This is a genomic window from Xenorhabdus griffiniae (assembly GCF_037265215.1).
In the GTDB taxonomy this organism is placed as follows: Bacteria; Pseudomonadota; Gammaproteobacteria; order Enterobacterales; family Enterobacteriaceae; genus Xenorhabdus; species Xenorhabdus griffiniae.
Window position 1 is genome coordinate 57,672 of record NZ_CP147737.1, and the last position, 230,686, is coordinate 288,357.

At 43.8% G+C, this 230,686-nt stretch carries 200 protein-coding genes, 2 tRNA genes and 12 pseudogenes (1 of these 214 running past the window's edge); 89 read left to right on the forward strand and 125 right to left on the reverse strand.

Annotated elements, in window-relative coordinates; translation table 11 throughout:
- Positions 1–101: 101 nt before the first annotated feature.
- From aroB to pilM, 6 genes are all read right to left on the reverse strand, one after another.
- A complete protein-coding gene (gene aroB, locus WDV75_RS00270) occupies positions 102–1,199 on the reverse strand; it encodes a 3-dehydroquinate synthase (RefSeq protein ID WP_273571349.1) in 1,098 nt (365 codons plus the stop codon).
- A 45-nt stretch (positions 1,200–1,244) separates the two neighbouring features.
- The gene (gene aroK, locus WDV75_RS00275) at positions 1,245–1,766 is read right to left on the reverse strand and encodes a shikimate kinase AroK (protein ID WP_038237472.1); all 522 of its coding nucleotides are present in this window, start codon (positions 1,764–1,766) and stop codon (positions 1,245–1,247) included.
- Positions 1,767–2,133: 367 nt separating this feature from the next.
- The gene (locus tag WDV75_RS00280) at positions 2,134–3,192 is read right to left on the reverse strand and encodes a secretin N-terminal domain-containing protein (protein ID WP_273571347.1); all 1,059 of its coding nucleotides are present in this window, start codon (positions 3,190–3,192) and stop codon (positions 2,134–2,136) included.
- Positions 3,189–3,728 (reverse strand): hypothetical protein, encoded by a 540-nt coding sequence (locus WDV75_RS00285; RefSeq protein ID WP_273571345.1) that lies wholly within the window; start codon positions 3,726–3,728, stop codon positions 3,189–3,191. The genes WDV75_RS00280 and WDV75_RS00285 overlap by 4 nt, the downstream gene beginning before the upstream one ends.
- The gene (locus WDV75_RS00290; RefSeq protein WP_273571367.1) at positions 3,718–4,266 is read right to left on the reverse strand and encodes a PilN domain-containing protein; all 549 of its coding nucleotides are present in this window, start codon (positions 4,264–4,266) and stop codon (positions 3,718–3,720) included. Before WDV75_RS00290 ends, WDV75_RS00285 begins: the two co-directional genes overlap by 11 nt.
- Complete coding sequence (gene pilM / locus WDV75_RS00295; protein WP_273571343.1) at positions 4,266–5,099, reverse strand: type IV pilus biogenesis protein PilM; 834 nt, start codon at positions 5,097–5,099, stop codon at positions 4,266–4,268. The genes WDV75_RS00290 and pilM overlap by 1 nt, the downstream gene beginning before the upstream one ends.
- A 219-nt stretch (positions 5,100–5,318) precedes the next feature.
- Here pilM and mrcA point away from each other — a divergent pair, with 219 nt between their 5' ends.
- Positions 5,319–7,850, forward strand: coding sequence for a peptidoglycan glycosyltransferase/peptidoglycan DD-transpeptidase MrcA (gene mrcA, locus WDV75_RS00300; protein WP_273571341.1), 2,532 nt, complete (start codon positions 5,319–5,321; stop codon positions 7,848–7,850).
- Positions 7,851–8,179: 329 nt separating this feature from the next.
- Here the strand turns inward: mrcA and nudE are convergent, their stop codons facing one another.
- Positions 8,180–8,731 carry an ADP compounds hydrolase NudE gene (gene nudE / locus WDV75_RS00305; protein WP_273571339.1) on the reverse strand — a complete coding sequence of 184 codons (552 nt, stop codon included), beginning with the start codon at positions 8,729–8,731 and terminating at the stop codon, positions 8,180–8,182.
- A gap of 410 nt (positions 8,732–9,141) precedes the next feature.
- Here nudE and WDV75_RS00310 point away from each other — a divergent pair, with 410 nt between their 5' ends.
- The 4 genes from WDV75_RS00310 to pckA all read left to right on the forward strand — a co-directional run bounded on the left by WDV75_RS00310 (position 9,142) and on the right by pckA (position 14,357).
- Positions 9,142–11,196, forward strand: coding sequence for an IgaA/UmoB family intracellular growth attenuator (locus WDV75_RS00310; protein ID WP_338861174.1), 2,055 nt, complete (start codon positions 9,142–9,144; stop codon positions 11,194–11,196).
- Positions 11,177–11,596, forward strand: coding sequence for a ribosome-associated heat shock protein Hsp15 (gene hslR, locus WDV75_RS00315; RefSeq protein ID WP_273571335.1), 420 nt, complete (start codon positions 11,177–11,179; stop codon positions 11,594–11,596). The genes WDV75_RS00310 and hslR overlap by 20 nt, the downstream gene beginning before the upstream one ends.
- A gap of 81 nt (positions 11,597–11,677) precedes the next feature.
- Positions 11,678–12,550: an Hsp33 family molecular chaperone HslO gene (gene hslO, locus WDV75_RS00320; protein ID WP_273571333.1), complete on the forward strand. Its 873-nt coding sequence runs from the start codon at positions 11,678–11,680 to the stop codon at positions 12,548–12,550.
- 187 nt (positions 12,551–12,737) lie between these two features.
- Positions 12,738–14,357, forward strand: coding sequence for a phosphoenolpyruvate carboxykinase (ATP) (gene pckA / locus WDV75_RS00325; RefSeq protein ID WP_273571332.1), 1,620 nt, complete (start codon positions 12,738–12,740; stop codon positions 14,355–14,357).
- A gap of 67 nt (positions 14,358–14,424) precedes the next feature.
- Here the strand turns inward: pckA and WDV75_RS00330 are convergent, their stop codons facing one another.
- The 3 genes from WDV75_RS00330 to WDV75_RS00340 form a co-directional block, all read right to left on the reverse strand.
- A complete protein-coding gene (locus tag WDV75_RS00330) occupies positions 14,425–15,120 on the reverse strand; it encodes a pirin family protein (protein WP_273571330.1) in 696 nt (231 codons plus the stop codon).
- A 115-nt stretch (positions 15,121–15,235) separates the two neighbouring features.
- Positions 15,236–15,634, reverse strand: a complete 399-nt coding sequence (locus tag WDV75_RS00335) for a DUF1240 domain-containing protein (protein ID WP_273571328.1) — start codon at positions 15,632–15,634, stop codon at positions 15,236–15,238.
- Positions 15,627–16,508, reverse strand: a complete 882-nt coding sequence (locus WDV75_RS00340; RefSeq protein ID WP_273571326.1) for a hypothetical protein — start codon at positions 16,506–16,508, stop codon at positions 15,627–15,629. The genes WDV75_RS00335 and WDV75_RS00340 overlap by 8 nt, the downstream gene beginning before the upstream one ends.
- Positions 16,509–16,927: 419 nt before the next feature.
- Here WDV75_RS00340 and WDV75_RS00345 point away from each other — a divergent pair, with 419 nt between their 5' ends.
- On the forward strand, positions 16,928–17,407 hold the full coding sequence (locus tag WDV75_RS00345; protein WP_338860501.1) for an Hcp family type VI secretion system effector: 480 nt from the start codon (positions 16,928–16,930) through the stop codon (positions 17,405–17,407).
- 45 nt (positions 17,408–17,452) lie between these two features.
- On the opposite strand, the gene WDV75_RS22050 is transcribed toward WDV75_RS00345, so the two are convergent.
- From WDV75_RS22050 to WDV75_RS00355, 3 genes are all read right to left on the reverse strand, one after another.
- On the reverse strand, positions 17,453–17,602 hold the full coding sequence (locus tag WDV75_RS22050; protein ID WP_422399056.1) for a DUF1240 domain-containing protein: 150 nt from the start codon (positions 17,600–17,602) through the stop codon (positions 17,453–17,455).
- Positions 17,603–17,882: 280 nt separating this feature from the next.
- Positions 17,883–18,611 carry a hypothetical protein gene (locus WDV75_RS00350; RefSeq protein ID WP_273572369.1) on the reverse strand — a complete coding sequence of 243 codons (729 nt, stop codon included), beginning with the start codon at positions 18,609–18,611 and terminating at the stop codon, positions 17,883–17,885.
- 20 nt (positions 18,612–18,631) lie between these two features.
- Complete coding sequence (locus WDV75_RS00355) at positions 18,632–18,769, reverse strand: hypothetical protein (RefSeq protein WP_273572370.1); 138 nt, start codon at positions 18,767–18,769, stop codon at positions 18,632–18,634.
- 419 nt (positions 18,770–19,188) lie between these two features.
- On the opposite strand from WDV75_RS00355, the gene WDV75_RS00360 reads away from it, so the two are divergent.
- On the forward strand, positions 19,189–19,668 hold the full coding sequence (locus WDV75_RS00360) for an Hcp family type VI secretion system effector (protein ID WP_189760865.1): 480 nt from the start codon (positions 19,189–19,191) through the stop codon (positions 19,666–19,668).
- Positions 19,669–19,702: 34 nt separating this feature from the next.
- Here the strand turns inward: WDV75_RS00360 and WDV75_RS00365 are convergent, their stop codons facing one another.
- The 6 genes from WDV75_RS00365 to WDV75_RS00390 all read right to left on the reverse strand — a co-directional run bounded on the left by WDV75_RS00365 (position 19,703) and on the right by WDV75_RS00390 (position 26,744).
- Complete coding sequence (locus WDV75_RS00365) at positions 19,703–20,104, reverse strand: DUF1240 domain-containing protein (protein ID WP_273559411.1); 402 nt, start codon at positions 20,102–20,104, stop codon at positions 19,703–19,705.
- A complete protein-coding gene (locus tag WDV75_RS00370; RefSeq protein WP_273559409.1) occupies positions 20,097–20,561 on the reverse strand; it encodes a hypothetical protein in 465 nt (154 codons plus the stop codon). Before WDV75_RS00370 ends, WDV75_RS00365 begins: the two co-directional genes overlap by 8 nt.
- 432 nt (positions 20,562–20,993) lie before the next feature.
- Complete coding sequence (locus WDV75_RS00375) at positions 20,994–21,920, reverse strand: GNAT family N-acetyltransferase (RefSeq protein ID WP_273559407.1); 927 nt, start codon at positions 21,918–21,920, stop codon at positions 20,994–20,996.
- Positions 21,921–21,931: 11 nt separating this feature from the next.
- A complete protein-coding gene (locus WDV75_RS00380; RefSeq protein WP_273559405.1) occupies positions 21,932–23,176 on the reverse strand; it encodes a phenylacetate--CoA ligase family protein in 1,245 nt (414 codons plus the stop codon).
- 15 nt (positions 23,177–23,191) lie between these two features.
- Positions 23,192–25,612, reverse strand: a complete 2,421-nt coding sequence (locus tag WDV75_RS00385) for an acyl-CoA reductase (protein ID WP_273559403.1) — start codon at positions 25,610–25,612, stop codon at positions 23,192–23,194.
- A gap of 1 nt (position 25,613) precedes the next feature.
- The gene (locus tag WDV75_RS00390; RefSeq protein ID WP_273559401.1) at positions 25,614–26,744 is read right to left on the reverse strand and encodes an acyl-protein synthase; all 1,131 of its coding nucleotides are present in this window, start codon (positions 26,742–26,744) and stop codon (positions 25,614–25,616) included.
- Between the two features lie 780 nt (positions 26,745–27,524).
- On the opposite strand from WDV75_RS00390, the gene WDV75_RS00395 reads away from it, so the two are divergent.
- Positions 27,525–28,091: an Ail/Lom family outer membrane beta-barrel protein gene (locus tag WDV75_RS00395; RefSeq protein ID WP_273559399.1), complete on the forward strand. Its 567-nt coding sequence runs from the start codon at positions 27,525–27,527 to the stop codon at positions 28,089–28,091.
- Between the two features lie 84 nt (positions 28,092–28,175).
- Here WDV75_RS00395 and WDV75_RS00400 read toward each other — a convergent pair whose 3' ends face one another.
- The gene (locus WDV75_RS00400) at positions 28,176–29,375 is read right to left on the reverse strand and encodes an NAD(P)/FAD-dependent oxidoreductase (RefSeq protein ID WP_273559397.1); all 1,200 of its coding nucleotides are present in this window, start codon (positions 29,373–29,375) and stop codon (positions 28,176–28,178) included.
- A gap of 298 nt (positions 29,376–29,673) precedes the next feature.
- Here WDV75_RS00400 and pitA point away from each other — a divergent pair, with 298 nt between their 5' ends.
- Positions 29,674–31,164 carry an inorganic phosphate transporter PitA gene (pitA, locus tag WDV75_RS00405; RefSeq protein ID WP_273559412.1) on the forward strand — a complete coding sequence of 497 codons (1,491 nt, stop codon included), beginning with the start codon at positions 29,674–29,676 and terminating at the stop codon, positions 31,162–31,164.
- Between the two features lie 55 nt (positions 31,165–31,219).
- Here the strand turns inward: pitA and uspB are convergent, their stop codons facing one another.
- On the reverse strand, positions 31,220–31,549 hold the full coding sequence (gene uspB, locus WDV75_RS00410; protein WP_273559395.1) for a universal stress protein UspB: 330 nt from the start codon (positions 31,547–31,549) through the stop codon (positions 31,220–31,222).
- A 298-nt stretch (positions 31,550–31,847) separates the two neighbouring features.
- Between uspB and uspA the strand changes: the two genes are divergently transcribed.
- From uspA to WDV75_RS00460, 11 genes and pseudogenes are all read left to right on the forward strand, one after another.
- A complete protein-coding gene (gene uspA / locus WDV75_RS00415) occupies positions 31,848–32,279 on the forward strand; it encodes a universal stress protein UspA (protein WP_273559393.1) in 432 nt (143 codons plus the stop codon).
- Between the two features lie 258 nt (positions 32,280–32,537).
- Positions 32,538–33,881, forward strand: coding sequence for an NADP-specific glutamate dehydrogenase (gene gdhA / locus WDV75_RS00420; RefSeq protein WP_273559391.1), 1,344 nt, complete (start codon positions 32,538–32,540; stop codon positions 33,879–33,881).
- Positions 33,882–33,982: 101 nt separating this feature from the next.
- Positions 33,983–34,162, forward strand: a pseudogene (locus WDV75_RS22055) (IS982 family transposase); the annotation flags it as partial.
- 644 nt (positions 34,163–34,806) lie between these two features.
- Entirely contained in the window at positions 34,807–35,841 is a 1,035-nt protein-coding gene (locus WDV75_RS00425) for a hypothetical protein (protein WP_273559388.1), read from the forward strand.
- 56 nt (positions 35,842–35,897) lie between these two features.
- A complete protein-coding gene (locus tag WDV75_RS00430) occupies positions 35,898–36,590 on the forward strand; it encodes a hypothetical protein (protein WP_273559387.1) in 693 nt (230 codons plus the stop codon).
- Position 36,591: 1 nt separating this feature from the next.
- Positions 36,592–37,359 (forward strand): ATP-binding cassette domain-containing protein, encoded by a 768-nt coding sequence (locus WDV75_RS00435; RefSeq protein ID WP_273559384.1) that lies wholly within the window; start codon positions 36,592–36,594, stop codon positions 37,357–37,359.
- The gene (locus tag WDV75_RS00440) at positions 37,349–38,101 is read left to right on the forward strand and encodes an ABC transporter permease (protein WP_273559382.1); all 753 of its coding nucleotides are present in this window, start codon (positions 37,349–37,351) and stop codon (positions 38,099–38,101) included. Before WDV75_RS00435 ends, WDV75_RS00440 begins: the two co-directional genes overlap by 11 nt.
- Complete coding sequence (locus WDV75_RS00445; RefSeq protein ID WP_273559380.1) at positions 38,094–38,864, forward strand: ABC-2 family transporter protein; 771 nt, start codon at positions 38,094–38,096, stop codon at positions 38,862–38,864. The genes WDV75_RS00440 and WDV75_RS00445 overlap by 8 nt, the downstream gene beginning before the upstream one ends.
- A 167-nt stretch (positions 38,865–39,031) precedes the next feature.
- Positions 39,032–40,708 carry a WD40 repeat domain-containing protein gene (locus tag WDV75_RS00450; protein ID WP_273559378.1) on the forward strand — a complete coding sequence of 559 codons (1,677 nt, stop codon included), beginning with the start codon at positions 39,032–39,034 and terminating at the stop codon, positions 40,706–40,708.
- A gap of 1 nt (position 40,709) precedes the next feature.
- Positions 40,710–41,738 (forward strand): formylglycine-generating enzyme family protein, encoded by a 1,029-nt coding sequence (locus tag WDV75_RS00455; protein WP_273559376.1) that lies wholly within the window; start codon positions 40,710–40,712, stop codon positions 41,736–41,738.
- A gap of 15 nt (positions 41,739–41,753) precedes the next feature.
- Positions 41,754–41,973: pseudogene (locus tag WDV75_RS00460) on the forward strand (IS982 family transposase); the annotation flags it as partial.
- Between the two features lie 60 nt (positions 41,974–42,033).
- Here the strand turns inward: WDV75_RS00460 and rsmJ are convergent.
- Together rsmJ and prlC are read right to left on the reverse strand one after the other, a co-directional pair.
- A complete protein-coding gene (rsmJ, locus tag WDV75_RS00465) occupies positions 42,034–42,777 on the reverse strand; it encodes a 16S rRNA (guanine(1516)-N(2))-methyltransferase RsmJ (RefSeq protein ID WP_273559375.1) in 744 nt (247 codons plus the stop codon).
- A 6-nt stretch (positions 42,778–42,783) separates the two neighbouring features.
- Complete coding sequence (gene prlC / locus WDV75_RS00470; protein ID WP_273559374.1) at positions 42,784–44,826, reverse strand: oligopeptidase A; 2,043 nt, start codon at positions 44,824–44,826, stop codon at positions 42,784–42,786.
- Positions 44,827–45,051: 225 nt separating this feature from the next.
- On the opposite strand from prlC, the gene WDV75_RS00475 reads away from it, so the two are divergent.
- Together WDV75_RS00475 and WDV75_RS00480 are read left to right on the forward strand one after the other, a co-directional pair.
- Positions 45,052–45,146, forward strand: a tRNA-Sec gene (locus WDV75_RS00475).
- A gap of 306 nt (positions 45,147–45,452) precedes the next feature.
- A complete protein-coding gene (locus WDV75_RS00480; protein ID WP_273559373.1) occupies positions 45,453–45,770 on the forward strand; it encodes a hypothetical protein in 318 nt (105 codons plus the stop codon).
- Between the two features lie 415 nt (positions 45,771–46,185).
- Here the strand turns inward: WDV75_RS00480 and WDV75_RS00485 are convergent, their stop codons facing one another.
- Positions 46,186–46,584 carry a hypothetical protein gene (locus WDV75_RS00485; protein ID WP_273559372.1) on the reverse strand — a complete coding sequence of 133 codons (399 nt, stop codon included), beginning with the start codon at positions 46,582–46,584 and terminating at the stop codon, positions 46,186–46,188.
- Between the two features lie 15 nt (positions 46,585–46,599).
- The gene (locus WDV75_RS00490) at positions 46,600–46,926 is read right to left on the reverse strand and encodes a hypothetical protein (RefSeq protein ID WP_273559414.1); all 327 of its coding nucleotides are present in this window, start codon (positions 46,924–46,926) and stop codon (positions 46,600–46,602) included.
- On the opposite strand from WDV75_RS00490, the pseudogene WDV75_RS00495 reads away from it, so the two are divergent.
- Positions 46,881–47,416, forward strand: a pseudogene (locus tag WDV75_RS00495) (IS5 family transposase); the annotation flags it as partial. The gene WDV75_RS00490 and the pseudogene WDV75_RS00495 sit on opposite strands and share 46 nt — an antisense overlap.
- 111 nt (positions 47,417–47,527) lie before the next feature.
- On the opposite strand, the gene WDV75_RS00500 reads toward WDV75_RS00495, so the two are convergent.
- The 3 genes from WDV75_RS00500 to WDV75_RS00510 all read right to left on the reverse strand — a co-directional run bounded on the left by WDV75_RS00500 (position 47,528) and on the right by WDV75_RS00510 (position 48,786).
- Positions 47,528–47,800, reverse strand: coding sequence for an immunity protein (locus WDV75_RS00500; RefSeq protein WP_273559371.1), 273 nt, complete (start codon positions 47,798–47,800; stop codon positions 47,528–47,530).
- Positions 47,800–48,441, reverse strand: a complete 642-nt coding sequence (locus WDV75_RS00505) for an S-type pyocin domain-containing protein (protein WP_273559370.1) — start codon at positions 48,439–48,441, stop codon at positions 47,800–47,802. The genes WDV75_RS00500 and WDV75_RS00505 overlap by 1 nt, the downstream gene beginning before the upstream one ends.
- A gap of 105 nt (positions 48,442–48,546) precedes the next feature.
- Entirely contained in the window at positions 48,547–48,786 is a 240-nt protein-coding gene (locus WDV75_RS00510; protein WP_273559368.1) for a hypothetical protein, read from the reverse strand.
- Between WDV75_RS00510 and WDV75_RS00515 the strand changes: the two are divergent.
- Positions 48,737–48,886: pseudogene (locus tag WDV75_RS00515) on the forward strand (DUF927 domain-containing protein); the annotation flags it as partial. The gene WDV75_RS00510 and the pseudogene WDV75_RS00515 overlap by 50 nt on opposite strands.
- Positions 48,887–48,953: 67 nt before the next feature.
- Here the strand turns inward: WDV75_RS00515 and WDV75_RS00520 are convergent.
- The 5 genes and pseudogenes from WDV75_RS00520 to WDV75_RS00540 all read right to left on the reverse strand — a co-directional run bounded on the left by WDV75_RS00520 (position 48,954) and on the right by WDV75_RS00540 (position 53,183).
- The gene (locus WDV75_RS00520) at positions 48,954–49,223 is read right to left on the reverse strand and encodes an immunity protein (protein WP_273559366.1); all 270 of its coding nucleotides are present in this window, start codon (positions 49,221–49,223) and stop codon (positions 48,954–48,956) included.
- 12 nt (positions 49,224–49,235) lie between these two features.
- Positions 49,236–51,164 carry an S-type pyocin domain-containing protein gene (locus WDV75_RS00525; RefSeq protein ID WP_273559365.1) on the reverse strand — a complete coding sequence of 643 codons (1,929 nt, stop codon included), beginning with the start codon at positions 51,162–51,164 and terminating at the stop codon, positions 49,236–49,238.
- Between the two features lie 20 nt (positions 51,165–51,184).
- A complete protein-coding gene (locus tag WDV75_RS00530; RefSeq protein WP_273559364.1) occupies positions 51,185–51,970 on the reverse strand; it encodes a DUF4123 domain-containing protein in 786 nt (261 codons plus the stop codon).
- Positions 51,967–53,010: pseudogene (gene tssI / locus WDV75_RS00535) on the reverse strand (type VI secretion system tip protein TssI/VgrG); the annotation flags it as partial. The pseudogene tssI and the gene WDV75_RS00530, both read right to left, overlap by 4 nt.
- Positions 52,941–53,183 (reverse strand): hypothetical protein, encoded by a 243-nt coding sequence (locus WDV75_RS00540; protein ID WP_338860510.1) that lies wholly within the window; start codon positions 53,181–53,183, stop codon positions 52,941–52,943. The pseudogene tssI and the gene WDV75_RS00540, both read right to left, overlap by 70 nt.
- 232 nt (positions 53,184–53,415) lie before the next feature.
- Between WDV75_RS00540 and WDV75_RS00545 the strand changes: the two genes are divergently transcribed.
- Both WDV75_RS00545 and WDV75_RS00550 read left to right on the forward strand, forming a co-directional pair.
- Positions 53,416–53,571, forward strand: a complete 156-nt coding sequence (locus tag WDV75_RS00545; protein ID WP_338860512.1) for a DUF1240 domain-containing protein — start codon at positions 53,416–53,418, stop codon at positions 53,569–53,571.
- A 130-nt stretch (positions 53,572–53,701) separates the two neighbouring features.
- Complete coding sequence (locus tag WDV75_RS00550) at positions 53,702–54,151, forward strand: GNAT family N-acetyltransferase (RefSeq protein WP_273559361.1); 450 nt, start codon at positions 53,702–53,704, stop codon at positions 54,149–54,151.
- 63 nt (positions 54,152–54,214) lie between these two features.
- Here WDV75_RS00550 and WDV75_RS00555 read toward each other — a convergent pair whose 3' ends face one another.
- The 14 genes from WDV75_RS00555 to WDV75_RS00620 all read right to left on the reverse strand — a co-directional run bounded on the left by WDV75_RS00555 (position 54,215) and on the right by WDV75_RS00620 (position 77,232).
- Positions 54,215–54,541 carry a lysozyme inhibitor LprI family protein gene (locus WDV75_RS00555; RefSeq protein WP_273559359.1) on the reverse strand — a complete coding sequence of 109 codons (327 nt, stop codon included), beginning with the start codon at positions 54,539–54,541 and terminating at the stop codon, positions 54,215–54,217.
- Positions 54,542–54,973 carry a hypothetical protein gene (locus tag WDV75_RS00560; RefSeq protein WP_273559357.1) on the reverse strand — a complete coding sequence of 144 codons (432 nt, stop codon included), beginning with the start codon at positions 54,971–54,973 and terminating at the stop codon, positions 54,542–54,544.
- A 94-nt stretch (positions 54,974–55,067) separates the two neighbouring features.
- Entirely contained in the window at positions 55,068–56,411 is a 1,344-nt protein-coding gene (locus tag WDV75_RS00565) for a hypothetical protein (RefSeq protein ID WP_273559355.1), read from the reverse strand.
- 256 nt (positions 56,412–56,667) lie between these two features.
- Positions 56,668–58,329, reverse strand: a complete 1,662-nt coding sequence (treC, locus tag WDV75_RS00570; RefSeq protein ID WP_273559353.1) for an alpha,alpha-phosphotrehalase — start codon at positions 58,327–58,329, stop codon at positions 56,668–56,670.
- Positions 58,330–58,347: 18 nt separating this feature from the next.
- Positions 58,348–59,781 carry a PTS trehalose transporter subunit IIBC gene (treB, locus tag WDV75_RS00575; RefSeq protein WP_189760314.1) on the reverse strand — a complete coding sequence of 478 codons (1,434 nt, stop codon included), beginning with the start codon at positions 59,779–59,781 and terminating at the stop codon, positions 58,348–58,350.
- Between the two features lie 459 nt (positions 59,782–60,240).
- Positions 60,241–61,779: a M28 family metallopeptidase gene (locus WDV75_RS00580; RefSeq protein ID WP_273559351.1), complete on the reverse strand. Its 1,539-nt coding sequence runs from the start codon at positions 61,777–61,779 to the stop codon at positions 60,241–60,243.
- A gap of 82 nt (positions 61,780–61,861) precedes the next feature.
- Positions 61,862–62,401 carry a dihydrofolate reductase family protein gene (locus WDV75_RS00585; RefSeq protein WP_189760313.1) on the reverse strand — a complete coding sequence of 180 codons (540 nt, stop codon included), beginning with the start codon at positions 62,399–62,401 and terminating at the stop codon, positions 61,862–61,864.
- Positions 62,402–62,809: 408 nt separating this feature from the next.
- Positions 62,810–63,838, reverse strand: coding sequence for a methyltransferase (locus tag WDV75_RS00590; RefSeq protein ID WP_273559348.1), 1,029 nt, complete (start codon positions 63,836–63,838; stop codon positions 62,810–62,812).
- Between the two features lie 128 nt (positions 63,839–63,966).
- The gene (locus WDV75_RS00595) at positions 63,967–65,034 is read right to left on the reverse strand and encodes a methyltransferase (protein ID WP_273559347.1); all 1,068 of its coding nucleotides are present in this window, start codon (positions 65,032–65,034) and stop codon (positions 63,967–63,969) included.
- Between the two features lie 183 nt (positions 65,035–65,217).
- Entirely contained in the window at positions 65,218–65,418 is a 201-nt protein-coding gene (locus WDV75_RS00600) for an MbtH family NRPS accessory protein (RefSeq protein ID WP_273559346.1), read from the reverse strand.
- 31 nt (positions 65,419–65,449) lie between these two features.
- Positions 65,450–66,508 carry a hypothetical protein gene (locus WDV75_RS00605; RefSeq protein ID WP_273559343.1) on the reverse strand — a complete coding sequence of 353 codons (1,059 nt, stop codon included), beginning with the start codon at positions 66,506–66,508 and terminating at the stop codon, positions 65,450–65,452.
- Between the two features lies 1 nt (position 66,509).
- Positions 66,510–70,832, reverse strand: coding sequence for an amino acid adenylation domain-containing protein (locus WDV75_RS00610; RefSeq protein ID WP_273559342.1), 4,323 nt, complete (start codon positions 70,830–70,832; stop codon positions 66,510–66,512).
- Between the two features lie 3 nt (positions 70,833–70,835).
- Positions 70,836–74,051 carry a non-ribosomal peptide synthetase gene (locus WDV75_RS00615; protein WP_273559341.1) on the reverse strand — a complete coding sequence of 1,072 codons (3,216 nt, stop codon included), beginning with the start codon at positions 74,049–74,051 and terminating at the stop codon, positions 70,836–70,838.
- 13 nt (positions 74,052–74,064) lie between these two features.
- Entirely contained in the window at positions 74,065–77,232 is a 3,168-nt protein-coding gene (locus WDV75_RS00620; RefSeq protein WP_273559340.1) for an amino acid adenylation domain-containing protein, read from the reverse strand.
- A gap of 241 nt (positions 77,233–77,473) precedes the next feature.
- Here WDV75_RS00620 and WDV75_RS00625 point away from each other — a divergent pair, with 241 nt between their 5' ends.
- From WDV75_RS00625 to WDV75_RS00640, 4 genes are all read left to right on the forward strand, one after another.
- The gene (locus WDV75_RS00625) at positions 77,474–78,136 is read left to right on the forward strand and encodes a class I SAM-dependent DNA methyltransferase (protein WP_338804173.1); all 663 of its coding nucleotides are present in this window, start codon (positions 77,474–77,476) and stop codon (positions 78,134–78,136) included.
- Entirely contained in the window at positions 78,126–79,631 is a 1,506-nt protein-coding gene (locus WDV75_RS00630; RefSeq protein ID WP_273559338.1) for an FAD-dependent monooxygenase, read from the forward strand. The genes WDV75_RS00625 and WDV75_RS00630 overlap by 11 nt, the downstream gene beginning before the upstream one ends.
- 14 nt (positions 79,632–79,645) lie before the next feature.
- Positions 79,646–79,906 carry a type IV toxin-antitoxin system AbiEi family antitoxin domain-containing protein gene (locus WDV75_RS00635; protein WP_273559337.1) on the forward strand — a complete coding sequence of 87 codons (261 nt, stop codon included), beginning with the start codon at positions 79,646–79,648 and terminating at the stop codon, positions 79,904–79,906.
- 405 nt (positions 79,907–80,311) lie between these two features.
- Positions 80,312–81,505 carry an FAD-dependent monooxygenase gene (locus tag WDV75_RS00640; protein WP_273559336.1) on the forward strand — a complete coding sequence of 398 codons (1,194 nt, stop codon included), beginning with the start codon at positions 80,312–80,314 and terminating at the stop codon, positions 81,503–81,505.
- 5 nt (positions 81,506–81,510) lie between these two features.
- Here WDV75_RS00640 and paaX read toward each other — a convergent pair whose 3' ends face one another.
- From paaX to paaA, 12 genes are all read right to left on the reverse strand, one after another.
- Positions 81,511–82,452 (reverse strand): phenylacetic acid degradation operon negative regulatory protein PaaX, encoded by a 942-nt coding sequence (gene paaX / locus WDV75_RS00645; RefSeq protein ID WP_273559335.1) that lies wholly within the window; start codon positions 82,450–82,452, stop codon positions 81,511–81,513.
- 171 nt (positions 82,453–82,623) lie between these two features.
- Positions 82,624–83,955, reverse strand: coding sequence for a phenylacetate--CoA ligase PaaK (gene paaK / locus WDV75_RS00650; RefSeq protein WP_273559333.1), 1,332 nt, complete (start codon positions 83,953–83,955; stop codon positions 82,624–82,626).
- 125 nt (positions 83,956–84,080) lie between these two features.
- Positions 84,081–85,295 carry a 3-oxoadipyl-CoA thiolase gene (gene pcaF, locus WDV75_RS00655; protein WP_273559331.1) on the reverse strand — a complete coding sequence of 405 codons (1,215 nt, stop codon included), beginning with the start codon at positions 85,293–85,295 and terminating at the stop codon, positions 84,081–84,083.
- Entirely contained in the window at positions 85,292–85,768 is a 477-nt protein-coding gene (paaI, locus tag WDV75_RS00660; protein WP_420497515.1) for a hydroxyphenylacetyl-CoA thioesterase PaaI, read from the reverse strand. The genes pcaF and paaI overlap by 4 nt, the downstream gene beginning before the upstream one ends.
- Positions 85,752–87,350 (reverse strand): 3-hydroxyacyl-CoA dehydrogenase, encoded by a 1,599-nt coding sequence (locus WDV75_RS00665; RefSeq protein WP_273559327.1) that lies wholly within the window; start codon positions 87,348–87,350, stop codon positions 85,752–85,754. The genes paaI and WDV75_RS00665 overlap by 17 nt, the downstream gene beginning before the upstream one ends.
- A 2-nt stretch (positions 87,351–87,352) precedes the next feature.
- Positions 87,353–88,150, reverse strand: a complete 798-nt coding sequence (paaG, locus tag WDV75_RS00670; protein ID WP_273559325.1) for a 2-(1,2-epoxy-1,2-dihydrophenyl)acetyl-CoA isomerase PaaG — start codon at positions 88,148–88,150, stop codon at positions 87,353–87,355.
- Between the two features lie 3 nt (positions 88,151–88,153).
- Entirely contained in the window at positions 88,154–88,927 is a 774-nt protein-coding gene (gene paaF, locus WDV75_RS00675; RefSeq protein ID WP_273559323.1) for a 2,3-dehydroadipyl-CoA hydratase PaaF, read from the reverse strand.
- 9 nt (positions 88,928–88,936) lie between these two features.
- Positions 88,937–90,025 (reverse strand): 1,2-phenylacetyl-CoA epoxidase subunit PaaE, encoded by a 1,089-nt coding sequence (gene paaE, locus WDV75_RS00680; RefSeq protein ID WP_273559321.1) that lies wholly within the window; start codon positions 90,023–90,025, stop codon positions 88,937–88,939.
- A gap of 27 nt (positions 90,026–90,052) precedes the next feature.
- Positions 90,053–90,571 (reverse strand): 1,2-phenylacetyl-CoA epoxidase subunit PaaD, encoded by a 519-nt coding sequence (gene paaD / locus WDV75_RS00685; RefSeq protein ID WP_273559319.1) that lies wholly within the window; start codon positions 90,569–90,571, stop codon positions 90,053–90,055.
- 30 nt (positions 90,572–90,601) lie between these two features.
- On the reverse strand, positions 90,602–91,393 hold the full coding sequence (gene paaC / locus WDV75_RS00690) for a 1,2-phenylacetyl-CoA epoxidase subunit PaaC (RefSeq protein ID WP_273559317.1): 792 nt from the start codon (positions 91,391–91,393) through the stop codon (positions 90,602–90,604).
- An 11-nt stretch (positions 91,394–91,404) separates the two neighbouring features.
- Positions 91,405–91,692, reverse strand: a complete 288-nt coding sequence (paaB, locus tag WDV75_RS00695; protein ID WP_273559315.1) for a 1,2-phenylacetyl-CoA epoxidase subunit PaaB — start codon at positions 91,690–91,692, stop codon at positions 91,405–91,407.
- Positions 91,693–91,731: 39 nt separating this feature from the next.
- Positions 91,732–92,673: a 1,2-phenylacetyl-CoA epoxidase subunit PaaA gene (gene paaA / locus WDV75_RS00700; protein ID WP_337927173.1), complete on the reverse strand. Its 942-nt coding sequence runs from the start codon at positions 92,671–92,673 to the stop codon at positions 91,732–91,734.
- Positions 92,674–93,002: 329 nt separating this feature from the next.
- Here paaA and paaZ point away from each other — a divergent pair, with 329 nt between their 5' ends.
- From paaZ to WDV75_RS00730, 6 genes and pseudogenes are all read left to right on the forward strand, one after another.
- On the forward strand, positions 93,003–95,069 hold the full coding sequence (gene paaZ, locus WDV75_RS00705; RefSeq protein ID WP_273559311.1) for a phenylacetic acid degradation bifunctional protein PaaZ: 2,067 nt from the start codon (positions 93,003–93,005) through the stop codon (positions 95,067–95,069).
- 126 nt (positions 95,070–95,195) lie between these two features.
- Positions 95,196–95,319 (forward strand): annotated as a pseudogene (locus WDV75_RS00710) (IS1 family transposase); the annotation flags it as partial.
- Between the two features lie 234 nt (positions 95,320–95,553).
- The gene (locus WDV75_RS00715) at positions 95,554–95,856 is read left to right on the forward strand and encodes a hypothetical protein (protein ID WP_273559309.1); all 303 of its coding nucleotides are present in this window, start codon (positions 95,554–95,556) and stop codon (positions 95,854–95,856) included.
- Positions 95,857–95,956: 100 nt separating this feature from the next.
- On the forward strand, positions 95,957–100,579 hold the full coding sequence (locus WDV75_RS00720) for an RHS repeat-associated core domain-containing protein (protein ID WP_338860523.1): 4,623 nt from the start codon (positions 95,957–95,959) through the stop codon (positions 100,577–100,579).
- A 6-nt stretch (positions 100,580–100,585) separates the two neighbouring features.
- A complete protein-coding gene (locus WDV75_RS00725) occupies positions 100,586–100,840 on the forward strand; it encodes a hypothetical protein (protein ID WP_338860525.1) in 255 nt (84 codons plus the stop codon).
- A gap of 348 nt (positions 100,841–101,188) precedes the next feature.
- Positions 101,189–102,221, forward strand: a pseudogene (locus WDV75_RS00730) (IS110 family transposase).
- Positions 102,222–102,690: 469 nt separating this feature from the next.
- Here the strand turns inward: WDV75_RS00730 and soxR are convergent.
- From soxR to yhfZ, 9 genes are all read right to left on the reverse strand, one after another.
- Entirely contained in the window at positions 102,691–103,152 is a 462-nt protein-coding gene (gene soxR, locus WDV75_RS00735) for a redox-sensitive transcriptional activator SoxR (RefSeq protein ID WP_273557411.1), read from the reverse strand.
- Between the two features lie 198 nt (positions 103,153–103,350).
- Entirely contained in the window at positions 103,351–104,319 is a 969-nt protein-coding gene (locus tag WDV75_RS00740) for a methyltransferase (protein ID WP_273557412.1), read from the reverse strand.
- Between the two features lie 508 nt (positions 104,320–104,827).
- Positions 104,828–105,931, reverse strand: a complete 1,104-nt coding sequence (locus tag WDV75_RS00745; protein WP_273557413.1) for an aminotransferase class V-fold PLP-dependent enzyme — start codon at positions 105,929–105,931, stop codon at positions 104,828–104,830.
- Between the two features lie 4 nt (positions 105,932–105,935).
- Complete coding sequence (locus WDV75_RS00750; protein WP_273557414.1) at positions 105,936–107,285, reverse strand: YhfT family protein; 1,350 nt, start codon at positions 107,283–107,285, stop codon at positions 105,936–105,938.
- A gap of 10 nt (positions 107,286–107,295) precedes the next feature.
- On the reverse strand, positions 107,296–107,658 hold the full coding sequence (locus WDV75_RS00755) for a DUF2620 domain-containing protein (protein ID WP_189761019.1): 363 nt from the start codon (positions 107,656–107,658) through the stop codon (positions 107,296–107,298).
- A gap of 95 nt (positions 107,659–107,753) precedes the next feature.
- Positions 107,754–108,662, reverse strand: coding sequence for a phosphotriesterase-related protein (locus WDV75_RS00760; RefSeq protein WP_420497487.1), 909 nt, complete (start codon positions 108,660–108,662; stop codon positions 107,754–107,756).
- Positions 108,663–108,751: 89 nt separating this feature from the next.
- Positions 108,752–109,942 carry a YhfX family PLP-dependent enzyme gene (locus tag WDV75_RS00765; protein ID WP_273557416.1) on the reverse strand — a complete coding sequence of 397 codons (1,191 nt, stop codon included), beginning with the start codon at positions 109,940–109,942 and terminating at the stop codon, positions 108,752–108,754.
- 99 nt (positions 109,943–110,041) lie between these two features.
- Entirely contained in the window at positions 110,042–110,404 is a 363-nt protein-coding gene (locus WDV75_RS00770) for a PRD domain-containing protein (protein WP_273557417.1), read from the reverse strand.
- 43 nt (positions 110,405–110,447) lie between these two features.
- A complete protein-coding gene (gene yhfZ, locus WDV75_RS00775; protein WP_273557418.1) occupies positions 110,448–111,356 on the reverse strand; it encodes a GntR family transcriptional regulator YhfZ in 909 nt (302 codons plus the stop codon).
- An 872-nt stretch (positions 111,357–112,228) separates the two neighbouring features.
- On the opposite strand from yhfZ, the gene WDV75_RS00780 reads away from it, so the two are divergent.
- Entirely contained in the window at positions 112,229–113,764 is a 1,536-nt protein-coding gene (locus WDV75_RS00780) for an adenosine deaminase family protein (protein ID WP_273557419.1), read from the forward strand.
- A 15-nt stretch (positions 113,765–113,779) separates the two neighbouring features.
- Here WDV75_RS00780 and WDV75_RS00785 read toward each other — a convergent pair whose 3' ends face one another.
- The 8 genes from WDV75_RS00785 to gntX all read right to left on the reverse strand — a co-directional run bounded on the left by WDV75_RS00785 (position 113,780) and on the right by gntX (position 120,501).
- Entirely contained in the window at positions 113,780–114,343 is a 564-nt protein-coding gene (locus tag WDV75_RS00785; protein WP_273557420.1) for a GNAT family N-acetyltransferase, read from the reverse strand.
- Positions 114,344–114,357: 14 nt separating this feature from the next.
- Complete coding sequence (locus tag WDV75_RS00790; RefSeq protein ID WP_273557421.1) at positions 114,358–114,915, reverse strand: RBBP9/YdeN family alpha/beta hydrolase; 558 nt, start codon at positions 114,913–114,915, stop codon at positions 114,358–114,360.
- Between the two features lie 253 nt (positions 114,916–115,168).
- On the reverse strand, positions 115,169–116,662 hold the full coding sequence (glpD, locus tag WDV75_RS00795) for a glycerol-3-phosphate dehydrogenase (protein ID WP_273557422.1): 1,494 nt from the start codon (positions 116,660–116,662) through the stop codon (positions 115,169–115,171).
- A gap of 258 nt (positions 116,663–116,920) precedes the next feature.
- Positions 116,921–117,679 (reverse strand): DeoR/GlpR family transcriptional regulator, encoded by a 759-nt coding sequence (locus tag WDV75_RS00800; protein ID WP_189759722.1) that lies wholly within the window; start codon positions 117,677–117,679, stop codon positions 116,921–116,923.
- Positions 117,680–117,765: 86 nt separating this feature from the next.
- Positions 117,766–118,626: a rhomboid family intramembrane serine protease GlpG gene (gene glpG / locus WDV75_RS00805; RefSeq protein WP_273557424.1), complete on the reverse strand. Its 861-nt coding sequence runs from the start codon at positions 118,624–118,626 to the stop codon at positions 117,766–117,768.
- Positions 118,627–118,685: 59 nt separating this feature from the next.
- Positions 118,686–119,009, reverse strand: a complete 324-nt coding sequence (glpE, locus tag WDV75_RS00810; protein ID WP_189759720.1) for a thiosulfate sulfurtransferase GlpE — start codon at positions 119,007–119,009, stop codon at positions 118,686–118,688.
- Positions 119,010–119,182: 173 nt separating this feature from the next.
- Positions 119,183–119,758 carry a Fe-S biogenesis protein NfuA gene (gene nfuA, locus WDV75_RS00815; RefSeq protein ID WP_189759719.1) on the reverse strand — a complete coding sequence of 192 codons (576 nt, stop codon included), beginning with the start codon at positions 119,756–119,758 and terminating at the stop codon, positions 119,183–119,185.
- Between the two features lie 59 nt (positions 119,759–119,817).
- Positions 119,818–120,501, reverse strand: a complete 684-nt coding sequence (gene gntX, locus WDV75_RS00820) for a DNA utilization protein GntX (RefSeq protein WP_273557425.1) — start codon at positions 120,499–120,501, stop codon at positions 119,818–119,820.
- 40 nt (positions 120,502–120,541) lie between these two features.
- On the opposite strand from gntX, the gene bioH reads away from it, so the two are divergent.
- Positions 120,542–121,309: a pimeloyl-ACP methyl ester esterase BioH gene (bioH, locus tag WDV75_RS00825; RefSeq protein ID WP_273557426.1), complete on the forward strand. Its 768-nt coding sequence runs from the start codon at positions 120,542–120,544 to the stop codon at positions 121,307–121,309.
- Positions 121,310–121,371: 62 nt separating this feature from the next.
- On the opposite strand, the gene WDV75_RS00830 is transcribed toward bioH, so the two are convergent.
- Positions 121,372–121,815: an OsmC family protein gene (locus WDV75_RS00830; RefSeq protein ID WP_273557427.1), complete on the reverse strand. Its 444-nt coding sequence runs from the start codon at positions 121,813–121,815 to the stop codon at positions 121,372–121,374.
- Between the two features lie 432 nt (positions 121,816–122,247).
- On the opposite strand from WDV75_RS00830, the gene WDV75_RS00835 reads away from it, so the two are divergent.
- Positions 122,248–123,129 (forward strand): helix-turn-helix transcriptional regulator, encoded by an 882-nt coding sequence (locus WDV75_RS00835; protein WP_273557428.1) that lies wholly within the window; start codon positions 122,248–122,250, stop codon positions 123,127–123,129.
- On the opposite strand, the gene WDV75_RS00840 is transcribed toward WDV75_RS00835, so the two are convergent.
- Complete coding sequence (locus tag WDV75_RS00840; RefSeq protein ID WP_273557429.1) at positions 123,122–124,630, reverse strand: DHA2 family efflux MFS transporter permease subunit; 1,509 nt, start codon at positions 124,628–124,630, stop codon at positions 123,122–123,124. The two genes, WDV75_RS00835 and WDV75_RS00840, sit on opposite strands and share 8 nt — an antisense overlap.
- Before the next feature lie 13 nt (positions 124,631–124,643).
- Positions 124,644–125,831 (reverse strand): multidrug efflux MFS transporter periplasmic adaptor subunit EmrA, encoded by a 1,188-nt coding sequence (emrA, locus tag WDV75_RS00845; RefSeq protein ID WP_273557430.1) that lies wholly within the window; start codon positions 125,829–125,831, stop codon positions 124,644–124,646.
- 534 nt (positions 125,832–126,365) lie between these two features.
- Here emrA and WDV75_RS00850 point away from each other — a divergent pair.
- The 7 genes from WDV75_RS00850 (at position 126,366) to WDV75_RS00880 (ending at position 132,900) form a co-directional block, all read left to right on the forward strand.
- Positions 126,366–127,547, forward strand: coding sequence for a LuxE family acyl-protein synthetase (locus WDV75_RS00850; protein ID WP_273557431.1), 1,182 nt, complete (start codon positions 126,366–126,368; stop codon positions 127,545–127,547).
- A 9-nt stretch (positions 127,548–127,556) separates the two neighbouring features.
- The gene (locus WDV75_RS00855; RefSeq protein WP_273557432.1) at positions 127,557–127,913 is read left to right on the forward strand and encodes an iron-sulfur cluster assembly scaffold protein; all 357 of its coding nucleotides are present in this window, start codon (positions 127,557–127,559) and stop codon (positions 127,911–127,913) included.
- A complete protein-coding gene (locus tag WDV75_RS00860; protein WP_273557433.1) occupies positions 127,910–129,091 on the forward strand; it encodes a cysteine desulfurase family protein in 1,182 nt (393 codons plus the stop codon). The genes WDV75_RS00855 and WDV75_RS00860 overlap by 4 nt, the downstream gene beginning before the upstream one ends.
- The gene (locus tag WDV75_RS00865) at positions 129,088–130,785 is read left to right on the forward strand and encodes a fatty acyl-AMP ligase (protein ID WP_273557434.1); all 1,698 of its coding nucleotides are present in this window, start codon (positions 129,088–129,090) and stop codon (positions 130,783–130,785) included. The genes WDV75_RS00860 and WDV75_RS00865 overlap by 4 nt, the downstream gene beginning before the upstream one ends.
- Positions 130,782–131,027 carry an acyl carrier protein gene (locus WDV75_RS00870; protein ID WP_189759709.1) on the forward strand — a complete coding sequence of 82 codons (246 nt, stop codon included), beginning with the start codon at positions 130,782–130,784 and terminating at the stop codon, positions 131,025–131,027. Before WDV75_RS00865 ends, WDV75_RS00870 begins: the two co-directional genes overlap by 4 nt.
- Positions 131,024–132,091: a flavin-containing monooxygenase gene (locus WDV75_RS00875; protein ID WP_273557435.1), complete on the forward strand. Its 1,068-nt coding sequence runs from the start codon at positions 131,024–131,026 to the stop codon at positions 132,089–132,091. Before WDV75_RS00870 ends, WDV75_RS00875 begins: the two co-directional genes overlap by 4 nt.
- Before the next feature lie 329 nt (positions 132,092–132,420).
- Positions 132,421–132,900, forward strand: coding sequence for an Hcp family type VI secretion system effector (locus WDV75_RS00880; protein ID WP_273557436.1), 480 nt, complete (start codon positions 132,421–132,423; stop codon positions 132,898–132,900).
- Between the two features lie 253 nt (positions 132,901–133,153).
- Here WDV75_RS00880 and WDV75_RS00885 read toward each other — a convergent pair whose 3' ends face one another.
- The 13 genes and pseudogenes from WDV75_RS00885 to WDV75_RS00940 all read right to left on the reverse strand — a co-directional run bounded on the left by WDV75_RS00885 (position 133,154) and on the right by WDV75_RS00940 (position 147,244).
- Positions 133,154–133,462: a DUF2645 family protein gene (locus WDV75_RS00885; RefSeq protein ID WP_273557437.1), complete on the reverse strand. Its 309-nt coding sequence runs from the start codon at positions 133,460–133,462 to the stop codon at positions 133,154–133,156.
- The gene (locus WDV75_RS00890) at positions 133,452–134,165 is read right to left on the reverse strand and encodes a hypothetical protein (RefSeq protein ID WP_273557438.1); all 714 of its coding nucleotides are present in this window, start codon (positions 134,163–134,165) and stop codon (positions 133,452–133,454) included. The genes WDV75_RS00885 and WDV75_RS00890 overlap by 11 nt, the downstream gene beginning before the upstream one ends.
- A gap of 227 nt (positions 134,166–134,392) precedes the next feature.
- The gene (locus WDV75_RS00895; RefSeq protein ID WP_273557439.1) at positions 134,393–134,836 is read right to left on the reverse strand and encodes an OsmC family protein; all 444 of its coding nucleotides are present in this window, start codon (positions 134,834–134,836) and stop codon (positions 134,393–134,395) included.
- Positions 134,837–134,980: 144 nt separating this feature from the next.
- Positions 134,981–135,220, reverse strand: a complete 240-nt coding sequence (locus tag WDV75_RS00900) for a FeoC-like transcriptional regulator (RefSeq protein WP_189759708.1) — start codon at positions 135,218–135,220, stop codon at positions 134,981–134,983.
- 22 nt (positions 135,221–135,242) lie between these two features.
- On the reverse strand, positions 135,243–137,555 hold the full coding sequence (feoB, locus tag WDV75_RS00905; protein WP_273557555.1) for a Fe(2+) transporter permease subunit FeoB: 2,313 nt from the start codon (positions 137,553–137,555) through the stop codon (positions 135,243–135,245).
- Positions 137,556–137,680: 125 nt separating this feature from the next.
- Positions 137,681–137,908 carry a ferrous iron transporter A gene (feoA, locus tag WDV75_RS00910; protein ID WP_074020765.1) on the reverse strand — a complete coding sequence of 76 codons (228 nt, stop codon included), beginning with the start codon at positions 137,906–137,908 and terminating at the stop codon, positions 137,681–137,683.
- 685 nt (positions 137,909–138,593) lie between these two features.
- Positions 138,594–138,756 (reverse strand): annotated as a pseudogene (locus WDV75_RS00915) (type II toxin-antitoxin system RelE/ParE family toxin); the annotation flags it as partial.
- 79 nt (positions 138,757–138,835) lie between these two features.
- Positions 138,836–138,966, reverse strand: a pseudogene (locus WDV75_RS22060) (IS200/IS605 family transposase); the annotation flags it as partial.
- Positions 138,967–139,241: 275 nt separating this feature from the next.
- Positions 139,242–140,018, reverse strand: a complete 777-nt coding sequence (locus WDV75_RS00920) for a Thoeris anti-defense Tad2 family protein (RefSeq protein ID WP_273557440.1) — start codon at positions 140,016–140,018, stop codon at positions 139,242–139,244.
- 79 nt (positions 140,019–140,097) lie between these two features.
- Positions 140,098–140,505, reverse strand: a complete 408-nt coding sequence (locus WDV75_RS00925) for a hypothetical protein (protein ID WP_273557441.1) — start codon at positions 140,503–140,505, stop codon at positions 140,098–140,100.
- A gap of 635 nt (positions 140,506–141,140) precedes the next feature.
- Positions 141,141–141,545: a hypothetical protein gene (locus WDV75_RS00930; RefSeq protein ID WP_273557442.1), complete on the reverse strand. Its 405-nt coding sequence runs from the start codon at positions 141,543–141,545 to the stop codon at positions 141,141–141,143.
- A gap of 348 nt (positions 141,546–141,893) precedes the next feature.
- Entirely contained in the window at positions 141,894–144,707 is a 2,814-nt protein-coding gene (locus WDV75_RS00935; protein WP_273557443.1) for an inverse autotransporter beta domain-containing protein, read from the reverse strand.
- Between the two features lie 200 nt (positions 144,708–144,907).
- Positions 144,908–147,244 (reverse strand): Tex family protein, encoded by a 2,337-nt coding sequence (locus WDV75_RS00940; protein WP_273557444.1) that lies wholly within the window; start codon positions 147,242–147,244, stop codon positions 144,908–144,910.
- Positions 147,245–147,519: 275 nt separating this feature from the next.
- Between WDV75_RS00940 and greB the strand changes: the two genes are divergently transcribed.
- The 11 genes from greB to WDV75_RS00995 all read left to right on the forward strand — a co-directional run bounded on the left by greB (position 147,520) and on the right by WDV75_RS00995 (position 157,035).
- Positions 147,520–148,002 carry a transcription elongation factor GreB gene (gene greB, locus WDV75_RS00945; protein WP_273557556.1) on the forward strand — a complete coding sequence of 161 codons (483 nt, stop codon included), beginning with the start codon at positions 147,520–147,522 and terminating at the stop codon, positions 148,000–148,002.
- A 99-nt stretch (positions 148,003–148,101) separates the two neighbouring features.
- Positions 148,102–148,821: a two-component system response regulator OmpR gene (gene ompR / locus WDV75_RS00950; RefSeq protein ID WP_273557445.1), complete on the forward strand. Its 720-nt coding sequence runs from the start codon at positions 148,102–148,104 to the stop codon at positions 148,819–148,821.
- Positions 148,818–149,831, forward strand: a complete 1,014-nt coding sequence (locus WDV75_RS00955) for an ATP-binding protein (RefSeq protein WP_273557446.1) — start codon at positions 148,818–148,820, stop codon at positions 149,829–149,831. The genes ompR and WDV75_RS00955 overlap by 4 nt, the downstream gene beginning before the upstream one ends.
- A 202-nt stretch (positions 149,832–150,033) precedes the next feature.
- Entirely contained in the window at positions 150,034–151,056 is a 1,023-nt protein-coding gene (gene pstS, locus WDV75_RS00960) for a phosphate ABC transporter substrate-binding protein PstS (protein WP_273557447.1), read from the forward strand.
- A gap of 31 nt (positions 151,057–151,087) precedes the next feature.
- Positions 151,088–152,047 (forward strand): phosphate ABC transporter permease PstC, encoded by a 960-nt coding sequence (pstC, locus tag WDV75_RS00965; RefSeq protein ID WP_273557557.1) that lies wholly within the window; start codon positions 151,088–151,090, stop codon positions 152,045–152,047.
- A gap of 1 nt (position 152,048) precedes the next feature.
- Positions 152,049–152,957 carry a phosphate ABC transporter permease PstA gene (gene pstA, locus WDV75_RS00970; protein WP_273557448.1) on the forward strand — a complete coding sequence of 303 codons (909 nt, stop codon included), beginning with the start codon at positions 152,049–152,051 and terminating at the stop codon, positions 152,955–152,957.
- A gap of 49 nt (positions 152,958–153,006) precedes the next feature.
- Positions 153,007–153,801, forward strand: a complete 795-nt coding sequence (gene pstB / locus WDV75_RS00975; protein ID WP_189759701.1) for a phosphate ABC transporter ATP-binding protein PstB — start codon at positions 153,007–153,009, stop codon at positions 153,799–153,801.
- Between the two features lie 19 nt (positions 153,802–153,820).
- Positions 153,821–154,537, forward strand: coding sequence for a phosphate signaling complex protein PhoU (gene phoU, locus WDV75_RS00980; RefSeq protein WP_273557449.1), 717 nt, complete (start codon positions 153,821–153,823; stop codon positions 154,535–154,537).
- A 110-nt stretch (positions 154,538–154,647) separates the two neighbouring features.
- Positions 154,648–155,496 (forward strand): ABC transporter substrate-binding protein, encoded by an 849-nt coding sequence (locus tag WDV75_RS00985; protein WP_273557450.1) that lies wholly within the window; start codon positions 154,648–154,650, stop codon positions 155,494–155,496.
- A gap of 86 nt (positions 155,497–155,582) precedes the next feature.
- Complete coding sequence (locus tag WDV75_RS00990) at positions 155,583–156,320, forward strand: amino acid ABC transporter permease (RefSeq protein WP_273557451.1); 738 nt, start codon at positions 155,583–155,585, stop codon at positions 156,318–156,320.
- Between the two features lies 1 nt (position 156,321).
- Complete coding sequence (locus WDV75_RS00995; RefSeq protein ID WP_273557452.1) at positions 156,322–157,035, forward strand: amino acid ABC transporter permease; 714 nt, start codon at positions 156,322–156,324, stop codon at positions 157,033–157,035.
- An 87-nt stretch (positions 157,036–157,122) separates the two neighbouring features.
- On the opposite strand, the gene WDV75_RS01000 is transcribed toward WDV75_RS00995, so the two are convergent.
- A complete protein-coding gene (locus WDV75_RS01000) occupies positions 157,123–158,601 on the reverse strand; it encodes an MFS transporter (protein ID WP_273557453.1) in 1,479 nt (492 codons plus the stop codon).
- Positions 158,602–158,701: 100 nt separating this feature from the next.
- Here WDV75_RS01000 and WDV75_RS01005 point away from each other — a divergent pair, with 100 nt between their 5' ends.
- Positions 158,702–159,241, forward strand: coding sequence for a TetR/AcrR family transcriptional regulator (locus WDV75_RS01005; protein ID WP_273557454.1), 540 nt, complete (start codon positions 158,702–158,704; stop codon positions 159,239–159,241).
- A 199-nt stretch (positions 159,242–159,440) separates the two neighbouring features.
- The gene (locus WDV75_RS01010; RefSeq protein WP_273557455.1) at positions 159,441–160,778 is read left to right on the forward strand and encodes an NCS2 family permease; all 1,338 of its coding nucleotides are present in this window, start codon (positions 159,441–159,443) and stop codon (positions 160,776–160,778) included.
- A 62-nt stretch (positions 160,779–160,840) separates the two neighbouring features.
- On the opposite strand, the gene WDV75_RS01015 is transcribed toward WDV75_RS01010, so the two are convergent.
- Positions 160,841–162,310, reverse strand: a complete 1,470-nt coding sequence (locus WDV75_RS01015) for a glycosyltransferase family 39 protein (protein WP_273557456.1) — start codon at positions 162,308–162,310, stop codon at positions 160,841–160,843.
- A gap of 146 nt (positions 162,311–162,456) precedes the next feature.
- On the opposite strand from WDV75_RS01015, the gene yihI reads away from it, so the two are divergent.
- The 3 genes from yihI (at position 162,457) to WDV75_RS01030 (ending at position 164,981) form a co-directional block, all read left to right on the forward strand.
- Complete coding sequence (gene yihI, locus WDV75_RS01020) at positions 162,457–162,978, forward strand: Der GTPase-activating protein YihI (protein ID WP_273557457.1); 522 nt, start codon at positions 162,457–162,459, stop codon at positions 162,976–162,978.
- Positions 162,979–163,196: 218 nt separating this feature from the next.
- Entirely contained in the window at positions 163,197–164,570 is a 1,374-nt protein-coding gene (hemN, locus tag WDV75_RS01025; protein ID WP_273557458.1) for an oxygen-independent coproporphyrinogen III oxidase, read from the forward strand.
- Positions 164,571–164,663: 93 nt separating this feature from the next.
- Complete coding sequence (locus WDV75_RS01030) at positions 164,664–164,981, forward strand: hypothetical protein (RefSeq protein WP_273557459.1); 318 nt, start codon at positions 164,664–164,666, stop codon at positions 164,979–164,981.
- A gap of 87 nt (positions 164,982–165,068) precedes the next feature.
- On the opposite strand, the gene WDV75_RS01035 is transcribed toward WDV75_RS01030, so the two are convergent.
- Positions 165,069–165,314 (reverse strand): DUF4225 domain-containing protein, encoded by a 246-nt coding sequence (locus WDV75_RS01035; protein ID WP_273557460.1) that lies wholly within the window; start codon positions 165,312–165,314, stop codon positions 165,069–165,071.
- Positions 165,315–165,473: 159 nt separating this feature from the next.
- Between WDV75_RS01035 and WDV75_RS01040 the strand changes: the two genes are divergently transcribed.
- Positions 165,474–165,797: a hypothetical protein gene (locus WDV75_RS01040; protein WP_273557461.1), complete on the forward strand. Its 324-nt coding sequence runs from the start codon at positions 165,474–165,476 to the stop codon at positions 165,795–165,797.
- Positions 165,798–165,805: 8 nt separating this feature from the next.
- Here the strand turns inward: WDV75_RS01040 and WDV75_RS01045 are convergent, their stop codons facing one another.
- The 3 genes from WDV75_RS01045 to WDV75_RS01055 form a co-directional block, all read right to left on the reverse strand.
- Positions 165,806–166,591 carry a DUF4225 domain-containing protein gene (locus tag WDV75_RS01045; protein ID WP_273557462.1) on the reverse strand — a complete coding sequence of 262 codons (786 nt, stop codon included), beginning with the start codon at positions 166,589–166,591 and terminating at the stop codon, positions 165,806–165,808.
- Positions 166,592–166,593: 2 nt separating this feature from the next.
- Entirely contained in the window at positions 166,594–166,950 is a 357-nt protein-coding gene (gene tssD / locus WDV75_RS01050) for a type VI secretion system tube protein TssD (protein ID WP_273557463.1), read from the reverse strand.
- Between the two features lie 94 nt (positions 166,951–167,044).
- Positions 167,045–167,389 (reverse strand): plasmid pRiA4b ORF-3 family protein, encoded by a 345-nt coding sequence (locus WDV75_RS01055; protein WP_337927160.1) that lies wholly within the window; start codon positions 167,387–167,389, stop codon positions 167,045–167,047.
- Positions 167,390–167,538: 149 nt separating this feature from the next.
- Here WDV75_RS01055 and WDV75_RS01060 point away from each other — a divergent pair.
- A pseudogene (locus WDV75_RS01060) lies at positions 167,539–167,656 on the forward strand (IS5/IS1182 family transposase); the annotation flags it as partial.
- Positions 167,657–167,706: 50 nt separating this feature from the next.
- On the opposite strand, the gene WDV75_RS01065 reads toward WDV75_RS01060, so the two are convergent.
- The 4 genes from WDV75_RS01065 to WDV75_RS01080 are packed head-to-tail and all read right to left on the reverse strand — an operon-like array spanning position 167,707 to position 171,308.
- Positions 167,707–168,660: a tyrosine-type recombinase/integrase gene (locus WDV75_RS01065; RefSeq protein ID WP_273557464.1), complete on the reverse strand. Its 954-nt coding sequence runs from the start codon at positions 168,658–168,660 to the stop codon at positions 167,707–167,709.
- 57 nt (positions 168,661–168,717) lie between these two features.
- Positions 168,718–169,947 (reverse strand): MFS transporter, encoded by a 1,230-nt coding sequence (locus tag WDV75_RS01070; RefSeq protein WP_273557465.1) that lies wholly within the window; start codon positions 169,945–169,947, stop codon positions 168,718–168,720.
- Positions 169,937–170,338: a carboxymuconolactone decarboxylase family protein gene (locus tag WDV75_RS01075; RefSeq protein ID WP_273557466.1), complete on the reverse strand. Its 402-nt coding sequence runs from the start codon at positions 170,336–170,338 to the stop codon at positions 169,937–169,939. The genes WDV75_RS01070 and WDV75_RS01075 overlap by 11 nt, the downstream gene beginning before the upstream one ends.
- The gene (locus tag WDV75_RS01080) at positions 170,325–171,308 is read right to left on the reverse strand and encodes an aKG-HExxH-type peptide beta-hydroxylase (protein WP_273557467.1); all 984 of its coding nucleotides are present in this window, start codon (positions 171,306–171,308) and stop codon (positions 170,325–170,327) included. The genes WDV75_RS01075 and WDV75_RS01080 overlap by 14 nt, the downstream gene beginning before the upstream one ends.
- Positions 171,309–171,813: 505 nt before the next feature.
- Here WDV75_RS01080 and WDV75_RS01085 point away from each other — a divergent pair.
- Together WDV75_RS01085 and WDV75_RS01090 are read left to right on the forward strand one after the other, a co-directional pair.
- Complete coding sequence (locus tag WDV75_RS01085; RefSeq protein ID WP_273557468.1) at positions 171,814–172,197, forward strand: plasmid pRiA4b ORF-3 family protein; 384 nt, start codon at positions 171,814–171,816, stop codon at positions 172,195–172,197.
- Between the two features lie 59 nt (positions 172,198–172,256).
- Positions 172,257–173,614: pseudogene (locus tag WDV75_RS01090) on the forward strand (ISKra4 family transposase).
- Here the strand turns inward: WDV75_RS01090 and WDV75_RS01095 are convergent.
- From WDV75_RS01095 to glnA, 5 genes and pseudogenes are all read right to left on the reverse strand, one after another.
- The gene (locus tag WDV75_RS01095; protein ID WP_420497489.1) at positions 173,542–174,351 is read right to left on the reverse strand and encodes an IS982 family transposase; all 810 of its coding nucleotides are present in this window, start codon (positions 174,349–174,351) and stop codon (positions 173,542–173,544) included. The pseudogene WDV75_RS01090 and the gene WDV75_RS01095 sit on opposite strands and share 73 nt — an antisense overlap.
- Before the next feature lie 162 nt (positions 174,352–174,513).
- Positions 174,514–174,627, reverse strand: a pseudogene (locus WDV75_RS01100) (IS982 family transposase); the annotation flags it as partial.
- A 325-nt stretch (positions 174,628–174,952) separates the two neighbouring features.
- On the reverse strand, positions 174,953–176,383 hold the full coding sequence (glnG, locus tag WDV75_RS01105; RefSeq protein WP_273557470.1) for a nitrogen regulation protein NR(I): 1,431 nt from the start codon (positions 176,381–176,383) through the stop codon (positions 174,953–174,955).
- A gap of 20 nt (positions 176,384–176,403) precedes the next feature.
- A complete protein-coding gene (gene glnL / locus WDV75_RS01110) occupies positions 176,404–177,447 on the reverse strand; it encodes a nitrogen regulation protein NR(II) (protein ID WP_420497490.1) in 1,044 nt (347 codons plus the stop codon).
- Positions 177,448–177,654: 207 nt separating this feature from the next.
- Positions 177,655–179,064 (reverse strand): glutamate--ammonia ligase, encoded by a 1,410-nt coding sequence (glnA, locus tag WDV75_RS01115; RefSeq protein WP_189759863.1) that lies wholly within the window; start codon positions 179,062–179,064, stop codon positions 177,655–177,657.
- A gap of 375 nt (positions 179,065–179,439) precedes the next feature.
- Between glnA and parS the strand changes: the two genes are divergently transcribed.
- From parS to fabY, 6 genes are all read left to right on the forward strand, one after another.
- On the forward strand, positions 179,440–179,889 hold the full coding sequence (gene parS, locus WDV75_RS01120; protein ID WP_189759864.1) for a type II toxin-antitoxin system Xre/ParS family antitoxin: 450 nt from the start codon (positions 179,440–179,442) through the stop codon (positions 179,887–179,889).
- Positions 179,886–180,350 (forward strand): RES family NAD+ phosphorylase, encoded by a 465-nt coding sequence (locus WDV75_RS01125; protein ID WP_273557472.1) that lies wholly within the window; start codon positions 179,886–179,888, stop codon positions 180,348–180,350. The genes parS and WDV75_RS01125 overlap by 4 nt, the downstream gene beginning before the upstream one ends.
- 145 nt (positions 180,351–180,495) lie before the next feature.
- On the forward strand, positions 180,496–182,325 hold the full coding sequence (typA, locus tag WDV75_RS01130; RefSeq protein ID WP_189759866.1) for a ribosome-dependent GTPase TypA: 1,830 nt from the start codon (positions 180,496–180,498) through the stop codon (positions 182,323–182,325).
- Between the two features lie 174 nt (positions 182,326–182,499).
- Positions 182,500–183,117: a glucose-1-phosphatase gene (gene yihX, locus WDV75_RS01135; protein WP_273557473.1), complete on the forward strand. Its 618-nt coding sequence runs from the start codon at positions 182,500–182,502 to the stop codon at positions 183,115–183,117.
- Positions 183,118–183,156: 39 nt separating this feature from the next.
- Positions 183,157–183,594 carry a D-aminoacyl-tRNA deacylase gene (dtd, locus tag WDV75_RS01140; protein ID WP_273557474.1) on the forward strand — a complete coding sequence of 146 codons (438 nt, stop codon included), beginning with the start codon at positions 183,157–183,159 and terminating at the stop codon, positions 183,592–183,594.
- Between the two features lie 26 nt (positions 183,595–183,620).
- Positions 183,621–184,538, forward strand: coding sequence for a fatty acid biosynthesis protein FabY (gene fabY, locus WDV75_RS01145; RefSeq protein ID WP_273557475.1), 918 nt, complete (start codon positions 183,621–183,623; stop codon positions 184,536–184,538).
- Here fabY and WDV75_RS01150 read toward each other — a convergent pair.
- A complete protein-coding gene (locus tag WDV75_RS01150; protein ID WP_273557476.1) occupies positions 184,528–186,282 on the reverse strand; it encodes an AsmA family protein in 1,755 nt (584 codons plus the stop codon). The genes fabY and WDV75_RS01150 overlap by 11 nt on opposite strands.
- Before the next feature lie 139 nt (positions 186,283–186,421).
- Positions 186,422–187,807, reverse strand: a complete 1,386-nt coding sequence (locus WDV75_RS01155; protein WP_273557478.1) for a nucleobase:cation symporter-2 family protein — start codon at positions 187,805–187,807, stop codon at positions 186,422–186,424.
- Positions 187,808–188,048: 241 nt separating this feature from the next.
- On the opposite strand from WDV75_RS01155, the gene gltS reads away from it, so the two are divergent.
- Entirely contained in the window at positions 188,049–189,263 is a 1,215-nt protein-coding gene (gltS, locus tag WDV75_RS01160; RefSeq protein WP_273557479.1) for a sodium/glutamate symporter, read from the forward strand.
- Positions 189,264–189,327: 64 nt separating this feature from the next.
- Here the strand turns inward: gltS and recG are convergent, their stop codons facing one another.
- Genes recG through gmk form a run of 5 tightly spaced genes read right to left on the reverse strand, consistent with a single transcriptional unit; the run spans position 189,328 to position 195,231 of the window.
- Positions 189,328–191,409 (reverse strand): ATP-dependent DNA helicase RecG, encoded by a 2,082-nt coding sequence (recG, locus tag WDV75_RS01165; RefSeq protein WP_273557480.1) that lies wholly within the window; start codon positions 191,407–191,409, stop codon positions 189,328–189,330.
- A gap of 22 nt (positions 191,410–191,431) precedes the next feature.
- Positions 191,432–192,139 carry a tRNA (guanosine(18)-2'-O)-methyltransferase TrmH gene (trmH, locus tag WDV75_RS01170; RefSeq protein ID WP_273557481.1) on the reverse strand — a complete coding sequence of 236 codons (708 nt, stop codon included), beginning with the start codon at positions 192,137–192,139 and terminating at the stop codon, positions 191,432–191,434.
- 5 nt (positions 192,140–192,144) lie between these two features.
- Entirely contained in the window at positions 192,145–194,259 is a 2,115-nt protein-coding gene (gene spoT, locus WDV75_RS01175) for a bifunctional GTP diphosphokinase/guanosine-3',5'-bis pyrophosphate 3'-pyrophosphohydrolase (RefSeq protein ID WP_189759875.1), read from the reverse strand.
- An 18-nt stretch (positions 194,260–194,277) separates the two neighbouring features.
- Entirely contained in the window at positions 194,278–194,553 is a 276-nt protein-coding gene (gene rpoZ, locus WDV75_RS01180) for a DNA-directed RNA polymerase subunit omega (RefSeq protein ID WP_074020086.1), read from the reverse strand.
- Positions 194,554–194,607: 54 nt separating this feature from the next.
- Positions 194,608–195,231 carry a guanylate kinase gene (gene gmk / locus WDV75_RS01185; RefSeq protein ID WP_273557482.1) on the reverse strand — a complete coding sequence of 208 codons (624 nt, stop codon included), beginning with the start codon at positions 195,229–195,231 and terminating at the stop codon, positions 194,608–194,610.
- A 334-nt stretch (positions 195,232–195,565) separates the two neighbouring features.
- Here gmk and ligB point away from each other — a divergent pair, with 334 nt between their 5' ends.
- Positions 195,566–197,338 (forward strand): NAD-dependent DNA ligase LigB, encoded by a 1,773-nt coding sequence (gene ligB / locus WDV75_RS01190; protein ID WP_273557483.1) that lies wholly within the window; start codon positions 195,566–195,568, stop codon positions 197,336–197,338.
- A 37-nt stretch (positions 197,339–197,375) separates the two neighbouring features.
- Here ligB and WDV75_RS01195 read toward each other — a convergent pair whose 3' ends face one another.
- Entirely contained in the window at positions 197,376–197,993 is a 618-nt protein-coding gene (locus WDV75_RS01195) for a trimeric intracellular cation channel family protein (RefSeq protein ID WP_273557484.1), read from the reverse strand.
- Positions 197,994–198,128: 135 nt separating this feature from the next.
- Between WDV75_RS01195 and WDV75_RS01200 the strand changes: the two genes are divergently transcribed.
- Complete coding sequence (locus WDV75_RS01200) at positions 198,129–199,418, forward strand: DUF3748 domain-containing protein (RefSeq protein WP_273557485.1); 1,290 nt, start codon at positions 198,129–198,131, stop codon at positions 199,416–199,418.
- Positions 199,419–199,492: 74 nt separating this feature from the next.
- Here WDV75_RS01200 and WDV75_RS01205 read toward each other — a convergent pair whose 3' ends face one another.
- On the reverse strand, positions 199,493–199,843 hold the full coding sequence (locus WDV75_RS01205) for a YceK/YidQ family lipoprotein (protein ID WP_273557559.1): 351 nt from the start codon (positions 199,841–199,843) through the stop codon (positions 199,493–199,495).
- A 560-nt stretch (positions 199,844–200,403) separates the two neighbouring features.
- On the opposite strand from WDV75_RS01205, the gene WDV75_RS01210 reads away from it, so the two are divergent.
- Positions 200,404–202,065 carry a putative transporter gene (locus tag WDV75_RS01210; protein ID WP_273557486.1) on the forward strand — a complete coding sequence of 554 codons (1,662 nt, stop codon included), beginning with the start codon at positions 200,404–200,406 and terminating at the stop codon, positions 202,063–202,065.
- Between the two features lie 344 nt (positions 202,066–202,409).
- On the opposite strand, the gene WDV75_RS01215 is transcribed toward WDV75_RS01210, so the two are convergent.
- Positions 202,410–203,666, reverse strand: a complete 1,257-nt coding sequence (locus WDV75_RS01215) for a valine--pyruvate transaminase (protein ID WP_273557487.1) — start codon at positions 203,664–203,666, stop codon at positions 202,410–202,412.
- Positions 203,667–203,768: 102 nt separating this feature from the next.
- Positions 203,769–204,359: a DNA-3-methyladenine glycosylase I gene (locus WDV75_RS01220; protein WP_273557488.1), complete on the reverse strand. Its 591-nt coding sequence runs from the start codon at positions 204,357–204,359 to the stop codon at positions 203,769–203,771.
- A gap of 193 nt (positions 204,360–204,552) precedes the next feature.
- Here WDV75_RS01220 and glyQ point away from each other — a divergent pair, with 193 nt between their 5' ends.
- From glyQ to WDV75_RS01235, 3 genes are all read left to right on the forward strand, one after another.
- Positions 204,553–205,461, forward strand: a complete 909-nt coding sequence (gene glyQ / locus WDV75_RS01225) for a glycine--tRNA ligase subunit alpha (protein WP_193849885.1) — start codon at positions 204,553–204,555, stop codon at positions 205,459–205,461.
- Positions 205,462–205,470: 9 nt separating this feature from the next.
- Complete coding sequence (gene glyS / locus WDV75_RS01230) at positions 205,471–207,540, forward strand: glycine--tRNA ligase subunit beta (protein ID WP_273557489.1); 2,070 nt, start codon at positions 205,471–205,473, stop codon at positions 207,538–207,540.
- A 105-nt stretch (positions 207,541–207,645) separates the two neighbouring features.
- Positions 207,646–207,722 (forward strand) — tRNA-Pro (locus WDV75_RS01235).
- Positions 207,723–207,817: 95 nt separating this feature from the next.
- On the opposite strand, the gene WDV75_RS01240 is transcribed toward WDV75_RS01235, so the two are convergent.
- Positions 207,818–208,204 (reverse strand): type II toxin-antitoxin system VapC family toxin, encoded by a 387-nt coding sequence (locus tag WDV75_RS01240; protein ID WP_189759247.1) that lies wholly within the window; start codon positions 208,202–208,204, stop codon positions 207,818–207,820.
- The gene (locus WDV75_RS01245) at positions 208,201–208,434 is read right to left on the reverse strand and encodes a type II toxin-antitoxin system Phd/YefM family antitoxin (RefSeq protein ID WP_273557490.1); all 234 of its coding nucleotides are present in this window, start codon (positions 208,432–208,434) and stop codon (positions 208,201–208,203) included. Before WDV75_RS01245 ends, WDV75_RS01240 begins: the two co-directional genes overlap by 4 nt.
- Before the next feature lie 554 nt (positions 208,435–208,988).
- Here WDV75_RS01245 and dppA point away from each other — a divergent pair.
- The 8 genes from dppA (at position 208,989) to WDV75_RS01285 (ending at position 219,476) form a co-directional block, all read left to right on the forward strand.
- Positions 208,989–210,599, forward strand: coding sequence for a dipeptide ABC transporter periplasmic-binding protein DppA (gene dppA, locus WDV75_RS01250; RefSeq protein WP_273557491.1), 1,611 nt, complete (start codon positions 208,989–208,991; stop codon positions 210,597–210,599).
- Positions 210,600–210,741: 142 nt separating this feature from the next.
- Entirely contained in the window at positions 210,742–211,761 is a 1,020-nt protein-coding gene (gene dppB, locus WDV75_RS01255; RefSeq protein WP_189759244.1) for a dipeptide ABC transporter permease DppB, read from the forward strand.
- Positions 211,762–211,770: 9 nt separating this feature from the next.
- Positions 211,771–212,673: a dipeptide ABC transporter permease DppC gene (gene dppC, locus WDV75_RS01260; protein ID WP_273557560.1), complete on the forward strand. Its 903-nt coding sequence runs from the start codon at positions 211,771–211,773 to the stop codon at positions 212,671–212,673.
- Positions 212,674–212,685: 12 nt separating this feature from the next.
- Positions 212,686–213,666 carry a dipeptide ABC transporter ATP-binding protein gene (dppD, locus tag WDV75_RS01265; protein ID WP_273557492.1) on the forward strand — a complete coding sequence of 327 codons (981 nt, stop codon included), beginning with the start codon at positions 212,686–212,688 and terminating at the stop codon, positions 213,664–213,666.
- Complete coding sequence (dppF, locus tag WDV75_RS01270) at positions 213,663–214,679, forward strand: dipeptide ABC transporter ATP-binding subunit DppF (protein ID WP_273557493.1); 1,017 nt, start codon at positions 213,663–213,665, stop codon at positions 214,677–214,679. The genes dppD and dppF overlap by 4 nt, the downstream gene beginning before the upstream one ends.
- Positions 214,680–214,952: 273 nt before the next feature.
- Entirely contained in the window at positions 214,953–215,660 is a 708-nt protein-coding gene (locus WDV75_RS01275) for a HAMP domain-containing protein (RefSeq protein ID WP_273557561.1), read from the forward strand.
- 106 nt (positions 215,661–215,766) lie between these two features.
- Positions 215,767–217,236, forward strand: a complete 1,470-nt coding sequence (locus WDV75_RS01280) for an insulinase family protein (RefSeq protein ID WP_273557494.1) — start codon at positions 215,767–215,769, stop codon at positions 217,234–217,236.
- Between the two features lie 95 nt (positions 217,237–217,331).
- Entirely contained in the window at positions 217,332–219,476 is a 2,145-nt protein-coding gene (locus WDV75_RS01285) for a phosphocholine-specific phospholipase C (RefSeq protein WP_273557495.1), read from the forward strand.
- Between the two features lie 100 nt (positions 219,477–219,576).
- Here WDV75_RS01285 and WDV75_RS01290 read toward each other — a convergent pair whose 3' ends face one another.
- From WDV75_RS01290 to WDV75_RS01310, 5 genes are all read right to left on the reverse strand, one after another.
- The gene (locus tag WDV75_RS01290) at positions 219,577–219,783 is read right to left on the reverse strand and encodes a 2-hydroxymuconate tautomerase family protein (RefSeq protein ID WP_045957420.1); all 207 of its coding nucleotides are present in this window, start codon (positions 219,781–219,783) and stop codon (positions 219,577–219,579) included.
- A 55-nt stretch (positions 219,784–219,838) separates the two neighbouring features.
- Positions 219,839–220,837 (reverse strand): inner membrane protein YhjD, encoded by a 999-nt coding sequence (gene yhjD / locus WDV75_RS01295; RefSeq protein WP_273557497.1) that lies wholly within the window; start codon positions 220,835–220,837, stop codon positions 219,839–219,841.
- Between the two features lie 135 nt (positions 220,838–220,972).
- Entirely contained in the window at positions 220,973–225,391 is a 4,419-nt protein-coding gene (locus tag WDV75_RS01300; protein WP_273557498.1) for a hemagglutinin repeat-containing protein, read from the reverse strand.
- A gap of 108 nt (positions 225,392–225,499) precedes the next feature.
- Complete coding sequence (locus WDV75_RS01305; protein ID WP_273557499.1) at positions 225,500–227,170, reverse strand: ShlB/FhaC/HecB family hemolysin secretion/activation protein; 1,671 nt, start codon at positions 227,168–227,170, stop codon at positions 225,500–225,502.
- A gap of 720 nt (positions 227,171–227,890) precedes the next feature.
- The gene (locus WDV75_RS01310; protein ID WP_189759236.1) at positions 227,891–228,409 is read right to left on the reverse strand and encodes an Hcp family type VI secretion system effector; all 519 of its coding nucleotides are present in this window, start codon (positions 228,407–228,409) and stop codon (positions 227,891–227,893) included.
- A 919-nt stretch (positions 228,410–229,328) separates the two neighbouring features.
- On the opposite strand from WDV75_RS01310, the gene tssB reads away from it, so the two are divergent.
- Positions 229,329–229,826 (forward strand): type VI secretion system contractile sheath small subunit, encoded by a 498-nt coding sequence (gene tssB, locus WDV75_RS01315; RefSeq protein ID WP_273557500.1) that lies wholly within the window; start codon positions 229,329–229,331, stop codon positions 229,824–229,826.
- Between the two features lie 20 nt (positions 229,827–229,846).
- On the forward strand, positions 229,847–230,686 hold the 5' portion of the coding sequence (tssC, locus tag WDV75_RS01320) for a type VI secretion system contractile sheath large subunit (protein ID WP_273557501.1). 639 nt of this gene lie beyond the right edge of the window; the window shows 840 of its 1,479 coding nt (coding positions 1–840); it begins with the start codon at positions 229,847–229,849; the stop codon falls past the right edge of the window.

Sequence of the window (230,686 nt, forward strand, 5' to 3'; positions counted from 1 at the left end):
TTTGCCATATCCAGCAATTCCCTTCATCTTCCAAATTTCAGCCTGGCAGTAAAATTCACTGCCAGAGCAATAAGTTGGAATTAATTAGGGAGTACGTGTATCTAGCGGAGGGATAGCTGAGCTAGACGAATAGCATCCAAGATAACGTCTTTCCCAATATCAGAACGAAGTTGTGCTTCCCCAATAGCGGTCGGTAATACCAGATGCAGTTTCCCAGCAGAAACTTTTTTATCACGCATCATATGAGGTAAATAGGCCTCAGGGGACATTGCTTCTGGGCCATTGACAGGTAATTTTGCGCGTTCCAGCAAGCGGATGATACGTTGGGTATCCTGTTTTGCGAATGTGCCGACAAGTTCAGATGCTTTGGCCGCCATCACCATACCCGCAGCAACAGCATGACCATGCAGCCAGACGCCGTAACCCATTTCAGCCTCAATCGCATGTCCAAAGGTATGGCCAAGGTTTAACAGAGCCCGCATTCCACTGCGTTCTTGTTCATCAGCTGCAACAACCAACGCTTTAAGTTCGCAGCAACGACGGATGCAGTAAGCCATTGCCTGGTTGTCGAGGGCCAGTAATTTCTCAATATTCTCTTCAAACCAGCCAAAGAATTCGCCATCCAGAATGATGCCATATTTAATGACTTCAGCCAGACCTGAATATAACTCTTGAGCAGGTAATGTTTTCAGACAATTGAGATCGACAATAACTGAAGCTGGCTGGTAGAACGCGCCTATCATATTTTTGCCGAGGGGGTGGTTGACTCCTGTTTTTCCACCGACGGAAGAGTCAACCTGAGAGAGCAGCGTGGTGGGTACTTGGATGAAACGAACACCGCGTTGATAGCTAGCTGCGGCAAACCCCGTCATATCACCGATTACACCACCACCAAGGGCGATAAGCGTTGTGTCACGGCCATGATTATTTTCCAGCAAGGCGGAAAAAATGTCATTGAGCACAAAAAGTGATTTGTGCTGTTCACCGTCAGGCAAGATAACTGCATTTACCCGAAGATCCATTCTCTGCAATGTGGATTTCACCTGTTCGAGATACAGGGGAGCCAGCGTTTCGTTGGTCACAATCATGACTTGTTGACCCGCTTGCAGAGGCTTGAATGCCTCACTGTCAGAAAATAGCCCTTCGGCTATGGTAATTGGATAGCTTCTTTCACCTAACGTAACAGTCACTTGTTCCATATCAGCTTTTGCCTTATCGTTTGCCGCTGAGCGGACTCGCTATAATCAGTTTTTTTCCAGTAGTTCAATGATTTGGTTAGCGACGACTTTGGCGCTTTGCTCATCTGTGCGAATAGTCACGTCAGCAATTTCCTCATAAAGAGGATTGCGCTCATCAGCCAAATTCTCTAAAACTTCTCGTGCTGGTGCATCAACTTGAAGTAAAGGGCGTTTTTTATCGCGCTGGGTACGAGCCAACTGTTTTTCGATGGTTGTTTCTAAATAGACGACCACACCACGGGCAGACAGGCGATTGCGGGTTTCTTTTGATTTAACAGAACCCCCTCCAGTAGCCAATACGATGCCTTGTTTTTCAGTCAGTTCGTTTATTATTTTTTCTTCGCGATCGCGGAAGCCTTCTTCGCCTTCCACATCAAATACCCAGCCCACGTCAGCTCCGGTACGTCGCTCAATTTCTTGATCAGAGTCGTAAAACTCCATATTGAGTTGCTGAGCTAACTGACGACCAATAGTGCTTTTGCCGGCACCCATAGGCCCAACCAGAAAGATATTGCGTTTCTCTGCCATGTTTTTGGTATTACTAAGACTGTTTGTTAATGATAACCCGCCCCGCCAATCAGATTAGCCACGGGACCTAAACTGAAACCTCATGAGTGATAATGTGAGATCAGATAAGAAAATTATCTCAGCACATCAGCCTGTATTGCAACTATATAAATTTCGCCCGAACTGAATCACTGGGTTCATGCTTTTGCTGCAATTTGCAATCTGTTGGGTATAAGCTCTTGCTTGCGATATTAGATCTGCTCACTCAATTAGTTAATCCTTGTATGCTAAATTACTCTCAGCGTCAAATCCATAAACAGGCCAGACCAAGAAAAACAACACAATTACGTTATTAATGGATTGATTTTTATATTATATTTCTCTCTGGTTAAATATCGGTCAGTTGAGGTGTAATAAAAATTACGAGTTCCCGACGGCTATGTTTTTCTCCTTGTTGGTTAAATAATGCCCCCAATAGGGGCAGATCTGACAAATAAGGAACTTTTTGTAAACTCGCGGTTTTTTTCTGTTGGAAGATCCCTCCGAGAATCAAGGTCTCTCCATTTCTAATGGTAACTTGGGTTATTATCTCTTGTTTATCGATAGATAAATTTTCATTTCCTCCTTGGTTGATGGGAAAACCAGGTGCATTCTGACTAATTTTCAACGCGAGCCGGATTTTTCCCTGCCTTAAAATATGGGGAGTCACTTCCATGCCCAATACCGCCTCTTTAAATTGAACGGTAGTTTTGTCCTTATCCTGAACAATATAGGGAATATCAGAACCTTGCTTGATACTGGCTGTTTGCTGGTGTGAAGCGGTTAGTCGTGGGCTGGCAATGATATCAAGCTGGTTTTCCTGCTCTAGTGCACTGAGTTCCAGTTCTAGTAAGTTTGCGTGAATGCGGGCGGTATTTAGTACCAGCCTATGGCGCTGGTTGCCAGCGGGTTGATGGAGATTTAAGCGGTTTAGACCTATTGATTGATGATGTGGATCGGCGTTTACTCCCCAGTGAATCCCCAATTCATGCAAAGCTTCCTGACTGCTGGTAACAATATGAGCAGTAATCTGTACTTGTTGCTGTGGGGTATCGACTTCTTTCAGCCAGTTTTTAATACGGGTAATGGCATCAAATTTATCTTCCAGGATCAGGCTGTTGGTTAAGGGATCGTGTTCAACCTTTCCCCATTTTGTCAGTAGTGCGGGATGATTTTGCTGTAATTGTTCTGCCACTTGCCCTGCATCGGCGTATTGCAAAGTAATAGCCTGATATTCGATCTCTTGTTCTTGCTCATTTTGCTCTGCCGGAGAAAAATCCGTGGCATTCTCTATCATCGGAGGCTGGAACGGATCTCTTATTGGCATTTCGAAATTTGGTTCTTCTCCGGTAAAACCCAATAGGGGAAATAAGAGACAGCTTAGGAGAAGCAAAGAATAGCGGTTCATGCTTTCTCCTTATCTGAAAAAACCATGTGAACCATTAGGTTATCATCGGCAGGTGTAATGGTGATGTGCTTAATTAATAACGGTGGCTGCAATTTTTGCATTTCATTCAAGAAATGCAAAAATTGGCCGTAATTTAGCGACAGCATGATATGCAAGAAAACGTGTTCGTTTTCTTTGTGGATTTTCCACTCCATTAGCTGACTACCGGAATGGGTTAGTGGAATATGCAGTCGTTTGAGTATGGTGGTATGATTTTTTGAGGATGAAAGAGGGTCATTTTCAGCAAGGCTTGTGGTCATATGCTGGATCTGCTGTTGCGTTTCAGGCAAAGAGGGGAGTTCAGCAAGCTTTTGCTGAGAGAGTACCGTATTGTGTTGCTGCTGCTTAATATTGCTCTGGAGGGTATGAATTTCATATCTATTTTTCTGCCAAACCAAAAAGTAGAACCCCAACAGCAGTGAAATAATAAGCAATTGCTGCAAGACAAGCTGTTGCCAGACAGGTCGATAAAACCATTCAAGATAATTATTTCTCATCGGACTCTCCCATCAACCAATTTGCATCAATGGTAAAAACCTTGAAATGATCTTCTGTCGTGGTCATTTTGCTAAGTTGCACATTGATAAGTGAAGTGTCGTCAGTCAGGTTATCCAACAAATTGGAGATATCTGTATAGTTTTGACTGCGAGCGGTAAAAATTAATTGTCCACTGTCGTCACTAAATGCAGTCAGCCAACTGTTCTCTGGTAGCAAATGAGGAAGCCGACGAAATAGCTGTAAATAACGTTGATTCTGTTCCATGAATAGGCGTTTTTTCCGTAATTGTTGTGACAATTGTTGATGCTGTTGCACGGCTTGGTCTGTTGCGCTGATAGTTTGTTGTAATTGAGTCAATTGGTGAGTCATTTCCGTTAATTGTCCGCGATATTGTTTAATCTGGTTTGTTTGCAGCGTAGACATAAACACCAATACTGCTGTCCACAATGTCAGTTGTAGGCAAAGTAATGCCCCCCATGTTTGGCACTGACGTTTCAGCCTTTTCTGCCGCCAGGGTAAGAAATTGACTTGATGCATCACTGATCACTCGGCCTGAGCGCTAAACCGGCGGCAATAATGAACGCATTCGTTTTATCTGGCAGCGGGGGATGATAATGACGGAACGCCATTAAGAGTTGCCAGATCTTGGCCGATTTTGTTGATACTGATGTCGATTGCTCTTCATCGCTGTAATAAATTGCATAATCTTCGGTTTCTGGTGTCATGGGGAGCTTGTTGATGATCTGGGCCAGATGGGAACCTGGTTGTGAAGTTATCAGGCCATAACTGAAAGGTCGGTTAGTCGGGGCGACCCATAGCCAATCTGTCATACGTTTGTGAACCAACCAACTGTCGTCAGGTACTCCTGCAAGTTTGGCGACATAACGCAATGCACAAGGGGCAATATCGATGGCATCAAGGGATAAATTGATCTCCGCAAACAAATTCAGCCAGAGGTTGAGATCTTTTTGACGGGTTGCACTGATACAAATGTGCTGACCATGGACACGATAATCCAACGCTAGGTCACTGGCAGGAAATTGTTTTTCAGCATTGGCGTGCACAAACCAGCCGAGTTCTGGCTCCTGCAAAGCAGTATAGTCAGGCACGGCGATCTGGCGCTGTAAGGTTTGTTGAACAGGGAGGGCTAATCTTAAGCTAAGATTATTAGGTAATATTTTTCGCCATTGCATTAAAATGCGGAGTAATTTTTCAGGATCTTGTAGCCGTCCTCCTGAAATAATCTCGCTGGATAAGTGATATTGCCAGCAATGCCGAAGTTGCCAACCGTCACGGCGTTTAATGGCAGCAAGAGCGCGGATGTAATGATCTTGGACATCCAATCCGATATACCATTTAGGTGGATACATATAGAGATCTCCTTATCTACTATCAACGAAAACATCAAGTTAATGAAAACCTAATGAAACATGAAAGCGGGATTGGTAAAGGTGATATCTAATTGTACATATCGTTATTGTACATATAGTGTTGTACAGCCCTTATACTAATCCCTTTATACTAAGCCTTTTATACTACGTACTGATCGTTTATAAACTGCCCGATTAACATGGCGTGAGAAATTTCAGGTGAAGTTCATAAAGTATTTTTTGATCCTTATTGTCGTTTGCATTTTATTGGGAGTTGCCTCGATTTTTGGTTTGTACAAATACATCGAGCCACAGCTTCCCGATGTTGCGACGCTAAAGGATGTCCGATTACAAACACCGATGCAGGTGTTCAGTGCTGATGGCGAATTAATAGCCCAATATGGTGAAAAACGCCGTTTACCCCTTACCTTGTCAGAAATCCCTCCCCTAATGGAGAAAGCCTTTATTGCTACGGAAGATAGCCGTTTTTATGAACACCACGGTGTTGATCCCATCGGGATTATCCGTGCTGTTTCTGTGGTAATGACTTCCGGTCATGCTTCGCAAGGAGCGAGTACCATCACTCAGCAGCTTGCGCGAAACTTTTTTCTTAGCCGAGAAAAAACATTGATACGTAAAGCAAAAGAGGCATTTCTGGCGATTAAGATCGAACAATTATTAACTAAGGATGAAATCCTGGAGTTGTATCTCAACAAGATCTATCTCGGCTATCGTGCTTATGGTGTTGGTGCTGCGGCTCATGTCTATTTTGGCAAGAACGTCAACGAGTTGACATTGGGTGAAATGGCGATGATTGCTGGCTTGCCGAAGGCGCCTTCAACGTTTAACCCACTTTATTCTTATGATCGCGCGATCAGCCGCCGCAATGTAGTATTGAGCAGGATGCTGGAAGAGGGATATATCTCTCGGCGCCAGTACGATGAAGCCAGAGAAGAAAAATTGGTTGCCCGTTATCACGCGCCACAAATCGTTTTTTCTGCGCCTTATCTGACAGAAATGGCCCGTCAGGAAATGATCAATCGTTATGGTGAAAATGCTTATACAGATGGTTATAAGGTCTATACCACTATCACACGCAAAACCCAGTTAGCGGCTGTGAACGCGGTTCGTTCCAATGTGATTGACTATGATGTCCGTCACGGTTACCGCGGCCCCCAGGAAGTGTTGTGGAAAGCCAATCAGCCAGCATGGAGCCAAACGCAGATTATCGATAAGCTGAAAACCTTGCCTAAATATGGTCCTCTGGTGCCGGCCATTGTGACAAACTCCAGCCCTAACCAGGCACAAGTGATGCTGGTGGATGGCAACAAAGTTGAGTTAACAATGGCAGGCGTGCGCTGGGCGCGTCCATTTAAAACCGACAGCTTACAAGGCGCTGTACCACATAGTGTCAATGAAGTTATTCGGGCTGGCGAACAAATTTGGATCAGAAAAGTCAATGATACCTGGTGGTTGGCTCAACTTCCCGACGTTAATGCGGCGCTGGTTTCCATCAATCCGATGAATGGTGCGATAGAAGCGTTGGTCGGTGGATTTGATTTTGAATTGAGTAAATTTAACCGTGTGACACAATCGTTGCGTCAGGTTGGTTCCAATATCAAGCCATTCCTGTATACCGCCGCAATGGATAAAGGGCTGACGCTGGCTTCATTGCTGAATGATGCACCAATCAGCCGTTGGGATGCCGGAGCAGGGACGGATTGGCGTCCGAAAAACTCCCCGCAGTCTTACGATGGGCCAATTCGTTTGCGTCAGGGGTTAGGGCAATCCAAAAACGTAGTAATGGTTCGAGCTATGCGTGCGATGGGGGTTGATTATGCTGCTGATTACTTAAAGCGTTTTGGTTTACCGAGTGAAAACGTTGTACGCACAGAATCTTTGGCTCTGGGTTCCCCTTCATTTACGCCGCTACAGTTAGTACGCGGTTATGCTGTGATGGCAAACGGTGGTTATCTGGTTGATCCTTACTTCATCAGCAAAATTGAGAATGATGAAGGAAAAGTGTTGTTTGAAGCGAAACCTAAACTTGCTTGTCCACAGTGCGAAAACATTCCGGTGATTTATGGTGAAACAGCACGTTCCATCGAATTATCTGAAGATTCCATTGAGAACGTGGCGCATTCTGATGTTCCGCAAAATCCAGCTTTACCGCCACAACCGGAGTTAGAAAGCGTATCGGGAAACATTAACGTAGATGATCAACAGTATGCCCCCCACGTTATCAGTACACCGCTGGCGTTCCTTATTCATGATGCCTTGAAGACCAATATCTTTGGTGAGCCAGGTTGGATGGGTACGGGCTGGCGTGCTGCCCGTGATTTGAAGCGCCGTGATATTGGTGGCAAAACCGGGACGACCAACAGCTCAAAAGATGCGTGGTTCTCTGGTTATGGCCCAGATAGGGTAGCAACAGCCTGGATTGGTTTTGACGAACATAGCCGAAGTTTGGGGCGCACTCCGGCATTAAAAGGTGAAGGTGGTGCGAAAACGGCTCAGCCAATCTGGGATGATTTTATGAAAGCAGCATTGGCAGGTGTTCCTGAGAAAGTCATGGAACCCCCTGCTGGTATTGTTTCTGTCACGATAGATCGGGCAACAGGCAAGCTAGCTAACGGTGGCAGCAATACCCGTAAAGAATATTTCATTGATGGCACTCAGCCGACGGAATATGCCGTACCTGATGTGGGTACGACGGTCACTGAAAATGGTGAAAGCCGTGAATTATTCTGATTGATCGGCCTGTAACCAAAATAACGGAACTGAAAGATAAAAAGGCCTTGCTAGGGAACTGGCAAGGCCTTTTGTTATTTACTGGGGAAGATATGATTATGATGCGAATTAATTTTGCAGGTGTAGTTAATTTGTTTATTTATTATTTTTAATAAGCTGAGTTATTTTTCATAAATATCATTAAAATTATTACATGTACCAAATTAAACCTTACTCTGTTTAGGTGTTTATTCTTTATCTCTGTATTTCACTTAAAACGAGTATAAAATGGGTATTGGGATAGCAATTGCATACTCATTTTTAAAGAATGCATTAATTAATGTTTCCTATTATTTTTTTGTTTGCAGGTAGCGTTGAGCAAAAAATAGGGCGCTGACATTTCTGGCTTCATTGAAATCGGGGTGCTCCAATAGTGACATCATGTCAGAGATTGGCCAGCGTTTCTGCACTAGTGGTTCGGGTTCATCTCCTTCCAAACATTCTGGATAAAGATCATGCGCAATCATGATATTCATCTGGCTGGAAAAGTAGGACGGTGCCATCGTCAATTTCGTCAACAGCTCCAGTTTTCCTGCACCGAAACCAATTTCTTCCTTCAATTCACGATTGGCGGCTGCAAAAATACTCTCGCCAGCATCAATAGCACCTTTTGGAAAACCTAATTCATATTGTTCAATGCCAACGGCATATTCGTGAATCAGAATTAATTCATCGCCGATAATCGGAATAATTAGAACTGCTTCACGATTTGTCGGTTTCATTCGTTCATAAACGCGTTTCACACCATTGCTAAATTCAAGATCAACAGATTGAATATTGAATAAGCGCGAGCGGGCAACGTCATTTATATTCAGAATCTTAGGTTTTTTCAGATCAATCATGCTTGCCCCTGATGGTTGTCATATACCGGATAATTGCAAATAATAATGCGCTAAATCACTTAAATATTACTGTATTTTTTAAGTGTTATGATGAAATGGTTACGCATTCAAACTTTGCTTTAATATGGCGGATTATGTTAGTAAATGATAGCGATTATCGCTTGAATGTATTTTTGTTGCTATCTTACTGACTCTTGCAAAAAGACGTTAGTTTATGGAAAGGTATGAGAAAAATTATATAACCTTTTGTAAATAAAATTAAAAATAGAAGACAAGAATAGGAATAGCCTGATTTTGGGTGTTTCATGAGATTGTTATTCTGCTGATCTCTGTACTGCTGTTATGAGCATGGGGAAAAAATGAGCTCATTGGTCATTATATTGGCTATTTTTATCATTAGCCTGATTATAATGGCTTCCTTTCTGATTTTCAGATGGAGGCGGCTTGGTAACGCGTGTTATCTACAGTCAATGACTAAAACTGTCAGCCGTAAACTGGATACTGATGAATACCAGGCCATAGAATCTTACTTGCGAAATATCCGTCTTCTGATGAAACCGAATAGCAGACACAGGGCGGATTATCCGGCACTACCTGCTAAACATGATAATGTTTATACCATCACGCATCCGATTAGCCGTTTCTCTACTGCAACGGATGGGGAGCACCATTGGCGTTATTATCTTGGTGAAACAGAAATACATTTACCTGTGTTGTTTGAGCCATTTATTAAGCAGCAAAACACAATAGAGATTGTTCGAACCTCATCAATCCCGCTTGTTATCGCGGTTAATGGTCACTTTTTGCAAGATTATCAGCAAGATCTGTTCATGACGAGAGTAACGGCAAAAACCGAACATGCCTCCATTCAAAAAAATGGCAATTCAAGTGCTAAATTACTGCATATCCGCAAGGAAACATTAGAAGAATATCGTTTACGAAAATCAACGGGCGTTCAGGGAATTATCCTGATGTGTGTTGGTTTATCATTGTGGTTTTTGGCTCTTTTTGTGCCCATTCCGATGCTGCCGTGGTTAATGCTGGTGGCATTTTTGTTGATTCTAGGCAGTTTTTGGTCACATTTTCGATTGCCATCTGGTCGAAAATTAGCTAGCGTCCATTGTTTCAATGGCATTCCGAAACGATGGGGAATATTTAGCGAATTTGAGCCGGAGCAAAGAAAAAATATCTCTCTGGGCGGCATTGATCTGATTTATCCCTTACATTGGGAGCCTTATATTTCCCATGATCTTGATCAGAATACCGATATTGACATTTACACCAACTGCCATGTTGTGCGGCAAGGGCGCTATCTCTCTTTGCATGAAGAAGAGAAGCACTATCCTTATCAGCGTAGTAGCAAGAATGTGATGTTGGTGGTTTTCTCTGTATTCGTCATGCTGTTGCTTTACTTTTACCAGCCGGTGAACTTATCCATGCGGCTGAGTTTTGCCTGGTTATATGGCAGTAATACCAAGGTTATTACCAGCTTTCATGAGCTACAAAATATGCCGTTGAAGGAAGGGGATGTATTAAAGGTCAAAGGTGTTGGGATGTGTTATGTTCCCCCTAATATCATGCCCAAAGCCAATATAACAATATTCGCACCATTTGATTGTATGGGTATCTATTGGAATAGTGAAATTCCATTACCTATGCTGGAATCTGAAGTTGTCGAAAGTGCTTCAGCACTGATTACAGCGGTTGGTGAGCAATTACATCCAGTTGAACGTAAAAGTAATCCTGGCCTGAATGCAGCCATTGCCAAATCGGGTATGATTTTGCTCGACAATTTTTCACAAATCATTTTGAAAACACAAAAGTTGTGCCAAAACGATGCTGAGTGTGACCGTTTGAAAAATGCATTGGTCAATTTGGGAAATGCCAAAAGTTGGGCCAACTTGTTAAAAGCCGCAGAAAGCGGCAAGCTGGACGGCACCAAGGTGCTATTGCGTTCTGTCAGTGCTAATGCGTTGGAAAAACTGGTTGATTCGACTACAGCATCATTTATCTATCGCGAGATTGATAGAATGGTCATTCTTATAAACAGCCCATCTCCGGGAGGCGTTTTATTGCTGAGTGATGAGGGGAAAACTTTAGTGGAATACCCGATGCGGACACACTATATATACGAACACTCAGCTTTAGATCGGTGGCGGGAATTACAGGGGTTGTTAGAACTGTTGATGAAGACACCATTTGAAACAGAGGGGATTGTGACAAAATTGTCAGAAGATCCCAATGGGACGCGCCATATCATGTTGCATCGTGAACCGGATTCCACATCGATTATTCGTTACCTGGGAAGTTGCCTGCTGCTGGTGATCTTGCTGGTAACGTTGATCGTCAACGTCATATTGATTATCAAGAAAAAGCACAAGAACCGATGGCGTCTCCAACATATTACCCAATACTACGATAACTGTTTTAATGGGAGAAATATCCATGCAGAATTCAGACACTGATCAGGCTGTTCGCCTTGATAAATGGCTGTGGGCTGCCCGTTTTTATAAAACCCGTTCCCTCGCACGTGAAATGATTGAAGGGGGAAAAGTCCATTATAATGGGCAACGGAGTAAGCCGAGTAAGCTGGTTGAATTGAATGCAGAGATTAAACTGCGTCAGGGAAATGATGAAAAAACGGTGATCGTCTTGGCATTGTGCAGTCACAGACGGAGTGCTACCGAAGCCCAGCAACTTTATCAGGAAACGGCGGAGAGCATTATCAATCGGGAAAAAATGGCATTAGCTCGTAAAATGAATGCACTCACGATGCCGCATCCTGCTCGTCGTCCAGATAAAAAAGAACGGCGTACACTAATAAAATTCAAAAACGCAAAATTAAATGAGTCGGAAAATACTTAATCGATTTTAAGTTGCATCCAATAAAAACGGGCAATTTAAAAGACGAAGGGGACAACCGCCTCAGTGAAATGAGAGAGATTTATGACCAAGCATGACCAATTACACCGCTTTTTATTTGCAAGCCATTCTGTCAGGGGGGAACTTGTTTCCGTTAGTGAAACTTACCAACGGATGCTGGAGAATCATCATTTTCCCCAACCGGTACAGCAGCTATTGGGTGAATTGTTGGTCGCAACCAGCCTGTTAACCGCTACCTTGAAATTCAATGGGGATATCACGGTACAGATTCAGGGGGATGGGCCGGTCAAACTGGCGGTGATTAATGGTAACAACCTGCAACAAATGCGTGGTACGGCGCGCATCGATGGTGAAGTGAATGCCGCAAGTAGCCTGCACGATATGATCGGCAATGGTTATATGGTGATCACGGTGACTCCAACAGAAGGGGAACGTTATCAGGGGGTTGTGGCGCTGGAAGGCAATACGCTGGCAGAATGTCTGGATGCGTATTTCAAACAGTCAGAGCAGTTACCAACTCGCCTGTTTATCCGTACTGGGATGCAGGATGGAAAAATAGCCGCAGGTGGCATGTTATTGCAGATCTTGCCTGGGGCACAGGAAGGCAGCGAAGAGATGCTTGACCATTTGGTGCAACTAACTGCAACCATTAAGGGTGAAGAGTTGTTTACGCTGGATGCGAAAGAGATTTTGCATCGCCTTTATCATGAAGAAGATGTCACGCTATATGAACCTCAGCAAGTTGCATTTCGTTGCACCTGTTCCCAGCAACGTTGCGCTGATACCCTGGTGACATTATCGGAAGCCGATCTACAGGAAATGTTGCACAACGATGGCAAAATTGACATGCAATGTGAATTCTGTGGTATGCATTATGTTTTCGACGAGAAAGATATCAACGCAATAAAAGCTGCAAAAACAGAGCGGTTGCACTAATTAAGTTTCATAGGGCGTTATATACGCCCTTTTTATTACGAATGACTTTGTCATTCCGTGTCCTGTGTCTCATATAAACTTAAAAAAAATAATGTGATTTCAATTTTTTGATAACAATCGCTGTTAATTAGTCATAATTATTTATTATCCCCCACAGAGATAAAGTATAACCGACCAGGAGCAACAAATGAGCGTTACAGGCATTACTGAGCAGGAACTTGCGGTTTATGGTATTCATGGTGTTAGTGAAATTGTCTATAACCCAAGTTATGAACTGTTATTCTCTGAAGAAACTCAACCCACGCTACAAGGGTATGAGCGTGGCACATTGACTAACCTCGGTGCTGTCGCGGTAGATACAGGTATTTTCACGGGGCGTTCACCGAAAGATAAATATATTGTCCGTGATGAAGTGACCCGCGACACCGTATGGTGGGCTGATCAGGGCAAAGGAAAGAACGATAATAAACCGCTCAATCAGGAAACCTGGTCTCATCTAAAAGGTTTGGTTACTCAGCAGCTGTCAGGCAAACGTTTGTTTGTGGTTGATGCTTTTTGCGGAGCCAATGCGGATACGCGTCTGAAAGTGCGTTTTATCACTGAAGTGGCGTGGCAGGCGCATTTTGTGAAAAATATGTTTATCCGCCCATCAGACCAAGAATTAGTTGGCTTCACACCTGATTTTATTGTGATGAACGGCGCTAAATGCACCAACCCACAATGGAAAGAACAGGGGCTGAATTCTGAAAACTTTGTTGCTTTTAACCTGACAGAGCGTATGCAGTTAATTGGTGGTACCTGGTACGGTGGTGAAATGAAAAAAGGGATGTTCTCAATGATGAACTACCTGTTACCACTAAAAGGTATTGCTTCTATGCACTGTTCTGCCAACGTGGGTGAAGCGGGGGATGTTGCTATTTTCTTTGGTCTTTCTGGGACAGGGAAAACCACGCTTTCCACTGATCCGAAACGTCAGTTAATCGGTGATGATGAACATGGCTGGGACGATGACGGCGTGTTTAATTTTGAAGGTGGTTGCTACGCAAAAACTATCAATTTGTCCAAAGAGGCTGAGCCGGATATCTATCACGCCATTCGTCGTGATGCCCTGTTGGAAAACGTCACTGTACTGGCGGATGGTACGGTTGATTTCAACGATGGTTCCAAAACAGAAAATACCCGTGTTTCTTACCCGATTTACCATATTGAAAATATCGTTAAACCGATCTCAAAAGCAGGGCACGCAACTAAGGTTATTTTCCTGATCGCAGATGCTTTCGGTGTACTGCCTCCGGTTTCCCGCTTGACTCCAGAACAAACCCAATATCATTTCCTGTCTGGCTTCACGGCAAAATTGGCGGGCACTGAGCGCGGTGTGACAGAGCCTACACCTACTTTCTCTGCTTGCTTTGGCGCGGCATTCCTGTCACTGCATCCGACGCAATATGCGGAAGTTCTGGTTAAACGTATGCAGTCATCGGGCGCGAAAGCCTATCTGGTTAATACTGGCTGGAATGGCACGGGTAAGCGTATTTCCATCAAAGATACCCGTGCGATTATTGATGCGATTCTCAGTGGTGACATTGAAGATGCGGATACCATTCAACTGCCGATTTTTGATTTGGCCGTACCAACGACCTTGCCAGGTGTAGATACTCACATTTTGGACCCACGCAATACCTATGGCGATAAATCCGAATGGGATGTGAAGGCAAAAGATTTGGCCCAGCGCTTTATCGATAATTTTGATAAGTATACTGATACCGCTGCGGGTGCTGCATTGGTGAAAGCAGGCCCTAAACTGTAATGTAATTTTAAGTTTTCGATGAAAGAACTCTATTCGGTTGAGTAGAGTTCTTTTTCGAGACTGAACATCAGTTGGGGGGCAAGTCAAACAGCAATATCTCACTTTCTTGATTTGCAGTTAGCTGAAGGTGGGATTCATCCCAAATAGCGACACCATCGCTGGTGGTAGCCCGCACTCCATTGATTATCACTTCACCGCGAACGACCTGGATCCAGATGTTTCGTGTTTTTTCCATGTCATATTCACCATCTTCGCCGTTTTTTAATGTCCAACGCCATAATGTCACATCCTGAAAAACTTTTAGGGACCCCGAACGGGCATCAGGAGAGAGAATTAATTGACGGTCTTCGATTGTATCAAAACGGTGTTGCTCATAACGGGGAGTGAGTCCTGTTTTTTCTGGCATGATCCAGATCTGGTAAAGATGCAGTTGGCTATCATGCTGTGGGTTATATTCTGAGTGACGGATGCCTGTTCCTGCACTCATAATCTGGAATTCTCCCGCAGACACGCTTCCTTTGTTCCCCATACTGTCTTGATGCTCCACCGTTCCAGACAGCACATAGGTCAATATTTCCATATCTTTGTGAGGATGCATACCGAATCCCTGACCAGCGTCAATCACATCTTCGTTAATGACCCTGAGAGCAGAAAATCCCATGAAATTCGCATCATAATAGTTGGCGAAGGAAAAAGTATGCCAACTGTCCAGCCAGCCATGATTGGCATGGCCCCGTTCTAAAGCTTGGCGTAAGTAGATCATTGCAAAACCCTTCAAAGTTTTTTTGGTAGTCTAGTTGAAGGCATGAAATATGAAAGACGGGAAATTTAATCTTAAATTTCAAAATATTTGAATAAAAATAAGCATAGCATATTGACTATTTACATAGGGATATATCTTTTACATATTTATTAGGGGCCATCCATGATGATTTATCACATGTTAAATACCCATCATTTTTTAATTGATCATCAACATAAAAAGACACAAATAAAGTAAGAATAAACCCTGTTATTGATATATAAGAAATATAACTTCCTATTTTTTTATTAAGGTTTTTTGTCCTATTTAACGCGATCATCAATAATGCATAAGCAAGATTAATAAGCAATGGACTAAACCAAATAAAACCCGCACTCTTCCATGAGAATGTAATAACGGTATCACGTCTAAAAAAACCAACATAATCACTCAATGAGAAAAAAACAAATAACAACGCCATAAAAAAAAGCAGAAAAACACCTAGATATATTTTTATTTTATTTGTATTAGCCACGGCTATATCTACCCCACATATTAAAAAATTGATCTGCCGTAGGTGTTCCTACAGGAATATTGTTTCTTTTACCGTTTTTTAAATTTTTAATTATGCTTTCGCTAATTTTAAAGTGATCATCTAACCAATATAAAGTAAACGAAACTCCAACCCCAAGAGCAAAAACGCCAAGAGATACAGACAGAAGACTCCATCCTATGGTTAAAAGTGGAGCAACTATGAACGTATTAGCCGCTGAAACAACACCTATTGATACAGCTAATTTTGCACCATCCATTGTTAGATTAACAAACAAATCAACCAGTCCATATTCATCTTTTAATATTAACTCAACTATTCTATATGCGGCTGAGAATACTATACCGAATCTAGCACCTTGCGCAATTCCAGCATCAATACCTAGTGTACCGACCCCAAAAGACACTATATGTGGATTATTAGCAAGGTATCTTGTGGCGTTTAAATAGTTTCGTACACCAGGGTAACCTGATAATTTTATATATCTTCTTCCATCCTTACCCAAATACTCTGTTGCGTCCACGCCGAAACTTTTTAAGTCATTTGCTATTCTTGCAACCCCAATAGAATCATAGATATTACCAGCAAATGATGAAACTGGATCAGTATATGAATAGATAGTTTTAATATTATTCTTCCATGAGTTATAAAAATTATGATCTAGTATCTTTATATAATTCATAGCTTCATCTTTTGTCAAGAAAGCGATAATCTCTTGGTTTAGTTTAAACTGATGTTCCAATTCCAATAGCATACGGTTATATTTTTGATCTTCTATTTGTTTTTTAAAGTTAAGATGATCTTCATATTTATAATCATCTTCAACAAATGTTCTTAAGCGTGGTTCATATTTCATTTTACAATTCCATTATATTATATATTTCATTTGAATTTTGTCTCATATGTTATCGGACTTCGCTATTTTTTCTTTATATTTCCTGAATTATTGTGAACTAGGTCAAGCTTTCCTATTGGAACATTACATTGTGTTTTGAGTTGTTCAACAAGATGGTAAGTACAGGCTATTATGTTGTAATTTCTGTTCACGCCTTAAATCCGTGGCAATCGCTTGTAGGCAGCATTGCACCGTCTATTTTCAAATAAAAACCGTAAGTTAAATCGCAATTTTTATATATACTTAATAAAAATTATTAATAATAAATCTATTAAAAGGATGTTTTTTTATATTTATATGTCTGTTTTTATTCTTATTTATATGTTAAGTTTTAAACTTAAGCTCTCAGATTGAATGATAAAAACTAGGATGGTATTTGTATGTCATACATGATTTATTTATCTTTAAATGGTAAAAAACAAGGCTTAATTTCTGCGGGGTGTTCAACCCCAGACTCAATAGGAAACAGGTATCAAAATGGACACGAAGATCAAATACAGGTATTGAGTTTAAACCATACAATAACGCGACAACAGAATGTCAGCCATCAGCCAATACAATTCATTAAACCAGTGGATAAATCATCACCATTATTAGCAATGGCGATAGATTCAAACGAATCTCTAAATGGTACTTTTGTTTTTTACAGAACGAGCCAAGCTGGTCAATTAGAATTATTCTATGAAGTAAAAATAACTGAAGCTACTATCACTGACATTTCCTGTGTATACCCACATTCTGTAAATAATTTCGATGCTATGCCATATGAAAAAGTCACACTAAACTATAAATCTATATCATGGAATCATATAACAGCAGGTACATCTGCCTATAGTATATGGGAAGACAGAGTATTGTAAAAAAACAAACTAAGCATATGTAACCATATGCTTAGTTTGATATTTTTAATTACAAAATTTCATATTCTTGACATATTTATTAGGTGCAATTAAAGAAGTTATTCTACATTTAACATAACCAGCTTTTTTTAATTTATGATCAGCATATATAGATACAGGAAAACTGGCCACGATAGATAATATAAAAACTAACACGCACAAATTCAAAAAAAACCATAAAATGGTGATGGTTTATTTACTAAACAATTCTTTATTGCAAAACCAAACATATAGTAAACTATGGGCAAGCCAAAACATGCAAAAAACACCCTCCAAGAAAAATATACTATGTCATTCATGTTAATGAATGACATGAAGTCCTTCCAAGAAAAATATAAAAATAGTGTTGTAATAAATAAGAAAAAAATTGACATAACTACACAAAAAATTCTATCTGGTAGAGTTATTTGAATTTTATTTTTTTATTAATCATATTTTACCTATAAAAAATTGGAGGTCTTGGCATATTATATTTGGGGTTTGCTAATTGCTCACGAAACCTTTTTTTTGCTTCTTCATTTCTTAATGCTTCTATGAGTTTCGTACTTACTTGATATTTATCATCAAGATAATATAATACACCAGCTACAACTAAACCAAAAACAAACAAACCTATAGCAACACCTATTAAACTAACCCCTGTCAATACATAAGCTGTGGATATTATTTTTCCTGCTATTAAAGTAGCTGATATAGAAACAATGGCTTTAGCCATATCCATAGTAATATTACCTAAGAAATTATGGATATCATATTCATCTCTCAACCATAATTCTAAAAGTCGATAAGCTCCGGCAACAATAATACAGCGCCTTGCTCCGTCAACAATACCATTTACCAGTCCTTTAGAACCTATTCCCATATCTATCATTTTTAAATTATTCACGCTATATTTTGCAGCAGTTAAAAATTTCCTAACCCCTGGTCGTTCTGTTAATTTTATGCATTTATTCCCATATTTATCAATATATTGAGTTGCTTTAACACCAAAATGACCACTAAGTTCATTAGCTATTTTAGCTAACGCATAAGCATCAAGAAAACTACCTGAAAAAGATGTTGCTACATCCGCACATGCAAAAACAGCATCTTTCCATGATGCATTTGGCTTAGGATTACATAGATTCTTCACAGCATTAATCGCTTCTTCTACTGTCAAAATCATATAAAACTCGACATTTTCGCCTAATTTTCTTTCAATTCCATCAAATTTTTTTCCATTTCTCGTCGATTAAAATCGTCCATCTGCTTTCGAAAATTAGTATGTTGTTTTAAATCAAAATCATCTGGAACATAGTCTTTTAAATGAGGATCATATTTCATTTTACAATTCCATTATATTATATATTTCATTTGAATTTTGTCTCATATGTTATCGGACTTCGCTATTTTTTCTTTATATTTCCTGAATTATTGTGAACTAGGTCAAGTTTTCCTATTGGAACATTACATTGTGTTTTGAGTTGTTCAACAAGATGGTAAGTACAGGCTATTATGTTGTAATTTCTGTTCACGCCTTAAATCCGTGGCAATCGCTTGTAGGCAGCATTGCACCGTCTATTTTCAAATAAAAACCGTAAGTTAAATCGCAATTTTTATATATACTTAATAAAAATTATTAATAATAAATCTATTAAAAGGATGTTTTTTTATATTTATATGTCTGTTTTTATTCTTATTTATATGTTAAGTTTTAAACTTAAGCTCTCAGATTGAATGATAAAAACTAGGATGGTATTTGTATGTCATACATGATTTATTTATCTTTAAATGGTAAAAAACAAGGCTTAATTTCTGCGGGGTGTTCAACCCCAGACTCAATAGGAAACAGGTATCAAAATGGACACGAAGATCAAATACAGGTATTGAGTTTAAACCATACAATAACGCGACAACAGAATGTCAGCCATCAGCCAATACAATTCATTAAACCAGTGGATAAATCATCACCATTATTAGCAATGGCGATAGATTCAAACGAATCTCTAAATGGTACTTTTGTTTTTTACAGAACGAGCCAAGCTGGTCAATTAGAATTATTCTATGAAGTAAAAATAACTGAAGCTACTATCACTGACATTTCCTGTGTATACCCACATTCTGTAAATAATTTCGATGCTATGCCACATGAAAGAGTTTTACTAAATTATAAATCTATATCATGGAATCATATAACAGCCGGCACATCAGCTTATAGTATATGGGAGGACAGAACCTATTAATAAAACAAGCATAGCATTTTGCTATGCTTGTTTACTACTTACATAAAGATACATCTTTTACATATTTATTAGGTGCTATCCATGATGATTTAGCACATGTAATATAATTTTCACTTTTTAATTTAAAATCAACATAAAAAGATAAAAATAAGCTAAAAACAAATCCTATTACAGCCATAAACCCAAATATTCCGCCTGTTTTATTATTGAATACTACCTGCTTTTTAGTCAAAATATACTTGAATAATAATAAAGAAAAATACATACATAATGGGCTAAACCAAATAAGACAACCATTTTTTGTTGAAAAAGTAATAACCTCACTTCTAGTTATAAATGAAATGTAATCATGTGTTGATATTAATACAGCAGTAACGGAAACACACATGAATGTCGCAGCAGCTATAAATATTTTTAATCTACTACTATTATCCACGAGAGTATCTACCCCATAAATTAAAAAATTGGTCAGGGTGATAAGATGTAGGTGATTTTAATTTATGCTCTTTAAATCTTTTAATTATGCTTTCACTAATTTTAAAATGGTCATCTATTGCATATAAAATTGCAGAAATAATAATTCCAACACCAAAAACACCTATCGCCACAACGACAGCACTAGCCCCAATAGCAAAAACTGGCGAAGTTACTATTGCACCAACAGTAATCCTGGCTAATGCCGTAGCTACAACTACTTTTGCTATATCCATTGAGAGATTAACTGTAAAATCAACTAAAGCATATTCATCTTTAAGCAGCAATTCAACAGCCCGATATCCAGCGGCATATATAACACCGAACCTTGCTCCTTTGGCAATATTACCTTCTATAGCTGCAGTACCTATTCCTACATCCATTATTTTTTTTGTAGTTATTAGTATAATCAAAATCATCTTCAACCCATGTTCTTAAGCGTGGATCATATTTCATTTTTATAACTCCACTTATATCTATTGTTAATTAATATTTTATCGGGTCTATCTATTTTTTTTAATTTTTCTGAATTATTGGGAGACAGGTCAAGTTTTCCTATCGGAGTAAAAAGTGGCGTTTGGGCTAGTTATAACGCTATTTAAGGATATCTTCAGGAGCTATGATATTTTTTGCAAAGTCAGGGCAAAAAAAAGCCAACATAAAGTTGGCCTATAAAAGTAAACACTGGAAGCAATGTGAGCAATGTCGTACTTTCACATGGACCCTGAAGGTGGTGCACTGAAAGTGCTAAGAATGATAATCGTTATCAATATCATTTGTAAAGCGTTTTTTTAATCAAAGTTGAGATCTTGCTTTAGATACGCTTTTTGCCATGTCAATCATGTGGTTAATTAACCCCCCAATTCCATCTGATAGAGATGTTGTGTACCCATATCATGAAATTGATAGGGCGTTACTTGGTAGCCCCGTAGCCACAACAAAAACCACCCATCATGCGTGTCTGGGCAAAGTCCGGCGAATCGAAATCCGCCTTTTTTTAGCAATGAGCACAATCCCAGAGCTTCTTCACATGCTGGCAGTTTCAAATAGATTAACTGGCCAGAGGGAAGATCGATGACCTCAGATAAAAAGTCAGCATGGACCTCGTATAGTGTAATTTCCAAACGTCGGCCAGATTTTTTAATGCTAAATGGTTCAGAGATCATAGGGGGCTGGCACACTGATGGTGCATTTAGGGATGATTCACCAACATATTGACTGACCTGGGCGACCCAACCTTGCCAGGGCTGGGGCCAGTTTAGTTTAGGTAATGGCAATGATTTAAGCGGTAAAATACCTTGAATAATACTTTCGGGTTCTGGCAGTCCAAATGGCGAATCAACATAATCCAGCATCAGTGCCGTAGAATAGAAACCCAAATTTTGGGCGATGTACTGGCTTTTAGGGTGTGAACATACCTGTTTTATCGTCAATAAATTATAGCCTTGCTCTTTCGCATAGTGGCATAAATAACTGCCCAGAGACTTAGCCACACCGTGACCTTGAAAAGCAGGATACACCGCAATTAGAGCCAGTTCTGCCTGATTTTTCTGTACCGTATCTTTAACCAGAGAAGCATGACCAATAAGTAAACCTTGATGGAATGCCAAGGCAGAATACCATTGCCCTGTGGACTGGTAGTCATTGATGAGCCTTGGTAGATAAATGTCAGGATAGACATACGAATCGCCGTAAACCTCACGGAATAATTGGCTGATCTTTTTATCATCCCCTGGCTGATAGCTGCGGATTTGAATAGTGGATGGTAAGATAGTCATCGATTTCAACCTTAGTTATAACGACGTAGATCCACAACTCGCTGCAACTTTCCTGATCGTGGGTGCGTATACATGCTATCAACATTGGTTTGCACGATCTCCAGCATATTTTGGTGGATGCAAGCCTCTTCTAAGCCCGGGAATGCGGCCATAACCCGATGGCGTATTCTGTCGATATCTACAGTTTGCAGGCTTGCTACCAACAACCGAATTTGATCTTGCCCCGCTTTCTGGCTTAGTTCCAATTGCCAGGCTAAAAGCTCAGTTTGTTGTGATAACTGTGTCGCTAAGTCGTCAGGGAATAACGATAGGGTGCCAAATCGTATACGATAGCCTTGATTAGCACGTCCTTGCAGGGCAAATTTACGGCCTGGCTGTTCTGGCTCGCACCAGCAAGCCATATCACCAGTAGGATAGCGGATCACAGGCATAAGTTGTCGTTGCAGGTTAGTGACGACTAATAAGCCACGTTTCCCTGACTCAATAATGGGCTGGTGAGTGATTTCATCGACGATTTCGATAATCGTTTCGTCAGAAAATACGCGATGCTCGCCCTGTTTGCAGTCAGGATCAGCAAAACCAATCAAACCTGCATCGACACTGGCACAACCGATTGAACCTAAACGGGCGTGAGGAAAAACTTGTCGTATGATCGCGACCTGTGAATCAAACAAACTTTCTCCACCATAGAGAATGGTTTCCACCATCGGTAATGTTTGTCCCATCTCTTTCAAATAGTGAGCCAGGCGGATTAACTGCACGGGAACACCTGCCAGTACATTAATGTTGTGAAGACGAATATTGTTAATCAGCAATTCATCTTCAACCTTACAGGTGAAAGGAAATTCCAATATCGGGATGGGTGCATTCGATAATGCGCCGTGGATGAATATAAAGCTGGTATAAAGATCGCCAGCAAAAAACAGGTTAGCCACCCGATCTCCGGCTTTTAATTGGCGGGCAATGCCTTGGCCAAAGGAATGAATAAATGCTTTCCATTCTTGCTGGCTGAAAACCGATAAACGCCCTTCGCTGGTTGAGCCACCTGTTTTAAACACATGACCGCCTTCCAGCGGTGCAGTCAGCACAGGCCAAGTTGGTAAGTCGTTTGAATGTGCCCAATAATGGCTAGGCTCCACGAGAGGTAAATCTTCCAAAACCCAATTATCGGGAATGGACTGATAGCGTTCTCGGTAATAAGCAGAATGCTCGCGCGCATGATGGAGCAAATCAGTCAATGTCGTTTTGGTCATCATCTTAATTTTACTCAATTAATATTTACGCAAGTCGATGAATAATGGTGTTTTCCCACTATGTTCATTGCGGTGAAATTCTGCACTTGAAGTGGAAATGACGTCTAAATTCAGCAGGTTTCCTGCAACAATTTCGGCGATTTTGGGATCTTTCAATAAATTTTGGCGCACAGTGTGGGGATCAGCATGATCAACCAAGAGTTGAATGTTATCGACACCATCATGGTTATGGTCGATTATCCATTGCACGGGTAATGCCAATTGTTCAGACAAATCAGCAAGATTGAAAAAAATACTGCCTACACGTAACAGGGAACCATGGCGTTCTTTAAGTCGGAAACGTGGTGAAGTCAGTCCACAAGAACAGGGTTGATTAATCCAGCAGCCGAGATCCCCTAAATCATAGCGTTGGACGGGTTGTGCTTCACGGTGGCGGGAAGTGAATACCAGACGACCTGTTTCACCTTCTGCTACGGGTTGATCATTCTCTATATTGAGAATTTCTAGCCATTGAGTATCAGCCATTAAATGGAAAACACCGTCCTCGCTGGCTGCGCACGCATGACCCATTGGCCCAGCATCGACTGAACCGTAAATTGTTGAACGTATCAGGGTAACGCCAAAGCTGGTCAGGAAGTTTCGTTGATTTATATTGAGGTGTTCGCCCCCCAGTAATAACTTACGGATACCACCATATTGGCGTAGTTTGGTTTCTTCATTTAGAAATAACCGATGTATCGTGCTTGGCATACCCACCAGCGTATTGATGCGTTGATGTACGATAAAATCAGCGATTTCACTAAAATCATTATCAGTAGGGCCACCCATTGGATATTGTGTCACGCCCAATTTATCCAAAATGGTGAAGAAGCTCATCATGCCACCGTACAACTTCCCGCCATACAGCAGGTTCATGACGCGATCGGTTGCAGGTTCAAGCCCTGAGGCAAATACGCCATCGGCTGCGGCTTGCATCTGCCGGTGGTAATCATGGTAGCTATAAGCAGCCAACTTAGGCGTACCACTACTGCCGCCGCTGCGGAAAAACAGGCGTGCCTTATCGTTAGGAACTAATGCCTGAAAATCTGCCTTATTCATGACAGGCCGGTTTTCTAATCCGCGTGGACACGATGGCGGTACATCAAGATGGGCGCAACCTGCCATTAAATCAGACGCAAGGCTGACAGATACGCGTTTGGTAAGGCGCGATAGTGCGTAGACGCCATCGTGTGGCTCACCACTATAACCATCATGCATCTGTCCCGCCGGTGTGATTCGGCTGACGCCCGCAGCAAACAGGGTATGACTCATTTCGGTGATATGCTCTTGACGGGTAATCAAAGCACAGCTTTGTAGATAGTTACGCCAGGGCAGCAAAATAGCGCACAGATGCTGACGTGGCGCAGGGCGTATCTGCAATGTGCGGAACAAAGGAGACGCCGCTAATTCTTTTTCGTGTCGCCATATCACTCGCCAGCCGTCGGCTTGCCATATTTCACCGCGAACCTGCGTAAACGCAAAATCGAGCTGTTGGAAAGCCGTTTGCGTCGTAATTTCAGCAGCTTCCTGAATATCCGGTTTCAGGGCTGGATGCAATCCGGCACGGCGTTGCAGAGCCGCTGCCATGCGTTGTCCGATATGTTGTAAAACTTCAGGATCATCGCTATCGACCAGCAAACATTGCGGGCTGGAACAGGCTTGTTGGTCATAACGACAGATATCATCCGCCAATGCATCCAATTGGGTATCATCGGCGGCGTCAGGGCTTAACCAGGCAATACTGATACGATGCCCCCAATCTATCCAGCGGCAACCTGCGGGAAGTTGAGCACGAATGGATGTCAGGGAAGAATCGCTGCCCCAGGCAGAAACGGCATCAGCCTGACTGAACAGCTCGGACAGTTGCGTCACGGGCAATGGTAAGACGGCTATTCGAGTAGCTAAATCACCTGAAATATCGTGGGCTAAAAATTCTGCCAGTAGTTGTGCACTAAATCCGTTGTCGTTACTGCTTGGGCGTAACCAGTTAATATTCCCCACCAGTAAGCTCTCTATCACGGCCATAAAAGGCAGAAGTTCAGCATTGGAAGGCGTAATGTGGACGACCACGCCTATTGGCTTCCAGGTTTCATATCGGTTCTGGTTGTAATCGAATCGACGCAGTGAAAAAGCGTTTTGCCCAAGCTCCCGCTCCAGCTTGGTTTCCAGCGCTTCACGTTGGCAAAAAGCGATAAGCGCTTCCTTGATTGAGGTATTAAATAGTGGATGTTCGCCTAAATTGGAAAGATATTCGGCAAAGCGTTGCGCGCAATCAAGTACCTGCTCAGAAGTATGGGGATGTGCCAGCAAATCAGGTAAACGCTCATGCAACTTCGCGATTTCTTGCTCTGCCAGTTGCTCTGAAAAAATCGGATTATTCATGGTTTTTACGGAAGACATATCAAGATCTCTTAATCAATTCTGAAGCGGCAATCGCACAACTACGGCTTTTGCTCGTGCCAGCGCGGCCAAGCAGTTCAAACCAATCTGTTTCAAGTTCACAACCACAGCTTTCACCGGAATGCAGTACAGCCAGGTCGCTTGTAACGATGCTGTGTGCTGGACAGGAAGTGATATAAGGTGAGGTAAGATGCAGAAAACCTGGTTTCCCGTAAGGCTGGCAGGTTAAGTTAGTGGTATGACGCACATAGGCACGGGCGTAAACTGGAACGTGGAAATGATGGTGAGAACATTCAACATAAGGAACTGGATGTTCAACGGAGCCATAACCATCACGACAGCGAATATCAGGGATACCTAATTGCTCGGTTATTCGTTGATACAGTTCTTTTTTAGGAATGGATTTATCGGCATGTGTTTTCCAGCCTCCGCCGAGGAAAACCAGCGATTCAGGATGTAATTTTAGTGTTGGCAGTCCCATTTGTTCCATTCTTTGCAGGGTGAACCACAAAAAGGCAGGAAAACCGAAAATCCGCACTGGCAATCCGTCCTGAGCAAATTGCTGGAGTGCCGTAATAGTACCGAAGGGATCGAATTCATTATCTTGTCCGTTATGGCGCAAAGCATAATAAGCTCGATTTACCGGCGCATATTTACACAGAAATTGATCGGTGTAGGCTGTCCCCAGAGTGACGGCACCCGCGGGTTCATAGCTCAGCAGCAGGTAGTTACAGGGTTGATCAGGGGTATTCCAGCCATAATAGTCAAAAATACAGTCCACCATATACTGAGCAGCCGCAATACTGGCAGCATCATAGCGCATACGGCTTTTTTGTCCGGTGGTTCCAGAGGACGTCAGTTCCAGCGCATCGTGCGCACTGTCGCTGAGTATTAGGTTACGTTTGAAATAATTGGCAAAGAGCAAAGGCAGATTTGACCAATCATTCAGAGTTATTAGCGCCTGTTTATCCAAGCCATGATCTGCCAGCCACTGCGCGTAACCAGGAGTATGTTCGCAGTGATAAAGTGTCAGTTCGCACATGGCGTTATTAAATAATGCGTCATATTCGGTACAAGCACGGTAAGGATGTGTGATAGCACACAGTGCTTTGACGTGAGGTAAGTTTTGCATATCAACACTCATTCTTCAGTAACAGCTATAAAGAATTATTAATTAAAATATCTTAATTAATATTTGATTCTTAGGTTGGGTGTAATTATTTTTGATAGACCGCATTTATTAATTGAAATAATTAATTTGGCGGCTGTTTTAATTTAATTATTTGGGCGTTGTTGAAGGATGATATATTGGATCTGACAGTAGTAATTTTTTATAAACAGTGTTATTTCGGATAATGGTAGATGTTTTTTTTCCGTCTTACAGTTTATGTCAGTCCTGCGTTTGCGGAGCGCATTATTTCAAACAAAGCGATAATAATCAAACCGTTTGTCTAATGTTTTGTCTTTAATTCAATCATTATTTAATACATCCATCTTATTATTTATTATTATGTGTGATGGAATTAAGTTTCTTTTGGTGTGTGAATAGATTAGGGAAAACACCTATTTTAGCGATAATTTAAGAAATTAAAGCGAATTTAATATTCAAAAAAATCTGGCTTCGCCATACGGAAAATTAAAAGTAAAGATACCGTCAATTGAGGATTATTTATATCTCCCCCGCGAAGCGGGGAGAAATCACATGCAACTTGAAGTGAGATTGGTTTTGGAGAGCTAATTGGTTCATATACTTGGCGCTTATAAACGTATCGCCATAACATGCGGTGTAAAAGATAGTAACCAATTGTGATTATTTTATATGAATTATTTTTGTTAGGTTATATTTTATGTTGTGTTTTTTTGTGATTTATGTATATTGCTGCGCGATTTATATAACAAAGAGATACTTATAATGAAAAAAGCGCTATTGACTTCAGCTATCATTGCGGGGTTATCTATTTCTTCATTTACAGCACATGCAAGTGGCAAACATACCCTTTCATTAGGCTACGCCCAAAGCGATATAAAGATGCAGATTGAGGGAGAAGAACTAAACCTGAAGGATCTGGATAAAGCTCCAAGAGGCCTCAACCTGAAATACCGTTATGAAATTAATGATAATTGGGGCTTTATCAGCTCAGTTACACAAACCAAGCTAAAAATAAAATACTACCATTATTCCAATGGGTTAGATGTTGGTAGCGAGGACATTACTTATCGATCATTGATGGCTGGTCCAACATATCGTTTCAATGAATATGTCAGCGCCTATGCTTTGATTGGTGCAGCTAATGTTGAAGATAAAGCTCGTATGTTTGCACAACCAAGTGTAAGTAAAAAGAAAACAGCGGTTGCCTACGGTACAGGGTTACAATTCAACCCGACATCAAGCATAGCTGTTGATGTTTCCTACGAATATTCTGATTTAAGCCAGGCTAAAGCAGGAACGTGGACAGTTGGCGTTGGTTATCATTTCTAATTTGATCCAATAGCTATCCCAAAACTTCACCCTGAATATCAAACTGATGTATGAGTATTTAGGGTGTTGTTCTATCCAATATTCTCAATTTTTAGGGAATATCAAAGCCTGCGCACAAGCCCACGCCGAACTCCAGGCCCATTGGAAGTTATACCCACCAAGCCAACCGGTTACATCAACCACTTCACCAATAAAGTACAGTCCCTTCACCTTATGAGCTTCCATCGTTTTTGATGACAACTCGTGCGTATCCACGCCGCCAAGAGTCACTTCCGCTGTGCGATAACCTTCCGTACCATTAGGTTGTACCTGCCAGCATTGCAGGGTTGTGATTAGCGCCTTTTGTTGTGCGGCATTAAGTTGTTTCAAAGACAGTTCCGGCAATTGTCCAAGAGACTGTAAACATTCCACCAGACGTTTGGGCAGTAATTTAGCCAGTGTGTTTTTCAAACTCTGATTGGGATGAGATTCCCGTTCCTTATCCAGAAAACACCCGAAATCTGTGTCAGGAAGTAAGTTAACACTCACATACTCACCAGGTTGCCAATAGCTGGAAATCTGTAAAATAGCTGGGCCAGAAAGACCGCGATGGGTGAACAGAATATTTTCCCTGAATACAGTGCCATCTTTTGCGGTTACCACTGAAGGCACCGAGACACCGGAAAGGGTTTGCAGTTGTTCCAGCAGGGGTTTATGTAAGGTAAAGGGAACTAATGCTGCACGTGTAGGCAAGATATTGAGTCCAAACTGTTCTGCGATACGGTAACCCAAAGGAGAAGCTCCCAGGCCAGGCATAGACAAACCACCGGATGCCACAACAAGTGAGTGTGCGCTTACCTTTTTTCCAGCCGCCGTAATGACAAACCCCGACTCTTTCTTCTCGACATGAGTCACTTCACTGCGCAATTGGATTGTTACCTGTCCTATTTCACACTCTTGCAAAAGCAGGTCTATGATTTGTTGGGCTGAGCCGTCGCAGAAAAGCTGTCCCAAGGTTTTTTCGTGGTACGGGATACCGTAACGTTGTACAAGATCAATAAAATCCCATTGGGTATAGCGAGCAAGTGCTGACTTACAAAAATGGGGATTGGCGGAAAGGTAGGCCGCCGGTTCGGTATACATGTTGGTAAAATTGCAGCGCCCGCCACCGGACATCAAAATCTTGCGGCCAGCTTTTTTGCCATTATCCAGTACCAGAACATTTAATCCGGCAAGCCCAGCTTGTGCAGCACAGAATAAGCCAGCAGCGCCAGCACCGATAATAACTACATCAAATTTTTCCATTCATTTGTCTCTTTTGGCCGAGTTAATTGTGGGAATTCACTGCATTGTGAGGGCTCTGTTCACGAACTACGGAGAAAAATAGGCATTTGGTTTAACTTTCTGCGGTGAAAAATTATTTTTCATCAAAAAAATAGTAAAATATTAAAATTAAATAACCCTTTGATATAGTTAACAAATGCAAGGATTTTTATGCTATTTGACCATCATTAAATCAAAAAAAGGTCATATTTCTCTTTTCCCGCTAACGTTTGTCACTGATAATGCGCGCGTTCATGTCCTACTAACTGGCTTAACGTTTATGCTACATCTGTTTACTGGCCTGGAATTTTATACCGGCCTTATGTTAGTGCTTGCTCTGTTGTTTGTGCTTTTCTATGAAGCCATCAATGGGTTTCATGATACCGCAAACGCAGTAGCAACTGTTATTTATACCCGGGCAATGCGTTCACAGCTTGCTGTTGTGATGGCAGGGGTTTTTAATTTTTTGGGTGTTCTCCTTGGTGGGTTAAGTGTCGCTTATGCGATTGTGCATCTACTACCTACGGATCTTCTGTTAAATGTCAGTTCAGCTCACGGCTTGGCCATGGTCTTTTCCATGCTGCTGGCGGCGATCATCTGGAATTTAGGTACGTGGTATTTCGGTATTCCTGCATCCAGCTCCCATACGTTGATTGGTTCTATTATCGGCATCGGTCTGACTAATGCGATAGTAACCAGTTCTTCCGTGGTTGATGCGTTGAATATTCCGAAGATGATACAGATTTTCATGTCCTTGATCCTGTCTCCTCTTGTTGGCCTGATCATTGCTGGAGCGATGGTGTTTTTACTGCGCCGCTATTGGAGTGGTACAAAAAAACGTCGTCGTATCCATATGACACCTGTTGAGCGTGAAAAACAGGATGGCAAACGTAAACCCCCATTCTGGACACGTACTGCCCTGATCCTCTCTGCTGTTGGCGTGAGTTTCTCTCACGGCGCGAATGATGGTCAGAAAGGTATCGGTTTGATTATGCTGGTTCTGATTGGTGTCGCGCCTGCGGGGTTTGTCGTCAATATGAACTCAACCAGTTATGATATCGCCCGTACTCGTGATGCCGTTGTCCACTTGCAACAGTATTATGGACAACATGCGCCAGCGTTAACTCATGCGATTGAGCTAAACCCGGCTATTTCTCCTGTTGAAAATCAGCTAGATATGACGTTCCATTGCGATAGTTCACGCGCATTAGTGGTGCTGAACAAGGCTGAGAGCATGTTGGCGAGTATTCAAAATTTCAACGAATTAACGCCGGATCAACGTAACAGTATGCGTCGTATGTTGATGTGCGCTGCTGATACGACCAACGTTGTGGCTAAATTGCCAGAAACCAGCCTTGAAGATGCACGTTTCCTGAATAAGCTGCGTAAAGATTTGCTCAGTACGGTGGAATATGCGCCATTATGGATCATTGTTGCCGTGGCTCTTGCTCTGTCTTTAGGCACAATGGTGGGCTGGAAACGAGTTGCTGTGACTATCGGTGAGAAGATTGGCAAAAAAGGCATGACTTACGCCCAGGGTGTTTCTGCGCAGGTGACTGCTGCGGTTTCTATTGGTGTTGCCAGCTATACAGGTATGCCAGTATCCACGACACAAGTGCTCTCTTCTGCGGTAGCAGGGACGATGTTGGTTGATGGTGGTGGTGTGCAGAGCAAGACCATCAAGAATATCATGTTGGCGTGGATTTTGACGTTGCCGATTTCCATTGCATTGTCGGGCTTACTGTATTGGATCACTCTGAAACTGATCTAATCACATCTTAGAAAAAGGGTTGGCTGTTTTTTATTGTAAGCCAACCTTTTTTATCTCAGACCATCATCGCTATTAGGCATAGCAGGACAACGCCACATAGCATTTCTGTCAATATAAATTGTTTCCTCATCCTTTCGCACAATAAGACGACATCAGGGTCGTGATGATTGATATAACCTTGTGAATTGATATAACGCACGAGCCGCATCTGCTTATTGAATTGACCATTAGTTTTAAAAAAACCATTCCCATCAACGGCTTGATACAGCATGGGGTCTGACTCGCGTAAAATGGACAGAAGTACACGGAGCGAAGAAAAATAGCGCATTATGTTAATAATGCAGATAAGGCAAACTGCCCAAAATAGTGCAATGGTACTGAACATACTTCCCTCCTCCTGATTGTGGCAGTAAAGATTGCCAATAGCTGCCAGTAAAAGAAGAAACCAATAGGAAACGTTTTGATTTGAATAATAACTATATTAAATCTTAGTTAAAAATACAGTGCTGAGTGGGTATTATCGTAAGGCATATAATCCGCTATTGTGGCTGGTTTGAAAGTAAAACAATAAGTTGTGATCACAACAACACTCAAAAGACACATTGAGCGGTTATAGTATAAACATCGAATCATGGCGTTTAATGTTGCCAATCCATTTAAACGACGTTATGGAAGGAGCTCTTATGGCTTACAAACATATTCTTGTTGCGGTTGATTTATCTCCAGAAAGTCAGATTTTGGTGGAAAAAGCTGTATCATTGGCGAAACCATACAATGCCAAAATTTCCCTGATCCATGTTGATGTTAACTACTCTGATCTCTATACCGGCCTGATTGACGTAAATCTTGGCGATATGCAGGAGCGTATCGCGGATGAAACGCGTAATTCCCTGAAAGAACTCTCTGCTGGTGCAGATTATCCTGTTCAGGAAACGTTGAGTGGCAGCGGTGATTTAGGACAAGTCCTTGTGGATGCGATTAAACAATACGATATGGATCTGGTTGTATGTGGTCACCATCAGGATTTTTGGAGTAAGTTGATGTCTTCAGCCCGCCAGCTTATTAACACCGTTCATGTTGATATGTTGATTGTACCTTTACGTGACGAAGAATAATCTTCGGTTGATATTTTATTCCGTAAAATCGCCTGCTTATGCAGGCGATTTTTTTATCCTCAAAAAAGATAATGAAACTGGTTTAGAAATTGTCAAAGTTATTTTTGAGAAAATAGATAAAAAATAGTTGTTGAAATTTAAGCATAGAACAGTGCTATATTCAGAAAGCAAACCGTAATTACCTCACATTTTCGACAAAAAAATAATATGGAAAATGGCAGGGGGTCATCACATCTGAATGACAAAAAGGAAGCCCAAATGAATGTTTCATTATCTTTAGTTTCATTTCTCGATTCGGTTCAATCCCGTAATCAGCATCAAGTAGAATACCTACAGGCAGTACGAGAAGTGTTGACCTCTCTCTGGCCTTTTCTGCAACAAAACCCGCAATATTGTGAGCAAGGGTTATTGGAACGTCTGGTGGAGCCGGAAAGAGTTATCCAATTCCGCGTCTGCTGGGTGGATGATCAAGGGAAAGTACAGGTTAACCGCGCATGGCGTGTTCAGTTCAGTTCTGCTATTGGGCCTTTTAAAGGTGGGATGCGTTTTCACCCTTCTGTGAATCTTTCTATCCTGAAATTTTTAGGTTTTGAGCAGACATTGAAGAATGCGTTGACAACGCTGCCGATGGGAGGCGGAAAAGGGGGTTCTGATTTCGATCCCAAAGGGAAAAGCCACGGCGAAATTATGCGATTCTGTCAGGCATTGATGACAGAACTTTACCGCCATCTGGGGCCAGATACCGATGTGCCTGCCGGAGATATTGGTGTAGGCAGCCGTGAAGTCGGTTTTATGGCTGGTATGATGAAAAAATTGTCCAACAATACGGCGTGCGTTTTCACGGGTAAGGGCCTGTCTTTTGGTGGCAGCTTGATCCGCCCCGAAGCTACCGGATATGGGCTGGTCTATTTTACCCATGAAATGCTTAAACGCCATGGTATGGAACTTGAAGGTATGCGAGTATCTGTGTCCGGTGCGGGGAATGTCGCCCAGTATTCTATTGAAAAATGCATGGAGTTGGGGGCAAAAGTCGTCACAGTATCGGATTCAGGCGGCACGGTATTGGATGAAGATGGTTTTACAGCGGAGAAACTGGCTCACCTCCAAGAGATTAAAAACCAGCGCTACGGCCGTGTGGAAGAGTATGCTAAAGAGCGTGGACTGACTTTCCTCAAAGGCCAGGACCCGTGGTCCATTCCTGTGGATATTGCCCTGCCTTGTGCGACGCAGAACGAACTGGATTTGGAAGCGGCGAAGACATTGATTAAAAATGGTGTGAAAGCTGTTGCGGAAGGCGCCAATATGCCGGCGACGATTGAGGCTACTACGGCTTTCCTTGAAGCAGGTGTTTTGTTTGCACCGGGCAAGGCAGCTAATGCGGGTGGGGTGGCAACTTCGGGTTTGGAAATGGCACAGAACGCAGCGCGTCTGAGTTGGAAAGCAGAGAAAGTGGATATTCGCTTACATCACATCATGCTCGATATCCATCAGGCTTGCGTAGAATATGGTGGAGAAGAGAAACAAACTAACTACGTACAAGGCGCAAATATCGCTGGTTTTGTTAAAGTGGCGGATGCGATGTTGTCACAAGGCATTGTTTAATATAACCAATAGCATGGTCAAATTGCCTGTTCCAAGAGCAAGGTTTTGGTGCACATCCAAAATCGCTCTGGGGAGGAACAGGCAATAAACCATTAGTGGAAATGTTCGGCGATGTTGATGACTTTTGTCGTTTTTGCATTCCGCAATGGAAGCCGTTTTGTCTCAAGAACAGGTATCGTCTGCGCCGCAGACAAGATCGCATGTATCCCAGCGAAACCATAACCATTCGGCCCTTCTTTCACCTGTCATATTACTGTGATTTTAAAAATTTTTATCTGGAACTTCTTCAGGAAAAGCCAGTGTTGCCGTCTTTCGTGCAGTGAATAGCACGCTTCATATCATCGCCATTGGTAGGCTACGTATTCATCATAAAAAGCGACGAAATATGAAAGATCGCCTATAAGCTGGATGGAATAATATAATATTATCAAGGCGTTTTATCATTAAAACCATTAATAGGCAGTTAAAAATCATTTCATAAATAGGATATTTACGCCATCGAAATATAAAAGAATTTCTGTTGATTTTTAGCTGGCGTGTTTTCTAGTGACACGGCTTAAACAGAATTCTGGGTAATAAACATAATTATTAAAATAAAATCAATTTGTTAATTAATATTGAATTCAGAGAAGGGCATCATATTATTTCTAATTGTATGAATCATATGGTGAATATTGAATATAAATAAAATATTTGACAGGTTAAATTAATGTTGTTATAAAAAAATAACAAAATGTTAACTTTTTAGTAACGTTTTGTTCCGGTTGGGTTTCTTAAAATTGGAGAGAAAATATGAAAATGCAAAAACGTGTACGCAATGTTGCTTTCCGTCCTTTAAAAAGTGAGAACAGTAAATAGTGCTGAGAGATGTGAAGGCTGCTAAGGCCTTCACATTAAAAGAATAAAAACAACATGGATATGAAATATGAGACATTATAATGCAACAAAGGTATATTGCGATAGAATACTTGCTGGAACAAAAACGGGTGAAATAGTACTTTTTGACTTTGACGATTTGGATTGTTTGGATGAAAAAAAAGTGTCTAATGGAACCATTTCAGCAATAGATATAAAAAATGGTATTTTTGCAGCTTTATCACAAAATTATGATGTAATTATAGGTGAGGTTTTATCTGAAAAGATAAAAATAAATGGGGTTTTTAATGGGCTGAATAATATAATTGAAGATGGATACCAGGTTTCAAGAAGTGAGAGCCAAGGTATAGCTCTTAATTCTGATGGTAAAAAAATTGCATTTAGATCTCCTAATTCAACATGCATGATAGCTGATTTATCAGATATGGAAAATATAGTATCAAATTTTAGGTTTGATGTGTTATATGATATTGTCACGTTATGTTGGACAGAAAATGAAAATATTTTGGTTGGTTTTAGTAATGGAATTATTGGTAAAATAAATCTTAAAGATGATTCTATAAGAACTATTAAATTAGATAACATCAATGAATCTATACACTGGTTTGAAAAAGTGAATGATTCCGAATACATTATCGCAACAGATGCTCGATGCGTTGTACGATTAAATGAGCATGATTTAAATTATAAGATTGGTCCAAAATTTTCCGATGATGATTTTGAGCATGTGACATATGACCATATAAATAAAGTTGCTTATGCAACATCATTTGATAGAAGAGTGTACAAAATTGACATTGAAAGCCTGGAGAATATAGAGGTTATTTATGAAGCTAGATTTAAAATAAGATGGTCAGATTTAATATATAAAGATAATACTCCATATTTAATATTGCAGATTAGAGATGGAAGTATAGTTAAATTAAATTTATCAACAAGAAAGGTTGAAAAATTAATAAGAGAAACTCCGCCTGCTTTTTGGACGTATGTAAGTTATTTAGACAAAAAATTATTCTTTGGTGAAGATGGCGGTTATTTTTTTCTTTCAATGACAAACAAAAATATATATTTGACTATAGGATAAAAAAAGAATACGAAGGATACTATATAAAACGAGCTATCTCGAATGATAAGTTACTTGTGTTAGGTGGTACGAATGGTAAAGTTATGATTAAAAATTCTGAAGATGATTTTAAAATAATTAGAATTGGATCTCCTGTACGTGATTTATGCTTTGGTTTAAACAATGTTATATATATTGCTTCAGAATCTGGAAATGTATATAAAATAGAAGAAGGTGATGTTAATGTTATATATAAAAGTGAATCAGAACCAGTATGGTCTATATCGTTTAATTTTGATTTATGTATGTTAGCCATTGGAGAAAGATTTGGAAATGTAATCATACTTGATAGCTCAAATGAGTATCATGTAGTAGCATATACTGATAGTAAAATTCCTAAAAGAATGAAATGGATTAATAAAAATAAATTAGCGGTAGTTAATTCCAGTAATATCGACTTAATCACATATAATGAAAAAGAAAAATCATGGGTTAACATATCAGAGTATTATAAAGGCGGATTTAATACTATTGAAGATTTCATTGTTCATAATGGCAGCATTATTATAGGAATAAATTACAATCGTTATATTTTAAGCTGGCATTTAGAAACTGGCGAAGTATTAGGTAAATTGTTTTGGGATCAGGATTACGCAAAAGGGATAATGAATTTAGATGAAGAAAAATTTATTGTCTATGGGCGGAATAGTAAAGTAAAAGAATACATTATGCATGATAATGAGATACTTCTTACAAGAATAGTCAATTAAGATGATAAAAATTACTGATCTATGTTTTAGCTATAAAAGCCGAGAAATTGGAAGGAATATTTTTAAAAATATTTTCAGATTAAATGAAATTGAAGTTAGTTTATTTAATAACTTAAATGTTGAGATATTTAATAATGATAGCAAGATTACTGGTTTTTTAGGGAAAAATGGAGCAGGAAAAACAACTTTAATAAAACTCATTTCAGGCATTTTAACGCCAAACTCAGGAAATATTACTGTTTTTGGTATCAATTCAAATGGAAGGCCTCTTAATCTTTTATCTAATCTTGGTATCGTTTTTGGTAATAAATCAATGCTTTGGGAAGAATTATCTCTTTATGAAAATATTGAGCTCTTTTCTAAGATATATAAGAGAAATTATGATAACAATAATATTGAAAATATGATAGAAATGTTGAGTCTTAATAATATAGCGAGGAAGCCTGCCAAAACCTGTTCCCTGGGGCAGTCTGTGAAATCTAACTTATTAATACATTTACTGAACAGACCTAAGTTATTGATATTGGACGAGCCTACAATCGGATTGGATATAGAATCACAAATACTATTACGCAATATCTTAAAAGATTATGCTGAACTTAATGAAAGTAAAATATTAATTACCTCACATAATATGTTAGATATCGCAGACATTTGTACAGATATCCTTTTCCTGAAAGGTGGAGAAATATCAAAAATAGATTTAAATAAAAATGATACAAAGGAAAAAAATGCGCTATATCTAGAGGGGCTTTTCTGTGATAACTAAATTTTCTTTCATTGAAACAATTAGGGCTAAGAATATAATATTTGGTTATTTATTTTTAACAATAACATTATATGCAGTTGAGTTGTCTTTTTGGAATACTATGACGAAATCAAATGACTTTGTCAATTATACACATGATAAAATAATCATTTACATATTATGGTCTGTTATAATATTTCAATTAACCAGTATTAATGGATTTCCAGAAAATTTATCTTTCCATATTGAAGATGGAAGTATAGATAGACTGATTATAATGCCTAAATCAATATTAATATATTATTCAGCATATGGTCTTGGTCAAATGCTGGCTAGGCTTTTTATAATGTCACCATTGATTTTATTTATAGTAATATATCAAAAAGAAATTCCAAACTTTATATATCTATTTTTTTCTTTATGTATAGGTTTTTTTGTTAATTTATATTTAACAATGACATTGTCATGTATGGCATTCAAATTTAGAGGATCTTACTCTTTTATAATTATTAAAGACACATTGTCATGGGTATTTTCAGGTGCATTAATACCATTGGATGTATTTGGCGATACTTTAAAATCAGCGTTTAATTATATCCCGTTTCAATATATTACCTATGTTCCAGTTAAAATTGCAACAAATTCAATATCTATTGTTTTTATATTTAATGGATTTTTAGTTATGATGAGCTTAATGTTAATTTTTAATTTAATATGGAATTATATGTTAAAATACAATCAAGGATATAATGGTAATGCTTAGAGTTATATATGTTGGCTTTAAATGTGGGCTATCCGAAGCTAAAAAAAGCCCATTGAATTTCTGGCTATCAGCCCTGGTTAATTTTAGCTATTATATAGCGCAAGGTTTTTTTTGGTATGCTATTTTAAATTCACAATATTTAGGTCGTGTTTTATCCAGTAATTTTATTCTTATATTTTTTATTACAGTATGTTTAGTTGATAATTTTTATCTTTTTTTGTTTGGTAAGGGCAGTTTTCTCTTAGTTAAAAAAGTTAGATCATTAAAATTAGAACCTCATTTAACACTACCCATAAATACCCAGTTCTTATATATTACTACTAATATTGCATTTGAGCATTTTTTATTATCATTTTTATCATTAGTATTGTTTTTTATTGTGCATATTTATCTTGGTACTGCTGTTTTATTAGTTTTTTTACACTTAATTATGTCATTTGAAGGCGTTTTAATACTAACTTCAATTACATGGATTATAAGATCAACAATATTTTGGACTGCATCATTAGTCAGTATTAAGAATTCAAACCCCTGTTTTAAAGTCCTGGTGCGACCTGAACAATCTTTTCATGGTGCAGTTCGTTTTGTCTTAATGTTTATCCTTCCATGTCTATTTATAACAGGTATTCCTGCTTCGGTAGCGGGTGGAGTGATGAGCATAAAATGGTTTTTTATTCAGTCATTAGTTACATTGGTTCTGATTTTTATAGCAAAATTTGTTTTTGATATAGGTATTAAAAGGTATTCAAAATATATAACGTGATTTATACCAATCCAACTTCAAAATGCGTGTGATTTCTCCCCGCTTCGCGGGGAGAAATCAGGTTTCATATCGTGTCGTAAATTGTAACTTGAAGTTTAATGTGTATAGAAGGTACTTGATTGCTAAAAAATAAATCTTATTTTCTTGAACTATAAAGGATATATTTTATGTATAAACATATTTCTCCTATTAGTGGTGTTGCTACTTATGGTGATAAATTTGTCTTAAGTGCTGGGTATGATAATAAAGTTATTTTATGGGATGCTTACACTAAGAAGCCCATTAGAAGAGTATATCATGACCATTTGGCAAATCAGTGTGCTTTCAGTCCTTGCGGTAACTATGTAGCAACAGTCAGTAGTGATTATACTTGTCGTATTTGGTCATTGCCAAATATGATATTATATGGGGTTATAAATTCACATACTGATGATGTAGAATCAATATCATTTCATCCCAACAAAAATATTGTTGCAACGTGTTCTAGAGATAAAACAATTATTATTTCTGATTATAAAGGAAATATCATAGCTCATTTGAAAGGGCATTTAAAGGATGTAATATCTGTGGAATGGAACTTATCTGGAAATATAATAAGCTCCAGTGATGATGGTACAATTCGAATTTGGGATGTGGATGCTGAAAAAGAAATTGAATGTATAGATCTTGATAATATAGAAACTGATACTATAGCCATTACACCTAATGGAGTCATTTATGCTGGAAATGATAATGGTGAAATCATAACTATAATTAATGGTAAGTTAGCAATAACACCTGCACATAAAGCGGGTATTAAGCGCTTGGTTTATGACTCTTTCCAAAAAATAATGGTAAGTTTGAGTTACGATAGAAAAATGAAACTTTGGAGAACGAAGAATAATAATATTGAATGTTATCATATAGCAGAGCTTCCTCCAATAGTTTGGCCAAGATCTTGTGCATTTCTTGATAGTAACAATTTGGTTTTTGCATCATTTGGTGATAGTTATGTTCAATATACTATTTCTACTAAAATATGGCATCAGGATCATATTAGACCAACATATGGCTTAAATGCTGTTCACGTTTCAGGAAAGGATATTTGGAGCGTCGGAGATGCTGGTATAGTTTTTTATAATAACAAGCCCTTTGCTGAAATGGGAAGTCTGTGTAACTTTATGGTCGAATTTCAAGATGTAATTATTACTGGCGGGCAGATGGGAAAAATATTTAATGCTTGTACTGGTGATATTATATATGAACACCATTCTCCTCTAAATTGTGCTGCTGTTTCGTGGGGTAATGATCAGTTTTGTCTTGTTGGTACATACACTGGAGAAGGTCTTGTTTTAAGAAAAATAGATAATGATATTGTTGTTTGCAATGTAATTTCATTACATAAAAATGCGATAAAAGGTGTTGTTATTTCTGATAAATATATCTTCTCTGTATGTGCCAATGCAGCAGTTGCATTACATAATACTGAAGATTTTTCATGTTATGCTTATGTTCCTAAAGCCCATGAAAAAATTGCAAATGGATGTGATAGCAATAGAGAAGGATTGTTTGTGAGTATTAGCCGAGATTTAAATCTCCGAATTTGGAAAAATGAAAACTATGAAGTAATAAAAACACCAAGTTCTCATTCTATAAAATGTGTAGCTTTTGATACTAAAAATAATTATATCTCTATAGGAAATTATACTGGTTGGATCGGTGTATATGATTTAAATATAAACGAATGGGTGTTATGGGAGAGGCGTTCATTCTCTGGTATATCAAGTATGAAATATACGCAGGATGACTTTATTTATTCAACATATGACGGAATAATTGAATTTGTATTTAACCATGGGTCTTAAAATGATTAAACATGAATTAAGCCTAACAGGTATTAAAACTCAGAATATAAATATTGAAGGTAAAGATATTAACTCTTTGACCATGAAAGAAGCGATGGGTTTACCTGATAAAACATGTGAAACTTTGATGGGAGGATTATTTAAAATATATGATAAATATTCAAGGTTAGATAGTTTTATGTTACTAGCTCTAGTTAGGGACTTTAATGCATGTTTTTCCCATAGATATGTCGCTGGTAATTTGCTTGCAATTAGAGGGGATACGAGAATTTCTGTATTTGAGCCTGATATTATTATTGTTCCTGGTGGAAAAGTGCGTTTGGGTTTATCTTCTGATGATGTAGATGAAATTGTTTCGACGTATTCCCAATATGGAGTAATGAAAGAGTGGATTTTAAAGGAGGTGCCTTCTTATGAACTTAATCTTAATTCTTTTGGTTTGGCCAGATATTGTGTAACTAACTATGAATATTACATTTTTCTATGCGATACAGGTTATCAAGAGATCCCTGATAGTTGGGCTTGGGGTATGTATCCTCATCAACGTGCTAATTATCCGGTTTATTCAGTGTCTTATGATGCTGCTGTGTCTTATGCACTCTGGCTAAGTGAAAAGACAGGTAGAAAGTTCCATATTCCGAGTGAAGCACAATGGGAGTATGCTGCAACTGGAGGTGATGGGCGAGAGTTTCCATGGGGAAATGAGTTTCTGCCAGATCATTGTAACAGTATTGAAAGTGGTATTGTCGATGCGACTCCAATAGGTATCTTTCCTTTAGGTATGGGACCTTTTGGTCATCTAGATTTAGCGGGAAATGTTGAAGAATATACTTCTGATAGTTACCTACCTTATCAGTCAGGTAGTACTGTGTATGATGATTTAATGCTGACTGAAGGTAAGCATTATAAAGTTGCTCGTGGTGGTAGTTTTACCCGGTTTCGTGATTTGTGTAGAACGAGAAGACGCCATGGAAGATATAATTCTCCTCTATATATTATGGGGTTTCGGCTTGCAGAAAAGTTACTTTGAGAGTTAATTCGAATTTTGAATAAGGAATTAACAGATGAATTAGCCAAAATGGGTGTCACTTTCGTCATGAAGAAGCGTCGCAACATGAAGATATGTGCGCAGGCTGAAACGCCACCGAAGTATAAAAGGATTTCTGTTGACCGTTTTAGGTGGACTGATTGCTTACTGCCTTAAATTGAAGAAACCATCACTGAAAGTTTTCTACTCAGAAGAAGATTTTCCAGTGACGGTTTAAGCGGAATTCGGATTAGTCAGATGATTTAAAAACCCCATATGTAACATGGGGTTTATTTTTCTAACAAGGATAAATATCGAATCGGTGATTTTTGGTGGTAATTGCAGCGGATGCTTTAACACCCGCCAGTGGTTCTGCATAATCTGGCCGTTTTACCACAACCCGACGTTTTGCCAATGCACGGGCTGGTTCCAGTAAACTATCAGCATCCTCATCTGCCCCGACCAGTGATTGGAAAACCCGCATCTCTTTTTTGACTAGCGCGCTCTTTTGCTTATGTGGATACATTGGATCAAGATAAACCACATCTGGCGGCGGTGTAATATCTGTCAATGCTGTAATGCTTGAGGCGTGGATCAGCGTCATGCGTTCTTTCAGCCAGCTTCCAATCTCTTCATCTTGATAGCCACGCTGTAGTCCGTCATCCAACAATGCTGCTACCACAGGGTTGCGCTCTAACATCCTGACATGACAGCCGATAGAAGCCAGCACAAAAGCATCGCGTCCCAACCCAGCGGTAGCATCCACAACATTGGGTAAATAATCTTTCTTGATGCCGACGGCTTTCGCGACGGCTTCGCCACGACCACCACCAAAGCGACGACGGTGCGCCATTGTTCCGCTGACAAAATCGACATAAATCCCGCCCAGCTTAGGCTCATCGCGCTTGCGCAATTCGAGTCGTTCGGGTGTCAATACCAGCGCCATGACTGAATCTTCATCGTGGATCAGACCCCAACGTTCAGCCAATAACGATAAGGCGCTGCGATCAGCGCCTTCTTCACAAATCAAACAAATTTTCACAGGTGATTATCCGCCGATGCCGTAGCTCTTCAGCATTGCATCCAGTTCTGGTTTACGGCCCCGGAAGCGGACAAACAGTGTCATTGGATCTTCTGAGCCGCCGCGGGACAAAATATTGTCGAGAAATGACTGACCGGTTGTGCGATTGAAAATCCCTTCTTCTGAGAAGCGAGAATAGGCATCGGCTGCCAGCACATCCGCCCACAGATAGCTGTAATAACCCGCTGCATAACCACCATTAAAGATGTGGCTAAAGGAGTGCGGGAAGCGTCCCCAATCTGGCGATGGCACAACCGCAACTTGTTTTTTCACTGATTGCAGCGTTTCCAGGATTTGCGCTCCTTTGGCTGGATCATATTCCACATGTAAGCGGAAATCGAACAGACCAAACTCAAGCTGGCGCAGGATCTTCATTGCGGCCTGATAGTTTTTGGCCGCCAGCATATTATCCAGCATCTCTTGTGGCAGGGGTTCCTGAGTTTGATAGTGACCGGAGATAAATGCCAGTGCTTCCGGCTCCCAGCACCAGTTTTCCATAAACTGGCTTGGACACTCTACTGCATCCCACGGCACACCACTGATGCCGGCCACATCTAAGACTTCAATTTCGGTCAGCATATGGTGCAAGCCATGCCCAAACTCGTGGAACAGTGTTGTCACTTCATCGTGGGTAAACAGGGCAGGTTGATCACCGACTGGTTTGTTAAAATTACAAGTCAGATAAGCGACAGGAATTTGCAACTCGCCAGATGCATGGCGCATTCTGCCGACATAACTATTCATCCATGCGCCACCGCGTTTATGTTCACGGGCGTAAAGATCTAAATAGAAACTGCCACGCAATACCTGCTGATCATCATACAGATCAAAGAAACGTACATCAGGATGCCATGTATCTACATCGTGGCGTTCTTTGGCGGTAATGCCATAAATGCGGCGAATGACTTCAAACAACCCTTCCAGCGCTCGTTGTTCCGGGAAGTAAGGGCGCAGTCGTTCATCATCAATGGAGAAGTCATGCTGCTTTTGTTTTTCGCTGTAATATGCCAGATCCCACGCTTCCAGCCCATCAACACCGTGATGAGATTTGGCGAAGTTAGTGAGTGTTTCCAACTCTTCTTGACCTTGTTGATGGGCGCGTTTGGCCAGATCGTTCAGGAAATCGAGTACCTGCTGAGGTGTTTCAGCCATTTTGGTTGCCAGGGAACTTTCAGCATAGTTCTTGAACCCCAATAATTGGGCGAGTTCATGACGTAATGCAAGTAGTTCCGCCATCACTTCGCTGTTATCCCACTTTCCGGCATCTGGCCCTTGATCAGAAGCACGGGTCGCATAGGCATAATACATTTCTTTGCGCAGTTCACGATTATCGCCATAGGTCATGACTGGCAGATAACTTGGCATATTGAGTGTCAGCAACCACCCATCCAGCCCCTTGGCTTCGGCGGAGGCCTTGGCTGCGGCTTTGGCACTTTCAGGCAAACCGGCCAGATCACCCTCGTCGGTAATCAGCTTGGTCCATCCCATAGTGGCATCCAGCAAATTATTGCCGAACTTTGCACCCAGCTCAGATAAACGAGCAGTAATTTTACCGTAACGTTTCTGTTTCTCTTCTGGTAAGCCAATGCCGGTCAATTCAAAATCACGCAACGTATCTTCAATAGCCTTGCGCTGTGGCTGGGAAAGGGTTTCGAAGATTTGGCTCTCTTTTAGCGATTTATATGCTTGATATAACCTTTTGTGTTGTCCCAACCAGGTATCGAATTCAGAGAGCAGGGGCAGGCTTTGCTCATAGGCTTCGCGAAGCTCTGGACTATTCTTGACCGCATTTAGGTGTTCGACTGGCGACCACATACGGGAAAGCCTGTCTTTCTCTTCTGAAATGGGTTGGCACAGGTTATCCCAGGTAAAAGCAGTGTTTTCAGATAAAATCTTCTCAATGACTTGGCGGTGATTGGTTAACGTCTCTTTCACAGCAGGCACAACATGCTTTGGTTCGATTGCAGAGAACTTAGGCAATACAGAAGATATCAGTAACGGATTAGTCATAATGAGCGCCTTATATGTGTATTTGGGTATAGGCTGAAACCAGCCCCGTATCCCAATGGGTTGTTGACGATAGATGGGGATAAGATATCGTGAGTTCAATGCTAATGCCGCACTTTTGTGCGAACAATTAGGTTCTTTTTCTGTCAGGGATCTGTGAAGTTGCGGAGAAGTTTAGATATTCTTGGAGACGCGCTATAATCCCTGCTCTTCATCAATTCTATTAATGGAAGATCATCGTTCCCGGTGGGGCGGCTGGACTTCAAATCCAGATGGGGCCGCCCGCGGCCCTCGGCAGGTTCAACTCCTGTGATCTTCCGCCACTTTTTGTCTGATGGTGGCGGTTTATCCTGACATTTCCTTGGCTGAAGCAAGATCCGAATATTGATAAAAAGCAAAAGAAATTAGCCAGCTAATACAAGCTAAGCAACACAACACATTCGAAGCCATAACGAGAGAGTGGCATAAATCCAAAGCTGATAAATCGAAGTGACCGCCAGTAAAGAGAAAGAGTGGCTTGATGGCCTGCCAGAAGAAGCCTCAGCCCAAGTAAAACGTGTGGCTGTTCGCTCGCGTTACTAGACGCCACCGGAGAGCTGGCGACTCATATTACTGGCTGGAGTAAAGAAGTGTGTCATGCAGCGATAAAGCAAAGTTTCGATGACTGGTTAGCGGATTTTGGCATTGGAAACAGGGAAAAATATCAGGTTGTTACCCGTACCCGTGACTTTATCCAGAAATACGGACTTTCACGCTTCCAGCCTTACACCTACGGCAGGCCAAACGGTGATATTGATACGTCACACGCCATGAGAATTAATGATCTTGCCGGGTATCTGGTGAATAATCATTGTGATGATGGACAGGTGAAATATCATTTATCCCCAGTGTATTTGAAGAAGAAATATTGCAGGGATTGCAGAAAAAATCGGGTTTTGAATCCTTAGAAGAGGCCGGAATGTTGGTTAAAGCTGAAAAAGACCGCTTTATCAGTAAAACCATTTCAGTAAATGTCACTCAGGGGCGGTTTGTCGTACCGACTCTTTTACCGGAGATTATATAATTAAGGGACACAACCTAGTTTTGATATCAAATCAAATAATACTCGTTCAATCTTGTCGGAAATGGTCATCCGTCATTCCGCAGCTATATCTGTAATACCCTGATTTTAAATCGATTTTATGAAATTTGAATGCCTATTGATTCTTAATTAAAACAACAAATTATGAATGCGGTGCGGAATGTCAGGTTATTATTTTAACACCTTGATTATGTAATTTTCACCAAATATTGAAAGCCTATCAAAAATATAAAGATAGGCTTTGTGAAGTGGTATTGTTAAGTTATTTTTATAATAACAAATTAGTTAAATATATCAAACCTTGATATTATCTCATAATCTTCAAGATTTGCAGCTTCATAGCTTTCGTCACCAAACATGAATTTCCAGACATAAATATAAAAAGCTCTGACAGGTATCATATCTGGTAGTAGTATTTGAGGGGCACCAGAATCATAATAACGTGTTAATTTTTCATCACTAGCATAACGAATTACATATTTAAAACTTTCTTTACATCTATGTTTCCATGACATGGAAAATTCATTATATTCTAAAAACAATAACTCATTAACCAATTTTTCTATGCTTTTCACATTATTAAGATTTAAGTCTAATAGGCTATGATCAATATGCGGACCTCCAGCTAATGGAGCCCAAAACATATATATATACCCTTCACTTATTTTTATTTTTTTCATTTCCTAATCCAATTATTATTCAATTCCAAATATGCTATAAATCTTTCCTGTTTTTTTATCAAAACCAGCTCTAACTGTTGAGGTTTCAAAATATTCTTTCCCTCCTTTTTTATAACCTTCTGAAACAACTTTCCCCATATCAAAATCTACTCTGCCTGTTTTATGAATTTCTGGATTGTATAGAGGTAAAGCTTTTTGTATTGCTTCATATTGATCTTTATAAGATAGAAATCTAGTAGAATCTGTTGGCTTGCCATTCCTACCATCAGGTGTATAACCTGTTTTTGCTCGATAAGCGTGATTTACCGACAAAATTCGGTAAATGGAATAGCGTCTTTTCACGTTTTAATGCCTGGTCGAAGAAGAGTATTTTACAGCTTATTTTCAAATGGTTATCTGATATTGCGAATACAGAACGGTTGTTTATTGATGGAACTATCGTTCGTGCTCACCAGCATAGTGCCGGAGCAGCTTCAGATAACAATGAGGCGATTGGTAAAAGTTGTGGCGGGCGTTCAACCAAGATCCATTTAGCGGTAGACAGCGGAGGTTTGCCCGTTCATTTTGAACTCTTCGGGGGACAGGCTTACGATAGTGTTCATGCAGAAAGTCTTGTCTCTGAGTCCCCCTTATCCGAAGTCGTTATTGCTGACAAAGGATATGACAGCCAGCGTTTCAGAACATTTATTGAACAACGAGAAGCCACCCGGTGATCCCTTACCGCAAAAATAGTCGAAAAGCAGGCCAACATTTTGATAAATGTTTATACCGTTATCGCCACGTGGTGGCACTGGCATTTATCATTGTCTGGTTGCCGATGTGGGTTGATTGAATTATGACCTTAGAACATCAACAGCCCTTAGTATTTTTTAAAAAGGAGAGTCATTACTTCTCCTTTTTAAATTTATTAGCTAATACAAATAAAGATATTTACTATTTTAGATTATTCTTTATATGCAGAATCATATTTTCCACTTTTTACAAAATCTGGAGCAACCCAATTAGGTCCTTTGATTATTGTACCATTATGCCCTTCAGATAATTTACCCTCTTTTATCAATCTTTGTAAAGTAATCCAAACATCTTGATTAGCAATAGCTTCAAATTTATAGTCTGTGTACATTCTGTCCAATGATGGATAAGAGGCTGTAAGTGCAAAAACCATCAGAACGTCTTCAACAGATTCATTTTCAATAATCAATTTCATCATTGACATTAATACCTTCCTCTCTTTATTAGCCCCATTGCTTCTCTATATTCTTCCTCATCAGCCGCATTTTTAGCTTCAGGTGTATACAAAGGTAAAGTACTTTCATTAATTTTATAATCTTCCAGAGTTGCCGTATGAGCGTGATTCCAAATATCTTTATCATGAACACCATCAGGAATACCTACAGTACGATAACGTTCTAGTTCTCTTATTTCATGTGTGTAGTAACGCTTATCATAATCTGTAACTGGTATCTCTCCTGAAATAATTTGCTCTAAACGTTCAATCATCATTGTATTGCCTATATTTTTTTCAAACCTGCTGGTATGCAGTTTAACTTTATCTAATCCTTCTTGTGTAATTTCAACATTTCGCCAATCTAAATCCTGAATAGGGCCACCGGCTTTGGCTGGATCATAAGTACGACCACTGTATTTACCTTTTTCCGTTCCACCATAAGGATCGCTCAAATAAACATAAACCGCCGGCACGCCCTCAATCGGGAAGACCAGAATATAATCGCGGAAATCACTTTCCTGTATCGGCGTGGTCGTCTTCGTTGGCCCGCGGTCTGTTCCATCCGCTATCGGCGTTTCCGTCTTGTTCCCCGCCATTTCATTCGGATCTTGCTGCGGGTTGACCATCATCCCGTTCCGCCATGTGGGCTGCGCCGGAATTTCCAGACCGGGGGTTTGACCGGTCAGGCTCGAATCATCGAGCGGCACGGTGTTGACATTGATTGGCGTGCCACGCTAGTTAAAATATTGAGGCAAGTCCTGCGGTGATAATGCCTGATACATTGATGACGCTGTCGTGTACCAGACCAGTATAGGTGAATCCGCGCCATCCTCCCGAAATTCATAGGTTCCCGGGGCAGTTTGCTTCACATGACGCACTTTAACCATATCCATACCGCTTCCTTCGCGGGTATCGTGGCATGGCACAAACCACGGTTTAAATAATGAATCCGCCGCCCGTAATGATGGTTTCATGCCCATTGACGAAATCGGACAAAGTTCTAACCCGAAAGAGGTCGCTAACAGTGCCTACAGCCTGTTTAACGGTGTCGGCAAAATTCAGGGCAAACGCGAATCAAATAAAAGCTATTTGTTTAAACAAATAGCTTTTATTAATCCATTTTAAATATTATTTTTTTATGTTATTCAATTAAATTGTTATATTTTTTTGTTCTGGAAAATTTAGGCTCTTTCCAATTTGGACCTTTAATTGTCTTTCCTTTACCATCTTTAGCTAGCTTTCCCTCGTCTAGTAGTCTTTTGTATGTTGTCCATAGCTCGTTTTTTTCGATAACTTCAAAATTAAATCTTACATACATGCGATCTATGGATGGATACGAGCTTTTAAGAGAAAAAAATAAAAGTATATCCTCAACTGATTCATTTTTTATCATTTGTTCTAATGGACGCATATGATTACCCTTCTATTTATATTTAGCTTCTTCTTCAAGATCAGCTGCATGAATGGCCTCAGGAGTGTATAAAGGATACGTTCTTTCATGAATTTTGTAATCCTCCAGAGTTGCAGCATGGGCATGATTCCAAATATCTTCATCATGAACACCATCGGGAACGCCTATAGCGCGATAACGTTCTAATTCTCTTATTTCATGTGTGTAATATCGCCTATCATAATCAGTGGTAGTAATCTCTCCCGATAGAATTTTTTCTAAACGTTCAATCATTATTGTATTGTCAATACTTTTTTCAAACCTGCTGGTATGCAGTTTAACTTTATCTAATCCTTCTTGTGTAATTTCAACATTTCGCCAATCTAAATCCTGAATAGGGCCACCGGCTTTGGCTGGATCATAAGTACGACCACTGTATTTACCTTTTTCCGTTCCACCATAAGGATCGCTCAAATAAACATAAACCGCCGGCACGCCCTCAATCGGGAAGACCAGAATATAATCGCGGAAATCACTTTCCTGTATCGGCGTGGTCGTCTTCGTTGGCCCGCGGTCTGTTCCATCCGCTATCGGCGTTTCCGTCTTGTTCCCCGCCATTTCATTCGGATCTTGCTGCGGGTTGACCATAATACCGTCCCGCCACGTTGGCTGCGCCGGGATTTCCAGACCGGGTGTTTGACCGGTCAGGCTCGGATCATCGAGCGGCACGGTGTTGACATTGATTGGCGTGCCACGCTGGTTAAAATATTGAGGCAAGTCCTGCGGTGATAATGCCTGATACATTGATGACGCTGTCGTGTACCAGACCAGTATAGGTGAATCCGCGCCATCCTCCCGAAATTCATAGGTTCCCGGGGCAGTTTGCTTCACATGACGCACTTTAACCATATCCATACCGCTTCCTTCGCGGGTATGGTAGCCAACCACCTTCACTACTCCGGTCTTCTCGTCTTCCACAAAACGATAGCGAACACGTGTCTCTGCACGGCCTTTTTGATCCGCCAGTTGTTTCAGTCTTTCGAGCTGGTGTTGAGCCGTGTCACTGTCAGCGCCCAATGCCCGTTTCATTGCCCCCCAAACGGCCTGTGCCCGGTCCGCCGGTGTGGAAGAGATGGCGGCCATGAACAGTTTCTCTTTCTCCGAAAGCCGTGGAGGCGCGCTTTGGGTTTCCCATGATCCCTCGTTATTACTCGCCGTACCCGCAGCACCCGCAGCAGCATTTAATGCCATCTGCGTTTCTATTGCCTGAAATATCAGCGGATTGGCTTGTGCCGGTGGCACCACCTGATCAAGCAGCCATCCTATCGGCACCATATACCATGGCGGCGTGTTTTTATTTTGCGCCGCCGAAGCCATTGCGGGTGTTTGCGGTGCTGATACGGGCAGGTAAACCTGCAATTGGCCAAAATTGGTGGCGGGCTCGGTCTCTGTGCCTGCATCGGTGCAACCCAAAGGTTGCAGGCAGGATTTTGCAAATACCGGTTTGGCAATACGTTCAACAGCGATCACATGCCGACAGTTATGTTCAGGCATGACCGTGATGCCCGAATATTCGGGGTCAGCGTAATATCTTGTTTGCAGGGTGGCTTCTGTCCAGCCTTCGATCTTCGGCAGGCCATCACTGAGTTCGCCCGGCATAATCGCGGGTGAAGAACCCAGCGTTTTTGCGATTTTTACCGCTGTAGCCGTGGATTTTTCAACCAACTGGTCTGCCAGTTTCTGCGCCTCCACATGCAGCGTCATAGGCAGCGATGATAAATTTTCCTCCCGCAGTATGCCCTGACCATCCGTCACGCCACGGGCATTGATAACACCATCCCGACTTTTCAGGTGATAGGGGATACCGGCTAATGGCTTGCCCTGATTGTCTAGTAACTGAAATTCCAGCCAGTGCCTGAATTTATTGCAGGGAACACAATCCAATCTTCCTGTGTCACTCATTCGATTAAATCCTTTATTGATTAGGTCCGTGGCGCACCCATACCGCTGTCTGCCAGAAAGTCATTGAGGGTCAGTGCCTGTAAACGTGCACCCTGTTGGCGGTGCTGGCGCAGCCATTTTTCAAGGCGGCGGAGCAGGGCACCTTCGGGGGTGTCCAGTTTCAGAGCCTGTTCGCCCTGTGCTTCCCACAGTTCATACATCAGTGTTTTTGCGAGCCCTTCCAACGCAAAATCGGACTGTTCCCACGCGGCTATCAGGTGTGGCTCCAGTACAAAAGGGCGTTCAGTCTGGCTGAACGGGCATTCTGCCGGGCGAAGGAAAGCGGTTGGCGCTGGCATATCCGCCATCAGTTCAATGACCGGATTAAGCAGGGATGTCCAGTCCGTCGGCTGCATGGCAGGCATCAATACCCGCAGGATGCGCGTATCCATGAACCGGAAGACAACCTGTTCATCGCGCAGGGTCACGAGCTGGTGACGTTGCCAGTGAGCCAGTTGTGTCTGCCAGCCCGCGTCGCTACGGTATGCCCAGCCCCAACTGCCATCGCTGAATGCGCGGCGGTCAAGCAGGCGCGCAAGAGGGGGAAGACAGTCCATTTTCGGCTGGATAAGCCACGGTCCCTGCTCCATCAGGTGGGCGAGTGGCGTGCCGTTATAGAGGGGAAGCGCCTGCTCGACCCAATCATTCGCATACAAGGTGTTGACAGGGCTGGGGGCAGCAAGCGGGTTGACGATAAGGTAAACCGGCGATTTATCGGGTTCGCCCAGCCAGGTTGTCCAGCTTGTTTTTTGGGTGGAATAAGTCATGACTGGCCTCCCTGCGGCGCTTTAATCACCCAGGCGGCATTTTCCTGTGCCTGCAATGCGCAATATTTTTTGACCGGAAACTTCACCACTGGCAGCGCAGGCACGCCGTCAGGGAGTTGCAGCGTGATGCCCCGCCCACTGCCACCAGTGCCTTGCCCGACGTTAATCGGTGAGGACTGAATACCTGCCGGTGTCACTTTGACAAAGCTACCGCCCACCTTTAAGGTAATTTCGGTTGCTGCTTCCAGAACTATTTTTCCGCCACTTTTATGATGCGTTTCCTGTCCGCTTTCAGTCACCAGTGCATCACCCGCCTGAATATGTTGTGAGCCGGCGATGCGGTGGGAAACATCCCCTTCGGTGGAGTATTTGCGGCCCCCCTGCACCTGCGAATGTTCATCCACCTGAATATCGCTGTAATGGTTATTGTCAATGCGCAGTTTCTGGTCATGCTTGATATGCCAGAGAACGTCATTTTCTATCTGGCCGGTGAAGTCTTTCTGGGCGTGGATATAAACCTCTTCACTGCCTTTGGCGTCTTCAAAGCGCAGCTCGTTAAATCCTTCCCCCTTGTGGGTCTGGGTTTTGAACGTGGTACGGGTTTTTTCGGCAGGCAAATTCAGCGGCGGCCGGTTGACAGCGTTGTAAACGCACCCCGTGACAATGGGGCGGTCAATATCGCCATTGAGGTAAGAGACAATGACTTCCTGCCCGATGCGCGGAATAGCCATAAAGCCAAAACCGTTGCCGTTCCAGCCCTGTGCCACCCGAACCCAGCAGGATGCCCTGTCATCGGCCTTGTCGTAGCGGTTCCAATGAAAATGGACTTTTATCGCGCCGTCTTTATTGACGAAAATTTCTTCCCCTTCCGGCCCGACCACCGTCGCGCTTTCATCACCGTCAGCCAGCGGTTTGTAGTGGAAAGGCGGGCGCCAGTCCGCCAGGCCATCCATAAAGCCGAATTGGTTGCTCAGTGTGGTGCCTGCACCGCTGTTGTCTCCCAGTGCCTGCGGGCAGCGTCCGTGGTGGTGGATGGTGATAAATCGGGGGAAACCGGTGTGATATTGCAGGCATGTAAATGGGCAGGCACCGACTCTTGTGTCAGCGTAATGTCACCGATACCCAGCTTCATGGCCTGCGCATGGTAGCCGATGAGATGGGCACATACGGACTGAGGTGACAGGGTATTCGCCGCTTTCCCATCCATCCCCAAAAAGTGTATCTGGTTGTGAAGGCGCCCCAGTAAATCATCCGTTATCAGCGCCTGAAATATGTAGTTACTACTTATTTTTTTCTTTGGTTCTATTGAAGAGTGAAATAACTTTTTCTGCGGGGGGGGGGTTATTGTATTTTTCTCCTTTCTTTTTGTTTTATGGGGACTTATAGGTGCCACCTATTTCATACTAACTTAAAGAAAACCAAAATATTATGACCCGTTTATTAAGGTGTTTGGGGTTGTTGCTTTGATTTCACTTATTTTGAGTGTGCCCGTATCATCTTATTTTAATTTTAAACTAAAAAATGATGGCTATTTGGTTTGTAACAAAATTTCATGGATGTCACCAACAACCTATGTAAAAAACTTATCACTCTGTAAATGAAAATTTTTGTAAATATTCTGCCCTCATGTTTTCTCTTGTTTAGCCTCTAAAAATTAGAGGCTATTTTGAGTAGTTATCATGGTGTTATATATTGTTTTAAAGAAAATAACTATTACTGTTGGATAAAAATATGGCACAACACTTTCATTGGCAGAAAGAAAACTACCAAGTTTCAACAGACAAATCGCTTTTAGATATTGCCTCTATCCATCAATTTCTGACACGTTCCCGTTGGGCGGAAGGTATTGATCTCGAAACTGTACGGTTTGCTATTGAAAACAGCCTGACATTTGGGTTGTATAAAGATAAAACTCAAATAGGATTTGCTAGGTTTGTCACAGATTTTGCGACGTTCGGCTATCTATGTGATGTTTATGTCTTGGAAGAATATCAAAAACAACAATTAGGCCGCTGGTTGATAACGTGTTGTCAATCTCATCCCGTTATGCAGCGGCTACGTAGAATTATGCTTGTGACGTCAACGGCACCCTGGTTATATGAAAAATTTGGCTACTCTCCCGTTAGTCATGAAAATGGTGTTTGGCAGATAGTTCGCCCAAATATTTATAAGAAAAAGTAACATGATTTTTCACAAAAAACTCAAGGAAAGAAAATTATTCCTTGAGTTCTCAGTTAATTATTCTCAAATCGGTTTCTCTATTGAATTATACAGCGTATCAAGTTGATTAATGCGTTGGCGGTAACTTTGCAGCAAACAGGTTGTATCGCCCTTGCATTTGTAGCGCTGTTTCAGCCATGCAGTTTGGTTATCATGCATTTCGCCAGATACGCCCATGGCAAACAATCCGCGCAGAAAATGATATTTCACACTTAATTCCACATCCAGATCATTTAGCTTTGGGTTTGAACAAATTGCTTTCTCATCCGGTGCCTTGGCTTTGGCACAGTCAAAACTGGCCGCAAAACTGAGTGGGGAGAAAATAAGTAATATAAACCAGAGATATTTCATTTACTTCTCCTTTATGGGAAAGAATCTGAATGACCGAGCTTTGCCAGTTGCATCTAATTTGCAGGAGAATCGAATGTCATGCCAGCCATCATTCGTCCTATACATACCGATGCCGACTAATTCAGAAGGCTGTTTGAGTCTGATACTTTCTTTGGAATCTACACCGAGGAAAATTTTATCTGCGTCTTTATGATATTTCTTAATGATGGGTAAGGCAAAAGGGCGACAAATAAACTCTGCCACTTTTTTGGCATCTGACCAACTTTCTACCATTGGTAGTGCAGATTTATCTGTAACTTGTTCATTAATTTGCTGTTGCAGGTATTTTATCTGGTCTGGCGATAATTGTTGAGATGGTACTTGTGCTTGTGCAAAGGCAGATAATAGTAGACTGATGACTCCCAAATAAGTTAAGTATCTTGAGTAAAACATAATGGTATACTCCTTGTTTGAGATTCAAAAAGTATGGCATAGATTTTGTCGTCGCGCCAATAATATAATATACTGCTGTTGCATGAGTCTTAGGTTATTTATAGACCAACGAATTGATAGCTAAGGCTAAAGTTGTCGCTATTGTATCTTTCACATTATCGATAAGAATAATATTAGGATATTCCGTTCTTGTGGTGCTGGGGTAAAGATATTCGATTAACACTCTATTGGCTTGATCGGCTAATTCTTTAATACTGATGCTCATTCCTGCGGCACATGTCGATGCTTCTATAGCGGTTTGAGTCAGTGTCCACTCTAACTGGAAATATTGCTCTGGAGCATGAGCACACATTTTATTAATTTGGTCACGAGCCATAACGGCATAGTCATCAGTATGAGTATACTGATGATACATATTTAATTGACTAAGATAAAAAAATCCTGCATTTTCATACCCACTTAAGTCAACATTAGATTCTTTATCTTCTACAAAGAATAAAATGGCTGGGCGAGTTCCATTAGCGGTAAAGGTATTGAAGTTTACATCAGAAATATTCTTTGTAGATGAGTTATAGTATAAATGTTCAATGTGAGATAAGTTCTCAAATAAGTCAAACCACTGGTCGCGGTCAAAGGGACGATATGAAGAAAATATACCTACATCTAAATTAAGGGAGTGGGAAAGTTTTATGATAATTAATTCATTGTGAGATTCAATGAATTGATTAATTCCATTGATGATAGACTCAATTGATTCACCATTAGCACCTTCCCAAAAGAATCCCGCTTTAAAGTAGTGACCAGTATAAAATTGACCATCGCTAAGGACTGGCCTAATATCAAAATATCTTATGCCTAATTTCAACTGACCTAAAATATTATTTGATTGAGTCAAAGTGTTACATTCTGAGGATAATTTTGTACTCCAAGTGACGGCACTCATTCCTGCGTCGTGAGAACCGGTGATACACATTTTTTTTAGTGGCAGGCCCGCTAAAATATTAATGTTTTCTCGCATCCAGGATTCAGGGTTTATATTAGGTCCTGTATAACTACCAATATCACCAATAAAAAATAATTGAATTAATCCATTTTTTTTCCAGCCAAGGCTGACTATAGAACCTTTTTGATAGGTGCTGGTTTTTAAATTTTCCAGATAAACTTCTAAGTCAAACCGTCCAAGTTCGTTTTTATACCTTCCACGTATTCTGAAAGTAGTATTTTCTGAATCCAGAATTTGATATTCGATGTCAAAATTACAATTGGTTATATCATCATCGTAATAGTATGAAATAGAAATATATCCATATTTCTTAGGGATAAGTGAATCTGGTAAGTTTGCAATATCCACATTTTGGGCGGTGCTGGACATTCTTTTCCAAGCTGAGCTCGTATTATTAACGAGTATGAGATTTGCATGTTCTCCAAATTGAGGCATGATTATTTCCCCCTTGCTAAAAGTAACAATACGTTATTATTTTTGTGTGTTACTTTTAATTATAGTCGGGATTGTAAAATGTCAAGCAGAATTTAAATAATGTTTTTTGTATCGAATAAGCATGAAGTGAACTTATGTTTTTGAGCGTTTTTTTGAAAGAGAAAAACATACCTCACTTTATTTTTAGTGAGGTATGTTATTTAAAGTATTTTATAAACAATACATTATGTAAAATGACGATATATAAATAATATTATCATTTGGATATTAAATATATTGATTCATAAGGTTTAATTTTAATTTCATGATCTACTGTTGCCGGTGATGGGTAATTGCTCATCAATACCTGCCATTCTTTGCTTAAAAGTGCCGGTTCTGGAGACCAATGTTGGGTTTCAGCGCTTAGGTTTGCAATGACCAGCAAGGTTTGATCTTGCCAACGACGCAGATAGCACCACAATGAAGGATGTTCTGGCAGCAGATCCAGGTAATCACCGTATGTCAGAATGGGTTGTTGCTTTCTCAATTTAATCAAATTGTGGTAGCAATAAAAGACGGAATCTTCATCCTGTAATACGGTTTCGGCGTTGATCTCTGGGTAATTACTGCAAGGTGCAATCCACGGTGTTCCGGTGGTAAAACCCGCGTTTGCTGAATCATTCCACTGCATGGGAGTTCGGCTGTTATCACGGGATTTCTGCGCCAAAATTGCCAGTATATCCTCTAATTGCATACCTTTCTCAATACGCTCTTGATACATATTCAGGCTTTCGATATCCCGATAATCCTCAATACGCGTAAAGTTAGGGTTTGTCATACCCAGCTCTTCGCCCTGATAAATATAAGGCGTACCCTGCATACCATGTAGCACCATTGCCAGCATTTTAGCGGATATTTTGTGGTACTGATGTTCATCACCAAACCGAGAAACAATGCGCGGTTGATCATGGTTACACCAAAAAAGTGCATTCCAGGCTTTTTGGTGCATACCCTGCTGCCATGTTGAGAAAATCTTTTTCAGTTCAACGTAATCTGGTTTTGCCTGAGTCCATTTTTCTCCATTTGGGTAGTCAACTTTTAGATGGTGAAAATTAAACGTCATGGACAGCGTCGTTCCGTCCAGGGCTGCATAGCGTTGGCAGTTCTCAAGGCTGGTGGATGACATTTCACCAACAGTCATCAATCCTTTCGGCTGGAAAACATCACGGCTCATTTCTTGCAAAAACTCGTGTATCCGCGGGCCATCGGTGTAGAATCGGCGGCCATCGCCGTGATCATCGTTAGGATAATCTTGCTGTTTTGAGACAAGGTTAATGACATCCAGACGTAAGCCATCAACGCCACGATCAGCCCAGAATTCACAGATTTTCTTCAGTTCAGCGCGAACCGGTGCGTGCTCCCAATTTAAATCGGCTTGTTCAACCGCAAACAGGTGGAGGTAATATTGTTGACTCTCTGTATGCCATTGCCACGCATTACCACCGAATTTGGATTTCCAGTTATTGGGTAGAGAACCTTCAGAACCCTCCCGCCAGATATAAAACTGGCGGTAAGGGCTATTAATATCCTGTGCCGCTTGGAACCACGGATGTTGGGTTGAGGTGTGATTGAAAACCATATCCAAAATAATGCGAATGCCACGGCGATGGGCATTTTGCACCAAATTATCAAAGTCCTCCATACAACCATAATCAGGATTGATGGCACAATAATCAGCGACATCATAGCCATTATCAACCTGCGGAGAGGGATAGATTGGGGTGATCCAAATGGCTTCAACACCGAGACGCTGTAGATAATCCAGCCGTTGGGTGATCCCGTTGATATCTCCCGTACCGCTACCGGTACTATCCTGAAAACTTTTTGGATAAATTTGGTAGATAACGCTATCCATCCACCATGGTTTTTGTTCCGTCATAAATAGATACCTACAAAATTAATTGGCCTGTTCATTGGGTAAAAGCGCTTTGCGTTCATTTCTACGATAAGCCAGAACGGTCAGCAGGAATGGCACAGCAATCGCGATGAGCATGGCAATCAGATAAACCATCCAGAACTGCGGCTTGATAGAAAGAATGCCTGGTATTCCGCCAACGCCGATACCATTGGCAGTGACATGGTTGAGCCCACAAACCAGTCCAGCCAGAGCTGCGCCAATCATCGCGCAGAACATGGGGTAACGGTATTTGAGGTTGATACCATACATGGCAGGTTCGGTGACACCCAGATAGGCTGAAATTGCCGCAGGAACGGAAATTTCGCGTTCTTTTTGTTTCTTACTTGCCCAGACAATGCCGACAACGGCAGAACCCTGAGCGATATTAGATAGCGCAATAATCGGCCAAATTGGGGTGCCGCCGGTACTTTGGATCATTTGCAGGTCGATAGCCAGTGTTGTTTGGTGTACACCTGTAATAACTAACGGTGCGTAGAAGAAGCCAAACAAGGCGGCTCCAATAGGCGCAAAGCTACCCGTCATTAGACTTTTAACAACCCAGGCAACACCATCACCGATAGCACGTCCGGCAGGGCCTATCAGGGCGTGGGCGAGGAGGACGGCCAGGACCAGAGAAGTCACAGGGACAATAACAAGATAGAGATAGTCTGGTACCCATTTTTTCAGTCGCGTTTCAATCCACCCCAACGTCAGGCCAGCTAACAGGGAAGGAATAACCTGTGCCTGATAGCCGACTTTAGAAATTGTAAACCAGCCGAAATTCCAGACTTCGGGCGTTTGTTGCCCAAGCAGGTAAGCATTCATTAATTGCGGGGAAACCAGGGTAATGCCGAGAATAATCCCCAGAATGGGTGTTCCCCCCATCTTTTTGACGGCAGACCAACAGATACCTACAGGGAGGTAGAAGAATACGGCTTCACCGATTAACCAGAGAAAATCATAGACACTCTGCCAGACCGGGTAGAGTTGTGCGAGCGATTTGCCTTCACTAAACGGGATATCCCCGATCAGGTTACGGAAACCGAGGATTAAACCACCGCTGATGAGGGCAGGCAGTAATGGGAAGAAGATCTCAGCAAAATGTGAAATTGCATTTTCATACCATTTCATATTTTGGCGAGCAGCTTGTTTAACTTCTTCTTTATTAACAGATTGTTTCCCTGTGGTTTCAAGCAGAGCTTTGTAATAGACATCCACATTCGTGCCAATCACGACCTGAAATTGTCCGGCATTCGTGAAGCATCCCTTGACCATTGGCAATTCTTCAATGGCTTTGGCATCGGCATTTTCTGGTGTATTAAGAACAAATCTGAGGCGGGTGATACAATGACTGACGGAAGCGATATTCTCTTTACCACCAATCAAGGTAATAAGATTATCAATATCCTTTTGATTTATTTGTTTTTTTTTCATGCCTTTTCTCCTTTGTGTGGCAGGAGTGATAAATAATGGGGTTTTGCGATTAACAGAATGATTTCTCTCATGGTGAGATAATGAATAGACTGAAGTAATAGCAAGTTAATCCTAGACAGATTTTTATATTTTGAATATGAAAAGTTGCTTTGTTTGAGTTTTAGATCACATTTTGGGCCACTGATTTGAAATTAAAGGGTTTTTTATATTCATAGTCCTTATCATTATCGGGTTTTTAGTTTTTTCGGTGATTAATAGATGTGATTTATATACGCATTAAACTTCAAGCTACAATTTACAACACGATATCAGACGCATCTTGAAAGGAGATTGGTATATACCTTTATCGGATCAGCGCTTGGATTCTGCGCCCCGTGACGGCGCAGAATGTTATTCAATTCGATGATATCGGTGTGAATGGTGTGGTTGGAAAAACCAATTCACGGAAATTTTAATCTGTTATCTATTGGTTTTTCGTGAGTGAGGTATTGCTCTCCATAAACACCAATAATTTATACTCCATATGATTGTCGGTATTAAAGCTATAACGAAAGCAAATAGTAAGCTTTGTAATCCACTATTGATCAGGTAAACCACAGGCGTATATAAGAGACTTGAAAAGTATATTCCTAATGTTGTGATAATGAGCGCGAGATAAAATCGGTTAAATTTAAATAGAATGATATGTGAAATTAATAAAAATAGGCATGGAATGGTAATTAAATAAGACAGGGCTGGTATTTTTATCGAAAGTATTGCACAGAGTAATCCAATAAAAATAAAGGGGATCTGTCTGTAAGATTTTTTTATATTACGCTTCATCTGATTGTGAAAAAGATGTTTCCCCCAGAATAAACAAAGAATTAAACTGCTGATACCAAAGGCGATGGTGGCATTAGGCGAGATGATAACTAAACCGTATATGGGTAACGGAAAGTAAACTGCGTCTTTATTATGTTTCAGTAGTGTCATATCTTGCTGTACGACAAAATAATAACCCACTTTTCTCACGGTATTTTGGTATTGAAACAAGGTTTCAGGGGAAAGATTTTCCAGCGTATCGCTCATTCTGTGATAATGTTCGAAGCCTTGCACAACGGCAAAGTTCAGCCCTGCTATCCCTTTTTCTTTAAATACCGTGTAATCAGTATCGTTCTGTAAAATATCATATATCAACGGGGTAAATGAGAATGCTGTGACGTTGCTTAAATGCTTATTTAATGCCGTCATCAGCGCATAAGGTTGAGCCGAGGTTTCAAATAATACAGGAATACCATGATTCCCCCTTGCTTCAAAATTCAAAACAAGACTAATCGATTGTAACTCTTCAGCGGTCAATTGGTTGGCAAAATAATTTGCGCCTAACAAACCTAGCTCTTCACCATCGGTGAGCAAGAAGATAACATTATTTTTTATCGTCGTTACCTGGGTCAAATCCCGCATTAGTTGCAATATGGATGCAACAGCCATGCCATCATCACCAGCGCCAGGGGAAGTCCCCACACTGTCATAATGCGCGACAATCAATATTGTATTTTTAGCGGCAGGAGAAGTTCGTTTGGCAATGATGTTGGTGCCGTAAGCGGCATTTCCCTGTTTTAACCCTGAGCGGATGCGTACTTCTTCTTCAAAGGTATTAGCGCCGACTCGTGCTAATTCTGCATCAAATGCGCGGCGTTGGTATTCATCAAGTTGTGAGTAGATTTTTTTCTGACGTGCAACCAGTTCATCAACAGTGAACAGGAACGGTTGCTCGACAACAGGGTATCCCATTGCCTGAATTTCGGTGAGTAAATAGCGGCGGATCTTTTCTTGCTGGGTGGATACTGTAGGATGTGGTTTCGCTGCAATGATGCTTAACGCTTTTTGTACATTTACATATCCTGTTTCTTTAGTGGGTAAGGTGGTCATCATTGTTGGTTGTACCATGCTGACACCTTGATATACAGATAAACCCAGAACAACGACTAAAATCAGGCTCAAAATGATACGAGTCATGTTGTTTCCCCAGTGTTGTCAGTAGGCTGCGTGATAACAGTTTCTTGGCAAGAACAAGTACTGTCACACGCAGTGCTAATACTTAGCTCATTTTTACGTCCATTAAGGTTTCGATAGCACCACTTTGTAATAATCGCTGCATCTTAGGAACCACTTTGGTCTTTTGGTCAATTGGCAGAACATGAACGCCAGAACCCAGAAATACGGGAATGGTGGTAATGAACAATTGTTCCAATTCACCTGCATTAGCAAAACATGCAGCTGTTTTTCCTCCTCCCACAACCCAGACATCTTTGCCTTTTGCTGCCAGTCTTGCCTTGGAAGCGATGGATTTAGGAGATTCTTGGGTGACTACCGCATTGATCCCGACAGGAACGGATAGTTTTCTTGAAGAAAGAATAAATGACGGAATATCTCTGTAGGGCCAGTCATCCGCTGAATTTTTCATGATCCATTCATAAGTTTCAGCTCCCATAATGGCCGCGCCAATTCCGCGGTAGAAATCATCATACGGGGTGGCATCATCGCCAAGTGTGAATTCATAGAGCCAATCCAACTCGTGGTTTTCCGTTGCGATATAACCATCCATTGTTGCAGCGACATAATAAATGAGCTTTGACATCACTTTTCCTCATAGTTACACATTACAATTAAAACTTTGGCTAATTAACCCTGTTTGACAAGTAAAAAGATTCATTAATTAATACCAGCCAATTTAAATAGCGTTTCAAAATGATAGGCGTATTCCTTACCTCGTATGAAAACCTATTTAATAACACTATTAAATTAATTTTATAAAGCCTATTCCTTTAGGCTCTAAATTATCAGGTCGATTAGGCCGTGCTATTTATAATCTATAAAGTAAGACATGTCATTGCATATTCGCATTAAACGTCAAGTTGCAACGATATGAAACTTGATGTCTTCCCGCTTCGCGGGGAGACATCACACGCATCTTGAAGTTAGATGGGTATATTCGCATTAGGGTGTTACTTATTTATTAAGGTTACGAGTTTATTGGCGCCATGCGTCACTTGGGCGTGGTATATATAATGCCATTGCCACTGGGTAATTGAGTGATCGCTTTAACGGTAAAATTAGCTTGTTCGAGTAATGCCCTGAATTCTTTTTCTGTGCGTTCTTTACCGCCAGAAATACCAAAAAGAGACAGCATATATAAGTCCATCATGGCGGCAGTTTTATTTGTGCTTGTATCTTCTCTGTCTGAAGCTAATAAATCGATAATGATGAGTATGGCATTTTTAGGCATACTTCGATGGCACGTTGATAATATTTTTCTGCAATTATCATCACTCCAATCATGGAGTACATGTGACAGGAGATAAATACTGGCATTTTCCGGTAATGCTTTGAAAAAATCACCTGCAATAATTTGGAATAACCCTGTTTTTCCTTGTTCAGCCAGCTTTTGCCTGGCTATCTCTGTAGCGACAGGTAAATCAAGGAGAATCCCCTGATTGTTCGGCCATTTTTCTAATATGCGCATGAGTAGATAGCCTGAACCTCCCCCAATATCTAAAATGGTTTCTGAGTCACCAATGACAAGATGATCTAATAATTCAGGGACTTCCAATTCTAATCCCATATCCTGTGAGCGGTCGAAAATAGCTCTTTTTTCTGGATTGGCTTCAAGATATTTGAACAAGGGCGTGTGATAGAACTCTTCAAAGCTGGATTTTCCACTGCGGATAGTCTCTGTTATACCACGCCAGGCCTGTCCTATTTCTCCGTTAATCAGCAATGCCGTTGGTTGTGCAGAGGCGATAGCTTGCTTTGTTAGGCGCTTACCCAATAAGGTTAAAGCAAATTTGCCATCCGTGTTGGTGACGAGACCAAATTGGGTCAGCGCCCGAAGTAGTCTCGCCAGAGCGGCCGGATTAGTTTGAGTTTTGTTTGCTAATTGTTCAATTGAGCTGTTAGAAATGTCAATTAAATCGGGTAAATTGAGGACACAGAAAGTCTGGATGGCTTGGGATATCAATTGACTGTATAAGATCTGTCTAATTTGTTGAGGTGTGTTGTCACTTTGCGTGTCCATTGTGGTTTCCTTTCATTAAGCATGTTGTTTATTGGGTATCGTGTTGAATGTGTGGCAAAAAGTCATCCGGCTTTAAGAGGCTGGATGACTTGATGCGATTTATACCCGTGGCCTTTTATCGGTCATGATTATTTATGGGCAATGATGATGCCATGTGGCGTCCAGCCTGGAATGCGGATGCGTTGTGGATCTTTGAATCCGGCTTCATTCAGGCAGTGTTCATATTGTTCCCAGGAATAAATCATTCCTCCTTCAGCGGGCAGACAGGCGAAGTAAACGCTGTCTAGTGCAGCAACAACAGGGCCATCTCCTTCATCATTTGACATTGAGTTGAAAATCACAACCCGTCCCCCTTTTGGCAGGGCATCATAGGCTTTGCGTAACATGCGTGTGTTTTCTTCCAGTGTCCAAATAACCAGTTGATGGGCGAACAGAATGCAATCATAGCCTGTTGGGAAAGGATCATGCAGGATATCCAAAGCCCTAGCTTCAACTCGTTCTCCAAGCCCCGCTGCTGCTATTTTGGACTTGGGAACTGCCAGCGCTGATTCTATATCGAGCAAGGTCACATGCAGGTGAGGATTGGCCTGTGCCAGTGCAAGAGCATTGACTGCATCACCTCCACCCGCGTCGAGCAGACGATGTGTGTTGGACAGGTCAAGGTGTTTAATCAAATCTTTGTTGGCAAGTTCAGACCAAGAACGCATATATTTATAGAAAACGTTTTCAAGTTCAGGATGTTGGTGCATACGATGGTAAAGGTCACGACCTGTGCCCGGAAAACGCCGTAAACCGACATTGTTGTTTGCCCGCAGAGATTCGGTAAAGTCGAGCTGGCTCTCATAGACAATATATTGCTCAAATGCCACAGTATCTTTAAAGCGTTGCCAATCATCCGTGCTCATGAGTTCTTCCAGAACCTCAGCATTTCTGTAAATTCCGTTGTCTTTTGTCAACATACCCAATGAGGTGACACCTAATAGCAAGATATCTGTTGCTCGCTCTTCCAAACCCAACGCTGTTCTGATTTTTTCCTTCGTCGGTTCATGAAGGTCTGTGATCGTTTCAAACAAATTAAGCTCACAAGCCGCTCTAAGATATTGGAATGCCGCATGACTAAATAGGAGATAACTAAGCCCCGCCATATCAAGTTGAGCAGGCTTTGTATAGTCAACTGAGCGATGGGTAGATGTCATATCTTAATTCCTTAATAATAATATTGTTATAGGTTAATGGTTGGGTCGGCATATACGCATTAAACGTCAAGTTGCAATTTACAACACACTATGAAACCTGATTTCTCCCCACGAAGCGGGGAGGAATCACACGCATCTTGCAGTTAGATTGGTATATAACGTTTTTACTACTGTTTTTGATTATTATTGTGTCGTGCCATAAGCCGTAGGCTCTGTCCATACGAGGTCAATGTATTTCAGACAGTCACTCCGCGTTCCTTCAAACCCTTCTTTAGACCATCCAGACGGGAGTTCCCGCCCACTTGGCCAGATTGAATACTGTTTGTTAGCGTTAGTAACGACAAGGCACAACACGGAGTCGTTTTCACCAAGAAAAGTTGCCATATTGGTCTCCTTAATAGATGACATTCTGGGGTTATTTTTTGTGTTCATCTGGGGTTAGGGCGCTTGTATCCAGGGATCTCATCCGAGTTTTTTTCAGCCCTTCCAGAATTTGGCCGGCAGGGGTAGCCGCTTTTGTTCTGGCGAGTAGGCTACTGCTGCTTTCCCCCACAAATTTTTCGCAAACGCTGCGATGAGCGGTGTAAACTTCAGTCAGCACCGAGCGCATTCGCTCAACGGTTTTGGGATGCGTTTGTTCAATAAAACTCCAGACTGGTGTCGACTGGCGCATCAGGCGAACCAATACTTCGTGATCACGCCAATTGATACCGCTCATTTTGGGAGGCGCTATGGGAGGCATTAATGTCGGCCGGATTTCGCTTAGATATTGTTCTTGATTGAGATCGGTGGCGAACTCAAGCGTGATCCGAGAGATATCCATTAATTGAATAATTCGGTTGGCTTGTGCATGAGCAAGTTCTATATCGTTGTTTTGGGCGGCCCTCGTCATTAGGTTGAGGGACAGGCTCATCCCCTGGCAGAGCACCATAAACAGCAGGTGTCCCCTTACCCAGCGTCTAAAGGGCATGTTTGGATCTTCTTGCCGAGCAGGGAGGGCCAATGAAGCGTTCCAGGCTCGCGGCATACTGCGTGGTTCGATAATCGTATGCAAAATGGCGTCGACAGTAGAGATGACCTGATTCCACTCGTCTTGGCTTAAGTTGGTGCCCCAACGCTCGACTAATTCACAGACCTGCACGGTGGCTTCCAGTGTCGCTTTGATTAATAGAGCGGTGCTTTCTCCCCGATGCCTCTCAATCCAGAACGCTTTGTCATTATCTCTGTTTTCCTGACTTTCTCGGGGATCATCCACTGCGACGCCATCGGAAATCTGAGGGAGTTGTTGGTGAATGCTGTTTAATGTGCTTATGAACGTCGTCAAGCTCCGATAAGCCTGTGCTGCCTCAATTTGTGTGATCACTTGACTTGCCAGCATTTTCGCTGACTGCAAACCTTGTTCATCCACAGGTAAGTCTTCAGGTATGCCTAGAATGAAAGGATTGCTTGATATCGGGAAAGATGACTGATTCATGTTATTTCTGTTCCTGTGTCTGGTGTTGTAGAGTTTCTGGTGCTATCAGGAAATCGGTCTCAATCAGATAATTCAGGATCTTGTGGGCATATCCTTTCATGGTCATTGGACGGGGAATATCTGAGGATGCCAGTAACTCAAATGTCTGCTGTCCTTCTAATTCTGGGTTCACTTCATGCCTATAGGCCGGATCAAGTGCCCGATGTGGTTTTGGATCGGCATCTTTGATCAGAGGGATCAGTGGATAAAGGTGATGACCAGGTGGAACGGCTAAAGCGCGTTTTCTGCCTTCCTCAAAAGGCACGATCTTGAATTTATAACCGAAGTCTTGGATCCAATCGCAGAATTGGCGAATGGAGACGGGATCTGGGTTAAAGAGATGGAAGAATTTACCTCGACTTTGTGGTTGCTGTGAAATATGCACAATGGCGGCAGCAACATAATCTACCGGTACGATATCAAAAATACGTGGATAATCCGGCACAATACCCATTGGTAAAAAGCCGCGCAGGGCAACCAATAAATAGTCGATACTCTGCGATGCACCTGTTTCTGTATGTCCCAGAATCAATCCAGGACGGAAAATACTTACGGGGATACCCCGCTGGCGAGCGAGATTGGCGACCCCTTCGGCGACCCACTTACTGCCCGTATAGCCAGCCGGAACGCCAACAGCGGACTTCAATGGGCTGTCATTTTCCAGGAACGGTCGTGGCATATGTGTCGCCAGCAGAGTATCCACGGTAGAAACATAGTGGACATTTTTTAATCTGGTTGTACAGGCGAGTTCGAAGACTGTCTGAATACCACCTACGTTGGTGGCTTTTAGTGCACTGTAGGGATAAACAAAGTTGACCAAAGCGCCATTGTGATAGATCACGTCTACATGGTTGGCTAGTGATTGCCATTGATTATCGGATAGGCCGAAATGGGGAAGCGCCAGATCACCGATCCAAAAATCGACCCGATGCAGTTCGGTTTCAATTTCAATGCGATATTTTTTCAGACCTTCAATAACCCGTTCTTTGGCATGTTCGCTGTCTTTGGCACGACACAGGCAGATTATTTTGCTGGATGTTCGTTTCAGGAGTTGTTCGATCAGATATAATCCTAAATAACCGGTTGCTCCGGTAAGGAAAACGAATTCGGGCTGATACCAACTGGCATGTGGCAGTCCCAAAGGTTGTATGTTGTCATCCAGCCAGATATCGCCTTCCAGGGTTTGTGCATGTTGGCGTGCAAGGAGGGAAGACAACCCTTCGCGCCGATAAATTTCTATGGCTTCTGCTACTGCTGCGGGGGTAGGAACCCGAAAAAATTCATGCAGTGGGATCTGAACTTGGTGCTGTGTGGCCAGTTTACCCGCCAATCGGGTTAAGAGAATGGATGTACCACCTTGCACAAAGAAATCGGTATCAGGTGTGACTTCTGATAAGCCTAGTACCTGAGCAAAATCTTGCATGACGGATTGTTCCAGTTTTGACAGGGGAGCACGTCCCTTGAGTGTGGTCGTCTCCGTTTTAGTTGGTGTTGCCAATTCAGCTAGTTTTAACAGATCCACTTTTCCGCTGGTGGTTTTGGGTAACTTATCCATCAGCAGACATTGCGCTGGTACTAAATAAGTCGGTAAATGTTGGGATAATTGCGAGAGGATCTTGTTAGCATCCCATTTTGTTTTTTGGTCTGTTGCTGCAATCAGCCTTGCTTGTTCCGTTCCTGCATCAATCGCAAAAACAATCACTTCACTGATATCCAAAACCTGACGTATCACATGGGCAACTTCGTTAAGTTCAATGCGATGACCGCGGATTTTTACTTGATGATCACGCCGTCCCAGATAACTGATCGCGCCATTAGACAGACGACGTCCTATATCTCCAGTGGCATATAGACGCCCTGTACCGAAAGGATTGGGCAGGAAACGCAGAGCGGTTTCCATCGGTTTACTCCGATAACCGCGAGCCAGACTTTTGCCGGCAATCATGATCTCGCCAGGAACGCCACAGGGGACGAGATTAAGATCAGGATCAACGACAAAGGCATCAACATTGTTCAGGGGATAACCGATGGGAATAGGGTTGCCGGTATCGTTCGGAACAGCATAAGCCAGTGCATCAATCGTTGTTTCTGTTGGCCCATACAGGTTGATGACCTTGGCTTGCCAAACGGTGTGGAGCCTCTGTACCAAATCTGAATTCAGTGCTTCACCGCCGCTGAGTACCAGCCGGATGGAGTGACAACTTTCTGCCTGGGGATGATCGACTAAGGCTCCCAGCAAGCTGGGTACACCTCCCAATATACTGACTTGGTGTTGTTTAATCAGATTGATCAGGATGTTTGAATCTTCCATTGCTGCCGTATCGGCCAGCACAATAGTGGCGCTGCTGGTGAGCGGCCAGAATAGTGCCCAGATACTGGGATCAAAGCTGAATGAATGATTATGTAGAACATGATCTTGCGGTTGCAGAGGCCAAGTCTGTTGGCGCCATATTAAGTTATTGACCACTTGCTGGTGTTCAACCAGTACCCCTTTGGGTTGTCCAGTGCTGCCAGAGGTGTAAATAATGTAAGCAGCGTCTTTGTCTGATAAGTTTTCAGGGGCTTGCCAGTTAATTGAAATATCAAGGTCTTCCATGCAGAGTACAGGCACTTTTGGCCAGTCACGGGTGATCTGCCCTTGTGACGTGATGACCAATGAGCTAGCGCTGTTTTCCAATAAAAAGCGGATTCGGTCACTGGGCAGGCGTGGATCAAGGGGCAGGAATGCGTGACCTGAACGCAATATACCTAATACTGTAGTAACGAAATCAACCGTTCTGGGCAGGCATACGGCAATAATTTGGTTTGATTGTGCAACGTGTGATTGAATATTTGCAGCCACAGATTCAGAGCGATTCCATAATTCTGCATAACTCAACTGTTGAGTATCATCCATGATGGCGATATTGTCCGGCGCTGATTTTACCGTCTCCGCAACCAAATCAGAGAGTGTCGCATTCAGGGGGGATGTTCTGCTTCCCCGTGAAACTGCCAAGATCTTTTCCCGCGTTTTGTCTGATATCAGCAATGCAGTTTCAATACGCTGCTCAGAGGGGGTAAATAGCAGTGTTGTTAACGCTTCTTCCAGTGTATCGACCCATTTCTTGGTCAAAACGTTGCAGTCATAGTCCATCACCAGCGTTATCTCTTGTTCTCTTTCATAGCAAGTGATGTAGAGATCAAGGTCATTGGATGAGAACAGTGGCGGGCATTCCACCAGTTCGATCTCACGGTTTAAATCGGAATAGTGCCTGGCTTCAACATAGCTCAAGCCAGTTTGGAAGTAAGGTGTTCGGCTCAGATCCCGTTTAGGGGGGCAGATTTCCAACAAACTGGAAAATGACACTTTGTTTTCCGCTGCCAACTGTTCAGCGACTTGTTGGTTGATATCCCTCAAAGTACCGTTTTCGGTCAAATCAACCCGAATGGGCAGGAATGTTTGCAATGGCCCGATAACAGCAGAAAGAGAAGGATCGCGAACCTTGACGCCACAAACGGCAGCATGGGAACCTTGCCAGCGCATCAACACTGCGAGCCAGCAAGAGATAAAATGTTCTGGGCTTTTTGTCTGCCATGTTGTGCTGAGTTGTATTTTATGGATTTTACGTTGTGTCAGTTTGATCTCTGGTCGAGGAAATTCAATCGGGATTTCGGTTGCGGCTGGAGCTTGCAGTTTTTGTCCCCATTGATAAATTGCGCTTCTGACGGCTTCATCGTCTAAGCGAACTTGTTCTGCCTGCAATGCAGCCGTCAAATCACCAGCCGATAACGAAGGCAAATCACTTGCTGGTAAAAATAGTGACTCTGCAATGAGTCTTAGTGAAACTTCATCCAGTGAGATAGGGTGACCAGCCAAAAAAACATCATATTTTTCTTCCGAGAGTTTGTTAATGAAAATGCGCAGTAGTGGGCCTTCACTGATATCAATCGGTTTGATGATAAGTTCAGATTCAAACTCAGAGGGCGTTACATTGGAAAATTCAAATTGTACCTGTCCTGTTGGCATTAATAGCCTGACAGGTTGACCTGCCACTTCAATGAACAGGCTGCGCAGGGTTTCAGCCTTGGTCATTAACTGGCTGAGATTAATTTGCACTGTTGCAATATCTAACTGCCCGTTTACCTGAATGTGAGCAGTCACAGGCATCATATTGGCATCAGATAAATGAGTCAGTAACCAGATCCTTTTTTGTTCTGTGGAAAGTGGATGTGCACTGAGTGCTCTTTGAGCCAGTGGGTGTGAGCGCAGTTGATCTTCGAAAGCGACCATATGATTAGTTTGCACGATTTATTTCTCCTGAACCTGAGAAGAGGATGGGGCATGGGAGTTGAACGAATCGCTGAGGGAATTGAGGGTTATCGTGTTAAATTCCCAGTTCCCCTGAACTCCTTCGGTTTTTATTCCCGTATCGAATTGCATGGATTCCAGTGTTGCTGCGATACGGGCGATGGTTGGGGAAATATAAATATCTGCGATAGGTATGCGTTCCCCGAACGCCAGTTCAATACGTTCCACCATCTGGGCGACCAAAATGGAATGACCGCCAAGTTGGAAAAAATCATCTGTGACACCAAAGTGGTTTGTGCCAAGTAATTGGCACCAAACTGCATGGATCTTAGCTTCCGCTTCATTTCTTGGGGCTATGCTTTCAACGGTAGTATTCATACGGACAGCATGGGTTTGCAGGCGTTTTTTATCCCGCTTGCCGTTGTGTGTCAGGGGAATATCTGAAATGCGGAAATATTCTGTGGGTATCCATGCTGCTGGAAGATCTTGTTTCAGGGTATTAAGGGCGTGGCTCACCCATGCTTGTTCATCTTCGACGTGTGTTGAAAAAATAATGAATGCCTGAAGTCGTGCAGCACTTTCGTTTCCCTGAGCAGAGAGAGATACAGCAGCCTCTTTGACGTTAGGGAGTTTCCTGAGTGTGACTTCGATTTCTCCCAGTTCAATGCGATGTCCGCGTAGCTTGATTTGATCGTCACGCCGACCTGCGTATATCAGGGCGTTGTCCGGTAACATACGTACCATGTCACCCGTCAAATAGGCTCTTGCTCCTGTGGTATAGGGATCAGGTAAGAATTTTTGGGCGGTTTCACGCGCATTACCGTAATATCCGGCACTGACTCCCAACCCTGAAATCATCAGTTCACCTAAAAATCCTTTCGGAACAGGCTGGAGATGTTTATCCACGACCGTCACTTGTGTACCCGCGATCGGTGCTCCCAAGCGAATGACACAACGTTGATGCATTCGGGGTTGTATTTGGTAGGCCGTTGACCAGATTGTTGTTTCTGTTGGTCCGTACAGATTCCACAATGTCATGCCGGGCTGACACAAGCGATCCGCTAAGTCTTGGGGCAACTGCTCTCCGCCGCACAGCATAGTTAAATTTTCCCGTGGCGACCAACCCGTCATTAAGGCGAGTGACCATGTGATAGGTGTCGCTTGAGCCAGGGTGATTTCATGGTTATTCAGACATTCAATTAACTTGCCGCCATCTCGTTGTGCTGCGGTAGGGGCAATATAGACACTTCCACCGTGCACCAGCGTTAACAGGAGTTCCAATAAAGAAATATCGAAAGAGAACGTGGTCAGAGCCAACATCCGATCGTTAGGACGAATATTCAGTAGATGACCAAATGCACTTAATGTGGAGACAAGATTATTCTGACGAACCAGAACGGCTTTGGGTTGTCCGGTCGAACCAGAGGTAAACATAATATAGCCTGCGGCTGTACCGACATGGGGTTTAGGATTTTCGATATATTGCGGAGAATGACACCACAGTGATGCCATCTGGATAGGCTGCCATTGCCTGAAAGAATCCGCCACTGTTTCATCTGCTATCAGGGTTACGTGGGTTAATCTTGATAGCATATCTTGCAACCGAGACGTCGGCATGGTCCCATCAAGGGGAATATAGACCGCATCCAGTTGCCAGATAGCTAACATGGTGACTACCCATGCGACTCCGCGTTTCCCCATAACGGCAACCTGAGCGCCTGCAACAATTCCATGCGTGTTCAATATGCCCGCTGCATACATAATCTGCTGATTGAGTTCACGGAATGTTAGCTGGATATGCTCATCACACAGAGCAAGCGCATCAGGCTGTTTTTTTGCCAAGGTTGATAATTGAGTAGGAATACTTTGGAATTCAGGATCAATAGGGTTAGATACAGCACGGGAATCACCATGACCTATGTTTACTTCATTTAGCCGCATCGAGGTTGAATGAGCAAACTGCTTTAGGACATGTTCCAACATACTTGAAATCTTAATCGCGGTTGAGGCATCAAGGATGTCGGTGGCGTATTCCAGAAAACCTGTTGTATTGCGATCCGGATCTTCAAACAGGAAAAGGGAGAGATCCAAACGAGAAGCACCGGTATCTACATCGGAAAATGTCAAATGCAGTGAGCCTGCGTCAAAGGAATGCGGCGTATCCTGTTCATAGCCAAACAAGACCTGGAAGAGAGGAGGAAGACCAGGAGACCGAACATGCTCGATGGTACGCAATATTTCAGGTAGTGGTGTTTCACTATGATCAATCAGGTCAGAAAGCGTCTTTTGCACAGACTTTAGATAATCTGTGACACTTTGCTCTTCATCATACTGGCTGCGAAAAACACAAATATTGGAGAGATAGCCAATAACATTGCGTAACTCTGGCCTGATTCTGTTTGATGTTGGGATACCGACCAAAATATCATCCTGATCTGTAATACGATGCAGGACAACACAGTATGCCGCCAAAAATATTGCAGCCGCCGATACCCCGATTTGGGTTGCCCCCTGTCGCATGGATTGCCATTCACGGTAGGTAAAATTCAGCGGAATACGGGCGCCGGTGAAAGACTGTTTATCATTGCGCTGTGTCATGGGTGCGACTTCTAACATAGTCGAAGCCCCTGCTAGCTGTGATCGCCAGTAATCAAGCCCCTGATGGGGAGTTTGTTTATTCCAGGCGGCATAATCGGCAAATTGCAAGGCATCCGCTGCCATAAAATCGTGTCCGGTTTCATAGGCAGTGAAAATTCTTTTCAGCAGCAATTGCAGCGATATTCCGTCACAAACAATATGATGGGTGCTGAGAAGTAATTCATAGTGATTTTGCCCTGTTCTTATCAGTAGTAACCGATAAAGCGGTGCCTGCTCCAGAAACCATTTCCGTTTGATTTCCATATTGATTAATCGCAATGCGCCTGCCATATCATTGAGATAATCCATCGTATGTATGGGAAGTGTGGCGGATGGTGAGACGACTTGGCTCAGTTTTCCATTGGCATAGGAAAAAGAGGTTCTCAATATTTCCTGGGCTGACACGACCTGATTGACGGCACGTTGTAATTTAAGCACATCAAGCTCACCATCAATGGAAACCCGAACGGCCATGGTATAAGCCAGTTGTGAATCTGGCGCCAGCTCATTAAGGAACCAAAGTTGTTCCTGACTATGGGAGGCAGGAAAAATCATCGTTTGGTGTGCATTATTGTTCATCCAACACTCCTGATTAATGGTGTGAATTGTTTCGGTTAAGCCGTGGGATCGGAATCGGCGCCGGTTTGGAATTAACCGCGTTTTGTAGGCTGCTAATGAATTCGGCTTGTTGTCTTATAGTTGGCCTGATCCAGAGGTCATGCAGTAGGAGATGAATATTGAATTCATTCCTTAATAATCCGGTTAATTCAGTTAACACGAGTGAGTGCCCACCGATTTCAAGGAAGTTATCATTTGGGGCTGCGTCTATGCCGATCACGTGTTTCCAGCAGGCCGCTACGCGTTGCTCAATAGGGGACATCTCAGTGGGAGGGAAATGTTGTTGTTTGGCCTCTTGTAATAATTGAGTCCTGTCAATTTTCCCATGTTTATTTCTGGGTAGTTCAGGAAGCAGGTAGAATTGTGAAGGAATGGCATAAGCAGGTAATGAGCGCAGTAATTGCTGTTTGATCTGGTTAATGTGGCTATATTCCTCTTGAATGGGTTCAGTGAGGACAATAAATGCCACGATATGCCGTTTTTGCCCTGCTCCGGCAATTAAGACTGCGGACTCTTTCACATTATCAAAATGTTGTAGAAATTCCTGAATAGCCCCCAGTTCTATGCGAAAACCACGAACTTTGACTTGATCATCTCGGCGGCCAATAAAATCAAGATTGCCATTTGGTAACCATCTGACAAGATCACCGGTGCGATAACAGCGTTCCCCATTGGGAGCAGGTAGAAAGGCTGCTGCGGAACGAGCGGCTTCGTTGAGATAGCCTTGTGCAACACCATACCCATAAATAAACAGCTCACCGATCACGCCAATGCTAACAGGTGCCAGATCCTCATTCAGAACCTGAACGTAAGTTCCAGATAAGGGAGTGCCAATGGTGATATCGTCGTCTTGGGTCAGTTCCAATCCTGTGGAATAGGTTGTGGTTTCGGTTGGGCCGTAGAGGTTGATAATTCGCACATTAGGCAGGATCTGACGCAAACGGAGATAGAGATCGCGCGTTAACGGCTCACCGGCAAGATTGATGACTTTTAAGCCGTTTTTCTGTGTATTGTCCTGTAAGCCACTCTGTTGTAACGCATTATGCTGTATTAGCGCTTCAACGGCGGAAGGTACGGTATTTAGCAACGTGACATCTTCCATGATTCCTGGTTGATCGATGATATCGATGACGGAATGAATCATCTTGACGCTGGCGCCGGCGACTAAAGGTGCAAACATTTCAAAGACGGAAAGATCGAAAGTGATAGGGGTGACTGCCAGAGTGACAGCCAGTTGCTCATAACGATATTCCTGATTGGCCCAACGCATTAAATTAGCGGCGTTGGCATGACTGATGGCAACACCTTTTGGTTGTCCTGTTGAACCACTCGTAAATAATATATAGGCAGTGGCGTGCAACTTGGACAGATCTACCAGTGTTTCATTCTGTTCCTGCATGAGATCGTCGAGGCACCAGTGTTCCACTTGGTCAGATAGAATTGGCGTTGTGTTGTTGTGTGTAATGATTGCTTGGCATTTGGCTTTTTCTACAATGGAGCCATTCAGCTCAGTTGAATTGTCTGGACTGAGGGGAACATAATTTCCGCCGCATACCATAACCGCCAATAAAACAGGGATTAGGTTGATATTGCGTGGCAGTAAAATACCGACAGAGCGGCCAGATTCCAGTCCGAATGCGCGTAATGAACAGCTGATATTTGCGACACGTTTGCCTAACTCGCCATAATTAATTGATTCTGATTTGCTGAATATGGCGGGTCTATCTGGGTGTGACTGTATTTGCCGGATAACAGAAGCGATCAGCGTTTCTTCAATGCCAGACAAATGTGCACGAGGCAGTTGTTCCCGTGTAGCCAGATACCCAGCTTGGTGTATTGGGCGTTGTGGCAAGGCCGACAGATTTTCTTGCGGATAGCGCACCATAGATTCAAGGGTGTGTTGAAAAAGCTCTGCCATAGCTTGTGCCAGCCATGCGGGATGCTGGGCGGGATCGATTTCGATCCGGCCGAATAATTGGTCGTCATACTGAGTCATTAATACCGTGTTACTGAAAGGGCCGATGCTGGTTGGTGCGATGACAGTGGACAGCGTTAGCTCTTTCAAGTGTACCTTACCATAGCCCAGTAAAGCGGCAGCGACGCCTCTGGCCATGCCAGGAACATCTTGCTGAAAGATAACCGCTGAATTGGGTAGCGGAGGCTGTAATCCTTCTTGTGCCATGAGTTCAACGAGTTCGGGATAACCTCCTCCGCTGGTGGCATGGATGGCATTACGCAACAGGTCGCCATTATTCTTTATGTAATCATGGACACTTATATCTTCAATGCCGACAGGAATGGCAACGGTATTGGCCAGATAACCCACCTCTTGATGGTTATATTTATTCCTGCCATGCATGGTCACTGCAATAGGTACTCTTTGACTCATCCCCAATTTCGAAAGTGTGAGTGCTTGTGCTGCCAGCAAAATTGAATAGGGAGTCACGGAACACGTTTTGGCTAACTCATATATTTTGGTGGTATCTTCCGTGCTGAGGTTAAACGGATGTGTCACCATTTTTCGAAAACCGGCGCTACCTTGGGTTTGCTGTGGCTGAGATTTCGGCGGCCGCGTTTTCAGGGGGAGTGACAGAGACGCATCTTGTGAAAGCATGGTGCGCCAAAAATCGCGATCAATATTTGGTGGCAAAGAGTGATTTTTTTTCTGGGGGCATTCAGGTGTTGCATCATTCAAGTTTTCTATTAGCAAGCCAACAGACCAGAGATCCGCAATGGCGTGATGCACTCTGACCACTAAATATAAATCATGATTTCCTGTTTCAATGATTTCTGCCTTAAATAATCGCTCTGATTCGATCCCCATAAATTCGCGGCTATCGGGGAGCAACATTTCAGATAATGATGAATCAGGGATTTCATCCAGGAAACGAATATGGCAGTACCCTGATGCTTCCGGTGGTGCTTCCACAACCCAATATTTCCCATCCTGAAATTCAAAACGCTGTCTGAGCGATGAATGCCGCCTGACTATAGCGTCAATGCGCGATTTCAATTGTTGTCCGGAAAGGGAACCCTCAATGCGAAAAACGATTTCAAGAATTAAGCCTGGTAAATGAGGATCAATGGCTTGTTGTAGACATAACACTTCTTGTCGTGGGGTAGCTCGTTTTTTACTTATCATAATTAATTATATTTTCTTATGTTATTTTAAAGTTAAAAAACATTATTTATTCGGTTATGTTTTTCTTTGAAAAAATAACCAGGATAAATTCATATTTATTTCATGGTGTTATTTGTTTTTATTGGTTAGGTTGATAATAATTGTGATCGTCTTGTGATCGATAGAATTTGACATTGGGAGCGAAAAGTCAACACAATTGATTACGTTTGCTTTACTTAAAAGTGTTGGAGGTTTTCAGAAAATGTTAAATTCTGAGAAAACAACGAGGATGAAAAAAGGGCCTGGTTTTATTGAAACTTTCGATCGAATAGCGCCTACCTATGAAGAAAAATATGGCGATAAATTGCACCTGGCACATGAAGAATGTTTGAGCATTTTGAAGCAGATGGATTGGCTATCCAAGCCCCGTAGCATATTGGATATTGGTTGTGGAACCGGCGCATTGTTGGAGCACTTACATATCCGATGGCCTCAGGCCAACTGCATTGGCATCGATCCGGCCCAAGGTATGATAGATGAAGCGTTCAAGCGCAGGCCATTCGCCAAATTCATGGTGGGAATGGCAGAGGAACTGGCTCTGCCATCAGGCAGTATTGATTTGATCGTTTGTTCGATGTCCTTTGGGCATTGGTATGATAAATCTGCCGGATTACATGAGATACGACGGATTCTTCACGCTAATGGCTTGTTTTGTCTTATCGAAAATGCCCCACCAGGCTGGGGAATTAAATCTTTGATTAACTGGATCATGGGGAGTCTGGGGAGTTACATACCCGAAGCAGAAATCGTTCGCCTGGCAGAAGCGGCGGGGTTACAGCGGATTTATTCTACGACGACGGCTAGAAATATTATTGTTTCCGTTTTTCAACTTCCCAATGGAGGACGCAGCTATCATGACCAGTAATACCCGTATCACCCAACGTGTATTGGTTGTCGGCGCGGGGCCAGTTGGGCTGGCGGTTGCTGCCGCGCTCTCTGTGCAGGGAATTTCGGTTGATCTCATTGATAAACGACCTGCGGCTTCATTGCATTCGCGCGCTTTTGGGTTGGAGCCAATCACTCTTGAACTGTTAAGTGCCTGGAATATTGCGGATGAAATGATACGTCGAGGTATCGTGTGGGCGGAGGCTCCTGTTGGGGATAAGAAAGGGAGAACACTCTCATTTTCAACGTTGGCACTCGAATTTCCATACATGGTAATCATTCCACAATCGTATACCGAAAGTGTGTTGACAGAATGGGCGAATAAGGTCGGCGTCAATCTCAAAAGAGGAATGGAACTTAAGACGTTGACACCAATGGGGGAAACGGTTGTTGTGCAGATTGAAGAAACCCAGTCACGTTCGGTAACCAAGATAGAATACGATTGGGTTCTCGGTGCTGATGGTGTCAACAGTATTGTACGTCAATTGTTGGATATTCCTTTCGTTGGGCAGGATTATCAACACTCGTTGGTTGTGGCGGATGTGACCTTGAATACACCTCCAACTCCAGCGGTGTATGCGCGCTCTGTTTCGAGAGGTTTGGTTGCGCTATTTCCATTACCAGATGGTACTTATCGCATCAGCATTGAAGATAATCAAAGAATGGATTTGCCGGTCAAGCAACCTGTTACCAGAGAAGAGATTGCGAGTAGTATGTCTGCCATTTTGGGGCAGGATTTTGGGTTAGGCGATATTTTATGGAGTGCACGTTACAGAAGTAAACAGCGGTTAGCGGAACGGTATCGAGAGGGAAAGATCTTCCTGCTTGGTGATGCGGCTCATACCCATGTTCCTGCTGGTGGTCAAGGGCTTCAAATGGGGATCGGTGATGCGGCCAATTTAGGTTGGAAATTGGCTGGCGTTATTCAGGGAACTTTATTGCCAGATATTTTGGATTCCTATGAAAACGAACGCAGGCCGATAGCAAAAGCGGCATTAAAAAATACAGACTTACTGTTTAAATTTAATACAGCGACAGGTATTTGGGGGCGAATGGTGCATTGGATTGGCGTGCAGGCAACCAAAATTCCCTATATCGAGAAAAAAGTTGTCAGGATGTTGGCTGGTGAAGATGCTCAATATCATTGCCTGCGACAGAAAGGTGATCATAAGCGAGTTGGTCAGCGTTTACCGCATTTAGTGCTGCGTCATGCGGGACAGGAACGTAAGCTGACAGAAATATTGCGGGAAAGACAGTTTGTCTTAATACACAATCATGCACCCAGACTGGTATCTGCACTGCAATCATATTTTCAAACCGCTGCTCAACAATTGACGGTGGTTGAGCTAATTTCCCCTCAGAAACTACTGCGAGATGGACAGGCGACTATCGTGAGACCTGATGGTATTGTTTTGTGGTTGGGGAGTGATATTACACAGGCAAAAACACGTTTAGAGAGTTGGATAAATCGTTAGATGAGTTCAGCAAAATGGGAAGAGCTATTTTCCTTTTACAAGATTTGGAAGTCATCTTTGCTGATGAACCTTCCCGGACATTGCAAAAATCTATTGATCGCCTCGTCAAAGCTGGGCTGTTACTTCGCATTACCAAAGGCGTTTATGCCTATACGCGGGCCAGTATGGGAAGCTATCCTCTGGAAACTATCGCCAAAAATATCCGACGAGGTGAATATAATTACATCAGTCTGGAGTCAGCTTTATCGCAAATAAACCACCAAAGGAATAGCTAATTATACCAATCTAACTCCAAGATGCGTGTGATATCTCCCCGCGTAGCGGGGAGATACAATATGAATTTTGAAGTGAGATGGGTATATACCCAATGGATTTCTGTGCCAGATAGAAAAAAAGCAGCGTGTTTGTCTTTCTTAATATCTATTGACCTCAATTTAACTCGAGGACTTATCGTCTGTATTTGATGCTTTTGTCAATTGATAAGAGGACTACGAGATGAAACTTTTATACCAATCCAACTTCAAGTTGCAGCTTGCAAATCAATGTGATTTTTATATCTCCCCGCTACGCGGGGAGATATAAGACGCTCCTTGAAAGGCGATTGGTACAAAATAATATTGCCGTTTTTAGCATTAGGTGCTGTTTCATTCTATCGGTAAATGATTTAAGAGGGATTATTCATGATGAAGTACCACTCAGACAAAAAAATCGTCATTGCTGGTGCCGGAATTGGTGGTGTCACTCTTGCCGCTCAGCTTGCTTCATTGGGTATAGAATGTGATATTTATGAACAGCAAAAATTGCTTTCTGAAGCCGGATTTGGTTTGAATATTCAACCTACTGCGGTATCAACCTTGTATCGTTTAGGGCTTTCGGAGCAATTGAATGCGGTTGGGGTCCAAACAAGAGTTCATCGCTATGTGGATCATTTGGGAACTCTTCTTTTCGAAGAAGCAAGAGGCATAGAAGCCGGATTCGATACCCCACAAATATCAATATCCCGTGCCAAGTTACTTAACCTGATATTTTCTATAGCAAAGGACAAACAAGCTTTTCACTTCGGTTCTGCGTTTTCTGGTGATTTCTTTCATAAAGCGGAATGGGCGAACAGACTGATCGTGGGAGCGGATGGTATTCACTCGGTAGTGCGGCGGGCATTATTCCCTGATACTACGGAATTCAATTCTGGCGGCATCATGCTCTGGAGAGGAATGACCATTATGCCGCGGTTGCTGGATGGCCGAACCATGATTATTGCTAATGATGAAAACGGGGTTCGTTTGGTGGCTTATCCTATGTCCAAATTGCATGATCTATCCGCAGAGAGTTTGATCAATTGGGTCATTCTTGTTCCTATGTCATATGAGACTCTGCCTGATACGGCAATCAACCGCTCGCAGGCGACAAATTTCCTGCTTGATCTGCTTAAAGAATGGCATTTTGCTTGGTTAGATCTAAGAACAGTCATCACCATGAGTAAAACAATTATGCGAACCGCGATGGTAGATAGGCAACCATTAGCAAAATGGAGTCGTGGGCGGTGTGTTCTGCTGGGTGATGCTGCGCACCCGATGTTTCCGGTTGGGGCAAATGGTGCAACCCAATCTATTATTGATGCAGAAACTCTTGCCTATGCGCTATATGAATACCCTGATTTCGAATCTGCAATCGCGGCATATGAATATGTTCGTATACCTGCGGTCTCTAAAATTGTCATGGCAAATCGTAAAATGAATGAAAGAGATCTGATGCTCCGAAACCTCAATCCCCAAGAGCGTAGTCAAGAAATTGCCATGACGACGATTAATTACGAAACCGAAACGATTAAAGAGATGTTCGGATTAACGCCGTATAAAAATGCAGGACTTTTGTGAATCTCCTAATAGGCCCCTATTTCACTGTACAACCCGCCAAAACGTCGGTAATACGCGGCGGCGGGTTGAGGTAATTGGCCAATGGTTGTTTCGCAGCATTCACTGACATAGCGTGTTGCGGCAAGGCCAATGTGCTGATAAATATTGATACACAAATGACGGGCAATTTGCCCTTCCCATTGCGCGGGTAGCAGGGCATCAGGCAGCTGTGGGTCGCGCAGAACGATACGGCGGTAAAAGTGGATGAGCAGAAGACGCAGCTGGAAACAGCGTCTTGGCGTCAGGTCAGCCTCATGACAATCCCGTAGCAGCGTCATCAACGGGCGGAAGGAAACAATAAATTCGTGATAGTGCTGTGATATCTGTTCCAGTGACCAATTGATAGAGACGAGTTCTTTCAGGCTCTGTTCTGAACGTGGATAAGGATAATCAGCACGGAAATAAATGACAGAATCGCTGGCGTTGAGTTCCCCTAACAGTGAGGGAATATCTCTTTGGGAATGACTTGGTGCGGCCATCAGGGTACGGTTAAATTGTGCGAAACCGAGCCAGCTCAGCTCTTTTTTTAAGCGTATACGCTCGTTTTTGGCGGTGCCTTCCAGTAGCAGCAGATCCCACTTGCCATCCCATTCTGGCTGTTCACTGAGATAGATTTTATCCTCTGCATGACGAAATTGATGCATTCCCCGCTCGGCGATGCGGTAATAACTGCGTCGCCCTAGTTTTTCTACTGTAAGCCACCCCTCTTTTTGCAGCCTGAATACAGCTGTTCTCACAAAACGGTCACTAAACCCCATCGACTCCAGCAAGAAGCTCAAACTACCAAGCCAAACCTCACCGCCACGGTGACTCAGGGCATCCCCATATAAGGAGATGATCAGCGATGTTCCGCTGATAGGCTGTGCATTGAGAGCGTGTTGGATAAAATCGTCAAGTTTATGTGTCATAGTTTCGGTGATCTGCTCAAAAGTGTGTCATAACATTAGCATAACTGTATCAATGGGCTTAATCGATACGCTTAGAAAAATCCCTTTAAGGCGACATACTATTGGGAAAAATACCATTGGAAAAAGGTGCCACCGCTGTTTCATATTATTTAACTTGCGGTGGCGAAAGGTTTATTCGCGTGGTCGGTTGTCGATTACCCGTACTGCTTTACCTTCTGAACGTGGAATGACACCATAATTGACAATGCTGACATCGGTGTTAAGCCCTACTACCGATTTTATGTGATGGCGCAATTGATGACAGAGATTGCAACGTTGTTCATCGTTCAGCTGATTTGGCTCTTTCAATTCAACTTTGACTGACAAACAATCATGATTGCCCTCGTGGTTGATTTCTAATTGATAATGCGGTGAGAGTTCCTTGATGTGCATGATCTGTTCTTCTATCTGTGATGGAAAAACATTGATGCCACGAATAATCATCATGTCATCGGAACGGCCGGTGACTCTGCCGATGCGCCGCATATTACATGCCGTACCAGGCAATAAGCGCGTCAGATCGCGGGTGCGATAGCGGATCATAGGCATACCTTCTTTGCTCAGGGTAGTGAGAATGAGTTCTCCGGTTTCACCGTCTGTTAGGTTATTCAGGTTGTCAGGATTAATCACTTCCGGATAGAAATGATCTTCCCAAATGGTGGCGCCGTCGGCGTATTCCAGTGATTCCATCGCAACGCCTGGCCCCATCACTTCGGACAGGCCGTAGATGTCCAACGCCTTGATACCCATGCGTGTTTCAATTTCAGTACGCAAGGTGGTTGTCCACGGTTCTGCGCCAAAAATACCAATACGTAAGGAGCATGTGCTGGCATCCCCACCCATCTGGCGCTCCAGCTCATCCAGTAAAGTCAGGCAGTAAGAAGGCGTTATCATAATGATGTCAGGTTTGAAATCCACAATCAGCTGCGCTTGCTTTATGGTGTTACCGCCAGATACCGGAATGACAGTCGCTCCCAGTCGCTCAGCCCCATAATGTGATCCTAATCCTCCTGTGAACAGGCCGTAACCGTAGGCGATGTGAACTTTGTCTTTGGCACTTACTCCGGCAAATCGCAGGCAGCGGGCGATCAGCTCTGACCAATTGTCGATGTCCTGTTGGGTATAACCCACCACGGTTGGGCGTCCTGTTGTGCCGGATGAAGCATGAATGCGAACTATCTGTTCCATTGGGACAGCGAAGGTATCGAAAGGATAATGCTCCCGCAGATCTTGTTTGGTGGTGTAAGGAAATTTGGTGATGTCACTGAGTTGCTTGAAATCACTTGGATGGACACCGGCTGTATCAAATTTGTGGCGGTACATGGGAACGTTGTTGTAGGCGTGGTTTAGGGTCCATTTCATCTGGTTAAATTGCCATGCCTGAATCTCATCACGTGAAGCAAATTCAATGGCATCCAGAGATTGTTTGGCGGGTCTTTTTAGGTGTTGTACGTTGTTGTTCATAGTTTCCTGTCCTTTTGTTGGTTTGTTTGTAACAGGTTGTTTTTGTGGTTATGTGTGCGTAGTGATATACAGGTGTTGGTGAAGTCAGGTTACTGTGTATCAGTTTGTTGTTGTAAAAATAGCTGCTATGAAACACGTTCAATAATCATGGCGATGCCTTGTCCTACCCCAATACACAGGGTGCACAAGGCGTAACGTCCGGCACGTCGCTCCAGTTCAAGCGTGGCTGTCAACGCAAGGCGGGCGCCGCTCATACCCAGAGGGTGCCCCAGCGCAATCGCGCCTCCATTCGGGTTCAGGTGTTCTGCATCATCTGGTAACCCCAGTTGGCGCATCACAGCTAGTGCTTGTGCAGCGAAAGCCTCATTTAGTTCAATAACATCCAGTTGGTTTAGGGTTAAGCCGGTGAGTTCCAGCACTTTGCGAGTCGCAGGCAGTGGCCCGATCCCCATGATACGTGGCTCAACACCACATGTTGCCGTTGCGATGATACGCGCCCGTGGTGTCAGGCCGTGGCGTAAGGCTGCCGTTTCTGAGGCGATGATCAGTGCTGCCGCCCCATCATTGACACCGGAAGCGTTACCCGCGGTGATCGTACCGCCGGCACGGAATGGGGTTTTGAGTCGTTGTAATTGTTCGAGCGTCGTTTCTGGGCGGGGATGTTCATCCTGTGAAATGACAGAAGCTACGCCTTTTTTGTTGGCGGGAGGCTGAGTAACAGGGAGGATTTCCTCGGCCAGTAGGCCACGTTGTTGCGCTCTGGCGGCACGTTGCTGGCTGCGCAGGGCGAAGGCATCTTGGTCATCACGGCTAATTTGAAACTGGGCGGCGACATTTTCTGCCGTTTCTGGCATGGAATCTGTGCCGAATTGCTGTTGCATCAGCGGGTTAATAAAGCGCCAGCCAAGGGTGGTATCAAAGATTTCAGTTTGCCGGCTGAAAGCACTGTTTGCTTTGGCCATTACAAAAGGAGCGCGGGTCATCGATTCAACGCCACCCGCCAATATCAGTTGGGCGTCGCCGGATTTAATACTGCGAGCGGCGAAGGCGAGTGCATCGAGGCCTGAGCCACATAACCGGTTGACTGTCGTACCAGAGACTGAATTTGGTAGCCCTGCCAGCAATAGTGCCATACGTGCGACGTTGCGATTATCTTCTCCAGCCTGATTGGCGCAGCCGAGGATCACGTCATCAATTTGTTCCCAATCCAACGCCGGATAACGCGTCATCAATGCCCGTAACGGCAGGGCAGCCAGATCGTCAGCCCGCAGGTTGGATAGCGCACCACCATAACGGCCGATAGGTGTGCGGATACCATCACAGATAAATGCATGGTTCATGATTGCTCTCCCTGACGGTTTGGCTGGTTCTTTTTCAGCGTATTGTCAGAAATAGGATGACTGAGACGATAGGAGTAACCACGGAAAAAAGCGACAACTTTACCGTTTTGGTTGATGATCTCCACGTCATACAGGCCAGTGTTTTTACCTTGATGCCGAACAGAAGCGGTGGCGATCAGTTGATCACCCACCAATGCCGGACGGATAAAATCGATGCTGCCACTGGAAGCGACGGCGGCTTTCCCGTCGCTGTTACAGGCATAGGCGAAAGCGGTATCCGCCAGGCTGAACAGAATGCCACCGTGACAACTTTGATGACCGTTGAGCATATTGGGTACGATTTTCATACTGAGTCGGGCAAACCCGATATCGATATGTTCAATCTGCATCCCCATATTTTGAGCACAGGCATCCTGGGCATACATAGCTTCAACGTAGTGGCGAGCCGCGTTAGCATTATTTTGCATGATCATCCCCTTTTTGGCGTTTTTGGGGCTGCTGGAGAGGGAGTTGAGTATGTCCCGCCGCGAGTTGGCGCAGTAAAGGCGTTGGGCGGTAACGGGGTTCCCCATAAAACTTCTGCAAGTTTTCCAGTGTACTGAGAATATGTTTCCAACCCAACTGCTTACCCCATGCCAGCGGGCCGATGGGGTAATTCACACCGTGGCACATCGCCAAATCGATATCTTCAACGTTGGCAATGCCTTTATTAAAGGCATCCAGTGCCTCGTTACACAGCATGGCAACGGTACGCATGGTTAACAAAGCGGGATAGTCTGGCAAGAGAATGACCTGTTTACCGAGGGATTGCAGAAAACCGATCACCTTTGCGGTTTGTTGAGGCGTATTCTGGCAAGCAGCACTGAGTGTAATGATAGAGGCCGATTGGTGATTGACAGAAAGATCAAATTGCACCACGGGTGCCCTGACTTCGTCGGCAATCTGGGCGCAGGTTCTCCCTTTGGTCAGAATCAAGAGAATGTCATCAAGCTGCAAGGTCGGGGAGTGGAATCGGTCATTTTTGTTTTCTTCGAAGATGATTCCATATTGCTGTAACAGGGCAACCAAGTGCGGCAATGCCGCCCAATTTCCTGTCGCTTTGATCCGCATCGGTTGTTTTAGGGTTTTGGTGTGTTTCGGCGCGATCTTAGGTTGTGGCTGGCTCTCTTTTTTTCCACCGTTTCCTTTTATGTCATAGACGTAAAAACCACGACCGCGTTTGCGTCCAAGATGATCGGCATCCACTAACTCTTTTTGCAGCAGCGAAGGTTGGAAGCGAGGATCGCCATGGAAAGCCTGGAACAGGGATTCCGTCACGGTGTAGTTAACATCATGGCCGATCAAATCCATCAGTTGTAATGGCCCCATCGCGAAACCACCAGATTCTTTGAGAATGGCATCCAGTGTAGCGGGAGTGGCAACCTGTTCTTCCAGTGCGCGCAGGGCTTCAGCGTAGAATGGACGAGCGATGCGATTGACGATAAACCCCGGCGTAGAACGGCAAATCACAGCTTGTTTTTTCCAGCCAGTCATGAGGGTTTTGAGTGTTGTCACGGTTTGGGGGGAAGTTTCCAGACCTTGAACGATTTCCACGAGCTTCATTAGAGGGGCTGGGTTGAAAAAGTGTAGCCCAGCCATGCGTTGCGGGGCAGACAGGACGCGGGCAATGGCGGTAATCGACAAGGATGAAGTATTGCTGGCAAACAGGGTTTGCTGTGAACAAATGGATTCCAGTTGCTGGAAGAGATCCTGTTTAGCTGCCAGTTGTTCGATAATGGCTTCAATCACCAGCCCACACGGTGCTAACGCATGTAATGAATTCGCCTGAGTGATGCGTTGTAACAGGGTTTCTGTTGCACTGGTTTCGGCTTTGCCTGCTGCTACACGTTGATGCAGGCGGGTGCGTAAATTATCCAGCGCCTGACTGACCGCTTCGCTGTTGCTGTCAAACAGCAGGACGGAATGTCCTGCCTGAGCCGCAACCTGAGCAATGCCGATACCCATTGTTCCCGCACCGATAACGGCTATGGGGCCGTGGAGGTGAGGCGTGTTCATGCTCATTTCCCCTTGAACGTTGGCTGGCGTTTTTCAATGAACGCATTGACGCCTTCACGGAAATCTTCGCTATGCCCGCACAGGCGTTGTAAATCTCGTTCGAGATCAAGTTGTTGGTCCAACGTATTGGTTGCGGCTGCATAGGTGGCTTGCTTGATGCAGCTAAGGGCTAAGGTAGGTTGGGTAGCAAGGTGTCGGGCGAGCTTCTGGGTTTTGCCTTCCAACTCTTCAGGCTCAACAACTTGCCAGATCATGCCCCAATCCAGTGCTTGTTCGGCGCTGATTTTGTCGCCCAATAGTGCCATCCCCATCGCCCGCGCCTGCCCAATCTTATGAGGCAGAAAGTAGCTACCGCCAGAATCGGGTGTCAGGCCAATACGGCAGAAAGCCTGAATAAAGCTGGCGGTACGGGAAGCGATAACGATGTCACAGGCCAGGGCAAGGGAGACACCGGCACCCGCCGCTACACCGTTGACGGCGCAGACAATGGGCTTAGGCAGGGAAGTCATACGCCGGATTAGTGGGTTGTAGTAGCGTTCAACGGATTTGCCAAGATCAGGGATATCGCCCTCAGAAATGATGGCATTGCGATCGTTTAAATCTTGTCCGGCACAGAAGCCACGTCCGGCTCCGGTGAGCCGGACACAACGTACGGACTCATCTTGTTCAGCAATATCCATTGCCAAACTTAATTGCTGGTGCAGCTCCTCGTTAAAACTATTGAGGCATTCTGGACGGTTGAGAGTAATGCTAAGGACACCTGCTTGTATATCGGTCAGTACCGTTGACATGTTTTCCATCGATCAGAACCCCTTAAAGGTTGGTTTACGTTTTTCCAGAAAGGCGGTGATGCCTTCCTGACGATCGGTTGTGCCTGCCAACGTAACAAAGTGCTGGCGTTCGGCGAGTAGCCCTTGTGACAGGCTGGTTTCTTGTGCGGTTTTGAGAGCTGCCTTGGCTGCCCGCAGGGCTAAGGGCGAAAATTCACTGATGCGTTGTGCAATCTGTATTGCACGTTCTAATGTCAGAGCATCAGTGCAAACTTGGCTGACTAGCCCCGCTTCCCGGGCGCGATGAGCATCGATAGCTTCGCCGGTTAATACCATCTGGTAAGCCAATGCTTTGCCGACGCTGCGGATGAGTCGTTGCGTTCCCCCCGCCCCTGGCATCAGCCCCAAGGTGATTTCTGGCAGGCCAAAGCGGGCGTTTTCTCCACAAATCACCAAATCACAAGCCAATGCCAGTTCGCAGCCAGCACCAAGTGCGTAGCCATTAACGGCAGCGATCAGAGGCTTACTGATATTATTTAAACGTTGCCATAGCTGTGGACGGCGATCTGTCATGGCTGTTGCAACGTTCTGTTGCTGTAGTTCTTTCAGGTCGGCACCTGCGGCAAAACAGCGTTGTGATCCCGTAATAACAATGGCGCCTGTATCGTTATCCGCATCGGCGAGTTCCAATTGCTGTACGAGTTGTTCCAGACAATCATTACTGAGGGCATTGTGTACTTCTGGCCGATTTAAGGTTAATATGCGTACCCTTTGCTGCTCCTGACATAAGATCCATTCCTGATTCATGGTGGCTCCTCAGACATCAAAATCGACAACGACGCCATCGCCTTTCGGCCATGACTGGCAACTTAAGATATAACCGGCAGCCAATTGATCGGGTTCGAGGCTGTAATTCATCCTCATATCCACGTCACCGGCTTTAAGCTGGCATTTACAGGTAGCGCATACCCCGCCTTTGCAGGCGTAGGGTAAATCTGCGCCTTGGCGTAATGCGGCATCGAGGATGCTGTTATCTTCGGCGTGCATGGCAATGTTGAGGATACGGCCATCCAGGTGGATCTCAACGCGGGTTTCACAGCGTTCTGTAAGATTGGCAGGGCGGGAATTTACCGTGGCTTGTCCGGTATTGAAACGTTCACTATGGATGCGTTCAACCGGTATTCCCGCCTGCTCCAATGCAGAATGGGCCTCATCCAACATGGCTTCGGGTCCACAGAGAAAAGCATGGTCAAATTGGGTAAAATTGAGCAGGGTTTTGCCAATGTGGTTTAGGTGTTCAGTATCAATACGTCCATTAAATAATGGGCTATCAGTGGATTCCTGACTGAATAAGTACAGCACTTGAAAACGGCTCAGGTAGCAATTTTTGAGATCGGCCAGCGTTTCTTTGAACATGATGGAGCGACTAGTGCGATTGCCATAAATAAGCGTAAAAGTGCTATTAGGCTCTAATGCCAGTGTACTTTTGATGATCGATAAAATGGGCGTAATACCCGAACCGGCGGCGATAGCCAGATAATGTCCCTGCTGGCCTTGATTGGGGTGATGGCCAAAATTGCCTTGTGGCTGCATAACTTCCAGCTCATCCCCGACTTTTAATTGTTGGTTGATGAAGGTCGAAAAGCGGCCTTGGTGTATGGCTTTGACACCAATTTGTAATACATCATCCAACGGTGAGCTACAGATGGAGTAGCAGCGGCGTAGTTCTTCGTTATTCACTTTCGCCTTGAGTGTCAGGTGTTGGCCGGGGTGATAACAGAACTGTTTTTTCAGCTCATCGGGAATATGCAAGGTAACGACTACAGCATCTGGCGTTTCTCTTTCAATGGCGGCAATGCTTAAGCGGTGAAAGCCATGTGAGCGTGTTTGATGCAAAGTGGACATCTTACGTTCCTCTTAAGTGCGTCCTCGTTAAATGCATTTGAAATAATCAAATGGTTCCCAACAATCCCGACAGCGGTAGAGCGCTTTGCAGGCAGTGGAACCGAATTCGCTGATTTTTTCTGTTGCATGGCTGCCACAGTACGGGCAGCTGATGGGTTCCATATCCGCCGTTTTTTCACAAACTAATCCTTGAGGCGGAGCAATACCGGATGCTCGCAAACGTTGTTTGGCATCTGCATTTATCCAATCGGTGGTCCACGCAGGGTGCAGGCTCACTTCGATATGTACGGGAGAGAAGCCGGCTTGTGCCAGTATTTTCTGAATGGTTTCGATCAGGTATTCCGTCGCAGGACAGCCGGAATAGGTTGGGGTAAATGTCACCCGCCAGCCGTTTTGTAATGGGGTGACGGCCCGTATCATGCCGAGATCAGTAATAGAGAGAGCAGGAAGTTCTGGATCGGCAATTTGGTGCAGGCATTGCCAGATTTGATGAACTTCCGGCGGCTGTATCTCTGAGTAAAAGCGAGTATTGTATTGCTGTTCCATGATCACCTCCTAATTACCCTCTCCGTTTTGTTACCAGTTGCAGTTGGGGTAGGTACGTTGCAGGTATTGCATTTCTGCCAACAGGAATCCCAAATGCTCCGTATGTAGTCCTTGTTTTCCACCTCGCCGATAAGGTGCTTCTTGTGGCATTTCTAGCGTGGCTTCGGTGAACGTTTCGTTAATGATTTGCAGCCACGGTTCATGTAGGGTGCCAAGATCAACGGCAATGCCTTCGTCTGCCAGTTGCTGTTCTATTTCGTCGCAATAGAACAGTTCGCCAGTAAAGCGCCACAGTTGATTGATCGATTGCTGGATTTTTTCGTGACTCAGTGCCGTTCCATCCCCCAATCTGATCATCCAGCCTCGGCTAAAGCGCAGGTGATATTCCACCTCCTTCAACGACTTGGCACTAATGGCCGCCAACTGGGGATCGCGGCTTTGTCTCAGCGCCTGATGCAGCAAGACATGATAGGCATCAATAAAAAATTGGCGTACCAAGGTGTCGTTAAAGCCGCCATTAGGTTGTTCCACCAGCAGCAGATTGCAGAACTCGCGCTCATGACGCCAAAACGCCAGATGATCTTCATCCTGCCCTGTTCCTGAAAGGGTGGCGGCATAACTGAGGAAATGGCGTGCTTGGCCCAATAGGTCGAGGCCGATATTGGACAGGGCAAGGTCAATCTCCAGTTCTGGTGCATGTCCACACCATTCGCACAAACGCTGTGCCAGAATCAGTGGGGTATCTCCCTGACGAAGTACATATTTGAACAGGGCGTGGTTTAACCGGGAATGATTGGGGGATGAAATGCTGGGTATATTCATATTCCGTTTCCCTACATATTCTTGATGCCATCAGGAATGGTGTAGAAAGTCGGATGACGGTAAATCTTGTCCTCCGATGGCTCGAAAAAAGCGCCGCGATCTTCCGGTTGTGAAGCCACCAGATAGATGGATTGCACCACCCAGATGGAGCAACCTTCATTGCGCCGAGTGTAGGCATCGCGTGCGTTTTCCAGCGCCATTTGATCGTCTGCTGCGTGGAGGCTGCCGACGTGACGGTGCGCTAGCCCCTGTTTACTGCGGACAAAGACTTCATACAGTGGCCAATCGGTATCGTTCATTGAGTCCTCCTCCCGATGTTGTTCAGGTCGTGCACAGCATTAAGCAGCGCGCTTTTTGGCCGCCATTTTTCTGGCGTGAACAGAAGCTGCTTCCCGTACCCAACTTCCGTTTTCCCAAGCCCGGCGTTTGGCTTCCAGACGTTCGTGGTTGCATATCCCTTGCCCTTTCAGTACTTGATAGAATTCATCCCAGTCGATTGCACCAAAACGGTAATGTCCTGTTGTTTCATCCCAAGCCAACTCAGGATCGGGCGCTGTCATACCCAAGGCTTCCAACTGGGGGACGGTGTTGTCGATAAATTTTTGCCGCAGTTCATCATTGCTGAATCGCTTGATTTTCCATGCCATGCTTTGGGCGCTGTTGGGAGAGTCACTGTCATTGGGACCAAACATCATCAATGTCGGCCACCAGAAGCGGTTAATGGCATCTTGTAACATGGTACGTTGGGCTTCGTTGCCATTCGCCAGCACTGTGACTGCTTCATAACCTTGCCGCTGGTGGAAACTTTCTTCCTTGCAGATTTTGACCATCGCGCGGGCGTAGGGACCGTAAGAGGCACGGCATAAGGCAACCTGGTTGACAATCGCTGCGCCATCCACCAGCCAGCCAATCACGCCAACATCGGCCCAACTGAGGGTGGGATAGTTAAAAATCGAGGAATATTTCATCTTGCCATCTAACAACTTTTGGTAGATGTCGTGACGGGAACAGCCCAATGTTTCAGCGGCGCTGTAGAGATACAGTCCATGCCCGGCTTCATCCTGGACTTTCGCCAGCAATATGGCCTTGCGACGTAATGTAGGGGCACGGGTGATCCAATTGGCTTCCGGTAACATGCCGACGATTTCTGAATGTGCGTGTTGGCCAATCTGACGTATCAGGGTTTGGCGATAGGCTTCGGGCATCCAATCTTTAGCCTCAATAAAGAGATCTGCGGCTATTTTGGCCTCAAAGCTCGCCTGAAGTGGATCAGTTGTCATATGCGACTCCATTATGATTCTTATTTTTTGATATAAGACATAAAAATGAATCACTTTTTATAACCGTAAATCTACAAACTGGTAACAAAAATAGCAAACACAAAAATTGTGCATTTGTTGTTCATGTCACAATATTAATTTTAACTCTTTATAAAACAATTGATTAATCATTTTTATTTGGTGGTGGGATAAATATTAACAAGTGATTAGGTGGAGAATGTTTGTATTTTGTTAATTTCGTGGGTGGTTTTGTCAATCATATATGTGATACATAAATGGCATTCCATTACTTAATGATTGTTTCATTGGTTAAATCGGTGGAGAAAAAAATGCAACAGTTAACGAGTTACATTTGTGGTGCCTGGGTTTATGGGCAAGGCAATCCCAGAACCATTCATCATGCAGTAAGCGGCGAAGCTTTGTATCAGGTATCTTCAGAAGGTTTGCCATTGGCAGAAAGTTTAGTCTACGCCCGTGAAAAAGGGGGAAAGGCACTGGCTGCGATGACGTTCCAACAGCGTGCGCAGATGATGAAAGCAGTTGCAAAACACCTGCTCGCCAACAAAGAAGCACTGTATGCCATTTCCACGGAAACAGGTGCAACCCGTGCGGATAGTTGGGTGGATATTGAGGGGGGCGTAGCAACACTGTTCTCGTATGCAGGATTAGCAGGGCGAGAATTGCCGGATGATACCTTGTGGCCGGAAGATGAGATGATCCCACTGTCTAAACAATCCCAGTTTGTGGCACGCCATGTGCTGACTTCCCGCCTCGGTGTTGCACTGCATATCAATGCGTTTAACTTTCCGTGTTGGGGAATGCTGGAAAAATTGGCGCCAACGTGGATGGCAGGTATGCCAGCGATTATCAAGCCTGCCACCGCATCTGCCCAACTGACACAGGCGATGGTGCGAATGATCATCGATAGCGGCCTGGTGCCGGAAGGGGCGCTGCAATTGATCTGTGGTGGTATTGGTGATCTGTTTGATCATCTTGATTATCAGGATGCAGTGACGTTTACCGGCTCGGCACAAACGGGACGGAAGTTGCGTGTCCACCCTCGACTGATAGAAAAATCCATTCCTTTTACGATGGAAGCGGATTCGCTTAACTGCTGCATTTTAGGTGAGGATGTGACTCCAGATATGCCGGAGTTTGGCGTTTTCATCAAAGAAGTGGTACGCGAAATGACGGTGAAGGCCGGCCAGAAATGTACGGCTATCCGACGCGTTATTGTGCCTGCCAGCCAAATGGAAGCGGTTAAACAAGCGCTACTTAAGCGGCTGTCTGGTGTGGCTGTTGGTGATCCTACGTTGCCAGAAGTGCGCATGGGGGCGTTGATTAATCGGGAACAGCGTGACGAGGTGCAGGCGAAAGTCAACGAATTGCGCACTAGTGGTTGCGAGGTTTTATGTGGTGGTTCACTGGATAAATTGGTGCTGACAGGCAATAGCAACCGTAATGGTGCCTTCTACCCGCCGACATTACTCTACTGTGCAGATCCAATGACCAATCAGGTGGTACACGGCACAGAAGCCTTTGGGCCGGTTGCCACGTTAATGACGTATCAGGATACCGAACAGGCGATTGCATTGGCGATGATGGGGCAGGGGAGTTTGGCTGGCTCATTGGTGACGGCAGATGAGCAGATTGCTGTACAGGTGATCCGGGCGACAGCCTGTGCGCATGGCCGTATGTTAGTGCTGGATGAAGCGGCGTCTGCGGAATCCACGGGACACGGTTCCCCGTTGCCTATGTTGGCACATGGTGGCCCAGGGCGTGCCGGTGGCGGCGAAGAGTTAGGTGGCTTGCGTGCTGTGAAACACTATATGCAGCGCACAGCAATTCAAAGCAGCCCAAGTATGCTGGCAGCGATTGGCCGTGAGTGGGTTCGTGGCGCGAAAGTAAAAGAAGAACCGATTCATCCATTCCGCAAATATTTTGAACAAATTGAAATGGGTGAAAGTTTACTGACTGCTCGCCGGACGGTGACGGAAGCGGATATCGTGAATTTCGCCTGTCTGAGTGGCGATCATTTTTACGCTCATGTGGATAAGATCGGTGCAGCTGAATCCCTGTTTGGCGAACGGGTAGCCCATGGTTATTTTGTCGTATCGGCTGCTGCGGGTTTGTTCGTTGATGGTGCAGTGGGACCGGTACTTGCCAACTACGGTATGGAAAACCTGCGTTTTATTGAGCCGGTCAAGATTGGTGATACCATCCAAGTGCGTTTGACCTGCAAGAAGAAGATTAAGAAAGTCCAGAAGACACCAGAAGATAAACCACATGGTGTGGTGGTATGGGATGTGCAGGTGTTGAATCAGGAACAACAGCCGGTGGCGCTTTATAGCATCCTGACGTTAGTGGAACGGCAGCAAGGGGATGTTATGGCTTAGGATAAGCAAAGAGCCTGGGGGTATTTGTCAAAGGCAAGGGGCAGCGGTAATCCTCAGGCTGAATTTTATCGGTAGCATATGTGAGTTGTAACGTTCGGAATAATTCTTCTAATGTCGTTCGCAGATATCGAAAGAACCAACCTCACCCTGCGTACACGCATCAAACGGTTCAATCGGAAAACGATTGGCTATTCCAAATCCGAAGAAATGCACGACAACGTGATTAGGCACATTCATTGAGCGTGAATAAGTTCACAAAATAGAAATGATCATGGGTGTTCTAAAAATCAAAACTATTTTTTTATTTGTAATTCATTCTGTTATAAAAACACCCTCGATTTTGGCACAAAATCACTCAGTATGATGCACTCACCAGAGTAAATCTGGCGAAAATTTATTTTCCAACGGCAATGTTTTTAACTTTTTACACTGTGATTGGACAACGCGCCTTTTTCCCTCCACTTGATTTCATTTGGTTTTTTAATTGTCCACTCCTTATTATTTTCGGCAAATTTTTTATCACGAACGGGACAATTTATTCTGGCGTAACCGGACATTTTTGCCTTATTCAAAACAGGAAGCCCTCTATTTTCAGCTTATGGTCAAACGAGAGCTGAATAAGCCTACCTTGCCTGCCGAATATGATGATGTCCCTGTTAAGCCTAATGCCATTTTATATTCCATCGGCATGACTTCAAGGAGACAGACAGTGTCAGAAAAAGAGAAAAACCCCCTCACCATATTGCAGGAAAGAAAAACGCGGTTAAACAGGGACAGAAAGCAATAACCAAACAGGAGGAGCATACTAAAACGGTACGGGCCGGTAACAAACTGGTGTTGCGCCACGGGGATAAATTTGGGATGAACGGGGAATAAAGCAGGAAACCATGGTAGAAAACAACGGAACCAGAACAGACAGCAAGGCGGCTACTCAGGCAGAAGAATCGACCAGCCCGAAAGCGCCTGATACCCCTAATGAACCGCCCAAACCGAACTCCCCGTTACCACAAAAGGTACGGGATGACAGCCCGACCGGGGAAGGCAATACCATCGGTAAAATTGTCGGTCAGGCACCACAGGCAGCCAATCCGCCGCATGAAGCTAATGCGGTAATACTTCCGGAAACCAAAGAAGAAAAAGGGCTTTGGTCGCAGATAAGAGATTACTTTGACACGGGTATGATAAATTCTGTGAATGCCGATGCAGAAGAACGCGCCGCTATATTGGCTATGACCGGTCAGACAAAAGCCGCAGAAAACTTACAGGCTGTGACAGAGAACGCCCGGCAGAATGCCGATAAATTTCGTGCGACTGATATGGCTATTGGCGCAGCGAAACGTGTCAATAACATGGCTGTCGATGCCGCAGAAGCGGTAACAAAACTCCAGGGGAATGCCTCTGCACTGGAAGCACAGGCTCGTGCGGCTGAACTGGAAGCTCTGGGACAAAAACGCGCGGCCGAAGGTTTACGTAACACGAGTGTTGCCATCGCTCAAAATACTCAAGAATTTAATCTGGATGCCAAACGAAAGCGTTTTGATAATCCGATGCAGGAAGGCGGAGCAATGGCAGTAGATACCGGTATGACGGTATCTTTAGCAGGCGAAATACCCAATATACTTAAAAACATTAGCGCCTTTTTTACCCTTGGCAAAACGGCCGTTAAGGGGGCTGCCAAACAAGAAGCCAAAGGCGTCGCGAAAGCGAAAACTCAGGCAGCAGGAAAAACTAAAGATGGGAGCGGAGCTCGCATTAAGAGGGAGTCGAAAACAGACGCTAAAACTATCGATAAACCCGAAAACCACGCCCCGGATCAGGCCAAAAATACGTCCAGCGACAAACAAGGCAATAACCCGGAAAAAACCACGGGGGGCGGTGATCCGGTCGATATGGCCACCGGTGACTTCCTACAGGTCTGGCCGGTCATAGCAATCCCCAGCCTGTTGCCCCTCACCCTGACCCGGACCTACCGCTCCACCGCCAATCCTCAGGGGCTATTCGGACCTAAATGGGCCGATGACTGGTCGCGTCAACTGGAGATGAGTGACGGCAGGGTACTTTACACGGATGCCGCCGGTGTAGTTTACGACTACCCCACACCGGATAACACCGTCTCGTCCCGAAATAAGCACCTGCCCCACTGCCTACTGACCGGTGAACGGGACGGCGCACTGAGCCTGACGGACAGCCGAACCCAGCTCACCCATCATTTCAACGCCATGACGGGCAATATCCACCGTTTGTCTGCCATAACAGATCGTCGTCAGAACACGATTTATTTTCATTACAACAAACAGGGTCACCTAGCGGAAATTGTGCGCAATGACGGCATCAGGCTGATACTGGACTATCAGGACGGGCAACTGCAAGCGATTGATCTGATTGATGGTGACCACCAACAGCGCTGGGTCACCTGCGGCTATGATGCACACGGCTATCTGGCAGAGTGCAATGCCTTCCAGCATAACCACCTGTGGCATGAATACAACGCACAGGGCTGGATGACCCGCTGGCACGACACCGACCAGACCGACCTGTCGGTGACCTACGATGAGCGTGGACGCGTGCTCAGCACCGCCTCGCCCAGTGGTTACTGGTGTGACCGTTTTCGCTATGACGAGGGCACCCGCACCACCACCTATCTGGATGCGGAAGGCGGCGAAAGCCGGTTCATCTATAACCCGGACGGGCAGGTTATCCGGGAGATTGACCCGCTGGGGCGCGTCACCCGCCGCCAGTGGCAAAACAGCCAGAAAATATGGGAAGAAGATCCCGCCGGCAATGTCACTACCTTTGCCTACAATCCCGACGGTGCCCTGACCGAAATGGTTCTGCCTACCGGTGACATTTTTGCCTATGGCTATGACGAACACGGGCAGCTTATTGAAAGTGTCCTGCCAACGGGTGAACGCTGGCGCTATCACTATGATGAGCAGGGTAACCTTACCGAACTGACCAACCCACTGGGGCACAAGGAGGCGTACCACTACGGCACCCACGGTGAACTATGCCGGCGCCTCCTCCCCGATGGCCGCGAGTGGCACTATACCTACGACAGGCAACTACGCCTGGCCAACATCATGACCCCGGATGGTGAAAATACCGGGCTGGAGCTGGATACACTGGGGCGGCTGCGCGGCGTCACCGATGCCCTCAAACAGCAGACCCGCTACCGCTACAGCGACGACCACGCCGGGCTTAATGGCAGCCTGACCGACATCACCCTGCCCGATGGCACCACGCAGCAACTGGAATATGACAGTGAACGACGCGTGGTGGCCGTCACTGACGGCGAAGGCCGTACCACACGTTATCAATACGGTGCGTTTGATTTGCTAACACAGGTGACCCGTCCCGATGGCACCACGCTGCGTTTTGGCTATGATCGCCTGACCCGCCTGCAATCGGTCACGGCGTCCACCGGCGAAACTTACCGTTATGAGCGGGATGCGGCCGGCCAGATTATTCGCGAAACCGATTTTACCGGCCGCACCCTGGAATATCAGTACGATAAACTGGGACGTCGCACCCAGGTGCAATACCCCGATGGACAACAACTCCGCTGGCACTATTCCGCGGCGGGGTTGCTGGTCAGACAGGAAAGCGGGCAGCCAGAAGAAAATCAGTGGGTACTGAAAGCGACCACCACGTACGAATACAACAACCGCCATCAGCTGGTGAAAGCCGCCAATGCCGATGCCGTGGTGGAATATGAGTACGACAAGACCACGGGCTTGCCGATTTGTGAGCGTATCAATGGGCGGGAAATCACCCGCGAATGGGACAGCCTGACGGGGAGGCCGGTCAGTGAAAGCCTGGAGGGGCACACCCTGCACTTTGGCTATCACCCGTTATCAGGCGCACTGAATCATTTTCAGTTTAACCAACATGCCCCGCTGACACTCCGGCATGATGCACTGGGACGGGAAACGGTGCGCGAAAGTGCCCGCGGGTTTATTCTCGCCAGCCGTTATACCGCAACGGGTTTACTGGCCCATCAGTCAGCCGGGCGGGACAGCGCCTTTTTCCAAGAGGCGCTGTCACAAAACGATCCGCATTTTCCTCCCCAGGCGACCGCCGTCAACCGGAGCTGGCAATACGATCGGGCGCATAATGTCCGGGTTATTGACGACAATTGGGGGCAAACCCGCTACCGTTATAATACCAACGACCAGATAGTACACACGCTGTTCGAGGGGTTACGCCCCCATGAAGAGCAATTCAGTTACGATGCCAACGGCAACCTGCGCCAACATTTGCCTGTTGATGCACAGGGCGCGATGACACAGTTCACGCAGCGCCAGCAGGCTGGCCGGGTGGTACAACGGGGGGATTCGCATTATCACTATGATGATAACGGCAGACTTATCGAAAAAATCGAACAGTATGACGGCTTCCGCCCCCAGGTCTGGCGTTACCGCTGGGATACCCAAAACCAGCTCACCCACTTAGAAACCCCGGATGGCTCGCGCTGGCAGTATTGCTACGACCCGTTTGGTAGGCGAATTCGCAAAATCAAAGAACGCGATGGAAAACTGACCGCCGCTAATTTGCAACTGTGGCTGGCGGGCAAGCCGGATTTGCCGGATAATCCCAAGACACTCGGCGGCTATGATTACCTGTGGAGCGGTGACCAGCTGATTGAGGAAGTGCCGTTTCAGCGTGACGGCACCCGGCTGGAAGAGAAGCGCGTGCGCTGGCTGTATGAGCCGGGCAGCCTGACGCCAGCGGCGCGTTTTGAGCGCGGCAAACTGCATTATGCTATCCATGATCATCAGGGCACCGTACGGGAACTGCTGGATGAACAAGGGGAGATGGTCTGGGGCCAGCACCTGACCACCTGGGGCCACGCCGAAAAACGCGGCGGCGTCCCGTCCCATCACCCGGATTACCATGTTCAGTGTCACTTCCGGTTTTTAGGCCAGTATTTTGATGAGGAGTCGGGGCTTTTTTACAATCGGCACCGCTACTACTCGCCGGAGACTGCGCAGTACATCAGCCCTGATCCGATTGGGTTGGCGGGCGGGTTGAATCCCTACTCTTACGTTCATAATCCGACGGGGTATGTTGATCCGTATGGGCTGGCCGGTAGGCAGGGGAATAAAGGGGATGCAGGAATTAAGGAGACGGGTGCTCGGAGAGTACTGGATCCTGATAGTGTAACTGGCTGGGAAAAAGCCGAGAAATACTATGATAAAATCAGGGCTGACCCTTCTGATATTTCGGCTATTGCGAGAAATACAGGTTGGAAAGAATCTCAGATCGCCAGAATAAAAAACCATGTATTTTTCAAAGAACACCAATTAGACAGAGGAATTGGTCGATTTGACGCTGACCCAGGTATGGTCAATGCATGGTCACGTTTGACGAAAGGCGATCATATACCATCAGATATCAATTTGTTGAAGCATGAGTATTTTGAATCTAAGTTTGAAGGTATTTTCCGAACAAACTATAGGACAGCACACGATAAAACCGAATCTACGGGCAGAATTTGGATAGATGAGTAGAATAATATGGCATTTCACATATTGATGTTTAAAAAGGAAGAAAGCGAAATTAGTTCCCAGTATCTCTATATGTCTACAACATCAAGGCATTCAGAAATGGAACATGGTCTTTTCGAAATAAATAAGGGAAATGGCGAAATTACATTACTTAGACTTGCTAGTTATGATGAGCAAAAACATTTTTTTCAAAGAGCATCATTTAAGATATTCAAACATTGGCAAAATGGAGAGCTTCCAGAAAAAGCTGAGTGGGCATCGTAACAATTCTTTAATGTAATGACTAAAGAAGTCGGAAAGATCCCCGTGATCTTCCGGCTTTTTCCTTTTAAGAGTTGCTCATTCCCTGCCCTTAGTTGCTGTGTAAGCGTCCGGTGATCTCACCTTGTTCCTTCCATCCGGCTCCTGCACGCTACGGCTTCTGATTTTTCATTTGGAGACCCCATCATGCGCCGTAACCGATACACCCCCGAACAAAAACAGCAACATGTGACCCAATGGCGCCACAGTGGCCTGACCCGAAAACTGTAGTGATGTGATGGACGTCCCCTTTTTCAGCAGCAAATAGTGCCATCTTTTTTTCCGATGCACTGAATTTCGGGAGAACATCTCATGAATGCGATTAAAGTCATTGGCATTGACCTCGCCAAAAACGTTTTTCAAGTCTGTGTCTGGATGGAGGACGGTTCTGTCGCCTCGAACCGAAAAATTTCACGGCAAAAATTGCTTGATACTGTGCGCACTTTTTCGCCAGGAACCCTCATTGCTATGGAGGCCTGTGCAACTTCTCACTATTGGGGCAGAACCCTTCAGGCGATGGGATTTATCATCAGGCTTGTGCCGACCCAGCATGTTAACGCTTTCAGCCATCATCAAAAAATGATGCCAATGATGCACTGGCTATCTGCGAAACGGCCTGCCGACCCGGTATCCATTTTGTTCCGGTCAAGACGGTGGAACAGCAAGATATCAAGGCACTGCGCAGTGCCCGACAACTCATGGTGGAACAACGTACCGCACTCGCCAACCAGATTCGGGCTTTCCTCGCTGAGGAGGGGGTGAGCATTCCTGCTGGTATTCAGAAACTGCAACAGTACCTGCCTGAGATTCTAGAAGAGGAGAGCCATGAGCTGTCCTCTGTACTACGACGTTTGCTTCATACTTTGGGGGAAGACCTACGGAATCTGAACATTCGCATTCATGAAATGGATAATGAAATAGCGGCACTTTCTCGTCAGCAAAGTGGTTATCACCATCTGCTCACGATCCCCGGCGTCGGTCCTCTTATTGCAGCCGCCTTCGTGAGTGAAGTCAGTGCGCCCCAATTTGCCAATGGCCGGCAACTTTCTGCCTGGTGTGGCCTGGTTCCCCAACAACACAGTTCAGGTGGAAAAAACCGGCTGTCTTCCCTGAGCAAAAATGGAAACCGTCATCTCCGAACGTTAATTATCCACGGTGCTCGTGCCGTGATGCGCTGTGTCCAAAATCGTGATGATTGTCTGGGAAATGGTTGAGAAAATTGATTGCCCGATGTGGGTTTATGAAAGCCACGATCGCTTTAGCCAACAAACTGACACGGATTATCTGGCGTGTTCTGCGGGATGAAGTGGATTTTAATATGCAAAAAGCTTTTACTATTAATTAATTGAGCAACAAAAATAGACGCATTATCGAGTTTGCAAACACTGATGAGAAAACGGCTACCGTCCCTGTAATAGCCTGTTCTTATACAAGGTAGTGATATACCGATGTAGTGAGAAGGAAGCAGGGTGCGGATGACATCATGGCGCGGATAATTTTTCCATTATGACGCCGGATATATGGTCGCAAACCGTATAACTTAGTGCTTGCACAACTGGGGCGTCCATATATGGTATAAAGATCTCGGACATCTCAAAAGCCTGCTAATCTCATTAACATGACCATGAGGTGTGACGATGAAATTGAAGCCAACCAAACCCCAATATTCTATTGAATTTAAGCTGGAAGCGGTTCAACAGGTTATCCTCTTCAACTAAGTGCGTGTTTCTGCCAACGCGCTTTAGATCGCGATAAGCGGCCAGCCGACAAAATGGGGAGGATGTTCTCAAGAGAGATGCGAGTGAACAGCGTGTTTAATCTTTTTCCAAAATTCTTGGGCCGGTTCCATCTTGTCCAAGAACATCATTCGGATTACGTAAAGGACACTCTGTTAACGAAAGGCATCCACACCCAATACAATTACCTAAATTATCTCGTAATCGGATGAGTTTTTTGATGCGTTGATCCAGAATATTCTGCAATTGTAAAGAAAATGTTAGCCATTGTTCGGCTGTCAATTGACTATCAGGTGGAAACTGGTCTAGTGCTTGTTTTATTTCTTTCAGAGAAATACCTGTGCTTTGTGCGACTTTGATGATCGCAATATAGCGCAATACAATTGAAGGAAAACGGCGTTGGTTACCTTGATTGCGTGAACTTTTGATTAATCCTTTCGACTCATAAAAATGGAGGGCAGATATAGCAACTCCGCTACGTTTTGATACCTCTCCGATAGTTAACGCCCGATTAAAATCAATGGAATTATCTTTTTCCATATCGATGAACCCTAATTTAACTTTAGGTTGTATACTGCACTGCTTTTTATCATTTGAAAAAAACCGTGCCTTTTCGCTGAAAATTGAGTGTATACCAATCTAACTTCAAGATGTGTCTTATATCTCCCCGCGTAGCGGGGAGATATAAATAATCACATTGATTTGCAAGCTGCAACTTGAAGTTTAATGTGTATAAATTCATTTTTTCATTTCGATAATGTAGTAGTTACCATTTTCTGTGGCAAAATCCATGCTGTAGATATTTGTGATAGAGAGACTCGCTTTTTTTGCCATAAATTCAAATTCTGATTGATATCGTTTCTTGCCTAACAGAAGAGTATCTATATATAAATCAAATGATACTGCCTCATTTGGCTCTTTAATCATATCGATAACATATAAAACGGAATCTTCCCGCATGGCTTTATGGCAGTTTTTGAGAATATCAATAGCTTGATTATCTGGCCAATCATCTAAAACATTTTTTATGCTGTAGGCATCATATCCTGCTGGAATAGTAGAAAAGAAATTACCATTGATAAAAGTAATCCCTTCTGATTCTTGCCTGATAAAATCATATTGATCCATGACATGGCATTGGATATGTGGATAGTGCATTTTTATACTTTTTGCCAAAGAACCCACCCCACCCCCGATATCAATCAATGAAGAAATGCCATTTAGAGGAATATGTTCAATAATATGTTCATTCATCTTATCGGTCATTTTTGCCAATAAATTATCAAAAACCGTTTTGATGGTTTTATTTTTTTCATGATTGAGATAATCAAAAAATGGCTCATGATGGGTAAGTTCAAAAGCGGATTTTTTATTCGTTTTGCTTAAGGAGGAACTGTATTGTGACCAAGCGTTCCAGAAGGCAGGATCTAATTCGAACTTTATATATAATGTTTCAAAGCTGTTTGGATCACTGAGTGATGCCCATTGTTCAGTAAGGTAAAATTTATCATCTTTTTTGGTTAACACATTAAGTGTTTGCATATAATTCAATAACCTATGGAATCTGTCTTGATAAACATGACATAGCTGAGCAATTTGTTCCACGGTTTTACCATCTTGGGTACTTAAATATAATGGTGCTTTACTATCTACAAAAGCAAATAGTGCATTCGATTTGCGATAGGCAGTAACCATTTCCAATGACATTATTATTCCCCTTATTCAAGTTTTTAAATAAATTGAAATTCATTGGGTATATGTATTTTTATTTTAAATTTTGTAATTATTTTTATATACGCATTAAACTTCAAGTTACAACACGCTATGAAATCACACGCATCTTGAAGTTAGACTGGTATATTTTTAAATAAAGAGGATGCAAATGATTTACCAAAGAAACCAAGCGCATCCTGATTATTTATTTTCCCTGGTTAGTGGATGCACTATAAAACCTCAAGATAACTTGAGGTCAAGTAATATTTATCTAAGTACGTCTAATATTTTTTGAATGTATATACGCGTTACCTTTCAAGTTGCTCATTATAAAACAACATAACTCGTTGTTTCTCCCAGCTTTGTGGGGAGAAACAATATGCATATTGAAGTGAGATGGCTATACGCATTAAATTTTAAGTTGCAGCTTGCAAATCACTGTGTGTGATTGTTTATATCCCTCCGCTACACGGGAGATATAAGACGCATCTTGAAAGACGATTTAGGGAGCTGTGCCTTTGGATTTCAACTGGCAGCTTTCCCGTAATATGCGCATGACAGTATTTGCACCGCTACGGTTGGGATTGATGCGGATCATGCGTTGTTCCAGAGTGGGATCTGCTTGACGGAAGGTGCCGGAAATGCGGTAAAACAGGGGCGGAATTTCAAACTTTGACTCTGCACCTACCGGATAAGGTAGCGCACCGAGTGTGGGAGCTATGGCGAGCACTCTTTCTGCAATGGGATCGTGAAATTCGACCAGTAACACTTTTGATTGTGCATTGGCGAGAAAGGCTTGTTTTACCTGTGGCAATTCCCCTTGGTTCAAGCGCGTCACCAGTTCGTTATTCACTTCGGCCTGTACTGCGTGCATAACCGGTGCGAATACCATACCTCGCAGGGCTTCCATTGCCTGATAACCTTGTATCTGGCAGCCACCGGAGTACATGCTGTGGCGTAGATTATCAATGATTGCCTGCTTTCCTACAATTAACCCAACGCCTTGTGGTCCCAATAATTTGAAGCAAGAGAACGTGGAAAGGGTTGCGCCATATTGACAACCGATATGTGCTACTTTCATTGCCGCGTAGTTATCATCGACTAATGAAGGAATGTCATATTGATTCAGGGTGCTGATGACCTCTTGCAGGCAGTAGCGGTCAGATATTTTCTGGCGTGTATGTTGAATAAGGCTGGCAGCGGGGGAGAATTGCTTAATAGCGGCCACAATTTGCTCTGTGTGGTTGAAATCTGCCTGTACGACACGAAGCCCCATTTGTTCAATTGATGCCTGGGTTGTGGGATAAATCGGTGCATGATGTACAAGTAACGTTGAATTGGGACTGACCAACGCGGCCAGTCCCGCGCGTAATGCACCCGTTCCTGCTCCATTGACAAAAGCGGCTGTTTCAGCGCCGAAAAACTCCGCAATCACCGCTTCAATGCGTCGGGTCATCCGTGGTTGGTGGAGATCTGGGACTAACCCCAGATCGCCTTGCGAAAGAAAATCAGCACCAGGAAAATGGCGACAGATAATATCAACCAGCTTGAATTGTTGCTGTTGCGCTTGTGCCATCGTCATGCTTTGCAATGGATAGGTTTTCATTTTCTTATTTTATTCCCAGCAGAAACAGCAAGTTTGCCAGTATACCCACAATGATTGTCGCAATTGGGCCGATAGCCATTTCCACTAAAGGACGTTTGGATGTACGGTTAAGCAGATAGATACCCGCCACGATCATAAAGCCCATGCCAGGCAAAATTGCGTTGGCGGCAATCATCGCACCAACCAGCAAGGCAACTTCGAGCATTTTGGTGATCGCGGTACGAATATGTCCGCTGCATGCTTTCACTCCAGGATACTTATCCAACCAGATAGCGATTTTTGCCAGTAGCTGGATTTCAATGAACATGGTGATGCCGCCTGCGACAAAGGCAATCCACGGATTGTTGGTTGCCAGCCCTGCCACAAACACAAATTTCATGCCATTTGGGCTATAAACGCCTGTGGCTATAGCTGTCGTACCCACTAATGGGATGAAGCTGATGGCACGTGCCAGTGCTACCAGCAATGCATTGGTCTGTTCACCTTGAGCCATGAGTTGTAAGGAAACAGGCCCTTCCGCCAGCAGGCTAAAAGACATGGTCGCAGCACTGGCGGTCAAGCCGCCACACAGGATTAGCAGCCATTTATTTTTCTGGATACGTTCTATACGGGTGGAAAACAGACCGACTAAGACTTCGTTGGCACCTTTTTGCTCCGCTGTCTGCGTTGGACGTTCACGCATGGCAAAGTAGAACATGGCAATCATCGACAGCAATAGTGCCGCGCCGTTAGGATCAATGCTGACGGGTTTTTCGATCATCCCCCCAAAGCTCAACGGGCCAATGGCCTTGGTTGCCAGATAGCCGACCAGTGCGGTGAACATGACCAAAAGCCCTTTGCGATAGCCGTATTGATAACCGACGACCATCGCAGGAAACAGGGCGAAACAGGCCACAATCGGATCGCCTACTTTCTTGAGATCATTGGTGAAATTAACGGGCAACATGGCAAACAGTTCCACCACCGAACGCAGCCCAGCCAGCAATGCGATGGCATATAAGGCACCAATGACACCAGAGGAGATAAAACCTCTCCGGCTATTGGCACACCAAATCCCGATCATGTCTGTACCGAGTAACAGGCTGTGAACCAAGACAATGGGGGCCGTGAGTGAAAAGGGAATGCCAAAACCGACAACCAAACCAATGCTCAGGGCGAAACTGGTTGCGGCAAGCGCTTTGCGGCTCATGCGACCTTCAAGGTATTCCGGCAACAGTGGGCGTAGGCCATCGTGAAAAACAGCGATACCACGGTTTGCCATCATAGCGGCAATAGCGCCAATGGCTGCCAATAACCCTGCCTTAAAAGGATCGACCTCCATCAACCTCAGTAGGAAATCATGAAAATGTTGCACGATTGCCTCCTTACAGTGAGATGATGGTATTAATGATCACAGGCAGGACGATATCAATATCCTGACCGGTAAAACCAAATGCTTTCTTACCGGCTTTCACATGGGCGATAATCTCGTCATTGGACAAGATTTTTCCTGGCATTCCGACGGTGGCACATTGACTTAGTCCAATAAGCGCAATTGCCATTGCCAGTGCACCTCCTCCACCCGTATTACACGCGCCAAAATAGTAATCTGCTTCGCCATTTTTAATTGCCATCGCCGCGTCAATATCATTCATGATGGTAATAGCGGTGGCTTTATTGCCGGCCAATTGACGAATGCTTTCGGCTATTGCCTGTTTCTCTATTTGTCCACCAACGACAAATCTCATGTTGTTATCCCTCTCTTTGTATCTTCATATCGGATTGCTTTTTGAAAAAGCTATGTTTTTAGAATTGGTTTAATTTAACCTTGTGTTTTGTAAGTTTATTTTTTCTTGCCTTGGAAAAATTGTGCAGGATTATCACGCAGCATTTGGTCTATCTGTTTTTGACAAAAACCGGCTTCCAGCAACATAGGAACGAATACGGTTAGCAAGTAATCGAAACCATTTCCCCCATTGTTTTTCAAATGAGATCGACGCGTGATATCTTGGGAAAGCATGATCCGATCCAGCAGTCCACGCTTGGCAACCTCTTGCAACATGGTAATGCGTCGGCTGTCGGGATAGTAATTATTCTTGCCGATTGTATCGAATTGTACCCATGCTCCGTCCTCTAGCAGTGGAATAATGGTGTCCAGATTATCCCTCAGATCACAATGGCCGATAGCCACATATTCAGGGGAAACGCCAATCTCCATTAACAGCGCCAATTGCTCACGTCCCATTGTGCTTAATGTGGTGTGAGTGGAAATAGGACAGCCTGTAGCCTGGTGTGCCAATGCCGCAGCGATAAACGCCTTTTGCTCATCTTGTGTGATTTGATCGAGACTAGAACCAATTTCTGCAATTACCCCTGCTTTTAATGCGGTGCCATCAATGCCAATTTCAATTTCAGCGATCATGTCATCGGCGATAGCCTGTACACTTAACTCTCTGAAATGAGGAGGGAAGAAAGGTTGTTTATAGTAGCCCGTCGAAGCAATGATATTGATACGGGTATCACGCATCAGATCCAGCAGAAAAGCGGCGTTGCGTCCCATGTAACGATTGGTCATCTCCACGATGTTTCTCACCCCAAGGCTGTAGAGGTGACGAAGTTCTCCTGCGATCAGATCGTATTGATCCAATCGACAATCCAGGTTTCCTTTCACATCAGAGAGATCGATATGCAAGTGTTCATGTACATAGGTATAGCCTGAAACATCAATCAAGTTATTTGCCTTTGTTGCCAAACGGCCGGATCATGCGGTAATTCCGTTATAGCGAAAATAATATTATTTAATGATGGAATGATCTTATTTGTAATACCTTTGTTGGGGGATTAGTTAGAATAACCACTATTTTTCCAGTTTCCTTGACTGTCATAAATCCCTTCAAGTTTTGGAGAGCCGGATTGAATACCTGAAACAAGGGCAACATCGCTGCGCGTTGTGAAAATCTGAGGGCGAAAACACATGATCACTGGGCTACCAATAGGGTGAATGCCTGCTAACGGGAGGTGGTAGTCAATGCAGGGTTCACCCAGACGTAGTATGCGTACTTTTTTAGCCAGGGTGATGCCAGGAGGGGTGGTATGTTCAGGAAGAACCAATGCATGTTTCATATGCCCGCGTTTGTAATAACCGCCACCGTAGCAGTAACTATGACCATCATGGTGATGGGATATTTCTGTGAGATAGACCATTGCAATGTGTTCCGGCTCGCAGCCACAGAAGTTGGCGGGGATGGTTCCGGTCAGTGCATGGCCTGGTTCCAGGTGGGTGGCGCCGTATTTGGCCAGTAATGGTATGGTGTTACAGCTTGAGGCTGCCGGAGCATTAATTTGCGAAAGTTTAATGCCGAGTTGTTCCAGTCGGTTTCGTGCCCGAATGAGGGTGAGCAAATTGGGGGTGGGTAAGGTTATCTGATAGCGGGGATCCCATGCCAGACAAGGAAAATGCGTCAGACCGCTCAATTTTATGCCTGGCATGTGTTTTAAGGCATCGACAACGGTATCTAATTCGTTAAAGGTGATACCGGCTTCTTGGCCGGAGAAGGCGATATCTCGTTTATCAAATATTTTCAGCATGATGGGCTGAATTCGCCCCAATTTCTCCGCAATATCTGAAATAGCTTGGGCTTTTTCAAGGGAAAATACAGTAATGATACTCGGACTATGCTTGAGCATGGTTTCTATTAAATGGGTTGGGGTCTGTACCAAATGACCGATGTGGCACAGTGGAATACCATGCTGGCTCAGGCTATAAGCTTCCCTGAAATCGACAGCCACGACACCGCGATAACCGAGGTCAATCAATTTTTGGGTCAGCCATGGGTTACGCCCAATTTGTTTGGTCATCAAATAGAGCTCAATGTCATATTGCGCCGCGGCTTGCAGTAAGCGCTGACCATTGTCCAAAACCTGATCGACATCGATGATGTAGGTATCTGGCAAGATTGCACCTTGTTGCCAAAGGTCTTTTGCAACTTCAATCAATTTGGGGTTCTGTTTTTTTAATGCCTCAATAAACATAGGGCTCCCTTTATCGCTAAAAAGCAGCAAGGCTGTGTGAAATCAACATTTTTATAGATTAATTTTCATTTTTTTGAATATTTTTATGAGAATCAAAAACTAACCTCTTTCGCGTGAAAATATTAAACCATATAAATTTGCCAACAGATAGCCTTCCTCGTTGGGATGTAAGACTACGGTAAATTTTGCAATTAGGGAGTAATGCATTGTGAGTAATTGGTTGTAGTATTCAGATTGCTCGAGTGTTGCCAATATTTCTTTATCCAATGGAGCGACTACTTCACCACGGCGTGAACGCATGAAAGCACTTGCCATATGGGTAAGCGCCATTTCGCCTTGCGGATGACGGATAGGGATGTGCCAGATATCTTCCAGAACATGCACAACTTCCAGCATGTTATCGTGGATATCTTGATCGATAACATCACCTTGTAGCAGGATAGTTAGCCGTTGTTCTATCATTGCTTTTTGTTATACACAGGTGTTAACCAGCCGCTTATTTGGTTCAATAAACGGGTTCGATGATGCCTGTTACTACGTTTTGTTGATGGGTTAGCAATAGATCCCGATCAACCATAGTATGCAGGAGTTGCTGGATAGGAATATTATCCTTGCGGGTGAGGATAACGGCTTCAGAAGCCTTGATAAAACACTCACTGCTGTCAGGGAGTTGGGTCATCAGACCTTGTGCTATGAGTTCATGGCCTTGTCCAACGTTCCAGATGGCCGCATCAATGTAGCCTTTTATTATTTGATTTAGGCATTCATGATAGGAAACCTCGACCAATTCAATCTCTTTGTCAGCAAAGTATTGCTTTGTCATTATTTTTTGGTCTGCTGAGGTGCTATCTAACCCAACGCGACGAATTGATTCCATTTCGCCATTGCGAAAGATTAACCGATGCCTGTCTGTATAACTTTGTGTCCCTAGTGAAAGCGCAATATATAGATCTTTATTATCTGGGTGCTGTTCTGCGGCAAGTCTTGATGTTACCGCTAAATCGTAAACACCACTCAGTAAACATTCAATGCGGATATCTGAGCCACGCATGTGCGCGAAGTAAAAGGGAACACTTGCACACAATGCTTTTAAACCACTGGCCAGCCCTTCATAAGCTCGGGTATATGGGAGTGGCATCGCACAAACCACATTGCCAATATCGGCATACTGCAACAGTAATTTGTGGTTTATCTGTGCAAGAAAGCTACCACTACGACCACGACGCTTAATTCCAACCACCTGCGCCTGTTCAAGAGATTTTAATGCTGCTTGCATCAAACCCACGGACAATCCACATTCTTTAGCCAATACTTCTATGGTTTTCAGGCGATTACCGCATTGTTCAGAGAGGAGATAACGAGCCAGAAATGACTGCGCGATCCCTTCTTTTTTAATGAATGTTTGACTCATCATTACAAGTTCTTATCCATTCCCATTTATATTCATAAAATTGAACATAAATCGCAATAAGCGAATTAAAGAAAAGGGATTAATATCACAATTACAAAAAAAATGAAAATTTAAAAAATGATAAAGTTTAATATTATCAATATTTTGAATATATATTTCAATTTTGCATTGAAGATATAAAAATTGCCATCATGGGAGAATATAGGGCCGGTTAGGGTATTATCTATGCCCGCTCACTGTGTTTTTCTGTATCGATGGTGATTTTTGCTGTACTATTTATCACGCTACAGAATAATTAGGCTACATTCTGCACGTTATTTTTGCATGAATCAATAAAATATCTTATGGCATGTATGTTATTTAAGATCATTAAAATTTATACCAATCTAACTTCAAGATGCGTGTGATATTTCCCCGCGAAGCGGGGGAGATATCAGGTTTCATATCGTGTTGTAAATTGCAGCTTGAAGTTTAATGCGTATAGCTTTTTCTGTTGTTATAGCCAACAATAAAGTAGGTTTATTATAGGATTATATTTTCATTTTCTTATTTATATAGACCAATTCAACTTCAAGATGCGTGTTATATTTCCCCGCGAAGCGGGGAGAAACAATATGCATCTTGAAGTTAGATTGGTATAAGATTGTTTTTTGAAAGATGAAATATATAAATCAAAATATTGCCCAGATTGAATACAAGCCACATTAGTGGTATCACTTCCCATAGTACCACTTATACACCAATCTCATTTCAAGATGCGTGTGGCGTCTCCCCGCGAAGCGGGGAGACATCAGGTTTCATATCGTGTTGTAAATTGCAACTTGAAGTTTAATGCGTATAGCGCTTAACAAATATCGAGACCAGGAAAAAGGGTTATGAATACTTTATCCATTGTAACCATTTTATTGATGTTATTTCCTTGTTTGGTCAATGCTGGTGAAGTAAATACAGCTTTAGCCAAGGAAAATGAAACAGCGACAGCACGTTTTTTCAGTAAGCTGATTGAAACCAACGATCCAAATGTTGCAGAGCTAACAATGGCATTGAAAATGATGCCCAAAGGTGCAGATATCCATATTCACTATTCTGGTGCAATATATGCAGAAACCTATCTTGATTGGGTTGGTGATAAGGGCTATTGCATTTATGATCGGACCGATCCGAAACTTAAGATCGAAATTTATCGAATAGAAACACGTCAGAAAAACCAACTCCCAGGCGAGAATCAGCAATTTTGTCTCGAAAAGAGTGCAGTCATGGCAAACAATGCCTTCTACCGAGAGTTATTGAAGGTATGGTCAGACAAAGATTTTCATAACCATTATCACGTGCAGAAGGCGCCGGACCAGCACTTTTTTGATACCTTTAGTTATTTCAGCCCATTATCACATCAAATTTTAACGGATGGGATGACAAAATTAAAAAATCGGGCCAAAAATGAAAATGTTCAGTATCTGGAAATAATGTTAAACAGGGCACCTTCTTTTGAGTACCCAGAACTGGCTAAAGCACTCGATGCGTTAGGCCCAGATGCTGATGAAAATACCGTTTTCGCAGCATTGGCGCCCTATGCGGATTTTATGGCTAAGGACCCACTTGTCAGGGAAGGCATATCTGATTATATCCAAACCGAAGAAGCGGCGGTTTCCGGGATCGACGATGATGAGTTTCGGATTCGGCTCCAATCTTATGTTGTTCGTAATGCGTCACGCGCGACTGTATTCTCAAGTCTGTATTCGGCATTTTCAGCGGCACATATGAGCAAAAAGATTGTCGGTGTGAATATTGTTGGGCCGGAAAATGGTTATATAGCCATCCGTGACTATAAGTTGCACATGCTGATGTTCCGGTATCTAAAAAGGCTTTTCCCCGATGTTCGTTTATCGCTACATGCGGGAGAATTAGTAAGTGGAATGGTTCCGCCAGAAGATTTGGCAAATCACATTCGATATGCTGTAGATATCGCAGGGGCAAATCGGATCGGCCACGGTGTTGATATTGCCAGGGAAGAGAAGGCGATTGCATTACTCCAGGTACTGAGAGAAAAGGCAATTCCTGTCGAAATTAACCTGACGAGTAATGACTTTATTCTTGGTGTTAGAGGGAATGAGCATCCGATAAAACTTTATCAACGTTATGGAGTACCTTTTGTGATATCAAGTGATGATCTAGGCGTTTCTCGTGGTGACCTGACTCATGAATTTGTCATTTTTGCCACAAACTACAAGCCATCTTATGCAGAGATCAAAAAAACCGTATTTAATAGCATCCAATATTCTTTTCTATCTCCAGAGGAAAAATCGGCGGAGTTGCAGGATCTGCGGTCCAGGTTTTTGATTTACGAATCAGAGATTGCGGGAATAGAAAAAGCGGTGCACGAGCGCGCGCATACGCCGGCAGAACAAAATTAATTTGGCTATTGGGATTTAATCAGATAGTTTTTTAGCCATTATATGCATGATGCTTTGCTGCTTGGGGCTGGAAAAAATAATATCTTTTTGCTGTTTCAGCCCCTTTCGGACATAAAATTTGATGGCAAAAGTGTTCTGTTCCAATACTTCCAGCCAAAGCCACTTTTGCTCTTGTTCATGGCCAAATTTCACCACATGATCAAATAATTGATCACCATATTTTTGTCCGGTTAGCTTGGGTAGCAGATAGAGTTTATGTAAATGGATACCTGTAAAATCTTTATCAGGAATAGGTTGATTTAAAATGATTTTACTGAAACCAACTATGTTGGCATACCTTATATTTTGGGGAGTAATGATATTTGAGCCAGTAGTATCCTGAGATTCAGCAATAAACCATTTATGGTCAGGAGATTGTAATGAATCCGATATTTGTTCTACGGCGCATTCTCCGGCAATATATTCTTCCAATTCATCTTGATCATGCCATAAATAAGAAAAGTGAAAACGATAGCTTGTTTCCAGTAGCCAAGATAGTAGTGTAGCGTCTTCTGTCGTTGCATCCCGAATCGTTAACATGGATACCTCTAAAATTATTTATTGGTGATTAGGCCATGATTTGAGATGTCATTGATAAGATGTTCTCCTGCCAACCATTCCCCATAACCTGAAGCGGTATGGATATGCCCAGCCCCAGACAAGACAATGAGCTCTGATTGCCAGTGAATTGCTAGGGTACGTGCTTTTTCCAAAGATAAAAATTCATCGTTATCACTGCATACCAGTGTAGATGGAAAAGGTAGAGGAGATGTAGCCAGAGGGCGTTGAACCTGAATTTCCAAAGGTGCTTTAGGGTTGTCGATATCAGCAGGAGCAACAAGCAAGGCCCCTTTGACTTTATTGGATTTTCGTTCTGCTGCCCATTGGCTAATGGTAATGGCACCACAGCTATGTCCAATAAGAAAGAGTTCTCCCGCTGTTTTTTCGATGGTTTCATTAAGACGATGTATCCATTTTTCCCTGACGGGAGATTGCCAATCATCTTGCTGCACTCTAACAACATTCAGATATTTTCTTTCTAAATGAGATTGCCAGTGATCCGGCCCAGAATTGGTATATCCAGGGACAATCAAATAGGTTATTGCTGTCATTATTGATTCCGAAATTTTTTTGTTTAAATAGAGGCCAATCTGATCTCTAACATACTATCATGGTGATAAAAATATGTGTGTTAAATAACCAGTTGAATTAAATAAAAAATAAGGGAATTGCGATAGAAAATAGGGATGATTGATTTCGAAAGTTTATGAGTTCGATGAGCGGAAAAAAACTTATATGACACGAATAAATCAAAATGAAAAATGGCGATAGAAATTATCGCCATTTTCAAAGTCAATCTTGTAATCAAGCGGCTTTGGCGTTTTGTGCCAGCCAGTCAGCTACACGCTGTTTCTGTTCATCAGTGAGCCACATACCCAGTTTGGTTCGGCGCCAGATAGCATCATCTAGCTCGATTACCCATTCGTGTTTAACTAAGTAACGCAATTCAGCTTCATACAAATTATGGCCGAAACATTCGCCGAGATCGGCCAACGTTTCTGCATCTTGCAGGATAAATTGGCTATTGCTGCCGTAAGTACGGGCATAACGCAGTGCCACACCTTCAGGCAGCCAGTTATGACGCTGGCGTAGCAGGCGCGCATAACCATCGCGATCACAGCCTTCCAGTTCACCGCCTGGTAACTTGCCATTTTTGGTCCATGCATTGCCCGCGTTAGGGTAGTACTGCGCCAGTTTATCCATAGCGTGTTCAGCCAGTTTGCGATACGTTGTTAGCTTACCGCCAAATACGGACAGCAATGGCATTTGTCCTTGCTCATCTTGCACATCCAGCGTGTAATCACGGGTGATCGCTTGTGGTGAATCGGATTCATCATCACACAGGGGGCGAACGCCAGAGTAAGTCCAAACAATATCATCGCGACCAAGCTGTTTCTTAAAGTGGTCGTTATAGACTTTCAGCAAATAGTCGATCTCTTTATCGTCAATTTTGACTTCTTTTGGATCGCCTTTGTATTCAACATCCGTTGTGCCGATAATCGAAAATTCGTCATTCCATGGAATAACGAATACGATGCGGTGATCTTCATTTTGCAGAATATAGGCCTGCGGCTCATCGTGAACGCGAGGCACAACGATATGACTGCCTTTGATCAGACGGATGCCATAAGGTGATTTTAGTTGCAGCCCGTTATCGAAGAAATTTTTCACCCACGGACCAGTTGCGTTAACCAAACCTTTCGCGCGCCATGTATTGGTTTCGCCAGTTTTGAGGTTTGTGGCTTCAACCAGCCAATAGCCATTTTCACGCCATGCACGAGTTACCTGGGTGCGGGTATGTACTTCACCACCGTGTTTTTGGACTTCTTGTGCGTTTAGAACCACCAGACGCGCATCGTCAACCCAACAGTCGGAATATTCAAAGCCACGAGTGATGGATGGCTTCAATACCGAGTTTGTGCCAAATTTCAGCCCCTTACTGCCTGGTAAGCTAACGCGTTTACCCAAGTTATCGTACAGGAACAAGCCAATGCGGATCATCCACGCTGGGCGCAGGTGTGGTTGATGTGGCAGGCGAAAGCGCATCGGGAATGCAATATGGGGAGCCAGTTTTAAAAGCACTTCACGCTCTGCCAGTGCTTCACTGACCAAACGAAACTCATAATGTTCCAGATAGCGTAACCCACCGTGGATCAGTTTGGAGCTGGCAGACGAAGTTGCACTGGCCAAATCTTGACCTTCCAACAGTAGGACTGAAAGCCCCCGGCCAGCAGCATCTGCCGCAATACCAGCGCCGTTAATTCCGCCGCCTATTACAATCAAGTCTTTGGTTTCCATTGCATCCCCTCTGAAATGTTCGAAACAGTTCTTTAATGTTCGTTTTCGCTCAAGGATTGTAATTAAAAATTCATCAATCGCCAACTATTAACTCAGAAAAAACATATTCACGTGACACAGGTAACAAAACCTTATCTTATACATAAGATTAATAAGGATTTTGTGGGATACAAATTGAGGAAGGGAATATTAGTGGGAGATAACCCCACCCGAATATCGGGTGGAGGCATTATTATGGCACTTTTGGCTAAAAAGTGATTAGCACAATTCTAACTTAACGCTGTGCTGTTCGATAATTTTCTGGATGCCTGGAGGGGGCGCTTTATCCGTGAACAAAAAATCAATCAGGTTCATGTTACCGAGATTAACCATGGCATTGCGGCCGAATTTTGAATGATCGGCAACCAACATGACGCAGCGGGAGTTTTCGATAATGGCACGTTTGGTGCGAACTTCGTGGTAATCGAATTCCAGCAGTGAACCATCACTATCGATGCCGCTGATCCCAAGAATGCCGAAATCAAGGCGGAACTGGGAAATAAAATCTAGCGTTGCTTCGCCAATGATGCCGCCATCGCGGGAGCGTACTTCACCACCCGCCAAAATCAGGCGGAAATCTTCTTTGCTCATAAACAGAGTTGCGACATTGAGATTGTTGGTGACAATCCGTAAATCGCGATGGTTGAGCAGAGCGTGTGCTACGGCCTCTGGAGTTGTTCCAATATCGATGAACAGGGTTGCGCCGTTTGGAATTTGGGTGGCAACGTGCTGTGCAATTCGAGCTTTTTCATCCGACCACATGATCTTGCGGTCATGGTAGGCTGTGTTGACCGAGCTGGATGGTAATGCGGCACCACCATGATGACGTTGGATCTTATTTTTATCTGCGAGATCATTTAAATCACGTCGAATGGTTTGCGGGCTAACATCAAAATGTGCAACCAGCTCTTCAGTGCTGACATAACCTTGAATGCGCACAAGCTCAATTATTGCATCATGTCGCTGAGTTTGCTTCACAAAATTCCCCTAATATATGCATAGATGGATTATCGTTGGCCAAAATTATCTCCCTTCTATTTCAAGCCGATGCTAAAACTTGAAATCTATTGGGGCCTATTTGGCATCTTTTGTTTTTTTTGTTTACGCAAATTATCCCATAACCCCATTAATAACCCGATGATGAATCCTGCAACATGGGCGGCATTGGCGATGTGTAACGAAAATGGATCGAAATAGCCCACCAACAACCAAATAACAGAGACAGCGATTAACCCTCTGGGAGCACTAATCCCTCGTTTTGGGGAGATTTCACCGGTAAGCCAAACGTACCCGATCAGTGCGTAGACGACACCGGATAATCCCCCGAAATGAGATCCACTGAATAATGATTGCGCCCAGCTACTGAAAATGGCTGACACTATCGTGATTTCAAACAGCTTACCGCTCCCAATCTTTTGCTCTACCTGGCTGCCGAAATACCACCATAAGGCAAGATTAAAGAGTAAGTGTGTCAGAGAGAAATGCAATAGCGTTGGGCTTATCCAGCGCCATAACTCCAGATACTGATCACTGTTAGCTGGCCATGCTAATCCGTTCATAACATCCGGTATGCCTGCCATTGCCATCCAGAGGTAAACGAGGATACAAAGCAGAGTTATCGCAATAGTCAGGGGGCCAGACTGGTTTTTGAGCGTACTCAAATTCAGGTTGTTATGATATTTAAAGAAGCTGTCAGATTTGCCTGTTTGCCAACTGGCGGCTTGATAGCGTTCATTGAGTGGATCGCGAGCAAAGTGGCGAAGTTCCTCTTCAACCCGACTGAGTTGGCTATCATCCTCTAACCAGAGTTCAACTAATGGCGGCTCATTGGTGGAGCGCATGGTCAAATGAATGCCCTGCGTCGCCATATAATCAATAAAGGCCTGAGCCAGCCGAGGGTTAGATATTGAGGTTATATGGATCATTGCTCGTCTTATCTCTGCCTTAAGTTGAAGTTAATTGCATTAATCAGTGCGTTAAAGGTTTATTGAGTATGGACAGCGTGAGGATAGTCTCTTTGCCAGACTTCAAAACCGCCATTGACACTATAAACGGTCTCAAACCCCATATTGATCAGGTACTGTGCTGCTCCTTGGCTGCTATGGCCGTGGTAACACATCACCATGACCGGTTGGTCAAAATCCGCTTCTTGTAGAAAGCTATTGAGTGTTTCATTTGTTAGGTGAAATGCACCGGTCGCGTGTCCGGCCTGGAAGCTTTGTGGATCGCGGATATCAACCATGACTGCGGTTTTATCGAGCCAATGTTGGTAAGCTTGTTCAGGAGTTATCGTTTGAAAATGGTCCATAAATATTCAACGTAGTTTCTAAAATTTTCATTTTCAATATATTCATTTCTTAATAGTCGTCAGGTCATACCTGACTGCCTTCCCAATATAACGATTGGGAAGGCGTAGATATAGAGATAGAAAATGTTAGAAACAGAAAAATGGTTAAAAATTGTCAAAATAAGAATGAAAAATCAGTAATATGAATGTTCACCGCGCTGATGCTCAGTCAGATCTTTTACACCTTTTAATTCAGGGAATGTCTGTAATAACTGTTTTTCGATCCCCTCTTTCAGAGTGACATCGACCATTGAACAGCCGTTACATCCACCGCCGAATTGCAGAATAGCATAACCTTCATCGGTGATTTCCATCAGGCTGACACGGCCACCATGCCCTGCAAGCTGTGGATTGATCTGCGATTGCAGGACATATTCAACACGATCAATCAGTGGGGCATCGTCCGCCACTTTACGCATTTTAGCGTTCGGGGCTTTCAGGGTCAGTTGGGAACCCAATTGATCGGTCACAAAATCAATGACGGCTTCTTCCAGAAAAGGTGCACTAATTTCATCAACATAAGCTGAGAGTTGATCGAACTTCAATTCGGTGTCAGTAGCTTCAACAGCATCCGGTGGGCAATAGGAAACACCGCATTCAGCGGTCGGCGTTCCTGGATTAATAACAAAGACGCGGATCTGTGTACCCGGTTCTTGGTTTGCCAGTAGCTTGGCAAAATGCGCTTGCGCTGCTTCAGTAATATTAATCATGTCATTTGCTCAATAGTTGACTGTTCTAGTTGGTTATAATACGCCCATTTATAAAGGAACTACAAGGTTCGGCATATAGCCCAAGCCTGTACAGAACGAGCACCAGCACGAATCATCAACTGTGAAGCTTCACGCAGTGTCGTGCCCGTGGTGATCACATCGTCGAAAATCGCGACATGTTGATCGGTAAAATTGCCCTGTAATTGGAAGGCTTGCTTAAGATTGGTTCTCCTTTGGGCGGCAGATAAGCCCCGCTGCGTGAGTGTAGCACGTGAGCGGCGTAAAAAATCCGGTTGATATGGACATTGCAGCCAACGTGATAGGGATCGGGTAATGAGTTCAATGTGATCGAAGCCACGTTGCCAGCGTTTTCTGTGGTGCAGAGGAATGCCCAATATGCGATCTGGCTTATGCCAGCGGCCTTCACGATAGCCCTGCAACCAATGCAGCAGGAACAAACGCGCCAGTACGGAGGCGAGTTGTGGGGTATTGTTATATTTATAGCGTTGAATAAGCTGGCTTAATGGTGGGGTGTAATCCGTAATGGCGATCAAATATTGCCACGTAGGGGGACTCTTTACGCATCGCCCACAGGGAAAGTTGTCGGATTCAGCAGGCAGTGCACAGCGTGGACAGACAGGTTGCAACCGCCTTAAGTGACGGTGGCAGAGATAACAAATCCCATGATGGGCAAAATACAAATTTTGCTGGCATAGCCAACAGTATCCAACCATTGTTAGCATAGTTTCCTTCCTTGGTGACAAATAAAAAGTGAGAATAACAATGAATCAGTTGTTTTGGCAGACAATTGGCGATGCACCACGTGATCTTGTGATGCTGCACGGATGGGGTTTAAACGCTGAAGTTTGGCGCTCAGTGGAAACGCGATTGGCTTCGCATTTTCGTTTGCATCTGGTGGATTTGCCGGGTTATGGGCGTAGCCAAGTGTATTCGGCTATGTCATTGGCGGACATGGCAGAGATTGTCTGGCAGCAAGCGCCAGTAAATGCCTTGTGGCTAGGTTGGTCTTTAGGTGGATTGGTGGCTAGCCGGATTGCTTTGGATCATCCGGCACAAGTTGCGGGTTTGATCACGGTAGCTTCTTCGCCAAGATTTAGTGCTGATGGCGACTGGCCGGGGATTAAGCCGGAGGTCTTGAGGGCATTTGAGCATCAATTAAGTGCTGATTTTCAAAAGACGGTCGAACGTTTTCTGGCTTTGCAGACTTTAGGGACGGACAGTGCACGCCAGGATGCTCGTGTACTGAAATCAGTGATACTGAACCAGCCGATGCCGACAGTTGAAGTGCTTAATGCCGGTTTGGAAATCCTGCGCACTGATGATCTAAGGGAGGAATTGTCCCAACTTCAATTACCTTTCCTGCGTCTATATGGTTATCTTGATGGTTTAGTACCGCGTAAAATTGCTTCACGGCTTGACAAGGCATGGCCACATACGCACTCCGTTATTATGCGCAACGCTGCTCATGCACCTTTTATTTCCCATCCTGAGGAGTTTGTTGAGGCAGTAAAGAATTTTGTGGCAGGGTAGTCAATTGATGTTTCTTTATTGATAATTACCCATAGCATTAATTGTTATGGGTAATTGATAATTTATCTTGAGGAATAAATTTCAGTTACAATTTCAGGTGTATTGACCATGGTGTCGCGAATAGGGCAGTTTCTCTCGATAAAATCAATAAAATCTCGTATTTCTTGTTCGATATTATCTGCTTTAATATAGAATTTTGATGTAATTTTGGAAAAACCAATTTTGGTATTTTTATTTATACCTTTGACGCCATCAAGATCTAATTCACCCTCTAGTTCTATTTTGATATCGATCAGATTTATTTTATGGGCACTGGCAAAGCTTTTTGCCACCATCCCCTGACAAGCACCGAAAGCGGAAAGCAATGCTTCTACCGGCGTCATTGCTTCATTTTTTCCTCCCAAACTTTCCGGTTCATCTAAATGAAATAAAAAGTTTCGTGAGGAACATTTCATTTTCAGAGGACCTACAGACTCCACAGTTGCAGTAAATAACTCTTTAGACATATTATTATCCTTAGGTTATTAATAATGATATACACATTAAACTTCAAGTTGCAATTTACAACACGATATGAAACGGGGAGACATCACGTGCATCTTGAAGTTAGATTGGTATAGAAATGCACCCCAGATAATAAGGGACTATTTTTTAGTTTTCAATTTTAACGGAAGTAATAAAATTTAGTTCTAGGGAATAATATTAATTATATTAAAACAGTGAGTGAGTTTGTACTGAGAAAGCATTTTCCAAGAGTAAATAATAAATATTTTTTACGCTAATCTCTCATGTAAACTTTACTTTGTATGCGCATCTTGAAATTAAATTGGTAAATTGCTGTTGGTTGACGACATACCCGCTAACCGATTAATCTAGAGTGCATTGCAAGTTAAGGTAGACTATATTCACTCACTGCTTTGTTGATAAGGATTGAGGCTATGCTATCAAATATTCAAGCTGCCCCTAAGGTTATCCGGCAATATAAACATGCTACTAGTGAATTAAACTTTATTTACAATGTATCAACTGAATGGCACCAACATCCCTGTATTCAACTCAGTCTATCTTTACATAGTCATGAATTGCTCACCTTATCAATACAGGATAAGATTCATTCCTCTCATGGTTTTCTTATTCGTTCAAATGTGATGCATAAGCTGGATTCATCCAATACTTGTAGCATTACATTGCTCATTGAACCGATCGATGAGCACTACCATTTATTTAGCCATCTCACGGAGGATCTGGCAGTTATTTCGCTGGGGTATGATGACATTGTGGCTGTAACGGATTATCTCATTAAGTCGTTTCTTTGTGGTGAAAAACCTGACACATTTACTATTTACTTGTTACTTAGCCCATATCTGCCATGCCATTGTCAGTTTGATAAACGTATTTTAAAAGCGGTTACGTTTATCGAATCGCTATCCGTAAAGCGGATTTCATCCCGTCAGGTCGCTGATAAAATTTACCTTTCTGAAAGCCGTTTTTTACATCTTTTTCGCGATCAAGTGGGAATTAATTTCCGCGCTTACTTGCTATGGTTACGTTTAAGTGATGCTATTGAAGAAATTTATATGACCGATTCTTTAACATTGGTTGCTAATAACTGCGGTTTTTCTGATACAGCTCATTTTAGTCGGACGTGCAAAATGGCATATGGAATACGCCCTTCTGACCTTAAACATATAATCCAACAAAATCTACAGTTCGACTGTAACACTGCGCAATGCCGCTATAACATCAATAAACAAGCAATACATAATATTGCTGAGAGACAAAACCATCATGAAAAAGAAGCCAATCCCCGAATCATTTAGGTGATAAATTCGATCTGGACAACCAAAGAATCAAAATGAGTGCCAGAAAAATAAAACCAAAGAGCCAGAAAATTTCGTTAGCTGCCAGAATTAAACTCTGGTTAGTAATTTTCTTCGCGAGAAAAATAGTTGCCTGTAGGTCAGACAATCCCAGCAGCTTGATATCTTGATAAGCTAAATCAACAAGGACGTTATTTTGTGTGATGTTTTCAGTGAGCTGAGAATGGTGAACAGCCTCACGGCGCGACCACAATGTATTGGTTAACGATGTACCTATCGATATCGCCAGGGTTCGAAAGAAGTTAAACAAGCTGCCTGCCGAAGCGATCTTTTCCTGAGGGATATCAGATAAAATAATCACGTTGAGTGGCATAATAAAACAGGCAATCGCTATTCCCTGTACAAACTGTGGCCATGCTGCGCTGGAAAAATCCATCCCAGACTCAAAAGTATGCGCCCGCCAAAAAAAGCAAAAAGAGAAGACAATAAAGCTAAGGGTGACTAAATAACGCATATCAATTTTGGCACCAAAGCGGCCAATAACCGGAGCCAGAAAAATGGGAAGGATGCCCAGAGGCGCTAATGCAAACCCTGCCCAAGTAGCGGTGTAACCAAAAACTGTCTGTAGTAACTGGGGTTGTAAGACTAAGACACCAATGTGCAATAGAAATGCCAAACTGATACAAATCGTGCCTACCGTAAAGTTACGAGATTTAAACAGGGATAAATCAACAATCGGGTTATCATCAGTCAGTTCCCAAATGACAAACAGGATGATACCTATCGTGGCAATGATAGCCAGTGCGATGATCTCATTGGAATTAAACCAATCTAGCTCCTTCCCCCTGTCTAACATCAGTTGTAAGCAGCCAACACCGACAACGAGTAGAACCAAGCCCACTGTATCAACCGGAATAATTTCAGTTTTGGTTTCGCGCTTATTTAACAGTAAATAAGTAATAAAAATAGCGACCAAACCAATGGGAACGTTGATTAAGAAAATCCATCCCCAGTGGACGTTATCACTAATCCATCCACCGAGGATAGGCCCACAAACTGGGGCTATAATGACGGTCATAGACCAAATGGCCAAAGCCATACTGTGTTGAGACTTAGGAAAATTTGCCAGCAACAAACTTTGTGATAAGGGGATGATAGGGCCTGAAACCGCGCCTTGTATAATTCGGGTAATAATGAGCATTTCAAGGCTATTGGAGATGCCACATAACCAAGAAGAAATAATGAAAAGCACGGTCGAAATGACAAACAGTCGCACTTCCCCCACTCGTTTTGCCAACCAACCCGTCAAAGGGATAGAGATCGCATTAGCAACACCAAATGACGTGATAACCCAAGTGCCTTGTGACACAGATGATCCAAGATCACCGGCAATGGTTGACAATGCTACGTTAGCAATCGTCAAATCCAAAATTTGCAGAAAAGCGATAATCGCCAGGGACAGGATTAACCACCAGCGCTGGCTGACTGATAAAAGTTCCATAGCTGTGTGATCCTTAATTTTCATGACTGGTATTGCTTTTTATGATTTGTTCAATAATTTCATCTATTTCTTTATTATCGAATGAGAGCACATCAGTCTGATAAATAATCCGTTGCGGAGTTTTGTTAGCCAGAGTTGTCCCTTCTGTTTTTCTCGTATCAACAGTTACATGCATTGATAAACCGATTCGTAATGGGTTAAGGGCAATTTGCTCCGGATCTAATTCAATACGTACAGGGAGGCGCTGTACCACTTTAATCCAGTTACCTGTCGCGTTCTGAGCGGGGAGGATAGAGAAAGCGCTGCCAGTTCCCATATCCATACCCGTAATCCGTCCCTGATAAGCCACACTATCACCATAAAAATCACTGATTAATTTGACGGGTTGCCCCAGACGCATATTAGTAAACTGTACTTCCTTAAAATTCGCTTCAACCCATAATTGGTCAGAAGGGACAATTATCATCAAGGGCGTAGATTGATTGATTTGGGCGCCGACCTGAACACTACGACGTGATACATACCCACTGACTGGCGCGTAAATTTTAGTACGTTGCAGGGACAACCAAGTTTCACGTAAATTGGATACCGCCTTTTCTATATTGGGCAGCTTCTCTAGCGGTGTTCCCATAACCAAAGCCTGATTAATCTTATACTGCTGTATAGCGACTTTTAGATCTGCTTTGGCAATATCAACAGCCTTACGAGCGTGATCCAGCTCTTCAACAGCAATGACATTGACCTTTCCTAATTTTTCCCGCCTTGCCAGATCACTTTTTAACTTGTCTAAAGTCAGCTGTTTTAATTCCACATTAGCCTGAAGCTTGGGGTTACTCAGGATAGTTTCTTGTGTTTCACGCACGGCTTGGGCTAACGCATGTTTACTCTTCCCGAAAGCATTTTCAGCATCAGCGCTATCCAACGTTAACAGAAGGTCGCCTTGTTGAACGAAATCGGTGTTATCAACATAAATATTTTTTACGCTGCCATGGGTTTGTGACATAACTTGAATTTGATTACCGACAACATAAGCATTATCTGTTGATTGGTAGAAACGCAATACCATGTACCAATAAAGTAGGTAAGCTGCACCGGAGAACAAAAAAAATAATACAACAACAGAAAGTATTATTTTTCGTTTTTTATTATTTTTTGCTCCTTGTAGTGGCTCAGGCATAGTTTCAACTTTATTATTTCCCATGTTCGACTCCGATTAATTAAATTAATAAGCATATTCAAAATTTATACTGATATGCTACCGCCAGGCATCCCTATTTTTCATATGACTTGCATAGAATGAATTCCATACTTAGGTGTTATGCCCGCTAATACCTTGAAGGTACACGGTATCTTCATTTTATAACTTAATAACATGATTGGATTGAATAATCTGGCTGATGTGGAAGTGATAGAATGTTAAGTGAAATTTATGCAATGATGGTAAGGCAGGTAAGGAACGTATGTGAGTGATTTACAAAGTAAATAAAAATAGCCAGTTTATTCAAGCAAAATAAAAACACGATAGTTAAATTTGCTTTGGCAAAAAGTGCTTACACGAATTGCTTATATATCAATCCAACTTCAAGTTGCAGCTTGCAATCAATGTGATTGTTTATCTCTCCCCGCGTAGCGGGAAGAGATAAAACGCATCTGGAAAGGCGATTGGTATACCTATGATCTGCACAACTGCCGGAAAGCAATTAAAAAATATATAATAACTATTAGGATAGATTACATGTTCAAATCGACTGAGCTGTATGAAAAAATAAAAGAAGTAAATGGTGACGCTATAAAATGGTTAATTACAAGTAGTAACTTTTTTTATAGTCTCTCAACTGAAGAACAACAAGAATTAAAAACCCATGTTATTAGAGATGCCTTTAAATACCATTTTGAAAATAATGCTTACTACCGTGAACAATGTGAAAAGAAAGGGGTAAAACCCAGTGATATTCAAAATTACACAGATTTAGTCAATATCCCAGTTATTCCTGTATCCACGTTCAAATCTGCAAATAGCCATCGTCTTTTGAGTAAACCTCTTTCCAGCATTGAGCATGAAATGCGTTCGACAGGTACGAGTGGGATCCCGAGTGTTGCCCGTCGATGTGATGAAACAATGGATTATACTACCATAGGTCTTTATAACTCATTTCGTGACATGCTTAAACTCTCCAGTGGCGCGGGACTTTGTTTATGTCCTTCCACAGAGGAAATTCCTGAAATGGGAATGATCAAAGCATTTAATTGGTTGGCTGGGTTGCTGGATACAAATCGCTTTATGGTTAAGGAAGAGCGTTTTGTCCCAGAAGAAGCTGTCAGTCAATTAAACGAGTGGCAAGGAAAATTTACCCGCCATCTGATAGGGCCTCCATTCCTTATTCATCGCTTTATCAGTTTCTTAAAAGCGACAAATACTAAGTTGGAACTGGATAGCGGAAGTATGATCATTACACTTGGTGGTTGGAAGCGTTTCACTGGTGCCATGATCTCCCGTACCGAGTTTAATCAGGAGCTGGAAACTTGGTTAGGTATTCCAGCTAATCAGGTTCGTGATATGTACGGACTGGTCGAAGCTAACTTTTTGGCGATAGAGGATGAGTTTAACCAAAAACATATACCGCCTTATATTCATTTCTCTGTTCGTGATCCGGAAAATTTATCCCGAGAAGTGGCTGATGGTGAAACCGGTCAGCTTGTTATTTTTGATCCCATAGCACGCTCAACACCGGGCATGTTGTTGACTGAAGACATGATTTACCTGCGCACTGATCGCGATCCATCAGGGCGTAACTCGCAACGTATGCAATATGTTATGCGGGCGCCTTCTGCAACGGAATTCGGCTGCTGTGCCGTTAATCTGGAAAGTAAAATGTCGGCTGATGAACAAAGGGATGTATGCCCTGTTACTCAGTGAGGTCTAATCATGTTTAATGAAATTATCACTGATAACTTCTGTAATCCTGATTTTCAGGGCAGCCTGACAAATCCTGATATTCAGTTGAAGTTGGGTAACCCTGTGTGTGGGGATACAGTGAATATTGATTTGTCATTGAGTGAAGAAGGGCGCATCAGTGCAGCCCGTTTTCAAGCTTGGGGATGTACGACTTCTTTAGCGATGTCTAACCAGTTTTGTCGCCAAGTTCAGGGAAGAACTCTGACAGAAATCGCCCAATTAAGCACACAAGAGATCGACAGCATGTTGGGTAAACTGCAACCTTCACAGCAGCATTGTCTGGAAATGTTGCACGCTCTTTTTCAGCAGGTAAGGGTGCATATATGACAATGTTGTACTTTGATTTCAATGCGACAACGCCACTGAGTCATAAGACAAAGACGGCAATTCAGGGCGTGTTGGATCAATTTGCCAATCCTTCCGGCAGATATCGTTTAAGCCAAAATCTGGTGACGTTGATTCATCAGGCAAAAGAGTCAATCGCTCAATTAGTGGGAGGTTCGCCAGAAAGGATCATTTTTACTTCTGGGGGGACAGAGAGCAATAATCTGGCTTTGCACAGTGTATTCAGCCAGCTTCCGGTTGGTCAATTGTCACGTTATCACGCCATCTGCTCCGCAATTGAACACTCTTCAATTCTGGAACCTCTGCGTTGGTACCAGACGCAAGGCTTAAAGCTTACTGTCATTGAGCCGAGTAAAACAGGAAGAGTTGATCTGGACACCTTATGTCGTGCTATCACACCTCAAACGTGTTTCATCGCATTGATGGTAATCAACAATGAAACTGGCGTTATTCAACCTTACGATCAGCTTGCTTCCAGGCTGAAAGGAAAAGGTATCCATCTTCATCTCGATGCCATACAAGCGGTAGGAAAATGGCCGATAAGCCGTTTTGATGATATCCCACTAACTATTTCCTTTTCCGGGCATAAGTTTTATGCCCCTAAAGGGGTGGGAGGGCTGTATTACAGCCAGCAAGTGAAAATCAATCCCTTACTCCATGGAGGTGGGCAGGAACACGGCTTACGTAGTGGTACAGAAAATACATTAGGAATAGCCGGATTAGCGGCTGCCGCAAAAGAAGCTTATGAAGAATTGGTTCAACGCATTGATTACTGCCGTGAAATGAGAACGTACCTGCTTACTCAATTAGATAAGTTGGGTGTGAATTATCACGTAAATGGTGAGACAAATCCTGAATATCAGGCTCCATGGACATTAAATGTCAGTTTCCCTGGTATTAGGGCGGAAGCGTTAGCAAGCCGATTGGATTTATGCCACGGTATTTCTGTTTCTCTGGGGTCTGCTTGTAGCAATAACGCTCATTCACCTCAGCGTTCACATGTTTTACTTGCGATGCAATCTCCTCATGACTATATCGATAGTGCATTGCGGATCAGCTTTGGACATGTTACCGAGCGGCATGAAGTGAGTGTCTTGGCTAATGCCTTACAACAGGAAACACGGCATTTATTGGCCATTGCAGGAGAACAAAAAAGATGATGTTGGAGCATGCTCAAACACTATTATGCTGTTTTAAACATTATGCTTCACAGCAGCCAAATCAAATTGTATATCGCTTTTTACCTTCAGGAGATTCAGAGACGGTTACCCTGACTTGGCAAGAATTGGAACAACGTTCCCATCAACTTGCTTGTGCCCTCGTTGCTGGAGGACAACAAGGGAAAACGGTTATTCTGATGTACCCTGCTGGTCTGGAGTTTATTGTCGGATTATTAGCCTGTTTTAAAGCGGGGGCTATTGCTGTTCCATCCAATGTCGTTCGGGGAAGTCGCCATCTACAAAGGTTAACTCAGATCTTGAATGACTCAGAAGCGAAAGTGATTCTGACCACCTCAGAGTTAAGCCGGGTTTTATCAAATGAATTTCCTGATCTGGGGATCATGTATTACTCGGAAAATCAGCCGGTAGATGAAAGCACGGAACTTCCCTCAATCAGTCCGGGACAATTGGCTTTCCTACAATATACCTCTGGTTCCACCGATGTTCCTAAAGGAGTGATGGTCACTCACGATAACTTAATCCATAACTTGCGGGCAATGAATAATACTTTTGGCTTGCATGAAGGATTAGTCATTGGAGGCTGGATACCTCAGTTTCATGATATGGGGTTGGTAGGACATATTTTAATGACCATGGCACTCGGTGGACAATATAACTTCATGTCACCCTTGTCATTTATCCAGCGGCCATTACGTTGGTTACAGTTGATGCATGATTATAAAGCAGAATTCTGTTGTGCCCCTAATTTTGCTTACGACTTATGTGCTGACCAAGATTGCTCTGGACTTAATCTGGATCTGTCCCGCTGGCGTTGGGCGGGGAATGGTGCCGAGCCAGTCAGAAATGAAACGTTGATGCGTTTTTATCAGGCAGTTAAGGAATATGGATTTATTTATCAAAGCCAAATCCCCTGTTACGGTATGGCTGAAGCAACACTGGTAATCAGTTCATCCACGAGTGAGGATCTGCCACTGAGTTTCACGCTGTGCAGCGACAGCCTGGAAAAAGGGAAATTGGCCTTAAAACCTGATGGGATTGTCATGCAAGCTTGTGGTCAAGTTGCACCTGATCACCGAGTCGTGATTGTTAACCCCGACACAAAAGTATTGTGTGAGCCTGATGAAATCGGTGAGATCTGGGTGCAGGGACCAAGTATTGCCATAGGATATTGGAATAATCCGCAACAGACTCAAGAAAACTTCATGGCCTATACGACCACTGGAGAAGGGCCTTTTCTCCGTACCGGTGATCTTGGTTGTCTGTACCAACATCACTTGTTGATCACCGGCCGTTTGAAGGATCTGATTATTATCCGAGGGCGGAATATCTATCCACAGGACATTGAGTACACGGCTACTATGCAATCCACAGCCTTTCGTCCAGGAAAAGCAATTGCATTTGAACTGGGCCAGCGGGTTGTTGTCGCCATCGAGCTGCAAAAAAATGTGGAACAAGAACACAATTTCAGAGAATTGAGACGAAATGTAATTCAGGCACTCAATGCAGCGTTCGATATCGATATCGCTGACTTAGTGTTTATTCAAGCTAATAAATTGCCTACAACTAGCAGTGGAAAAGTACAACGAAAACTCTGCCGTTCGCTTTACTTGCAAGGCAAATTACAGTTAGCCGATGTGTTGTCTACCACCGAAACTCAAGGAGCATTAATATGACCGAGCTGGAATTAAAAGGCTGGCTGATTGAATATTTGACACCTTATTTCCAACGCCATGATATTCCTATCGGTGAACACGTTTCTTTCGATAGCCTTGGCTTGGATTCTGCAAGCCGGGTAACACTGATTAGTCAGTTAGAAAAAACATTACAGCGAAAATTGGATCCTATTCTTGGCTATGAATACCCCACTATCCACGCTCTGGCTGAACATATATTGCAATTGGAGCCGACGCCATGAAAATCGATTGCTTAATCGTTGGTGCAGGGCAAGCGGGGCTAACACTGGCTGTTACCCTTAACAAAAAAAAAATTAACACATTGATTCTGGAGCGAGACCCGCGTATTGGTGATGTTTGGCGTCGGCGCCCTGACAATATGTTGTTATTTACTTCCCGTATGATGAGCCAGCTGCCTGATTTTCCTTTGGCGGGTTCTCCTGATGGCTATCCGGGTAAGGATGAGATAGCGGATTATCTGGAACGTTACGCGCATCATCATAATCTACATGTATTGACGGGCATGCAGGTGATCAGTGTAAAACATCAAGATGGGGTGTTTACTCTGACCACGCAAAAAGGGGAGCAGTTTTCTGCTCCTTGTTTAGTTAATGCCACTGGTGCTAACCAAGTACCAATTATCCCTGAGATGGCGAGCGATTTATCTCCTTCTGTCCAGCAACTGACGGCTGATCGTTATCAGAACCCCGAGCAATTTCAGGCGGGGTCACGGATTGCTGTCATAGGTGATGGCGCCAGTGGCCGACAGATAGCACAAGAACTTTCTTCCACGATGAAGATGACATTATTCTGTGGTTCCCCTCGCCCGCTTGTACCCAATCGGGTTATGGGTAAGGATTTGTTCTGGTGGCTGCATAAGTCAAGGATATTGTATGCAAATACATCGAGCCTGGTCGGTAAAATAGTACAACGACGTAATCCACTTCCATGTGGTGAGCTTAATAACCAGCGTTTGTCTGCGCTTAATGTACAGATAGCGCAAAAATTAGTAAGGGCTGAAAACGAAACATTGTATGACCAACAAGGTAAAAAATATCACATTGATGGATTGATTTGGTGTGTAGGGTATAAGGAAGTCACGGATTGGTTAACCTTGCCTGGCGTTAGCAATTCGCAAGGTTTTATCTGCGAAAGTGGTCATATTAATGGAGGAAAAACAGCTTATCCAGGGTTATTTATTGTAGGCAGAAAATGGCTCAGTAGCCGTAGTTCTGAATTATTACTTGGTGCAGCCAGAGATGCACAACGGGTCGCACAGTGGGTAGAACAAAAGCTGGGGTCTTAATTGCATCTATACCAATCCAACTTCAAGATACATGTAATTTCTCCCCCGCGAAGCGGGGAGAAATCAGGTTTCATATAATGTTGTAAATTACAACTTGAAGTTTATTAAGTATATATACCAATCCAACTTCAAAATGCATGTAATTTCTCCCCGCGAAGCGAGGAGAAATTAGGTTTCATATCGTGTTGTAAATTGCAACTTGAAGTTTAATGGGTATATAACAAATTAAATTAGGCACTGAATGTTTTTTTAAATACCGCTAGAATGAAATAATTTTGTATCATTAATTCTCTTTGCAATGGGAGTACTGTATTAATCTAGGAGATTATGTGGCGAATTTAATATATGCAACAATAAAAGGAAAGAAACAAGGTTTGATATCGGCGGGTTGCTCCACCTTTGATTCCATAGGCAACAAATATCAAACGGGTCATGAAAATGAGATATTGATTATTTCCTTTGAACATGAAATCACAAGAATGAGTAATGTTAATCACCGTCCTGTTTCATTTATAAAGCCAATAGATAAATCATCACCCTTACTCGGTGTTGCAATATCGGAGAACGAAGAGCTTGAAATTGAGTTTTTCTTTTATAGAACATCGATGAATGGTGGAAACGAACTATATTATTCCGTTAAATTAATAAAAGCATTTATAGAAAGAATGAATGTTAATTACCCTCATTCTATAAATCATGATAATCATCAGCCAGAAGAGATGGTATCTATAAACTATGCGAGTATCACGTGGCAGCATCACACTGCCGGAACTTCTGGATATACTTTTTGGGAAGATAGAATCTATTAATATTAACGCGATGTTCGACTTTTATGGTGAGTTGAAATGACATAGCCAGTCCTTTATTAACTTTAAGTCGCCAAACTGAGAGAAATAAAGGAAAAAAAGGCTATGTCACAGCAAGATTTTATCATTTGGGTGTTTTTTGCCAATTTTAAACAAGGTAAAAGTCAACCCGACTGGCTTCAACAAACCAACGTTATAGGATATTAAAGTCGAACATCGCGTTAATATTAGGTCCCCTCTACTTGTTTTAGAGGGATCAACAAAGCATTATTCTTATAAAAAAACGCCATGCCCAATACAGAATCAATGATATCAGCATGATGTTTATTTTCAATGAGTTAAACTTAATCTTTATTGTTTTGAATAGCAAGGGGAGTATGAACAAAGCAGCCACAGGAGCGGAGACATCTCGTGTATCATCAGCGACAAATGTGCGATGAGCGACACACGCATTTTTTATTTCCGCGCCATCAATATATATTTCTTCTTCAAAAAAAGAAAACGAATATATAACTAATAAACAAAATACATAATAGATGATGTATTTTATTTTATTATTCACCATTAACCCCTAATATCATATATATTGATTTTTTCTTTTCTACTATTCTCCTTCCATATGAGCTATAATCCCTCTCTTTTAAATTGCTCGGTGAATGGATGGATTTTAAAAAATCCTTTTTGTCTCTAGCTATTCCTCTATTATATCGAGAACCTGCCAATATTAGTTGTTCATCAGTGAGCACACTTGTATCTGTTATATCAGGATAATCATGAAGTATTAAATCCCTTAAATGAAAGGCAGATGCTCTTATATTGAAATCATCTGTTAGTAGGCAATTAGCAAGTTGCAATTGTTGTGTTGTCGTTAACGTCGAGGGGTCTATTCCCAACGTTTCTGCCGCAGCCCTTAATTGAATGGCCAACACACCAACTGATGTTGCATTTGATTTTTTATTGTCACCATTAAATGTGTCATGAAAAATTTGCCTTACCTGCAAAACACCATAGGCTTTAATTCTATCTGGCTTTCCTCCGGCCTCAGCAACAGCGACACCAGCAAGCAGGAGTACCGGTATTTTAGCTTCATGTGCATATTTTATGATTAAATCTTTATTATATTGCAAGTAAGCTGCTTTATAAGCCCATAAATAGCTTTCTCCTGTTACAAATCTAGGGTTGTCCGGTAAAAATTTATACCGCATAAAATCGAGTGCATCAAATTTCGGAAATCCCAATTCATCAACCGTGCAGTAAGAATTTTTCATGTTCACATCATCCATGTAGTTATGATATTGGAACAATTTTGGAGCAATTACTGAAGAAAATCTACATGTTTTTAATGAGGACAGCTAGTCCTCCTCCATCGATTTCATCCAATCAACTATACCAATCCAACTTCAAAATGCATGTAATTTCTTCCCGCGACGCGGGGAGAAATTAGGTTTCATATCGTGTTGTAAATTGCAACTTGAAGTTTAATGGGTATAACCATTTATTTATTCGGATAAACCTCAGTCACAATTTCTGGTGTATTCACGATAGTATCGAGAACAGGGCAATTGCTTTCGACAAAAGTAATAAAATCGCGGATCTCTTGTTCGGTATTATCTGCTTTAATATAAAATCTGGAGGTAATTTTTGAAAATCCTATTTTGGCGTTTTTATTTCTACCTGTGAAGCCATCGGTATCCAGTTCTCCTTCTATTTTAACCTGAATATCGATCAAATTGATTTTGTGCTTGCGGGCAAAACTTTTTGCCACAATGCACTGACATGCACCAAATGCAGAAAGTAACGCTTCTACTGGATTCATTGCCTCATCGGTTCCACCGAGGCTTTTGGGTTCGTCTAGATGGAAGGTAAAATCTCGCGATGAGCATTTCATTTTGAGATTGCCAATTGACTCAACTGCTGCAGTGAATAACTCTTTAGGCATATTACTATCCTCAGGTTATTAATATAGGGATACCGCATTTCAGATAATAAAGAGATAATTATAATTAATCTATGTATTCTTTTTAAACGCTTATTAGAAGGGATTTTTCTACAAGGTAATTATAGCGATAAGGCAGGGAGTTCCTTATTTTTTTACGGTAAGCTGATAGGCTTTAGTATCACATTTTTGTGTCTCCGGGCACTGCTTGCAGCCCCCGCTGAGGCAGGAGGAAGCATCCACTTCCTCCAGTTTACCCATGATGACAAGCTGCTTGAGCATGGCTTCCACCATTGGCAGCGGTGCTGAAAACTGATGGCTTAATGATCTGGCATCCGTGCGCCCGTTGAGGGCAACAGCATCTCTGATTTTCAGCAGGTTAATCATTTATGGCTCCTCATGGCTCCAGCTAGTGACAGCTATTGTTTGAGCATTCGCAACGACGGTCTGTGGCGTTGTTGAATGTCACAGTGACTCGGCTGCGTGCGCGGCGTAAACCAATCACTATCAGAATGTTAAATAGGATCACGGCCAGAATGGTGATCAGGCTACTTTGTGGATGAGCTGAAAACGTTGTGATTTGATAAAACAGTGCTGACAGAGAATAAGCGACGTTTAATCCCCACAGAATCGAGAATGTCATCCAGCCACGGCTGGTTTCACGGGCAATGGCTCCCATCACGGAAACGCAAGGCACGTACAGCAGCACGAAAATCAGGTAACTGTAAGCGGAAATGGCAGAGCCAAATTTAGCGCTCATGGTTCCCATAGAGCTACGATCCATGTTGCCATCGCCTTTGCTGGCTTCAATCGGGTTGGAAAGTGCGCTCAAGGTGAAGGTTTCTTTCAGGCTATCCCACGTTTCTGCGACAGAATCTTTGAGTTGATTCAGTAAATTAAATTCATCTGGGTTGAATGGCTCTTGGTTAATATTTTCTGCGGTATAGAGGGTATTTAGGGTTCCTACAACCACTTCTTTTGCCATCGCTCCAGTGATAAGCCCGACGGTTGCTTGCCAGTTATCGGCATGCACACCGATAGGTTGCAAGATAGGCGTGAGCACTTTACTGACGGAGGCCAGCGCCGATTCGTTGATATTGTCCACGGTCTTACCGGAGAAGGAGAAACTGTTCAGGGCACCAATCAACATGCTCGCGGCGACAATCACTTTACCAGCACGTATGACAAAACCTTTCAGCCTCTGCCATGTCTGGCGCAGCAGGGTTTTGGCATGGGGAACGTGATAGACCGGCAGCTCCATGACAAATGGCGAGGCTTCACCCCGCATTAGCGTGAATTTGAGCAGCAGCCCTGTCAGGATGGCGATAACAATCCCCAGGATATACAGGGAGAAAACAATGCTTGCTCCCTCTTTGCCGAAGAACGCCGCCGCGAAGACGGCAAAGATCGCCAGCCTTGCCCCGCAGGACATAAACGGTGCCATCATGATGGTAATCAAGCGTTCACGAGGGGCATCCAGTGTTCTTGAACCCATCACGGCAGGCACATTACAGCCAAAGCCAACAATCAGGGGCACAAAGGATTTACCCGGCAATCCTATGGCTTGCATCAACCTGTCCATGACAAATGCCGCCCGTGCCATGTAGCCGGAATCTTCCAGAAAGGAGAGGAACAGATACATCATGCCAATTTGGGGAACCAGCGGCAGTACTGTGTTGATACCCCCACCAATTCCCTGAGCAAGAAACACTGTTAACCAATGCGGGAAATGGAGAATATGGCCGAGCCATTGCATTCCATCAATGAAAATGGCAGCGGAAGCGCCGTCGAAGATAGGCTGTAAGGCGCCACCAATATTGATAGCCAGCACAAACATCAGGTACATGACAAACAGGAAGATAGGCAAACCCAACCAGCGGTTCAGAATAACGGTATCTAACACTTGGGTTAGTTTGTTGGGTGTGGCTGTGCGGGTATCAATGACCACCCGACAAATTTCACTGATGGTTTGATAACGTGAGCCGGCAATGATGAGATCGGGTTCGTCAATTTGTTGTTTTTGCAAGCGCTCTTTGCTTTCAGCCAGTTGTGCGTGAGTCAGGTCTGATACCTCGCGGCTGTAAATATCCCCTTCCAGGACTTGCAAAGTCAGCCAGCGGCGCTGTTGTAGTGTGAATTTTTCTGTGATCTGGCTGGAAAGGCGGGAAATTTCCTGCAATAACGCATCAGGATAATTAACCTGTACAGGATCAGATTTCTGTGGGTAATTATCGATGGTTTTTTTGAGTACATCTATCCCTGTGGCACGGGTTGAAACCAGCGGGATGACCGGACAGCCAAGGTGTTTCTCCAGTGCAGGAATATCAATATTGATGCGTTGATTTTGGGCGATATCCAGCATGTTCAGTGCAATGATGCAGGGAACACCCAGTTCAATCAATTGTAGTGAGAGATAAAGGTTACGCTCCAGATTAGATGCATCAACAACATTAATCAGCATATCCGCTTCACCACTGAGGATATAGTGGCAGGCAATTTGCTCATCAATGGAAGTTTGCTCAGAAATGGTAGTAAGCGAATAAGTGCCAGGGAGGTCGACAAGTTCAACCTGATGGTTATCGGTAGTAAAGTGGCCGGTTTTGCGTTCTACGGTAACGCCAGCCCAGTTTCCCACTCGTTGATGGGAGCCAGTAAGCTGGTTAAAAAGCGTTGTTTTGCCAGCATTGGGATTACCAATCAGGCCTATCGTTAATTGTTTCATCATACTTTCTGCCAATCAGGAAAGCGAATTCGTACCTTAGCTATACATTCAGTACTCTGGTTATATCGGGTTACAAAAAGTGTATGGACGATGGTTATTCTGAACCGAATCGTCTTAGGGCTTTGTTAATTCAGATCTTCATGCAGCATAAGAAATGCCAGGTCTTGCTTACGAAGGGTAAGGCTAACTCTGCGTGTTTCGATTTGTATTGGATCGCCCAATGGCGCGAAGCGAATGACCTGGAATGTGGAGCCAGGTAACATGCCGAGTGACAATAATTTTTGTCGGTAAGCTGGGGTAATTTCTGGAGAAAATCCCAGAATTTTATACCTACGTTCTGGAATAAGAACCATATAAATCTCCGCTCTAACTGAAAAAATAAGTGATTATAAGAATTATTATCCTCAATAACGGGAGAACCACAAGGAAAAAGTATGGTAATTCCTCTGAATTATAGTTGCTAATGATAATAATACGCAACTGCGATGTCAGCTATTCATATTGGATAATATGGAAATGAATTGATATTAATCAAATTAATGGTGGTTTTATTGAAAATAAGTCATTATCAAGAATATTTAATATTCGGAAAAAATGCCTTATTTATCAGCCCTGTTAATGAACAGGGCTGATTGATTTTTATTTTATTATTAATTTAACAAATGATTGGCTTGAATTAGATTACCGGACGTTTTGGTATTCATAACTGAATGATTTTTCAATTAATTACAGCCCATTTATTGATTGTGGGCTGTGCTGAATTAATAATAATCTGTGAATAAAATGATTTAAACAGGAGCCGGACGTCCCGAATTAATGCCTCTAGACATGACCAATGTGTCGTGGTTGAACGAGGAAATTTGCGAAAAAATTTTGGTCGGTTTTTCATGTGATTTTAACTATATGCATTAATCTCAACCAGATTGCCACATGAATTACATCTGCAACTATCGTAGTGGTGTTCAGTATAATTGTTTGAATCTTTAAATAGAAAAATTCATTGATTTATCGTCAGGTAGTTTGACTCCCAATGTCATTTCACCACCAACCGATGATTGCGCAATCCCCAATTTGGTTTTTTCCGGTCTTATTACCAGCGCAAAGCACGATTGCGTTTCGATGGGTCAAATGCGAAAAATGCTCTAATTGGCTCACCACTATGCTGTATTCGAAGTTCTTTCATATTTGGATACCGCGAGCCATCTTTTTCTCCAAAGGGGACTCCCGCCGGCATAAGGCGAGAGGGGAATTTGGATGGGCTTGAAAAGCCCCAATATCCCTCAACCACGCTGATGTTGAATGTATTGCTTAATGACGTCCAGTGGGGCACCTCCACATGATCTGAATCACCGTTACTTTCTTTTAATGTAGCGCCAAAATCACGGTAGACCTCACTTGCATATTGATGAAACCACATGGCCACAAATACGCATTAATATCTGGCTTAACATTATAAAATCTGTTGACTCTCAGAGTGAATAATCTGCTGGGTTGTAAATTTAAAATCTACTGCTGATATTTTCCTGAATGCACAATACAGTGATAATAACCTCCATTGATCGTAAATATTATTTTCAATGGTAATATAATTATTTAATATGTGATCCATTTTATTTTGTCTGAACAAAAAGTTCAGAAAAACAAAAAGGCCATGCCGGAAGCATAGCCTTGAATTTAGGTTATAAGTTAATTATCATTCCACACCAAGCGAAGACGAAGTGTTTTACCTACGTTTTTTTTCACCTGGTCACCTAATTTTTTCAGGTCACTATTGATATCACCGTTATAATATAACTCGTATCTTAATTCGTTACCATTACCCACAAAATAACCTGTATTCTTTCCAAGAATATAATGTACATTATCAACCATTACAGTGAGATTTTTACTAAACAATTCTACCATTTTTTTACCATTCTCTTGGTTGTTATCATAGGGGATTCGAATAGTTAAATTTGCATTATACGGCCAAAAGAATGTTTTTATGTTTATGTTATTAATATCTGAATTATTCTTAATTAGCTTTAAGCTACCAATGTGAGAAGATAATCCAGCTAGATAAGTTTGATTTTTATCAACATATCCCCAGGGTGGGTTAGATTCACGTTCAAATATTCCTACTCCCACTGTAAGATCAAATTCCAGATTGGGATCCCCCTGTAATTCCCAGTCACAAGCTGTTAAATCTTCTGGTGTTGGCTGCCAAGTGGTAATATTGCCTTGATTACGCTTCTCAATTAAAGGCGAACTATCAGACACAAGATGTATGTATTCAACAGGATAGCTCCAATTACGTCTATACACTTTCTTGCCTAAATACACCTGAATGAGTGCCCACGGAAAAGAGCCAATAGGTGCAGTGATATCATTATCAATTTTAGTTGTGACGTTAACCTTGAATTGGTCAGGGGTAAATGAACATTGTTGAGCAATATTACTGTCTGATTTATTTATTACTGACATAATTTCCTCACTTATTGATCATTAAAGTAAAAGGTCATTTCATTTACGTGATAATAATCAGTTTGAACAGTAACGTTCTTTAGATATTTATGAATTCCACCTGCTCCTGCTCAGGTTTTATTCCAGAGCCTTCCACATGGGCATCTATTGTGTATATTCCAGCTTGGGTTTGGTAGTTGTTAAGCGCAAGAGACGGTGTAAAGTAAATCACACCATTATCATCGGTTAATGTATCATTACTCCCATCAGCATTGGTGTATACTTGAGGTTTGCCATCCTCGCCCAATACGGGTTTCCCCTGTGAATCGGTTACACTCAATTTAACTCTCTGGTTAGCTACCCCTTTATTATCTTCATCCGTAACTCTGACACCCATAGCATAATTCCCGGTCGCCGGAAGAGGGCCATCTGGGTACACGCCTATTATCACATTGTGTACCCGTGTGGAATCTAGTACCTGTTTTTCTTGCTGATTAACGTTAGACATAAACACCTCGCTTATATTCATTAAAGTAAAAGGTCATTTCATTCTACTGCTAAACCGCCAGTTGATATTACTTAAGTAAAATTTTTATCTCAATGGGATGCAATCACATGGCCACAAATACGCATTAATATCTGGCTTAACATTATAAAATCTGTTGACTCTCAGAGTGAATAATCTGCTGGGTTGTAAATTTAAAATTTACTGCTGATATTTTCCTGAATGCACAATACAGTGATAATAACCTCCATTGATCGTAAATATTATTTTCAATGGTAATATAATTATTTAATATGTGATCCATTTTATTTTGTCTGAGCGAAAAGTTCAGGCAAATAAAATAATTAAGACAAAAATCCACATATTGAAATTAAATTATTATTTGAATGCAAGCAAGTCAATTAAAATATGCAGATGTTATCACTTATTCAAGTTTATAACGTTATTAATAAATATTAATGCGATGTATAAACACAAACAGGGCATATTGGCATGAAAAAAGATACTCAATAACTTGAACCAATGATAAAACAATATACTTTGTGATATAAATTATAGTAGAACCGGCTTTTTAATAAAAACCGAGTCTACACTTACGTGATAATAATCAGTTTGAACCGTAACTTTCTTTAACTATTTTAAGAATTGAATTCCACCTTCTTCTGCACAGGTTTTATTCCTGAACCTTCCACATAGGCCTCTATTGTGTATGTTCCAGTTTGGGTTTGGTATTTGTTAAGTTTAAGATACGGTGTAAAGTAAATCCAACCATTAGGATCGGTTAATGTATCATTACTCCCATCAGCATTGGTGTATACTTGAGGTTTGCCATCCTCGCCCAATACGGGGTTCCCCTGTGGATCGGTTACGCTCAATTTAACTCTCTGGTTAGCTACCCCTTTATTATCTTCACCCGTAACTTTGACACCCATAGTATAAAGCCCGGTCGCCGGTACAGGGCCACCTGGGAGCACTCTTATTTTCACATGGTGTACCTGTGCGGAATCTAGCACCTGTTTTTCTGGCTGATTAACGTTAGACATAAACACCTCGCTTATATTCATTAAAGTTCAAGGTTATTTCATTCTACGACTAAATAGCCAAATCATATTACTTAAGTTAAATTTTTATCTCAATAAGCGGTAATCACACAGTAATAAATACACACTAAAATCGGGTTTAGCATGATAAAACCTATCTATTCGTCGAGTGAGTGATGCGCTGGCGCGTAAATTCAAAGTTTACTGCTAATTAATCGGGGTTTTATTTAAGAGGAGAAATCACTTTGTGATAGAAAGTGAAAAAGCCCGGCTTTTTACTGAACCTAAAAAGCCGGGTCTACATTTACGTGATGATAAAATAGCTATCCTTAATCTTAAGCAAAGTTAAAATTAAGGTGCATCAAAGCTCCTTGAATTGAAATCATCTGCACAGGGGTCTGATCCTGTTGGGGCATCCTGACCTAGATCTACGCCAACACATGGTATAAGTTTAGTTTGGTGGTTAGATGTAACTACAACTAACAACTTTCCTTCAGGCGATTGGCCGTCCTCTTTTGAGTTAAATGTTATCAAGCTTAGACTACCAGCACCAGTAAGTGACATCCATTTAATAGGAATATGCTCCTTCGAGTCTTTGGGCGCATTTTGAAAAGGCTTACCGTCAAACAGCATCTGCGCAGCATAGGTATAAGAATCCGTCTTATTCCCCAGAACTTTACCCGTTGGCGGGTCTTGTTCTACAAAAATGGGAGCAGTGAACGTTGGAAATGCGAATGTCACCGTCATTGGCTGAGTTGTTCCAATGCCATCCACTGAAGCCGTTACGGTAACGTCTTGAGCCGTACTACTGGTCAATGTTGCGGTAGCTTTACCGTCCTGTGGATTGGTCATACTACTGGAGGAAATTGTTACTTTGCTATGATCAGTCTCACTCTGCTCCGTTACATACCAGTTAACTTTCTTATTAGGCAGAGGGTTACCATTGCCATCCGTAACGGTAACTGTCAGGTTATGAGCTTTCTTTATCACTAAAGGGCCTTTATCCGATGTTATTGGCGATATCCCTACTCCTACTCGTTTGAAATCTACCGGATATGATGGTGATTGAACGGGCTTATTTTCCCCCACCTTGAGTGAAACAACTACATCCCCCTTGAATGCCTTAGTACTGGTTATGATTGCCTTTAAGTTTCCTTTGTCATCTGTTTTAGTATCTGGGGTTAGTGTTATGCCATATTTAGCGGCGTCTGATGGTTGATCGATATTCCAATGTGCATCACTAATGACTGTACCCTCTTTAACGGGGTTGCCATCAGCACCCAGGATAGTCGCCATAAATTGATATTGTGGGTAACCACCAGCCGATGCAGACGTTAATTTTTCGGACTTAATACCATCCTTACTAATACTATATAAACTGTCCATGTTTACATCAAAGCTGACCTCTCCCACTAATTGTGGAGCCTGATTATCCAGTTGCAGGTACACTTTGACATTTTTATGTTGCTGTTGACTCACTAAGATAGGTTTGTGTTTGAAATGCCCGTTTTCATCAAGCACCCCAGAATTTGAGGCGTCCAAATTCTTCCATTGCAACTTCGTATCTGGGCCGATTTTAGGATCGGTTGTCCATTGAACATGGTTAATGGTGGCATTTTTTATCGGTGCATTATTGACCGTATCAAAGGTAATCACAGGGTCAAACGTATATCCGTCCTTTTTATCTCCCGTCGCAGGCAATGGTCCTGCTGGGGTAAAGTTAGCTGCTTCCTGTTTTTTCAGCATAAAGGGCCTGACAATGACACGCATTTCAGCAGGCGCTGATTTTTGGTTATTTTCCCATTCAGCCACAGCATAAATGGGGTAATTGTTATTTTGGTCACTGCCGGATAGATAGGTTGGCAGGGTAACTTTGATTGTGTTGCCGATCTGGGAAGAGAGCTTCCCACCATTCTGTTCAAACTCTTTGTTGGTTGCCCAACGAATCTGCTTAAGCGGAGACTCAGAAGAAAACTTGACTGTAACTTCCTGCTGACCCCCACTGTACCCGATGATATTATCCGGCAGCGACAATTGAGTGGCTGGCTTTGCCTGATGCTCAAGGACGATATGATTATTTCTTTCTACCAGATCATAACGGCTGCCCGCTAATGTCCTCGCCGTCGCCACGTTTTCTGGCGATAATTGCACACTCAAGGGAACACCCAATCGATAGCTTAAATTTGCCAAAAACTGAGTTTCGTTGTGCCCGTTTCCTTGTTTATAATCCACACCCAGAGTAAATAGCGGAACTGGGGTGTAAGACAGCCCCAGGGTAGCCAGGATGGGGTTTTTCTGTTTGGTGTCACGATCGAATAAAGTGACCTCATCGCCAAAATACTGCTCATAAGTCAGTTTGGCACCCAGATTAGGGTAAGCGGGTAAGAAAAACTCCCCACTAATGTCATAACCGTTGGCTGGGCGTTCGTAATAACCGACAAAATCCCGTGAGTCTTTCCAGTTACTTGCACGATAATAGGTATTAGCGGCCAGTTTAATGTAGTCTCCCCATATTTCTCCGCCCAGCCCAAGGCGCTGATTTCTACCGGTCAGGTCGTAGTCATAAAACGTATTCAGGCCATACATCCAGTCCTGATAAAAATAACGGCCACCTAACCCCAGGTTTATGGTATCTCGGCTATCTTTGTTGCGATAACCCAATTGGGAAAAGAACAGCCAATCCGCTTTATTATCATAGAGCGGCAGTAAAAGATCGAGTGAGCCGTTTTTTCGCTTTCCTTTTTTATCCAGTCCAAAATTAATTCTGGCAGTACCAAACTGTGATAGCCATTTTTGTGCCTCAGACGTTACCAGGCCGTTAACTTGCCCTAACGCATAGGATTTGGCTTGTTCGGCCAACTCTGAAGGTGAAGATGACAGGAAATTACCGGCCATTTGGAGGTTTCTAGCAATAACATTTTGTGTCTCAGCATCTGAGGTGTGATGATTTTCTTTTACACCACTTTTTTTATGCGTATCCGAATTCAGATATTTTTTATCTAATCCATTCACTCGCCCGCCGATATTATCGTTCTCATCTGCTTTTCTCGTATCTCTTTCAGTTTTAAGCCACCCCTCTGCAAAGGAATTCGTTATTGTATAAGGTACTAATAACGTATAAAGAAAAAAGAGTAAAAATATGACTTTGCCAATATATGATAACATATTTACACACCTCGTATTAAATAATCGGATCCAGTCCTATTGTGATAATAGTGGCGTATTTTATTTTTGCGTTATTAAAAATAGTTATCACGTGATAATGGTTTTTAATGACTTAAGAAATTAGTGATTTTAAATATCCTGAACTGGCTCCATTGAGCCAGTTCAGGAAATCATTTAAGTCATCTGACGTTTTTTATTAATTAACGTTTTCTATTAAAGGCAGCGGCCAATGCATCACTCATCGCGCTATTAGCTAAAGGCGCAGAGCCTGAACGTGAAATAGGGCGATTTCTGCCATTGCCGTTGCGATTATTGCGATCCTGACGGTTACCTTCTTGGGCGCTACGGCGTGCTTGTGTTTCACCGGGTTGCTCATCAAGACGCATGGTCAATGCAATACGCTTGCGGTTGAGGTCAACATCCATCACCTTCACTTTCACGATATCACCTGTTTTAACGACGGTGTGTGGATTTTCCACAAAACGGTCGGATAGCGAGGAGATATGAACCAGGCCATCCTGATGGACACCGATGTCCACGAATGCACCAAAATTGGTCACGTTAGTGACAGTACCTTCCAAAATCATGCCCGCTTGCAGGTCGTTCATGGTTTCAACGCCATCGGCAAATGTGGCTGTCTTGAATTCAGGACGTGGATCGCGACCCGGTTTTTCCAGCTCTTTCAGGATATCGGTGACGGTTGGAATCCCAAATTTTTCAGTCGTGAACTCCTGGGCGCTCAGGTTACGCAAATTAGCCGGATTACCCATCAGTTCAGGCAGAGTTTGCTGAGTTGTTGCCAGGATCTTCTCAACTATTGGATAGGCTTCTGGGTGAACGGTTGAAGCGTCCAGCGGGTTATCACCCTGATTGATACGCAGGAAGCCTGCGCATTGCAGGAAGGCTTTTGGTCCCAGACGGGTCACTTTCAATAGCTGATTACGGTTGTCGAAACGACCGTTTTCATCGCGCCAGTTAACAATATTTTGAGCAACAGTGCGCGTCAGGCCAGCAACACGAGTCAGCAACGCGACAGAGGCGGTATTCAGGTCAACACCGACGCTGTTTACACAGTCTTCAACCACGTTATCCAGTTTTTTCGCCAGCAAAGTTTGGCTGACATCATGCTGGTATTGACCAACACCGATGGATTTAGGTTCGATTTTCACCAGCTCAGCCAGAGGATCTTGCAAGCGGCGAGCGATGGAGACAGCACCACGCAGGGAAACATCCAGATCAGGGAATTCTTGCGCAGCTAATTCAGATGCGGAATAGACAGAGGCTCCCGCTTCGCTGACGACCACTTTCTGTGCCGTAACGTCAGGATACTGTTTCTGAACGTTGGCAAAGAAACGCTCTGTTTCACGGGATGCGGTGCCGTTGCCAATCGCAACCAGTTCCACTTGGTGTTTGGTGCACAGTGCTGCGACGGTAGCAGCCGCTTTGTTTTCCTGTCCGGTGTGCGGATAAATGGTATCGGTGGCAATCAGTTTGCCTGTCGCGTCAACCACGGCGACTTTTACCCCGGTACGCAAACCTGGGTCCAGACCCATTGTTGCACGCATACCCGCAGGCGCAGCCATCAGCAGGTCATTCAGGTTACGGGCGAATACGTTAATAGCCTCGTTTTCGGCTTTCTCACGCAGTGTGCCCATGAGTTCGGTTTCCAGATGCAGCAGTACCTTGATACGCCATGTCCAGCTCACCACTGTTTTGCGCCAATTGTCAGCCGGTGCATTGTTCAGGCGCAGATTCAGGTGATCGGTAATAATTTGTTCGCAGTGACTCTCTTTCGGTGCTTCTTCAAATTGTGGATCCGCATTCAAAGAGAGTTGCAGGATACCTTCGTTCCGTCCACGGAACATAGCAAGGGCACGGTGGGAAGGAACAACAGCAATGGCTTCGTGGTGGTCGAAGTAATCGCTGAATTTCGCGCCTTCTTCCTCTTTACCTTCGATAACCTTAGAAACCAGGTGAGCATTTTTCCATAAATAGTCACGTACCTTCGCCAGCAAGGTTGCATCTTCGGCAAAACGTTCCATCAGGATATAACGTGCGCCATCCAATGCTGCCTTGGTATCAGCAACGCCCTTGTCAGCATTGACATAGGCAGCCGCCGCCAGTTCTGGCTCTTGCTGTGGATCTTGCCATAGCAGGTCGGCCAGAGGCTCCAATCCGGCTTCGATGGCAGCTTGTCCACGGGTACGGCGTTTAGGTTTATAAGGCAGGTACAGATCTTCCAACTCAGTCTTGCTTTGCGTTGCGTTAATCGCTTCTGCCAGCTCAACGGTTAGTTTTCCCTGTTCCTCAATCGATTTCAGGATAGTCTGACGGCGGTTGGACAGTTCACGCAGATAACCGAGACGGTTTTCGAGTTGGCGGAGCTGTGTGTCATCCAGACCACCGGTGGCCTCTTTACGGTAACGGGCGATAAAGGGAACCGTATTTCCCTCATCAAGCAAGGAGATGGCAGCTAGGATTTGCTGTGGTTGAGCTTGTAGCTCACCGGCAATGATTCGACTTAAAGATTCATTCATGGTCTGTTTTCTTCAACTTCTTTAGGGTCTGTAGATATTCTGAAACATCGTCAGACAGAGCCGGATAAGATCAGATTTCATCTGAAACAGTATCGGCATGGTTCAAACTGGCTCCATTTATACGTGTTGAGCGCAATAATTTCCAGTTTAGCGCGATATTTCGATCATGTTGCGACAGAATTCATCAAATATCTTCTAGGTTGGGATTGGGTTGATGAGAGTTGATGAGATATAGTACTCCGCCATTAATCATCTTTTCTCAAGTGAGTTTTTTCATGGACAAGAGTCACTATATTACCCGAGAGGGTTGGCATGTACTTGATCAGGAATTGAAATATCTCTGGAAAGTTGAACGCCCTAAAGTTACCCAAGCTGTTTCAGATGCTGCTGCATTGGGGGATCGTTCAGAGAATGCAGAGTACATTTATGGTAAAAAAAGGTTAAGGGAAATTGACCGCCGAGTGCGTTTTTTGTCCAAGCGTCTGGATATTCTGCAAATTGTCGATCCTGATCCGCGACAAGAAGGGAAAGTCTTTTTTGGGGCATGGGTAAAAGTTGAAAACGAGTATGAGGAAGAACACCTATTTCGTTTGGTGGGACCGGATGAATTCGATCCGGCAAAAAAATGGATTTCCATTGATTCTCCGGTGGCGAGGGCGTTACTGGGTAAGCAGGTTGATGATGAAGTCACGGTGATGACACCGAATGGCGTAGTGACTTACTGGATACTGGAAATTAGTTATCAGCCTTTGGCATAAGTTGCCTTAAAATACATGCGGTTAAGTTTCTATTAGCATTATGAGTTTTCTGTGAAAGTGATGGATGTTGCGGGCATGGAGCATCTTAGGAGCTGAAACATGCAAGAGAGTTATAAAATCCTTGTTGTTGATGATGATATGCGCTTGCGGGCGTTACTGGAACGTTATTTATCCGAACAAGGATTCCAGGTGCGTAGTGCCGCAAATGCAGAACAGATGGATCGTTTATTGACCAGAGAATCCATCCAATTGATTGTCTTAGATTTAATGTTGCCGGGTGAAGATGGGTTGTCTATTTGTCGCAGGCTGAGAAGTCAGCATAACGCGATCCCGATCATCATGATATCCGCGAAAGGGGAAGAGATTGATCGGATTGTTGGGCTTGAAATTGGTGCTGATGATTATCTTGCCAAGCCTTTTAACCCGCGTGAATTGTTAGCACGTATGCGTGCTGTCCTGCGGCGACAGACGAAGGAACTGCCGGGGGCGCCGACGCCGGATAATGCAGTGATCAAGTTTGGGAAATTTAAACTTGATCTTGGAACGCGTGAAATGTTTCATCGAGATGAGTTGTTACCTTTGACGAGTGGGGAATTTTCCGTGCTGAAGGTGTTGGTTTCTCACCCACGAGAGCCATTATCACGGGATAAGTTGATGAATTTGGCTCGGGGGCGAGAGTATGGTGCGATGGAGCGTTCCATTGATGTCCAGATTTCCCGTCTGCGTCGCCTGATTGAAGAAGATCCTACCCATCCACGTTATATCCAGACGGTCTGGGGGCTGGGATACGTTTTTGTTCCTGATGGAAACAAGGTATGAAAAAGCCCAGCGTGAAAAAGTTTTGGCTTTCTCTGCGTACTTTGTGTTTTCGTGTCCTGTACTTAGTGCTGGGCAGTTTGCTGTTCAGCACATTGATCACCTTACTGCTGGTGGTATTAGAAGCACTCCCTTTTAACGCGGTATTTCCCTATCTCTTTATCAGTGTTTTTGCGATGGCATTGTCTGTGTTTATGGTGTTCTGGCGATATTCCGCTATCCAGAAACACTCATTAAAGGCGATGCAAAAAGCCGTTATCGACATCAGAAAAGGAAGAAGAGGTTCATCAGTGCCTGAAATGGGGATGCCCGCGATTCGTGCCGTCATTAGGGCGCTTAACCAGTTGTCGATAGAACTGAAATCACAGGAAAGCGATCAGGCGGTATTAATAGCTGGCGTGAGCCATGACTTGCGTACTCCGCTTACCCGTATCCGTCTGGCGATGGAAATGATGGAGGGAAAAGATGATTTTCTGACAGAATCTGTCCATCAGGACATTGAAGAGTGTAATGCCATGATTGATCAATTCATTGATTATCAGCGAGCAGGGCAGGAGATGCCGATGACATGCTGTGAATTGAATGGGTTGCTTGAAGAGGTGATTACAGCAGAGCAGCGTTGTGTCACAGATACAGATATTGAAAATCGTTTAGCGACAAGTTCGATTTTCATTTTAGCCCATCCCTTTTCCATCAAACGTGTACTGGTCAATTTGCTTACTAATGCTCGTCGTTACGGCAATGGGTGGATCCGCATCAGTAGTGGCTCAACAGAAAAATTTGGCTGGTTTCAAGTTGAGGACAACGGTACTGGAATGACGAAAGAAGAAGCCGCTGTTTTATTCCAACCTTTTATGCAAGGAAATAATAGACGTGAAATAAATAGTGGTGTGGGGCTAGGGCTGGCGATCATCCGCCGTATCATTGATAGCCATGGGGGAGATATTCAGGTGGGGAGCAGTGAAAAACAGGGGCTGTCCATTCGTATATCTATTCCGTTGAATACAAGATGAAAATCGCATTGAATGCGAAATAAGGTATTGTCGAAACCACCTGTCATAAAAATGTCATAATTCATACATCTTATTGTCATTGAATTCGCTTATTTTCATTATTGAATCATTTTGTTACCTAAAAATCAGATTGTCAGTGATACCTGACATTTGTGTTTCATTAATGATGCGTATCCCAGTAGGAAATCCAACAGGAGATAGTATGAAATTAATGCGTACCACCGTGGCGAGTATCATGGTTGCTGTATTTGCCATGACATCCCTGTCTTCATTCGCGGCCACCAGCCTGACGGGGGCAGGTGCGACGTTTCCTGCACCGATATATACCCAATGGGCGGATTCTTATCAGAAAGAAACGGGCAACAAAATCAATTATCAAGGCATTGGCTCTTCTGGTGGTGTAAAACAGATTGTTGCCAATACGGTCGATTTTGGTGCCTCTGATGCCCCGCTTTCTGATGAAAAATTGGCGACTGATGGCTTGTTCCAGTTCCCAACGGTTATCGGTGGAATTGTGCTGGCGGTGAACATTACCGGTGTTAAAGCCGGTCAGTTGGTTCTGGATGGTAAAACACTGGGTGATATTTATCTGGGTAATATCAAAAAATGGAATGATTCAGCGATTACCAAGCTGAATCCCGATCTCAAATTGCCAGAGCAAAATATTGCCGTGGTTCGTCGCGCTGACGGCTCAGGGACCTCCTATGTTTTCACGAGTTACCTGTCCAAAGTTAACGGCGATTGGAAACAAAAAGTTGGGACGGGTTCGACCGTCAAATGGCCAACAGGATTGGGTGGTAAAGGTAATGACGGGATTGCTGCATTTGTTCAGCGTCTGCCCGGCTCGATTGGTTATGTCGAGTATGCCTATGCGAAGCAGAATCACCTGGCTTATACCAAACTGGTTTCAGCGGATGGTGCCGTGCTAGCGCCGACCGAAGAGAACTTTAGTGCAGCGGCCAAAGGTGCGGATTGGAATCGCAGTTTTGCGCAGGATCTGACAAACCAGAAAGGCGATCATGCGTGGCCAATTACCTCGACTACATACATTCTCATCCACAAAAAGCAGGCAAATGCTGCCAACGGTGCCGAAGTGCTGAAATTCTTCGATTGGGCTTATAACAATGGCAAACAACAGGCGAAAGATCTGGATTATGCCACCCTGCCGGAAGAAGTGGTCAGCCAGGTGCGTGCAGCATGGAAGAGTAATCTCTCCTTTTATTAAGGGGAAATAACCTAAAATGAGAATGAAGCGTATGGCCGAACGTAAAACGGCACTGAAAGCACCGAGCAGAAAGGGTGACATTATTTTCAGCGCCTTGGTGAAGTTAGCGGCGCTGTTAACTTTATTTCTGCTGGGAGGCATTATCATTTCACTGATCATTGCTTCCTGGCCGAGTATACAAGCATTTGGTTTTGCTTTCTTATGGCGTAAAGAGTGGGATGCGCCGGCAGGGGTGTTTGGCGCATTGGTGCCGATTTATGGCACATTGATGACTTCGTTAGTTGCCCTGATTATTGCGGTTCCCGTGAGTTTTGGTATTGCCCTGTTTCTGACGGAATTGTCACCAAACTGGTTAAAACGTCCATTGGGTGTGGCGATTGAGTTATTGGCCGCGATCCCCAGTATTGTTTATGGCATGTGGGGGTTGTTTGTTTTCGCTCCGCTGTTTGCCACCTATTTCCAGCAACCCGTTGGTGATGTGCTCTCCAGCATTCCCATCGTAGGGGCGCTATTCTCCGGTCCTGCTTTTGGCATCGGCATTCTGGCAGCGGGTGTCATTCTTGCCATCATGATTATCCCCTATATCGCTTCTGTCATGCGCGATGTGTTTGAACAAACCCCTGTGATGATGAAAGAGTCGGCTTATGGCATCGGTTGTACAACATGGGAAGTGATTTGGCATATCGTCTTGCCGTATACCCGGAATGGTGTGATTGGCGGTGTGATGTTGGGACTTGGCCGGGCATTGGGAGAAACAATGGCAGTCACCTTTATTATCGGTAATACCTACCAACTTGATAGTTTGTCGCTGTATATGCCGGGGAACAGTATCACTTCTGCATTGGCAAATGAATTTGCTGAGGCTGAATCTGGCCTGCATACCGCCGCATTGATGGAACTGGGACTGATCTTATTTGCCATCACCTTTATTGTCCTGGCGTTGTCAAAATTAATGATTATGAGTCTGGCAAAAAATGAGGGGCTGCGCTGAGATGACAACCGTCAATGAGCAACCTTCACATTTAGTCAATACAGTAAACGAAGCGGAGATGAAAAGTCGCCGCCGTATGCAGTCATGGCGTCGTCAGAAAAATCGGCTGGCGCTGATGTTATCCATGATGACGATGGCATTCGGTTTATTCTGGCTGGGCTGGATTTTGATCTCCACCGTCACTAAAGGGATTGATGGCATGTCGCTGGCGTTGTTTACTGAAATGACACCGCCTCCGAATACCGAGGGTGGTGGGTTGGCAAACGCCATTGTGGGTAGCGGCTTGCTGATCTTCTGGGCGACGGTGTTTGGTACGCCATTGGGAATTATGGCGGGCATTTATCTGGCGGAGTATGGTCGCCATTCATGGCTGGCAGAAATCATCCGCTTTATTAATGACATCCTGCTTTCAGCCCCTTCGATTGTTGTCGGATTATTTGTCTACACCGTTGTGGTCACGAAGATGCAACATTTTTCAGGGTGGGCTGGAGTAATGGCACTGGCACTGTTGCAGATCCCCATTGTGATTCGCACGACAGAAAATATGCTGAAATTAGTGCCGGATAACTTGCGTGAAGCTGCTTATGCCTTGGGAACACCGAAATGGAAAATGATCTCTGCCATTACGTTGAAAGCCTCGATATCAGGCATTATGACCGGTGTGTTACTGGCTATTGCTCGTATCGCTGGTGAAACGGCTCCATTGTTGTTCACCTCGCTTTCCAACCAGTTCTGGAGTACCGATCTTAACCAGCCGATGGCAAACTTGCCTGTCACTATTTTCAAGTTTGCCATGAGTCCATTCTCTGACTGGCAGCAGTTGGCATGGGCGGGAGTATTGCTGATCACCCTGTGTGTATTGCTCATTAATATTGTGGCGCGTGCGCTGTTTGCGAAGAAAAAGCACTAATATTTTTTCAACGGAATAAAAGCAGAAGGTATTCAAGAGATAAATATTGATGAATAAGGCTAATGACGTTATTTCAGTAAATAAAATCGCAGAAAGTAAAATCCAGGTGCGTGATCTGAATTTCTATTACAGCAAGTTCCATGCGTTGAAAAATATTACGCTGGATATTGCACAAAACAAGGTAACGGCATTCATCGGGCCGTCGGGCTGTGGCAAGTCCACATTACTGCGTACTTTCAACAAAATGTATGAATTGTACGGGGATCAGCGCGCTGAAGGTGAAATTATTCTGGATGGCACCAATATCCTGACAGACACACAAGATATTGCCTTGCTACGTGCCAAGGTTGGGATGGTCTTCCAGAAACCAACACCATTTCCGATGTCCATTTACGACAATATTGCTTTCGGGGTGCGCCTGTTTGAAAAACTGCCCAGAACAGAGATGGATGAACGAGTCCAATGGGCATTGACCAAAGCGGCATTGTGGAATGAAACCAAAGATAAATTACACCAGAGTGGGCATAGCCTTTCTGGTGGCCAGCAACAGCGTCTGTGCATTGCCCGTGGTATTGCCATTCGTCCAGAGATCTTGTTGTTGGATGAACCTTGTTCGGCACTTGATCCCATCTCGACAGGACGCATTGAAGAGTTAATCAGTGAACTGAAATCGGAATATACCGTCGTGATCGTCACCCACAATATGCAGCAAGCGGCTCGCTGTTCGGATTACACTGCATTTATGTACCTGGGTGAACTGATTGAATTTAGCGACACCGATAGATTATTCACCACACCGAAGATGAAACAGACCGAAGATTACATTACTGGCCGTTACGGTTAATACGGGGGGATAGAAAAATATGGACAATCTGAATCTCAGCAAGCATATCTCGGGTCAGTTCACTGCTGAACTGGAACATATTCGTACCGAATTGATGACAATGGGCGGTTTGGTGGAAGAACAGCTTAGTAAGGCGATTCTGGCGATGCACAACCAAGATGAAGTATTGGCACGGCAAGTGATTGAGGATGACCAGAAAGTCAATATGATGGAAGTGGCGATTGATGAAGCGTGTGTCCGCATCATTGCAAAACGCCAACCGACAGCCAGTGACCTGCGCCTGATCATGGTTATTTCAAAGACCATTGCTGAACTGGAGCGCATTGGCGATGTTGCCAATAAGATCTGTAAAACTGCGCTTGAAAGATTTTCACATCAACAGCAATCTTTGCTGGTTAGCCTGGAATCACTGGGGCGTCATACGATCCAAATGTTGCATGATGTGTTGGATGCCTTTGCCCGTATGGATCTGCAAGAAGCCATCCGTATCTACCGTGAAGACAAAAAAGTCGATCAGGAATACGAAAGTATTATCCGCCAGCTTATGACTTACATGATGGAAGATCCCAGAACCATTCCGAATGTCATGACAGCTCTCTTCTGTGCCCGCTCTATTGAGCGCATTGGTGACCGTTGCCAGAATATTTGTGAATTTATCTTCTATTACGTCAAAGGACAGGACTTTCGCCATATCGGTGGTGACAATTTGGAAAAATTACTGACCCAAAAAGAATAGTTATTATTCTAAAATTGAATAAATATAGTATTTTATATTATTTCAGGTGCTATATCTAAATTGATAGCTTTTGTTGATATATAAAAATTAATAACCAACAGGGGTGTACAATGAAGATTGGCAACAAATCTCGCGTAGCGGTTACTGCTCTGCTGACCAGCTTGGCATTGGTTTCAGGAGTGGCAAAAGCAGATAAACTTGATGATATTAAAAAAGCTGGCACGGTACGTATTGCAGTATTTGACAGTAACCCACCATTTGGTTTTATCGATCCTCAAACGAAAAAATTGGCAGGCTATGATGTCGATATCGCCAATGCGATTGCCAAAGATTTAGGGGTGAAGCTGGAGCTGCGACCAACGAATCCAGCAAATCGCATTCCTCTGCTTTCTTCCAAAAAAATTGACTTAATTGCTGCTAATTTCACGATCACTGATGAACGTGCAAAACAAGTTGATTTTTCCATCCCTTATTTTGCAACAGGTCAGAAATTCATTGCCCGCAAAGGTGTTTTGACCAAGCCGGACGATATTGCCAAACTGCGCATTGGTGCAGACAAGGGGACGGTGCAGGAAATCACCTTACGTGAGCGTTATCCAACAGCTAAAGTGATCTCATATGACGATACACCATTGGCATTTGCGGCTCTGAGAAATGGCAATGTCCAGGCGATCACGCAGGATGATGCGAAACTGGTTGGCTTGCTGGCAAATGTGCCGGAAGCACAGAAAGCCGATTTTGAAATTTCCCCTTTTAGCATTACCCGTGAATATCAAGCAGTTGCGGCTTCCAAGGGGGAAACGCGATTAGTTGATTCGGTTAACCAAACCTTACTGAAATTGGAAAAAGAGGGTGAAGCAGAGAAAATCTATAACCGCTGGTTTGGCCCGGAAACGAAATCCGCTCAACCGCGGGGTGATTTTAAATTTGCTCCGTTAGCAGATCAGGCGAAACAGTAATGTTTGTTTAGTGCTTCCATTTAAGAACACCAATTGATTAGCCCCGTTATTGCGGGGCTTTGCTGTTTGTTTATGCGGTGAATGATATGTTTGAGCAATTTATTACTGAGCATTTACTGGCTCCTGAATATCTTCTATGGCTTTGGCAGGGATTTCTGATCACCTTGTGGCTTTCTGCCTGTGTCATTATTTCCTCCACTTTACTGGGTTTTGTGATTGCTGCGATACGGGATAGCCAAATCAAGCCATTGCGCTGGCTGGCTACGGCTTACACTACGGTATTTCGTAACACCCCTTTGTTGGTACAGCTGTTTTTCTGGTATTTCGCATCCGGGCAAATTTTGCCACAAGAGGCGATGATATGGCTGAACACGCCTCACGACACAATAATTTTCGGTCTGACACTGGAATGGCCATCCTTTGAATTTCTGGCGGGATTCATCGGACTCACTCTCTATTCAGCTCCGTTTGTTGCAGAAGAGTTGCGTGCGGGCATTCAGGGCGTTGGACGCGGACAAAAATATGCAGCCCATGCATTGGGTTTAACAGGCTGGCAGGCCATGCGTCACGTTGTATTGCCACAGGCATTGAAAATAGCTATGCCACCCTTATTGGGGCAATACATGAATATTGTCAAAAATTCATCATTAACCATGGCGATTGGTGTGGCAGAACTCTCCTATGCTTCTCGTCAGGTGGAAACCCAATCTTTACAAACCTTTGAGGCATTTGGTGTGGCGACAGTGCTTTACATTGCCATTATTGCTGTGATGGAAGGCTGGGGACAGTGGCGCCAACAGAGAACCTTGGCGAGAGGGTATTGATATGGACTTTACTGTTATTGCAGAAAACTGGCGTTACTTGTTATTAGGAACTTTTCCCGATGGGCCGTTGGAAGGGGCGGCATTGACGCTAGTAATCAGCATTATAGCGGGGACTATCTCCATCGTATTGGGTATTTTGGGTGGCGTTGCTCTGGCAATGTTGCGCGGTTTTTGGGCCAATTTATTGGCAGCAATACTGGGTTTCTTTCGCGCTATTCCGGTCATTATGCTGATTTTCTGGACATATTTCTTGTTGCCTGTCGTATTGGGGATGGAGATCCCTGAAAGTACGACCGTTGTCTGTGCGCTGGCATTGATTACTTCGGCTTATTTAGCACATGGCGTCAAAGCGGGAATTTTAGCGATTGGTGATGGTCAATGGCGGGCAGGGTTATCACTAGGTTTCAATCGTTGGGAAGTCCTGTGGCATATCGTTTTGCCGCAGGCATTGCGTATGATGGTGCCTTCATTTATCAATCAGTGGATTGCGTTAATTAAGGATACTTCATTGGCTTATATCGTTGGCGTGGCGGAATTGTCATTTTTGGCGACTCAAGTGAATAACCGCAGCATGGTTTATCCGATGGAAGTCTTTTTATTCGTTGCGTTGGTTTATTTTGTGATGTGTTTATCACTGGAATTGATTGCCAATTATGTTGCCCGTCACTTCTCAGTGAGGCGTAAAAGTACAAACAATCTTCGGATTTTGACGTAAAAAGTTTTGACCGTGGCGCCTCAAAATTAATATACGCATTAAATTGCAACTTGCAGTTTAATGCGTATATTTACCTAATTGACTTAATTAATAGCGTTTTTCTTTTCCAAATACTGCAATGAGCACCGAAGTCAACAACAGCAATGTCCCCGCTGCGATCAACACCGACAGGAATGAGTGATTGAAAGCTTGTTTTGCTGCCTGGATCAGCGACAGTGCAACCTCTCCCTTTAGCCCTTCTGCGACAATAAGAGCCTCATCAATACTGTTTCGTGCCAGTGCTGGGATGCCCATCTCCGCCGGAAGAGTGAATGAGGCAGAATAGACCGCTACCATTAAACTGCCAAGAGCGGCTATCCCGATTAAACTTCCCAATTCATAGGCGACTTCTTCAATAGAGGCGGCGGTGCCAGCGCTGTTTTCTGGAGCATTCAACATGATGGATGTGGAAGCAGCAGTCATTGCTGCACCAATACCAAAGCCAATGATGCAAAATGCAGTGATTTGCACGAAAAGCGATTGCAGGCCAGCGAGGTAAACAAAGCTCCCCAGTCCGGCAAGGGCGAGTGAAAGCCACATGATCCGTTCAGAACCAAATTTTGGTATCGCAATTCCGGCCAGGGGGCCAGCAATAAAAGAGGCAATCGGAATGGGTAAAATAAATAATCCCGCCAGCAAGGGAGATAGACCCATGGCGAGTTGGAAGCGTTGACTAACAGCAAGTTCCATGCCGACTAGCGCTGCTGTGGAAACGAAAGCAGCGATAACTCCCGCAGTGAAAGTGCGATTGCGGAAAAGCTTGAAATCGATCATGGGGGTTGATGAACTTAACTGGCGACGAATGAAGATGGCCGTGAAAATAATACCTGTGATGCCGACTATCACGGTGGTCAGCAATGAAGGTATTGGTTTGCTTAATTCCTTGATCGCATAGGTGATACTTACCAGGCCAATCATGATTTGCACAGAAGCAATAAGGTCAAAAGAATGGCCTGAATTGTTTGGGCTTTTAGAAATAACGACCAGTGCAAAGCCAAATGCAATGAGAGCAATCGGGACGTTGATCAGGAAAACCGATCCCCACCAGTAATATTCGAGCAGGAATCCGCCGATAACCGGACCAAGCGCGGCACCGCCTGATGCGATAGCAGACCAGATACCAATGGCAAGTGCCCTTTCGTTTGGATCTGCAAATGCGTGCCGGACTATTGCGAGTGTCGCAGGCATCATCATCGCCGCGCCAAAAGCAAGCACCACACGCGCAGCAATCAGAGTGGCGGGGTTGGGGGAAAATGCCGCCATCAACGATGCCACACCGAAAATGGCTAACCCGTTAGTAAACAGTTTTTTTGCACCAAAACGGTCACTTAACGCCCCCATAGCGGGAAGTAACCCTGCAATAGTTAGCGTATAAGCATTCATGATCCACAGTTTTTCTGAAGCAGAAGCATGTAAATCATGCGTCAGCCGTGGCAAAGCGGTGTATAGCACGGTCATATCAATAACAACTAAGAAAAGTGCACTGGAAATAATAGCGAGCACAAGCCAGCGGATATTCGATTTCATAAGCAAATTCACCAATGCGGTTCGGCAACCTTGTCGAACCTTGACTAAATTGTTGACGATCATTATAAATACATACGTATTTAATTAAAAGGAGGTTTGCATGGGACGACGTAAAACAATTGATCGGGAAGTTCTGTTGGATGCAGCGGAACACATTGTCACAACACATGGTGCTGCGGCTCTCACGATTGATGCGTTGGCGAAGGCAGTTGGCATTACCAAGGGGGGAGTACAATACAGTTTTAGCACAAAAGATGGCCTGATTGATGCGATGTTTGAGCGTTGGGAGGCGAGTTATAACGGACAGTTTCATGAAATTGCTGGAGATAACCCCCACCCGCTGACGGCCGTGCGCGCGCATATTGAAGCGACTAGTCGGTCGGATGAAGCATCAACGGCAAAGGCGGCGGGTTTAATGGCTGCTTTATTACAAACACCGGAACATCTTGAATCGACCCGTATCTGGTATCGACAACGCATAGCAGGCTTGGATACAACGACGGAAGAAGGTCGTCAGGCACGTTTGGCGTTTTTAGCTACAGAAGGGGCATTTGTTCTGCGCTTTTTTGGCTTAATGGATATGACAGAGGATGAGTGGAGAGACATCTTTAACGACATTCTTGCAGCTATGTCACCCTGAATTGCTTTTGCCAGATCAATAGCGGACTAATCGAATAAAATATCGTCGCAAAATGAATCCCCTCAAGAATCATAATGTTATTTAACCTATTGATTACACGCATCGCAAACGTTTTCTTTTTTTGCCATTTCAGGGTAACGATTTATATAGGTTTCCTGTAGGATAGGTCGAAAACTTCGTTTTTTGGGAAACAATATACATGAGCACAATAAATTCTGGCTCTGCTCATCGTCAGGGCTTGCTTCAGCGCGTGTTTAAATTAGGGGAACATGGCACGACAGTTCGTACTGAAATCATTGCCGGTTTAACGACGTTTCTGACGATGGTTTATATCGTCTTTGTTAACCCGCAAATTCTGGCGGTGGCAGGTATGGATATTAAAGCCGTATTTGTCACGACCTGTTTAATTGCCGCCGTTGGCAGCATTATGATGGGATTGGTAGCGAATCTGCCTGTTGCCGTTGCACCTGCGATGGGATTGAACGCGTTTTTTGCCTTTGTTGTGGTCGGTGCGATGGGTATTTCGTGGCAGGTTGCCATGGGAGCCATTTTCTGGGGGGCAGTGGGACTATTTATATTGACTCTCTTTCGTGTCCGTTACTGGATGATCGCCAATATTCCATTGAGCCTGCGTGTGGGTATTACCAGTGGTATCGGCCTTTTCATCGCCATGATGGGGCTGAAAAATGCCGGCATTATTGTGGCTAATCCCGACACGATTGTCTCAATCGGCAACTTTGCGTCCCATAATGTTTTGTTAGGAACATTGGGCTTTTTCATCATTGCCATTTTAGCGGCACGTAGTTTCCATGCGGCGGTGTTGGTTTCAATTATCGTGACAACCGGTATCGGCTTGCTGATGGGATATGTGGAATATCACGGTATTTTTGATTTGCCACCCAGTGTGATGAGTGTGGTAGGTAACGTTGATGTCAAAGGCGCACTGGATATTGCGTTGGTTGGTGTAATTTTCTCATTTATGTTGGTGAACTTGTTTGATTCTTCCGGCACATTAATTGGTGTGACGGATAAAGCGGGTATTGCCGACAGCAATGGCAAATTCCCGCGTATGAAACAAGCCTTGTACGTAGACAGTATCAGTTCGGTGGCGGGTTCTTACATAGGAACTTCTTCGGTTACCGCCTATATTGAAAGCTCGTCTGGCGTTTCTGTTGGCGGCAGAACTGGCTTGACGGCGATTGTCGTGGGTATTTTATTCCTGTTGGTGATGTTTATCTCTCCGCTGGCAAGCATGGTGCCTGCCTATGCCACAGCGGGAGCTTTGGTCTATGTGGGCGTTTTAATGACGTCCAGCCTGACAAGGGTAAAATGGAATGATCTGACCGAATCCGTTCCTGCTTTTATCACCGCGGTGATGATGCCATTTAGTTTCTCCATTACTGAAGGCATTGCACTGGGTTTTATCGCTTACTGTGCCATGAAATTGGGTACGGGCAAATGGCGTGAAGTTGGCCCATGTGTTTTTGTCGTGACACTATTGTTTGTATTGAAAATGGTGTTTGTGGATGCCCATTGAGCACGATTGAAACAGTGATTAAGAGAAAGCCTGACAGCAAATTGTGTCAGGCTTGCTGATTATCATTGAATATTCTCAGGAGCGATAAAGCCAATGCAGACAGTGTCGAACTCAGCACTGGGTTGGGCCTGGAAGGAAAACGTTTCTTTGTGACTGAGCACCAATGATGGCCATCGTGCAAACGTATGTTGGAAATCTTCCTCGGCACACTCCTTTCCTCGCTCTCCCACTAGCAAAGCACCATATTTCACTATATTGCTTTCTTTGATATGGCGGTTATAGATATTGGGTGGTACACCATTATCTAATTCCCAGGGTTGCATCGTTTCGGGACGATAGTGGCTATAAAATGTCAGCCATTGATGCAGATATTCGCCACCCACATAACGCAATGGGGTTGGATACAGTTCGTTCCAGCGTTGATCAAGTTGGCTGGCAAAGGTTTTTATGCCAACAAATTTTTGTCCTGCATCACGGACATTTGCCATCATCACACCGACATAACCGATCAATACGAATACACCAAACACCGCCAGCCCCCGTAATGTGCCTCGCAGGGGGTTGTTGGGGAATACCGTTATTGAGCCTGCTAACAGGGCTGGTGAAACGACCATAAAAGGTTGTACCCATTCGGTCATACGCCCACCCTGATTGAAGGAGAACCAGCCGTAAATAATCAGCAGGGGCAGCAGGATCACGATATTAGCCAGCGCATTGGATTGCTGCCTGGGCCAGCCAATCCGTCCACCCAACAGATAAATAATGACACTGACGATAATTAACGGGTAGAACACGGAAAGTAGCGCGCGCGTAGTATGTAAGTTGAACCCTTTCTGAATTTGGGAACCGACCCATTTAAAGGCGGCGAAATCGTTATGCACCAGCCACCAAACGTTCGGCAGGATCAGCGCGAACCAGATGACAATAGCAAGATAAAACAGCGGCTCCCGATAGTTACGGCGTATTTTAGGCACGAATAGTGAGAGCAAAAAGACCGAGCCAACAATAGAAAGCGAAGAATATTTTGCCATCGTTGCCAGCCCTGTGGAGAGGGCGAATGCCAGCCACCATTTGGGGTGATCGTCAATGGCACGCAGGAAAAACAGCAATGACCACGGCCAGAGCATCACTAAAAGGTAATTATCATTATAAGGAATGATATCAAAATTGATGACACCGGATAGGTTCAAAGTCAGCATGGCAAGCCATGCGAGTACAACTTTACCCGTCAGCCGGAAAGCCAGTTGCCAAACCCCAAGCATCCCGATGGCAATAGCAACAAAGTGGGTGAAATACCAATAAAAACTGAGAGAAATGTTGCTGATAGAGATAGCGGGTAGCATGATGGCTCCCACTAGCCATGGATTTTTGGGTGAACCCCATTCCCCATTAATACCCCAGTTCAAGGCTTCTACGGCATCATAGGGAACAGTGGGATCGAGAAAGTAACTTGCTATTATCCACAAAACAGCATAACCAGTGACCCAAAGATACAATGGCATACGATAAGAAGAGGTATCAAAAAAACGCATGGTAGCCTGAAAATATTATTTGAGTTAAATCTATCCATAATACTAGACGAAATTTAAACGATAAGTGAATGACATTGGATGTTAAAGGGAGTTTCTGTTAGATTCCGCCGAAAATATCTTGATAAAAATGAGTTGAGTCACACGCTATGAGCCCATTAAAGAAAAAATCACCGGCGAAACCTTCCGCTGGTAAGCAAAAAAGAAAAAGTCGCGCAGAGCTGGATGCAGAAGGTCGCGAACGTAAACGCCAGAAAAAACGTCGTGGTAAACTGTCAGGCAGCCGTCATAACGGTCATGACGGTAATAAAAAGCATCCAGTAGCCAGACAGGAAAAAGATCCACGTATCGGCAGTAAGGTTCCGGTTCCTCTGCTCGTCGGTGAGCAAGAAAGGGTAGTGAAACCAACGGCTAAACCGGCTGTAGAGAAACAGAAGCCGCGCCTGTCACCGCAGGAAGAGCTGGACATGTTGGAAAATGATGAGCGATTGGATGACTTGTTGGCACGCCTTGAACAGGGTGAAAAACTGTCTCAGGAAGACAATGCTTATGTCGACAATATGCTCGATCGCATTGATACCCTGATGGAAGAGTTGGGTATTGCGCTGGAAGAAGAGGACGGCGAGGAAGAACCACAGGAAGATATCATGCAATTGCTGAAGGGTAAGTAACGCCTTCATCAATGAATTGTGATCGTAAAAGGCGGGTTCATTCTGATAACCATGATATTAATAACCACAATATCAGTATGTTATTTATTGTGGTTATTGGGTAAACTATGGCGGCTATCGCAACGTAAACGTCGGTTGCGTATTATCATCATGGCACGACGTTTCGATTCCACGAAAATGTTGCGTTTTGATGGGCGAAAACAGCGGAAGGAATAAGCATGTCAGAGCAAGCCATTGTTTGGGATCTGCCTTTGATCCAAAAATACAACTATTCAGGTCCTCGTTATACTTCGTATCCAACAGCATTGGAGTTTAACCAACACTACGATGCATCTGCTTTTGCTCAGGCTGCTGTCCGTTATCCTGATCGTCCGCTTTCCCTCTATATTCATATCCCATTTTGCCATAAGCTTTGTTATTTCTGTGGTTGCAATAAGCTGGTTACGCGCCAAAAGCACAAGGCGGATGACTATCTGAATGTGCTGGAAAAAGAGATTACAGCCCGTGCCAAATTATTTTCCCAGCGGAAAGTCAGCCAGATGCACTGGGGCGGAGGCACGCCGACCTATCTGGACAAAACGCAGATCAGTCGATTGATGTCGATGCTGCGCAGCCATTTCCATTTTCTGCCTGATGCTGAACTTTCCATTGAAATTGATCCGCGTGAAATTGAACTCGATGTCATTGATCACTTGCATCACGAAGGCTTTAATCGCCTGAGTATGGGGGTGCAGGATTTCAATAAAGATGTACAACGTTTGGTGAATCGAGAGCAGGATGAAGCGTTTATTTTCGCACTGATCAAGCGCGCCCGTGAAACAGGTTTTACATCCACCAGCATTGATCTGATTTATGGCCTGCCGAAACAGACAGCCGAAAGTTTTTCCTTTACCTTGCAGCGGGTGTTGGCCTTGTCTCCTGATCGTTTAAGTGTCTTCAACTATGCTCACTTACCGAATTTATTTGCGGCACAGCGCAAGATTAAGGAGCAGGATTTACCCACTGCGGCGCAGAAGTTGGATATCTTGCAAGAAACGATTGCGACCCTGACAGGGAATGGCTATCAGTTTATTGGGATGGATCACTTTGCTCGTCCTGATGATGAATTGGCGATTGCGCAACGCCAAGGCATCTTGCACCGTAACTTCCAGGGATATACCACGCAGGGGGAATGCGATTTACTGGGTATGGGGGTTTCCGCGATCAGTATGCTGGGGGATAGTTACGCCCAGAACCAGAAAGACCTAAAAACTTACTATGCGGCGGTGGACGCACAGGGCCATGCTTTATGGCGTGGTTTATCCTTGACGCAAGATGATTGCATTCGCCGTGATGTGATTAAGGCATTAATCTGTAACTTTCGGCTGAATTTTGCGGATATTGAGCGGTGTTATGGGCTGAATTTCACGGATTATTTTGCCGAAGACCTGCAATTGTTGGCACCGTTGGCAGCAGATGGGTTAGTTGAAGTGACTGAATCGCAGATTCAGGTATCCCCGAAAGGGCGATTGCTGATACGTAATATTTGTATGTGTTTTGATAGCTATCTGCGTATTCAGATGCGGCAGCGGCAATTTTCGCGGGTGATATGAGGGCTTAATTTTCTATTGAAATATCTAACACATTACGATTGGCTGAGATAGGCGAATCTAAACACTTCCGATAAAAATCAGAGGTAAGTAACTATGGAAAAAGTAACAGAAGAATTAATGATAGAACATGGTTTTACATTAAAGGAAATAAATCAAATAAAATCTGTTTCTCAGCGGTCTGGTCACGATATAAAAAAAGAAATTATGATTCTAAGTAATAGTTTTTATAGGTTGATATGGGTTTTTCTTATTATTTTATTTTCTATTGTTTCTGCCATTTTTTTTGTTCCAGATGTTGATTATTTAACTATCTCATTAACATTTTTAATTTCTATTTTTCTTGTGTTATTATTTTCCTCCCCAAGTTTAAGATACAAATCCTTTATGTTTATAAGAAAACATAAAGGATAGATTTATATCTTTATTGTTTTTTTATTATAATTTGGATCGTTGTAACTAGGATCATCATGAATAATAGCACCAAAATTTTCTTGAATATTACTTACGCCATGAAGTACGAGAAAAGCACCTGCTACAGTTACCCAAAGGAGCGCCAATTACAGAAGCATCTCCTGCTAGCATAATGCCTAAGCCTGCAATAAATTGAGTTGCTCCCGTGATCAAACCAATCCCTTTTAGTACATAATTATAAAAACCAAGTCCTTCACTACTTTTTCTTATTTCAATAGACACATATTGTTCGTAATTACCGTATTGTAATACATGTTCTTGATCACTTAGCACAATTATAATCAGATGTTTCTTATCGCCCTGAGTGTAAAATTATTCTTTGCTTCTTGGTTAGAGAAGAACTACAATGCAGTTGCGGTTTTTTATCAAAAAGTCAAGTAACTAAAAGACAGGCTTAATTACAAATAATTAAGAAAAACAAGGAGTGAAAAAATGAATAATGAAAAAATAGAAGAGTTAATGAAAAAAAGTGGTTTTACTTTAAATGACATGAAATTATTAAAAGCTATAAATAAGAGAAATGGTACTACATTACTAAATGAAATGATGAATTTGGAAAATAGATTTTATAGACTCTTGTTTATTCTTCCTTTGGCATTTATGGTTTTAGCGTTCTTTTTTTTAATGGCAGGTGAGGCTAATTTTAAAGGATTCTTTATCGCTATTGTTATTTTAATGCCTCTTGCTATATTTATAACCTCTTTCAGATTGGCTTATAAGTCATTTATATTTATGCGAAAATATAAACGACTGTAAAATTATTCTTATTCAATTGGGGTGTTATATGCGTCGTAGAGTGATTTTAATGTTACTCCATCTGCGGATATTTCAAATGTTAGAGCATAGCCACCCATAGTTTTATAACTGGTTATATAATCGTCATTTATATAATAAAATAATCTCCATGTCTCAGGTTTTAACACATTTCTAAATACTCCGTATCCAGAAAGAGCTATATCTACACCACCATAAACTAAATTTGCCGTTCTTTTATCGAACCCAATGAAATTAAAAGCATGTTCATAACCTAACCTCAAATAGCCTTTATAATCTGCATCGTTATTAAGTAATGATGTTAAATTTTCTTCAAAATTTCCTGCACCTTGAACAATGAGCGCTGAACCTGCTACATAGCCAACGACCGTTGCACTTGTTGTGGTTACAATAGCAAGACCTGTGATAAATTGCACTGCTCCGGCGACTAAGCCAACTCCTTTTAGAACATAAGTGTACGCGTCATTCTCTTTTTTTATTTCAATGGCTGCATATTTTTGAGCTATATTATTTCTTATAATATTTTCTTGCTGAGATAAATATAACCGTTCTTGTTTTAAATTTTGTATCGCTCGTGATTTATCGGATTCAGAAGATGATTGGCTTAGTATTGTATCTAAATTGTAATCAATAAATTTTTTAATTTCATTTTGAAATTTTCTTTTAACTGAGAAATTTTCCAGAAATGTTGACGCTGATAATGCAGCTTCAGTTACACTTCGAGCAGTTAATGCTCCCATTACAGAGAAATAATCATTATTTCTATTTATAAACATGTTTAATATACCCTATCATCCCAGATGCTATAACCACTAGTGCCAGTTAAGTGATGTTGCCATGCGATGCTTTTGTATTTAAATGAGACACTTTCTAAGGGTTGTGCATCATTATGAGTTGATGAGTTAGGGCAAATAATATCGATATTACAAATTGTTGCACCTGTGACTTTTATAGAAAAATAAAGAGATAATCCACCATTGCTATCTGTTCTGTACATATTAAACATACATTCTAGCTCTTCATTATCTGATATTGCTACTCCTAGCAATGGAGTTGACTTATCTATTGGTTTTTTTATGTTAATAGGAAAGTGATTGACATTTTGTTCTCTGGATAAAGAGCAGGGCGCGAGCATACTTTGATTAATATTTGCACTTAAAATGTCAGCGTTGTTCTTTAACTCTTTTGTTAACTATAAATGTCTAAAGAACTGTAATTTAGTTTAATTATTACCCGATATAAAATTGTGATAATAAAATATTAAAATTATTAATCTTTAAAAGGCAGTAAAAATAGTGTGCTCGCGCCCTGCGGTTTCCGGCCAGACAAAAAGGAGATGTTAGGTTAGAATTTTCGAGAACTGTTTCAATACGGATATCATGCAGCCAATGCTCGAAAAAGTTGTATTCGTAGGTAAAGCGGTCACCGGCATCAAATCCAAAATCATCCAGTATAATTTTGTAGGGATTATCCGGGAAACCAATCCCATCAGAATAGGAAATACCATAATTTTTTCCATAAATACGGAATTGATGCAGGTGATCATCCTGCCATCCCTGCGCGATCTGAATAATATAGGGGTCCTGTGGAAGAACCCCATACTATTTCCTTTTTTTATCTAGGCTGCGTCCCTTAATATAAATTAGAAGTATTATCATCCAGTTGATTTTAATATTGAGACAAAATGATGGTACTCTACGACATTCCTGATGATGCTTAGTGAGTGATAGAACCTTGTCTACCGTCCGTCCGTTCGTTCAGAGCGGGCGGTACGTCCACATGTTGAACATCATCGTCGTATAATGAATGGCATGTTCTGGGTGTTATGTTCAGGCGCGCCCTGTGTTAAACAGTTTCGTGTGTTCAGATGCCGCCCACGCCTTGATGTGCCTCATGGTGTTTCCCCAAATGAAAAGTGCCGTGCGGCCTCTTCCAGACGTTTAATACTGCGTTTGTCGTATTGTTGTGTTGTGACCACACTGGCGTGCCCGAGCGCTTCCTTCACTGCCAGGATATCTTCGCCATTTTCCAGCAGCAGGGACGCATAGGAATGCCTCAAGTCATGCGGGGTAAATGATTTCAGTGACAGCTTGAACACCAGTTGTTCAATGATAAAGCCTATCCCGTTGGTGGTTATTCTATCACTGGTCACGTCATCGTTTTTTCGGATACGGGTAAATAGTGCCCCATTATGGTCGCCCCGCACGGTGTCCACCCACAGGTGCATTCGCTGGGCGGTTTCGGGCGGCATATAGTTGATACGCTCCTTGTTGCCTTTCCCGTGTATGTTGATTTTGTTTAATTCAAAATCAATATGCCCCCTATCGAGGCCTGCCACTTCGGAACGCCGCAGCCCACAGCCGAACATGAGCGAGATGAGCGCCGCATCCCGTATCGCCGCGCCCGTCGACTGGCTATCCAAAAAGGTAAATATTTTTTTCACTTCTGACCGTTCCAGCATCCTGCCACGACTGACCCGTGACCCCCTGACCCGTTTGATGTTTTTGATGTCATGGTAATGATCGGCCTCCATCAGACGTGATGCCCTCGCTTCTTCAGCGACCCCTTTGATGGCGCAGAGAATGAGGTTAATGGTATTGGGGGCTTTGTGTTCGTTCAACAGACGCTGGATCACCACCTGTACCGTATCCCGTGTCAGCGAGGGCCAGTCAAAACTTAACGGTTCGCTGCACCCGAACATGGCGGAAACGGTCGCCAGACAGGAACGCAGGGTTTTCTGGCTTTTCTTTGATCGCAACCGCAGCAAATAACTCAGCGCGGGATTGTTCAGTGTTCCGGTTTCGTTTTTTACATAAACACTATTTGTGACATTGTCACTAAACATCAACTCATGTCGATTGGTAATAAAACAGAGTCCGATTTTGATTTTAAACGCGAATCGTTACAAGTAGGCTTTAGGATATAATTTAATGTAGTAGCTATCCAAATCGTCATTATCCAACTGAGCTATTAATCTAAAATCTTTAGATAGCCAAACCGCCAGAGCCGACGCGAAAATTAACATAGAAAATAATGTTAGTGAGAGTTCTAATTTACCAGAATCAACCATTAATGTAGATATGGCTACGCCTGCTGGAATTGGAAGAATACAAATGGCTAGAAAAATGGATTCAAAGGAGCTTCTTAAGTCAGCTGGAGTTGCTGAACAGCGGATTTTTGTTGTGTTTATATTATAAATAACCACCCCTGCGCCAGCAAATAACAACCCTAGGAACAAAGAGTAGATATTGTCAGCAATCAGTATTAGTAGCAAGCTGGCACCGACAGTAGCTATACTGAAAACAGTTGTAATTCTAACGCCAAATACATTATTTAATCTTTTACAAAAAAGAGCACTACCTAAAAACATACCTATGCCAAACATTGCCTCAGATAGACCTATTTCTAACGCGGTATAACCATACCTATCTATGATTAATATCGGGGTAATATACATCAATGTTGGCGTGAGAATGAAATTTGACATGGCTGAAACCGTAACCATAACTCTTTCAACATTATTTATTGCTAATGCTTTAATAGCTGACCAACTTTTGTGGTTGGAGTTTTTAAAAGAAAGCTCATTTGTCTTAACTATTATGAATGCTAAACATGAAACGCCGATAGATACGATTAATATTCTAATTGTTTGTTCGGCTGAAAATACGCTAATAACAAACCCTGATATGGCTGCACCCAAGATAGTGTTGATTGAATTTACAAAGCCTCTAATTCTAAAAGCCCTTTCAGTATCCTTTCCGGTATATAAGTTTGGGATAATGCTAGAGCCTATAGGTTGAATGGTTATGCTAAATAGAGATGTCGCTATATAAATAAGACCTAGCTGCAATGGCTCGACGCTACCACCAAATTCAAGGGTTATGAGGCATAAAAAACTTGCAGCTGAACAAAAAACGGGGACTGTTTTTTTTCTGAATCGGTCAGAAAATAACCCCATGAAAATAAGAGTTAAAACCTGTAGTAGCCAAGATATGGATATGAACCAACCGAGTTCAATCTTTAATTGGTAGTGTTGTATCATAACCCAAGCAAGTAATATGCCTATAGCACGACAAGATGATGTGAAGATAATGTCAGCCGATTGATATAAATAAAAGTTCTTATGCTTCATTATCGTTTCCACGCTGAAATTTTTTCCAAGTATCATCAAAAATCACAGCTGCGTTCATAGCCCTAGTAAAACCAGAAAAAATCGAGTTTTGTATTAAAATTTCCTCCATGTCCTCTCTCGTAAACCCAAGCCTATACGCGGCGTAACTCTGGAAAGATAACTGCCGCTCAGCTCCACCAATAGCAATCAAGGCGGATATAGTGGCAATGTGCCGTTCTCTTGTGGTCAGCACGCCTCTTTGATAAGCATCTTGGTATATGCTTTTGATCAGCCGCTCTACAAGGTCTGGAGCGATTGGATACAAATCTTCCCTTAGCCTTCTTAGGGAATCACCATTAAATTCACTCATCAAATCAATGGTTTTTTGGTCAAGAGAATCAATAAATTCCATCCAATATTGCCTCTATTTCTGAATTGCAAGCATCAATGATATTTTTTCCAGCATTGGTAAGTACTCCCTTGTTGCTTATAACACCATAGCAATCTTTGAATTGTCGAACATTTTGTTCTAAATTAATGATTGCTTTGGTGTTGCTAGGGTCGGATTTTACCAACTTGTTAAAGAAACAAGATATTCTATATAAAACAAAAGCAGCATGATAAATTCCATTCATTGTTCTCAAACCAGTCCTGAGAGGTGATGGATACCTTTCTCTATCATCATTCAATACTATTTCATCAAGAGTCATTATAGACAGTAGAACCTGATGAGCAGACTCATGTATTATTTTGTCAACTAAAAAGTATATGTTGTCGCCTTTACATATTTCTTCATTGATAAATACAGTTCCAAGTTTGTTGAAATCACTGCCTGAATAAACGATGTTGCTATCTCTTTTATGAGTTCTGAATATAAAAAACTCATCAACTATTTTAATTAGTTCTCGATATAGCTCTGAGTCAATATCCAATATTATTTTGAAGGCTTCGTTTAGGCTGTTTCGGATAAGACTTTCATTTTCAATCTCTATATCTACATACTCAAAATCGTAAACATCATCATTAATTTTTGAGTAGAAATCGAACATGCCTGTTGGCAGGTTTTCTTTGTTCCCAACTATAACTTTAGTTGTCGGTGTTATGTTTAGTAATGGAATTAGATTGAAGCATTGGTGAATACGATGTACGGATTGATTTTCGATTGCCTTGCCGATTTCTTTGATTATGTAAAATAAGAATCCACTTGAATAGCGCTTGTTTCTAGCTTTGTAAATGAAATCAAAAACTTCTGCGATGATGTTTTTATCTAAAACATCATCGCAAACGTATAATACATACTCTAATGATGAGAGTAGTTTTTCTTGTGTGGAATTTTTTAGATATTCAGATTGATTGTAACTTGGATGATGAGTGAAATTCATAATGAACGTCCCTTAAGTAGATAAGCAACTTAACGCTGCTTATCTACTTATAAAGTTACTATTTAGTACCAATGGTCATAATGGTGAGGCAAGTAGATTTATTTTTCAGACCAATAATTTTTTGAGTATCGAATTTTTTTAGCATGATAATACCCTTATGTTAATGTTGTTTTGTGGCCGCTTTTTTGCGACCAAGGGAACATACCAAGCGAGGATCATTAATTCAACACATTCGTTTGCTTTTTGTTAAGCAAGGGTTAAACAATGGTTAAATTAATGTCATTTTACGCGGGTGTAAAAAACGGAGGAGTTCTCCTTATAGGGTGTCAAAGTCGAGCATCGCGTTACTTAACAAATTAACAAAGTTACCATTTTTGGCAGTTCTGCCATTGCCCCCCTTGTAGGCGGTCAAATCCCTGTAGGTGTAGCCCTTTACGAGAGCATAAAAATGTGTGGGGCACCCTGTTCAATCGGCGATATAATGAGCAATTAAACCTGTTTTTCCATGAAAATTTATGTCGTTAAAATCGCCCTTCGGGGGATCAGCCCAATGGGCTGGCGCCGATTCAGGCTATCAGGCGAGACATCTTTAGCCGCTTTTCATTATATTATTCAGCTCGCGCAGGGATGGCAGGATGATCACCTTCACCAATTCCGTATTTATGCTAAAGATTACGGCATTTCCTACTCCGGCGGGATTGCATTTCCTGATAACCCTTACAAAATCACGCTGGATGACTTTGAATTTGATGCCGGTGACCATTTTACCTACGAGTACAACTTTTTCGAGCACTGGTTTCACGATATCCGTATTGAAACTGTTCTCGAAAACGCTAACTTGAAGTCACCCTTTTGTTTGGCCGGAAACAGATGCCCGGGGCGACGTTAGCCGATGAGGTAGCCATCCCCAGAGAGGACAGCACCATGCAATTCACAATCCAAATCGCGATGGTCGATAAATCGGGGCATCGCCATACTGAGACTCTATTCACGATAGAAAAACAGAAGGATTCCCCCAATGACATCTTTCCCTGTCTGAATCCAAATTGCTTTTGAATGCTATCCAGCAATCGGTGATCCAGAAACAGGCGGCTGAATACCTGAATGAAAATCGTGTTTGCCCTCATTGTCAACGAAACCGGCGGATAAAAGGCAAACAGACCATTCAATACCGTACCTTGTTTGGCATTATTCCCGTGGAGGGATTTCGGGTTTACCGGTGTGCGTGTGAGAAACATTCAACCCAAACCGTTAGCCTGCTCAATCACTGGTGTGATACGCATACTCATCCGGAACTTAAATACATAGAAACCCGGTGGGCATCACTGATGTCTTATGGATTGACCGCCAATCTGCTCAAAGATATTCTCCTGGTGGGAGAACACGTTAATGCCGCCACCGTCAGAAATCATCTTTGCCAGACAGCCAAGAGACAAGAGGCTGAATTAGAGGGGTTACCTGATTTTCTCACCGGCGATCCCAGAGAATGGGAAAACTTACCTAAACCGGGAAAACCGATGACGGTGGGCATTGATGGCGGCTACGTCAGAAATCGGGACGACAGAAAACATCATTTCGAAGTCATCGCCGGAAAATCATTCGCAGCTAATGTTCCGACCAAACGTTTTGGTTTTGTGCAATGTCTGGAAAATCATCCCCGAAGAAAACTCATTGCCCAGTTATCTTTACAGGGAATGCAGGCGAATCAACAAATTACTTTCTTATCGGATGGTGCTGATAATCTCAGGGATCTGCAATTTAACCTGTACCCCGAATCCCAGCACGTATTGGATTGGTTTCATATCACGATGCGTCTGACAGTACTAAAACAATATGCCAAAGGAGTATCAAAAAGCGCACCTGAACTCGGTGCAGAATTATTGGACTTTTTGACCAGTACAAAATGGTATCTTTGGCATGGAAATGTGATGAAGGCATTAGAACACCTGGATGATTGTGCCGCTATGTGTGATGAGGACATATTGCATTATGAAAATAAGAAATCCTTGTCAAAACATTTCGATGAAATGTATACCTATATTGAAAATAACTGCATGATGATCCCGAATTACGGTGAAATGTACCGATATGGTGAACCCATTTCCTCGTCATTTGTTGAATCGGCAATCAATGAAGTCATCGCTAAACGGATGGTGAAAAAGCAGCAAATGCAGTGGAGCCAACAAGGCGCACATTATTTACTCCAGACACGCACAGCGGTACTTAATAAACCTCAGCTTCGTTTAAAGATAGCGATCTCATTATCCCGTAGATTCAAGCTCGGTTTTTTAGGTTGGAATGTATAAGCAATAAGGCCGGCAGCGATTTCCAACAAAAACCCGAGCTGACTGCGATGCCTTGAATGCTCTATCTGAGAAATATTTTTGAGCTGGTCGACGACCGTTTCTATCAAAAATCGCCGTCTTAACATCAACCTATCCCAGAGAGATAAGGCTTTGGCTTTCATATTACTCCGGACATTCGTGATTAAAGTGACACCTTCCGCTTCTAACTCATCGCATAAATCTTGGGACAAATACCCTTTATCACCATACAAACATCCTGTGAGTCCTTTTGCCAGCGTGCTGACTGGCTGACGATCATCCTTATTTCCTGCGGTGAGTTTCACGGCTAACAATTCACCGCAATCATTGATAACCAAATGAAGTTTAAAGCCATAAAACCAGCCTGTACTCGTCTTACCTCGTTGCGCCATCCCTTCAAATACCCGATGACGGGGAATTCGAAGATTGTGACAAACAGCAATTTTGGTGGAATCAATAAAAGCAATTCCTTGAGTGTGTGCCTTACGTGATGAAAGAAAAGCACATAAAGGGATCAGTGCCCTTTTCTTCAGGGTGAGGATACGCGTATAGCTAACTAGTCCGGGAAAATAGGCTGTAAGATATTGTTTTACATGTTTAATATAAAATGTTTTAAAATCACGATAATGACTCATATGAAATAAAATGAGGATCATCATGACTTCACTGAGAGAAAGGCAGGGCGAGAGCATACTTTGATTAATATTTGCACTTAAAATGTCAGCATTGTTCTTTAACTCTTTTGTTAACTATAAATGTCTAAAGAACTGTAATTTAGTTTAATTATTACCCGATATAAAACTGTAATAATCAAATATTGAAAATTATTAATCTTTAAAAAGCAGTAAAAATAGTGTGCTCGCGCCCTGGAGAGAAAGGGACGCTTCGCGGTGCCGTTTGCGTAATCCATTTTCAATGAGTTGTTGATGCCAGAGAGGGATAAATTTTTGGCAAAAGTCATCGACGCAGCAGTAAAGTTCTTCTAAATTATACATGCCTGAGGATCTCCACAATTTTGTTTTCTTTAGTAAAAACTTTGATCGTGCCTCAGGCACTTTAGTTCCCTTCTCTTAAGCGAAGCTCAGGTTTATTATGTAATAGTATGGTTTTTCTTTGGGTTTTTATTTCTTAAATTTCGCTTAAATAATCTATACCCATCTCACTTCAAGTTGTAATTTACAACACGATATGAAACCTGATTTCTTCCCGCTTCGCGGGAAGAAATCACACGCATCTTGAAGTTAGATTGGTATATATGTAATTTTAATTGTTAAATGAGTTAGAGAAATGGCAAAGTGCTGAATAATACACACGGCAATTTTAGAATAGCCCCAATTCCTTCAATTTCCGCGTTATTGTATTTCTTCCCCAGCCCAGTAAACGGGCGGCTTCCTGTTTATGTCCGTTGGTATATTCCAGTGCGCAATTAAGCAAAGTGCGTTCCAGCAATGGTAAGGCATCGGCAAGGAGATCCGTTTTTCCCTCTTTTAAGGCATGTTGTGCCCATTCAGCCAACAGTTGTGGCCAGTTTTCAGGTAGCGTGGCGCGTGAAATCGGGGCGTTTCCTGTTTGTCCTGTCGATTGGTTGTTAATCAGGTCAGCGGGCAGATCCTGTACTAGTATCTCCTTGCTTGCCGCCATCACGGTTAGCCAGCGACAAACATTTTCCAACTGGCGGACATTGCCTGACCATGGCAAGCGCATCAGGGCGAGTTCTGTATCAGGATGCAGCACCTTGGCTTCAACGCCCAGCTCTTTGGCAGTTTGTTGCAGGAAATGGTGTGCCAGACGAGGTATATCTTCGACTCTGTCCCGCAAAGGCGGTAGCTGGACGCGAATCACATTCAGACGATGGTAGAGGTCTTCCCTGAATTTACCTTCTGCAACACGTTGCTCAAGGTTCTGGTGAGTGGCAGCGATAATACGGACATCCACCTTCACCGGTGCATAGCCCCCGACACGATAAAATTGCCCTTCAGCCAGAACCCGCAGCAGGCGAGTCTGGATATCCAGCGGCATATCACCAATTTCATCTAAAAACAGTGAACCCCCATTGGCTTGCTCAAAACGACCGTGACGTACTTGATTGGCACCTGTGAACGCACCTTTTTCGTGACCAAACAGTTCGGATTCAATCAGATCTTTCGGGATTGCCGCCATATTCAGGGCAATAAAGGGGGCTGAGGCGCGTGGACTGTGGCGGTGAAGGGCATGGGCAACCAGCTCTTTTCCTGTGCCGGATTCACCATTGATTAACACACTGATGGAGGAACGGGAGAGGCGGCCGATAATTCGGTATACCTCCTGCATAGCGGGGGCTTCTCCGATCATATCTGAAACCGATACCGGCAACCGTGGATTGGAGGCTGATTGATGTTGTTCCCGATAATGACTCAGTGCTCGTTCAACCAGCGCAACAGTTTCATCAATATCGAAAGGCTTTGGCAGATAATCGAATGCGCCATGTTGATAAGCACTGACAGCGGCATCCAGATCAGAATGGGCCGTCATAATGATGACCGGAAGCTGTGGGTAGTTCTGCTTGATCTGGTTGAGCAAACTTAGTCCGTCCAATCCGGGCATACGGATATCCGACAGAATAACTTCTGGATTACCCTGTCCTAGCGCAGCCAATACGGTATCGGCATTTTCAAAACTGATACACTCCATCCCTGCGCCACTCAACGCCCGTTCAAGTACCCAGCGGATAGAACTGTCATCATCAACGATCCAAACTTTTCCTCGTTGCATTGTCACCCCCTACTTAACGGTTATTTCTTGATCGGCAGGTAAATGGAAAATTCTGTATGCCCTGGCCAACTGGTAAATTCAATTTTGCCCGCATGTTGGTCGATAAGATTACGTGCTATGGATAAGCCAAGTCCAGTGCCTCCTGCATACCCGCTGACCATCGGGTAAAAAAGCGTATCCTGAATATTGGGAGGAATACCAGGCCCATTATCTGCAATATCAATTCGGGCCGCCAAGCGGTAACGTACACCCTGTAAGGTAATCTGGAATGCGGTTCGCGTTCTCAGGGTGATAATTCCTCCTTTCTCATCCAGTGCTTGTAGGGCATTGCGGGTGATATTCAGCAATACCTGTTCAATCTGGTCAGGATAATGTGCCAGTTCAGGCAAACTCGGATCATAGTCTTTAATCAGCGTGACATTGGCAGGCATTTCCAGTGAGACCAGTTGACAAACCCGTTCAACCACATGGTGAATGCTCTGACGGGTTTGGAAGCCAGGGTGCTGTGGCCCCAGCAATCGATCAACAAGGTTGCGCAACCTGTCTGCCTGCTCAATGATCACTTGGGTATATTCCCTCAAGGACGGATCTGGCAGAGCCTTGGCAAGTAACTGTGCAGCGCCCCGCAGCCCACCGAGAGGATTTTTGATTTCATGTGCCAGCCCCCGAACCAGTTCCCGCGCAGCCGCCTGCTGTGCTTGTTGGATCTGCTCTTGGCTTAACCGGCGTTGACTGTCCATAGATGCCAGTTCCAGCAGGATAAACTGTTCGGAAATTGGTTGGGCACTGAGCGACATCACATGAGAGTGATTATTGATCACTAATATGACTTCGTTATCGGTAAAGCCATGACCGTTGATCAAACTGGAACGCATCAATTCTGTATCCAGTGAAATATAGCTAAACAGGATAGGAAGAGGCGTGCCGAATAATTTACGGGAACTTTGTGCCAGAAGTTGCATAGCAGAATGATTGGCGTAGCGAATAATCAAATCATTATCCAGTACCAGGACGTTGTTTATCTGTGAGTCGAGAATCTGTTCTGCTTTGGGCACACTAATCATGGTCATTCAGTTCCTGCACTTTTTTGGTGCATTGTAGCTTATTTAAGCATAGTTCGATGAATCCTTTTGCTCAGCATATATCGTCAATCATGATGTAGTTGTGTATATGCGAGGAAAAAAGCCCATCCAAAGATGGGCCAAAAGTTTCACGGCAACAAAAAAACACGAGTAATGTCATCACGTTATGCAACATTACCTAATAAGGCACTACACACTGTAATACAGTTCAAATTCCAGGGGATGTGGTGTCATGCGGACACGTTCAATTTCCCCGTTCAATAAATTGATATAAGCATCAATTGTATCATCAGTGAAAACACCGCCACGCGTCAGGAATTCGCGGTCGGCATCCAATGCGGCCAGCGCTTCTTCCAAAGAAGAGGCCACGGTTGGGATCTCTTGGGCTTCTTCTGCGGGTAGGTCATACAAGTTTTTATCCATCGCATCACCTGGATGGATTTTGTTGATGATGCCATCCAAACCTGCCATCAACAGGGCAGAAAAGGCCAGATAAGGGTTTGCTGCGGGATCAGGGAAACGCACTTCAATACGGCGAGCTTTAGCGCTGGCGACCACAGGAATACGGATAGAGGCAGAACGGTTACGGGCAGAATAGGCCAGCATCACCGGCGCTTCAAAACCAGGTACCAGACGTTTGTACGAGTTAGTTGTTGGGTTGGTAAAGGCGTTTAACGCACGGGCGTGTTTGATGACACCGCCAATATAGTAAAGCGCCATTTCGGACAAGCCACCGTATTTGTCACCTGCAAACAGGTTAGTGCCATTTTTGGACAGTGACATATGACAGTGCATACCTGAACCATTATCGCCCACCAACGGTTTTGGCATAAATGTCGCGGTCTTACCAAATTTATGGGCAACGTTATGAACCACATATTTATAAATCTGGGTTTCATCCGCTTTTTTGGTCATGGTATTAAAGCGGGTGGCCACTTCGTTTTGTCCGGCAGTTGCAACCTCATGATGGTGGGCTTCAACGACCAAACCCATTTTTTCCATGGTCAGGCACATGGCTGAACGCAGGTCTTGGGAAGAATCCACAGGAGGAACCGGAAAGTATCCTCCTTTAATACCAGGACGATGGCCTTTGTTACCACCTTCATAGCGTGTGCCGCTGTTCCAGGCGGCTTCCGTATCATCAATATGGTAGTAAGAGCCAGAGATGGAGCTGCCGAAACGGATATCATCGAACAAGAAGAATTCGGGTTCTGGACCGAATAAAACGGTATCAGCAATATCGCTTGCCCGCAGGAAATCTTCTGCGCGTTTCGCAATGGAGCGAGGATCGCGGCTATAGCCTTGCATGGTGCCAGGTTCGAGGATATCGCAGCGCAGGATGAGGGTAGCATCATTAAAGAAGGGATCCAGCATCGCGGTGCTTGGATCTGGCATTAACACCATGTCGGATTCATTGATACCTTTCCAGCCACCGATAGATGAACCGTCAAACATTTTGCCATCTTCAAAGAAGTCTTCATCAACTTGGTGGGCGGGAATAGTGATATGTTGTTCTTTACCTTTAGTATCAGTAAAACGTAAGTCAATAAACTTCACCTGATGTTCTTCAATCATGGACAAAACATGTTCAGCGGACATACTGGCTCTCCTGGTTACATCGGCCTGATAAAACGGAGCGAGAAATAGGCCGTTTTATCTTAAAAGTTAAGGGCAATTGTGGATCTCGGTATGATCAATTTTATAGAACCACTATTAGCAGAGATAAATGCGAAAAGTGTGCCAATATTTAAAAATCATTTAATATCAATGTGATAAAAATGTATGGCAGAAGGGAAGAGAAATAAGATGAATAATATAGCGTGTGGCTTTAGGTATTTTGCACCAAATTGGTGATTTTCCATAATGTGATCGCATTATTATGGTGCAACTGGCCGACTGAAATTTCACAAATTTGCTTATCACGCAATCAATTGATATGTTGTTATTATATCAATTGAATATTTGGAGGCTCGCATGGTCTTTACTATCAAAGAATATCAGGCCACTCGTGATACCAACACCAACTTATGGAAAGCCGTTGGAATACCTTCCCGTGGTGCAAAATTGCACCAAGCCTTACGGGAAGGAATGCCCTATGCTGTCTACACCAAACTTGCTGCTGTAGCTGGTCTGGAACTCAAGGAACTCGCGAAGTATGTTGCCATTCCCCAGGCTACGTTGCAGCGCCGAGCCAAACTTGGCCGATTCAAAACGGATGAGAGCGATAGGCTGTACCGCTTTGCAGAAGTTCTGAAAGCCGCGACTGCTCTGTTTGAAGGTGACACAGAGCGAGCTTGTCAATGGTTACTCAATCCTGCTCGTGGTCTTGGTGGTCGCAAGCCTGTAGAGATGATCGCCATCTCCGCTGAGGCGGAAGCTGTGTTGGACTTGATTGGTCGCCTGGAACATGGTGTCTTTGTATGAATGAGATTGTTGCTTACCGGCTTATCAAGAGGAAATGGCGGGGGGCTGCTTTCGATGGTGAGGGAGCACGTCTTTACGGTGGTCGCTGGAATAGCCGAGGACGACCTTGTGTATATCTGGCGAGTTCGGAATCATTGGCATTGTTGGAAGTTATGGTTCACCTCAATGATTACAGCCTATTGCAATATTACGCGCTATTGGAAGTAAGGTTGCCCGCGGAGGCTGTTTTGCATTTCACTTCTGACCAATTGCCGGAAGATTGGCGGGATGAACCGGCCCCACCATCAACAGCGGAAATTGGGGATGGGTGGTTAGAAAGTGGTGAAAGCCTTGCTTTGGCTGTCCCCAGTGTCGTTGTCCCGCGTGAGTTGAACTACATCATTAATCCAGCTCATCCTCTGTTCGAGCAAGTCACTGGCGATGCCGTTGAACTCGACTTCCAGCCTGATGGACACCTATGATTTAGGTGTCCCCAACTTTTAATACCCGTGCAACCATCCAAAGTGTATAATGCTGCACTTTTGTTCGGCGGCGGCCAAGTAAAACAGAATTCTTTTTATGTACGTTTGAGTACATAAATGATTTTCGCGTTATCGGAATTTTTAAATGTCAAATGAAATTAGTAAGTTAAGAAATATAGCAATTATTGCTCACGTCGACCATGGCAAAACCACGCTGGTTGATAAACTCCTGCAACAGTCCGGTACTTTTGGGGAACGTGCTGCAACAACTGAGCGCGTGATGGATTCCAATGATCTGGAAAAAGAACGCGGTATTACCATCCTGGCAAAGAACACAGCCATCAAATGGAATGACTATCGAATCAATATCGTAGACACCCCAGGCCACGCCGACTTCGGTGGTGAAGTTGAACGTGTAATGTCAATGGTAGACAGCGTCCTGTTGCTGGTTGATGCGATGGATGGCCCAATGCCACAGACTCGCTTTGTCACCCAGAAAGCGTTTGCTCATGGCCTGAAGCCTATTGTCGTGATCAACAAAGTTGACCGTCCGGGTGCTCGCCCTGACTGGGTAGTGGATCAGGTATTTGACTTGTTTGTGAATCTTGGTGCAACCGATGAGCAGTTGGATTTCCCAATCATTTATGCTTCTGCACTGATGGGCGTTGCGGGTAACGATCATACCGATATGGCTGAAGACATGACTCCGCTGTATCAGGCAATCGTTGATCATGTTGAGCCGCCAAAGGTTGACCTTGATGGCCCATTCCAGATGCAAATTTCGCAGCTGGATTATAACAACTACGTTGGCGTTATCGGTATCGGTCGCATTAAGCGTGGTATGGTAAAACCAAACCAAAATATCACTATCATCGACAGCGAAGGTAAAACTCGCAACGGTAAAGTTGGCAAGGTCTTTAGCCATCTGGGATTGGAGCGCATTGAGTCTGATAAGGCGGAAGCTGGCGACATTATCGCTATTACCGGTCTGGGTGATCTGAATATTTCCGATACCCTGTGCGAAGTCAATGCGGTTGAAGCGTTGCCAGCACTGGCCGTTGATGAGCCTACCGTCAGCATGTACTTCTGTGTTAATACTTCGCCATTCTGTGGTCGTGAAGGTAAGTACGTGACTTCTCGCCAGATCCTTGATCGTCTGAAAAAAGAGCTGGTTCATAACGTAGCGTTGCGTGTTGAAGAAACTGAAGATCCAGATGCATTCCGTGTATCAGGCCGTGGTGAACTGCACTTGTCTGTTCTGATCGAAAACATGCGTCGTGAAGGTTTCGAGTTGGCGGTTTCCCGTCCAAAAGTTATTTTCCGTGAAATTGATGGCCGTAAGCAGGAGCCTTTTGAGCAGGTCACTCTGGATATCGAAGAGCAGCATCAAGGCGATGTCATGCAGGCATTGGGTGAACGTAAAGGTGAAATGCGTGACATGCTGCCAGATGGTAAAGGTCGCGTTCGTCTTGATTATGTCATTCCAAGCCGTGGCCTGATCGGCTTCCGTACTGAATTCATGACCATGACTTCGGGTACGGGTTTGTTGTATGCCACATTCAGCCACTATGATGACATCCGCCCGGGTGAGATTGGCCGTCGTCTGAATGGCGTATTGATTTCCAATGGACAAGGCAAGGCGGTGGCTTACGCGCTGTATGGTTTGCAGGAGCGTGGTAAGTTGTTCCTGGGTCATGGTACTGAAGTGTATGAAGGCCAGATTATTGGTATTCACTCACGTTCAAATGACCTGACCGTTAACTGCCTGACTGGTAAGAAACTGACTAACGTGCGTGCATCAGGTACGGATGAAGCGACAACGCTGTCTCCACATATCAAGAAAACCCTGGAGCAGGCGTTGGAGTTTATTGACGACGACGAATTGGTTGAAGTCACTCCAGTGTCCATTCGCTTACGTAAGCGTCATTTGACTGAAAATGATCGCCGTCGTGCAAATCGTAGCAAAGAAGTTTAATTTCTGGATTATGCATTGCATATGACAGTTTGAACATCAATAGCTTAGGGCACTCCGGTGCCCTGAGTTCTTTTATGATATCCCCCTTCCTGACATTTTTTTGTCTCTTCATTCTTTTTTCTTAACAAAAATATGATAAAAGAACTAAACAATGAGCGTCAGTCAGGAGGGATTATGCTGTATATTTTCGATCTGGGTAACGTGATTATTGATATTGATTTTAAAAGAGTATTGGCTGTTTGGAGTAATCTGAGTGGGACACCACTGGCAACATTGACCCCAAAATTTTCGCAGGGCGAGACGCTTGAAAAACATGAGTGCGGGCAAATAAGTGACACTGAATTTGCAGAAATGATGTGTGATGAAATGGCGGTTTCACTCAGTTTTGAACAATTTGCGGAAGGCTGGAATACAATCTTTATCGATGTCAGGCAGGAAGTCGTTGAGTTAATGAATAAATTGCGTGCTAAAGGGCATCGTGTGGTTGTTCTGTCAAATACAAATCGTCTGCATATTGATTACTGCTCAGAGAATTATCCTGAGATTGCAGCATCAGCGGATTTCCTTTATCTATCCCACGAATTGGGGATGCGTAAACCAAATCTTGATATTTTTAACCATGTGCTTGCAGCGGAAGGTGTGGAAGCGGAGCAAGCCATATTCTTTGATGATCTTTTAGAAAACGTCGAAGCAGCAAAAAAAACAGGCATCACTGCACTGCATGTGGCTGACAGGAACGTCATCCCTGATTATTTTAAGTCACATGACTTCTCACTCCCCGCAAAAAATTAGCATTGTTAGCTTATTGCAACGAAATAACAGGCAAGAGAAATGATCGCATTAATTCAGCGTGTCACACAGGCAAAGGTTGTTGTTGAAGGCGAGACGATTGGCGAAATTGGACAAGGGTTGCTGGTGTTGCTGGGGGTGGAAAAAGACGATACCCCACAAAAAGCGCAACGTTTATGCGACAAGGTAATGGGGTATCGGGTATTCAGCGATGAACAGGGAAAAATGAACCTTAATGTTCAGCAGGCTGGCGGTAGTTTGCTGGTGGTATCGCAATTTACATTGGCTGCGGACACCCAGAAAGGCTTAAGACCCAGCTTTTCTGGCGGTGCTGAACCACAAAAAGCAGAGGAGCTTTATCGCGATTTTGTTGAACGGTGCCATGTAACTGGTGTAAAAACAGAAACGGGAATATTTGCAGCAGACATGAAAGTCAGTTTGCTCAATGACGGGCCGGTAACTTTCTGGTTGCAAGTATGATGTGTTTCAAGAAAGGGGTTGTTTCTATGTACCATCTGAGAGTTCCTCAAACAGAACAAGAGTTGGAAACTTATTACCAATTTCGTTGGGAAATGTTGCGTAAACCACTTCATCAACCTGTCGGATCAGAGAAAGATGGTTACGATTCGATGGCTCATCACCAAATGGTGGTGGATGAACAGGGTAATCCGCTGGCTGTTGGGCGCTTATATATCAATGCGGACAATGAAGGCGCTATTCGCTTTCTGGCTGTGCATCCCAGTGTGCAGCGAAAAGGCTTGGGTACGCTGATTGCGATGGCATTGGAATCGGTAGCCAGACAGGAAGGTGTGAAACGAATTGTTTGCAGCGCGCGGGAAGACGCCGTCGATTTCTTTGACAAGTTGGGTTTTCAAAACCGCGGTTTGATCAATGGTGCTAAGGCATCGCCGATCAACCATTTCCTCATGATCAAACCGATAATAAGCCTTGATGATATCTTGCACCGTCCTGATTGGTGTGCGGAATTGCAGCAGGCATGGCATAAGCAGATCCCTTTGAGTGAAAAGATGGGGCTGAGGATCACCCAATATACCGGGCAACGTTTCATCACAACGATGCCGGAAGCCGGAAACCAGAATCCACATCATACTATTTTCGCCGGTAGCTTATTTTCTCAGGCCACCTTAACGGCATGGGGCTTGATTTGGTTGTTGCTACAGGAGCGCCAGTTAGGGGGAGATATCGTTTTGGTGGATGCCAATATTCGTTATCGCCAACCGATTACAGGGCGCCCCTGTGCAACTGCGGATTTCAATAATATGAGCGGAGACCTTGCCCGTCTTGCCCGTGGCAATAAGGCGCGTGTAACGATAGAAGTGCAGGTTAGCGGTGAACATGGCGTAGGTAGCGTGTTCACCGGCACTTATATCGTCCTGCCTCCCGAACGTCTTACTAAAGCTTGATTTTTGCGCAGGTTTGACTCTCCGTAGCCCGATTATCTACAGAAGAAGGTGCGGTTGGGGAACAGCGGCTCGTTGAGATCAAACCTTGCTCAATAGATTGTGACTCTTTGGCTGATGATTTATCTTCGGCAACCAATGTGCCGTTTATTGTTCCCTTCACGTCGTCAGCAGAGAGATTTCCCGTAATAGCGAGTGTGAAATTGCCTTCTCCCTGAATATTAAGTGGTATCCAACCCCATTGGGGCAAGATGTGCAAATCCGCGTTCATTCCTTTGAAGTTAAGGTTAAAAGGGGTATGAGCCGTTTGTTGTTCCGCCGAGCCAGTTATTTGCAGCAGTCCATCACGGGTAAAGCCATTCAATTTATCAATGGTGGCTTTGCCATCTGTGGCGTGCAGTTGCAGATAAGGGCGGGTTATTTCGATTTTGTTAAATGTTCCCGCAGCCGCTTGCAGTGATGCCTGACCATTCCATAATCCCCACTTGCCATTTTTCAAGATATCCATGTTGTCAATATGGGCTGCAAGCGTAGTGAGCTGGAACGGAAAATTGGGATTGGTATCAATCAGCAGCGTATTATTGATAGTAATATCATTAAGTTTTACGCCTGAAATCCATTCCGGCGCTGGTTGTTTGAAATAATCGAGCCATGTTGCTGGCAGAGCGTAAAGCAGCCCTGTTACAGAACTCTCTTTGAGGGTAAGGAGCCGGCTTTTGCGGTCCCATTGAGACTGGATATTGAACAATCCTTTTTGATAGTGGGTTGTCAGGTTTGCGATGGTAAAGATATCACCAGAAAAACGGAGTTTTCCAAGTGTGTCGCTGAACTGTGCATTATTCAACGTCATGTTCATCGCATTAAAATCAATCAACCCTTCTTCAGCGCTCCAACTGCCGTTGACTAAGCCTAAGTTTTTGATGGTGCTATCCAGATAATCAACAGACCAGTTTTGTCCTTGCAGTTTGGCATTGGTGATATTGAGATCTTTGATATAAATAGCAGGCAGATGGCTGATTTTTTCTTTCAAATCGCCCAGTGTCATCGGGGTTTGCCAGCGAATGTCACTGAGCAGGATATTGTTCCAGCGCCAACTGCCGTCAGGCAATTGCTGACCATCGCCAGAAATGGCGCCTCGCAGAAATGTTGCGCCAAAAGCGTCGATAGTCAGGGCCTTATTCTGGTAATGGCCTTGCACAACCGCATTTTCAACAGATATGTCATTTAAACGGATCGCCTTGGCACTGAATTGATATTTTCCATTACCAAATGGGTTGTCCACAGCAGGAACCCAGGGTGTAATACCGCCTGTGATATTTTCCCCCTCAATACGCGTATTGGGACTCTCTAGCTGAATATTCATCTGGTTCAGTTGCAGGATATCCGCTTGTAAAAGAGGAGGAAGTTGATTTCCAAACAGTGTCAATGTCCCTTGTTGCAAGGTCAGACGATGGAGATTTTGAGGGGACAGTAAATGCTGCCATTTGAAATCGAGATTAATGGTGTCGGCATTGAGTGAGAAAGGACTTTGTCTGTCACTAATGTCAATGTGGTTAAGTGATAGGGTAGCAGGCTGCTGCCAGTCATGGCTGATGCTTTCAATGCTGACTTGATAATGTCCTTGTTTGCTGAGCCATTGGCTTAACTGTTTGGCTCCCCAATGTGTCTGGACAACAACATAGATAACTATGATTGCCAAAATTAGCACTAATAGAAGCGTGACAAAAAATTTCCCTAACCACCTCATATTTTCACCTCAACAGTGTGACCTTCCAATAGAAGCCCTTTTATGCCGTAAAATAGAGCAGCACTCAATAGAGGATTTAGGCAAAAAAGAAAACTCCCGCGGGTAAGGCGGGAGAAAAGTATCAACAGAAAACGGCTAACTATTTTTCTTGGGGAAAAATAAGGTTAAGCAGAATGGCGGTTAACCCACCTGCGGCAATGCCTGAAGAGAATAAGTTTTTCACCCAATCAGGGGCAAACTGTAAAATTAGCGGTTGTTGAGAAACGCCTAACCCCACTGCCAGAGACAGTGCGATGATCATAATAGCACGGCGATTTAGAGGTTCACGGGAAACTATTCTGACACCAGATGCAGCGATAGTGCCAAACATCACAATCGTTGCTCCGCCCAGAACAGGCTCAGGAATATGTTGTACAAAACCAGCCACAGCAGGAAACAGCCCCAATAGGATCAGCATTGCAGCAATCATGTAACCAACATGGCGACTGGCAACACCTGTTAGCTGGATCACGCCATTGTTCTGACCAAAGCAGGAATTTGGAAATGTATTGAACACGGCTGACACCATAGAATTGAAGCCATTTGCCAGTACACCCCCCTTGATACGTTTCATGTAGAGTGGGCCGCTGACAGGCTGTTCGGAGACATCAGAGGTTGCTGTGATATCACCAATTGTTTCCAGTGATGTCACCATAAAAATCAGCATCAGTGGGATCAACAGATTCCAGTCAAAAGACAAGCCATAATAGAGTGGAGAAGGAACGGTGATGATTGGTGCATCTTCTTTTGGTGTTGAAACGGGTAACATATCCATGTACCAGGCCAGCAGATAACCCACTGTCATGGCGATGACCAGAGATGCGACACGCAAGTAAGGGTTATTTTGGCGATTCAGCAATACGATAACGGCAAGAACAGTTCCAGCGAGCAACAGGTTTTCCGGTGCACCAAATGTGCCGTTTTGAATCGCAGAATAACCACCACCAATCGAAGTTAATCCCACTTGAATTAACGATAAGCCAATAATCATTACCACGATACCGGATACCAGAGGTGTGATGATCCGTCTTGCCAAATGTAACACGCGTGAGAGCAGCACTTCCGTCATTGAGGCGAGCATCAGTGTACCGAACAAGGCTGCCATCATCGTTGGAATATCCGCACCACCATTTTTCAACGCCAGGCCACCCATAATCAGTGGGGCAACGAAATTAAAACTGGTGCCCTGAATTGAAAGCAAGCCAGAACCGATTGGCCCCCAAGAGCGAATTTGAATAAGTGATGCCAAGCCAGAGGCAAACAGGGACATACTAATAATGCGTTGGGTATCTTGCTCTGGAAGCCCCAGAGCCTGGCAAATCAACATCGCAGGCGTAATAACAGCCACAAACATGGCCAGTAAATGTTGGGATGCAGCAAATAAGGCATGTGGAAGCGGTGGCTTATCTTCCAGACGATAGATCAGTTCGTTGTTTGATTTATTGGGAACTTCTGATGAATTGGATTCACGGGGTAAATTGACCATGTTGTGAAATTCCAGATAGACAAAAAGCGCATTTTAATGATTCTCATCACTAAAGCAATCGTTTGCGTTAAGTTTTCATCATGAATTACAACTTAATCCCGTCACATTTTTAAATGTTTTAACTTGTGTTTATGAGTAATTTTATTTTTAATCCAACCCTTACCTGCTCTTGGCGTTTTTACAGGATGATTATAACGTCACATTAAATTCACATAATATTAACAATGGATGAGGTACATCAATGTATCATCTGGATATTTATGGCACGCTCGTTGCTGCCACACTGGTTTTGCTACTAGGAAGAAAACTCGTACAATCAGTCCCATTCCTTGAGAAATATACGATCCCTGAGCCAGTCGCAGGTGGCTTATTGGTTGCGTTAGTTCTGTTGGCAGTTAAACAATCTATAGGTTGGGAAGTCAGTTTTGATTTATCTCTCCAAGAGCCTCTCATGTTGATGTTCTTTGCCACAATCGGTTTGAACGCTAACCTTGCCAGCCTGAAAGCAGGCGGAAAATCTTTGGTCATTTTTGTCTGCGTGGTTGTTGGACTGTTATTTGTACAAAACACGGTTGGCATCGCCTTGGCGAAAATGCTTGGCCTTGATCCGTTAATGGGATTGCTGGCAGGCTCCATTACACTATCTGGTGGGCACGGAACAGGTGGTGCCTGGAGTAAGGTATTCACTGAGCGCTATGGTTTTGAAAATGCTACGGAAGTGGCAATGGCATGTGCAACATTCGGTTTGGTTTTAGGTGGCTTGATTGGTGGTCCGGTTGCCCGTATGTTGGTGAAAAATACCCAAACACCAGGGTTGGAGGCTGAGGATACCGAGCTGCCGACGGCATTTGAGAAACCTTATACTGGCCGGCTTATTACACCATTAGTGATGGTGGAAACTATTGCTATGGTTTCCATTTGCTTATTGGCAGGTAAGTTTATTGAGAAACTGTTACAAGGCACAGCCTTTGAATTGCCGACATTCGTGTGTGTTCTGTTTGTTGGTGTCATTCTTAGTAACGGCCTCTCTCTGCTTGGTTTTTATCGGGTATTTGACCGAGCGGTGTCGGTCTTGGGTAACGTCAGCTTATCACTGTTCCTGGCGATGGCTTTGATGAGCCTGAAACTGTGGCAACTGGCTTCCCTTGCGCTGCCAATGTTGGTCATTCTTGCCGTACAGACTTTGGTTATGGCGTTGTATGCTATTTTCGTTACTTACCGGATCATGGGCAAAAATTTCGATGCGGCAGTATTGTCAGCCGGCCACTGTGGTTTTGGCTTAGGTGCGACACCAACAGCCATCGCGAATATGCAAGCGATCACTGACCGTTTTGGGCCATCGCATGTAGCATTCTTACTCGTACCTATGGTGGGAGCATTCTTTATTGATATCGTTAATGCTGCCGTCATCAAATTGTATCTGCTATTACCGCTGTTCCCAGCTATAGCAGGTTAAACTAATACCCTTTTGTCTCGGATATCTTGACGAATATGCCGCTGAAATATTCAGCGGCTGGCACCTAAGCGCGGCTATATTGGGAACTATCCGGTAACCAGCGTTGAATCAGCGCCTTGGCGTGTTCAGGATAGTTCTGGTGGATATAGCGGGCAATACGCTGAACTTCGGGCAGCATACTTTGGTCCCGCAATAAATCCGCGATCCTGAATTCTGCATTACCTGTTTGGCGTGTACCCAGCAGTTCACCTGGCCCGCGGATCTCTAGATCTTTCTGGGCAATCACAAAACCATCATTACTGTCCCGTAAAACTTGCAGGCGAATTTTGGCTGTATTGGTCAATGGGGTTTTATAGAGCAAGACACAATGAGAAGCAATGGCACCACGTCCGACACGTCCTCGAAGTTGGTGCAACTGTGCCAATCCTAGCCGTTCGGGATTATCGATGATCATCAGGCTGGCATTGGGTACATCCACCCCGACTTCAATGACCGTAGTAGCAACCAACAATTGTATTTCACCTTGCTTGAATGCCTCCATGACGGTTTGTTTTTCGGCTGGTTTCATCCGCCCATGCACTAAGCCAATTTTCAATTCAGGTAATGCTAGTGTCAATTCTTCACTGGTTGCCTGTGCTGCTTGCGCTTCCAGTACCTCAGAATCTTCGATCAAAGTACATACCCAGTAAGCCTGACGGCCTTCATCCAGACAGGCGCTTTTGATTCGTTGGATAATGTCGTTCCGGCGAGTATCCGGGATAGCAACGGTGGTGACTGGCGTTCGGCCTGGTGGCAATTCATCAATGATAGACGTATCCAAATCGGCGTAGGCGGTCATTGCTAATGTGCGTGGAATCGGGGTTGCTGTCATGATCAATTGATGGGGATAGAAGCCTTGTTCGCGCCCTTTTTCCCATAATGCCAGACGTTGATGAACACCAAATCGATGTTGTTCATCAATGATAACCAGTGCCAATCCGGCAAATTTTACCTGCTCCTGAAACATGGCATGAGTACCGACAATCATACTCACTTGACCGCTTGCTATCGCCTCTTGCTGTGCCTGACGTGCCTTACCTTTCTGTTTGCCAGACAACCAACCAACCTGAATATCGAGTGGTTCAAGCCATTGACGGAAGGTATTGGCATGTTGCTCTGCCAAAAGCTCAGTTGGTGCCATCAGTGCTACTTGCTTGCCGTGAACAATGGCACGGACAGCTGCCAGCGCTGCCACTAATGTTTTCCCTGAACCGACATCTCCCTGTATCAGACGCATCATGGGAACATTTTTTGCCAAATCATGTTCTATTTCTGCCACGACACGGGCTTGTGCGCCGGTGGGTGAGAATGGTAACTGGCTAAGAAGCTTCTGTTTCAGAGAATCATCTGCCGTTAGGGGGGATGCATGAAAACGCTGGGTTCCAGCCCTGACCGCCAGCATACTTAAATGATGCGCCAGCAACTCTTCCAGAATCAACCTTCGTTGGGCTGGATGTCGGCCATTTTCTAAATCGGCCAGAGAAGTATTCGGTGGGGGATGGTGCAATGTACGCAGTGCGTCAGGCAGACTGATGAGCTTCCGGCTGAATTTTTCCGGCAGCAATTCATTAATGGCACAGGTAGCCAATATTTCCAATGCCTGATCGATTAACTTGCGCAGCGTTGTCTGGCGCACTCCCTCGGTCGTGGGATAGATGGGGGTTAACGTCTCTTGCAGTTGGATGCGGTTGGCATTTTGTTGGATTTTATACTCAGGATGGATAATCTCTGGCCCTTGATTCCCGCGACGGATCTCACCATAAGCAACAACGTGCTTTCCTGCGGCCAAATTATTTTTCATGGCAGCAGTAAAATTGAAGAAACGCAGGGTTAATATGCCTGTGCCATCACTGAGTTGGCAGGTCATGATGCGCCGGCGCCCAAAAGCGACATTGGTGCGTAATATTTCACCTGTTACCGTAGCATGAATGCCGGGCAGTAACTCATTAATGGTATACAGGCGGGTTTGATCCTCATAGCGGAGAGGCAAATGCAAAAGCAAATCCTGTAGATTGACCAACCCTAACTTAGTGAGTTTAGTGACCTGATTGGCTCCAACGCCACGTAACGTGGTTAAGGGGATAGCATCAAGTAGTTGGCCTTTCATACGATTCCTCCGTCAGTGTGATTTATTTCCTTACTGATGGTGCAGTTGTTTTCTGCATAGCTGACCACCATGATTCACTTGCTATGATTTGACCTTGCTTATCTATTAAAGGTTGTTCCAGGCCCTTACGGTGAGAAACGGCAGCCAACACGGGATATCCTCCTTCGAACAGTAACCTTTGCTGCTCTTCTTCTGGCAGAATGTTTTTTTCCCGTTGGTACATGCCTGCCAATTGGCGCTGCCGTTGCGCTTCATACAGAATCAAGGCAGATGCGACAGAGACATTCAGTGACTGCACCATACCTACCATCGGAATAATGATATCGTGATCTGCCAGGGCGATGGCTTGTTTCGAAATACCTTTTTTCTCCTGCCCCATAATGATGCAGGTAGGTTTAGTGTAATCAATTTGACGGAAATCGACGGCTTTATCAGAAAGATGAGTTGCCAGCACTTGCATTCCATCAGATTTAAATTGGTGAATCGCCTGTTCAATTGTGGAATGTGTTTTCACCTGAACCCAACTATTGCTGCCCGCTGCCGAAGAGAGCTGGGTTCTTAATTGCTCAGTAGGCCAGATGGCATGGATTTGGTGAATACCCACAGCATCCGCTGTACGAATAACGGCGGATACGTTATGGGGTTTGTGAACTTCTTCTAAACAGAGTGTCAGGTCAGGTTGACGCATTGCCATCATCTGGCAAATGCGTGCGTAACGTTTAGGATTCATAACCTCTAGTTTCGGTTACGGCTGACTCGCATTACGTCTGGCATGATACGTATCTTACGCATGATATTCGCCAGCTGGATGCGGTCTTTGGTCGTCAGCCTGATGAAAGCACAATAGACACGGCCATCTTTTTCCTCTGTATTCATGCTTTGAATATTGGAGTTTACATCGTTAATGGCCGCAGTCAGATTTGCTAATGCCCCTTGATGGTTAAACATATCGACTTTAATTTCGGCAATAAAATCGCTATTGATATCTTTATCCCACTCAACAGGCATGAATTTTTCCGGTTCTTTCTGATATCCACGGATATTGCGACAAGACTCGTGGTGGATTACCAAACCTTTTCCGGGGCTGATATGGGCAATAATCGGGTCGCCTGGAATTGGGCGACAACATTTAGCAAAGGTAATCAAAATACCATCAGCGCCCTTGATAGGCAGCTTACGGGAAGGATTGCTATTATTGTTCGATACTTTCTCTGCTGAGCCCAATAATAAGTTGCGGGCGACAACCACGCTCATGGCATTACCCAATCCGATTTCCGCCAATAAATCATCCAAAGCAGAGAGCTTCATTCTTGCCAGCTCTTTGTTGATATTTTCTTGTGGAATATCGACAATTTTCGTGCCATTACCGAGTGCATGATTGAGTAAACGGCGCCCCAAACTAATGGAATCATCCCGTCTTAGGTTTTTCAGTAACTGGCGAATTTTGGCGCGCGCTTTGGAGCTAACGACAAAGTTTAGCCATGCAGCATTAGGGCGCGCTCCTGGTGCCGTAATAATTTCGACTGTTTGCCCACTACTAAGCGTTTGTGAAAGAGGATAAGGCAGACGATCAACACGTGCACCAACACAGGCATGGCCGATATCGGTATGGACGGCATAGGCAAAATCGACAGGGGTCGCGCCAGCCGGTAACTCAACAATTCGTCCTTTGGGGGTAAAAACGTAAATCTCATCAGGAAATAAATCAGATTTAACGCTTTCAATAAATTCAAAAGAGCTGCCGGCACTTTGCTGGAGTTCCAGCAAACTTTGCATCCAGCGCTGAGCACGAACCTGCGCAGTCGTACCGGATTCCCCTTGCTCTTTATAGGCCCAATGCGCGGCAACCCCCATTTCTGCCATTTGATCCATATCTTCGGTACGGATCTGAACTTCGACGGGTACTCCATGCGGCCCTATCAGGGAGGTATGGAGGGATTGGTAACCGTTGGCTTTGGGGATGGCAATATAATCTTTCACTCGGCCCGGGCGCGGCTTATACAAACTGTGCATTTGCCCCAATACGCGGTAGCAGGTATCAAGATTATTGACGATGACACGAAAGGCGTAAATATCCATGATGGAATGGAAACGCTGCTCTTTCAGGCGCATCTTACGATAGATAGAGTAGAGATGTTTTTCGCGGCCACTGACTGTGCATTTGATACCGGCATCCGTTAATCTGCCTTCAATTTCCGACAGAATTTTCTGGATCATCTCTTTGCGGTTACCGCGAGCGGCTTTCACAACTTCTTTAATTACGCGATAACGGTTTGGATACAGGGCCTCAAACCCAAGTTCTTCCAGTTCGGTTTTTAGGTGATGAATACCCAGACGATGAGCCAGTGGACTATAAATTTCCAGTGTTTCCCTGGCAATGCGCCGCCGTTTATCGGGGCGCAGAGAGCCAAGGGTTCGCATATTGTGCGTACGGTCTGCTAGTTTGATCAAAATGACGCGGATATCCTGTACCATCGCCATGATCATTTTGCGGAAGTTTTCAGCCTGTGCTTCCTTTTTGTCGCGGAAGTTCAGTTTATCCAGCTTGGATACACCTTCCACCAATCCGGCAACGGCCGTACCAAATAACTGTTCTATATCCTGAAATGTTGCAGGAGTATCTTCAATGACATCGTGCAAAAGTGCCGCCATCAGTGTTTCATGGTCAAGGCGCATTTCAGCCAGAATACAAGAAACGGCAACGGGGTGAGTGATGTATGGCTCACCGCTGGAGCGGGTTTGCCCTTCGTGGGCATCCCGCGCAACTACATAGGCCTGTTTAAGCAGATCAATTTGATCTTCAGGCAAATATTTCAGAACCAGCTGATTCAGGCTTTCAAACAGGTACAAGGCAGACCTACCGTAAAATTAACGACGACCTTCAGCGATGGCAGAAACGGCTTTGATTTCTGCGGCTTCTTGTTCTTGCTGTTCCTGGCGCTCACGAACATCAAGAATTTTGTTGTTGATGAGACCTTGTTCGATTTCACGCAGGGCAATAACAGTCATCTTATCGTTTTCTTCTGGAACGAGGGGATCTTTGCCACCTACTTGCAATTGGCGTGCTCGGCGAGCAGCGACCAACACCAGGTCAAAACGGTTACCAATTTTTTCTACTGCGTCTTGAACAGTTACGCGTGCCATATGAGTGCTACTCCACAGATAAATAAATGACTGGGCATAATACTGAAACTTGGTTCAGTCTGCCAATAATTTGCTGATTAAGGCATCATGCCGCTGGGTCTGACGATCTAATCGCAGACGCTCTGAACGAATAATCGATTGTAAATCGGCCAGTGCCGTATTGAAATCGTCATTGATGATGACGTAATCATATTCGTTGTAATGTTCCATTTCCGCGACAGCTTGAGCCATGCGTTTGGCAATGATTTCTTCGCTGTCTTGACCGCGCCCACGCAGGCGGCGGAGCAACTCTTCCTTAGAAGGTGGAAGAATGAAAATGCTGCGAGCTGTTGGCATTTTCTGGCGGATTTGCTGTGCACCTTGCCAATCAATATCAAGAAAAACATCAACGCCACTGGCGAGTGTATCTTCGATGACTTTTCGGGATGTGCCGTAATAGTTACCAAAAACACAGGCATATTCCAAAAATTCATCATGGTTGATCATATCTTGAAATTCATCCATTGTGACGAAAAAATAGTGTTCACCATGATTTTCGCCTGGGCGAGCTTGCCGCGTTGTATGCGAAACAGAAACCTGAGTGTCATACAAGGGCTGGGTTTTTAATAAAGCCTGAATAAGGCTTGATTTTCCTGCTCCACTCGGCGCAGAAACAATATATAACGTTCCTTGGTTCATGATGATTTCTTGACTGATTGGGTATAAATAAATGCAAGCGCAGGAATATAAGATCCCACATAGTATACACGGATACGTTAATCCATGCAGCGCTACAATACATGCCAACAGATATTTCACCAAAATATTTTCTTAACAGACTGGCATTAATGAGATTTTTTGCGAGACATTTTCAGTAAAAATAGTCGGTTGCAGAAATTGCACATTTATTTTTCGAAACGTCTCGCAAACTTCCTTTTTGCCACTTGGTAAAAATTTTCCTGCTTTTTATTCTCTGCCCGTGTCTTGGCATCAATTTTTTAGGAAGCCGTTTTAAGGAAACCAAGGAGCAGGGATGCTTAATTTTCTCATTAGTTTTTTAATAACAGTATGGATATTGCTATCTGGTATGCCAATGGCATTTGCCAACAAGGTTCAGTGTCCTGACTGGCCACAAGAACAATTTCAGCGTGAAACTAGGCGCCTGTCACAGCAGGTGGTTAAGTGGGATCATCTATATCGTCAGAAGGGAATGAGTGAAATAGATGATGAAATTTACGATCAATTATTGGATACCTTGAGAATTTGGCAAAGTTGTTTAAATCACGGGTCAGACAGCGTCTTACTCTCTGTTAGCTCGGTTGCCGACACGTCCGTAATTCTTGGGCCTTCATCTAAACGTTCAGGGAAACAGTTTCATCCTGTGCAGCATACAGGCTTGCATAAGTTGAAAGGAATACAGGAAATTAGCCAGTGGTTACAGGGGCGTACAGGGGTGTGGTTGCAACCTAAAATTGATGGTGTTGCAGTTACTTTGGTGTATGAAAAAGGTCAATTAGTGCAGCTAATTAGCCGTGGTAATGGTATTGAAGGAATAGACTGGATGGATAAAAGCGCATTTATTCCCAGTATTCCTAAACGGATTAAAAATGCCCCTGAACATTTGGTATTACAAGGTGAGCTTTTCTGGCAGCAGGAACAGCATCGTCAGTTTGTTGCAGGGAGTCAGGGGGCGCGCAGTAAAGTTGCAGGCTTAATGATACGTAAAACTCCAGCGCCAGAACTGAAACAAGTTGGTATTTTTATTTGGGGCTGGCCGGATGGACCAAATGAAATGGCGGTGAAACTGGAAAAATTGGCAGTAATGGGGTTTCCCATCACACAGCAATATAGTCACCCCATTGCCACAGCAGAAGATGCCGAAAAAAGATGGAAAGATTATTTTGTCCAGCCCCTCCCTTTTGCTACCGATGGGATTGTATTACGCCAAGAGCTTGAACCGACAGGCCGACAATGGCGTTCTGGATCAAACAGTTGGGCGATTGCATGGAAATATCCATTGCGGCAGAAAATGACAACTGTAAAAGGTGTTAATTTCACAATAGGCCGGACAGGGAGAATATCCGTTGGATTAGAACTGGAAAAAGTAAAGGTGGATGATCGACAGGTCAGTCGAGTTAACATCGGTTCGATCAAACGTTGGAAGCAGTGGAATGTCTATCCTGGCGATAAAATTACGGTGGCGCTGGCGGGACATGGTATACCTAAACTCGATAAAGTGGTGTGGCGTATGACGGAACGCCCTGATATTCAACCACCTAATGAGCAGGATTATCATTTCCTGAGTTGCCTGACACTCGAACATCAAAATGCAACTAATGATGATCATTATTGCCAACAACAGCTTATCGCTCGCCTGACGTGGCTTGGGGTAAAATTGAAAATGAAAGGCGTGGGACAAGGAACGTGGTCAGCGTTGGTAAAACATGGGCTGGTGGCAAATTTAACGGCTTGGCTGGATTTGGATAAGGAGCAGCTTGGGGCCGTGACCAATATTGGAACTAAACGTGCGGAATTAATTTTCGCCCAATTTCAACAGGCAAAGTTACAGCCACTTTCACTATGGTACGAAGCCATTGGCCTGCCTTATGCCAGACACTTTACAGATGAACAAGCAGATAAACTGGGATGGCAGTGGGAAACGATATTCTCTGACGCAAAAGCGAAACCCGCATTAACAGTAAAACAAAGAGAAAAAATCTTGGCCTTTTTACAGCATCCTGAGATTAAGGCGGTAATTCATATTTTATCTTTACGGGATATTGAGAAAACAAGAGATATTAAGTAAATAGGGGCAAAAGGTGCCCCAGAGATTCATTACGGTATCAGTGGTCTGTGCCATCGTAATTGAAGATGGGTAAACCAAGGCGATAACGAATAGCAATTAATCGTGCAGCGAGTCCGGCAACAAGTGTAATCAAGATAACGCTGTTCGGGGGTAATGGCGTATGCAGTAAGGCAATATAGAGCCAGGCAGCGGCAAAAGAGACACCGGCATAAATCTCTTTTTGGAATACCAGAGGGATGGTATTACAAAACATATCGCGCAATACGCCACCAAAAACGCCAGTGATGACGGCGGCAATGGCGGCAATAATCGGGCTGTAGTGCATCTCTAACGCGATTTGTGCACCTATGATGGAGAAGACGATTAAGCCAATGGCATCAAGAATAAGAAACAGACGGCGTAGATGTTTCATCATGGGAGCAACCCAGATAGTGAGCACGGCAGCACAGGCAACGGTCACTACATACTCTGGATTTTTTACCCAGCCAAGGGGATAGTGCCCCAAAATAATATCACGGACAGTGCCACCACCAATGGCTGTCACGGAAGCAATAATGATAACGCCGAATACATCCATTTTTCGACGACCTGCGGCTAAGGCGCCTGTCATGGCTTCAGCCGTAATACCAATGATATAAAGGACACTGAGTAACATAAGTTTAATTACATGAAATATAACGTAGAAGTAAAGAGTACTGTTGGAATAATAACGTCTCGACTGAAATTTTTTAGCCGAATTTGAATAAAATTAGTTTTTATTATCCGAAACTTCGCAAAAGAAGGCAGTAAAATGGTTTTTAAGGAACGTCAGATTACATTCGATAGTCGTAGCCATCAGATAACTAATATAAATGTTTGGACGCCAGACAGCCAATGGTTGGTGTACGATGTTCGTCCCGATGGCGCCTCTTTTACCGGTTTAACGATAGAAAAAATTCATGTTAATCATGGACAAACTGAAATTATCTATCAGGCAAAGGATGGCGCTCATGTCGGCGTGGTGACTGTGAGTCCGCAAGAGCCAGTTCGTTATGCCTTTATTCATGGACCGGAAAAACCAGATGCACAGTGGCAATATGATTTTCATCATCGCCGAGGTGTCATGGTTTCCGATGTACAGCCCAATGTGGCAATTAACATTGATGCCATGGATATTACTCCACCTTATACCACTGGCGCTTTGCGCGGTGGAACACATGTTCACGTTTTCAGCCCCGATGGTAGTCGTCTCAGTTTTACCTACAATGACCATGTGATGCATGAGTTAGATCCTGCGCTTGATCTACGTAATGTGGCGGTAGCCGTTCCTTTACAAGCTGTAATACCAGATAAAAAACATCCGAGGGAATATGGTGGTAGCTATTTTTCGGTTGTGGTTAGCGAGACTACGGCCCGCCCGCGTCCCGGCAGTGATGACATCAATCGAGCTTATGAAGAAGGATGGATTGGACAGCGAGGATATCGCAAAGATAATGGTCAATGGCAACGTTGGGCACTGGCTTTTATTGGGGATACCTACGCCACCAATGGCGAAAAAATACCGGAAATTTATCTCGTTGATTTGCCAGAGCACAATGATGAATATGCCATTGCAGGCAGCCAACCTTTAGCGGGTACAGAAACAGCATTACCCGCGCCACCAGCGGGAGTAAAACAGAAACGCCTGACTTTTACGCACGATAAGCGCTGGCCGGGAGTGGTGAATGTTCCACGTCATTGGCTAAGAACATCACCAGATGGCAGTAAAATCTGTTTCCTGATGAAAGATGAAAAAGGGATTGTCCAGCTATGGTATATCTCACCAAATGGTGGTGAGCCAATGCAGATAACTTACAGCAAGAACAGTATACAATCCGCATTTAGCTGGGATAGCCGTGGACGGTTTATTGCCTGTGTTTGTGACAATAGTGTTGTACTCTGTGATAGTCAGACTGGAAAAATCCAGCGTTTAACAGAGCGCACTGATGATGCTCCTTCTGCTGATGCGATAGTGATATCACCGGATGATCGCTATGTCGCTTTTATGCGTGATATTGACGGTTACCGACAACTATTTGTGGTGGAAACAGGGATTAACTGAAAACCAAGAGAGCATAATGGGCATTGCCGATTAATGGTGATGCCCGACATTACGCTAATATCGCTCATCGTTTTTTAAGTATCGTGGTCTACAGTTTCTGGTGTAGGCAGTATGACGATTGGCTTTTTATCGAGCTGCTCTATACGATGTTTGGGGGATTGCTCTGCGCTATCTTGATCGGAACGAGCATAATCATAGGGAAGCAAAAGCGTGTCTAAGAAGGCAGAAAATGGCAGGTCGAGCGCAAGCAACGGCTTCATAAGCCATCCTGTTTTGTCATCTTGCAACATGCCAATATTGGCTTTTGCTCCAGAGTAATAACCTTGATAGGGACCGCTGTGGGTCATGAGGCTGGAACAGCCAGTAATAAGTAGTAACCATCCTAATGTGGTACATAGTAATAGAAGCACTTTACAATTTTTCATCGTTTCCATGATCTCAATGAGTTAATTTGCCAATGTCCAGATACTTTATTCGCTATTAACGCCACTTTTCCAAAGCATGACAGGTACTTTATACCAATCTAACTTCAAGATGCGTGTGATTTCTCCTCGCGAAGCGGGTGAAGAAATCAGGTTTCATAGAGTGTTGTAAATTGCAACTTGAAATTTAATGCGTATAAAGTTGTTTACCTTTTAATACTATTTACTATAGTCAGGTAATATTCAGTTTGCTATAGCATTTATTGCTAAATTTGATAATTTTTTGTGATGTGAGTTTAAATTTCTTTTTTAAGTTCAATGCACACAATATGTGGCTTAAAACACATAACTTGCGGTTAATTCCTGCCAATATTTAATTGGTGGTATACCCATCTAACTTCAAGATGCATGTGATTTCTCCCCGCGAAGCGGGGAGAAATCGGGTTTCATATCGTGTTGTAAATTGCAACTTGAAGTTTAATGTGTATAAACCATCGTTTATGAAAAATAAGAGAAAATGACTAATTTTTCGGATAATTAACCTTTGGTAAAGGAAGCGGGTCATGAGTGATATTGCATTAACAATGAGCTTGCTGGCGCTGTCTGCCACATTGGGGTTATGGATAGGTAACTGGCGAATACGGGGTATTGGTCTTGGAATTGGTGGGGTTTTGTTTGGTGGGATTATAGTTGGCCATTTTGCTCAAATGTATTCTCTGTCTCTCAGTAATAACATGCTGCATTTTATTCAGGAATTTGGCTTAATTCTTTTTGTTTATACTATTGGTATTCAAGTTGGTCCGGGTTTTTTTTCTTCTCTGCGAGTTTCTGGACTTAAATTAAATGGTTTTGCTGTCCTGATTGTTATTATTGGTGGATTAGTTGCTGCAATTATTCACAAATTGTTTGATGTTCCTTTACCCATTATTTTAGGTATTTTTTCCGGTGCAGTGACAAATACGCCATCTTTAGGGGCAGGGCAGCAAATTCTGGCAGATTTAGGATCTGCTCCTTTATTGGTTAGTCAAATGGGTATGGGATATGCGATGGCTTATCCTATGGGAATTTGCGGTATTTTGCTGGTTATGTGGTTGGTTCGCTTTTTTTTCAGAGTGAGAATTGAACAGGAGGCCAATTCGTTCGATAACCAGAACAATCAGGGCAGAGAACTGCTCCAGACAATGAATATTGCTGTATGTAATCCAAATTTGAATGGATTAATGATGCAGGACATCCCGCTGCTCAATAATAATGATGCAGTGGTATGTTCCCGCCTAAAACGACAGGATTTGTTGATGGTGCCCCAGCCAACTACTGTGATTCAAAGTGGGGATCTACTGTATCTGGTGGGGCAGCGGGAAGCGTTGAATCAGGTCAGGCTGGTCATTGGGGAAGAGGTTGACGTTTCTTTGTCTACTGCCAGTGATATTTTTCAATCCGTCAGGGTTGTGGTAACGAATGATGAAGTATTGAGCCAGAGGCTTGGGGCGCTCAATTTAAAACAGAAATATGATGTTGTTGTCACACGCCTTAATCGTGCCGGAATTGAACTGGTTGCCAGTAATAATGCCAGCTTACAGTTCGGCGATATCCTGAATATTGTCGGTCGCCCTGAAGCTGTAGAAGCCGTTACAAGGCTTTTAGGTAACTCACAGCAAAAACTTCAGCAAGTTCAGATGTTGCCTGTATTTATTGGAATAGGGTTAGGGGTTTTATTAGGTTCGATTCCTCTGTTTATTCCTGGTTTTCCTGCTGCGTTACGCTTGGGATTGGCGGGAGGGCCTTTGGTTATTGCGTTAATTTTGGGACGGATTGGCACGATCGGTAAACTTTATTGGTTTATGCCTCCCAGTGCGAACCTGGCATTACGCGAGCTGGGAATAGTTATGTTTCTGGCGGTTGTAGGGCTGAAATCTGGCGGTAATTTTATTAATACACTGGTACACGGCGAAGGGCTGGCGTGGATTGGTTATGGGGCATTGATAACAATAGTTCCCCTGTTAGTTGTAAGCCTGCTGGCACGTGTTGTGATAAAAATGAATTATCTCAGTTTATGTGGGGTGCTGGCAGGTGCTATGACAGATCCTCCCGCCCTGGCTTTTGCGAATGGAATGCATAGTACCAGCGGGGCTGCGGCATTGTCATATGCGACAGTTTATCCATTGGCAATGTTTTTAAGGATTATGTCTCCCCAAATTTTGGCCGTTATTTTCTGGGCCTTATGATTTGGTTAATTAAGAATAATTGTTTGATTCATTAAATGTGCTTTAGATCACAGAATGTTGGCCAATTGTCTTAATTTGGCTTCAATTTGAGATAGTAGAGGTAATTTAAGGCAAAAAATCCCTGCTTATTCAATTCATTATAATAAGTTTTTTCTGGTTAAATATACGCAGTTCAGGGAAGGTATAAAAACAGGGAATGTTTTCCTTTCCTATTGTGTGTGAAGAATTCTTTTGGGATTCTAATAACTACTGTCCTGTTCGCAGGTAAAAGTCCTCGTTATCATCTTGCTCCCTCCCCCCTAAAATGAGGGAGCTTTTTTTTATTGACAGATTGCGATGCAAGATCAGCGTTCTACTTCTTGATGCGCTATCTCAATCTCTTCAGACAGAATACGAATACCTTCTTCGATCTTCTCTATATCAGGAACATAGTTCATTCGCATACATTGATGAGCATGTGGCCAATCGTGTTCTAGTCCCGGAAAGAAGAAATGTCCCGGTACCATCAGCACCTTGCGTTTCTTCAACCGCTGATAAAGCTCTTCTGTCGTGATGGGTAAGTCTTTGAACCAGAGCCAGAGAAATATGGCACCTTCCGGTTTATGGATAAGGCAGCGATCTTCCGGTATATGGCGCCGAATAATGCTAATCACGTTTTCTACCCGCTGCTTATAAAACGGTTGAATAACCTTTTGTGACAGACGCAAGAGATCGTTGCGCTTAATCATTTCCAGAGCGAGAGCTGGCCCAACACCGCCAGGAGCCAGGCTAATAATGCCGTTCATGTTGCTGATAGCACTGATAATTTTTTCATTAGCGATGATGATACCGCAGCGGGAGCCTGGCAGGCCCAGTTTGGACAGACTCATGCACAGAATAATATTGTGATTCCACAGCGGGGTGGCTTCGCTAAAGATAATACCAGGGAATGGTATACCGTAGGCATTGTCGATCAATAAGGGGATTTGGTGCTGTTGAGCCAGGCTATCCAGGCGTAGTAATTCTTCATCAGTGATTACGTTGCCTGTTGGGTTGGTAGGACGAGAGACGCAAATCAGGTTAATGTCTTCGGTAATATTCAGGTGATCGAAATCGACGTGGTATTTGAATTGGCCGTTGGGCAGCAGTTCAATATTCGGCTTATTAGCGACAAATAATCCTTCATCCAAACCTGAATCTGAATAGCCAATATATTCTGGAGCAAGAGGAAACAAAACACGTTTCATTGAGCCGTCGTCAGCGCGACCTGCCAGTAAGTTAAACAGATAGAAAAAGGCGCTTTGGCTGCCATTAGTCAGAGCAATATTTTGTGGGTGGATGTCCCAACCGAGCTTTTCTCTCAATTCTTGGGCTAGTGCCGCTATCAAGGTGTTTTTCCCTTGTGGCCCGTCATAATTGCATAGGGTTTCGCTTAATTGACCGTCTAACGCCATGTCAGTCAATATCTGCTGGAAATAGGCATCCATTTCCGGGATATGTGCAGGATTGCCACCGCCTAACATAATTGCACCAGGCGTTCTCAGACCTTGGTTGAGATCATTCATCAGACGGGTAATTCCCGAATCTTGTGTAAATTTGTTACCGAATTGCGAAAATTTCATATTGGCGTTTGCGTCTGTTTTTGTACGAGAAGAAAACACCATACCCTGCTCATTACGCGGGTGCAATGGGGCAAAAGTGGTATTTCCGCTTATTTTTATACATTAATTTAAATTTTTCATCACAGTAACCGATTTTCGACACAAACAATTTACGAGGTGATCATTTACCAGGCCCGCTGCTTGCATAAACGCATAACAAGTGGTACTGCCAATAAATTTAAATCCCCGCTTTTTCAGTGCCTTCGCCAGTGCATCGGAAGTTGCAGTTTTGGCAGGAACTTCCGATAAATCTTGCCAGTGATTAATTTGTGGAGAGTTATCAACGAAACGCCAGATAAAAGCGCAGAAGTCTTCACCTTGTTCAGCCATTTTTAGGTAAGCGCGGGCATTGTGAATAATTGCATTGATTTTGCTACGATTACGCACGATGGTTGGTTCTTCCATCAGTCTTCCAACGTCTGTTTCATCCATTTTGGCTATTTTGACCGGATCAAAATGATGAAAACATTTTCTATACCCTTCCCGTTTTTTCAGGATAGTGAACCATGACAAACCCGCTTGTTGTCCTTCCAGACAAATCAGTTCGAAAAGTTGCTGGCTATCTCTTAAAGGGGTGCCCCATTCGTTGTCGTGATAGGTCAGATAATCAGGGTCGGATGTTACCCAACCGCAGCGCGTTATTTCCTGGCTCATAAACTGTATTTGCCTCAGATAATGGTTGATAATTACATCAATGTTAGCTGTATAAATATACAAGTAAAGAGACCTGATTAAGATTTTTTTATACTGCGATAAAATTGGGGGTGATCAGTGCTGTATATCTTACGTCTAAAGGGTATACTGGCCTCTTTCGTTTAAATTCATATGCATCGCGTGCGGGTTCAACATGCAAAAGTTTGATACCAAAACCTTCCAGGGGCTCATCCTGACATTACAGGATTACTGGGCGCGTCAAGGCTGTACCATTGTCCAACCACTGGATATGGAAGTCGGCGCAGGAACCTCTCATCCTATTACTTGTCTGCGTGCTTTGGGACCAGAGCCTATTGCAGCAGCTTATGTGCAACCATCCCGTCGTCCAACTGACGGTCGTTATGGCGAAAACCCAAACCGCCTCCAGCACTACTATCAATTTCAGGTTATCATCAAGCCATCTCCAGATAACATTCAGGAGCTCTATCTGGGGTCCTTGAAAGCATTAGGACTCGATCCGACTGTTCACGATATCCGCTTTGTTGAAGATAACTGGGAAAACCCAACTTTGGGCGCTTGGGGACTGGGCTGGGAAGTCTGGCTGAACGGTATGGAAGTGACTCAGTTTACTTACTTCCAGCAGGTTGGTGGTCTTGAATGTAAGCCTGTGACTGGCGAGATTACTTACGGGTTGGAACGTCTTGCGATGTATATTCAAGGCGTGGATAGCGTTTACGATCTGGTATGGAGCGATGGCCCGCTGGGTAAAACCACCTATGGTGACATTTACCACCAGAATGAGGTTGAACAGTCTACTTACAACTTCGAGCACGCCGATGTGGATTTTCTGTTTACCTGCTTTGAGCAATACGAAAAAGAGGCACAGGAATTACTGGCGCTGGAAACTCCGCTGCCATTGCCGGCTTATGAGCGCATTTTAAAGGCGGGTCATACCTTCAATTTGCTGGATGCCCGTAAAGCGATTTCCGTGACTGAACGTCAGCGCTATATCCTGCGCATCCGTACCCTGACTAAAGCGGTTGCTGAAGCTTATTATGCCTCCCGCGAGGCGCTTGGCTTCCCTATGTGTAACAAGAAATAAGAGGCCATCATGATTCAACAGACTTTCCTTGTGGAAATCGGCACAGAAGAGTTGCCACCAAAGGCACTGCGTTCATTGGCTGAGTCTTTTGCGGCCAATTTTGCAGCCGAACTGAATAATGCCAATCTGGGTCATGGTGAAATTAGCTGGTTTGCGGCTCCTCGTCGTTTGGCGCTGAAAGTCGCCAATTTGGCGGCAGCACAGGCTGATCGTGAAGTTGAAAAGCGTGGCCCTGCGATTGCTCAGGCGTTCGATGCAGAAGGTAAACCAACCAAAGCGGCAGAGGGTTGGGCGCGTGGTTGCGGTATCACCGTTGATCAGGCTGAACGCATGGTAACGGATAAAGGGGAATGGCTGCTCTATCGCGCTCAGGTTAAAGGCCGTGAAGCAAAAGTGCTGCTGGCGGATATGGTGAGCAGTTCGCTGAGTAAGTTGCCGATCCCTAAGCTGATGCGTTGGGGCGATAAACAGACTCAGTTTGTTCGTCCGGTACATACAATCACTATGCTGCTGGACAGCGAGGTGGTTGAAGGCGAAATTCTGGGGATTCAATCGGATCGCATCATTCGTGGTCACCGTTTTATGGGTGAGGCGGAGTTTACCATTGAGAATGCACAGCAGTATCCCGCTATTTTGCAGGAGCGTGGTCGGGTTATCGCGGATTATGAAGCTCGTAAGGCGATGATCAAGCGTGATGCCGAACAAGCCGCAATGCAGCTTGGTGGTGTAGCGGATCTGAGCGACAGTTTGCTGGAAGAAGTGACTTCTCTGGTGGAATGGCCGGTTGTCTTGACGGCGAAATTCGAAGAAAAATTCCTGCAAGTTCCTGCTGAAGCGCTGGTTTATACCATGAAAGGTGACCAGAAATATTTTCCGGTTTACGACAAGGCCGGCAAATTAATGGCGAACTTTATTTTTGTCACCAATATTGAATCTTCTGATCCTCAGCAAATTATTTCAGGTAACGAAAAAGTGGTTCGTCCACGTCTGGCGGATGCGGAATTCTTCTTCAAGACTGACCGTAAACAGCGTTTGGAAGACAATTTGCCGCGTTTGGAAACCGTGTTGTTCCAGAAACAATTGGGAACCTTGCGTGACAAAACGGATCGCATTCAAGCCCTGGCTGGTTGGATTGCGGAAAAAATCGGTGCAGATGTCAATCATGCGACTCGTGCGGGTCTATTGTCCAAATGTGACCTGATGACCAATATGGTGTTCGAATTCACCGATACGCAGGGCGTAATGGGAATGCACTACGCACGTCATAATGGCGAAGCGGAAGATGTGGCGCTGGCATTGAATGAGCAGTATCAACCACGTTTCTCTGGTGATGCACTGCCATCAACGGGGGGTTCCTGTGCCGTTGCCATTGCAGATAAAATGGATACTTTGGCTGGGATCTTCGGGATTGGTCAGCATCCGAAAGGGGATAAAGATCCGTTCGCTTTGCGCCGTGCGGCCTTGGGGGTTCTGCGCATTATCGTTGAGAAAAAATTGCCTCTTGACCTCCAAACGTTGGCAGAAGAAGCGGTGCGTCTGTATGGCGACAAGCTGACCAACGAAAAAGCGGTGGATGATGTGGTTGAGTTTATGCTTGGTCGCTTCCGTGCCTGGTATCAAGAGCTGGGGTATAGCGTGGATACTATTCAGGCAGTATTGGCGCGTCGTCCGACTCAACCGGCAGATTTTGATGCCCGTATGCAAGCGGTTACCCATTTCCGCACCCTGGATGCAGCCGTTTCTCTGGCAGCGGCCAATAAACGCGTTTCCAACATTCTGGCGAAATCAGCAGAACCGTTGAATGACACTGTCCTTGCTTCTGTATTGAAAGCCGCAGAAGAGATCCAACTGGCGACACACTTGGTGGTGTTGAAAGAAAAACTGGCTCCTCTGTTTGCTGCAGGCAACTATCAGGATGCGCTGGTTGAATTGGCTTCCCTGCGTGAAGTGGTGGATGCATTCTTCGACAATGTGATGGTTATGGATGAAGACAGCCAAGTCAGGATCAATCGCTTGACGCTATTAAGTGAATTGCGTGACTTGTTCTTGCGTGTCGCAGATATTTCTCTGCTCCAGTAATATCGGCCACAACAGCCATGTTGGATGGTTTATCATCAAACAATCACTTATCTTGAAAAAGGTATTGACGGTCTGTGGCTCTGGCAGTAAGATGCGCTTCGTTTTCGGCGAGTAGCGCAGCTTGGTAGCGCAACTGGTTTGGGACCAGTGGGTCGGAGGTTCGAATCCTCTCTCGCCGACCAGCATCTATAGAAACCCTGCTCTTATGAGCGGGGTTTTTTCTTATATATCAGATAAATATATATTAAATAAAATAGTTCGCTATTTTCTTACAAGTCTAAAGTCGGGCATTAATTATTCGAATGCCATATTCCGAAAAGACAGTATCAGCAGAAACCAGTGTTAACCCTTCCATTTGAGATTGTACAATGAGCATCCTATCAAAAGGATCTCCATGATGACGTGGTAAATCACCTGCACTTTCTGCATGAGCATGTGTTATTGATAAAGGAATAAAATTATTTTTTTCCATGATAATATCGAAATCAGCATTGAACTTTAGTTTTCCCAATGCACGTTTTATCGAAATTTCCCAAGGAGTCACTGCGCTGACAAATACGCTATTTGTCCCTTTGCTGAGTATACTTCTTGTCATTTTGCCTAAAGATGGATCATCCGTTATCCACCAGATTAGCGTGTGGGTATCTAATAAAAGCCGTTTCATAAAGATCCTTCAAACATTTCCTGTATATCGTGATCAGCTTCGTAAAATTGTTCATCTATGCTGACATTATTTTCGAATCCTCCAGGTATTCTATCTGATTGATTAATAGGGACTAGCTGGACATAAGGTTTTCCAGATTTAGCAATAATAACAATTTCACCATCAACAGCTTTATCTGCCAGTTGGCTCAAGTGTGTTTTCGCCTCGTGCATATTGGCTTGAATAGTCATGCTTTCTCTCCATTAGCTAAGTTAGCTAAGGTTATATTGTAGTCAGTTTTGAGCAAAATATCATCACTAATGTTCATCTAAGTAATATATACGCATTAAACTTCAAGCTGCGATTTACAACACGATATGAAACCTGATTTCTCCCCGCTTGGCGGGGAGAAATTACATGCATCTTGAAGTGAGATTGGTATATTGGTAATTTCAGAAAGAAACTGGGCATAAGGAATAATTATTTTTCTCTATTTATTATGCTGTTATAAATTCCCACCCTTTCATAAGCCATTTTGCTTATTGTTTGACCATTTGGTCACAAATTCAAAATTATCATCACCAGAGATTAATTCTTATTAATTGCTTAATTTTTAGTTGTTTTGTCTATTTCACGTGCTTCTTGTCATGTTTTTTAACCATGGTTGTTAATAATTCTTTTCTTTTGTGTTTTTCTTATGTTTCTGGCGTTGTGTTTGATGATGTTGACGTCAGGCATAACAATTGATTAATTGATAAGCGAAAAACAATAAAACAAGCTAAATATCACAAACGGGGTTCAAGTAATGACAATTTCCAAGAAAAAACAGTTCAGTTTGTTAAAACTGGGTGTCGGTTTTGTCGCACTGGCTGTGACAGCCAGCATTCAGGCAAAAACGTTGGTTTACTGCTCTGAAGGCTCTCCTGAAGGTTTCAACCCACAGTTATTCACTTCTGGTACAACTTATGATGCAACTTCCAGACAGATTTATAACCGTCTGGTGGATTTTAAAGTAGGTACAACTAACGTCATTCCAAGTCTGGCCGAAAGCTGGGATGTGAGTGACGATGGTAAGGTTTATACCTTCCACTTGCGCAAAGGAGTGAAGTGGCATAGCAATAAGGAATTCAAACCTACCCGTGATTTTAATGCTGATGATGTGATTTTTACTTTTATGCGCCAGAAAGATAAAAATCATCCGTACCATCAGGTGTCAGGGGGCAGCTATGAATATTTCATCGGTATGGATATGGGGAATATCATCAGCAAAATAGAAAAAGTCGATGATTATACCGTTCGCTTTGTCCTGTCACGCCCTGAAGCCCCTTTTATCGCTAATCTGGCGATGGATTTTGCTTCGATTTTGTCCAAGGAGTACGCTGATGTGATGATGAAAGCGGGAACGCCTGAGAAAGTTGACCTGAATCCAATTGGTACAGGTCCATTCCAACTCGTGCAATACCAAAAAGACTCCCGAATTCTTTATAAGGCATTTAAAGATTATTGGGAAGGGCCAGCAAAAATCGACCGCTTAGTCTTTTCTATTACGCCTGATGCTTCGGTACGTTATGCAAAATTACAGAAAAACGAATGTCAGGTTATGCCGTATCCAAACCCTGCGGATATATCCCGCATGAAGCAGGATAAAAATATTGCCTTGATGGAACAGGCTGGTTTGAATGTGGGATATCTTTCTTTCAATGTCACCAAGCCGCCAATGGACAACGTGAAAGTACGTCAGGCATTGGCGATGGCAGTGAATAAAGATGCCATCATTGACGCTGTTTATCAGGGCGCTGGGCAGAAAGCGAAAAACCTGATCCCGCCTACCATGTGGGGCTATAACTCAGATATCAAAGACTACTCTTATGATCCCGCCAAGGCTAAGGAATTGTTGAAAGAAGCCGGCTTTGCGAATGGTTTCGAAACCGATCTGTGGGCGATGCCTGTACAGCGTCCATATAATCCGAATGCCCGTCGTATGGCGGAAATGATTCAGGCTGATTGGGCGAAAATTGGTGTCAAAGCCAAGATTGTCAGCTATGAATGGGGTGAATACCTGAAACGAGCCAAAGATGGTGAACCGAAGACCGTGATGATGGGGTGGACAGGAGACAATGGTGACCCTGATAACTTCTTCGCAACCTTGTTTAGTTGTGCAGCGAAAGATAACGGTTCTAACTATTCAAAATGGTGTTACAAGCCATTTGAGGATGTTATCCAACCCGCACGTACAACCGCTGATGTTAACAAACGTACAGAACTTTATAAGCAAGCGCAGGTTGTCATGCATGAACAAATGCCTGCGTTGATCATTGCCCATTCCACGGTTTATGAGCCAATTCGTAAGGAAGTGAAAGGATATGTGGTTGATCCACTAGGCAGACATCTTTTCTATGATGTTGATCTCAAATAATTCTTGCTGTTGAGCTGTTGTGATTAACCATCCCCCAGAGTTTTCTGTGGGGATGGTTTCGCTTCTCTGATGGGCAAGTTGACTCTGTAAACACCAAGCGGTCCGAAGAGCTGCACTGGTATTTAAAAAGGGAACTCAGGATATGCTGCAATTTATCCTCCGACGTCTGGGATTAGTGATCCCGACGTTTATTGGTATTACGCTGTTGACTTTCGCGTTTGTACACATGATACCTGGTGATCCCGTGCTGATTATGGCGGGAGAGCGTGGGATTTCTGCTGAGCGTCATGCCCAATTACTGGCTGAAATGGGATTGGATAAGCCTCTCTGGGAGCAATATTTTCATTACATCAATGGCGTATTACATGGTGATTTGGGGATCTCGTTAAAAAGCCGCATTCCGGTGTGGGATGAGTTTGTCCCGCGTTTTAAAGCGACTTTTGAATTGGGTATCTGTGCCATGTTGTTTGCCATCGCTGTCGGTATTCCAGTCGGAGTATTGGCGGCCGTCAAACGGGGTTCTGTCTTTGACCACACAGCGATTGGTTTGTCATTGACCGGCTATTCTATGCCAATTTTCTGGTGGGGAATCATGCTGATCATGCTGGTTTCCGTACATTGGAACTTAACCCCTGTTTCTGGCCGAATCAGTGATAGTGTGTTTCTTGATGACAGCAATCCTCTAACGGGTTTTATGCTGATAGATACGCTGATTTGGGGTGAGGAGGGCGATTTCACTGATGCTGTCATGCACATGATCCTGCCTGCCATTGTGCTGGGAACGATCCCATTAGCCGTTATCGTGCGTATGACGCGTTCTTCCATGCTGGAAGTGTTGGGTGAAGATTATATCCGTACTGCCAGGGCAAAAGGGCTGAGCCGCATTCGTGTCATTATTGTCCATGCGCTGCGTAATGCGTTGTTACCTGTCGTCACGGTGATTGGTTTGCAAGTGGGCATCATGTTGGCGGGTGCCATTCTGACAGAAACCATTTTCTCATGGCCAGGATTAGGGCGTTGGCTGATCGATGCCCTGCAACGTCGTGACTATCCGGTGGTACAGGGCGGAGTATTGTTAGTGGCAACCATGATTATTCTGGTCAATCTGGTGGTTGATTTGCTGTATGGCATCGTCAATCCGCGTATTCGTCATAAGAAATAGGAGCACATGATGACTCAAACAACTGAGCCTGTGGTATCGGGTGCACCGAAATTAATGACGCCGATACAGGAATTTTGGCACTACTTTAAACGTAACAAAGGCGCAGTGATTGGCCTTGTCTATATTATCCTGATGCTGCTGGTTGCAGTATTGGCGGGGGTATTAGCGCCACATGGTCCAGCGGAACAATTCCGCGATTCCTTACTGATGCCACCGGTATGGCAGGAGGGGGGAAGCTGGCAATTTATTCTCGGCACTGATGATGTTGGGCGCGATATCCTGTCCCGCCTAATGTATGGCGCACGCCTTTCATTGTTGGTTGGCTGTCTGGTCGTGGTGATGTCACTCATCATGGGCATCATTCTGGGAGTATTGGCCGGCTATTTCGGTGGTATGGTGGATACCATTATCATGCGTATCGTCGACATTATGTTGGCCTTACCAAGCCTGCTGCTGGCGTTAGTGCTGGTGGCGATCTTTGGTCCATCAATTGTTAATGCGTCATTGGCACTGACTTTTGTCGCTTTGCCTCACTATATTCGTCTGACGAGGGCGGCGGTACTGGTAGAAGTTAACCGCGATTATGTGACGGCGTCCCAAGTTGCTGGTGCGGGAGCCATACGCCAGATGTTCATCAATATCCTGCCAAACTGCCTTGCGCCGTTGATTGTGCAAGCGTCATTAGGGTTTTCGAACGCTATTCTTGATATGGCGGCCTTAGGGTTTCTGGGAATGGGGGCACAGCCACCAACGCCAGAATGGGGAACCATGTTGGCCGATGTTTTGCAATTTACCCAGAGTGCGTGGTGGGTTGTGACCTTTCCGGGGCTGGCTATTCTGTTGACAGTTTTGGCATTTAACCTGATGGGTGACGGGTTGCGTGATGCACTTGATCCCAAGCTCAAGCAGTAGGGGGATTGTGAAATGGCATTATTGAATATAGATCAATTATCGGTGCATTTCGGGGATGAAGATGCACCATTCCGCGCTGTTGACCGTATTAGCTACCGTGTTGAGCAGGGAGAAGTTGTCGGTATTGTTGGAGAATCTGGCTCAGGTAAGTCTGTCAGTTCATTGGCAATTATGGGGCTGATTGATTATCCGGGCAAAGTGATGGCCGAAAAAATGGAATTTGATGGCTGTGACCTGACCAAAATTTCAGAAAAAGAGCGTCGGCAGTTGGTGGGGGCGGAAGTCGCGATGATTTTCCAAGATCCCATGACCAGTTTGAACCCGTGCTATACCGTCGGTTATCAGATTATGGAAGCCTTGAAAGTCCATCAAGGCGGCAATCGAAAGACGCGACACCAGCGGGCAATCGACCTATTGACTCAAGTAGGTATTCCCGATCCAGTTTCTCGTCTGGATGTTTATCCGCATCAATTATCGGGAGGGATGAGTCAGCGCGTGATGATCGCGATGGCTATCGCGTGTCGGCCGAAGCTTCTGATTGCCGATGAACCGACGACGGCTCTGGATGTCACCATTCAGGCGCAAATCATTGAGTTGTTGCTGGAATTGCAGCAACGGGAAAATATGGCCTTACTCTTGATCACCCATGATTTGGCGCTGGTGGCAGAAGCAGCCCATCATATTATTGTGATGTATGCTGGACAGGTGGTGGAAATTGGCAAGGCAACGGAAATTTTCCGTGCACCTCGCCATCCTTATACACAAGCATTATTGCGGGCATTGCCGGAATTTGCGGTGGACAAATCCCGTTTGGCATCATTGCCTGGCGTTGTTCCTGGAAAATATGATCGCCCAATGGGATGCTTGCTCAACCCCCGTTGCCCCTATGCCAATGCGCATTGTCGTCAGGAGGAGCCGCCATTGAAATCAATGAGTGGGCGTCAGGTTAAATGTCACATGCCACTGGATGATGAGGGGAGGCCAACAGTATGAACATTCAACAAAACAGAGAACAAGAAAAGGCGACAGCAATTTTACTGAAGGCCACCGAATTGAAGAAGTATTATCCGGTGAAAACCGGTTTATTCTCGCCTGAGCGTATGGTTAAGGCGTTGGATGGTGTTTCATTTGAACTGGAAAAAGGTAAGACGTTGGCGGTTGTTGGCGAGTCGGGCTGTGGAAAATCCACATTGGGCCGTCTGTTGACCATGATTGAAAAACCGACAGATGGGGAGCTTTATTATCTGGGACAAGATCTCCTGGTGCCAAATAAAGAAGCAGAAAAACTTCGTCGCCAGAAAATCCAGATTGTATTTCAAAATCCTTACGCTTCCCTAAATCCGCGTAAAAAAGTAGGCCAGATTCTGGAAGAGCCATTGCTGATTAATACTTCACTGACCGCGAGTGAACGCAAGGAAAAAGTCTTGCAGATGATGGAGAAAGTAGGGCTAAAACCGGAACATTATGCACGTTATCCACATATGTTTTCTGGTGGTCAGCGTCAGCGTATCGCCATTGCTCGCGGGTTAATGTTAAATCCGGACGTGGTGATTGCAGATGAACCCGTTTCAGCGTTGGATGTTTCAGTGCGGGCACAGGTTCTGAACCTGATGATGGATTTGCAGCAGGATCTGGGATTGTCTTACGTCTTTATATCCCATGATCTTTCGGTCGTCGAACATATTGCTGATGAAGTGATGGTGATGTATTTAGGGCGCTGTGTGGAAAAAGGCAGTAAAGAAATGATTTTCAACAATCCGTGCCATCCTTATACACAGGCGTTGTTGTCAGCCACACCGCGCCTGAATCCTGAGTTACGCCGTGAACGCATTAAACTGACGGGAGAACTGCCAAGCCCAATGAATCCGCCGGTAGGGTGTGCTTTTGCGGCTCGTTGTTGTCGGGCATTTAGCCTGTGTACTCAATCCCAGCCTAAATTAAGGCAATATGACGGACAACTGATCGCGTGTTTTGCGGTCGAACAGGATCAAAATTCATCGACCTAATCATATCTGACCGTGGTATACCAATCTCACTTCAAGATGCATATGATATCTCCCCGCGAAGTGGGGAGATATCGAACTTCATAGCGTGTTGTAAATTGCAACTTGAAGTTTGATGCGTATATAACGTATAAGCGTTGTAGCTCGGTCATTTTCTCTGTTGCATTGCCATTCATCAAAATAAGACGCCCGCAAGTAAAATCAAGTATACTCACTCAAATTATTAAGATGTGTTGGTCAGTGTTTTCATTATTAGTTGGTATTGGTTTGGATAAGATGAAATTGCGTGTCAAACGTTCGTTAACCATTAAACAGATGGCCGCAGTGACAGGAGTCACTTTGGTTACCATTGCCATTTTCATCACCATCCAGTTGTCCCACCTATTGCAGCAGCGGAAAGATGACTATATCAGCCAGCTTAACAATGCGGCCGTACAGATCCAGACACCTTTGGCGGAAGCGTTGTTGAGTTCAGATCTCAATGAAGCGAAAACGCTGTTGATTGGGTTGAAGACCTCGGGCATTCTGGGGCGGGCCGATGTGTTATTACCTGATAACGTTCGGGTAATGAGTCTGGATTTTGCCACTCATCGTCCCATACCTGAACTGGCAAAGAAGGTTTTTGGTATTCCTGTTGAGGTCAATATTCCTCTCTATGTTTATGGTGTTGCGCCAAAAACAGCACAATCACAGGGACACCTTATTTTGCAGGTTGATTCCAATCGGGTATATCGTTTTGCCTTGAATACACTTGCATTAATGTTGACTACTTATTTATTACTCGCACTTATTCTTACGGTGTCGATAAGCTGGTGCGTAAATCGCATTATCATCCATCCATTGCGCGATGTTGCGCGGGAACTGAATGAAGAACAGCCGCCAGAGATTATGTCTTGCCCTAAAAGCCATCAGGATGATGAGTTGGGGTTGCTGGTAAAAGGTTATAATCGTCAAGTTAATAAGCAGAAAACACCATCAAAATGAAACCTTACAAGATGAATAACGGTCTAAGCCTTAATGATAATATTCAGGGATGAATGATTGTCTTAGGTTTTGCAGGATAAAATTAAACAGGTAGGGGTAAGTGAGAATGCAGGGTAACAAAATCGGATATCTTATTGGTGGTGCGATTCTGGCTACAACTTGTTTGGCACAGGCTGAAACCTTGCAACCTGATCCAGCCTGGCAACAAGGCAAACTTGAAAATGGCTTTAGCTGGCAAATCCTGCAAACACCACAGCGGCCTAATGACAGAATACAGTTGCGGTTATTGGTAAAGACGGGTTCATTGTCTGAGAAAACCCAACAACGGGGCTATACCTACCTGATTCCGAAAATCGTCTTATCCAGTAGCAAAGATTTATCATCGCAGAAACTGGAAAAGCTATGGCACAATGCGATAGATACTAAAAATCTCTTTCCGCCTGCCATTGTTTCCTATGACTTCACCCTTTACAGTCTGAGCCTGCCAAATAATCGTCCCGATCTATTGCAAGATGCATTGATATGGTTATCCGATATTGCTGGTGGTGCGGTATTTACACCAGAGACACTGGCACAGGCTATGAAAGGGGATAAATATCTTGTGACGACTTTCCCATCCGATATTCAAGATCCCGTGTGGCGTATGCGCCTGCAAGGTTCAACGCTTATCGATCATGATCCTGGGATGTCTGTATCAGTGCCTGTCAATGTAAAAAAAGTCGAAGATTTTTATCATCAATGGTACACGCCGGATGCGATGACGCTATATGTCGCAGGACATGTTGACAACCGATTACTGTCGGAGCGGATTAATCAGGTCTTTGCCTCATTGGCGGGAAAACGGCAGACACCAGAGCCTGTTCCTACCTTGCTGCCGCTGAAAGCAGCAACGATTGGTGTAGTGAGTGAGAAGACCAAACAGGATCGCTTGTCTTTGACCTGGAATCTGAACTGGTTGCCGATTAACGATTCGCAAACACTGATTCAGTACTGGTTAAATGACCTGGCGCGTGAAGCACTTTATCATTACCTGCAATTGGGGCTTAAAGACAAGCAGAATGACATGCAATTAGGTCTGAATTGCCATGTGTTATACCAGCGGGCGAACTGCTCCTTAAATCTGGATTCCCCTGCGGATAAGCTGATGGAATCCACGCTTTATCTGGCCTCCCAACTGTCATTATTGCGGGAAAATGGATTGCCGCAGGCACAATTTGATGAGCTCTATGCTCAGAAGCGGAGTCAGCTCCAGCAACTATTCGCCATGTATGCCCGTACGGATACCGATATTTTGATAAACCAACGTCTGTTGTCACAGCAGAATAATGTGATAGATATCGCTCCTGAACAATTCCAGCGGTTAAGACAAGCGTTTTTATCCTCCCTGACACCACAACTTTTGAATAAAAAGCTGCAAGAGATGTTGTCTCAAGACATCTCTTTTATTCTGGTGCAACCAAAAGGTGAAGCGACGATTGATGTTAATCACATCAGAAATAGCTTTAACCAAATTATGAGACCGGGGCCACAGCCGGAGAAACCGAAAGAGCCTAAAACAGTGAATGATGGGGAGTAAGAGGGTAAACAAGTGCTCTGGTTTCATTTCCCAGTAATATTTGGGCATTACCCTCGAGACTCTTTGCAGAACTCGTCTCAGGAGGTTAAAAACTTATGCCCGACTTTTCACGCAGAAAAATATTACAAGCAGCTGCGATCGGAGCTGCGAGTTCATTACTGCCCGCTTCGATTCGCAAGGCGCTAGCCATACCCGCCAATAACCGTACCGGAACTATTGATGATGTAGAACATGTGGTGATCCTGATGCAGGAAAACCGCTCCTTCGACCATTATTTCGGCACGTTACCTGGCGTACGCGGTTTTAGCGATCGTATCACCATTCCACTCTCCGGTGGGCGCAACATTTGGCAGCAGCAGGGAGTTAAGCGGCTGGTCTTGCCTTATCATCTGGATAGCCGACACGGTAATGCACAGCGGGTGACAGGTACGCCTCATTCCTGGAATGATGCACACTCCGCTTGGAACAATGGCTGTATGAGTGACTGGCCAACCTATAAAACGACAAACTCAATGGGCTATTACTGTCAGGCTGAGTTGCCGTACCAGTTTGCTTTGGCCAATGCCTTTACCTTGTGTGACGCATACCATTGTTCGATCCATGCCGGTACTGATCCTAATCGTCTGTTCCTCTGGACCGGCACCAACGGTCCCAGTGCCGCTAACGTTGCCGCAGTAGTCAACGAATGGGATTCTCCTGGTCTTCCAGAGGAAGGATATACATGGAAAACCTATCCGGAACGACTAGAGGAGAACGGCATTAGCTGGAAAATTTATCAATACCTGCCGGACAACTACGGTGATAACCCGCTGGCTGGTTTCCGCCAGTACCGTGCCGCCAGCGTCGCGGCCGGTAATCCGGCACAACCGCCGGAAGGTTTCCACGACTTTGTACCTTACAGTGATGAACTTAACGAAAAAATTCCATTGTATAAGGGCAACGGTAATACTCTGCCGGCTGTCAGTGGTAACGATCTGGAGATGATACTGGCTGGATTTCGCGCCGAGGTGAAAAAGGGCAGATTGCCGCAGGTAAGCTGGATCGTCGCACCGGCAGTCTATTGTGAGCATCCAGGGCCTTCCTGCCCTGTGCAGGGGGGCTGGTTTATTCAGGAGATCCTCAATGCGCTGACAGATGACCCGCAGGTGTGGAGCAAAACGGTATTGCTGGTGAATTTCGATGAGAATGATGGTTTTTTTGACCACATGCCTTCACCCTCCGCACCGTCGCTACGGAAAGACGGTAGTTTCGCCGGTAAGTCCACACTACCCTTCGACACTGAAATCTTCCAACACGCAGCCCCAGAGGGATCGAGTCAGCAGCCGTCACCAGACGGGCGCATTTATGGTCCTGGGCCGAGAGTACCGATGCTGATCTTGTCACCCTGGAGTCGTGGCGGTTGGGTTAACTCGCAGGTATTCGACCACACCTCAGTCCTACAGTTTTTAGAGAAACGTTTCCGGGTACGCGAGCCGAATATCAGCGCCTGGCGGCGTGCAGTGTGCGGTGATCTCACTTCAGCGTTCAACTTTGCCAATCCCAACAATGAAGTACCCCGTTTGCCTGCCATCACGCGACGGAAAGCAGATAACCTGCGCATGAGTCAGGAGGCGTTACCACCGGTGCCGTTACCGGAGGTTGGAAAGCAGCAGTTGCCGTATCAACAGCGACAGAGTCGCCCGTCCCGTGCGTTACCTTATCGGCTTAATGTTGAAGCTTCGGCTTACCCTGACAAGGGGTTACTGACCCTGAGCTTTCACAACACGGGCGAACAGGGTGTGGTATTCCATGTTTACGATAAGCTACATCTGGGTGATATCCCGCGGCGTTATACCGTTGAAGCCGGTAAATCGCTCAGTGATGACTGGCAGGCGGCAGATAACTATGATCTCTGGTTGCTAGGACCCAACGGTTTTCACCGTGCACTGAGTGGTTCACTGACACAGCAGCAGCCAGAAGTGAGTCAAATCATGAATGATACTTGCCTGCAACTGGAACTGAACAATCCGGGTGACAAAACGGTGGAGATCATCATAAAGCGCTGCCCTTATACATTGCAGGGACCGTGGCACATTAAAATGCCAGCAGGAAGCTGTCACAGCCAGATTTTTGACACTCACATCAGTGGTGGCTGGTACGATATTTCGCTGGTGGGGCCGAAAGGATGGCATCGTCGTCTGGCTGGCAGACTGGAAAACGGTGAGCACAGTATCAGCGATCCGTTGATGGGAAAGGCATAAGATAATCGAGCCTGATATGCAAAAAACGGAAAATGGATCCTATCTATCGTCTTAAGGGGCGGTTTAACCCGCCCCGATTTAATTAATCGAAACCCTTAATTTACTTCTTCGCGGCAGCCCGTAACTCAGTCACGTTTTTACCGCCGATGCCCCAGTTATCTGTTTCGACTTCATCAATGATGACAAAGGTTGTTGCCGGGTTTTTCCCAAGTACATCTACCAGCAATTGGGTTGCACCTTCAATCAGTTGTTTTTTCTGCTCAGCGGTGGCGCCTTCGCGGGTAATTCTGATGTTCACAAATGGCATAAAAATGACTCCTTTTTGGGTTTGTTATAGATAGTGGGTACAGCAAAAAACAGTCTTATTGATTGAGATATGGATGTTTATCTGGCTTTTTTTCTTCCGCAGTGGCGATCCAGGCGGCGCAAAATAGCGTCAAACGGGCGAAAAAATAGAAGAATGCCATTAAACCAATCACCGAACCAAAAGCAGCGCCCGAAGGGGAGCTGGCAAGGCGGGGCAGCATCATCGTCATAATAGATTTAATGATTTCAAACCCGATGGCGGCCATGAGGGTGCCTTTAAACAGCGCTTTTCTTTCAGGGCGATGACGCGGCAAGATCCACAATATCCATAGAAATAACAAATAATTGGCTAAAATGGAAATCGTCATGCCAATTGATGTCCATGCTGGCCGGAGCCATTCTATGCCTTCCAGTCCGAGGGCGTGGACGATAGTGGCTTGGGCAGAACCTGCTATGGAAGTTAGCGAAAGGGTGATGACCAACGCAAATAACAGACCGAATAAAGAGAAAAAGTCGCGAATATATTGAAAATAAATTTTCTCTTTATCTTCATGATTGCGTTCCCAGACATCCCTGGACTGGGCGAGTATTGCCTCGCGTAAATTTCCAACCCAGTTCATCCCTGAATAAAGTGCGATCGCCAGACCGGTCAATCCCACGGTTGTTCTTTGGTTAATTGCCGTGTCTACACTGTTTTTCAGGGTATTGGCGAGAGCGGGATCACTGATGCTATTGGCGATGCCATTAATCAAACGTGTCAGCAGGTCAGGATTGGAGGCCAGCACAAAACCGGCGACGGCAAAAGAGAGCATCAAAATGGGGATTAAAGATAGAAACGAAAAATAGGTAATGGCCGCGCCAAATTGACTCCCCATGCGGTCGTTAAAACGTTGGGCCGCCCTAATAAAGTGGGCGATAAAAGGAATACGGCGGATAGCATTGCCAATACGGATGGTGACGGAAAGTGCTTTTTTACTGCCATATAGTCCTTTCTCTAACGGTGTCAGATTTTTCCCTGTATTGAATTGTTCCCTGTTTTCATGGTTACCTGGCATTACATCCCCTAGCGAAAAAATATGTATGCGAAAAAAGAGTAACAGGCAAAATGGAAAAGGCAACTGGTGAGGGAATACGGTAGCCATATATTGGCTACCGTACAGAAGATCAATCGTTAATTCCGATGATTAATCTCATTGATGCCCTTTAACTTCACTGTGAACAGTTGGCAGTTCAGTATCGTGGCTCTCATTTTTCACAAAAGGCACTTTACCGGAGAAAATATCTTTTTGTGCAGAAGTTGCCAGATTGGTGAGGGAGTCAGGTACATCAATACCTAAATTTTTGCTCTTATCGTATCCGGCGACAGATTGTTGGTTAATTTGCTGGGTATTCAGCGAGACAGCACCTTGTGCACGGTCAATTTTGCTGCCCGATAAATGGGTTGTTCCAGAGACATTCAGATTAACCTCTTGAGTACCGGTCAATGTTGTTTGCTTACCTACCGTTTCTCGGTCGAGAGTATCGTAATTGCCTTTGAGTTTGCCATTGTAGCCCTTGAACGCCGCTTTCAGTTGATCTGTCAAACTTGGGGCTTTATCTCCGGTTTCAGGTGTGGTAGTTGCTGTATTTTCTGGAGAGCCTTCCGCTACGGGAGGAACAGCCTGTTTAGAAGCGGCATCTCCTTTGACGGTTTTGCTATAACCCAAGCCAGCATCCAGCCCCACATTCAGGCTATGGGTGCTGTCCTTACGGCTTTCGACATTGAAATTGCCACCGACATTGCTCGTGATCTGAGCAGCATCCACATTCGCACCTTTAAGTGAGGTATCGCCCGCGCTGGTCAGATTAACATTGTTGCCGGAAACCTGTGCGTTATGATGCGTAGTTTGCGTCAGGTTATTGACGCCAAATTTCAATTCACCGCCAATATTATATTTGCTGTCGATGATTCTGTTAGCTGGATCATCTGTTGTTGAAGCATCGCTTGCTGCGCCATCCCCTCCTTCTTTACGGGCGTTAGAAGACATTCCCCCTTTAGCTTTAGCACCGACATTCCAACCATTGGCGTTGGCAGTATCCTGAGCCGAAGTCAGTTCGATTTTCCCACGCTGTGCGGTTAAATCTACCTGTTTGCCGGTAACGTTGGCTCCTTGTAATGTCAGATTATTGCCTGCAGTCAGATTTACCCCTTGTCCACCAGTGATATTGCTGGTTTGAGCAGTAGTGTTGTTCTGGCTTTCGGTGTTATAACCGCCGCCGAGACTGCCACTGAAATTCTTGCCATCAGGGTTGGTTCCCACGGTCAGGGAAATTTCCCCATTGTAACCATGGCCTTGTTTCTCATTGCGAGTGGTGGCTTGGTTAAACTGAACATTTCCACCTGCATTAACGTTGGCTGTACCTTCACCTGCATTGATTGAGGTGCCTTGGTAGCGCGCATCTCTGGCCGTCTGAACGTTAACGCCGTTTTGAGCGTTGATGCTGCTGGTCACTGCGCTGCTGGTGGTGTTGGATGTTTCCTGATAGCTACCACTGCCTTTGCCATTAACAGAGATATCTGCACCAGTTGTGGTGTAGACACGCAAACTGGCATTGCCAGTTGTGTCAGCGGCATGAGAGCTTTGGCTATTGGTGGCGGCTTCACTGGTATGGCTGCCCGCAATCAGTGAGACCCCGCCTTTGTTGGTCTGGTATTGCGTACCTTGGTCATAGATGTCGCCGTTCGTTGTTACTTTGACATCACCTGCCTTGATGTTAGTCACTACCGCATTGGACTGATGGTTATTGGTGTAACGGCTGTTGCCATTCATCGCCAGTTCAATACCGGCATTAGGTAAGCCCGTTTTGGTGATGGAAGTATCCAGTTTCTTATCTGCGGCAGCCTTGGCTGTTTTTTCTACAGGACGAGTGGTTGCACTGTAATCGGCAGTTCCGCTGATTTCACCGCCTACCTGTAATTGGTTGGTTGAACTGGATTCGGTATTGGCTGTTGCCACATTTTTAATGCTGCCGGCATTAACCTGATAGGAACCTTGTACTTGATGATCCGTACCCTGCTGCTTCAACTCACCCATTGCATTCAGCTCAAGGTTGCCTGTCACTTGGGTTTTGGTCACTTCTGCCGTTGTCCGGCTGTCGGATTTTCCATTGTTGTTGTAAGTTCCTTCAACACCACTACCGAGTTTGTCCATACCGCCAGTGACGAACACACTGCTATTCAGTTTTTCCTGTGCGGTTGAGGTTGAGGAACTATTTTCGCCAGCCAGCAACGCAATATTATTCCCGCTAATCTTCGCATCGCCCTGTGTGGTGACCAACTTAGAGCCAGTCACAGTGACATTTTGACCAGCATTTACGGTGAAGTTGCCGCCATTCAGTTCTGATGGGCGTTGTGTTGTGCTTTCATTTTTCTGTTGATCGGTAGTGTGTTCAAAACCGACACCCGCACGATATTGGTTATCTTTCATGTCCTTGGTGTAAGACAGAAAGTCAAGGTTGGTTTTTTCCTGTTGATCCTGATTTTTCTCACCATAATTCAGGATATTGATATTGCCTGATGTATTCAGTTGCAGTTCGCCGGCACTTTTTGCCAGACTGCCAATGACATTGATGTCTTTATTACTGAGTAATTTCAGGTCGGCATCGGAAATCAACTGGCTGGCGGAAGATTTTTGCTGCTCGTGATGCTCTTGATTTGTATTTTTGGTGATGTTGAAAATGGTGCCTTTTCTTTCATCCACCTCTTTAGAAATATGGCTGACCGCATTGTCGATAGTTAATTGCCCGTCATTGGTGCTGACATAGGCACCTTTTTGCGCTTTGACTTTACTGCCTGTAATGGTGACACCATTTGCACCAGTCAGCAGCAAGTGCTCGCCAGCCGTCACTTCGGAAATATGATGGGTTTCTGATTTATCGCGGTTATCTTTTTTGCTGCCACCGGCAATCCCACCCCAATAGGTTTTATCTTTGGCAAGGATCTGATCAGCAACGAGGGATTGGACAGTAATATTGGTTTGTTGATCCGCAGTAATAATCAGGTTTTTGCCTGAGTTAATCCGGGTTCCGATAATGTCAACATTTCCTTTCGCCTTGATACCTAAGTCTCCGCCTGCGCTTAATTCATTGCCGGTACTTCTTTGGGTGGTATTGACCTCATTCCAATTACCCGTTTGCAATGATGCACTATGGTTCTTTTTGTATCCCTTCTGTGAAGTCATTTCTGATTCCACCAGACTTGCCAGCTTCACATCTTTCTGGGCTGATACGGACAACTTATTGCCCGCTTTGATCTTACTGGCAAGGACTTCGGCATTGCCTTCACTGGCGGTTAAATGGATATTTTCACGCGCGTTAATGGTATTGCCTTCGTGCTGATATTTTTCACTCTCATTGGTGAGATCATATTGCCAGACCCATTTCCGTTGATTGTTCGTGTTACGGTCAAGTTGGTGAAGCTGTTGTCCATCCAGTTTCAGGTTGGCGCCAGTCAGTTTGACATTATCCCCTTCAATATCGGTTGCCATCACTTGGTTGTTTTGTCTGGCCACCAGCGTGATGTTTTTACCTGCCAATTGGGTACGAGCAACAGATTCACTGATTTGCTTTTGTTCGGTATAAATACCACTAAGAGTGCTTTCGTGATTATCGTTGCCCGTTTTGTCTGATGAAGATTGGTTCAGGCGTCCTTGGGACAGCACATTATTGCCGCTCAAGGTAATATCGCCACCTTTTAGCGTCGCCGCTTCCAGCTTCACATCACCGTAGGATTCAACTTCAATGCCATTATCAGCGGTGACTTGGCCTTTTAAATTAACTCCGCTTCCTTCCGCCGTATTCAGCAGACGAATGCGTCCTGCCCGCATACTACCCAAATAATAGCTGTCGAGAGCGCCAATATTCGCTTGCTGAATATCCAGGATGCGACCATCGGCCGAAATCTTGTTATTCCCCGTTGTGAGATTGAGGTTTTTTGTGGTGATCACCTGACCGTTGATGTCAATTTTAGGTGCGATCAGATTTAGTACGTCATTATGGGATAAGCCATTGTTCCTGATATTCAGGGCGTTCAGATTATCAAAGGTGTTGAAGCCTTGCAGAACCCCATTTTCCACCAGTGGATTACCGACAACCAATGACGCCTGATTCGTATTGATAAAACCACAACCGTTACAAGTGATACCGTTAGGGTTTGCCAGTACATAATCGGCAGCGATACCAAATATTTCCTGTTCGCCAAGCAAGAAAGAAGGGTTACGACTAATAACCTCATTTAAGATCACACTGGCAGCTTGTCCATTGAGGTTGCTGTTAGCAGATAATTCCCCTGCCAATTGCGATGTTCCATCCTCCAGAGAGTTATTGAACACAGCCCCCATTTGATTAACGTTGAAGTCCTGGTATTGGTTATGTGATAACCCTGATTCGGAAGGCGCAACGATATTGACTACCGTCGCACCGGTATCCGCTTGCATAACATCTGGGCTGTGTGCGGCATCGCCGCCAGGTGTAATATCATTGGCAAAGCTGACTGAACAGGTTGCCAGAATAATTGCCATAGAGGCGGCAAGTTTGCCCGTGGGAGACAGCTTAAATTTTTTACTTTTCATATAATTTCCTTATTTGCTTCTTTATTGCCATGTGCAGCGCTCTGGGGATCATTGTTCTAATAATCCCCACAACTGACTGCGGTTAAAAAAATCAAATGGTTCAAAAAATTAAAAAGTGTAAGAGAAGCGGGTTAACAGTTGCATAGGTTCATCCGTGTGCCTATTGGGGTGAGAAAGTAATTTTCCTCGGCTGAACTCAACATCCGCAAACAGTTGCTGATAGCGTAGTGTCAAACCTGCACTGAATCCGGCACTGCTTTTCCAGCCGTCCTGACTGCGATAACCTTTAACCTGGCCGATATCCACGCCGGTACGTAACGAAAGTGATCCATTGGCAATGGGGATTGAGTGAGAAAGCGTATTTCTTAAATACCAGCCATTATCAGCCGATGACACATTTTTACTGAAGCCTCGCACCGCATTACGGTCGGTTACATTGAGCCACTCAACACCGGGTAGCCCATCTTTACTGTATTGGGCATAAAATTGGCTGCTAAATCGGTAAGGTACATCCAAAAATGTAAAACGTTGTTGTAAATTTGCCGATAATTTCCCTTTAGTAAACTGCTTATTCAGGCTGGCTGTAGCGGTTTGGGCACCAAACCATGGCATTCCCCGCTCGATACTCATATTGAGGGAGATCAACCCTGAAGGGATAATTTGTAAATGGTTAATACCCAGTTCGAGGACGCTCAATGTCTGGCTACTGACAGTAAGCTTGGCTTCTTGGAAATGGTTAGTGTAATTCTTATAAACCAACTGAGTGTTTAATGTACTAATTTGTGACTGGTTACGATGAAAAACCCAATCAGCACGCATACCTGTTTGTTGTGAATTCCCGTACAATTTGGCCGAATGTATCTGTAAACGGGGATGGCTGGTGTATTGGGAATAACTGTTGAATCCACTCAATGTGATGGCGCCATAGGGGAGCGAATAGAGCAGGGTATAGGCGCGATTATATTGGGTGTTGGGTTTATCGACGGTACTGGCGCCGCTGAGACTAACAAAGTCAGATAATCCCAGTGGGCTATCGACACTGGCATTGAGTCGCGTGATCCATTTTCCTGTGCTTTTTTGTCCATAATTATCGGTTGTGGTGGTTATTCTCCATGGGGAAGAATGCCGATTGTGTAGTCTGACGATAGAACCACCATTAACGCTACCCGGTAGAATATCGAGAGTAGTTTTGTTTGATTGCAGGCGATTTGCCTGATCCAGCCCTTGATCAAGTTGATTCAGGTTGAGGGGTTTGTTTGTCAAACGTGGGAAAAGTGTTTGGCTATTGACCCAGCGGTCATCTCCTTCTATCGCTTCGACAAAACCTTCAACGACATTGATCCCCAGTTCACCATGGGGATTGGGAGGAAGAAACTGAACGCGTGCCGTAATATAACCTTTAGCAATATAAAGGTTGGTGATTTCCGCTGACAGCTTGTTGATATCATTGCTGGTGATGCAGTTATCGGGCAGGGCACTGAGTGTATTTAGATCTCCCAGAGAGAGTAAGGTAATGCCTTGAAGATAAACCCCGTTAACTGCCAAACAGGGTGGAGCTTCCACCACGACGGGTGAGACAGTTTGTGGGGAAACGTTATCTGTGCGATTAATCAATCCCTGGTGACGGCGATCTTCAATTAATTGGTCTATTTCCCGCGAACTATCCTGTAAGGTTCTTCTTGCTTCATCTGTAGAGAAAGCGGAATTAAGCGCATCAGGCGATGCGTTCACCTGAAATGCAGTACATAATAAGATGAAGATTGTCGTCCTTTTAATCATGGGAATACCCAAATGACAATAGTTGATGGGAAATGTATCGTGTTGGGTTAGGCTTAAATATCCTAGTTTATTAATTAAGCATTAGAGCATAGAAAATCTTTTATGTTGTTCTGATTAATAAATGTGTTTTGTTAAGAATTATAATTTCTAGTTATAAATTTACATTAGTGATTTATGATAATTCATTTTAGTTATGTATTATCTTCAATGTGAAGCGTTAAGTGAAATTTAATTTGGTTAATCAGTAGATCAGCAGAATAATGAGGTGTAATCAGACGCTTTTTCTGTATTTCCAGTCTATTAATTTAAAAGTTTTACTTATGGAATGTTGATGAAAAGGAATTGAAGTATACGCATTATACCAATCGCCTTTCAAAATGCGTCTTATATCTCCCTGCGAAGCGGGGGAGAAATCACACGCATCTTGAAGTTAGATTGATATAGAAGAGATGTGAAAGGGGAAGGCAGTTATTTTTTAGTCAGATTATTTGGCTGAAAATTGATCATGAGTGTAATTATAAATTTATCTATCTTTATTTATTATGAAAATAATTACTATATGAAAATCTGACAGTGAAAAAAAATCAGAAAAACAAATATAAAAGAGAAAAATAGGAATTAAAGTAAATTGGTGGGAATTTTGAGACGTTAGAAGGATTCAGCCAATGAATAATATTCATTGGCTGAAAAGTTATTACTTAATATTTAATGAAGAAGATATTAAGCAACAATTGGTGCGCGCCAGTCGTCAGCACCAGAAGTACCCGCAGTAGTGTGTTCCCAAGTAATCTTACGATAAGCAAGTGATACACGAACTAATTGAGTGAATTCTGCTTTAGCTGGATCTTGGCAGTGTGGCATTTTGCAATCGATATCAACGATAGTTGCATCTTCCAGTTTTGTAGTAAAGAAATGCTCTTGTTTACCTTCGATTGAAGTACGGTACCATTTCAATTCTACAGTTGGCAGCATTTCGCCAGAAGCCAGTGCGTTGTACAGCAGAGGAACTGATTTATTCAACGCAACGGTAAAGCGGAATGGCTTATGCGCACGCTGGCCAGAAGGTTGTCCTGACTGTGGATCAGTTGGGACAGTAACGATGTGGTCAAATTCTTGAACCAGCATTTCGTCTTCGTGACCCTGAACAAAGATATTACCTACGGATTCCGCAGTGAATGAGCCAGCGGTAATATGACCCTGAGTTTTACCACGGATGGAAATATAACATGGAGTTGGCATATGAATATCCTATAAAAATTTACCAATATTAGTGTAAGTGTTCATTCCTTGCGTGATTATTCCATCTGCTAATCAAATGAAATTATCGCTTACCAAACACTCGGGGCGAATAATAAAGCTGAAATTGCCTGATGCAAAGTCATTTGAAAAATGCAATATGTGCTCTCGTTCAATGACAAATAATAATTTTATAATTATTGCCGTTATAAAATTTATAGCTGATTTTTTATAAACAATAAGGCCATTCAACTGGTTTAAAAATGAACTGTGATTTTTGTCTTTTTGTAACTAATTGATAGTTATTGATATTTATTTTTTCGTTTAAATATTTTTTATGATCATTTGAAAAGTGTTAACTAGATCAAAAAAATGGAAATAATCTGGATTGTTATGGAACATAATTAATCAATATAAAATAAAAAATGATATTGATGATGATGATTGATAACGGCCTGCAAGGTTATATTTTATTCAGGTTAAGAGGAAAAATATGTCTTTTGATGCAATTTATAGATAATGGGATTACATACTCTTACAGAGAGTAAAACCAAACTTTCCTCTATTTTGAGGGCAAAAAAATGTTTATAACTTGCGATGGGTTTTGATAGGCAGATTAAAAGCTTGAATAGAGGTCTTTATCAATTTGTGTTTAGGCTTTACATCAAAAAAATAAAATGTCAAACTCGAACTTGACGATTTTTCGTATCGATGTTATTTCCACAATTGGATAGGGTATATCTGATTATTTAACTATATGTTGATATAAAACTATTCGCACCTTCAAATATAGTTGTCTTCTTTATCCTATTTTTTTAGGAAGATCTTCTGTATTTATTATATGGGTGAACATTGGAATCATTCTCTCACCAATAATGGGTTGTTAGACAGTTCATGGTTGTATTAGCCAAAGGATTCAAATATGAGTAAGAATAGTCCAGGTAGCGTAGCTCCGAAAGAAAGAATTAATATTAAGTATGTTCCTAATAATGGTGACCAGACTTCAGAAGTTGAATTGCCTCTGAATCTTCTGGTTGTGGGTGACTTGAAAGGAAAAAGCGAAGATACGCCAATTGAAGAACGGCAGGCAGTTTCTATCAATAAGAACAACTTTAATGCCGTAATGAATGAAGCGAACATCAACCTAACTTTTAACGTTCCTAATCGTCTCGATGAAAAAAGCGAAGAAGAGCTGCCCGTTAATCTGGAAATAAAATCACTGAATGATTTCTCGCCAGATAATATCGCGAAGAAAGTGCCTGAATTAAATAAACTTCTCGAACTTCGTGAGGCATTAGTTGCATTAAAAGGCCCATTGGGAAATATCCCAGCATTTCGTGCTCGTTTGCAGTCACTGCTGGATGATGAATCCGTTCGTGAGCAACTCCTGAAAGAACTTGAAATCGTCAATAAAAAATAACTGGTTAAAGGAATTTTTAAATGGCTCAGCACGAAGAAAACAGTACAGCTATTGCTTCTGGCGCAACGACTTCTTTGCTTGATGAAATTATGTCTCAAGCGAGAATGACTCCGGAAAATGACGGCTACTATATTGCTAAACAAGGTGTCGCTGCGTTTATCGGTAGCATCCTGGATACTGGCTCTAACGATGAACCCATCAACAAGCTGCTTGTTGATAAGATGATCGTCGAGTTGGATAAGAAGCTAAGTGAGCAGATGGATGAAATCATGCACGCTAAGCCGTTCCAGGAATTGGAATCTTCCTGGCGTTCACTGAAAATTTTGGTGGATCGCACTGATTTCCGTGAAAACATCAAAATCAACATTCTTCATGCGACTAAAGATGAATTGTTGGAAGATTTTGAATTTTCTCCTGAAATTATTCAGTCTGGCTTCTATAAACACGTTTATTCCTCAGGCTACGGCCAGTTTGGTGGTGAACCTGTTGCTTCCGTCATCGGTAACTACGCGTTCAACAACACTACGCCTGATATTAAATTGATGCAGTATGTCAGTTCGGTGGGTGCGATGGCTCATGCGCCATTCTTGTCTTCTGTTTCACCGGAATTCTTTGGTATTAACAGCTTTACTGAGCTGCCTGCCATCAAAGATCTGAAATCTGTCTTCGAAGGCCCTTCACATACTAAATGGCGTCTGCTGCGTGAGTCAGAAGATTCACGTTACTTAGGTCTGACTGCACCTCGCTTCTTGCTGCGTCTGCCTTATTCCAGTGTTGAAAACCCAATCAAGAACTTCAACTATCAGGAAAATGTCAGCCGTGACCACGAACATTTCTTGTGGGGTAATACGGCGTACTTG

Coding starts and splice junctions, on each gene's coding strand:
- aroB (WP_273571349.1), bottom strand. CDS start 1,199: ATGGAACAAGTGACTGTTACGTTAGGTGAAAGAAGCTATCCAATTACC.
- aroK (WP_038237472.1), bottom strand. CDS start 1,766: ATGGCAGAGAAACGCAATATCTTTCTGGTTGGGCCTATGGGTGCCGGC.
- WDV75_RS00280 (WP_273571347.1), bottom strand. CDS start 3,192: ATGAACCGCTATTCTTTGCTTCTCCTAAGCTGTCTCTTATTTCCCCTA.
- WDV75_RS00285 (WP_273571345.1), bottom strand. CDS start 3,728: ATGAGAAATAATTATCTTGAATGGTTTTATCGACCTGTCTGGCAACAG.
- WDV75_RS00290 (WP_273571367.1), bottom strand. CDS start 4,266: ATGCATCAAGTCAATTTCTTACCCTGGCGGCAGAAAAGGCTGAAACGT.
- pilM (WP_273571343.1), bottom strand. CDS start 5,099: ATGTATCCACCTAAATGGTATATCGGATTGGATGTCCAAGATCATTAC.
- nudE (WP_273571339.1), bottom strand. CDS start 8,731: ATGATTGATCTGAAAAAACCTAAGATTCTGAATATAAATGACGTTGCC.
- WDV75_RS00310 (WP_338861174.1), top strand. CDS start 9,142: ATGGCTTCCTTTCTGATTTTCAGATGGAGGCGGCTTGGTAACGCGTGT.
- hslR (WP_273571335.1), top strand. CDS start 11,177: ATGCAGAATTCAGACACTGATCAGGCTGTTCGCCTTGATAAATGGCTG.
- hslO (WP_273571333.1), top strand. CDS start 11,678: ATGACCAAGCATGACCAATTACACCGCTTTTTATTTGCAAGCCATTCT.
- pckA (WP_273571332.1), top strand. CDS start 12,738: ATGAGCGTTACAGGCATTACTGAGCAGGAACTTGCGGTTTATGGTATT.
- WDV75_RS00330 (WP_273571330.1), bottom strand. CDS start 15,120: ATGATCTACTTACGCCAAGCTTTAGAACGGGGCCATGCCAATCATGGC.
- WDV75_RS00340 (WP_273571326.1), bottom strand. CDS start 16,508: ATGAAATATGAACCACGCTTAAGAACATTTGTTGAAGATGATTATAAA.
- WDV75_RS00345 (WP_338860501.1), top strand. CDS start 16,928: ATGTCATACATGATTTATTTATCTTTAAATGGTAAAAAACAAGGCTTA.
- WDV75_RS00350 (WP_273572369.1), bottom strand. CDS start 18,611: ATGATTTTGACAGTAGAAGAAGCGATTAATGCTGTGAAGAATCTATGT.
- WDV75_RS00355 (WP_273572370.1), bottom strand. CDS start 18,769: ATGAAATATGATCCTCATTTAAAAGACTATGTTCCAGATGATTTTGAT.
- WDV75_RS00360 (WP_189760865.1), top strand. CDS start 19,189: ATGTCATACATGATTTATTTATCTTTAAATGGTAAAAAACAAGGCTTA.
- WDV75_RS00370 (WP_273559409.1), bottom strand. CDS start 20,561: ATGATTTTGATTATACTAATAACTACAAAAAAAATAATGGATGTAGGA.
- WDV75_RS00375 (WP_273559407.1), bottom strand. CDS start 21,920: ATGACTATCTTACCATCCACTATTCAAATCCGCAGCTATCAGCCAGGG.
- WDV75_RS00380 (WP_273559405.1), bottom strand. CDS start 23,176: ATGATGACCAAAACGACATTGACTGATTTGCTCCATCATGCGCGCGAG.
- WDV75_RS00385 (WP_273559403.1), bottom strand. CDS start 25,612: ATGTCTTCCGTAAAAACCATGAATAATCCGATTTTTTCAGAGCAACTG.
- WDV75_RS00390 (WP_273559401.1), bottom strand. CDS start 26,744: ATGCAAAACTTACCTCACGTCAAAGCACTGTGTGCTATCACACATCCT.
- WDV75_RS00395 (WP_273559399.1), top strand. CDS start 27,525: ATGAAAAAAGCGCTATTGACTTCAGCTATCATTGCGGGGTTATCTATT.
- WDV75_RS00400 (WP_273559397.1), bottom strand. CDS start 29,375: ATGGAAAAATTTGATGTAGTTATTATCGGTGCTGGCGCTGCTGGCTTA.
- pitA (WP_273559412.1), top strand. CDS start 29,674: ATGCTACATCTGTTTACTGGCCTGGAATTTTATACCGGCCTTATGTTA.
- uspB (WP_273559395.1), bottom strand. CDS start 31,549: ATGTTCAGTACCATTGCACTATTTTGGGCAGTTTGCCTTATCTGCATT.
- uspA (WP_273559393.1), top strand. CDS start 31,848: ATGGCTTACAAACATATTCTTGTTGCGGTTGATTTATCTCCAGAAAGT.
- gdhA (WP_273559391.1), top strand. CDS start 32,538: ATGAATGTTTCATTATCTTTAGTTTCATTTCTCGATTCGGTTCAATCC.
- WDV75_RS00425 (WP_273559388.1), top strand. CDS start 34,807: ATGAGACATTATAATGCAACAAAGGTATATTGCGATAGAATACTTGCT.
- WDV75_RS00435 (WP_273559384.1), top strand. CDS start 36,592: ATGATAAAAATTACTGATCTATGTTTTAGCTATAAAAGCCGAGAAATT.
- WDV75_RS00445 (WP_273559380.1), top strand. CDS start 38,094: ATGCTTAGAGTTATATATGTTGGCTTTAAATGTGGGCTATCCGAAGCT.
- WDV75_RS00450 (WP_273559378.1), top strand. CDS start 39,032: ATGTATAAACATATTTCTCCTATTAGTGGTGTTGCTACTTATGGTGAT.
- WDV75_RS00455 (WP_273559376.1), top strand. CDS start 40,710: ATGATTAAACATGAATTAAGCCTAACAGGTATTAAAACTCAGAATATA.
- prlC (WP_273559374.1), bottom strand. CDS start 44,826: ATGACTAATCCGTTACTGATATCTTCTGTATTGCCTAAGTTCTCTGCA.
- WDV75_RS00485 (WP_273559372.1), bottom strand. CDS start 46,584: ATGAAAAAAATAAAAATAAGTGAAGGGTATATATATATGTTTTGGGCT.
- WDV75_RS00500 (WP_273559371.1), bottom strand. CDS start 47,800: ATGTCAATGATGAAATTGATTATTGAAAATGAATCTGTTGAAGACGTT.
- WDV75_RS00505 (WP_273559370.1), bottom strand. CDS start 48,441: ATGATGGTCAACCCGCAGCAAGATCCGAATGAAATGGCGGGGAACAAG.
- WDV75_RS00510 (WP_273559368.1), bottom strand. CDS start 48,786: ATGAAACCATCATTACGGGCGGCGGATTCATTATTTAAACCGTGGTTT.
- WDV75_RS00520 (WP_273559366.1), bottom strand. CDS start 49,223: ATGCGTCCATTAGAACAAATGATAAAAAATGAATCAGTTGAGGATATA.
- WDV75_RS00525 (WP_273559365.1), bottom strand. CDS start 51,164: ATGAGTGACACAGGAAGATTGGATTGTGTTCCCTGCAATAAATTCAGG.
- WDV75_RS00530 (WP_273559364.1), bottom strand. CDS start 51,970: ATGACTTATTCCACCCAAAAAACAAGCTGGACAACCTGGCTGGGCGAA.
- WDV75_RS00550 (WP_273559361.1), top strand. CDS start 53,702: ATGGCACAACACTTTCATTGGCAGAAAGAAAACTACCAAGTTTCAACA.
- WDV75_RS00555 (WP_273559359.1), bottom strand. CDS start 54,541: ATGAAATATCTCTGGTTTATATTACTTATTTTCTCCCCACTCAGTTTT.
- WDV75_RS00560 (WP_273559357.1), bottom strand. CDS start 54,973: ATGTTTTACTCAAGATACTTAACTTATTTGGGAGTCATCAGTCTACTA.
- WDV75_RS00565 (WP_273559355.1), bottom strand. CDS start 56,411: ATGCCTCAATTTGGAGAACATGCAAATCTCATACTCGTTAATAATACG.
- treC (WP_273559353.1), bottom strand. CDS start 58,329: ATGACGGAACAAAAACCATGGTGGATGGATAGCGTTATCTACCAAATT.
- treB (WP_189760314.1), bottom strand. CDS start 59,781: ATGAAAAAAAAACAAATAAATCAAAAGGATATTGATAATCTTATTACC.
- WDV75_RS00580 (WP_273559351.1), bottom strand. CDS start 61,779: ATGACTCGTATCATTTTGAGCCTGATTTTAGTCGTTGTTCTGGGTTTA.
- WDV75_RS00585 (WP_189760313.1), bottom strand. CDS start 62,401: ATGTCAAAGCTCATTTATTATGTCGCTGCAACAATGGATGGTTATATC.
- WDV75_RS00590 (WP_273559348.1), bottom strand. CDS start 63,838: ATGGACACGCAAAGTGACAACACACCTCAACAAATTAGACAGATCTTA.
- WDV75_RS00595 (WP_273559347.1), bottom strand. CDS start 65,034: ATGACATCTACCCATCGCTCAGTTGACTATACAAAGCCTGCTCAACTT.
- WDV75_RS00600 (WP_273559346.1), bottom strand. CDS start 65,418: ATGGCAACTTTTCTTGGTGAAAACGACTCCGTGTTGTGCCTTGTCGTT.
- WDV75_RS00605 (WP_273559343.1), bottom strand. CDS start 66,508: ATGAATCAGTCATCTTTCCCGATATCAAGCAATCCTTTCATTCTAGGC.
- WDV75_RS00615 (WP_273559341.1), bottom strand. CDS start 74,051: ATGAACAATAATGCACACCAAACGATGATTTTTCCTGCCTCCCATAGT.
- WDV75_RS00620 (WP_273559340.1), bottom strand. CDS start 77,232: ATGATAAGTAAAAAACGAGCTACCCCACGACAAGAAGTGTTATGTCTA.
- WDV75_RS00625 (WP_338804173.1), top strand. CDS start 77,474: ATGTTAAATTCTGAGAAAACAACGAGGATGAAAAAAGGGCCTGGTTTT.
- WDV75_RS00630 (WP_273559338.1), top strand. CDS start 78,126: ATGACCAGTAATACCCGTATCACCCAACGTGTATTGGTTGTCGGCGCG.
- WDV75_RS00635 (WP_273559337.1), top strand. CDS start 79,646: ATGGGAAGAGCTATTTTCCTTTTACAAGATTTGGAAGTCATCTTTGCT.
- WDV75_RS00640 (WP_273559336.1), top strand. CDS start 80,312: ATGATGAAGTACCACTCAGACAAAAAAATCGTCATTGCTGGTGCCGGA.
- paaX (WP_273559335.1), bottom strand. CDS start 82,452: ATGACACATAAACTTGACGATTTTATCCAACACGCTCTCAATGCACAG.
- paaK (WP_273559333.1), bottom strand. CDS start 83,955: ATGAACAACAACGTACAACACCTAAAAAGACCCGCCAAACAATCTCTG.
- pcaF (WP_273559331.1), bottom strand. CDS start 85,295: ATGAACCATGCATTTATCTGTGATGGTATCCGCACACCTATCGGCCGT.
- paaI (WP_420497515.1), bottom strand. CDS start 85,768: ATGATCATGCAAAATAATGCTAACGCGGCTCGCCACTACGTTGAAGCT.
- WDV75_RS00665 (WP_273559327.1), bottom strand. CDS start 87,350: ATGAACACGCCTCACCTCCACGGCCCCATAGCCGTTATCGGTGCGGGA.
- paaG (WP_273559325.1), bottom strand. CDS start 88,150: ATGGAAAACATGTCAACGGTACTGACCGATATACAAGCAGGTGTCCTT.
- paaF (WP_273559323.1), bottom strand. CDS start 88,927: ATGAATCAGGAATGGATCTTATGTCAGGAGCAGCAAAGGGTACGCATA.
- paaE (WP_273559321.1), bottom strand. CDS start 90,025: ATGTCCACTTTGCATCAAACACGCTCACATGGCTTTCACCGCTTAAGC.
- paaD (WP_273559319.1), bottom strand. CDS start 90,571: ATGGAACAGCAATACAATACTCGCTTTTACTCAGAGATACAGCCGCCG.
- paaC (WP_273559317.1), bottom strand. CDS start 91,393: ATGAATATACCCAGCATTTCATCCCCCAATCATTCCCGGTTAAACCAC.
- paaB (WP_273559315.1), bottom strand. CDS start 91,692: ATGAACGATACCGATTGGCCACTGTATGAAGTCTTTGTCCGCAGTAAA.
- paaA (WP_337927173.1), bottom strand. CDS start 92,673: ATGACAACTGATCCACTTCAGGCGAGCTTTGAGGCCAAAATAGCCGCA.
- paaZ (WP_273559311.1), top strand. CDS start 93,003: ATGCAACAGTTAACGAGTTACATTTGTGGTGCCTGGGTTTATGGGCAA.
- WDV75_RS00720 (WP_338860523.1), top strand. CDS start 95,957: ATGGTAGAAAACAACGGAACCAGAACAGACAGCAAGGCGGCTACTCAG.
- WDV75_RS00725 (WP_338860525.1), top strand. CDS start 100,586: ATGGCATTTCACATATTGATGTTTAAAAAGGAAGAAAGCGAAATTAGT.
- soxR (WP_273557411.1), bottom strand. CDS start 103,152: ATGGAAAAAGATAATTCCATTGATTTTAATCGGGCGTTAACTATCGGA.
- WDV75_RS00740 (WP_273557412.1), bottom strand. CDS start 104,319: ATGTCATTGGAAATGGTTACTGCCTATCGCAAATCGAATGCACTATTT.
- WDV75_RS00745 (WP_273557413.1), bottom strand. CDS start 105,931: ATGAAAACCTATCCATTGCAAAGCATGACGATGGCACAAGCGCAACAG.
- WDV75_RS00755 (WP_189761019.1), bottom strand. CDS start 107,658: ATGAGATTTGTCGTTGGTGGACAAATAGAGAAACAGGCAATAGCCGAA.
- WDV75_RS00765 (WP_273557416.1), bottom strand. CDS start 109,942: ATGTTTATTGAGGCATTAAAAAAACAGAACCCCAAATTGATTGAAGTT.
- WDV75_RS00770 (WP_273557417.1), bottom strand. CDS start 110,404: ATGATAGAACAACGGCTAACTATCCTGCTACAAGGTGATGTTATCGAT.
- yhfZ (WP_273557418.1), bottom strand. CDS start 111,356: ATGATGAGTCAAACATTCATTAAAAAAGAAGGGATCGCGCAGTCATTT.
- WDV75_RS00780 (WP_273557419.1), top strand. CDS start 112,229: ATGAATACTTTATCCATTGTAACCATTTTATTGATGTTATTTCCTTGT.
- WDV75_RS00785 (WP_273557420.1), bottom strand. CDS start 114,343: ATGTTAACGATTCGGGATGCAACGACAGAAGACGCTACACTACTATCT.
- WDV75_RS00790 (WP_273557421.1), bottom strand. CDS start 114,915: ATGACAGCAATAACCTATTTGATTGTCCCTGGATATACCAATTCTGGG.
- glpD (WP_273557422.1), bottom strand. CDS start 116,662: ATGGAAACCAAAGACTTGATTGTAATAGGCGGCGGAATTAACGGCGCT.
- glpG (WP_273557424.1), bottom strand. CDS start 118,626: ATGATCCATATAACCTCAATATCTAACCCTCGGCTGGCTCAGGCCTTT.
- glpE (WP_189759720.1), bottom strand. CDS start 119,009: ATGGACCATTTTCAAACGATAACTCCTGAACAAGCTTACCAACATTGG.
- nfuA (WP_189759719.1), bottom strand. CDS start 119,758: ATGATTAATATTACTGAAGCAGCGCAAGCGCATTTTGCCAAGCTACTG.
- gntX (WP_273557425.1), bottom strand. CDS start 120,501: ATGCTAACAATGGTTGGATACTGTTGGCTATGCCAGCAAAATTTGTAT.
- bioH (WP_273557426.1), top strand. CDS start 120,542: ATGAATCAGTTGTTTTGGCAGACAATTGGCGATGCACCACGTGATCTT.
- WDV75_RS00830 (WP_273557427.1), bottom strand. CDS start 121,815: ATGTCTAAAGAGTTATTTACTGCAACTGTGGAGTCTGTAGGTCCTCTG.
- WDV75_RS00835 (WP_273557428.1), top strand. CDS start 122,248: ATGCTATCAAATATTCAAGCTGCCCCTAAGGTTATCCGGCAATATAAA.
- WDV75_RS00840 (WP_273557429.1), bottom strand. CDS start 124,630: ATGGAACTTTTATCAGTCAGCCAGCGCTGGTGGTTAATCCTGTCCCTG.
- emrA (WP_273557430.1), bottom strand. CDS start 125,831: ATGGGAAATAATAAAGTTGAAACTATGCCTGAGCCACTACAAGGAGCA.
- WDV75_RS00850 (WP_273557431.1), top strand. CDS start 126,366: ATGTTCAAATCGACTGAGCTGTATGAAAAAATAAAAGAAGTAAATGGT.
- WDV75_RS00855 (WP_273557432.1), top strand. CDS start 127,557: ATGTTTAATGAAATTATCACTGATAACTTCTGTAATCCTGATTTTCAG.
- WDV75_RS00860 (WP_273557433.1), top strand. CDS start 127,910: ATGACAATGTTGTACTTTGATTTCAATGCGACAACGCCACTGAGTCAT.
- WDV75_RS00865 (WP_273557434.1), top strand. CDS start 129,088: ATGATGTTGGAGCATGCTCAAACACTATTATGCTGTTTTAAACATTAT.
- WDV75_RS00870 (WP_189759709.1), top strand. CDS start 130,782: ATGACCGAGCTGGAATTAAAAGGCTGGCTGATTGAATATTTGACACCT.
- WDV75_RS00875 (WP_273557435.1), top strand. CDS start 131,024: ATGAAAATCGATTGCTTAATCGTTGGTGCAGGGCAAGCGGGGCTAACA.
- WDV75_RS00885 (WP_273557437.1), bottom strand. CDS start 133,462: ATGGTGAATAATAAAATAAAATACATCATCTATTATGTATTTTGTTTA.
- WDV75_RS00890 (WP_273557438.1), bottom strand. CDS start 134,165: ATGAAAAATTCTTACTGCACGGTTGATGAATTGGGATTTCCGAAATTT.
- WDV75_RS00895 (WP_273557439.1), bottom strand. CDS start 134,836: ATGCCTAAAGAGTTATTCACTGCAGCAGTTGAGTCAATTGGCAATCTC.
- WDV75_RS00900 (WP_189759708.1), bottom strand. CDS start 135,220: ATGATTAACCTGCTGAAAATCAGAGATGCTGTTGCCCTCAACGGGCGC.
- feoB (WP_273557555.1), bottom strand. CDS start 137,555: ATGAAACAATTAACGATAGGCCTGATTGGTAATCCCAATGCTGGCAAA.
- feoA (WP_074020765.1), bottom strand. CDS start 137,908: ATGGTTCTTATTCCAGAACGTAGGTATAAAATTCTGGGATTTTCTCCA.
- WDV75_RS00920 (WP_273557440.1), bottom strand. CDS start 140,018: ATGTCAGTAATAAATAAATCAGACAGTAATATTGCTCAACAATGTTCA.
- WDV75_RS00925 (WP_273557441.1), bottom strand. CDS start 140,505: ATGTCTAACGTTAATCAGCAAGAAAAACAGGTACTAGATTCCACACGG.
- WDV75_RS00930 (WP_273557442.1), bottom strand. CDS start 141,545: ATGTCTAACGTTAATCAGCCAGAAAAACAGGTGCTAGATTCCGCACAG.
- WDV75_RS00935 (WP_273557443.1), bottom strand. CDS start 144,707: ATGTTATCATATATTGGCAAAGTCATATTTTTACTCTTTTTTCTTTAT.
- WDV75_RS00940 (WP_273557444.1), bottom strand. CDS start 147,244: ATGAATGAATCTTTAAGTCGAATCATTGCCGGTGAGCTACAAGCTCAA.
- greB (WP_273557556.1), top strand. CDS start 147,520: ATGGACAAGAGTCACTATATTACCCGAGAGGGTTGGCATGTACTTGAT.
- ompR (WP_273557445.1), top strand. CDS start 148,102: ATGCAAGAGAGTTATAAAATCCTTGTTGTTGATGATGATATGCGCTTG.
- WDV75_RS00955 (WP_273557446.1), top strand. CDS start 148,818: ATGAAAAAGCCCAGCGTGAAAAAGTTTTGGCTTTCTCTGCGTACTTTG.
- pstS (WP_273557447.1), top strand. CDS start 150,034: ATGAAATTAATGCGTACCACCGTGGCGAGTATCATGGTTGCTGTATTT.
- pstC (WP_273557557.1), top strand. CDS start 151,088: ATGGCCGAACGTAAAACGGCACTGAAAGCACCGAGCAGAAAGGGTGAC.
- pstA (WP_273557448.1), top strand. CDS start 152,049: ATGACAACCGTCAATGAGCAACCTTCACATTTAGTCAATACAGTAAAC.
- pstB (WP_189759701.1), top strand. CDS start 153,007: ATGAATAAGGCTAATGACGTTATTTCAGTAAATAAAATCGCAGAAAGT.
- phoU (WP_273557449.1), top strand. CDS start 153,821: ATGGACAATCTGAATCTCAGCAAGCATATCTCGGGTCAGTTCACTGCT.
- WDV75_RS00985 (WP_273557450.1), top strand. CDS start 154,648: ATGAAGATTGGCAACAAATCTCGCGTAGCGGTTACTGCTCTGCTGACC.
- WDV75_RS00990 (WP_273557451.1), top strand. CDS start 155,583: ATGTTTGAGCAATTTATTACTGAGCATTTACTGGCTCCTGAATATCTT.
- WDV75_RS00995 (WP_273557452.1), top strand. CDS start 156,322: ATGGACTTTACTGTTATTGCAGAAAACTGGCGTTACTTGTTATTAGGA.
- WDV75_RS01000 (WP_273557453.1), bottom strand. CDS start 158,601: ATGAAATCGAATATCCGCTGGCTTGTGCTCGCTATTATTTCCAGTGCA.
- WDV75_RS01005 (WP_273557454.1), top strand. CDS start 158,702: ATGGGACGACGTAAAACAATTGATCGGGAAGTTCTGTTGGATGCAGCG.
- WDV75_RS01010 (WP_273557455.1), top strand. CDS start 159,441: ATGAGCACAATAAATTCTGGCTCTGCTCATCGTCAGGGCTTGCTTCAG.
- WDV75_RS01015 (WP_273557456.1), bottom strand. CDS start 162,310: ATGCGTTTTTTTGATACCTCTTCTTATCGTATGCCATTGTATCTTTGG.
- yihI (WP_273557457.1), top strand. CDS start 162,457: ATGAGCCCATTAAAGAAAAAATCACCGGCGAAACCTTCCGCTGGTAAG.
- hemN (WP_273557458.1), top strand. CDS start 163,197: ATGTCAGAGCAAGCCATTGTTTGGGATCTGCCTTTGATCCAAAAATAC.
- WDV75_RS01030 (WP_273557459.1), top strand. CDS start 164,664: ATGGAAAAAGTAACAGAAGAATTAATGATAGAACATGGTTTTACATTA.
- WDV75_RS01040 (WP_273557461.1), top strand. CDS start 165,474: ATGAATAATGAAAAAATAGAAGAGTTAATGAAAAAAAGTGGTTTTACT.
- WDV75_RS01045 (WP_273557462.1), bottom strand. CDS start 166,591: ATGTTTATAAATAGAAATAATGATTATTTCTCTGTAATGGGAGCATTA.
- tssD (WP_273557463.1), bottom strand. CDS start 166,950: ATGCTCGCGCCCTGCTCTTTATCCAGAGAACAAAATGTCAATCACTTT.
- WDV75_RS01065 (WP_273557464.1), bottom strand. CDS start 168,660: ATGTTTAGTGACAATGTCACAAATAGTGTTTATGTAAAAAACGAAACC.
- WDV75_RS01070 (WP_273557465.1), bottom strand. CDS start 169,947: ATGAAGCATAAGAACTTTTATTTATATCAATCGGCTGACATTATCTTC.
- WDV75_RS01075 (WP_273557466.1), bottom strand. CDS start 170,338: ATGGAATTTATTGATTCTCTTGACCAAAAAACCATTGATTTGATGAGT.
- WDV75_RS01080 (WP_273557467.1), bottom strand. CDS start 171,308: ATGAATTTCACTCATCATCCAAGTTACAATCAATCTGAATATCTAAAA.
- WDV75_RS01085 (WP_273557468.1), top strand. CDS start 171,814: ATGAAAATTTATGTCGTTAAAATCGCCCTTCGGGGGATCAGCCCAATG.
- glnG (WP_273557470.1), bottom strand. CDS start 176,383: ATGCAACGAGGAAAAGTTTGGATCGTTGATGATGACAGTTCTATCCGC.
- glnL (WP_420497490.1), bottom strand. CDS start 177,447: ATGATTAGTGTGCCCAAAGCAGAACAGATTCTCGACTCACAGATAAAC.
- glnA (WP_189759863.1), bottom strand. CDS start 179,064: ATGTCCGCTGAACATGTTTTGTCCATGATTGAAGAACATCAGGTGAAG.
- parS (WP_189759864.1), top strand. CDS start 179,440: ATGGTCTTTACTATCAAAGAATATCAGGCCACTCGTGATACCAACACC.
- WDV75_RS01125 (WP_273557472.1), top strand. CDS start 179,886: ATGAATGAGATTGTTGCTTACCGGCTTATCAAGAGGAAATGGCGGGGG.
- typA (WP_189759866.1), top strand. CDS start 180,496: ATGTCAAATGAAATTAGTAAGTTAAGAAATATAGCAATTATTGCTCAC.
- yihX (WP_273557473.1), top strand. CDS start 182,500: ATGCTGTATATTTTCGATCTGGGTAACGTGATTATTGATATTGATTTT.
- dtd (WP_273557474.1), top strand. CDS start 183,157: ATGATCGCATTAATTCAGCGTGTCACACAGGCAAAGGTTGTTGTTGAA.
- fabY (WP_273557475.1), top strand. CDS start 183,621: ATGTACCATCTGAGAGTTCCTCAAACAGAACAAGAGTTGGAAACTTAT.
- WDV75_RS01150 (WP_273557476.1), bottom strand. CDS start 186,282: ATGAGGTGGTTAGGGAAATTTTTTGTCACGCTTCTATTAGTGCTAATT.
- WDV75_RS01155 (WP_273557478.1), bottom strand. CDS start 187,807: ATGGTCAATTTACCCCGTGAATCCAATTCATCAGAAGTTCCCAATAAA.
- gltS (WP_273557479.1), top strand. CDS start 188,049: ATGTATCATCTGGATATTTATGGCACGCTCGTTGCTGCCACACTGGTT.
- recG (WP_273557480.1), bottom strand. CDS start 191,409: ATGAAAGGCCAACTACTTGATGCTATCCCCTTAACCACGTTACGTGGC.
- trmH (WP_273557481.1), bottom strand. CDS start 192,139: ATGAATCCTAAACGTTACGCACGCATTTGCCAGATGATGGCAATGCGT.
- rpoZ (WP_074020086.1), bottom strand. CDS start 194,553: ATGGCACGCGTAACTGTTCAAGACGCAGTAGAAAAAATTGGTAACCGT.
- gmk (WP_273557482.1), bottom strand. CDS start 195,231: ATGAACCAAGGAACGTTATATATTGTTTCTGCGCCGAGTGGAGCAGGA.
- ligB (WP_273557483.1), top strand. CDS start 195,566: ATGCTTAATTTTCTCATTAGTTTTTTAATAACAGTATGGATATTGCTA.
- WDV75_RS01195 (WP_273557484.1), bottom strand. CDS start 197,993: ATGTTACTCAGTGTCCTTTATATCATTGGTATTACGGCTGAAGCCATG.
- WDV75_RS01200 (WP_273557485.1), top strand. CDS start 198,129: ATGGTTTTTAAGGAACGTCAGATTACATTCGATAGTCGTAGCCATCAG.
- WDV75_RS01205 (WP_273557559.1), bottom strand. CDS start 199,843: ATGAAAAATTGTAAAGTGCTTCTATTACTATGTACCACATTAGGATGG.
- WDV75_RS01210 (WP_273557486.1), top strand. CDS start 200,404: ATGAGTGATATTGCATTAACAATGAGCTTGCTGGCGCTGTCTGCCACA.
- WDV75_RS01215 (WP_273557487.1), bottom strand. CDS start 203,666: ATGAAATTTTCGCAATTCGGTAACAAATTTACACAAGATTCGGGAATT.
- WDV75_RS01220 (WP_273557488.1), bottom strand. CDS start 204,359: ATGAGCCAGGAAATAACGCGCTGCGGTTGGGTAACATCCGACCCTGAT.
- glyQ (WP_193849885.1), top strand. CDS start 204,553: ATGCAAAAGTTTGATACCAAAACCTTCCAGGGGCTCATCCTGACATTA.
- glyS (WP_273557489.1), top strand. CDS start 205,471: ATGATTCAACAGACTTTCCTTGTGGAAATCGGCACAGAAGAGTTGCCA.
- WDV75_RS01240 (WP_189759247.1), bottom strand. CDS start 208,204: ATGAAACGGCTTTTATTAGATACCCACACGCTAATCTGGTGGATAACG.
- WDV75_RS01245 (WP_273557490.1), bottom strand. CDS start 208,434: ATGACTATTCAAGCCAATATGCACGAGGCGAAAACACACTTGAGCCAA.
- dppA (WP_273557491.1), top strand. CDS start 208,989: ATGACAATTTCCAAGAAAAAACAGTTCAGTTTGTTAAAACTGGGTGTC.
- dppB (WP_189759244.1), top strand. CDS start 210,742: ATGCTGCAATTTATCCTCCGACGTCTGGGATTAGTGATCCCGACGTTT.
- dppC (WP_273557560.1), top strand. CDS start 211,771: ATGACTCAAACAACTGAGCCTGTGGTATCGGGTGCACCGAAATTAATG.
- dppD (WP_273557492.1), top strand. CDS start 212,686: ATGGCATTATTGAATATAGATCAATTATCGGTGCATTTCGGGGATGAA.
- dppF (WP_273557493.1), top strand. CDS start 213,663: ATGAACATTCAACAAAACAGAGAACAAGAAAAGGCGACAGCAATTTTA.
- WDV75_RS01275 (WP_273557561.1), top strand. CDS start 214,953: ATGAAATTGCGTGTCAAACGTTCGTTAACCATTAAACAGATGGCCGCA.
- WDV75_RS01280 (WP_273557494.1), top strand. CDS start 215,767: ATGCAGGGTAACAAAATCGGATATCTTATTGGTGGTGCGATTCTGGCT.
- WDV75_RS01285 (WP_273557495.1), top strand. CDS start 217,332: ATGCCCGACTTTTCACGCAGAAAAATATTACAAGCAGCTGCGATCGGA.
- WDV75_RS01290 (WP_045957420.1), bottom strand. CDS start 219,783: ATGCCATTTGTGAACATCAGAATTACCCGCGAAGGCGCCACCGCTGAG.
- yhjD (WP_273557497.1), bottom strand. CDS start 220,837: ATGCCAGGTAACCATGAAAACAGGGAACAATTCAATACAGGGAAAAAT.
- WDV75_RS01300 (WP_273557498.1), bottom strand. CDS start 225,391: ATGAAAAGTAAAAAATTTAAGCTGTCTCCCACGGGCAAACTTGCCGCC.
- WDV75_RS01305 (WP_273557499.1), bottom strand. CDS start 227,170: ATGATTAAAAGGACGACAATCTTCATCTTATTATGTACTGCATTTCAG.
- WDV75_RS01310 (WP_189759236.1), bottom strand. CDS start 228,409: ATGCCAACTCCATGTTATATTTCCATCCGTGGTAAAACTCAGGGTCAT.
- tssB (WP_273557500.1), top strand. CDS start 229,329: ATGAGTAAGAATAGTCCAGGTAGCGTAGCTCCGAAAGAAAGAATTAAT.